Source organism: Azospirillum sp. FG154 (assembly GCF_057809575.1).
This window is the reverse complement of the sequence record NZ_JBMDKF010000003.1, coordinates 54,840-283,667: the sequence shown is the minus strand read 5'-3', so window position 1 is coordinate 283,667 and position 228,828 is coordinate 54,840. Positions and strand designations below refer to the sequence as shown.

Sequence of the window (228,828 nt, the reverse complement as noted above, 5' to 3'; positions counted from 1 at the left end):
CCTCGGTCACGTCGGTGATGACCAGCGGGTTGCGCAGGTCGGGCTTGTCGTTGCCGTATTTCAGCATCGATTCGGCGTAGCTGATCCGGCGGAACGGGGCCTGGTCGATGACCGGCTTGGTCTCGCGGCGGAAACCGCCGAACTCGTCGAAGATGCCGTGCAAAACCGGCTCGACGGCGGCGAAGACGTCTTCCTGGGTGACGAAGGACATCTCGAAATCGAGCTGGTAGAATTCGCCCGGGCTGCGGTCGGCGCGGGCGTCTTCGTCGCGGAAGCAGGGGGCGATCTGGAAGTAACGGTCAAACCCGGCGACCATCAGCAACTGCTTGAACTGCTGCGGGGCCTGCGGCAGGGCGTAGAATTTGCCGGGATGGTTGCGGCTGGGCACCAGATAGTCGCGCGCGCCTTCCGGCGAGGACGCCGTGAGGATCGGCGTCTGGAATTCCGTGAAGCCCTGGTCGATCATCCGGCGGCGGGCCGAGGCGATGACGCGCGAGCGCAGCAGAATGTTTTCGTGGATGCGCTCGCGGCGCAGATCCAGGAAGCGATAGCGCAGACGCATGTCTTCGCCGGTGTCGGCTTCCTGATTGACCTGGAGCGGGATCTGTTCGGCCTCGCCCTGGATGGTCAACTCGGCGATCTGCAATTCGACGCGGCCCGTCGGCAGGCGGTCGTTGATCGTCTCCGCCGTGCGCGTGACGATCTTGCCGGTCACGGTGACGACCGACTCCAGCTTCAGCCGGTTGGCGACCTCGAAGGCCGGGTTGGAGGTGTCGACCACGCACTGCGTCAGGCCGTAATGGTCGCGCAGATCGATGAACAGCAACTGTCCATGGTCGCGCTTGCGGTTGATCCAGCCCGACAGGCGGACGATCTCACCGGCGTTTTCTTCACGAAGCTGGCCGCAAGTGTGCGTGCGGTAGGGGTGCATGGGTCGAAACACCTTGAAAAGGTCGGATTCCGGCAAGGAAATGGGGTCCGACACACCACACCGGAAGGCCGCGAATGTCAAGCCGCCATCCTGCCGTCGTCGCGTCGCCCCGGCGGACCATTGGTCGCAAGCCTCGTTCCGTCAATCCACAGGCTCTTCGGCGCCCCTGTCAAATTCACCGGACTTTCAAGGGCGGTCCGGGTCGTGTATGAAGCAACCATGACGCTGATTACGACAACCGACGCCCTGGAAGCCTTCTGCCAGTCGCTGGCCGGGGCTGAATACATCACGGTCGACACCGAGTTTCTGCGGGAGAAGACCTATTGGCCGCAACTTTGCCTTGTGCAAATCGCCGGACCCAGCGGCGCGGTCGCCATTGACCCGCTGGCCGACGGCATCGACCTGACCGCGCTCTACGCGGTGATGGACGATCCGGCGATTCTCAAGGTGTTCCACGCCGCCCGCCAGGACGTCGAAATCTTCTGGCATCTGTCGGGACGCATCCCGACCCCGCTGTTCGACACCCAGGTCGCGGCGATGGTCTGCGGCTTTGGCGAAAGCGTCGGCTATGAAACGCTCGTCACCAAGCTGGCGGGCGCGCGCATCGACAAATCCAGCCGCTTCACCGACTGGTCGCACCGCCCTTTGACCGAACGGCAACTGACCTACGCCCTGTCGGACGTCATCCATCTCCGCCCCGCTTACGAAAAGCTGAAGCGCCGCCTCGCGCGCTCAGGCCGCTCGCATTGGCTGGAGGAGGAGATGGCGATCCTCACCGATCCGCGCACCTATCAGGTCGATCCCGAAACCTCCTGGCTGCGCCTGAAAGTTCGCACCAACAAGCCACGCTTCATGGCCGTGCTGAAGGAGTTGGCGGCGTGGCGGGAGCGCGAGGCGCAGCGCCGCGACCTGCCGCGCTCCCGCGTGCTGCGCGACGAGGCTCTGCTGGAAATCGCCGCCCACGCCCCGACCAACGTCGATGACCTCGCCCGCACCCGTGGCATGGGCCGGGGCTTCGCCGAGGGGCGCCAGGGCGCCGACGTGCTGGCCGCCGTCCAACTCGGCCTCGACATCCCCGACGGCGACTTGCCGAAAGTGGAGCCGCGCGACGAGCCGCCCCCCGGTCTGCAACCCATCGTGGAGTTGCTGCGCGTGTTGCTGAAGATGAAGTGCGACGAACACAACGTCGCGGCCAAGTTGGTGGCGTCGTCGTCCGACCTGGAAGCGATGGCGGCGGATGATTCGGCTGATGTTCCCGCCCTGCACGGCTGGCGCCGCGAGCTTTTTGGAGACGACGCGCTGGCTTTGAAGCATGGGCGCATTGCACTCGCGGTGATTGAACGTCGTGTTCGCATTGTCCCTGTTGGCGGGACCCCCAAAGAATCAGCGCCGGAAGAAACGGAAACTTGACGTTTCAGGATGGCGTCGATTGGATGAGCGGGCGATTGTCATAAGAATGCTTCACAGATTTTTTCCGTTAACCACGCTTTAAGGGCTTCTTAAAGAAAGTTCCACTTACAATCGGGGTGGACGGCGGTCGCCATGGTGGGCTGGGGGGCTGGTCCATTGGCGGCGGCGCTCCGGTCGTTTGGCCCTGGTCGTGTTTGTCGTGGTCAGTCAAAAGGACCGTCCCGCACGGTCTTGCAAAGGGTTTGTTTGGGGGAAAGCAGGTAATGAGCAGGTTCGGCGGCAAACCACCGATGGGACGGGACCGGGTCCGCCTTTCCACGACGGAAAAGCAGGCGGCGGTCGCCGCCGCGAAAGATCAACGTCCCGAATTCGACAACGACAAGCTTCTGAACCTGCTGCGCTCGGCCAAGAGCGAATTGCAAGGCATGCGCTTGATGCACATGCATCTGTCGCTGTTGAAAGACAAGGATCCCTCTGGCCAGATGATGGTCCGCACCATCATTCAGGAACTGGCGAGCAAGGCGTCCTATCTGCAATCCTTCAACATTTCCAACGGCGACGTCATCGTTCTCTACAAGGGGCTGAAGCTGACCGGCGTCACCGACGTCTGCCAGAAGCTTGAGCAGGTGTTCCTGTCGAAAACAACGCTGACCGGCGCCAACCCCTACAAGGAATATTCGCTCTATTCGATCATGGAATTGGCGTTGAACTTCATCAACGTCATCCGCTTCATCGAAGAATTGCAGGCCAGCGAGACCGGCAACGCCGTCATCGAAACCAAGCCGCCGATCACGCTGGAGGAGTTGGGCAAGCTCGAACGCTCGATGCAAATGTTCGATCTCTCGCCCTTCCTGTTCAATCAGGCCATCGCCAACATTGGCAAGGGGTCTGATGAGGATATGGAGTATTTTGAACTCTACATCTCCATCAAGCTGTTGCAGGAACGTCTCTGCCCGGATTACGACATCACGGCCAACAAGTGGCTGTTCAATTATTTCACCGCCAACCTCGATCAATCGGTTTTGCGGGCGCTGAATCATGGTCTCAGCTTCATGCGCGGGCGGCGAATCGGCATCAACATCAACCTGTCCACGGTGATCTCGACCGGCTTCGTCAAATTCGACGAACGCCTGCCGATCGACTTCCGGGGGCAGGTTGTGCTTGAGGTGTCGAAGGGCGATTTGATCGAGAATCTGTCCCTGTTCAACGAAGTCGTCGAGTTCGCGCAAGACCGCCGTTACCAGATCGCCGTCGATGGCCTGAACCCGTTCTGGGTGACGAATTTCGATCTGGAATATCTGAACGCCGATTACGCCAAGATCTTCTGGTCGAACGACATGCTGGAGATGGAGCCAGCCTTCGAGAAGTTCTTCCGCGAACGCATCGCCGAACAGGACCGCTGCAAATTCATTCTGGCCCGCTGCGACAGCGTGTCGAGCCTTGTCTACGCCCACAAGATGGGCATCAATCTGGTTCAGGGCCGCGCGGTGGACAACATCCTGCGCAAGGGCGTCAGCGTCCGCGAGGCCATCGCCCACGCCAAGGTGGACTGAACTCCGCAACGGAGGGTCGCCTCACCCTTTTTTCGGCGCCCGCGCCAGCAATCCATCGGTCCAGCCGGGCGGCAGCAAGGCCAACAGCCAGACCGCCGCCGCCACCGGCCAAGGAAAGCTGACGCGCGCCGCGTTGCGCGCCAGCCCCCGGCGTATCACCCGCGCCGCCGCGTCGGCCTCCATCAAAAAAGGCATGGCGAAGCCGTTGGCGTCGGTGATTCGGCTTTTGACGAAGCCGGGACAAATCACCGACACGCCGATCCCCTCCCCGGCCAGATCGCCGCGCAACGCCTCGCCATACACCCGCACCGCCGCCTTGCTGGCGCAATAGGCTGGCGCGCCGGGAAAGCCGCGAAAGCTGGCCTGCGAGGCCATCAGCGCGATCTGCCCGCGCCGCCGCTCCCGCATGCGGGGCAACAGCGGATAGACGCTGTTCAGCACGCCGTCGATGTTGACGGACAGAATCCGCCGGGCCTGCGCCTCGCTTTCCACGCCGCCGCCGGTTCCGGCGGAGATTCCGGCGTTGGCGATGAGAAGATCGACCGGCGCCCGGTCGTCCACCATCCGCAACCACGCCGCCATGCCGTCCCGGTCGGCGGCGTCGATAACGTCCGCCGTCACCGCCGCCCCCGCCGCCCGGCAGCGTTCGGCCACCGCCGCCAAGCGCGCGGCGTCACGCCCGGTCAGCGCCAAACACAGGCCGGGTTCGGCGTAACGCAGGGCCAACGCCGCGCCGATGCCGCTCGACGCGCCGGTGATGACCAGTGATCGCGGACGCCGCATGCTGCCGTCTCCGTTGCGCGCTTGTTTGCGGGATCATCCCATGGGTATAACCGGCCCACACCATCCCGCACAGCCATCATCGGAGGCCACCGCCGTGTCCGCACATCGCCCTGTTGTCGCCAGCATGACCGGATTCGCGCGCGTCGATGGGCATGGCGACGGCTATTCCTGGACCTTCGAGGCGAAAAGCGTCAATGGCCGCAGCCTGGACGTCCGTTGCCGGATGCCGACCGGCTTCGACAGCGTCGAGGCGCTGGCGCGGGCCGAGGCGCCGAAGCGGCTGGCGCGCGGCAACGTCAACCTGACGCTGACCATCACCCGCAGCCAAGCCGTGTCGCAACTTCGCATCAACCGCGAACTGCTCGCCCAAGTGCTGGAGTTGGCGCGCGAGATCGAAGGCGCCGGGGCCGCCCCGCCGCGTCTGGATTCGCTGCTGGCCGTGCGCGGCATCATCGAGCCGGTGGAGGAGGATGAAACCGACGCCCGCGAGCGGGTCGAGTCGGCGCTGAAAGGCGATCTGGCCAAGCTGATCGATCAACTCGTGGTCAACCGGCTGGGCGAAGGCGCCCGTTTGGCCGCGATTCTCAACGGCCATCTCGACGAAATCGCCCGTCTGGTGGAGGGCGCCAGCGCCTGCGCCTCGGCCCAGCCCGAAGCCTTGCGCGAAAAGCTGCGGCTTCAGGTCGCCACCATCCTCGGCTCCTTCCCGGCGCTGTCGGAAGACCGTTTGGCGCAAGAGGCCGCCATCCTGATCGGCAAGGCCGACATCCGCGAAGAGCTGGACCGGCTGCGCGCCCACATCCACGCCGCCCGCGAGATGATGGCGGAAGGCGGGGCCATCGGGCGCCGTTTTGATTTCCTTTGCCAGGAATTCAACCGCGAAGCCAACACCCTGTGCTCCAAGTCCGCCGACGTGGAGCTGACCCGCATCGGCCTGTCGCTGAAAGCCGCCATCGAGCAGCTTCGCGAACAGGTTCAAAACATCGAGTAACCCGCCATGGCCCTGCCCTCCCCCCAATCTTCCGCCGCGTCTTCCGCCCCGTCCTCCGCCACGTCCAAGGACATCTCCCGCCGTGGTCTGATGCTGGTGCTGTCGTCGCCGTCGGGCGCCGGCAAGACCACCATCTCGCGCCGCCTGTTGGAGCGCGATTCCGGCATCACCATGTCGGTATCGGCGACCACCCGCGCCATGCGCCCCGGCGAGGTTCCCGGCGTCGATTACCATTTCATCGACCTGCCCCGCTTCGACCGGATGGTGGAGGATGGGCAGTTCCTGGAATACGCCCGCGTCTTCGGCAATTGCTACGGCACGCCGCGCGGCGCGGTGGAGGAGGCGTTGGGCGCGGGCCGCGACGTCCTGTTCGACATTGATTGGCAAGGCACCCAGCAACTGGCGCAGAACGCGCGGGACGATCTGGTCAGCATCTTCGTTCTCCCCCCGTCGGGCGAAGAATTGGAACGCCGCCTGCACAGCCGCGCCCAGGATTCGGCGGAGGTCATCGCCGGACGCATGGCCAAGGCGTCGGACGAAATCAGCCATTGGGCGGAATACGACTACGTCATCATCAACCGGGACGTCGAGCAGAGCGTCGCGGCGGTGACGGCCATTCTGCACGCCGAACGGCTGCGCCGCCGCCGCCAGGTTGGCTTGCCGCAATTCGTCAAAACGGTACAAGCCGCGCTTTGACGGCGATGGCGGGAGCGTCGCTCCCGCCAATGTCCGTGAACCCGGTTGAATAGCGCGGGCGGCTTGTCTTTCCTTTACGCCTTGGCCAGACGGTCGAACGCCTGAAGACGCGCCAACAGAGCGGGCATCTCAGACAGCGGCACCATGTTCGGGCCGTCGCTGGGCGCGCAGTCCGGGTTCTCGTGGGTCTCCATGAACACCGCCGCCACGCCAACCGCGATGGCCGCCCGCGCCAGAACCGGCACAAACTCCCGCTGGCCGCCCGACGTGGCGCCCTGCCCGCCCGGCTGCTGCACCGAATGGGTGGCGTCAAACACCACCGGGAAGCCGGTTTCCGCCATGATCGGCAGCGACCGCATGTCCGACACCAGCGTGTTGTAGCCAAAGCTGACGCCGCGCTCGCACAGCATCACCCGTTCGTTGCCCGACGCCACCAGCTTGGCCGCGACGTTCTTCATGTCCCACGGGGCGAGGAACTGGCCCTTCTTCACATTCACCGCCCGCCCGGTGTTGGCGGCGGCGACCAAAAGATCGGTCTGGCGGCAGAGGAAGGCCGGGATTTGCAGAACATCGACGGCCTCGGCGACCACCGCGCATTGATCGGCGGCGTGAACGTCGGTGATGACCGGGCACCCAAAACGCTCGCGGATTTCGGCGAAGATCGGCAACGCCTTGTCCATCCCAAGCCCGCGCGCCGTGGTGATCGAGGTGCGGTTGGCCTTGTCAAAGCTCGATTTGTAAATCAGCCCAAGGCCCAACGCCGAGGTCATCGCAACCAGCGCCGACGCGGTTTCCAGCGCGTGATCGCGGCTTTCCATCTGGCAAGGACCGGCGATCAAAACGAACGGCCGGTCATTGGCGATGGTCAGGTTGCCGATCTGAACGGCGCGCGGCGTGGTCATGGGACGAAAAACTCCAAAAGGATCGAAGCAGAGAGGATCGGAACAGATGGGCGTTGGCCCTGTCAGGCACAGATGGGGCGTTCGGCGGGCTTTGGAAGGTCCGGCCTGCGGCGAATCCGCCCTTTGAATCCCACCAATGGCCCGGTTGGTCAACTCGGATGGCGCCGCGCCGGGCAAAAACGACGACGGGTCCGCGCCCCATCGGAACCCGGACCCGCCGCAAAATCCGCCGCAAGCTCGGCGGCGCCCGGCCAAACCGTCAGAACCCGACGCTCACCCCGGCGAACGCGCCGAAATCACGGACGCCCTGTTCCCCCAGACGGGCGTCCAGCCCCAGAGTTCCCGTGACCGCCTCCGCCAATTTGACGGACGCCCCCGCCGAGGCGTTGATCCAGGTCCGATCGCTCTTCGCCACCGGCATGGAATAGGCCAGCGTGGAGATGCTCTTGCTCTCCACCGTGACGCTGCGGTCGCCGTCGGTGAACTCCCGATTCAGCGTCACCTTGGCGTAGGGGCGGAACGATCCGGCGTCGTAAGCCGCCTGATAACCGACGCTGCCGACCAGGGCGTTGCGCGTTTGCTCCCGGTAGGAGAAACCGAACAGACTGCTGTCCTCGGTGAAGCCTTCCACCGAGACATGCTGATACCGCAGCCCCAACAACGGCCCGTGAGTCAGACCGCCGGAGGCGAACTCATAGCCGGTTTCCGCCGCGAGCGAGGCGTTGACGCCCTCCGTGCCGCCGCCGGTCGAATGGTCCGTGCCGTTAATGGTCACGCCGCGCCGCAGATCGTAATCGGCGAAGCCGAACGACCCGACGCCGCTGACATACGCGCCGCCCACCCGATAGACGCCATAGGCGCTGGCGACATACTCCCGCTGCTTGTAATCGCCGCCGGTGGAAAAGGCGCCCTTGTAGTTGGAGATCGTGCCCGCCACGCCGACCAGAAGATTGTCGGTGAAACGCTTGTCGATGCCGAGGCTGACGTTCAACGGCGTGCCGCGCGTCCCCGCCTGATCGCCGCGTTGATCGGCGCTCAGCCGCCCGACGCCGCCGACGATCCAGGCCCCCGATTCCCCAGTCTTGCGCGTCCACAGATTGGCCGACGCCTGCGCCTGGATGAGCGAAATCATCCGGTCACGCGTGTGCAACGGCGATTCGGCGAGCCGCGCCACATTGCCCGGCGCCGACAGCGCGTTCAGCACGAAATCGGAAATCGCCCGATGCCCGGCGGTGGTCGGATGAACGCCGTCGGCGAACAGATAGGTCTGCGCCGCCGTCGGCGTCGTCAGACTGGCCGAGCTGCAAAGCAGCGAACTGGACGTCGTGCAGGCCGTGCCGACCACGTTGGTGAAACCGTACGAGGCCGGATTCGCCACCGCGTCGCGCAACAAGGAATAGGTGTCGATGGGAACGACCGACACGCCCGCGTTGCCAAGCCCCAAGGTGACGAGCTGGTTGTAGCCGCTGACCAGTTGGGTGATCTGCGCCGCCGCCGTCGCGCCTTGCGCCTGTCCAAACGGGGTGAGGCCAATGTCCGGCAGGGTCGGCACCAGAATGGTTTGCGCCCCGGCGGCGCGCAGCCGCGCCACCTCGCCCACCAGATCGGTCGCCGCCTGGGTGATCGCCGCCTGCGCCGTCGTCGGGCTGGCGAGCGCGGCGAAGATGTCGTTCGCCCCGCCCCACACCGTGTAAAGCGCGTTCGGATCGGCCCGCCCGCCCGTCGAGGCCAGATAATTGGTGATCTGGCTGCGCACCGGCGTCGCCGTCGCCGTCGGCGCCGTGGCCGGAACGCCCGGCAATTGCGACACGCGCGCGCCGCCCACCGCGTAGTCCGTGCCCCCCGATACCGCCGGAGTCGCCGTCTTGCCATAGGCCGAAGCGACGTTTTCCGCCCACACCGGCCCCGGATTGGTGGTGAATTTCCCGCCAACCGGCACGACCGAACGGAAGGTTCCGCTGTCGGTCAAACTGTCGCCGAAGAAAATCGTGTTGGAATAGTCGCCCGCCGAGGCGGTCGCCGCGCCCAAAGCGACGACGGCGGCGACGGCGGCGGCGACCGCCGTGACGGCGGACGCCCTTCTGCCATACGAACCCATACGAAAACCTCCCCAACCCAAATTGTTTGGTTCCCAAGCCATGGGGATGCTCGCACAGAGTTGACGTTTGCTCAATAGTCCTGACGTATAGGTCATGTACAGGCCAGCCCACCCGGCGGGCGGGCGAATCGCGCCACCCGGCCAACAAAAAGCCCCGCTTCCAAGGGAAACGGGGCTTTTTGACCGATCAAAACCGATCCGTTCAGACCAGACGGCTTTGCTCCATCGCCGCCTTGATGAAGGCGGTGAACAGCGGGTGCGGCTCAAACGGCTTGGATTTCAGCTCCGGATGGAACTGCACGCCGATGAACCAGGGGTGATCCGGGATCTCGACGATTTCCGGCAATTCGCCATCGGGGGACAGGCCCGAGAACAGCATGCCGCAATTTTCCAGCCGTTCCTTGTAATAGACGTTCACCTCGTAACGGTGACGGTGCCGTTCGGAAATGTCCGTCGTTCCATACACCTCGGCGACCTTGCTGCCGTCCAGCAGCCGGGCCGGATAGGCGCCCAGACGCATGGTGCCGCCCAGGTCGCCGACTTCCGCCCGGCGTTCCAGCGTGTTGCCGCGCATCCATTCGGTCATCAGGCCGACGACCGGATTGCCCGGCTTGCCGAGTTCGGTCGAACCGGCGTCTTCGATCTTGGCGAGGTTGCGCGCCGCCTCGATGACCGCCATCTGCATGCCGAAGCAGATGCCGAAATAGGGCACCTTGCGTTCGCGCGCGAACTGGGCCGCCCGAATCTTGCCTTCCGTCCCGCGCGAGCCAAAGCCGCCGGGCACCAGAATGCCGTGGACGTTTTCCAGACGCTTCACCGCCGCGTCGTCGTCCTCGAAGATCTCCGAATCGATCCAGTCGAGGTTGACCTTGACGTTGTTGGCGATGCCGCCGTGAGTCAGCGCCTCGGCCAGCGACTTGTAGCTGTCGAGCAGGCTGATGTATTTGCCGACGACCGCGATGGTCACTTCGCCCTGCGGCTTGCGCACGCGGTCGACGATGCGGGTCCAGCGCGACAGATCCGGCGCCTTGTCGGTCGGCAGACCGAAATAGGACAGGACCTGCGTGTCGAAGCCTTCCTCGTGGTAGCTGATCGGCACCTGATAGATCGAATCGACGTCCAACGCCGCGATCACCCGCTCCGGGCGGATGTTGCAGAACAGCGCGATCTTCTTGCGCTCGTTCTCCGGGATCGCCCGGTCGGCGCGGCACAGCAGGATGTTGGCCTGGATGCCGACGCTGAGCAGTTCCTTGACCGAATGCTGGGTCGGCTTGGTCTTCAACTCGCCCGCCGTCGGGATGTAGGGCAGCAGGGTCAGGTGGATGAACAGCGCGTTCTCCGGCCCAACCTCGTTGCCGAACTGACGGATCGCCTCCAGGAACGGCAGCGATTCGATGTCGCCGACCGTGCCGCCGATTTCGATCAGGACGAAATCCTCGTCATCGGAATCCGCGCGGATGAAGTCCTTGATCTCGTCGGTGATGTGCGGAATCACCTGGACGGTTCCGCCCAAATAATCGCCGCGCCGCTCCTTGGCGATCACGGTTGAATAGATGCGGCCCGTGGTGATGTTGTCGCCACGTCGCGCCGAAACGCCGGTGAAGCGCTCATAATGCCCGAGATCGAGATCCGTTTCCGCCCCGTCGTCGGTCACGAAGACCTCGCCGTGCTGGTAGGGACTCATCGTGCCGGGATCGACGTTCAGGTAGGGATCCAGTTTGCGGAGCCGAACCTTATAACCACGCGTCTGGAGGAGTGCCCCGAGCGCCGCTGACGCCAAGCCTTTGCCCAGCGAAGAAACGACGCCACCAGTGATGAAGATGTAGCGAGTCATGTCCGTCCGAAGAGCTTGAGAGCTGTTTCCTGTCCCCAAAGACCCCCGCGCCGAACGATCACGTCCGACCAAGGATTCTCAAAAGAAAGAGGCGGCTTCGGGGAGGCCGCCTCGTCTGTCGCACCCGTGCCTGAAGCGCAGCCTTGTTACTGGCTGACCGGCGGAGCGGGTTGAGCCGGAGCCGCCGGCAGAGCCGGAATGGCGGTCGGCAAAGTGTCGATGATCGAGGTCGGCTTTGAATGAGCGCCAGCCAGGATCGCCAGAACAATGCTGGTGGCGAAGAAGCTGCCCGCCAGGATGCCGGTGGTGCGGGTCAGCAGGTTCGCGGTGCCACGGGTGCTCATCATGCCGCCCATGGTGCCGCCGCCAATGCCAAGGCCGCCACCTTCCGACCGCTGGATCAGGATCACGCCAACCAGCGCGACCGCGATCAGCAGGTGAACAACGAGAATCACCGATTCCATGCGATCCGTTTCCCCACGCCCGTCCTAAAATCGAATAGCGCGCCACAGGCCGTATCAGAGGCCGGTGGCGCGCGCCCACTGTTTCTACCGCGCCATCGCGCGATATGCTAGCGGCAACTCGTCGCGATGGCCCAGAAATCATCCGCCTTCAGCGCCGCGCCGCCGACCAACGCGCCATCGACGTTCTCGACCGCCATCAATTCAACCGCGTTGCCCGGCTTGACCGAACCGCCATAGAGGATCTTCGCCTTGGCCGGGTCGGCGATCTTGCCGTCCAATTCGGCGCGGATGTGGGCGTGCATCGCCTTCACGTCGTCGGGCGTCGCCGTCTTGCCGGTGCCGATGGCCCAAACGGGTTCGTAAGCGATCACCGTGTTGGCGGCGGTCGCCCCAGCCGGGATCGACCCGGCCAACTGGCCCGACACCACGGCGTCGGCCTGCCCCGCGTCGCGCTGAGCCTCCGTTTCGCCGACGCAGACGATGGCGATCAAGCCCTGGGCGTGGGCGGCGGCGGCCTTGGCGGCGATCAACGCGTCGCTTTCGCCGTGATCGGCCCGACGTTCCGAATGGCCGAGAATGACGTAGCGGCAGCCCGCATCGACCAGCATGGTCGGGGCGACGTCGCCGGTGTGCGCGCCGGAATTTTTGGCCGCGCAATCCTGACCGCCCAGCGCCAAAGCGCTGCCCGCGATGGCGTCGCCAACCGGAAACAGCAGCGGAAAGGGCGGGCAGACCAGCAGATCGAACGAAACCTCCCCCGCGCCGTTCAAGCGCCCGGCGAGATCGGAGGCCAGGGCCAACCCGTCGGCCTTCAACCCGTTCATCTTCCAATTTCCAGCGATCAGCTTCCGACGCGCGGTCATGGTGTGTCCTTTTTATGAAGCGTTTGGGGCGCGCCCCTGTCTAGCAAGACCCGCTCAGGATTTCCACCGGCCCGACCCGATCACCTCGCCCCATCGAACAAAATGGAACGCGCGCGCGGGAGCAAACAAACGTGTTTGTTGAACGCTTCATATCTGAGTGAGGGCATCACGGCCCGAAATAACGGGCCAACCCAGCAATGCCGAGCACGGCAAGCACAAACCCAACAAGCTGCAATGTTGTCGGGAGTTGCGAAACCCGCCCTTTGAGTTCAGCGACGTCCAACTCGACCCTGCGGACGCGGTCGTCAATTCTGGAAAGCATGGGTTCCAAGCGAATCAAGATTCCCTTGATCTCGCCAACATCGCTTTCAAGCTTTGCAAGACGTTGTTCCATATCAGGATGGTGGGGGCCGCCGCCATCAGAAGCAAGCCCCTTCATGGACGCGACACGCTCTCTGCGGTTTGGCAAGCTGCGGTCAATCGCCCCCACGGATTCCCCCATCCGATTTGCCAGCCCCAGTTTTCCCGCCCAAAGCCTGATAAGCGGTCAACAGCGCCTCTTGCGCGTCGGCCAAATCTTGGGCGATGTCGCCTTTCGCGTCCTGCGGCACATGCTCGCTCAGGCGCTCAAACGCGCTTTGGTGCATTTCACTGGCAAGATAGAGATGGATCACCGCCTGCTTGAGAGCGGCGATTGGGTCTTCATCCGTCATCGTCCGCTCATTGGCACGGATTGTAAGCAGGCAAAATATGGTGGGCGATGAGGGGATCGAACCCCCGACCCTCTCGGTGTAAACGAGACGCTCTTCCGCTGAGCTAATCGCCCGACTGAACCCAAAAACGAAACCGGCCGGGAAAGGCCCGGCCGGCGGCACTATGCCCCGACGGGACCAATCAGTTCAAGGCATCCTTCAGCGTCTTGCCCGCCTTGAACTTCGGCTGCTTGGACGCGGGGATGTCGATCTTCTCGCCCGTGCGCGGGTTGCGGCCTTCGCTGGCGGCGCGTTCGGCGACCGCGAAGGTGCCAAAGCCGACCAGACGGACCTCGTCGCCCTTTTTCAGCGAGTCGGCGATGCCTTCAAAAACCGCGTCAACCGCCTTGGTCGCATCAGTTTTAGACAATCCCGACGCATCAGCGACGTGCGCCACCAGATCATTCTTGTTCACGCAATCCCCCTTCCGAATTCGGCAAATACTCAATGTCAAAAAGCCGCCCCACGACTTTTCAGGGGCAAAGGATAATCACAGCGTTGCCCGCCCGTCAATTGGCGACGAGCGGGCAAGCTGGTCATTTTCAGCCGTTCAAACCATGATTGTCCATGGTTCGATCAATGGCGCAGCAGATCGCCCGAGGCGTCGCCGGTCGCCTTTTCAGACTGCGCCTTGGCGGCGACGGCGTCCACCTCCGGTTCGGTCCATTCAATCGGCGTCACCGGGCGGGTCAGGGCGTTGCGCAGAACCTCGTCCACCGTGCCGACCGGGATGATCTCCAACCCGCGCTTCACGTTGTCCGGGATGTCCGCCAAGTCCTTTTCATTGTCCTTGGGGATCAGCACATGCTTGATGCCGCCCCGCAGGGCCGCCAGCAGCTTTTCCTTCAGGCCGCCGATGGGCAGGACCCGACCGCGCAGGGTGATTTCGCCGGTCATCGCCACGTCCTTGCGCACCGGAATGCCGGTCAGCACCGAGACGATGGAGGTGGCCATGGCGACGCCCGCCGACGGGCCGTCCTTGGGCGTGGCGCCTTCGGGAACATGGACGTGGATGTCCTTCTTCTCGAACAGCGTCGGCTTGATGCCGAACGCCACGGCGCGCGACTTGACGTAGCTCTCGGCCGCCTGGACCGATTCCTTCATCACGTCGCCCAGCTTGCCGGTGGTGGTGACGCGGCCCTTGCCGGGCAGGCCGACGGCCTCGATGGACAGCAGCTCGCCGCCCACTTCGGTCCAGGCCAGGCCGGTGGTGACGCCCACCAGATCCTCAAGCTCCGCCTCGCCATAATGGAAGCGGCGGACGCCCGCGTATTTGTCGAGATTCCGACGGGTCACGGCCACCTTGCCCGAGCCGCCCGTCTTCATCATGATTTCCTTGACCGCCTTGCGGCAGAGATTGGCGATCTCACGCTCCAGGCTGCGCACGCCGGCTTCCCGCGTGTAGTAGCGGACCAGATCGCGCACCGCGTCGTCGGAAATCGTGAATTCGCCCTTCTTCAGGCCGTTCGCCTCAATCTGCTTTTCGATCAAGTGACGCTTGGAAATCTCGATCTTTTCGTCTTCGGTGTAACCGGCGACGCGAATGATCTCCATGCGGTCCAACAGCGGTTGCGGCATGCGCATCGTGTTGGCCGTGCAGACGAACATCACGTCCGACAGATCGTAATCGACCTCCAGATAATGGTCGTTGAAGGTGCCGTTCTGCTCGGGATCCAGAACCTCCAGCAAGGCCGACGACGGATCGCCGCGCCAATCGGCGCCCAGCTTGTCGATTTCGTCGAGCAGGAACAGCGGGTTCGACGATTTCGCCTTTTTCATGCCCTGGATGACCTTGCCGGGCATCGAGCCGATGTAGGTCCGGCGGTGGCCGCGCACCTCGGCCTCGTCGCGCACGCCGCCCAGCGACATGCGGACGAAGTTGCGCCCGGTGGATTTGGCGATCGACTTGCCGAGCGAGGTCTTGCCGACGCCGGGCGGACCAACGAGGCAGAGGATCGGCCCCTTCACCTTGTTCATGCGGTTCTGCACGGCGAGATACTCAAGGATGCGCTCCTTGACCTTCTCCAGACCATAATGGTCGGCGTCGAGAACCTTTTGCGCCAGCTTCAGGTCGCGCTTGACCTTGGTGCGCTTCTTCCAGGGAATGGACAGCATCCAATCCAGATAGTTGCGCACCACCGTGGCTTCCGCCGACATCGGACTCATCGAGCGCAGCTTCTTCAGCTCCGCCAGGGCCTTGTCGCGGGCCTCCTTGGGGAAGCGGGTCTTGTTGATCTTCTCTTCCAACTCCGCCGATTCGTCGCGGCCATCCTCGGTCTCGCCGAGTTCCTTCTGAATCGCCTTGAGCTGTTCGTTCAGATAATACTCGCGCTGGGTCTTCTCCATCTGCCGCTTGACGCGGTTGCGGATGCGCTTTTCGACCTGGAGAACGCCGATCTCGCCTTCCATGAAGGCGTAGACCCGCTCCAGCCGTTCCGACACGGTGGCGCATTCCAAAAGCTGCTGCTTTTCGGGGATCTTCAGCGCCAGATGGGAGGCGACGGTGTCGGCCAGCTTGCTGGAATCCTCGATCTGGTTGATCGAGACCAGCACCTCCGGCGGGATCTTCTTGTTCAGCTTGATGTATTGCTCGAACTGCGACACGACGGCGCGGCTCAGAGCCTCAAGCTCCTGGTTCTCGCCGATCTTTTCCTCGACCAGCTCGGCTTGCGCCTGGAAGAACTCTTCATTGTCGGAGAATTTGGTGATGGCGGCGCGTTGTCCGCCCTCGACCAACACCTTGACGGTCCCGTCCGGCAGCTTCAGCAACTGCAACACGGTGCCGACGGTGCCGACGCTGTAGATGTCGGCGGGAGTCGGATCATCCTGCGCGGCGTTCTTCTGGGTGACGAGAAGGATCTGTTTGTCGTCCTTCATGACGTCTTCCAGCGCGCGCACGGACTTCTCACGCCCGACGAACAGCGGCACGATCATGTGGGGAAACACCACGATGTCGCGCAACGGCAGGACCGGGTAGAGGGCACCACGGGAGAGTTCGATCATGGATCAGGCCTCGTGAAAAAGAACGCCGTCCAGCCCGGAATGGGCCTGAGGAACGTCCCGCCTTGGGATAAGCGCGGGGCGCGAAACACCGGCACGAGGACTAACGTGGCATAGCCCCCAGCCCCCTTCAAGGGGTTGAAACCCGCCAAACGGGGGAAACCTCCCGCGACGCGGCGAATTTCCGCCGCTCACGCCGTCTTCGCGCCCGCCACCGGGGGCGAATCCGTGCCAACTTGGCTCAAACGGCGGGACCAGGCGGGAGAATTCGCGCATACGCCATGCGCAGAGTCGGCTCCTGCGCGTCAACAGCCCGTGATGGCGCGGCCTCCGCGCCCGATTCCGACGGCGGCATCCGTTCCGGTCTGTGGAAAAGACGGGGGGATCAAACGCCAGGGTGTTTCGCGCTTTGGGCGGAGCGCTCTCCCCCCGCACCCGAACCATGCTGGGCGTGAAACAAAAAAAAGGGCGCCGAAGCGCCCTTTTCCTCAATCGCGTCTACCGGACGGCTTACGCCCCCGGCGCCTCGCTCCGGCGTTCGGCGTGGACGTAGAGCGGCTTGGCGCGCCCTTCGACCACTTCCTTGTTCACCAGAATGCTCTCAATGCCGGTCAGGCCGGGCAAATCGAACATCGGGTCGAGGAGGATGGCCTCCATGATCGAGCGCAACCCGCGCGCGCCGGTCTTGCGGGCGATGGCCTTGTGCGAAATCGCCTTCAGCGCGTCCTCGGAGAATTCCAGATGGACGTCCTCCATCTCGAACAGGCGCTGGTACTGCTTGACCAGGGCGTTCTTCGGCTTGCTGAGGATCTCGACCAACGCCGGTTCGTCCAGGTCCGACAGGGTGGCGAGCACCGGCAGACGACCGATGAACTCCGGGATCAAACCGAACTTCAGCAGATCCTCCGGCTCGACGCTGTGCAGGATGTCGCCGGTGGACCGCTCGTCCGGGGCGCGCACGTCGGCGCCGAAGCCGATGCTGGTGCCCTTGCCGCGCTGGGCGATGATCTTGTCCAGCCCGGCGAACGCGCCGCCGCAGATGAACAGGATGTTGCTGGTGTCGACCTGAAGGAATTCCTGCTGGGGGTGCTTGCGCCCGCCCTGCGGCGGCACCGACGCCACGGTGCCTTCCATGATCTTCAGCAAGGCCTGCTGCACGCCTTCGCCCGACACGTCGCGGGTGATCGACGGGTTGTCGGACTTGCGGCTGATCTTGTCGACCTCGTCGATGTAGACGATGCCGCGCTGCGCCCGCTCGACGTTGTAGTCGGCGGCCCGCAACAGCTTCAGGATGATGTTCTCGACATCCTCGCCGACGTAACCGGCTTCGGTCAGCGTCGTGGCGTCGGCCATCGTGAAGGGAACGTCGATGATCCGCGCCAGAGTCTGGGCCAGCAGCGTCTTGCCGCAGCCGGTCGGACCGATCAGCAGAATGTTCGACTTGGCGAGTTCGACGTCGTTGTGCTTCGTTCCGTGCGCCAGCCGCTTGTAATGATTGTGGACCGCCACCGACAGGACGCGCTTGGCGTAGACCTGTCCGATCACATAATCATCAAGCACCGCCTGGATGTCGCGCGGAGTCGGAACCCCGTCGCGGGACTTCACCAGCGTGGTCTTGTTTTCCTCGCGAATGATGTCCATGCACAGTTCGACGCATTCATCACAGATGAACACCGTCGGACCGGCAATCAGCTTGCGGACCTCGTGCTGGCTCTTGCCGCAGAAGGAGCAGTAGAGCGTATTCTTCGAATCGCCGCTGCTGGACTTGCTCATCGGTACTCCGTCATCTCGCGGGGGACGTGGCCCAAGGACCATGCCCGTTCGTGGCGCCCCCCGACGCCGGTCCATTCCGTGGGCGCCAGGAGGGGACCCCTGGCGCGGTATCTTGCGGCCTTTCACCAGCCGCGCGTCAGATCAGCCCGTGATCGGGACCGCTTCCCAGCCATTCAACAACAGGCAAACGGCCCGATCAACCCTTTGTTGGACAGGCTCAAGACGCCTGACCGTCCACGCCCGGACGTTTTTCCACCACTTCGTCGATCAGACCGAAGGATTTCGCCTCGTCCGGCGACATGAATTTGTCGCGTTCCATGGCGTTTTCGATGGTGTCGAGCGTCTGGCCGGTGTGCTTGACGTAGATGTCGTTCAGGCGCGAGCGCAGCTTCAGGATTTCCTGGGCCTGGATCTCGATGTCCGAGGCCTGTCCCTGGGCGCCGCCCGACGGCTGATGGATCATGATGCGGCTGTTGGGCAGCGAGAAACGCTTGCCCGGCGCGCCGGCGGTCAGCAGCAGCGACCCCATCGACGCGGCTTGCCCCATGCACACGGTGGACACCTGCGGACGGATGTACTGCATGGTGTCGTAGATGGCGAGGCCCGCCGAGACGTAGCCGCCCGGCGAATTGATGTAGAGCGCGATGTCCTTCGTCGGGTTTTCCGATTCAAGGAACAAAAGCTGGGAACAGATCAAGCTGGCGACGGTGTCGTTCACGCCGCCGACCAGGAAGATGATCCGCTCCTTCAGCAAGCGCGAATAGATGTCATACGCGCGTTCGCCCCGGTTGGTCTGTTCGATGACCATCGGGACCAGAGCATTCATCTTCGGCTCGAAGTCGTACATATGTTCTTCCCTGCCCCGGCGGTTGACTGGACCGGCTTTGCTTCCGGCACGAAACCACATATAGGTGCGATTGGGGGCGGCGGGTAGTCCGCCCCCAATCCTTTTGGCCGTTTACGCCGCCTCGGCTTCCTCGTCCTCGTCCTTGGTCAGCTCGTCGACCGTCACGGTCTTCTCGCTCACCTTGGCCAGTTCGAGGATGTGGTCGACGACCTTGTCCTCGAAAATCGGCGCGCGGAGGTTTTCCAGCGCCTGCTGGTTCTGCTTGAAGAACTCGAACACCTGACGCTCCTGACCGGGGAAGCGGCGGGCTTCGTTGATAAGGGCGCGGTTCACTTCGTCCTGCGTGACCTGGATGTTGTTGCGGCGGCCCACTTCGGACAGCAACAGACCCAGACGCACGCGGCGCTCGGCGATGGCGCGGTATTCGCTCTTCAGATCGTCTTCCGACTTGGCGGCGTCTTCGCCGGCCGTGCCGTTCTTCAGCTCTTCCTGAAGACGCGCCCAGATGCCCTCGAACTCGATGTCGACCATGCCGGCCGGCACCTCGAACGAGTAGGCGTCGGCCAGCTTGTCGAGCAACTGGCGCTTCACGCGCAGACGCGACAGGTTGGCGTATTCGCCCTTGATGCGGTCGCGCACGGCGTCGCGCATCTTCTCCAGGCTCTCCATGCCGAACTCCTTGGCGAGGTCGTCGTTGACCTCGGCCGGGACGTTCTTGCGGAGTTCCTTGACGTCCACCTCGAACACCGTGGCGGCGCCCTTCAGGCGCTCGTGCGGGTAATCCTCGGGGAAGGTCACGTTGACGGTGCGATGCTCGCCCGCCTTGGCGCCGACCAACTGCTCCTCAAAGCCCGGCACGAAGCGACCGGCGCCGAGTTCCAGCGGGTAGTCCTTGCCGTCCATGCCCGGCAGAGCCTCGCCGTCCACCGAACCGGCGAAGTCGATGAGGGCGATGTCGCCGTTCTCGGCGCCGCGCTCTTCCGTCACCGGAACCTGGGTCGAATGGGCGCCGGCCAGCTTGGCCAGGGCCTCTTCCACCGACTCGTCGCTCACCTCGGCGACCGGCTTGTCCAGCTCGATGCCGCCGAAATCGCCCGGCTCGACGTCGGGAAGCAGTTCGACGGCCATCTTGTAGGTCAGGTCGCCGTTCTCTTCGTACTTTTCGACTTCGATCTTCGGCTGCAAGGCGACGCGCAGGCCGCGCTCGCTCAACGCCTGACGCGAGCTGTCGGAGATGGCCTCTTCCAGCACCTCGGACAGCACGCCGCCGTGGTAACGCTGCTTGATGACGGTGACGGGCACCTTGCCGGGACGGAAGCCCGGAAGCTGGACCGTGCGGCGCAGCTCTTCGAGCTTGCCGTTCACCTTCTCTTCGATGTCCTTGGCGGAGATGACGACCTGAAAGTCGCGCTTGAGGCCGTCGGTGCTGGTCTCGGTGATGTTCATCGGAACGAAAGCCTATCTCGTTGTTCCGGCCCGGCGGCGCCCGTCCGGGCGGCCCGAAACCGTGTTTTCCATGCGGTCCGTGTCTTTGCCATGGTGCGGGCGAAGGGACTTGAACCCATACGACCGAAGTCACTGGAACCTAAATCCAGCGCGTCTACCAATTCCGCCACGCCCGCGTTTTCATGGCAAAAGGCAGCCGCGACGGGTGCCGCACACCCGCCGGACCACCGGCGAAGTTGGTGTCTATAGCACAGCGTGCCCGTTGCAAACAGGCAAAATGGGCCATCCTTCATCAGGGCGGACCCACGCGCGCCGGAAGCCCGCCGCGAGGCGGCGTTCGCCCCTTGCTTCGCCCCGCGCGCGGAGCAAAGAGACGGCGCGCGCCCCGCCCAGCGCCCTGCCCGGCCCCGCATGATTCGCGCGCGAGCATTAATAGGGGACGCGCGGTCGCCCCCTCCTCACCCCTTCAAGGCGCGCAGGACGCCGCACAGGGCGCCCGGCAAATCTTCGGCGATCAGGCCCGGCCCCACCAGCTTGGCCGCTTCGCCATGCATCCAGACGGCGGCGCAGGCCGCCTCGAACGCGTCCATTCCCTGAGCCATCAGCCCAAGAACCACGCCCGCCAGCACGTCGCCCGATCCGGCGGTGGCCAAATCCGGCGGGGCGTTGATGTTGACGACGGCCCGACCATCGGGCGCCGCCACCACCGTGTCGGCCCCTTTCAACAGAACCACCGCGCCGGAACGCGAGGCCGCCGCGCGCGCGCGCGACAGCTTGTCGCTGTCCATGCCGACCGACGCGCCGAACAACCGGGTGAACTCCCCCTCATGCGGGGTCAGCACGCAACGGCTGTTCAACCGATCCAGCAGGTCATCCGGCGAATCGGCGAAGCTGGTCAGCGCGTCGGCGTCGAGCACGCAGGCCTTGCCCGCCGCCAAAGCCGCCAACACCGACGCGCGGGTCTCCACACCGACCCCGGCCCCCGGCCCCAGCAGCGCGACGTTCTTGCGGACGTCGCCTAAAATTTGGGCAAACTCATCCGCGCTTCGCAGCGGTTCGACGATCACGCTGGGCGATCCAGCGGCGTAGATCGGAAAGGCGTCCGCCGGACACGCCACCGTGACCAACCCGGCTCCAGCCCGCAGCGCGGCGACCGAGGCCAGGCGCGCCGCGCCGGTCATCCGCCCGCCGCCCAAAACCACCGCGTGACCGCGCGCGTATTTGTGCCCATCCAGACTCGGCCAGGGAAAATGACGCCGCCACAGCGCCGGACTGTTGACCCGCGTTTGCGGAACGAGGCCATCAAGAACCCGGTCGGGAATGCCGATGTCGGCCACCACCACCTCGCCGCACAGGCTGCGGCCCGGCAGCAACACATGCCCCGGCTTGCGGCGGAAGAAGGTGACGGTCAGCGCCGCTTGCGGGGCCACCCCCAGCACGCGCCCGCTGTCGCCATGCAGGCCGCTCGGCATGTCGACCGCCACCACGGTGCGGCCCGCCATCGCCTCGACGATGGTTTTGGCGACTCCGTCGAGCGGGCGCGACAGCCCGGCGCCGAACAGCGCGTCGATCACCAGCGGGTTGCCTTTGAGAATATAAGGATCGGCGGCCTCGATCGGCCCCGGCCAGCGATCCGCCGCAAGCGCCGCGTCGCCGCGCAAGGCCGACCGCACGCCCAACAGCGCCAACCGGACCGGCCACCCGGCCTCCAGCAGCAAGCGGGCGATGACGAATCCGTCGCCGCCGTTGTTGCCCGGCCCGCACAGCACGGCGGTCGGGTGCGGCGCCCAGCGGTCGCACACGGCGCGGACCACGGCGGCCCCCGCCGCCTCCATCAACGCCACCCCCGGCGCCCCCGACGCGATGGTCTGGGCGTCGGCCCGGTGCATCTCCGCGACGGACAGAAGCTCGTCCATCACCCCTCCTTCGGTTCGCTGCGGCTGCGCGCTGGGGATTCGGCGCTCCGACAAGACCAGAAAACACAAAAGCCCGCAAACGGCATCACTGCCGTGCGGGCGCTGCGTCAACATTCCACGAGGGAATTTGGGGCGATGGACGGGACTCGAACCCGCGACCACTCGGACCACAACCGAGAGCTCTACCAACTGAGCTACCACCGCCGCCGTTGGGAGCGCTTATTTGCCTCAACGGACCCGCCCGGTCAAGCGGATTTTGCGGCTTGGCGAAAAAACATCGCCTTGCGCCGCCAACGCGCCGTTCCGGCAGGGCGCGGCGCCCTGTTCGCGGATAATCGGCGGCGCTTGCACAATTAATGTTCACGCAGCCGCATAATTCGGCAGAATGCTGCCTGAACCAATGGCGCAAAGCCATTGCTGAGCCAGTGTTGACGCCGTTTGAACGGAGGACGTGTTTCTGGCACGCTCCATGCTTATCGACGTTGTGTCGGCAGTGCCGTGGACGGTGCCTGCCGACGTTGGCACCTCGTACACGAGAGACCCATGAAGAAGATCGAAGCCATCATCAAGCCGTTCAAACTCGACGAGGTGAAGGAAGCCCTTCACGAAGTCGGGATCAAGGGCATCACCGTCACCGAAGCCAAGGGCTTTGGCCGCCAAAAGGGGCACACCGAACTGTACCGTGGCGCGGAGTATGTCGTTGACTTCCTGCCCAAGGTGAAAATCGAAGTGGTGATGGAAGACACCCTGGTCGAACGGGCGATCGAGGCGATCCAGCAGGCCGCGCACACCGGCCGGATCGGCGACGGCAAGATCTTCGTCACGCCCGTGGAAGAAGTGGTCCGCATCCGGACCGGCGAAAAGGGCGCCGACGCGATCTGATCGCGTCCGCCCACCCAACCCCAAGTCAACAGCCGTCGCCAACATGCGTCTTTCCCCCATGCCCGCCTCATCCGAACGCGCCGCTTTCCCCGCCGAACCGCCGATGGCGGTCGTCGTGGGCCTGCGACTTTTTCGGCTGGCGCGTTGTGCGGGCGGGAAAGGCGTGACATAACGTCCGCCGCGAGCCTCGTCGCCCGCCGTCGCGATCCGATGGTGGTTTGACGCAGCGGGATCCAAACCTCTTAAGCGTGGAAAAAGAGATATGTCCGACATCAGCAAGGTCTTCGACCTGATCAAGGAACACGACGTCAAGTACGTGGACCTCCGCTTCACCGACCCGCGCGGCAAGCTGCACCACACCGCCCAGCACGTCTCGACGATCGACGAGGACGTGTTCGAGGACGGCATCATGTTCGACGGTTCGTCGATCGCCGGTTGGAAGGGCATCGAAGAGTCGGACATGATCCTTCAGCTCGACCCGACGACGGCCGTCATGGATCCGTTCGCCGCCCAGCCGACGCTGAACGTCCTCTGCGACGTGTTCGATCCGGCCACCGGCCAGGCTTACGAGCGTTGCCCGCGCGGCATCGCCAAGGCCGCCGAGCGCTACACCGCCTCGGCCGGCATCGGCGACACCGTGTTCTTCGGCCCGGAAGCCGAGTTCTTCGTGTTCGACGACGTCAAATACTCCGTCGACATGAACAAGGTGTCCTACGAGTTCGCCTCGGACGAAGGCTCCTACGCCTCCGGCAAGGACTATGAGGACGGCAACCTGGGCCACCGTCCGGGCACCAAGGGCGGTTATTTCCCGGTCGCCCCGGTGGACAGCGCCAACGACCTGCGCGCCGAAATGCTGAGCGTGCTCGCCGAAATGGGCGTTCCGGTCGAAAAGCACCACCACGAGGTGGCCGCCGCGCAGCATGAGCTGGGCATCAAGTTCGACACGCTGGTCCGCACCGGCGACAACATGCAGTACTACAAGTACGTCGTGCACAACGTCGCCCACGCCTATGGCAAGACGGCGACCTTCATGCCGAAGCCGGTGTTCGGCGACAACGGTTCGGGCATGCACTGCCACCAGTCGATCTGGAAGGACGGCCAGCCGCTGTTCGCCGGCAACCAGTACGCCGACCTGTCGGAACTGGCCCTGTACTACATCGGCGGCATCATCAAGCACGCCAAGGCGCTGAACGCCTTCACCAACCCGTCGACCAACAGCTACAAGCGTCTGGTCCCGGGCTATGAAGCCCCCGTGCTGCTGGCCTATTCGGCCCGCAACCGTTCGGCCTCTTGCCGCATCCCCTATGTCGCGTCGCCGAAGGGCAAGCGCGTCGAGGTTCGCTTCCCGGATCCGTCGGCCAACCCGTATCTGGCCTTCGCCGCGATGCTGATGGCCGGCCTGGACGGCATCCAGAACAAGATCCACCCCGGCGACGCGATGGACAAGAACCTGTACGATCTTCCCAAGGAAGAGCTGGCCAAGGTTCCGACCGTCTGCGGCTCGCTGCGTGAAGCGCTCAACTCGCTGCGCGAAGACAACGACTTCCTGCGCAAGGGCGACGTCTTCTCGAAGGACATGATCGACGGCTACATCGACCTCCGCACGGAAGAAATGATGGCCTTCGAGACCATGCCGCACCCGATCGAGTACAAGATGTACTACTCGGTCTGATACAAACGTCGATCTCGCCGGGTTTTCCGTCATCGCCCTGGCGATGGCGGAGCGGCCCGGCGGCGCCGTCAAGAGCCTCCCTCGGGGAAACCTGAGGGGGGCTTTCTTGTGGCTGATGTCGGCGAAACCCTCTGAGATTCACGGCGCCGCTCACCCGGCGAACGGTCCGTCGCCGCGCCAAAAAGATCGTTGACGCCCGCCGAAACGCACGTCCCGCGCAGCGCCCTGGCTCTGGCGCGCGCTGGTCGATCGGAGTTCGCCCCGGTCTCACCACCCCCAGCAGGGCGGTTGACGCACGGCGCGCCTTGACGTCGCAAGCGCGAAAAGCATCCCTTTGCCCGAAAGGCGCTCTCATCCCCATCTTGCCGAGACGAGAGCGCTCCGATCACCCGCCCTGTCGGCGGCGTTGCAAGGCGCGGGTGGCGAGGCACAGCTCCACAAACAGGATCTGCGCCGCCACCTGGGCGGTGTTGCTGGTCGGGTCATACTGGGGCGCGACCTCCACCACGTCGGCGCCGATCACGTCCAATCCGTCCAGCCCTCGCAAAATGGTCAACGCCTCGCGCGAGGTCAGGCCGCCGACCTCGGGCGTGCCGGTGCCGGGGGCGAAGACCGGATCCAGGCAATCGACGTCGAACGAGACATAGACCGGCCCGTCCCCGACCACCGCGCGCGCCTTGGCGATGACGGCCTTCAACCCCATCTCCTGCACGTCCTCCGCGTGCAGAACGGTCATGCCGGATTCGTAGGAGAATTCCCAAAAAAACTCGGCGCTGCCCCGGATGCCGATCTGAATGGTCCGGTCGGGGTCGAGAACCCCGTCCAGCACCGCCGTGCGGAAGGGGCCGCTGTGGTGGAAACGGGCGCCGTCGCCGACGCCGCTGGTGTCGCAATGGGCGTCGAAATGGATCAGGCCGACCGGCTCCGACCGGCCCAGATTTTTCAGGATGGACGAACTGACGGAATGATCGCCGCCGACGCTCAACGGAATCACCCCGGCGTCCTTGATCCGCCCGTAAAAGGCCTGGATGTCGGCGTGACAGGCGTCATGGCTGAGGTAATTGCCAAACGGCACGTCGCCGACGTCCGCGATCTTGATCTCGGTCGCCGGGGCCATGCGCAGGACATGGTCATAGGGGCCGATGCGGTCCACGCCGCGCACGGCGCGCGGGCCAAAGCGGGCGCCCGCCCGGTTGGTCACGCCCAAATCCAACGGAACGCCGATGAGCGCCATGTCCAGCCCGCCGAAATCGGGCAGAGCGGCAAGATCAAGGCGCAGCGGCGCGTCCAGCAGCGTGCCGACGTCGCTGTAGGGCGGTCGGGGCGCCTCGGCCCCCTGGAACACCGCCGCCGCGACCTGCTGGAAATGGGGATCGAAAAAATCGGCGGGCGAGGCCGCGCCGTAACGCTCGCGCAGGCGAGCCAGCTTCGCGCTGTCAACCATGGAATGCTTCCCCTGCCCGCTTGTTATTGAGCCGCCGAAACGGCCAGAATTTCCGCCGCGACGCGCTCGCCCGAACGGATCGCGCCATCCATGTAGCCCGCCCATTGGCTGGCGGTTTCGGTCCCGGCCCAATGGATGCGGCCGCAAGGTTCCCGCAAGGCCGGTCCGAACGTGGTCCAGGCGCCGGGAACCAGAAAACCGCCGTAACCACCGCGCGAAAACTCCTCCTCCAGCCAGGATTGCTCGATGTATTCCTGAAGATCCGCCGCCGCCGGGCCGAACAGACGAACCAGCGCGCCGAGGACCGCCGCCTGACGGTCGGCGGCGCTGCGGTTGGTCCATTCCTTGGCCTCCTCCCCCTCGATGAAGGCGACCAGAACGCCGGGCGCGCCGGACGCCGGGGAGTTGTCATAGATCAGGCTGATCGGCCCGGACTCGTTGATCGCCATGCCGGACAGGCCCGCGTCGCGCCAGAAGGGCCGGGCGTAGAAACATTGGATCTTGATGCAGGCGCCCATCGGCAGCCGCTGGGTCAGATGGTCGCGCACGCCGGGCAAGGCGGGGGAATAGCGCAGGCGACCGGCCAAGGCTGGCGGCAGAGTCACCACCACCCGGTCGGCCCGCAAGGAGCCGCCCGCATGCTCGACCACGACGCCGTCAGCGTCCTGACGCAACGCCACGACCGGCGTGTTGAGGCGCAACTCCGCCTGGACATCCTCGGCCAGACGCTCGGCCAGATGCTGGGCGCCACGGGTGAAGCGCCGCTCCTGCGCGCCGCCCGACATGCTGATGAGGCTGGCCAGCCCGCCCCCGGACTTCACATAGAACAGCACATGCAGCAACGACAGCTCGCGCGCGTCCGCCGCCAGCACCGATTTGGCGAGGAAACGCATCCAGAAGCGCGCCTCCGCCCCCGTCGCCGTGCGTTCGATCCACGCCTCGAAATTCTGACTGTCCAGTTCCTTCGCGTTGGGCGAGGCCCAGGGCTGTTCGGCGTCCACCGTCGCCGCCAATTCGTCCAGCGCCTGGAAGGTCGCCTCCGTTTCCGCCACCGCTTCGGGCGCGTGGGGCGGCAGAATGCCGGAGAAGCGCATCAGCTCGCCGTTGAACAGGCACAGATTTTCGCCGGTTTCATAGGACGCGAAGGTTTCAACCCCCAACTCTTCGGCCAGCGCCAGAACCCGGTCCTGGCCGGGGCCGATCCATTGGCCGCCGACGTCCACCGGCGTGCCATCCGCCGCCGCCTTGGTGTGGACGCGTCCGCCCACCCGGTCCCGCGCTTCGAGGATGGTGACGGCGTGACCGGCGGCCTTCAGGGCGCGCGCGGCGGTCAGCCCGGCGAAACCGGCGCCGATGACGGCGATGTGCTGGGGAGAAGAAGCCATGGTGTCTCCGAATGATTCAGGGATGGATCATAGGAACACGCGCTGCGCGGCGGTGACGAGGGTTTGGATCTGCTGCCGCGCGCGGGGCGTGTTGGCGGTGGCCAGCCATTGCAGAACGATCCCGATGAAGCCCGTGAAGATGAAGTTGGTCAGGGCGTCGAGATCAATCTCCGACGAACCGGCGGTGATTTCGCTGGAGGAGGCCAGAGCGTCCCGGTAGAGCAGTTGATACTCGTCGTACTTCTTCTTCCCCATCCATTCCGATCCCGGCGTGGTCAGGGCGTAAAGCGTCAGATCGAACAGCGTCAGTTGCTCGTGCGGGTTCCTCTGGATCTCCCCCCAAATGTAGGTCAGCAAACGGTCGATCCGGTCCCGCAAGGGTTCCGGCTTGTCAAAGGTCTGCTCCAGATTCTGCCGGTATTTCGAGGCCAGATGGCCCAGAACGCTGAGCAGAATCGCTTCCTTGTTCTCGAACTGGTAATGCAGCGTGGCGAGGTTTATCCCCGCTTCGGCGGCGATTTTCCGCGTGGTGGCGCCATGCACGCCATTTTTGGCGATGACGGCGACCGCCGCTTGCAAGATCGCTTCCCGCTTTTCTTCACTTTTTGGACTCCGCAACACGATTCGGTTCCCCTTCCGACGATGACAGGACAGACGCCGATCCCGGATGGATCAGCGGGGAACCGAAAATAGGTCAAATGACCAGTTCATACGAGCGTTTTTGACAACCCCACCGGGTCGATGGGACGGATCGCGCCGATGCGCTCCTCCAATGCGGCGGCGGCGGCCAGACACAGCCCATCGCGGAAACGCGCGCCGACCACCTGAATCCCGATGGGCAGAGGCGCGCGGGTGATCGGAACGGAGATCGCCGGAACGCCCAGCATCGCCGTGGCGGTGCACGGGCTGTGCGCGCGCAGAATCTCCCGCGCCTCCTCCGCCCCCGCCACGTCATGGGCCACCGGAAAGGGCAACCGCCAAGAGGTGGGAACCAGCAACAACGGGTAACGCTCGAAGAACAAAGTCCAGGCGCGTTGCAGGGTCGTCCGCGTCGCCAGGCCCGCCAACACGTCCTCCGCCGACAGGACGGGCGCCCACTGGAGCGTCAGATCCTGCGACCGCCGCAAGCCGTCGTCGCCCAGCGCCAAGGCCGCTTGCATCGCCGGGGTGCGGATCTCGTTGCCCAGCAGGGTCATCCACAAATCCGCCGCCTCGACGAAGCGGGGCGGCGCCGCCTCTTCCACGCTGTAACCGGCGTCGCTCAGCCAATCCCCGGCCTGCCGCAGGGCGGCGGACACGGCAGGATCGACGTCATAGTCCGCCGTGCCGGTGTAAAGCGCCACCCGCTGCGCGTCCCGGTCGCCCTCCATGTCGAGCGGAGCGGGAACCCACCAGGGATCGCGCGGATCGCGGGCGCTCATGGCCGACAGCCCCAGCCGGATGTCCCGCACCGAACGCGCCAGCACACCCTGCGTCGCCCCCAATTGCAGGCACAGCGACCGCTCCGCCTTGCCGGTCGGGTTGAAGGCGGGAATGCGCCCGGTGGTGGGTCGCAAGCCATAGACGCCGCAGGCGCTGGCGGGCAGGCGGACGGACCCGGCCAGATCATTGCCATGGGCGATGGGGCCAATGCCCGTCGCCACCGCCGCCGCCGCGCCGCCGCTCGATCCGCCGACGTTGCGCGTTGGATCCCACGGATTCAGCGTCAGCCCATGCGGTTCGTTGTCGGTGAACCAGCGCAGGGAGAAGGGCGGCGCGTTGGTCCGCCCGACGAACACCGCGCCCGCCTTGCGCAGATTGGCGATGGACGGGCTGTCGCTGTCGGCGATCAAGCCGGTGAAGGCGCGGACGCCGTTGGTGGTGGCCGCGCCGATCTGATCGACGTTGATCTTCGTCGTCACCGGCACGCCGTGCAGCGGCGGCAAGGCCGCGCCGGAGGCGGCCCGCGCGTCGGCCAGATCGGCGGCGGCGAGCGCGGAGTCGCGCGGATCATCGACCACCGCGTTGATCTGCGGATTCACCGCGTCCAACCGATCCAGACAGCTCTGGGCGGCCTCGCGCGCCGACAGTTCGCGCCGCGCCAGCCGTCCGGCCAGGGTCACGGCGTCCCAGCGCCAGGGTTCTGAGTGTGAGGAATCGGTGTGTGAGAAGTCGGTGCGCGCGGGGTCGGAATGCCGGGGGGCGTCCTTGCTCATGTTCGCTCATTCCCTTGTCATGCGGCCTCCCCCGTCGGCGCGCCGGTGACGGCGCCTGTTCTCAGCCGAGCGGGGCGTTTTTTGTTCATGTTTCTCTTGACACCGATATCACCCCCTCTGCATGTTGGTCAAACGATTTGGTCATTTGACTATATTTTTGCGACAAGGCCACAGTCGACCCTCGCGGATCAGGAACCGCGCGGTCTTTCATCGCGGAGATTGGCCGCGTCCGATCCGGCAAGGATCGACGGCGCGCCCGCTTTTCGCCGACGCCTATGATGAAGCAGAAAACGACATGGACATTCCGCCAGCCACGCCCAACCCTTGGCTGAAAAAGGAATGCCGTTGAACAGGAACATTCGGCACACCGAAATCTGGGAGACAGAGCATGAATTCTTCAACGGCGCCCCGCGACAGCCACCTGTCGGTGGCGGCGATCACGCTGTTCGGCCTGGTCGGCCCCTACACCTTTTTGATCGCGCCGGTGATCGCCGGGCAGATGGCCGTGCAAATGGACTGGTCGCCGGGAACCATCGGCCTGTTGATGGCCGGTGAACTCGCCGGCGCCTCGCTGATTTCAATCCCGGCGGTGCGCATGCTGCGCAACATGACGCCGCGTCGTCTGGTCGTGTTGGCGACCCTGGTCTTCATCCTCGCCAATCTGCTGTCGGCGGCCACCACCACCATCTCGTGGTTTCTCGCCGCGCGCGTCGCCGCCGGGGCGGCGGGCGGCGTTCTGTCCGTGGTGTGCCTGCTGGCCGCCGCGCGGTCGGAAAACCCGCCGCGCTCCTTCGCCTTCTGGACCGGCGGGCAGACGGTGACGGCGGCGGCGGGCCTGCTGTATCTGCCCGATCTGTTCCCCCAAACCGGGCTGGGCGGCCTTTACGGCGCGCTCGCTCTGGCCGCCCTGGTCGCCCTGCCCTTTTTGTACGGCTTCCAGCCCGACAAAATGCTGCCGCCGCAAGCCGACGGCCAGCCGACGCGCCCAGCGGCCCGTTTGAACATGCTCGCGATCTTCTGCTTTTACGTGGCCATCGGCGGCGGTTGGGCCTTTTTGGGCATCCCCGGTTCCGACATCGGTTTCTCCGAGGCTGAAATCGGCATGCTGACCTCCGGCGCGATGGGGGTGAGCGTCATCGGCTCCTTCCTGGCGTCCTACACCGGCGGAAGCGCCTGGCAAGGCCGTTGGTCCATCGGCAGCTACATCGGTTTGATCGGCTGCCTGGCGACGTTGGCGCTGACCAAGGACCATCTGTCCTTCTCCGCCGCGACGATCCTGCTGCAAATCCTCTGGGCCTTTCTGCTGCCGATGCTGCTGGCCGCGCTGGCCGATTCCGACGAACACGGCGCCATGGTCATCCTGTCCAACATGATTATCGGCGGCGGCGCCGCGCTGGGGCCGCTTCTGGCGGGCTACACCATCGATTGGAGCGGTTACGGCGCCGTCGTGGTCGAAGGCGTCGCTTTGTTTCTGGTCTCGGCGGCGGCGTATGGTTGGGCGCGCTGGCGCTCGACCGTTGGAACGGTCCAGGCTTCGTCTCACTCCCTGTCTCACGGATAACATCCCATGGCGAACACCACCCAATTCTACATCGACGGCCAATGGACGGCGCCCAACGCGCCGCGCCTGATCGACGTCATCAACCCAGCGACCGAGGAGGCCTTCGCCCAAGTGGCGCTTGGCGACGCCGCCGACGTGGATCGCGCCGTGGCGGCGGCGCGACGGGCGTTCGCCAGCTTTTCGCGGACGACCCCGGCGGAGCGCATTGACCTTCTCGTCGCCATTCTGGCGGCCTACGAGGCCCGCATCGCCGATCTTGGCGACGCGATGAGCCAGGAAATGGGCGCGCCGCTGGGCTTCGCCCGTCAGGTCCAGGCCGGAATCGGCGCGGCGCATCTGCACCAGACGATCAAGACGGCCCGCGCCTTCGCGTTCGAGGAAAAGCGGGGCGACCTGCGGATCCTGCGGGAGCCGGCCGGCGTCGCCGGATTCATCACGCCGTGGAACTGGCCGATGAATCAGATCGTCTGCAAAGTGGCCCCCGCCATCGCCGCCGGTTGCACCATGGTCCTGAAGCCCAGCGAACTGGCCCCGGCCAACGCCGCCATCTTCGCCGAGGTGATGCACGCGGCGGGCGTTCCCCCCGGCGTGTTCAATCTGGTCCAGGGCGACGGGCCGGGCGTCGGCCAGGCCATCGCCGCCCATCCGGACATCGACCTGGTGTCCTTCACCGGATCGACCCGCGCGGGCGTCGCCGTCGCCAAGCTGGCCGCCGACACGGTCAAGCGGGTGACGCAAGAGCTGGGCGGCAAATCCGCCAACATCATCCTGCCCGACGCCGACCTGCCCAAGGCGGTGACGGAGGCGGTGCAGCGCTGCTTCAGCAACAGCGGCCAATCCTGCAACGCGCCGACCCGCCTGCTGGTGTCGGCGGCGCAGTATGAGACGGTCGCCGAACTGGCGGTGGCCGCCGCCGCCGGAATTACGGTCGGCGATCCGTTGGATCCGGCGACCACGCTCGGCCCGGTGTCGAACGCGACGCAGTTCCAGAAGATCCAACGCATGATCGAGGTTGGCGTCGCCGAAGGGGCCGACCTGCTGATCGGCGGAACCGGCCGTCCCGCCGGGCTGGAGCGCGGCTATTACATCCGCCCGACCATCTTTGGCCGGGTGACTCCCGACATGACCATCGCGCGCGAGGAGATTTTCGGCCCGGTCCTGTCCATCCTGACCTACCAGGACGAAGAGGACGCGATCCGCATCGCCAACGACACCGTCTATGGGCTGGCCGGTTACGTGCAGTCCGGCGACCCGAAACGGGCGGGCGCCGTCGCCCGGCGGTTGCGGGCGGGAACCATCTACCTGAACGGCCCGGCCTGGGATCCAAGCGCGCCGTTCGGCGGTTACGGACAGTCCGGCAACGGGCGTGAATACGCCGAATTCGGTCTGGCCGAGTTCCTGGAGATCAAGGGCGTCGTCGGCGCCGACCCCACCTAAGACCCCACCGAAGCGCATACGCCAAGGCGGCGGCGGAACCAGCGGCGAAACGCCGACGGCCGCCGCCGCCCCCATCACCCACAAAATTGAACAGACGAGGTTTCCATGTGCAACGCTCCCCGCGTCGCGCCGCACCCCGGCGCGCGCCTGCTCAAAGCCCTGTGCCTGGTCAGCACAGCGCTTCTCGCCCTGCCGCAAGCCGCGCAAGCGGACGTCACCCTGCTGGAGCAGGGAAACGTGACCGTCGAAGGCGGCTTGACCGCCGGGATCGCGGCGCTCAGCGTCGGCGACGCCAATCTTGGCGCCGGCGTCCGCAAGCCCGATGGCGGCGTGCAAAAAGACCGCAATTGGACCGAGGCCTTCATCGCGCCCAGCGGCAAAGTGACCGTCAATTCTGACTCCGTCGGCGCGTTCTACACCGGCTTCCGCATCGTCGGCAGCGGCACCGGCGGCGATGGCGACGCGGGCGGCAACGTCCAGGGACGGCAGGGCCGCTTCGACGTCGACAATCTGTTCCTGGGCTGGAAATCGGGAAGCCTGTTCCCCAGCCTGGGCGACAACGCCATCGACGTCAGCGTCGGGCGCCAACCCTTCATGATCGGCGACGGCTTCATCATTGGCGACGGGACCTTCGACACCGGGCGGATGGGCGGCTATTGGCTTGGCCCGCGCCGGGGCTGGGGCCTGTCCAGCGTCGTCGCGCGGGTTGACGTGAAGCCGGTTCATCTCGACCTCTTTCGCCTGAAAAGCGACAAGAACAGCTTCGCCGACGTCATTTATGGCGGAAATCTGGAATGGCGCGGCGGAGCCGACGGCAAGCTGGTCGTCGGCGGCTCCTACATGAACATCGACGACTCCCGGTTGGCCTCGCGCAAGGGCATGGACATCGTCAGCGTCCGCGCGCAGGGCGCCTTCGTGCCGAACGTCCCGGACCTCAACCTGTCGGCGGAGTATGTGAAGGAGCGGAACAACCGTTCGACGGCCAAACTCGACGCCAGCGCCTGGTACGGGGAAGCCGCCTACACCCTGTCGGATCTGCCCTGGACGCCCCGGTTGAGCTACCGCTACAGCAGCTTCAGCGGCGACAAGAGCGGCACGGCGAAAAACGAAGCCTTCGATCCCTTGCACCTCGCCTTCCCGCGCTGGGGAACCTGGTTGCAGGGCGAAATCGCCGGGCAGTATTTCCCCAACGTCAACTCCAACCTGACGGTCAACACCGTCCAACTGGCCGTGCAGCCGTCGGAAACGGTGACGTTGACCGGGCTGTTCTACAATTTCCGCTTCAACGAAAAGCCGGTCGGCGTGACCTCCAGCGATTTCGGCAACGAGGTCAACCTCGCCGTCGATTGGCAGGCGACGCCCAATCTTCTGGTCAGCGGCGCGGTTGGCCGCTTCTACGCCGGAGACGGCGGCCGCCAGCAGTTGGGCGGGCGCAAGGACACCACGCTGGCGGAAATCACCGCCATCGTCACTTTCTAAAAAGGACCGTGCCAGCGCTGGGCGGCGAGGACAAGGCCGCCCAGCGCCCCCGCGTCACACGCGGTTTATGGAACGGCGGCGGTGGCGGCGGCCACTGATCCGACCACCGTTGATCTGTTGTCGGTAAGTTGGCCGTGAGCGGCGTGAAGCCGTCAAACCATGCGGCGCGCTACACAGACGACTGTAAAACCAGACGCCGCAAACGACAAAACCGCCAAACAGCCCCGGTCGGGGGCCTCGGCCAACTCTTGGATTTTCAAAGGGAAAAGGTTGGTTGGGGGACTAGGATTCGAACCTAGGCTGGCGGAGTCAGAGTCCGCTGTCCTACCGCTAGACGATCCCCCAGACCGTCACCAAAAGAATCAATGACTTCCCGTCGAACTCTTCTGGGACAACAAACCTACTAAAACCACCACCTTCGCTGGCGTGGGGCACGTTGTGAGCTAGATCGGCAGCTGCGTCAAGATGTGCTTTCTATGACGATCCAGGGACCATTTGCACGTCGGGGCGGGCGCTTGGCTCGATGTAATGGCGCCGGACCAAGTGGTCGGCGCCCTGTTCATCAGGCGGATTGCCGGACGCGATGCTGTTCGCCGCCTGCGGACCATGCGGCGGCGCCGATTCGGCCGTTCATGGGAAGCGTGCTGGATCAGCAGTGGTGGCTAACCGTTTCAGCCTGCTTCAGCGGCAAGGGGGCTCCAGCTCAACGTAGACGCTCCTGTCGTCGCAGCATGAGCAGCGAAAGCGCAGTTCCTCGACCGCGGTCTTGCCACCCTGGGGCGCTGTTATGCCCAGCGCGACCACAGGGATGGAGCCATGACCGGAGGTGGCGCCGAGGCCGCAGTCTGCGGCGCTTCCAATGCACCTGGACCGCGGGCGATCACAACAGGATGCGACATATGTCGCGTCGATCTGGCTCACGACAACCTGACCGCGCTGCATGTACCTTGGGCTCGGCCTTGTAGATCGTCAGGAGAAGGCGATGCTTCGCTCGCTGCTCATAGTTGGTGCCCTTATCTTCACCCTTTGGGTCACTGTTCCGGCCGCCGCCGGTGATGCCGTGTCAGGATGGCAGGGGACGCGGTGGGGAATGTCCGCGGATGACGTGCTCGGGGCTGTGCCAGGCTCGAAGCGAATGGTGAAGCCGGAGAAGGACGGCTACGGCAACAGCCTCTTGCTGATGCTCGACAGCTACACGGTCGCCCAGCACGACTTTCTCATGAAGTTTTGGTTCGACAAGGGCGGCGGATTGTACTCGCTCGGTATGCTCGATAAGTCGAGTGACGGCCGTGGCTGCCTGGAAGCCTACTATAATTTCACCGACATGCTCATCTCCCGATACGGAGCGCCCGCGTCCTCGAAGGAGGAGCGGAACACCGTCTCTTCCTCGTTCTCCCGCCTCTGGGTGCTTGGCCCCACCCGTATCGAGCTTACCTGCATACTGCTGCCCGGCGCGAAGAAAGAGCTCAAGGGGCAGTTCACGGTCACCTACTCGGGAATCGATACGGCGGAAGCCTCGAAGCTGTAGGCCGCACGGAGTTGAAACGAGTTCGTACATGGAATTGGCGGCGTTCGGAAGGGCAATGAGCGTGTGATGGATACCGAGTGCTTGCCGGGGTTGATTGTGATCGTTATTCTGCAACCAAATTCGCGTCCAGGGACTCAGGATGAACGGAGAGGATGGCGAGGCTTTAGGACCTCCGGCGGTATTGGAGTTGGCGGCATTCTTCAATCAGCTTCGCCCGGTCATGGTCGATGAGCGCCCGCTCCTTGCCGAGCAACTTCCCGCCGTGTTCGACACATTGCGCGGGCTTAGCTTTGGTCACGCTGGACCTGAACTGCCCAGAGCGCAATTCCGAGTGGGGCAGACGTCTTCCTTGATAAGCTGGTTTGGAGAATTGCGAGGCCCGCTCACCAACTGCTGGGACGCGGGGCTGTTTGGCAACCCATGGGCCGCAGCTGCGCTCCGGCGGGATGAAGTGCGCAACGCTTCAGTGTTGGCGTGGTTCTTGGACCCGAGGGGCGGCCACGGGTGCGGCGATGCCCTTCTGATATCTCTCCTCGACCGCATACGACGTCACCTGCCGGGCTTCCCGGAACGGCCATCGCTCCGCTGCACTGTGGCTGTCGAGGAGTGCCCGGACGGATCAAGAGCCAACCGTGTCGACATCCAGGTGGATGACCCGACTTTCATCGTCGTTGTCGAGGTGAAGATCGATGCCCCGGAACAGCCGGGCCAATTGGAGCGCTACTGCCGGATCGCTGCCGAAAGGGCATGCGGCAGACCCTGGGCTATCGCGCTTCTGACGCCTGATGGACGGCCACCGGTAACAGCTGGTGAATACGGCGGATACGTCGTCCCGTTTGCTTGGTCGATGATCGCCACAGGGCTGCGTCGGGCAGTTTCCGCAAAAGGTCGAACTTTAGAAGGTCGCGCGCCTGCGGGCGTCCCGCATTTCCTGGCGACCACATTCGCCAGTCACGTCACTAACTTCTGAACGGGAGACCCGCACGATGGATGCGGACGATTGCAAAGCCGGAGCTATCATTCTCAAGGACTTGGCTCTGTTCAACAGGGCAGCCATATTCTTCGAGACACAGATCGAACCGCTGATTCGCACCGAGATCGGGCAGGTTGTGTCCTCCTGGCTGGAGGCTCACAACTGGTCAGGAGAGAGCGATGTCTCCGAGCAGCTTGAGGGTCTGTGGGTGGCTCCACGCCATTGGATGGCGCCCGAGGAGAGCGAATGGTACGCTTGGTTTCAATTTCGCTACCGTGCTAATTCAGACACCAGTTCCTACGAGATAGCCGACCTGTTCGGGTCGGGCCAAGCCGACTGGGGGCTTCGTTTTGAGGTCGGCCACGGCTGGTTCGGGGGAAAGACAGCGTGGAACGCTTATGCCAAGGGACTGGTTGAGCTTGGCCAGCAACTCGATGGGCGTGGTTGGGTTCACGAAGGCAAGGGCGTTTTCTTCCGCCCGGTGGTGTTACCCGCCGACAAGTTGGCCTCAGCCTGGGAGAACGAGGACTGGGTAGAGGCACTGGCGCCGCTGAAGCGGGCGCTGGATACCCTAGTGGATGATCTACAGATCTTTGACGTTATCGTAAACGGAGCCAAGGTCAAAGCCGAGAAGGCGGAAGCCGCTATGGAGCGTTAAATTTGGTCTACTTCAGCTTACTCTTTGTGCTTGTCGCGCTGCGGACGGATCTGCTCGATGGCGTAGGTGGTGAGCGTCTCGCCGAACAGCAGGCTGCTGGCGGCCCGGCGTAGCAGCGGCTCGGGCGTCGTGCTCAGCGCATCCTGGATGCCGAGGCGCAGGCCGTTGAGTCGCATCTCGTTCGTGTCCTGGGTACGCCGGATCAGCGGGCAGAAGGCGGGGCTCCCGCCAAGATTGTTCCGCACGCGGTGTCGGCGCGAGACCTCGCCTGCCTCTGCATGGTATGCGGCAGGGTCCAGGAGATCGACGTAGTTGCCCATAGTCAGGTCGGGCGGCTCGAGCTGTGGCCGGTGAGCCACTCGTACAGGTACCAAGCCCGCCGGTTGGTGCTGCCGGTGGGGGCCGCGAGCACGTAGCTCCTGAGCCTGCCGCCGAACTCCGCGAAAGCGGCCTTGAGGACTGGAAGGTTCAGCGGCCCGTGCTTCTGCGCGAAGTCGAGGTGCGCTGTGACGCTGTCCTCCGGTGCTTGGCGAGCGTCGATGATGCGCCACTCGCCGATCTCGGTCTGGCGGGTGTGGGTGTCGAAGGTCGCCCCGGAAGGCGTCGTCACGCAGGGCATCGGCCTCGGTCTCCAGAACATCGTCGATGCCATCGCTCAGGTCGACGGTGTCCAATTCAGGTTCTCGGACTTGCCGTCGTCAACGAGGACGTTGGTCGAAGCTCGGGTGTCGTGTCTTGCCGTCCTGGACGTAGGCGGCCACAGCAGCCACGACCTCGTCGAGCGTGTAGCCGTAGTCATCGCCCCGTAGTTTTTGCCGAAGCGGTCGATGATAGAGAACGTGTCCGCCTCGCACCCGTCGTATCCGGAAATGATACCCGCAACGACGCCGTTCACCTTGACCCACACGAGGTTGTAGTCCGCATCCACCGACGCCTCTGTGATGCCGTGCGCCGCCAAGGCTGCCACGATCGCATCGGCCTGCGTCCCGCTCTCGACCATTTCCATGCCGCCCTCCTAGCGTCACGTCATTGTGTAAGCTCTTGTCGGACAAAAATTTATTTCATGACATATGACCGGATCTATCGCTATCCACAATGGATTAGTTGGGAAAAACGCCATCATGCTTGTGTGTTGCTCAAAAAAATTTTCTGGCGCGATCACTCATACAATACAGTGACTTGGATTTTTGATGCGTCTTGTTTGTCAAATAAAAGGTAACGTTACTTTTTCTTTTGAGTTGCGCGAGCGGTATGGGGCGACTACCTTTTAAGTACTTGCGGTTGGCGACCCTGCTGTGAAAACACCGGACATCAGGTCTGACGGTGCTCTCAAAGTAGGCAGCAATCCGGCAGGTCGCCGTACCTGCTGAGGAGTTGGGCTCGACGGGCAAACGCTCGTTGCGGCTGTCGCACGCAAGGCGTGTATCGTCGTGCTCGCTGAGGCCCCGGTGATGCGGGCCTGGCGGGAACAGCCAGTTAACCATCAACCAAGCCCGCACCATGCCTCACAAACGCCGCATACCGACGTTCGCCCGTTCCGTGGACGCACCGTTCGTCCTGGCAATGCAGTCGGCCCCGCTCAGCCTGTTGATGAGCCTGTCACTCAATGCGGCAGCTCTGTCGCCTGTCACTGCGCGGGGTGGTCATGCCCTTCCGTGCGAGGGCGGCACCCGTCGTCAGCGCGTGGAGGGCTGAGGCATGCCTATTGTTCTCCATGCCGCGACCGCATGCGATGGGAACCAGTACCTCGTCGTCGACACGACCCCGCCGATGGTTTGTGCCTGGTACGTCAGTCGCCGCCTCGACGTCGTCGAGACCGACGGGTCCGCATACTACCGGATCAATGGCCGCAACGTCCTGCGGCGTCTCCAGAGCGTGCAGTACGACGACATCCGCAGCCTAGCGGTGGACGCTGCGTACTGCGCCATGATCGCGCTTCTGAGCGCGACGGCTGACGAACTGGCCGCCAAACACCGTCCCGGTAGCGACGTGCCGCCGGGCGCGATCGAAGTGACGGCTGATGCCCTGGACGCCGCAGCCCGCGTGGCGGCCGAGATGAAGAAGGGTTGACCCCATGAGCAACATCAACATCGCATCCCCTCGTGTTGCCTGGGAGATGTGGCGCGCCCGCCTGGGCGACCTTTCGACGCTCTCACTCGCCCGGGCGTTCGTCTACGCCGCTGGCTGCGGCTGGGCGCGCGGCGAACTCCTGGACGGGGTGATCACGTCTGAGGACGACGCCATTGAGGTCCTACGGACGCGGAGCCTGTACGTGGCTCTCACCTACGGATGCCCCACGTCTGAGATTCCCGCCGCAGACGCCGCCGAGATCAAGGCGTCCTTGGCCCTGGCTCCAACGGCTTGGCAGGCGCGAACGCAACACGGCAGCCTGCGCGCGCACCTGCGCGCTGTCGGGACCGGCGGAGGCGTAGAATGAGCCATGTCATTAACGTCCCGGCCGATACCCTGATTGCAGGTCTGCGCCAGCGCCGCGATGAGTTGGCCGAGCAGTTGGCTCGGCTGGAACGGACGCAGCAAACGGTCGCCCACGATCTGGATGCACTTGAACAGGCAATGCAGGTCATCGGTGGGCAGCGTAGTCGCGCAGCGACGCCTGCTGTGGCGTCTCAGGCGCTTCCGCCTTCTGCTTCGCCACCGGCTCGTGTCGGTGCTGTCGGCCGTCGCCGTGGCGACCTGCCTGCCGTCATTCGCCGTGTGCTCGCTGAGTACGCCTCCCTCGGTGCGCTGACCACGGCTGATGTCGTGGAGGCCGTACACGAACACATCCCGCCGACCGTGGCGAACAAGGACCGTATCGGGAACTGCCTCAATCAGCTGGCACGGATCGGCATGGTCACGGGCAAGCCAAGCGGGGCGAACAGCCGCATGTACGAATGGAGCCTGACTGACAAGGGCCGTGCTGCCGTCCAGCCCGAGGGAGGCAGCGTATGAGCCGCCGCGAGTTCCGGAAGGCGACAACTGGCCTCCGCGTCGTCATCGAAGTCGGCGTCGTGGTCGGTAACGCGGGGGCGCAGCTGGTGGCCGTCGAACTCTGCGAACACCCTGATCTCTGGCACTGGGCTGTGCGCTCACTCCCCGACGGCGGCGTCCTGCGCATCGGCAGTGCGACGACAGAGAGCGCCGCTCGGATGGTTGCAACGGGAGGCATGCAATGAGCCCTCAGGAGCATCTTTGCCGTCCAACCACACGTCAGCCGCTTTCCGTCAACCTCTGCATCGTACGGTGACATCATGAACCTGAACTACAACGCGGGCACGGGCCGTTGGGAATGCCAAACCGAGTTTTCAGAGCGCGACCTGCCGAAGAATGCTGGCTTCCGCTGGGCGCCCGCGCCCCTGAAGCACTGGTGGACGACGGACCCGCTGATCGCGGTCAAGCTCGCAGACCATGCCGACCAGATGACGGCTACCGGACTGCGGGCGGCGGCGGCCGCTGCAACGGCTCTTAAACAGGCTTCGGCGGCTGCGTCGCGGGCGACGGATGCCAACGTCGAGATCCCCGTTCCGGCCGGGCTGTCCTATCTGCCGTACCAGAAGGCTGGTATCGCCTACGCGATGGCGCGCAAGGACGTCCTGATCGCGGACGAGATGGGTCTGGGGAAGACGATCCAGGCCATCGGCACGATGAACACGGAGCTTGCCGCTCGTGACCGCATGCGCGCGCTCATCGTTGGTCCGAAGATCGCGCGGATCAACTGGCGTGGGGAGCTCACCAAGTGGCTGATCAAGCCGCTCACCATCGGCATCGCGACGACGAAGGTGTGGCCGGATACGGATGTCGTTGTCGTGAACTACGATATCCTGTCCAAGCTCGCTGACCGGTTGCGTGCCGTGGAGTGGGATGTCGTTGTCTACGATGAGGCGCATGCGCTCAAGGACGAGAAGACCGCTCGAACCAAAGCCGCCCTGGGCGGCAAGGGGCAGTCGCCGATCCCGGCCAAGCGCCGGTTGTTTCTGACCGGCACGCCGATTTTGAACCGGCCCATCGAACTTTACCCGATGCTGCACGCGATGGGGCTACCGGAGGCGAGCGACTATTTCCGCTTTGCCAGCCGGTACTGCGAAGGGCGCCACACGCGGTTCGGGTTCGACGCCAGCGGCGCCAGCAATCTGAGTGAATTGCAGGACGTCCTGCGCCAGTCGGTGATGGTGCGCCGTCTCAAGGCCGATGTGCTGGGCGACCTGCCGGAGAAGCGGTTCTCCGTCGTCGAGCTTCCCTGCGACAGCCCGGCTCTCGGCAATGTCGTCGCCGCGGAGCGTGAGGCGCTCGAGCGCGCTGAGCATGAGGAGAAGCGCCTGCGTGCCGCGGTCGCCTCGGCCAAGGTGGGTGGCAACGAGGCCGCGTACCGGGCGGCCGTGGCCAACCTGAAAGCCGGTCGCAGCGCGGCGTTCAACGAGATGTCGCGTCTGCGGCACGACACCGCCCTGGCGAAGGTGCCGCAGGTCGTTGAGCATGTCGCCGATGTCCTCGGCTCGGTGCCTGATGCGGTGCTGGTCTTCGCCCACCACACCGACGTGATCGAGGGCATAGTGGCCGGTCTGCGCGGGGCGGGATACGAGCCTGCGGTGATCAGCGGCGCTACTTCTGACGCCGAACGGCAGCGCGCCCAAGATGACATTCAGGGCGGACGGAGGCGGGTCTTCATCGGTAGCATGCGGGCCTGTGGCGTGGCGATCACGCTGACGGCGGCGTCGACGGTCATCTTCGCCGAGCAGGATTGGACCCCCGGCATCATGAAGCAGGCGGAGGACCGTGCACACCGCATCGGGCAGCGCAATGCCGTGCTCGTGCAGCACCTTGTCCTGGACGGCAGCTTTGACGCCACGATGACGAAGAAGGTCGCGATGAAGGGCGATGTCATCGACGCCGCCCTGGACGAGGTCACCGATGACACGGACGACCCTTCCGTTTTGGGCGGCATGGATGCCGATCCGGACCGGTTGTGCCCGTCGATCGCGATGTAGCGCGTACCCCTTCGGCAGGCCAGCCCAGGCCATCCTCAGTCCTTCTGGCTGGCCTGCCGAAGAGCTCTATCAAGACTGCCGCCGGTTACGGGCGCGAACTCCCAATCATTTCTTCACAACCAGGTACAAGGGCTGAAGATGCGTCACTTTACTCAGGTCGCGGATCCTCTCGGCGGCTTCTCGAGATCTCAACTGGAGATAATCGACATTGCTCATTTTCGGTCGGAGAGTGAGTTCAAGCGACAGTTCGGGCGTGACCCGGATCACACCGCCACATCCGATGTTGGCGAGTGCTGGCGCTTATTCCTGGAAGAGCTCGAGATCATGTCTTCCAGCTTCGAATCCGCTGGTTACGAACTGCGAGGCCGGACCGAGGAAACCGAGGCACTGGTGGCGCACTACCGAACCGCCTGGGAGAAGGCGCGGCAAGACAGCGGTATCGCCACCCCGGTCGAGGACAGTCGAGCTTCGGTAATGGGCCATCGCTCCTGACACATCCCGGCGCCCGCCGAGATGGCGACATCACCATGTCAGCGGGTATTCGTCGAATTATTTCTTCTATTCCGCGATGCCAGCTCAGCGACATCGACTGAGTATTTGGCTTGCTCCTCCGTGCCGCCGCCCAGGCACTAGATCGAATATTCTGGGTGCAGATCCCAAAACTGAAAGGAAGACAAGATGTCGGACCTCAACTTCATTGCCCGTGTGTACTTGAGCGGCAAAGCGCTTGAGGAGGCTGGGGCCTACAGCGATGAAGCGCAGGACGCGGTCCTGAGCGCCGTCTTCGATGTGGTTCACGTTTGGTCTTCCAATGAGGACGCTATCGTCGATTGCTACTGCGAAATGGCCGAGGCGGACACCTTCGACCACTCGATCAGTATCGACCATGATTCGGAAGAAGAGGATGAAGCCTCAAGCCTGCTCAGCGATTTGCGCGAACTGGTCGGCCAAGCGATCGAGGAAGCGCTCGAGGCCGCCGACTGGGAAGACGAGGCAGAAGAATTGACCAAGGGCGAGCCGGACTATGACTCTGGCTGCTACTACAACGGTACCGGCGTCGAGGTGTGGCCGAACGCAGTGCGCTTCACCACCTTGCCGGTCAATGGCGGGCGCACCGAAAGGGTCGTCAGCATTGGTGACGACACCTATGCCGCGATTGAGGCCATCATGGACCGCTACGCCTATGGCGACGCGAACCGCGTCATCGAGGTCCAGCAGCTGCTTAGAAAGGACTGATCACGGTCCCAAGGCTGGCGACGCTACTCAAGATCTTGGGGTAGCGGGGCCGCACGACCAGATGATCAGCCACCAGCCGAGAAAGCGCTGGGAGCTGATCAATGGACGTTCCTTCGACGGTGCGCCGACATGGCGACCTCAACATGTCGGCGCACCGTCGCCCGTTGGTCCGCCGGTGTCGGCGGGTGGTGAGGCATCGACGTATTGCGGTCATCGTGTCGTCGGATGTCTTTCCCAGCGGGCGACGGAGAACCATGAGCTTGTTGGGAAGCCCTGAAAGCCCATGCTTCCCTTGGGTCCGCGATAGCTTTGGTCGAGGTCATCACCTTGGCGGGAGCAGGATCGTTGAGGTCACGGAGACGCGGATCATAACCGGTTGACCCGCCCAGGGCGGCGCATGGTGACGTACTCACATGGCGGCCCCAACACGTCGGCGCGCCGTCGCCTCGGCGTGCGCCGGGATAACCGGGGTGGCTTCATTGGGCCGGGAATACCTCACGGAGTACGGGAGCAGGCTGAGGGCAAGGGCGTCTTGACCATCACCTTGGTCCGCCAGCGGTAGCTGGAGGCGGCTGAAGTGTTTTTGCCTGCACGACACGCCCCCTGCGTGCCCGAAGCACTGGAGCGCGCGCTCGGCGACGCGGCGGCTGCCCCACTGGTTCTCCAAGTGGCACCGGAGATTTGGGCCGCTTCATTGAGGGACGGCAGCTGGCGGGGGGCTGAGTTACCGCCCCGCTTGGCCGCCGTGGCCGCGTGTGCCGGAGGAGCTTCTACGCCGGTTGCTTGACGGTCGCTGGCCGTGTCCGGCGGAGATGGAGTGCGGTCAGGAGGCCAACCAAGGCCGCGGCACTGCCCATCAGGAAGATGCTGCCATAACCAGCCCGGTCGGCGAGCAGCCCGGCCACGGGGCCGGTCAGGCCGTAGGCCACGTCCTGAAACGCCGCGAACGCGCCGAGGGCGGTTCCACGAAGGTGCGGCTCCACGATATGGACGACCTCCCGGCCCATGGATGGGAAGACCAGCGAGCAGCCAAGGCCCGTCAGGAAGGCCCCAGCCAGCGCCAGCAACGGATCGTTTGCGCTCCAGACCAGCAGTTGGCCGACGGTCTCGACCGAAAGCGATCCGATAGCCACAGGCAGGCCGCCGATGCGGTCCGGGAGATGGCCAAGGGTAAAGCGAACGAGGACGAATCCGGTGCCGAAGGCGGTCAGGCCGAGCCCGGCGAAAGGCCAACCCTCGCGGACGAAGTGGAGGGAGAGGAAAGCGCCGATCGCAGCAAAGCCGATGCCCTGGAGGCAGACGACGGAGCCTTGCATCCATATCCGGCCGAGCACGCTCCGGAATGGCGGGCGTTCGGCATTCGGATGGGCGGCGACACCCTCTATCCTGCTGACGGCCAGCAGGCCGAGGGCGGGCAGCAGGGCGCTGACCGCCATGGCACCGGAGAAGCCGAGCCCGTCGAGGAGCGCCAGGCCCACCGGGCCGCCCGCCGCGAAAGCGCCGTAGAGTGCGGCGCCGATCAGCGCCAGCACCTTGCCTGCCCGCTGCGGGCCGACGATGCCGATGCCCCAGGCCACAACGCCGACACCGGCCAAGCTCTCGCCGAGGCCGATGAGCAGGCGTCCCAGGACGAGTAGGCAGAATGCCTGCCACGGCAGGTGGGACAGCAGTCCGGCTACCATAGAGACCAGCCCGCCCGCCACGTAGAAGACCAATCCCCGGCTGACGGCGAGCTTGGCACCCCGCCGGTCCGAGAGGGTTCCGGCGAACCCGCGGGTGAGGATGGTTGCGAGGAAGGCGCTGCCGACGCCCAGCCCGGCCCAGACGTTGCCGAGGCCGAGATCCCCGGCCACAAAGAGCGGGATCACGGGCAGGGAGATGGCGACGCAGAGATAGGAGATGAAAAGAACGACGGCGAGGATGATGAGGCGGCCTTGAGCCGCATCGCGCGCCGGTTGGGGACCCATGGTGGTTCTCCACGCTGGTCCTCGATCGACGGGCCGTCCGACAACGCGAACGCGCTCCGATCGACGAGGATCGTTGAGCGCGTTGGTTGACGTTAAACGCTTACGGCCAGTGCGACTGGCAATACGGGCACGATTACTGGAAGCGGTCGGAAAAGGCAACCCGGAAGTCTGACGAGCCAGACAAGCAGGATTTAGAGGTGACGTGTGGCCAGTGGCGTCAGTGCTGGCGAACCAGGCAGGTCAAACACTGCGACCGAAGATGTCGTTGAGTTGCTTGTTCGATGTGCCGGATGCGAGCCCCTCGAACGATCCCGCCTTCATCGCCTCCGCCATGCGCATGACCGCGCCCCAGGCCGCCCGCGCCAGCCCGCCGCCGACGCTGATCCGCCGCACACCGAGATCGGCGATCTCAGCCTGGGTGGCGTCCGGGCGCATCACAAGCAGGTTGACCGGCTTGGGCGCCACGGCGCGGACCATGCTCGCGATGTCGGCTTTCTCGATCACGCCGGGCGCGTAGAGGCAATCGGTGCCCGCATCGGCGAAAGCCACCAACTTGTCGATCGCCTCGGATACCCGCGTGGGATCGCTGAGCAGGATTTCAGTGCGTGCCACCAGGACGACATCCTCGCCGGTCCGGTCGATGGCGGCGCGAGCGGTTCGGATGCGTTCGACGGAAGTGGCGGTATCGTAGAAGCTAGGTTTGCCATCGGCGCGGATGTCCTCGATCGATAGGCCCGCGACACCGGCGTCGACCGCGAGCCGAACATTCGCAGCCAATTCCTCAAGATCATGGGCGAAGCCGGATTCGAAATCGGCGTTCACCGGGAGGTCCGTGGCGAGAACGAGGCTCCCAAGATGCTCCAGGACATCGTCGAGTTCGATGCCGTTTTCGGGGCGGCCCTGCGACCAGGAATAGCCTGAACTCGTCGATGCCAGGGCGCTGAAGCCCATGTGCTCCATCATCCTGGCACTGCCGACATCCCAGGGGTTGGGCAGGATGAAGCAGCCCTCCTCATGAAGCGCACGGAAAGCCTCACGCTTTTCTGCGATGGTGCGGGCCATGGGTCATCTCCTAAAAGGGGGCTGTAAGACGCGGATTTTGAGGGCTGTCCTGGAATCCATCTGGAGGAAAACCATGACGAAGAGCCTTCGGCTTGTCACCCACAGCGGCTCGTTCCACTGCGATGAGGTGCTGGGCTACGCCATCTTGCGCCGCGCCCTGCCGCCCGAGGCGCTGGCTGCCTCCAGTCTGATGCGCACCCGCGACCAGAGCGTTATCGAGGCCGCCGACATAGTCTGGGATGTCGGTGGAGTCTTCGACCCCGCGCGGGGGCGCTTCGACCACCACCAGCGCGGTGCCCCGGTGCGTCCCGACGGGGCGCCCTACTCCTCAGCGGGCCTGTTGTGGGCCGCCTACGGCCGTGATGCGGTGCGCGCCATCCTGGCGGGGCGCGGCGGCGAGGATGTCGTCGGGAAGATCTGGACGGAGATGGACGAGCATGTAATTCGCCTCGTCGACCTGGCTGACAACGGCCAGCGCCCCATCCCTGACTTCGGCGACGAGAGCCTCGACCGGGCGGCCCGGGTCGCTGACGGGATGGCCCTGCCGTCCCTGGTCGAGGTCCTGAACCTGCCTTGGGATGCCGACCCGGCCGACCGGCCTCGGGCTGAGGACGAGCGCTTCGCCCGGGCCGCCGAGATCGCGGGCGCCTTCCTCGACGGCCGCGTCGAGCAAATACGAGCTCGCATCGCCGCCCGCGACATCGTGCTGGAGGCGCATGCCCGCTCGGCCGACCCGCGCGTGCTGGAGCTCGACCGCGGCATACCCTGGCAGGGACCGGCGCATGACGCAGATCTGCCGGTGTTGTTCGCGGTCTACCCCGACAAGGGAAGCGATGCCTGGATGGTCGGCTGTATGCCGCCGGAGCCGGGCAGCTTCGCCCAGAAGCGGCCGCTGCCCGAGGCATGGGCGGGCTTGCGCGACGCCGAACTCGCCCGCACATCTGGCGTACCGGACGCCGTGTTCTGCCACCTGAACCACTTCATCGCCGCCGCCCGCTCGCGCGAGGGCGCGCTGGCGATGGCACACATTGCCCTCGGCCCTGCCGCCGAACCGACCGCGTAGGAGGTGAGCATTGAGCGGTTGCTTACTCCGTCCGGCGCCTCGTCCGTATCCGCTTTGCCTGCTCCCAATGGCGCTCCGGGTCAAATGCCGCCTCCCGCCAATGGTCACGCCATTTGACGTACCTGGGGCAGGCATACGCAAGCGCGGCCTCCAGTTGCCCATACCGGAACAGGCAGCTGTCGGCCATGCTGACGAGCAGCGGATTTGGATGCATGCGTCCTTCTGGATCTCCCTTCAACAGGGCAGCCACAGCCTCCTCCTCGGCGCCTGGTCCGAGTTCCTGGGCCAGCAGGGCGAGCGCCATGGCGGCGGAGCGGCTGACGCCCATCTGGCAATGGACCACGAGCAAACCTTCCGGGGCCTGCTCGGCAATCCTGCGCCCGAACTCTAGCGCTTCGGCGACATGGTCGATGACCGGGCCGCGGTAGGGGCCAAAGGCCGGGATGGCAATGTCGTCGAACCGCTGCACCAGCACGGCGTCCACCTCGCCGCCGGTGGCCTGCGCCAAGGCAAGATCCAGGTTCTCGGCATCATGTTCTGCCGACGGTTTGATTGAGATGATCCCCTCGGCGCCTTCAGCCTCCCCGCGCTCGACGGCCACCCATGACAGCACACGAATTTTCATTCTACCCGCCAGCGTTCTCACCAAGACATGCGTTCGGAACCGATAACCATCAATCCTGCCGAATGACCAGACTTGCTGTTGCCTCGAGAAGCACGGATCGCCAATCTGCCTACGCAGCCCTCGGCATCCGCGTGGCCTCCAGCCTCTCCACGGCCTTGCCGACGTATCGCCTAACGTCACGCCCAGTGTAGCGGAAGGACGCCTCGAGGCGCTGGAAGACGCTGGCCTCGTCGCGGGCGGCGCTCAGCCAGTTGAAGGCCCCTTCGATGATCGCCGAGGTGGCAGGGAAGGACAATGCGGCAGAGACCGGGGGATCGAACAACCTCTTCCGTCAACTGCGGGCCTTCGCCAACGTCGGCTGCCGCCATCCCGACGGCGAGGGGCTCGCGCCAGGATCAAGCAGATCTCTCGGCTCGTGGCCCACGACGACCCGATCGAAGGCGTGCCGATCTGCTGGGCCGTGTCGCAGGCGGCCAAGAGTTTCCTCACTACCGGCCGGTCCGCCGCGCCCCAATGTCGAGAGCCCGCCCGTCGCTGACTGTTCGGACCGTATCCGGGGAAAGTTCCCAGAGCGGGCGCGCCGCCGGAGCCAGGCTATGGCTTTCGTGGAGTACTACCAGGACAGGTTCGGGACGGCGTTACATAATTCGTGATCTACGCCTGCGCACAGTGGCGGCCGGTGCGCCGGGGCGGATGCTGCCTCCTGCATAGGCTCCGGCACATCGGCTGATCTACTTGCCGTCGCTTGGGAGGACGACGACCTGGGGCCTTCAACATGCCGTCGGCCCAGCGCTCGGTGATGTCGGCGACTGGTCAGGTGACGACCTCACCATGTCGTCGTGTCGGCGCACCGGCTGATGGCCTCGGATGCGGCCAAAGCGTTGTTTTCTCTGGTTTGGGGGTAGTGCCGACCGCGGCATCCGACGACGTGGTAACCTCACCATGTCGTCGCCACGGCTACTGGGAATGCGGTGATGCCAGCGGCCAGGAAGGTGCCGACACCACCATGTGGTCGGGTCAGCGGCCTCGATACCTAACCGGCCCTGGTCCAGTCCGTCTCGACGGTCAGCAGTGGCCTCACCACTCGAACGGGTTGCCGAAGAGGCGCGTGTGCTCACCATCCTCGTTCGGCCGCCCTCGCTCAATCATCCGGTGCTCGGCCGAGTTCAGAGCCCAGGGCACCGGAGACAGCCGTCAACGCATCCATGTGTGTCTCGGATCCGACCTCGGCGGCAAGAACCATCGAGCTCAGTGGCTCGAGTTCCGTATCCTCTGGGGCGGCCTCCAGCAGCGACCGCAGGCGCATCATCTCCTGCCGGTACGCCTGGTCACTCGGACGCGGCCAAGCATGGTCCGGCAGGCTGTCCGTCCAGATCATCGTCCTCAGAATTTCCCTGATCTCGCTCACCGCTGCCTCCTTCAGACCGACCTGGACGTCCTGACCGAATTATGGTCGCTTCGCAGGGCGGATCGTCGACGATCGAGGATAGGAGTGGTCGTTGGACCGTGTCGCGGCGAGGGCGACCCTCAAGGTGATGCACCGAGACGCAAAGGGCGGCGAAGGTGCCACCGCAGTCCAGGTGGCGTGCCCGCGCGGCCGACGCCAACACGTTCCCTGGCCAGCACGATCACTTGGCTGCTTCAGCCCGGATTTACGGGTTGGACAAGCGCTCCAGACGATGCTTCCGAAGTCCGTCATCCGGACCGCGTTCGTAGGCATCCACGAAGATCAGCTTCCGGAGCGAGCGGCCAGGGCCATGCGGCTGCATCTTGAAGTGTCCAGCCACAGACGACCGCCAGCCGAGTTGCCATCCGCCTTCTCCAAGGGACTGGCGACGGCCGAAGCGATCCGGGGGCGGTGTCAGGGTCTGGACAGCGAACAGGCTGGCCTTCTTATGGTGCTGACGGGCCTTGCGGGACGTCGCCATTTCCCGGGTCATGCGGGGGAGCTGACCACGCTGTGCGGCGTCCGCATGCTGTCGGTACAACGCCAGCAGGCTCAGGAAGCCCTCGACCTGCTCCGCCAACAGCCTTCTGTCGACATCGGCCGCGACGAGTCCCATGGCCTCTCCATCTCCGGCAACCCACATCAAGCGTCCGGAAATTCGGTTTGACCCGGGCGTACAGAGCACCGCTGATACCGCCAACCCAGCATGAGGGGATGGCTGGGTGAAAATCGCACGCACCCCCAAGTCGCCGACCAGCAGCGATCCATGAGGAAGGTCGACGTACCAGGATGCAGCCATCAGATCGCTATTAACCAAGGCGCTATGATCAGCCGGAGCCTTTGCGTTCGATAGCAGCGCGACGAGTTCACGGCTGGGCTGAACGGCAACAGTATTGAACCTTGGCTCCGTCTCCATACTCTGTTTCTTGTCGCTCAGGGACAAAGCGAACGGCCACAAGAACCGCGAAAAATAGCTCGAGTTACCAACAATATCATCAGGATCGAAAGTGATCGAACGAGCGTCCAAAACGCTGAGGCTCGCTTGGAGCGGCACGATCAACTGGAAAGCCTCGATGTCGATCAGCTTATCCATCCGGATGCCATAAAGTTCGCGCAACGTCGCCGCAACGAACTGACCGTTGGAATCTGCTTTGGCCGCAGCGCGAGTCCTTTCAGCATATCCAGAGATATACCAGTCAAGCCAAGTCTTTGACATGTCTCTGCCTCCTGCGCAAGGGCGCAGCTATTCCTTGACAGAGGATCCCGACAAAATAGTATCGCCGAGGTCGGACTATCAAAAGGTGTTACAGATTAGCTTGGTCAATCGTCCGCCGTTGCCGTCAAGACGGCGCAGATGTGGATCTCAGAGGAGTGAACGCCAGTCTTCTTCATTACTTAGATCGAAAGCATACAGGCGCACCGTGTCGCCGATGATTTCCACATCGTCACAGCAGTAGGGATGGGACATGCAGGCAAAATGAGCGATCAGATCCTGCTCGATCTCGTCATCACTCAGTCCAAAACCCTCCCGAGCCGACTTGATGTACTCAAGAACCTCGACCTCCAACTCATGGGTAACATCCACCTCGACACCATCCGGGCTGATCTCAATTACCCGCGTCACCCTCACAATCGTTTCGCTCATTCGAGTTACCTCCATTGAGTGGATTGCCTCAATATCGGTAGATCGCGCCCAATCTGATGTCAATAAAAATCTGCGTCATTCATAATATTGCATCGTAGATAGCATGCCTATCGCCCTCCAATACTGTTGACAAAGATTTGTCATTGCTACTTTTCTTGAGAAATCCTTGCGCAAGGATTTCTAGAATGTGAGATCAGTTACTTCGTTACGAGTACGAATGAACTTGAGGATCACCATAAATACGCATTCGGCCATCCGAGAGTCGGGAATCTTGATTTCCGAGATGCTCGTTGCCCGCTGACAGGCTCACTTGGCTGCATGACGCGAGAAGTTGTCTGCCGATAGGAGGCGGTCAGCTTGGCGGCGTGACCATCACCGCCGCCACAGGACGGACCGGCGTGCCCCCTCCCCTCGGAGAAGACCTGCCTGCCGAGAGGGGCAACGCCATTTCCTAATGCGGGATTTGCCGCGGGACCATTGCCTCGATCCGATGCTCCAGATTTCCGGGCGCCCCGGACCGGCGACTGAATTCACCCAGCTACCCGCGCAAGGATCGCTTCGCAATCTGCCAAGCGCTTCCGGAACACCCCATTCTGCAAGCTGGGATCGGCATCATGGGAACCACGGGCGAACCGGCACGCCCATTCCAGGCAGCGCGCCATCTCCGCCAGTTCCTCGGCCGAGACGCCCGCGGTCTCGGTCCGCGCAACCGGAGGCCGAACGGGCGGTTCCACGATGAAGCCATCATCGTCCTCGTGATCCACGGCGTAGCGCGTCCCGCCCGCCTCGGCAATACGCAGAAGCTGGCGCAGGAAGTCGGGCTCGTCGAGCACCCAAGCTGGAATGTCGCCGGGGCTTGTCCCGTCCGTGCGCCGAACCTCCAGCCGCCCGAACGCCGTGTTCGCTCTGATCTTCATCATCACTGCCCTCTGCTCCGTTCTGGGAGACCTTGCTGGAACCGGCTGCATGAGCGCCTCAGGCGAAGGGGTGGCAGAAGCCGCCCCGATCGCCCCAGAAGGCTGTCAGGCGTCCTCGACCTCGTCGCCGAACAGTTCGGTCAGCGCCTCGTGGCGCCCGCAGAATTCCAGCCAGGCCATGGCCTGGGAGCGGTCGAGCGGAGCGTATGCGTGTCCGTACGACGTTCCGTCACCCGTGCTGTGCAGCCAGCCCTCGACCACCAGCAGGAACGACCCCTTGGCAGACCGGTACAGGGCCTCCTCGGTGTAATGGAAGTCGTCCCGGGAACGGCCGAACTCGTAGTCAGCCACCCGCTCCATCGCTTCGGCACGATAGCGACGACCGCCCAGCACCACGTCGAACATCGCGCGAGCCTTGCCGGGGCGCGTCGCCACGCCCTCGATCAGCCCATCAATGAAGTCATCGACAAACATGCATCCTCCATCAAAGTATCAATAGGCGCTACCTCGCGTACATTATTAATATTGTTCCGCAAAAATGGAGGTTCAACTAAAATCTATCGGCGTTAAGCGCCCCACTGAATAGATCTCTTATCCTTCGATGAAAGGATTTGTAATTTATTTTTCCTTATTACTGCCACCTTCAAGAAGGATTCCATCATCATTCACTCCCGTTTTCTTCGAATTTGCATAGCTGCCATGTAGCGATGCCTTCATGTACCGGCAGCAGGAGCAACGCCGCACAGCCACTCAAAGCCGCAGGTGGCCAAAACCGAGCAGCAGACATTCGATGCTCAGCGACCGCGGTCTGCGCGTTTCCCGTCAATCAGGTGGTGATTTCCGCACCCTGCCTTGCTCGCGGTCGCCCCCGAACGTCGCTCGGCCGTGGACGGCGTCCCGTCCGGATCGCGGGAAACCGGCGCAGGAGTTCGAGGCACCGCTCAACCTCAAGGGCCGCCGCATCCCTCTCGGCGCGACCACCGTCTCTCAGGGCCGTCTCCAGCGCTTCGGTAGCAGCCGCCAGCTGTCGCAGAGCCCCGTGCCTGATCGCGCTACGCCAAGCCACCGCAGTTGCACGGCTGGGAGCAGTCTCCGGCGACAACTCTCCACGAACAAAGGCGTCGTAAACATTTTTGTAATGCCGCTCCGTTCTACCATGCAGACGAACAGGTGTGAAAATGTTTACGTGGGCGCGCGCCTCACCAAGCAAAGTAAACATATTTATCATAGCGCCACCATTTTCACTGATATGCTTGCAGAATGTTTGAAACTGATCATAGCATTGATTTGGGAAGCCAATCCATACGTGGGGAGATCCCGATGATCGTCATTGCTTCATCATTCATCCGGCGGTGTGCGAAGTGGAGCATGGCGATGGCCATACCCGCTACATTCGCTTGTCTGCTGTGGCTCACCGCTGGTGAGTTGATGGCCGGTTATCCGCAGCTGCCGTCGCTTATGCTGATGAGCTCCTGGCTGGTCGATGCCGCCCCGCCCATTGTCCAGGCAGCCCTCAGCGTCGAGCTGAGCATAGGGCTTGCGCTGGTGCTGGCATCCGGCCTCCTGCCAATCCTCGTGGTGCACCAATCCGCGCGCATGGTGGTGAAAGCCATCCGGCGTGAGCCTCTTTCCATCGGGAACATCGTCACAGCAACCCTTGCGGCCACCGGGTTGCTGGCATTCCTGACGGCTGCCTACGGCTTCCAAGCCCCTCTGCTGATCGCCGCAGACGCAGTCCTCGCACTCGGTGTGCTCATGGGCGTCGGCCGGTTCGTTGCCCGCTCGATCGAGGAGATCGAGGCTCTCCGTCGCCCCTATGTTCCCATCACCGCGATTTTTGTTCGGCGCCCCACGGCCAAGGATGCTTCCGATGAGTAAGCTCCGATCCCTCCTTGAACGCAGCCAGCGGCGGCTCCAGACATTCCTCGATCGCGGCCAACGGGAAGCACGCGCGTTCGTTCGTGTTGACGTTCTTGGCGTCGACGAGTGGCGATCCGACTGGAAAGGAGCGCTGCGAGGCAGGGGACGGGTCCTTGGAACCGGATGGCGCAGCATCAACGGGCTTTGGGCTGGAGCCGTCTCCAATGTCGGGATGCTGGCCCGTGGCGCGTTCGGTCGCCAGACGGTCCAACCCTTGCCGTCGCAGGCGACGGACCCGGCCGAGCGCTTTCGGGTCGCCCAGCGGTTCTACGATCGTTCCGACGACTTCCTGACCACCGCCCAGGCTTGCACGCACCGGTATTTCCTGCTCCATCTCGCCGCTCTCATCGCTCTGCTCGCGGTCGCGGTCGGGTCAGTAGGCGGAAACCATGTCAACAGCTTGCTGGAATGGATCAGCTTCCTCGCCTGCTTTGCGGCGATCCCGGTTTTCGGTGCCCTGGCGACCAGAGCCGCGTTCTACAATTTTCAGCTGCGCAAGCGTCGGCTTGACGGCTTCGCATCCTGGCTTCGGCAGCCCAGTGAATGGTGGACCGAAGCTCCGGAGGGTGCTTCTCCGCTGTCCGGCGCTGGACCGGCCGCGCTGGTGCTGATGATCAGCGGTGCCACAACCGCCACGATGCTGGGCAATCCCACTGCCGCCGTAGCCGCGGCCACGAACGCCGATCCGGTGGTCAGCGGGAACATCATCACGGCGCTGTTCCGCGCGCACACCGCCAACGACCTCTGGTACCAACTCCTCACGTTCGTGTTCCCGGGTGTTGGTCCGGTCGGCGGCACGGTCACGCCGCTGGCGAACGGAATCGCCAGCGGGTTCTCGGTGTTCATCGCCGTACTGATGGCCTGCTCTGCGGCTATGATGTCCTACCACACCATCATTGGAATCGTGGCTACCGCGCACGAGGGAAAGGTCCTTGGGTCGCGCTGGCACCAAGTATGGGCACCGATGCGCGTCATGTACGGCGTGGGCGCGCTTGCCCCGGTCGCCAAAGGATACTGCCTACTTCAGATTCTCGTTGTTTGGATTGCGTTGGTCGGCGGCCAATTCGGCAACTTGATCTGGACCGGATTTATCGATGGGTTGTCCGGCGCCAAGATCAGCAATCCAGCCCTCCAAGAGTCCATCCCGCTGGTCCGCGACGTCATGTTCCTCGAGGTCTGCCTCGAGGCCGTCCGGCGCGAGTCCGCCAACGTCAGCTCAGGCGTCCCCGCGCCGGAATGGCCGCGGGAGCCCATACCAGGGCCGATGACACTGACGAACAACGGGATCTACCGCGGCGTCAAACAGGTTTGGCATTTTGTAGTGAGCCTCTGGGATTCGTCGAAAACCGCTGGGACACAGCAGCCTATTGCTGTCCAAGACATGATCCTGGACTACGGCGTCTGCGGTTCGATCCGTGTAGCCTCCAGCAAGGAGTCCGCGGCAGCCGACAGAAACGTTCTCCAACTGGACCAAGCGCGGAATGCCGCTCTCGACTCTCTGCGCGCCAAACTGCGGACCATCGCGCAACGGATGATAACCTCGGATGGTCCTGTCAGTATCAACCTTTCTGACAAGGACAAGGATAGGGCAAACGAAATCTTCCAGCAGGTGCTGCTGGCGAAGGCAGATTATGACAACGCTCTGACGACAGCAGTCCAGACCTATGTGGACAGTGTCAACAAGGTCAGCTTGACCGAGTTCAAGGCAGTTGCGGGAACGGCAGGCTGGGCGTCTGCTGGCTCCTACTATATGACCCTCAGCCGAATTTCTGCGCAGGTGATGTCCCTGGTCGGCGTGATGCCGGAGGTGACTTTTGGGAGCACCAATTCACAGTACAAGGACGGCATTGGGATTGACCGTCTGCTTGGCCACGAACTCTTGGGCGTGCTTCCGAATTTGCGCAGCTGGTGGGACAAGCAGCTGTTGACCACGACCTCTCTGTCTACTGCGGCCGCCCGCGCTGGTCAGTTCGACAACAGCGGCAGCATTGCCGGTGTTTTGGAATGGTTCGGCAGCTCGGACAGCGCGCTCCAGAAGTGGCTGATTGGCCTGGCGGTCCTGAAGCCGGGCACCGGCCAAGCGCTTCAGCACATGGTCGACTTCGGCCATCTCATCCTCAACGCCGCCTTCATGATCCTCGCCGCCCTTGGCGTGGGTGGGGCGCTGATCTCAAAGGTCCCGGTCGCGGGAGCAGCTGCCGAGGCAGCGTCCAACTTCGTCGGCAAGCTGATGCCGAGCGGGGCCGAAAAGCTGACGGGCTTTGCCGCGACGTTCTTCGGTCTGATCGCCGTCGCTCTTCTGCTTGCGGCGGTCTTCCATGCCTACGTTCTACCGATGATGCCCTTCATTCACTTCCTGTACGCTGTGATGGGCATGCTGATCTTGGTGATCGAGGGAGTGATCGCAGCTCCTCTCTGGGCCTTCATGCACATCCGGATGGATGGCGCGGAGTTCCTGGATGGTCCTCAGAAAGCTGGCTACGGCATTGTCTTCAACCTGCTGTTCCGGATCCCGCTGACCCTGTTCGGGCTGTTCTTCTCCATCCTCGTGTTCGAGGCGATGGTTTGGCTCCTGTCCAAAACAGTGTACGCGGCGATGGCGGCGGCGACCACAGGGAACACGGTCGGACTCATTGGTGTGATCACCTATGTGATCCTCATCTCGGTACTAAATTATCAACTGGCCATCCGCAGCTTCAACCTGATCACCCAAGTGCCGGATCGGGTCGCACGCTGGTTCGGAGCGCAGCCGGACGGGGACGGTGAACACCACCAAGCCGCCAACGCGGTAGGCTTTGTCGGGACGCACACGGAAAACACCATGAAATCGGGCGTCGACGCTGGCAAAGCCGCATTCTTTGCCTCGCCAAGCGACATGAACCGGCTGGTGAGCGCGCTCGAGAAGGCAAACGGCGACGGGAACCTGGCTTCCGCCGCTGGCGGGGTGTCTGGTGCGAGCAAGATCACCAGCACCGCGGCCGGGCGTGCAGCCGATACTCCGCACATGGCCGACACGGCAAAGGGTGAGGCGGGTGACAACGGCAAAACCAGCCACAGTAGCCCGGCTACGAAAGCACCGAAACCGGCAGGAAACGGTCAGCTGAAAGGGGGCGGATAACCCAAGTGGCACCTTCCGGTGCCGCTTCAACTGTGGACCGAGCGTTCTCTTACCCCACGCGATAGACTTCGGGGTTCGTCACGTTCCGCTTCCTGGCAGCCTCGTCGAAGGCATTGATCCAGATTCCGGTCGACCTCCTCAGCGGCGAGCCGTTCTTCAGAGTACCGACCTGTACCAGAAGAGGACTGTCGGGATGCTGTGCCTTGAAGGCATCGACGACTGCCTGAGATGCGACTGCCGTGGCTTCTTCCAAGGCCAGCTTGAGCTCAAGGTCTGCGACCCGGGCGCGCAGGGCTCCGTTCTCCTCCTTGAGGGCGGAGATGGCCTGCGCGTCGGCCTGACGCTGCTGGTTGGCCTGCCCGAGGCGCTCCGCGAGCGCGACACCGACAGCCTCGACCGTGTCGGCGCGACGCTTCTGTCCGAGCAAGATGCCAAAGGTCATGTCGTCCATGGCTCGGATCCTCAGCAAGTGACCACATCGGCGTCGAAAACGGCATCAACCATTGATCGTTGAGAATTCCTTGTCAACACATATTGCGCGCCGCAGTAGTTCATTCCAAAAATGCGATCTATAATGTTGTGCTGATCTCTTACACCGATACGGAGATGATCTATGAACGATAGGCTCACCGTTCAACGGCTGTGGACTCCCTGGCTGCATCGCTGTCCGCTTCTGCTCCATCGCGCCCACCGTGCCCATGGTCCCGAACGCCGCGCCCTGCTGCGCGCGTGGCTGCACAGCCGCCGCGACGACGACCCGTTCATTGCGCGGGTCTCGGCACCCTGATCCCGAAGTCGCCACGGTCCATCATTGCCAAGATGGCGCGGAAGGCATCGCGGCGGCGCGGACGCCGCGCCGTGCGCACGAGCTGCGGGTGACATCCGCGAGCGGTTTCGGCGTGCCACTTGCCGCCATTGCGGCACAGGACGATCCGCCACCCGCGGTGCTGGTACGTCCGTTGCGCCGTCGACTGCCCCGCGATCTTCGGCGACTGGGACAGCAACGGCGTCGTATCCCCACGCTGAAGGCGACGAACTTCAAGGCGCCGAGCCGCTCGCCAAGCACGGCGCCGGAACTCCAGGTCCGAGACGTCGGGCCTCGGTTGTCCGCGGGACAGGTGCCGGAGAATGTGCCGGAGCAGGAGGATATTCATCCTTTCGGTCACGTCATGTGTATTTGGTGTCACCATGGCAGGCTTCCTTTGGTCGCCGTGGGGACTCCATGTTGGCATCGCCGCAGAACGCGAGCAATTGGATGCCTCTATGACGATCGGATCGCGATGCGATCCGATCGTCATGGTTGTGTTACCAGGGAACCGACTGTAGGTTCTCCAGCGCACCCTGGAGCCAACATCCTGCTCGGCTCCCACCACACGGGACAGAAACGATGACACGGAGCGACCTTCACATACGGCGGCACTGACGGCCTGCTGGCCAGCGGCCAGCGCACTGTCCTCCCGCGTAGAAGAGGGTTCTCTGGATGTCCGCCCGCAAAGCTGTGGTGCAATCGGCCGACGATTGCGACGAGTTTCCCTTCACCAGCACCCCTCAAGCCGAAGAGGCTCGCGACCCCGCCGAGGTGGCAGCGCTCGTCCTCGTGAGGCGCGTGCTGGATTCCTCACTGGTCCTCAAGAACACCACGACCGCCCATGCCATCGCTGCTGTCGTGCAGGTCCCGAGCGCGGGCTGGCTCAACGCCATCGCAAATGCCTGGGGCGGCCTCCTCGGTGGCGCCGATGCCGCACCGGAAGATGCCGACACAATCTCGCGCCCGCACCTGCCTCAGCCCCATCTGGCGGGAGTGTGGTTCGAGTGCCGCCGCGATGGCAGCACCAAGACACATCGGCCCGACTTAGGAAATGAAGGGGTGTCGGCAGCCCTCAGCGCCGGGCGCTCCATCTTCGGCTTCAGCCCCACGCCGGAGCGGCATCTGCCGCGTGACCTGCTTCGTGTTGCCGAGTTTCGGGCCGTCATCCCTCCTCTGGATGCAGACGCGCTCAGGGAGGTGGTTACCGCGCTTGTCGGCACCCCGCCGTCCCTAACGGTTTCCGACGCCCTGTGCCGCCTGATCGCTGTGGAGGATCTGCGACTTGCCCGCCGCCCAGGGCAAGACGCCAACGACTACGTCGCCCGCCTGCGCGGACTGCTGGATTTCAAGACGAAGCAGCCCGCCACGACCCTCGCACAAATGCGCGGGATGGATGAGGCAGTGGACTGGGGGATGGCTCTCGTGCGCGATCTCGCCGAATACCGGGAGGGGAAGTTGCCGTGGTCAGCGGTCGACCGGGGTGCGCTGCTGACGGGGCCATCCGGCACTGGAAAGACGACTTTCGCCCGCGCGTTGGCCGGGTCCTGCGGCGTGCCGCTCGTGACCGGCTCCTTGAGCCGGTGGCAGGCGGCGGGGCACCTGGGCGACATGTTGCGGGCTATGGCGGCGACGTTCGATGAGGCCCGTGCAGCCGCCCCTTGCATCCTGTTCCTGGACGAGGTCGACAGCGTCGGTAATCGCGCAAAATTCACCGACAACGAGGACTACAACATTCAGGTGGTCAACGCGCTGCTCGAGGAGCTCGATGGCATCGGCGGGCGTGAAGGAGTTGTCGTGGTCGGCGCGTGCAACCACCCGGACCGCCTCGACCCCGCGCTCACGCGATCCGGTCGTCTTGACCGCACCATCCGTCTCCAGCTGCCGGATCGGAATGCTCTGGCAGCCATCCTGCGGGATCATCTTGGTACGGATCTGGACGGCGTGGACCTGACAGCGACTGCCGTGCTTGCGCTGGGCGGCACCGGTGCCGACTGCGAGCGCTGGGTTCGCGGCGCCCGGCGCCGCGCTCGGTACACCAAGCGTGACATCGCAATCGACGACCTCATCGCCGAAATCCGCGGGAGCCGTCGTCCGCGCTCACCGGAACTGAATAGGCGATGTGCGGTCCATGAGGCAGGCCATGCCTTGGCCGTTGCGCTTGAGCGGCCGGGTGCGTTGCTTTGTGCATCCATCCGTGGAACGGCCACTACGGGTGGCAGCGTGACCGCCAACCTGAAAAACGCCGGGCCGATGACGCGCGCCGAAGTCGCTTCGGCCCTTCGGCACCTCCTCGCCGGGCGGGCCGCCGAGGAGGTGCTGTTCGGCGACGTGTCGGCCGGGTCGGGCGGCGATCACACCAGCGACCTGGCCAGGGCGACGGCTTTGGCCGTGTCGGCACTCTGCTCCTTCGGGTTGGACGAAGGGGAACACGGCCTGCTCTGGCTGGGGCTGCCGTCACCCGACAGGATTGGCTCCATGCTGGCGTTCAGGCCGGAGTTGGCCGACCGGGTATCCAAGATGCTGACTGACGCCTATGCCGACGCGAAGACCCTGGTGGGACGGCATCTGCATGTAGTCGAGCGGATCGCCGACGCGCTCATCGACCGGGAGACGATCGGCGGCGACGAGATCGAGGCCATGTTGCGGAATGCGATGGCAGCCAGCCCGATGGTCAGCGCCACCGCCGAGGATGAACGCCCGACAACACCAAGCCCCGAAGCCTCGGCGCCCACAACGCCCGCAGGACGCTGACCGTGAGCATCATCTTCTACGGCGATCCTCATGGCGAATGGCGCCCGCTCCTTGGTGCCTGCGCGCTACACCGGCCTCAAGCTGTCGTCATCGTCGGCGACTGCGAGCTCGAAGAGCCGCTTCGCCGGGTGCTGGCGCCTCTGTTCGACGCCGGTGTGAGGGTATTTTACGTCACGGGCAACCACGACACTGATCATCCGGAGCGGTATCCGCTGTTGTTCGACGACCATCCCGAAGGGAACCTACACGGCCGCGCCATCGAGCTGGACGGCGTGCGCATGGCCGGTCTCGGCGGCGTCTTTCGCGGAAAGGTGTGGCACCCGCGTCTCGGTGACGAAGCCCCCGTCTGGAGGACCCGGGCCGACCTGTTGGAGCATACGCCGAAGCAGGCCAGGTGGCGTAGCGGACTGCCGCTGCGCCACCGTTCGACGATCTTCCCCGAGGACTTGGAGGCGCTGCGAGGAGTTGGGCCGGTCGACGTGCTGGTGACCCACGAAGCGCCGACCACCCATCGCTTGGGCTTCGCCGGTATCGACCAGGCCGCCACGGCATGCAAGGCCCGCCTTGTCATCCATGGGCACCATCATTATGCCTACGAAGGAGAGCTACCGGGCGGCTGTCGGGTGCGGGGCTTGGCCATGGCAGAGCCTTGGGTCCTGGATCTCTGACGCAACCATGGTTTGCGCCACGGTTCTCCATAAGGAAAACCCAGGGGCGTCCAACCCCTGGGTCCATTTTCTCCTGGCGAAGGCCACTACCCGGCCTTAGCACCGTCCTTCTCGTTCTGGTTGGCTCCACCTTCCGAAAGCGTCCTGCGGAGCTTCTCGGCGCGCTCGGCACGCTGACAGGCCATGTCGAAGAAACGGGTATCAAGCTCCACACCCAAGAAGCGGCGTTCCGCCAGAATGGCGGCCTCGGCCGTAGAACCGCCGCCCATAAAGGGATCCACCACCAGATGGCCAGGCTGCGAGTGCAGCGCAATGAAGTGTCCGGCCAGCGCAGGCGGCTTCGGCGTCGGGTGGTCTTCGGCCTTGGGAATGATGCGCTTGATGCCGTCGTCGGGACGGATGACGTTGGTCACCCGGCGCGTGGTGTCGTACCAGCGGCTCTTACCCCCGGGCCGCTGCCCGGTCAGAACAACTTCGTACGAGCGGCGGTAATGCCAGCCCATGCCGAATCCCTTGTCCCAAATCACCGTCATCTTGTGACCGAGGAGTTCTTCCATCCAGAGCGTCCAGCGCGCCATTGTCAACCCGCCACCCCCGCAGCAACAAGCCAGGACGGCGCCAGGCGGCAGAAGACGCCGAGCCTCGTTGAAAAGGAAGCGAACCAGCTCGTCGGCCTCCTCGCGGCCATCGTTGGCGATGGGACGCCCGGCGCGGACAGGCCCGTGCCCCAGAGCCACCTCGCGGCGGCTGATGAGGTCGCCATTGTCGTTATTGCGGTGCCCGAAGGGCGGATCGGTGAAGATAAAATCGACCGCCTTGTCGGTAGTGGAGGCAAGCACGTCGCGGGCGTCGCCGCGAACGAGGGTGGCAGAACCGATCGTGACCGTCTCCATCGCGTTTCTCCGTTTGCGTGGGGAAGGTCTCTCTTGTCGTCTGCGATCGGAACTCCTGAGCCATCGGCAAATCCAGCATAAAACCGGCATTTAGCTGGGGAAGGCCACGCTCGTTTCCGTTGGACATGGAAGCAGAGCGTACATAGCCTATCCGTCCATCCGTTAATTTCGTGATCGCGTTATGGTCGATTCCAGAATTGTAGACGCCGTTGCCCTGGTGCAGACCTTGGCCGCTGATCCGCTGGCCCGGAATGCTCACCGCAACCTCGGAACCGTACAAGAGCGTGCCCTGGAGGACCTTCGCATTCACTTCGCCTCTCCGCTCGTGGAAGAGGCACTTGGTGATCTGTCCGTTGTGATCAGGGCGACGGAGAGAGCGTACGACGATGAGAAGGTGAGCGCCGGAGCGAACTCGGCGCATCTCCGCAAAATCCTGACGGATGTCATCGAACAGGCCGAAGGCATTCAGGAAATCTTCCGACGAGGTCGCGCCGGGCGGCATGCACAGATGCAAATCGAAGAGGTTCTCCTTCGGCACGCCATTTCCAGGTCGGCATCCGCTCCAACAGTAGCGCCAAGCCAGCTGGCGAAGGCCAATCGGCGGGTGGGAGCCGGGTGGCTCATCGCCGCAGCCCGGAGACGGCGAGGGATAGAAGCCGCTGCAAAAACACGAAACCTCAAGAACAGCATCCGGTTGTCGGAAGTAATTGGCCATACTCCCTGCGGCCCCAGCCGTCTCGCGAGGGATTTGGCCCTTGAGGTCGAGGCGATGGTTGCGTCCGATATCGATCCGACCGGCCGCCTCATTGCCGCAGCCAAGGAGGTCCTCAAGTCCCTGCCTGCCGCAAAAGGACGACCCGCATTGCTCGGTCCTCCGGCGGGGCTCGTGGCCGCTTGGGCCTGCCTGGAGCTGGTCGAAGCGTGGAGGCCTAATGGAAAAGGCGCGACGCAGGGCGACAACAGCGTGCTGACCAAACTGGTTGGGCTTGTCTATGAAGCTGTCGATCCCAATAAGGTTGGGCGAGGCTTCGCAGCGCACGTCGAAGATGCGGTAACCTATCGCAATTCCGGTCACATTGCCTTGGCATTTGCTGGCCGTTACAGCCGGGAACAACGGCAGGCCGAATTCGAGAACCGCTTTTGGGACCGTGTTGCGGCTGAATCCAAGGGATCTGGCCCCGACGAACCCGATCTCGAAACGGAAGAAGAGCTACCCTCGTCCAATGACGCACGGCTCCCTGCCGAGACGGCCGCGGAAGCAGAAGACGGTGCAAAGCCTCGACGTCGGTTAAAACCGAGCATGATTGAACAAGACCATGATCTCTAACCTTCATCGACGAGGCAAAGCGGCTATGCCCTCGTAAGCGTCTGCTCTGAGCCGCGGGCAGCGACAGGGGACGAAGGTATGGCCGAGAATGAGGAACTCGATATCACTGTAGAGGCTGTCGAGGCTCTCGGTCCTCGGCGGCTGGCGGAGATCTTGATCGAACACGCCGATCGGGACACTGGCCTGCATCAGGCTCTCCGTCTTGCCCTGGCGTCACTGGGCAGCGGCGACCGACTGCCGCAGACCTTGTCCGAGGAAATCCTGCGGATCAAATCTGATCGCCGGTTCTACGGCTACCGCGAGAGCTCATCGCTGGCTGCTGACCTTGACCGGGTCCGCGAAGCCATTGTCCGGGACCTCCTCCCGGAACATCCCTCAGCGGCTGCCGAGCTGCTCGGTCGCTTCATCCGGCTCGACGCCGCGGTGTTCGACCGCTCCGACGATTCCGACGGCCTGATCGGCGACGTGCTCAAGCAAGCCGTCGACGACCTCGGTGCAGCATGGGCGGCGGTGCCAGACCGCGACCGGGTGCAGTTGGCCCGCGATGTCTTCGGCATCCTCACCAAGGACAGCTACGGCGTTCACGGTGGTATCGTCATCGCCTTCAAGGAGGCATTGGGGCCGGAAGGATTGGACGAACTGGAGCGCCGGATCCGCGGTGACCTGGAATGTGGCCGGACCCAGGACGAGGAGGCGCGGACGTGGCCTTTGACACGAGGGCTCCGGCAGATCGCCGACGCCCGCGGGGATGTCGACGGCCTCATCGCCGTGCACCGGCTCGCAGGAACCGAGAGCCACGCCCTCAAGGAGATCGGCGAGCGCCTCGTTGAAGCGCGGCGCGCGGCCGAAGCCTTAGCACGGGTCGAACAGGCGGACGTCCCGGCGCACCGGCAATGGGAGATCGATGATTTCCGTGTTCGTCTCCTGGACCTACTGGGCCGTCACCAGGATGCCCAGGCAGTCCGCTGGAAGATGTTCACCGGCAGCCTGTCCGAGCACATCCTCCGCGCATACCTCGCTCATCTGCCGGACGGAGAGCACGACCGGGTGCGGGCAACGGCCGTGACACTGGCCCGTCAGCATCGCGAACCGCATGCCGCGCTCAACCTGCTGATCAGCCTGGATCTGGATGCTGCGGCGAACCTCGTGTTGACCCGCGTCGGCGAGATGAACGGTGACCTGTACAGCAGACTACGCGCCGCCGCGCAGGCGCTGGAGGCCAATTATCCCCTTGCCGCCGTCCTGCTCTACCGCAGCATGGCCGACGCCGTCCTGGCGCGGGCGCAGTCCACGCAGTACGAGCATGCTGTCCGCGACTTGGCCGCGGCGGAACGCTTGTTCCCCGCCGTCGACGACTGGTTCGGACACCCACCTCAGGATGCCTACCGCGAGCAGGTGGTGGCGAGCCACCGGCAGAAGCGGACATTTTGGGACACGATGAAGGCAGCGGGACTGAACTGGAAGGATCGCTGAGAGAACCTTCCCCGACACCTGTCTGCGATGGCATCGGTGCCGTCGAGCTGCTCGGCCGAGACCCTCCAGCGGCTGCCCGGAGGACGTCTGACTACCGTACCGTATCGTACCGGTAATATACCGTACGATACCGGCATCTTAACGCCCTGCCAGACGGTGATCCGCCGCTTGGCGCAGGTTTCGAAGAGGTAATACACCGGCCGCAGAAGCTGTTACACGGCTTCGAAAAAGTGTTACACGACGCCACGATTCATGTTGCACAGATTTACCAAGCCATTGCTCTGAAAGCAGAAACGGCGGCTTTATCTCCAGCGGTCCTGGAGACTGTCGATGAGGGAACGTTTAGCAGGACGTCGGCCACTGGGTTCTATTGGCCGACTGCATCAGGCGCGATTCCGTCAACAGATCTGTCCACCTTTTGCACCGAAATCCGTTGACGCCGATGTCTGTATGGCTGTGAACCTGCCGGATCGGCACCCATGATGCCGCCCTCCCCTCCTCGCCGGGCAGGGAGTTGAGCCGCCCCCGGCTGGCGTCAGCTTCTGAAGCGGTGACGCCCCTTTCCGCTTCGTGAAAACGGTCGTCAGACATCACGTTCCCTGGGTGAATTCAACCGTCTGCCGAGTGCCGAAGCGGACCCGAGAAACTCTCAAAAAGTGTTACACGACCCCGGATAATGTGATTCTGATTTCGGGAGTAACGGGGGGACGACGTCGCCCTGGCCCGTCGGCTATCTGGAGCCTCTCGGCATCCGGGGCAGTTCCGGCCACGAACCGCATCCTCGGCATCGAGTTGGGAGCCTGATGGCAGCCGAGAGGCGGAATGTCGCCGGTGCACCCCTGGCCGCCCGGGCGCCCCTCTCAGCCACCGGAGGCCCTTCGTCAGCCGCCCTCGGTCTGCCGATCGTGAGCGTCGACTGGAACTCCACGGCCCGGAGCGGCAAGGGTCGCGGTGACCGCCTTCGTGTGCACTCGTTGTTCGGTGTCTTGGCCGTGTCCTGCCCCGCCGTCGTTCAGCAGGCCCGGCCGACGATACCGGAAGAAGGCATTCAGAGGCGATCAGCCCTGTCGGCCAGGATTCGGACCATCTCCGCCAGCCGCGCCGCATCGTCACCTGCGCAGTGGCGTCTTGGCCACCCGGCGCGTGCCTCCGTCATCGCCTGCTCGACCTCGGCCGCCCTGTCCTTATTGCTGCCCGTCGTGACCTCTCGAAGGAGGTCGTCGAGCGGTTCGAGCCGCGGATAGCTGTGCCCGATGACAGCCATCAGGCTGGCGAGCCACGCATCGTCGGCGCCGACCGCGTCGCTGTGCGGCAGTTGGCCGGAAAGGGCGGCCATGACCCCCTCGGCCACCTCGGCGGCCGGGCGTCCCTCGGCTGCCATCTGCTCCAGCGAGACGCCGTGCAGCACTTGGGCGGCCGGATCCCACACCCCGCGCTCGAGCCACTCGGCGGTCGGCCGGATAAGCCAGGACATCACGCGCCCGTCGAGCCAAGCCACGCCGACCTCGATGGGGTAGCTGCCGCGGCCCAGGGCGCTTGCCTCGACGTCGATCACGCAGGCGCGGGCAAGATCTATGGGCTCGGGCTCGAAGATGCTACGCGCGGCAGCCCGCTTTCCGACGATCGCCTTCGATGGCCGTATGGACGGCACGGACCACGGCACGCCGACTGCGGCCCCGGGAGATGAAGACCACCAGGGTGGCCCCCTCCATGCGCGCGAACTCGACGTGCCACCGAGCTCCAAGACGATCGAAGCGCAGGGTGTAAGTCGCGCCGTGGTGCCGGATCGACCGAATGCCTATGCGCTCTCCGTTTCCAACCTGCGGCCGTTGAAGCAATCTAACGGGTACAGGATGACGTGCAAGGCGCGCGGCCTGAGAAGGAGGGACGGCGGTAACCAGGGATCAGGCGATCGACATCGTTGCGCGGGCGACCGCCCAAGCCACATGGAAGCAGACCGGCGCCGTCGGCGTGCTCGTCGCGCCGTTGGCTGCCTGGGATGATCCCGATGTCCGGCCCCCGTTCGTGATCGTCGGGGCCGAGGCCGCGCTCGATGGAGTGTTTGCACGGCAACTGCTCGATGAAGCCGCCGGTGAAGCCCGGTCCGAATGGGGTGGGACTGCGTGGCTGGCCCGAGCCGTCCATCGGCTGCTGGGAGAAGGCTGGACATGGGCTTGGGAGGCGCCGCTCGACAGCATTGCCTACCGGCGTACGATCAGTTGATCGGCATGATCCGCTCGAAGGTCGTTTTGGGCGGCGTCCACAAGCGTCTCGGCGATCATGAGGGCACGCTGCGAACATCGGAGGGCCCAACTTCCAAGGCTGTCAGGGCCATCAAGGCCATCGAGCTCCTCCTGTCGGCACCAGCCTTCGGCAGTCGAGACGTCGCGCCGCACCAGGAACGCAGCACGGGACACCGCGACCATAAGCTCCCGGAGCGGCGTGGCGCGAAGCTGAGCCAGGGCGGCAGCCCTTCCCTTGCTGTCCTGGCCCTCGATCGAGGCACCCAGTTCACTGAAGATCACATGGAGTCTCCGGGCAGACCGCTCCAGACCGCGATCCCTCTCGGAAGGGTTCTGGCTCTTTCGGTTCTGATCCTCGATCATCTCACGTTCCTCTGTTGCTCAGAGATGTGTCCAAACGACAAGGTCGGCGGCGATAGGGCAGCATCGCGACCGCCCGGCTTCGCATGGGCCGCGAGCCATTCTTCGATGTCGACAGTGTGCGGGCAACGGCTCTGCTCCAGACGGCCGGGAGGCCGTCGGGAGGCATTTCGTGCGCTGGCTGTCTCGGTGCTGCGGGCGGCGGCCGAGGCTTCCTGTCGTCCAAATCGTGGCCTTGGCGCCCCATCGATGCGCATTTCGGTCTCGCCATCTTGTCCTGATTCCTCATAATTCTAGGCGCCGATTCCCAGAGAAATCAAGCCGCTGGCAACATTTTTCTCGAAGCCAACCACTAATCGTGTCGCACGGACTCGCATTCTTCTGGGCAAATTCCGATCTTCTATCTGGCACCTGCTCTTGAGCCCACACGGCCGCGGCCGGATCCTGAGCGCAACTACCGAACCATCCTTCCACCAGCACCGTCATGACTTGCCGCGGGAGCGGGCGGTACCCGGCAAGCGAGTTTTCCCGCCTGTAAGGAACCGCTGCCGCTCTCACGGTGACCCTCACCGGATGGCGGAGATCGGCACGCTGATGCCCATGCTTTGCTCATCGGATGCCAAACGCCATTCCTCGACGGCATCGTTGAGCATGTGGAACGCCTCGGGGACGTCGATCTCCAGTTCCCGGTCCGGCAACGAGCCCGGCATCACCTGGAGGACGCTCCGTTGCGGCATGCATCGCTCGGCCCGCAACCGCCGACCGTCTGGGTTCACCGTTGCCCCCTGGTCGACGTGTGGGGCCGACATCCGGCATGCTACGGCGAGCGCCGCGGCCTTGAGCAGCATCCTGGTCGCCCTTTCCAGGCGGATGTCCGCACCGTCTTCCAGCTGCGGTAACGACAAGTCCAGCGTCAGCTTCGACTTGAGGTAGTCGCACATCAAGAGGTCGGTCCGGCCGGGCAGTCGCTCGGCGCCGTCGCCCTCGCAGATCAGCAACTGCGCGCTGATCATCTCGGCGATGACCGACGCGATCTCGCGTTCCTCGCCGCCGATGTTCACGAGCGGCAGCTTGCGGCGGTCAAGGGCTTCGTGGCACATGCGGGATACCCATTCGGCCCGCTCCGCCGACGTGCAGACCTCGACGACACCCGGCAGCTGCCCGCGGATGTCACGGACTGCCATGGGATTGGCGTCGGCGGCCTGAACGAGATACCAGACCTCGATCGCCGGGCGCGCGTTCGTTGTGATCCGCGACAGGCTGTCGAGGTCGAACGCAGGGACCGGGTCGGCGACCGGGTCGGCTTCGATGATGCATGCGGGCGGGAGGGCCAGCCGGATGATCATTTCCAGCGGCCAGGCGTCGAGGATTTCCTTTTCGAGATCCATGCGGACGCCGTGGGTCGCGAGGTGGCTCAGGAAGGCGCCTTGGTTGACCGGGCAGACGGACACCCCGCGATCCGCCATGGCGGCGATGAGCCCCGCATGGGTTTTCGCCCCGAGACCACGGGCGAGCGCCTCGGTCAGGGTCTGGCTCTTGGCGTGCCTTGCGAGCGGGTATTGCTCGAGGATGGCGGACTTGATGGAACGGAACGAATCCCGGGTGATGGCGACCTGCATCGCAGCCTCCGAATGATGAGACCGATGGCGCCCTTTCACATCGGCCCAACGCGAGGATGCGCGGGTCGGAAGAGACGAGTGACCGGGTGCTTCGCCCCGGTAGCGTATTCGACGGGCGGTCGGGCTGCGCCAAGCCCACGGGCTCGATGTCCCGCTTGGATATGATGCTTTCCTCGGCGGCGGCACGCAAGAGAATTATGATCACCACCTAGTAAATTTCGACACTCCCTATCCCATTCCAGATGTTCATTCGACGCAGTAGCCGTCATAAGGCAAGGTCGCTTGGTGACATCAACATACCGTCTACTCTGGGAACCCATATCATGGCCATGCATTAATCTCATTTTTTATGACGAGTGTTCGGATAGAGAAGATTTTAACATGCCGTCTAAAGCAAACCCGCCGCCCTGTTGACCTCAACATGTCGGCGGACGCCGGAGCGCCGAATTCAACAGGCGCAAGGCGCAAACAGTGAAAAGATGCAACGACTTAGCAACCTCTCCAGCACGTCGTCGGACGCTGAGGTGTACATACGACGGTCCGGTGACCTCAACATGTCGTCGTGCTGGCGCATCGGCGTGTCGGCGCATCGGCGTCCTTTGAGCAGGCGATGTCTTGGCCGTCGCGCGGTCGAAGGGCGAGCGTCGGCGGCCACAGCGACCGGCGCTTGTGCGATGCCCTCACCCGGGGCATGCCCGGAGGATGGCTTGCCGAAGGGGAGGATGCACTTGGCGACCGGCATGACGAGGCAGGTCGATGTCGTCCGTCAGGCCGAGGCGCTCCGCCAGATCGCGAGATGGCGCGCCATCGGGGTGGCAATCCCGGCTCCGCTGCTCGAGCGCCTCCGAGACAAAGATCTGGCCGACCTTGTAAGGTCATTAAACACAAGGCAGGCAGCCACGCTCGCCGAGACACCAATCCAGCATGTCGTCGCCTTTCTGCTGACCGGGAGGCCGCTGAGGGGGTGCCTGGCCTGAACGGCCGCGCAGGTCGGAAGGCGTCATAGGATGGTCTGCGCCTTTGGGGATGACAGCGTCCACCCCGCCGACATGAGTCCCTTGCATGCTCCATGGCGACACGTCCATTGAGGTTGCTGGGGAGCGCGATGATGGGACAGCAGAAGAGCGAGTTTCACTGGCAGGTCGCGATGGAGGTCCGGTTGGCCTTCGAAGATGCCTTTCCGGATCACCAAGTGCACGGCGATGCTCTCGAACGGATTTGCCATGCACTGCTGAAGCTGTCCCCGGCCCCCGCCAACGCAGGCCCCTTCTCCAGGCTCGAGAAGGCGCGGACCGTAGCCGGTCATGCCCTGGACCTGATCTCGCTGAGGTTCGTCGACATCTCCGCCGTCGTCCGCGACCAGATCGTCGCCTCAACTATGATAGCGTCGCTCCGTGGAACGGATCCCGGCCCCTCGGCCATCGCCAGCGCGGCGCTCCGAGCGCGGCAGCGGGGCTGGCACGACGATGACCACCCGCACCTGATCGTCAACGCGCTGCTCGATAGCCGGGTTGATTTCGCAGTCCACCTGCTGAAAGCGGATGGCGGCGCATCCTATGAGCAGATCAGCCAGGCGCTTTGGTACGACTGGAGCGACTCCCTCCAGCCGGTGCTGCACTCGGCCGGAGTTCGGCCGCAGCTGTGCGGCCCCCTTGGCGCACTGATGAAAGAAGCCGCCAAGGTGCCGGTCTTCGACTCCGACCGTCGGGCGGAACTCTCCGAGACCCTGGCCCGATGGGTATCCCGCGTCGATGACCCTTGGAGCCTCTCGATCCTCCATGCCTGCATCCCGAACCACATCGACGCGGAAGGCATCGTCGCACCGGCCGTGAACGAGAACCCGGTGTGGGAAGAGTTCCTCCAGCGGCGGGCCGGACGGTGACGGCCAGCAACAACTGGGCGGCTGCGAACCTCAGCAATTGTCACTTGCACCAGAGCCATTTTCCTATTGCGTCGCGAACGAACAGCGAACAAGATTTCGCCTGACTCGACATTCCTACCGGCAGGCGGACGACCACTATGATCAATAACGACGATCCGACCCAGACACCGGCGACGCTCCCCACGCCGCCCTTCCCGCGCGTGCAGCTTGACCGGCCGACCGATGCCGAACTCGCGTCCCTGATCGGTCGGGCGGCCGCAGATGGGAAACCGGTTGTCGGACTGGACGATTGGCACCCAGTCGTCCAGCGTTTTGCTTTCGGCGGCTCCGATGCCTTCGACATCATCCTTGTCGGCAGGTCGGAGCAGGGCAGGATGCAGGTCACCATGCCCATCAGCCTGCTGGACCTTGAGCGCGGTCGTGCGATCGCCTTCGATGGCGTCTATGCGCTGGGCAAGCAGGGCACCGGCAGCCTGCCGGAAGGGTATCTAAAGCACGTCATCTGGGGCCTCGAGATCTGCGGCTGGGATGCCGGGCGAGAAGCCGCCTGAAGCTCGCGGCCGGGAGCTTCACCGACCACCCGGCGCCGGGCGCCAAGCCTCGATGCTTCGTTCGCGGATTTCGCTGACCTTCCGTGCCAAGTCGAAAGCATCGATCGGGTTCCCGATGTCGATGACCACGCGATCGCGGCCGAGGCGTCGCAACGCGATGGCGCTCGTCTCGATGCTCCGCAGAACCTGAACGAGATCGTCTTCTTCACGCTGCGGCAGCCGCAAGTCAAAGACGGCCTCGGCCAAGCGCCGCATCGTCATCCTCGGCAACTCCGACGGCCAGACGGACATGGCCCGGATCATCGCGGGCATCCGCGACGTTATCGCCCAATCCCAGCTGCCGCCCGGCTACTTCACCAGCCTGGAGGGCACCTTCCAGGCACAGGAGGAGGCATCCAAGACCATCGCCGCGCTGTCGATGGTTTCCTTGGCGATGATCTTCCTGGTGCTCTACAGCCGCTACCGCTCCGCGGTGCTGACGCTGATCATCATGGGCAACGTGCCGCTGGCCCTGATCGGCAGCGTCGCGGCGCTGTGGATCGCCGGGCAGCCGTTGTCCGTCGCCTCGATGATTGGCTTCATCACGCTGACCGGCATCAGCACGCGCAACGGCATCCTGAAGATCAGCCACTACATCAACCTCGTGCTGCACGAGGGCGAGGCCTTCGGCAAGGCCATGGTGATCCGGGGCAGCCAGGAGCGCCTGACACCCGTGCTGATGACCGCGCTTTCGGCGGGGGTGGCGCTGGTGCCGCTGATGATCGGCGCCGACGCGCCGGGCAAGGAGATCCTGCATCCCGTCGCCGTCACCATCTTCGGCGGGCTGGTCAGCGCGACCCTGCTCGACACCTTCCTGACCCCGGTCCTCTTCCTCAAGCTCGGCGAGAAGCCGCTGAATCGTCTGGTCGCCGCCCAGGCCGGTTCGCTGCGTCCGGCCGAAGCCTACTGATCCCCTCACCCAGTCCATTCAGAAGGAAACCACACCGTGAAGTTCTCGACCCTCCTCCTCGCCGCCGCCCTGTTCACTGCCCCGGCCACGGCCTTCGCCGACGGCTCGAAGATCGGCCCGAACGGCGGCCAGCGCGCCGACGCGGGCCCCTACCATGTCGAAGTCGTGCTCAAGGGCAACGACGTCGTCCTGTACGTGACCGATGGCGCCGATAAGCCGGTCGATGTGACCGGCGCCAAGGCCGAGGCGACCGTCCTGGCGAACAAGCAGACCTAGAAGGTCGCGCTCGAGCCCGCGGGCGCCAACGTCCTCAAGGGGCAGCCGAGGCTGACGTCGGCGTCGCCATCGGCACTGGCACGGATGCTGCCATTCAGAGTGCGGGTGAGACGATGGTCGAAGGCGACTTGGCGAGCATCGCACGGGCGCGGGTTCTGAGCCGGGCCACCATGGGCAACATGCGGCAGAACTTGTTCCTGGCCTTCGTCTATAACGCGCTCGGCGTGCCGGTCGCGGCGGGCGTCTTTTATCCGCTGTTCGCCTGCACGCCCAACCACTCCTTCAGCTTCGACCACCGACGCCCCTCCTGCCGTGCCCGCACCGCCATCCCGAGCGCCTTCCGCTGGCCCACGACGACGACCAGCCTCTTCCCGCGGGTGACGCCGGTGTAGACGAGATTGCGCCTGAGCATCGTCCAATGTTGCATCGCCAGCGCGATGACGACGGCCGGGTATTCCGAGCCCTGGCTCTTGTGGATCGTCGTCGCGTAGGCCAGCGACACCCGGTCGAGCTCGCCGAAATCGTAGACCACCTCACGGCCGTCGAAGTCGATCAGCAGTTCACTGCTCTCCGGATCCATCGCGGTGATGACGCCCAGGTCGCCGTTGTAGACCTCCTTCTCGTAGTCGTTCTCGGTCTGCATCACCTTGTCGCCGACGCAGTAGGTCCAGCCGAAGCGCTCGACCCGAACATCGCCCGGCGGGTTCAGGACCGCCTGGAGTTCCACGTTCAGCGACCGGGCGCCGAGGCCCCCGCGGTTCATCGGACAGAGCACCTGGACATCGCGCACGGGGTCGAGGCCGAAGCGCTTCGGGATCCGGTTCCGAACGACTTCGATGAGCTTGCGAACACCGTCCTCGGGTTCTGCCGCTTCGACGAAGTAGAAGTCCGAACCTTCTACGGGCGTCAGGTCCGGCATCTGCCCCTGGTTGATACGGTGCGCGTTGACGATGATGCGGCTGGCCGCCGCCTGTCGGAACACCTCGGTCAGACGCACCACGGGCACGGCGCCGGAAGCGATCACATCGGCGAGCACCTGCCCCGGCCCCACCGACGGCAACTGGTCGACATCGCCGACCAGGATCAGAGCCGACCTGTCGGGGATCGCCTTCAACAGCGCGTTCATCAGCGGCACGTCCACCATGGACGTCTCGTCGACGACGAGCAGATCGCATTCCAGCCGGTTCTCCTCACCGTGCTTGAAGCCACCGGCAGCCGGGTCGAAGGCGAGCATCCGGTGGATGGTCCTGGCCTCCATCCCGGTACTCTCCGAGAGCCGCTTGGCCGCGCGGCCGGTCGGGGCGCACAGCAGGATGCGGATGTGCTTGGCGGCCAGGATCTTCAGGATGGAGTTGACCAGGGTCGTCTTTCCGACGCCGGGGCCGCCGGTGATGACCATGACCTTGGATGCCAGGGCAAGCCGGACTGCCTCCCGCTGGCTCGGCGCCAGCGTCAGCCCGGTCCTCCCTTCCACCCACTCCAGCGCCTTTTCCATGTCGATGGCGGGCCAGGGCAGCGTTCCGCCCGCAAGGCCCCGCAGCCAGGCAGCGATGGCCTGCTCGGCCCGGTACAGCCCGGCCAGGAAGACGCAGTCCCTGCCCTCCAGCCGGTCAGCTATGACGGTGCCGTGACGAAGCTCGTCCGTCAGCGCCTCGGCCACCAGATCGGTGCCGACCTCCAGGAGTTCGCTGGCCAGCTTCTCCAGATCCTCCACCGGCAGGCCGCAGTGCCCCTCGTCCATCGCCTCCGCCAGCGCGTAGCCGATGCCCGCCCGGACGCGGATCATGGCTGTCTTCTCGATGCCCAGCTTGGCCGCGATCTGGTCGGCCGTCTTAAAGCCTATGCCGCGAATGTCCCTGGCCAGCCGGTATGGGTTCTCGGTGATGAGTTGGATGGCATCCTGCCCGTAGGTCTTGTAGATGCGGACGGCCCTGGAGGTCCCGACGCCGTTGGCGTGCAGGAACAGCATGATCTCCCTGATCGCCCGCTGGTCGGCCCATCCTTTGACGATGCGGTCGGCCCGCCTGGGCCCGATGCCCGTGACCTCGCGCAGGCGACCGGGCTCGGCCTCGATGACGTCGAACACGGCTTCGCCGAACGCCTTCACCAGCTTCCTGGCGTAGACCGGGCCGATGCCCTTGATCATCCCGGAGCCCAGGTATTTCTCGATGCCCTCCAGCGTGGTTGGCTGGGTTGCCTTCAGGAAGGTGGTCTTGAACTGGAGGCCGTGGGTGCGATCGTTAACCCAGCTGCCGCTCGCCTGGATCCATTCCCCGGCCGAGATCATCGCCGCGTGGCCGACGACGACAACCAAGTCCCGATGTCCGCGGACCTTCACCCGGAGCACGCAAAAGCCTGTCTCGGCGCTGTGAAAGGTCACGCGCTCCACCAGCCCTGCCAGGGACTCCGTCGATGACGCGATGGCTTGCCCGCTCATGCCGGGATTGTGCTGGATTCCCGACCGCCGGGCCAGTCGCACTTGCGAAAACGGTCATGCTGCCGAAGTGAGCGCCACGGCATCCGCACCGGCCGCAAGACGCATCGGACAGGATGGGTCGTTCGCCACGCGCCACACCGCTTCCGCGGCGTCGAGTGCCCGAGTGACCATGGTGGACTGTTGCCATGCTGCGAAGACGCTCTGCGCCAAAGGTGAATACGGCTCGGGGATGTGGATGCGGGAACGGGCGCTTTCGCCGAACGATGTCTCCGGCGCCCGCCCCGGAAGCACCAGGTGCGCACGCACGCCGAAAGGCTCCAACTCCAGCGCCAGGGATTCGGTGAAGGCGTTCACCGCCGCCTTGCTGGCCGTGTAGACCGACAGCAGGTGCAGTGGCTTGAGGGTCACGCTGGACGTGACGTTGATTATCACGCCGGACCTCCGCTCGCGGAACTGGGGCAGCACTGCCTGCGTCATCGCCATCGTGCCGAAGGTGTTCGTTTCGAAGACCTCGCGTGCCGTCTCCATCGGGACGCCCTCCAGGGCACCCAGCAGGCCGATCCCCGCATTGTTGACCAGGACATCGATCGGCCCGGCCTCATCCACGGCCCGGCGGATGCTGTCGGGATCCGTGACATCCAGGGAGACGATGCGCAGTCGCTCGGAACGGGGCAGAAGATCCTCGCGCGGCGTGCGCATGGTGGCGATGACCGTCCAGGCGTGATCAAGGAAGTATCGTGCCGTTTCCAGGCCGAACCCGGACGAGCATCCGGTGATGAGGATGGTCTTCATGAGCATGTTCCTGTCGATGAACCGATCAACCGACCATAGACGGTCCCGCCCGGACTCCCTACCATCGCAAGTCCAGGATTCGTTTTCAGGAGTCCGAAATTGAGCGATCCTCTGGCACAGGTGGTCGGCCTGTTACAGCCACGGGCCTCCTTCTCGAAGATTGTTCAGGCGGCGGGTCGGTGGCGGGTCAGCCGCTCGGAAGCCGGGCGTCCCTTCTATTGCGTGGTCCTGGACGGCTCATGCCGCCTGACGGTCGGCGGAGGCGACCCCATCACCCTGGAGAAGGACGACTTCGTCCTGATCCCCGCTGCATACGAGTTTTCCATGTCGAGCATGGAGCCGATGGCCACGGACGCCGACGACACCGTGCCGGTCGAATTGGCCCCGGGCGAGTTCCTGCTCGGTCATGGAGACCGCCAGCCGGAGGTCCGCAATCTCGTCGGCTACTGCGCATTCGGTTCGACCGACGCCGCCCTTCTGGTCTCGCTTCTTCCGCAACTCATCCACATCCGCGGGGAAAAAAGGCTGACCGCCCTGGTGCAGCTTGTGAATGAGGAATCGCGTACGCACCGGCCCGCTCGGGACGTCGTTCTGGCGCGACTGCTCGAGGTTCTGCTCATTGAGGCACTCCGCTCCTCGACGGGGGCAGGAGGGTCACCGGGCCTGCTGCGGGGACTCGGCGACGAGCGTGTCGCCGTTGCCCTGAGACGGATCCACGAGCGTCCAACCTGGCCTTGGACGGTCGCGCAGCTGGCGAAGGAGGCGGCGCTCTCCCGGTCGGCGTTCTTCGACAGGTTCAGACGGACCGTGGGCACGACGCCGATGGACTATGTGCTCGACTGGCGCATGGCCTTGGCAAAGGACCTGCTGTGGCGACGGGAAGGGGGCATTGTGGACGTCGCCGAGCGCGTGGGTTATGGCTCGGCGAGCGCCTTCAGCGTGGCCTTCACCCGCCATGTCGGCATGACGCCCACGGCGTATGCGCGCGGATTGAGCTCAGCATGAAGACCCGGTCACCACGCGATGATGCCCCGGTCCTTCGGCCCTCTCGTCATTCAGCTTGGCAGACGCATTCGATGTTATTGCCGTCGGGATCGAGGATATAGGCAGCGTAATAGCTGGGATGATAGCGGGTTCGGATACCAGGTGCGCCGTTGTCACGTCCGCCCGCAGCCAACGCAGCCACATGAAAGGCATCGACAACCGCACGGTCGGCTGCGGTGAAGGCGATGTGAATGCCACCCGGTGTCGGCTCACCCATATGGAGCCACAGGCACGGGTAGCCGTCGCGCCCAAGGCCGTGTCTGGGCGTACCGGCAGCGGACCGAGCGGCCGGGATGCTGATAACGCAGGCCACGCCCAGCGGCGCCAGGGCCGTTTCGTAGAACTGGCGCGACCGTTCCGGGTCGGCCACCGGGATCTCGATGTGATCGATCAACAAGCTCTCGTCCTCCAGGGCAAGGGCGGGGAGTTCACCGGCATCTCGGAGCAGGCAAGCCTGCGAGAGATATTGCGATGCGGGGTCGGCATGACTGACCTCAAAGGTTGATGCGTGTGCCGGGGATGGATTCGGCAAATCCTGGACCGAAGACCTGCGACGGCGTGGCGAAGCCCGGCGCCCGTGCGCCATTAAGCACCCGAAGGGCGGCGGCCAAGGCGGACAGCGGCGTGAAGTCGTATCCGTTTACCGTCTCGATCCTGCCGGTGTGGACGCGGCCTTCGGCATCCGTCACCTCGACGACGGCTCGGGCTGGATGGGCGCGACGCTCCTCCTCCGAAGGCCCGTCGGGCAATGCCGACAGATCACCAGTGGGAAAGGCGCCGTCCGGCACGTGTACGTACATCTCGATGTTGGGCGCCCCGGTCAGGTGCCAGGCCGTGACCAGATCGCCGAAGGAGAGCGGAAGGCAGGTCACCGGCCCTTCGCCGAAGTCGAAGGCGTGCGGGGCCGCGTCTGCTTTGGTGACGAGCTTTCCGTCACGCCGCTCCAGCAGGCCCGCAGCCGCGATCTCCCCCGCGCTGAAGGCCGAGCCGCGCGACATGCCGCCTGCCACCTCCAGCGCGATGCGGATATGGAGCGGCTTGCCCGAACGTTCCGCCAACCGGGCGACCAGCGCATCGGTCGGCACCACGTCCCATCCGACGCCGGGCATCAGCATGACGCCCGCCTGCGCGGCCGCCGGTGCGAGGCTGTCCGCCAACCGGTAGGTGTCGATCTCGGCGCTGATGTCGAGATAGTCCAGACCGCAGGCGATGGCTGCCCGCATCAGGGGCTCAGCAGTCCTGATGAAGGGACCGGCGCAGTTCAGAAGGACGGCAACCCCCGACAGGCTCTTCCGCAGATCATCGTCAAGCTGAAAAATGCGGGTCTCCAGGCCCAGTTCCCCGGCAAGTGCATCGAGCCGGGTACGGTCGCGACCGGCCAGAACGGGGTGTAGCCCGCGCATCACCGCAGCACGCGCCACCATGCGGCCGGTGTATCCCGACGCGCCGTAGATCATCACACGGCCGCGCAACGTTGGATTGGACTGGGTCATTCGGGGTCTCCTTGGTTCCACGCCCACTCTATGGCCCACCGGCCGCCCCCGCCCCGCCATTGCTACCGGTTTCTTGCCCGATCCTGCTTTCCGTTGGACAAGGCATCTTGCGAGCCCGACACTCGCACGATGAGATACGAGATGGACGAACTGCTGCGCCTGACGCGGGGCGCCGAGAACCGGAAGACCGAAACCGGCATCCCGCGGGTGGCGATGGTTCAGGGGCCGGTCCCCGAGCACCAACTGGCCGCCGTCTACGACCCGATGATCAACTTGATCCTGCAAGGATCGAAGACCATGACCGTGGGTGACCGGACCTTCCGCTACGACCCGGCAACCTACTTCGTGATGTCCATCGACCTTCCGGCCGTCGGCGCCGTGCATCCGGCGGCGGACGGCAGTCCCTACCGTGCCGTCTCGCTTCTCCTTGAACCGCAGAGGATCGCCGCCCTGCTGGCCGACCTCCCATCGCCTCCGATGTCGATTTCGCCCGGCGGGATGGCTGTGGGCGAGGTCACACCGGAGCTTCTGGACGCCTGGACCCGGCTCCTGCGGCTGATGGAGTCCCCGCAGGACATTCCCGCCCTGGCCCCGGCCTACGAGCGCGAGATCCTCTACCGCGTCCTGACCGGCCCGATGGGATGGATGCTGCGCGACATCGCCACGCCCGACACGACGCTGGCGCGGGTCAACCAGGCGATCCAGTGGCTGCGTGCGCATTACCGTGAACCTGTTTCCATCCAGGAACTGGCCGACCGGGCTGCCATGTCGGTTTCGGCCTTCCATCGCCGCTTCAAGGCGGTGACCGCCCTCAGCCCGCTGCAATTCCAAAAGCGCATCCGCCTGCTCCAGGCACGGATGCTGCTGGTCTCCGGCGCGGGCAACGCCACCTCCGTCGCCTTCGAGGTCGGGTACGAAAGCGCCACCCAGTTCAGCCGTGAATACACTCGCTTTTTCGGCGCACCGCCCGCACGGGACGCGGCGCGCGTGCTGACCGAGCTTCGGTCACGGGAGGCCGCCTGACGGGGCACGGGCAGGATTGGGCAAGAATCGGCGAGGAATGCCTCAAGCCTTGGGCGACCGCGGCCGCTATTCCAAGGGCATCGAGATGCTCATGGGAGACGACGGATGCAGATCACCATCATCACCGGCGGGAGCCGCGGAATCGGCCGGGCGACGGCGCTGGCCATGGCGGAGCAGGGTCACGGGATCATCCTGACCTACAATGCGAACGCGGAGGCCGCCGAGGCGGCCGTCTCCGAGATCGCCGCGGTTGACGGGCAGGCGGTGGCGCTGCCGCTGGACGTCTCCCGGACGGAGACCTTCGGAGCCTTCCGGCAGGCCGCAGAGGCCGCGCTGGAAGGCACGTTCGGGCAAGATGGTTTCGACATCCTGGTCAACAATGCCGGATACGGGCTCTTCGCCCCGATCGAAGCGGTGACCGAAGCCCAGTTCGACGGGCTGTTCGACGTCCACCTCAAGGGACCGTTCTTCCTAACGCAGGCGCTGTTGCCGCTGATGAGGACGGGCGGGCAGATCCTGAACATCTGCTCCGCCACTTCGCGGGTGGCTACGGCGGGAGTGGCGCCCTATGCCGCGTTCAAGGGTGGCCTCGAGGTGCTGACGCGCTATATGGCGAAGGAGTTCGGGCCGCGCGGGCTGCGCGCCAATGCGGTGGCGCCCGGCGCGATCCGAACGGAACTCGGCGGCGGCATCGGGCCGGAATTCGAGGCGCTGCTCGCTGGACAGACCGCGCTTGGCCGGATAGGCGAAGCGGATGAAGTCGGCCGCATGATCGCCTCCCTGGCCTCGCCTGGGATGGGCTGGGTGAACGCCCAGACCATCGAAGTCGGTGGCGGCTACTGCATCTGAGGCATCGGCATGCTCGATCATATCTTCCTGACCGTCGGCAACCTGGACCGCTCCGTCGCCTTCTACGAGGCGGTGCTGCCCCACCTCGGCATCGGGGTGCGGCACGACTACGACGGAAAGGACGGCCCACCGGGCCATCCCGACCTGAAGGGATTCGGCGCTGGCGGCCGAGTCTTCTTCTGGCTGCGGCAGGGTATGCCTGCGCCCAGCGCCGTCCATGTGGGCTTCGTCGCCCACTCCGAAGCCGAGGTGAATGCGGCTCATGCGGCCGCGCTGGCCGCCGGAGCGAAGGAGATCCATCAGCCAGGAGCCCAGCCTCATTACGACCCGCGCTATTACGCCGCGCAGGTTCGCGATCCCGACGGCTACAGCCTGGAGTTCGTGTTCAAGGATTGGCTGCACGCCGGTTAGCGTTAGACACGAGAAGCTGCGTGCTGATGCCGAACACAAGAACCTCTACACCGCCCCGAACACTTCGGGATGAACTGAGACCACCTCAACCTGCCGGGTCGACACACCGATCCTGAGGTCCTTGAGCAGATCGCATAGCCCTTCGCCATCGATGAGTTCGACCGGCGGAGCGCCATCCCGGGTGGCCTCACGGCGGGCGTCGCTGGTGAACCGACCCGTGGTGATGAACAGCCCTTTATCAGTGCGGCCAACCATGGCGCCTCGGAAATCCCGGATCTCCCCGGCTGTGACAGAGCCCTGATAGCGTTTGCACTGGAACAGAACCTGGAAGCTGATCAGGGTGAGGCGGAGGACTCCGATGCCATCAATACCACCGTCCCCCGACTTGCCTTTGACCTCGACCTTCACGAAGCCGGATTCCCGAAGGATCCGCTGAGCCAAGCGCTCAAAGGCGGCCGGGCTCATGGTGAGCAGAACACCCAAAAGCTGCGTCTTCCAATCGGCGTTAACCTCAGCCTCGACTTCCTGAACAATGGCCGCGGGAACGTCCGCAACTGGGTTTGCGATGTCGTCCTGCTCGCTCGACGCGACCAGAGCCTTGGCCTTCTTCGCCGCCTGCATGGCGCGCACCTTGGAAGGGATCTGCTTCACCTGCTCAGGCGTGAGCCCGCGGCCGATCGGCGTCAGCGCCCACACCCCATGGGAAGTCCTCTCGATCGCTCCGTACATCCTCAGGTACGTCCGAGCCCATGCCGACCGGTATGGGACCTCGTTGGTCGAGGAGGTTGGCCTGCGGTAGTTCAGGACCTCGTCCGACAGGTCCATGAGCTTCGCGATCTCCGCGTTGAGCTCGTCCGCCCTAGCCGACCCGCCCAGATTTTCGAGCGCCTGGAGCGTTGGCATGATGATCTCGTGGAAGATTGGCAGCCCCTCGGGTGTGTTCGCCGGAGAGGAGGCAGGTGCGCTGGTTTCAGACATGCGGACCGGATCGTTGGTCATTTACGAGGTGATGCTCACGCAGCCGTATAGGCGCGTCTACGAGGCCCATATGGAGACCCGCAACGACGCGACGGCCGAGGCTATCGCGACCAACATCTTCTAGGAACGTGATGAAGTCGATGCCGTTCATGAACGCCAGCCTGGCCATATCGAGGCTGGAGTTCCTTGTGGTTCCAACGCGGCCGTGTATGCCCCCCCCTCGGGAGCGTCGTCCAAGATGAGCTTCAGCTTCGATAGGACCAGCTTCATTTTTGTCTTATGCTTCCTCACTATCGCCGTCATCCGGTTCCGCCCCCGTCCCGTCCCATGGCATCTGCAACGCCAGGAAGAACCCGGCCACGCGCTCCGGCTCCAGCGCTCCCTTCGCCCGGTTGGCTGCCCAGGTGATCATCTGAGGGTTTTCCCACCGCACAGCGCAGGTCCACTAGTGTACGGTGGGCTGCATTGCACTAGACCAGATGCGGCGCGATCACCCCAGACAGCCGTTGCCGTCAGCCAGTCAACACGTGTTGAGGAGCCTTATTAGCCATTCGCGGATTCTGTTGCTGACCCCTGGGGCTGGGGAGTAGGAACCTCCGGGAGCCGCAGGAACTCCCGGCACATAGCCCTGGCGTAATGCACCCCAAAGCGGTGCATTCGAGATAGGGCCAGCCCGAACAGCACCAGGGCAACAAGGGTGACCCGCCAAGACGTGGGCGCCAGCACGAGATTGGTGACCGCCACCACCAGCAACCCAGCTGCGATGCCGCGGTTCAACCCGTAGTTGGCGTTGAATATCTCCGCTCGGCCATCGGCTTTGGAGGCGCGGACGTCCGCTGTCATCTGCATGAAGACCTGATGCCATTCCCCTGGAGCCATCCCGCAGATCGTGGGGATGGGAAGACCGAGACGGGAGCCGATCAGCCGCTCCAGCTTCTCGGCCTGCGAAGGCGCGATGACCGTCTGCCCGGCCTTGGCGATCCACACCGACGGCATCCCGCCGAACGGCTTCCAATAGAGCCTCTCCAGGGCGTTGCCGACGGCCGCCACCAAATGACCGGCGACATAGGACACCGTCACGAACAGACCGAAGTCCCCGAGGCCGAAGCCGTCGCGCAGGAACATCGCCTTGAGCTCCGGGGAGACGAAGAACAGTCCGAACAGGACGGTGGTGCCGGGGATGACGATCCCGACCTGCTCGTACAGGGAGAGCGTGGATGGCTTCATTTCGTTCAGCAGCCTTTGGTTGTTCCTTCGTGGCGCGGCGCCTCCGCCTCGCGGGACTCCTCAGCCTCCGGGGACGACGAGCGCGGAGTAGCCGCCCGGACGTCTGATCAGCAGCACCATGGCTCTGTGCCCCCGGCCTTCGAGCGACCGCGCGGTCTTCCGGTCCGTCGGCGAAGGCCCCTGGTCGGCGAGGTGGCTGTGCCATGTCCCGAGGCACCACAGCGCTCCGGCGGCACCGGCCTCGTAGTCGGCCAGGAGCCCGTCGCGCCCCTCCACCCCCAGGACGAATTGAGCCGCTGACCTGATGCTGTCAGGCGGCGCCTCCAACACGTCGGTGACATGCACGACGCGGCGCACCGGGGACACCCGGCCAACGATGAGTCCGCCGGTCTCGACATGCGGATAGCGCGCAACGTCGTCCATGATCTTCCGGTGGGCGCGGTCGAGCACCCGGACCGTCCAGGTCGGGTCGTCCGCGACCGCGACGACGTGGGTGGGCCCTGCCTCCGTCCGCGACCACCCGACCGACATCCCGTCCTCGCCGGTCCTGCCGATGAGGAGTTCGCCGCACCCCGGTAGGTCTCCGGCGAGCAACCCGAGCGTCTTCTCCGCCACAGCCGCCGCGTGCATCGACAGCCTGCCGTCCGTCATCGTCACGGTGACGGACGAGCATCCCTGTCCGATCGGGACGGTCCGCGCGGTATGGGCAGCCCCTATGGCCCCCTTCAGCGTGCCATCACCCCTCATCTCCTCGTAGGTCAGGGCCATGAGGTCGAGCGTGTTCGGGTTCCGGTCCGGCCCTTCCAACGAGAAGAACCCGACCCGCCCCTCGTCCAGCAAGGCCGCCTCGGCCACACGCGGCACGATCCCTGGGGCGACGGCCAAGTAATCACGCACGACGTAAGACGCCGTGGCGTTGATCACCAACTTTGTGCCGTCGGGAAACAAAGTCCCGAAATCCTTCTGGCGAGGCGATAGCGTCGTGATGTCGGCGGACACTGTGTCCGGCTTGGCACCGAACGGGGCGAGCTCCTTCGCAAGGGCGACGTCCTTGAACGGCGCGATGAACTCCTTCCCGTACGGTCCGGTCGGCAGCAGGCCGTGTCGCGCCATATGGTGGGGGTCGAGCACGCCCTTGTCGACGAGCGCCGACGGGACGAACGAGGCCCTGGATAGGTGGACGGCGATCTTCGACCCGAGGCTTCCACACCCGACCATGGTGTATTTTGGCCGCGGGAGATCCGTCGGCAAACCCGACATGGAGCGCAGGAGAAGCTCGGTGATCGCGTGACGCTGCGAGACGGTGAAGACCTTCGTGGCGTCCCCGTCCGGATAGAAGCCCGGCGTGACGATGTTGAACCGGTAGGCAATGATCTCGATGTCGGACCCCGTCCCGATCACGGGATACGGCCTGCGCACGCACAGGATCACGAAGAGCGGGAAGTCGAACGTCAGATTGTTCTCTTTTGCCCGTGCGCATTCCGCGATCCAGCGGAGGGCGCTCCGCAGGTAATCCCCGCAGCCGTACGAACCCGCCCGGGCGAGCAGGTCGCCTACGGTGGTCACCGAATCCGGCATGTAGACGTCGCACACGCGCGGCTCGCCGGACGGCATCTTGTCCGCCCAGCAGACCACGGACAAGGTCGTCCCCGACAGGAAGACATCGTCGGACTGGGCGTCGAAGATTCGGGTGAAATTCTTCCTGGTCGGGGTGATTGTCGTGCGCCCGACGGATCCCCACGCCATGTCGTACCGGACTTCTGAGCCGATGTACCGAATGAAGCCAGTCGGGAGCCGCTCGAACCCGCCCTTGGCGCGGACAAGCCCTACGATGTGCGGGATGTCGAAGGCCAGCGAATCTTCGGCGGACTCCCGCCGGATCGGTTCCCAGCCCTGGGCCGGGTTGATGAGTTCGTCCCGCCCGGCCTTCCGTATCCAATCGGCCGTTTGGTCGAGGACGGCGACGAACCCACGGCTGTGGAACACCTCGGCCAAGCTGCCGTACACGACGCACGGAGGCACGGGGGCTCCGGGGACGTGCGGGTTGACGTGAGGGAGGGCGCTGTTGAAATCCGGGCGCAACGTCACGACCGGGGCGCCGTGCGGGAACCCGGGAGGGAGATAGAAGAAGGCGGTTTCGATGGGGCGGACCCCCGTCGGGCTTCCGCCCGCGCCCAGGAAGCGCGACGGAAGCTCGGCGTCGAAGTCCGCCTCAATGACGTACGAAGAACCCCTGCGAGTCAGTCTGGCGTTGACGACCGAACGATGTCCGAGCGCCGAACCGAGGGCATCGGCGACGGGCGGCGGCACTTGGTCGCCGCCCGTCGCCTGAACAGCGGATAGCGTCATTCGCGCCCATGGAACAGCGGTTGGGAGCCGACGGACAGCGTGCCCCCCGTCGTGGCGGCCGACTTCTTGGACACGGCTCGGAGCGCCGGGCCGTTCTCCGTCACCTCGAACTCCATCGGCACCGGACCGGTCTTGTCCTTATGAATTGCGGTGTTGACGAATTTCCCACTGACGCCTTTCAAGATGTCCTCGTACTCGGTCTTAGCGCGAATGCACGGCGGATCGCTGTCGTCGTCGCTGATCTCCTTGCTGCTGGCGACGATGTAGGCGCCGCTCCGCGCCTGTTCGAGGGCATTGCGAGCATCCTCGGAAACCTCCGCGTCCTCGCCCTTCTTGCTCCAGCTGTCCCAGGACAGGGTATGCCAGGAGCAATGATGCGGCGTCTGGAGCAGGTCGTACTGGAGGTTTTCGGCTGCGTCCTTGTTGTCCGCCCACACCCGCTCCCATATCGCGACCTCGGCGTCGCCGCCCGTCAGGAACAGGCAGGCATCCTTCGTGGACCCGTGCGCGATGGAAAACTGCGTGATGACGCTCGAATGGTTCTTGGCCTTCTTGTCCTCTTCCGCCTCGTCGTCAGACTTCGGCATCGGCGCCAGCAGCAGGGCGCTGACGGTGGTGTCGGCGTTGCCGTTCACCGTCGGAACCGTCTCGCCGGGCTTGACCAGAATCGAGGTCAGGTTGTCGGTCTTCCCGTCCTCGTCCTCGCCCATGATCAGGATGCGGCAGCCGTCGCCGATTTCCTCGCCGTCGCGGACCAGCTGGACGCGACGCTTGGCCTCCTTGTTCCAGGCTTTGGCGTCTTCGCACAGGGTGTGGTTCTTCGACGCGCGTCGGAAGACCATTGGCGACGACCACATCTCGCGGATGACGATTTTCTTCTCCTCGCCGTCTTTGGGATCCTTGTAGTCGGCCAGCGGATCGAGATGGAAATGCTTCGCCAAGCCAAGGCAATGGTCCTTGTCGGGATGACTGAGCAGCATAACGTCGACGTATGGGCGCCCCTTCGGGTCGGTCTTCAGACGGTCGCGCAGATCCTTGGCGACATCACGAACGCCGTCCGTCACTGCGCGAATGTTGATGTCAATAAGGATCGTCCGACCGCTCTCCAGTTGGATGAGCGTCATGTCACCGCAATCGACTGGGAAGAAGGTGATGGTGGCGGCCAAGGCATCCTCCGGGGATTGTAGAGTCGGGTGCTTCGCCAGCCCACCCACGGGGCGCGAAATACCAAGGCACGCGATGGTAGCCGTACAATAATTCAATGCAAGAAAATTTGATTGTCGCGAACTCATTGCTGTACGAACGATGGAACCGAGCTCTGACATACCAGCAAAAGGTGCGTAATGTCTTTGCGTGGTCCGTGGCACCCATGACTTGTCGCCGAGTCAGACACCACATGCACTGGGTTTGGTCTTCACGGTCCAGCGTTCGATGGGCCGCTGGTAATCGGCGATCTGCGGCACCCACTTCCGAACCGGGGAACCGTCATGAAGACGTTGATCTCGCTCGACGATGTCGAGTCTTTCAAGCATGAGCTCATTCAGATCCTGCCGGACGTCAAATCGTCCCATCGCGTCGAGGCTATGGCCCGCGGTCTCGGCTGGGGCAGCAACGCCGCCCTGCGCACCGAGTTGGCGGCCGGTCCGCTGACGCGGTCGCCAGATAACCGGGCGTTTTCGGAATACCTGAAGGAACACGGCTTTCCAACCGCCAAGTACGATGCCCTGGAGGAGTCCGTGGTGCGGTGCAAGTTCGCCGAGGCGCGCTCAGCTGTCGAGGCCATAATGACCGCCGAACCGAACCTGTCGATGAACGGCTATCGCACGGACGAATTCGGGAAGAGCCGACAGGAGAGACAAGGAGTTTCGGGGCCTACCTCGACGTGGTCGGCGACATGGGACTCCATCGCCAGCATGGCTCTGATGCGCCCCCGGGCTTCGTCCTTGGCACGGCGCCCGGGAGCAAGGAGGTCCGCGACCAGCCTGTACTCACCGGTCGATCACGTAGTCGAAGTCGCTCGCTGGCATGGTGGAGATCGGCCGGACGCGGGTCGGCAGGTGAGACGACAGATCGCTCTCGATTTCCCGCGAGCCCGGAATATCATGCTAGCTCATAGACCAGCATCATCGAGCTAAAAGTCGGCATGGCGGAGATCGGAAGCGGATACGGCAGCGAATGCCACCTTCTGCGCTTCATGGGCCGTCACCGCAGCCTGCTGAATGCTGCTGTCCTGGATGCCACGGGAGGCAGAGAGGTCGAGTGGCTCGACGCGCCCTTCGACGGGAGCCGGACCTGGTTGGACGGCGAATGGAAGGGCGTGGACTTCCTGCCCGACGATGACCCGGCCCGTCCGGCCTGGGCGAGGATCTGGCCTCAGCGGGGCAACCCACCCAACTGGGACGCCGTTGGCCGGGTGACAGTGGAAGGCCGCCGTGAATGGCTGCTGGTGGAGGCCAAAGCCAACATCGAGGAGATGCGCAGTTCCTGTAAGGCGAGCCCGCAGGGCGGTCGCCCGCTTATCGAGCGGACCCTGAGCCGAACCAAGGAAGCACTGGGGGTGGCGCCGGAGCGCGACTGGCTCAACGGGCACTACCAGTTCTGCAACCGCATCGCCGTGCTGCACTTCCTGATGGAGCACGGGCACCCTGCCCGCTTGCTGTTCCTGCATTTCACAGGCGACCGCTCCGGACCAGGCCGGACCTGCCCGGCGAACGCCGACGAGTGGGCCGGGGCGCTGGCAGCGCAGGCGGCCCATGTCGGCCTGCCCCAACATCATCCCCTGAAAGGTCGCGTGCACAAGCTGATGCTCGACGTCACTGGGGGAGTCGCCGCATCCAAGGCTGGTGTCACTGCTTGAATGGAGCATCCGGCAAGAGCTCGGACGAACAACTCCAACCTCGCCTGCCAGGATGGCCGGGCTCGCCGTCCCGGCCTTAGGCATTCCTGGACCTCACGCGCCGCGCTTGCTAATGGCCGCGGGCGGAACGATGTCCCTGGCCATCGGCTCCTCGCCTACCTCCTGCCCGAGGTAGCTGGCGGCGGCCCAGCGGTTGCGGGCGACCCAGTACCGCAGGGCCAGATCACCCACCGCGATCACCGATGCGTCGTTGAGCTTTCTCACCCGCTCCACGGTTCGGGCGACGTCATTCAGCCCGCTGGCGGCACCCTCCTCGAGCAAGGCGTCGACCAGGGCCTGCCTCGCGACAGACGGCGAGAGCTCCTGATCCTGGGAGGACAGGTCTGTGGCCCGCTTGGTGGCCGACGAATCCTCATAAACCTCGGTGAGGCTCACGGGGAGCAGTCCTTGAAGGTGGAACAGCACGAACTCCCACTCATCGAGCGACAGGCGCGGCAAGGCCATGTCGAGCAGGGCCGTCGCCTGGCTCAGGACATGGCGGAGAGCGCCGCTGCGGCCCTGGGGGTACATCGCGACCCGGCTCTCCAGGGCGGCTTCCATCTCCGACGTCAGGTAGAAGGTGGCCGTTTTGGACTGGCTGCGCTTCGCCGGGTCGAGCCTCGGGCGTCCACGTCGACGGGACTGCTGCTCGGTGATCTCTGCCATGGTCTTTCCCTCTCGTTGGTGCCTGAACTCACCATATATCTCTGTCAGAGGAAAATCAATATTCTCTGTCAGAAAAAATTGTGGCAGGGCACCTGGAACCTGCTTCAACCGCCAAGGGGGCAATCCTGGGCGGAGGTCGGCGGCATCATCGACTCACTGGTTCACCTAACAAGTGGGACTCAGGCTGGTCGGGAGCGCCGTTGGCCGCGGCCGTTGCCGGTGAGACTGCTGCCAGCAGGTCCAGCCGCATGACCTATCGGCCGTCAGGGCGCTGGCGCTATGGCCGCCCGGTCGTCCTGACGACGACGGTCGGCGACACGTGAGGCGTCATCGTCCGTCGCCGCACGCTCCGGACAACGATCCCAGGCCGACCGCCGCTATGGCCCCCCGGAGATGCTGTAACTGGCTTGGAGGCACAGCCGTCGCCGACATGTCCAAGCCGGGCCCGCGTCCCTCCGCCCCCTTCACCCTCGGTGAACCATGCGTCCTGATGACGGCCCTGCTGGAGCCGTCCCTTGGCGTCGACATGTTTGGCTCCGGCACCCCGAGCGCCGCCCGCTGGGAGCGGGAGATCCGGTTCGCACGTTCCGATCACGGGCTGGGGCATTGTTGTCACCGCCTGCACGGCACCGTCGGCTGCTCCCTGCTGCCCGCCTGCGGCATTTTCCTGGCCGTCCGCTGGGATGACCTTTTTATCTAAAGGAGCGATTGTCATGCCCTCAACAGCAGGCTCCGCGTTGGCCAGAGCGACCGCCCGCATGACCTCGTCCCACCGGCGTTCGGCCGTCCGCACGCACAAGCCCGCCTCCCCAGCCACGGCCGCACGCGAAGGCTCCCTGCACTCCGCCGCCAGGCGACGGTACGCTGCCACCAGCGTCTCGACCGACGCCTCGCGCCGCCGCGCGGCCGCGTATCGGCCACCGACCGCCTTCGCCTCAGCCTCCGTCAGCCCCTTGGTCTGCGCCGCACAGACGCCCCAGTTCTGCTTCATCTTCCACCGTCCTCCATCGAAATGTTCCCAGGCGTACATGGCCACCTTCATGGCGGTGGCCTTCGCCTGCCGCTCCTTGGCGCAGCATGCATCCGCGATCTCGTAGGCATGGGTCACGACCTCCTGCTCGAACTCGCCGCGGCTGCCCGTCGCCTCGCCGTCCGGATGGTGACGGGCGACCGCGCCGAAGGCAAAGGCCCGCAGCTGACGGAACAAGCTGTTCGATCCCCCGGCCTCTGCCGCATCATCCTTCCCGGCCGCCTCGGCGACAGTCACGTCTCTGGCGTCCGGCAGCCCGGCGCAGACGGCGGCCAAGGACGGATACGGCTCCTCAGCCCAAACCGCCCGGCTCCATCTTGGTGACAGCGGATTTTTCATCTTCAGGGCGTTGGACCGCCCACCCTGATCGGCACCGGCCGCCGCCAGCGCCATGGTCAACCGCTGCAAGGCCGACCGGAATGCCGCCTGTGGCCCGGCCCGTCCGCGGCCGGTGAAGCAGACGCTGTTCTCGAGCAACCAGATTAGGTGCGGCGCCTGGATGGCACCGGTGACCTCGTGGACATGGGCGACCGCGATGTTCGGAAGCGGCACGCCGCAGGTCAGGATGGCTTGGCGGAGTTGGTCCCAGGATGCGAAATCGCGATCGAGCTCGACCCGGAGCACGCCCCGCATGTCCGCGTTGGCATGCACATAAGCATCGTCCAACGCCAACACCTTCGGCCCGCCCGCCGTCACCGCGCCCTTGTCGTTTCCGGTGAGCAGTCGCTTGGCTTTGTGCAATTTGGTGACGAACAGCCGCAGGATTGGATGCTCGGTGCTGACCAGGCCCTCATATCTGAATGCCGACCGCCAGTACCCCCGGCCACCCCGGCCAGGCTTGCCGCTGACATAGCCGCCGAACCAGCGGAAGCCGATCCGGAACCGGGCATCGACGCGGGCCGTGGTGTCCCGGGCGCGCTCGACGAACTGCCGCCGCTCCTCGGCCGCCGCCGGGTCCGCCTGCTCGATCCCGCCGTCGCCGCGGCTTGCCTGGCCCCGCCGGGCCATACGTTCGGAGGCGTTGAGCTCGCGGTGAATCTCGTAGCGTTCGGTGAACCGCTCGGCCCATGACGCCGACGCCGGAGAGGAGAGCAGCAAAGCATCTGCCGCCGCGCGCCGCCGGAAGGAAGCCGCCCGGCATGAAGCTGTTTGCGGAGACAAGGCAAATTTGTTGACAGGGTCGGCTGCGTTGGGCCTGCGGCTGGATCGGGGATCCGGCCGCCGGGCCATCGGCTACCGCCTACCCAGGCGGCAACCCTTGCATTTGTCGCGTTCGCGAAACATGCGGGGCTACCTGTCGGGGAGGCCGCCTGAGCACCATCGCCCAGGCCAGCCCCCACCCTTCCATGATGCGCACGGGCTTCCATCCACCGTCAAGCGCATCACCGGTTCGCACCGCCGGTTGTTCTCAGGTGATGGCGGCCGCGCCCCTTGGCGCCCCTTGGCCGCCGATCGTCCGGAGCGCGGCGCCTTTCCAGGTCCGCCCGTCTCGACAAGCCCAGGTCGAGGCGACGGGAAGCCGCAGCGCTTCAGCGAGATGCGACGAAGCGTTCCAGTTTGCCCAAAGTTTGCTGCCCCAGTTCCTCAGCACCGAAACCCTTCGCATCCTGGAACTCAGCAGCTGTGGTGAACACCATACCCAACGTTACCTTCGTTGCTCCACCCAGATCCTCGAACAAGGCCCAGGCGTCGGCATGCTTCGGCCCGTTCTCGCCCCAGAGAAGCGTGTAGCCGATTCTCTCCTCGGGTCGGACCTCTCCGTACCGATGGTGGTTCGGGAAGACCGTTCCATCCGGCGCAATCATGTCGAAGACCCATTCGCCGCCCGCTCGCAGATCAATCCGCGTCGTCCGGCAGGAGAAGCCGTCCGGCCCCCACCATTGCGGCAGCGTCTCGGGATTCATCCACGCACCCCAGACCAGGGTCCGAGGTGCCTGTATCACGCGCTCGAGCACCATGGTCCGCTCGGCCACGCCCGCGAGATTGTCCAGTCCCGCGCCAAAGCCTTGCCGGTACCCGGCCTCCATGTTCTCGGCCAGCGAGGAAAGCTGCACCGTCACGACCAACCGGCTGCACTTGCCCGTGCCGGAGAAGTCCGCCGTCACCAGCGCAGCCGACTGCGTCACGCCCTCGGACGAAACCACCTCGTAATTCACGCTGCGCATCGTAGGCTGCAATTCCAGCCAGCCAACCTCGCATCGGATGTCCGACTGCCCCTCCGCCTTGCAGAGCGAGACTTCACGTCCTCCCACCCTGCTGTCGGCCTCGAGAAACTCGACGGTGACCGAAGGCGTGGGGGCGGCCCATACCATCCGCGCGGCCGGGGCCGTCCACGCATGCCACAGCACCGATAGCGGCGCGGCCACGTCCCGCTCGAAGGTCAGCATCGCAAAGCGATCCTTCCTTTTATCCGGCGCCGTGCTGGTCGTATCCCCGTTCGACATCATTCTTTGCGCTCCTTCATGGCGTTCATCACAAATGCATCCAGCCGGTCGAGGCGGGCCTCCCATATGGCCCGGTGTTCGTCCAGCCATGTCCGCACCGGATCCAGGGCCTCCGGCACGATGGCGCAGGTCCGCGTCCGCCCATCCTTGGAGGTGGAAATCAACCCGGCCTCCTCCAGCACCGAAAGGTGCCGCATCACCGTGGGCAGACTCAGCCCGGTGGGACCGGCCAAATCCGTTACGCGCGCGGGTTCTCCGGCGAGCCGGGTCAGGATCGACCGTCGCGTCGGATCCGAGAGCGCGTGGAAGAGCAGCGAGAGATCAGGTCCATACTTAGCCATATTGCTAAGTATTGTTGGGGCGTCGCTGGTGCAAGCGGAAACTTCGTCAGATGGCTAAGTTTTCCCCAACTGAACCGGGCCTCCTGGAGCACCGGCTTCCGTTCCCGCGCGAATCAGGGACCATCGTCCTGTCAGCACACCTTGACGCGGACACAAGATTAGGAAGCCGCTTGAGGCGATGGAGGCCAGCCGTAGAATGGGCGGATGGCTTCCAGCACGTGCGGGCGAGAACCCGGTCGACGTTGCCCGGCTGCCCCGATGCATTGAGGCTCATGTCATTGCGCCGGTCCGGCCCTGCCTTCCTGAAGCCGGATGTTGTCCGGGAACTGCATGCTGTTCAATTCCCACCGGTCCTTCCGAACCAGATCCCGACGAGCGCGCTGAAGGCAACAAGCATCAGGAACCCATTCACTCCGATGAGCAGCGCTGGAGGAATGCGGGGCGTGTCAGGGTGCGGTGGCGGCGGCCCTGCGAACAGTTGGCGCCATACGGCCGCACCGAAACAGAACGCGCTGAAGGCGACGAGGATAGAGCCGGTTCCCCAGATCATCCATTCAGGAACGACTCCTTCCAGCAGCTTCTTGGCTCCGACGCCGCTGGCCAAGCCTGCCAGACCCGTGCGGACCCACGCAGCGTAGGTTCGCTCCGCGGCGAAAACGGTTCGGTCGGCAGCCAACTGGGTTCGGCGGTCAGCACTGTCTACCGAAGGCGCGGGCGAGTTCAGGTCTGTCTGCACTCATGCTCTCCTGAGCCGGACCGGGACCTGTAGAACGCTTGGGCCATGTGCCCAGTTCAACCAACGGCGGAACTTGACCCGCATCGGCCCCATGAAGACCTGCTCGATCCCAGATAGACGCGCTCCGGCCCTGGTTTGACCGGCGGCCAATCAACGAAACACCCGAGGCGTGACTACCGAACGGAGGGCGACAGTGCGTGGGCTATCGGCATCCTTGCCTTCGCAGCGGTCGCCGTGGCATCCGCCAGCGCACCGGGATCCATCGCCAGTTCTAACGCGCGCTCCAGGTCGGCGATCCGGAACGGCTTCTCCAGAAAGGCGATGGCACCGGCGGCCAAGGCGTCCTGGGCGGCCGCATGCCCGCTGCACACGATCACGGGAATGCCGTTCCGGCCGGTCAGGTGTCGCACGGCGGTCAGGCCGTTGGAGCCATGGGCCAGCCAGACGTCGATCACCGCTACATCAACAGCTTTACCGGCGGTGAGGTCGATCGCACCCTCGGCGGTGTCCACGACACCGACGACGCGATGCCCCAGGTCGTCCAGGATATCGGCCAGCATCGCGGCGATGCAGGGATCGTCCTCGGCAACCAGGATGTCCAGGCAGTCGGCCATTCCTTCCTCCCGTCAATGCGATCCCAACTCACATGGCGGTTCGATAACGGAATTGCCTCCACTCACCGGGAGGCGGCGACACACTGTGGCATTTCGGCCGCCCTACCCTCTTAGACGGTTGCACCCTTTTCGCACGAGTTCATGCCAAGGGAGCCAAGTCAGTCCTCTCGTCACCTGATGCTGCGGAGCGCTAAACCGTCAATGCATGGAAGCGCCCGGTACACCGATGCAGACCTCGGAGACCTGACTTTGCTCCTTCCAGTATGCTGCGCACGGCTTCGGTGGACAGCAGAAGAGCATTGGATGGTCGTACCGATCATTGCACCGTTCCGCGCCGTTAGGCTGACATCGGCAAACCCTGAGGGCGAAGATGGTCAGCAGGCTGATTTGAAACGCTGCTCCACCGTTACCCCAGCACATGACGCTCGGCCGGAAGAGCCGACACGTCATCGCTCTTGAAGTCGTCCATGGAGATTGTCATCAAAACAACTTGCCAGTCGTGCTAGGGTTGTCGAGCGATTCCAGCGTCCGATTGCACGGAGGTATCATGCCGACGTTTGCGACGTTCAACGCCAACAATTTCTTCCTTCGCTATAAGTTCCAAAGCACCTTTCCAGGTGACACTTCCCGGAAATCGCAGATTGAAGCCACTGAGGTGGCAACGATTGGCTATCTGCCAGAGAAGCCTTTCAAAAAGCTCGGCGCTGGAAACTTCTTCGTGTGGGACGAGAAGCGCCGCGTACTTGCCGACCGTGCCTTGCGGGAGCCAGATGGGAAACTCCCTGACATCCTCTGCCTTCAAGAGGTCGAGAACCTGGATGCCATACGCCTGCTCAACGAGAACTACTTCGGGAACTTTTACCCCTATCGGCTGCTGATCGATGGCTACGATCCACGGAATATCGATGTCGGCCTGCTGTCCCGGTTTCCCATAGTCGAAATCCGCACCCACCTCGACCAAGTGGGAGCGGACGGTCTGCGCGTCTTCAGCCGCGACTGCCTGGAGGTTACTGTCCTGCTGGACAGCGGTGAACCGCTCACCTTGCTCGTCAACCACTTCAAGTCAAAGCTGGTGATGCATGAGGGTGAGGCCACGGACGAGGAACGGGTGAACAGCATTCGCCTCAGCCACGGACGTCGACTTGCTCAGGCCGAAGCGGTCGCCCGTCATGTCGATGAGCGGTTCGCCGGGCGTCACGACTCTGCTCTCTATGCAGTGGTGGGAGACTTCAACGATGTAGCGGCCAGCCCCTACATCGCCCCGATTGTCGGGTCCCCACACCTGACCGATGTGCTCGAGGCACACCTACCCGGCGACAACTGGACTTACTATTGGCGCGGCCGCAATCGGGTTTCGAAGATCGACTTCGTTCTGGCTTCCCGTACCTTGGCCGGACGCATCGCCATACAGGCAAATATGGGCAGGCCACCTCACATCGAACGGCGTGGCTTGGGCTACCGAGAGTTGGGCGAAGGCGGAAAAACGCTTCCTCGTCAAGTCACCTGGACGCATTTTGAGGAAGACGAGGTAACGTCAAGGCCCATCGGCATCAAGGATGACATCAAGGTCGACTTCCGGTTTGAGCGGTATCCGGAGGTAGTTGCCGATCCCACTGCGAACATCTCGGACCATTGTCCGGTGAAGGTGTGGTTCTAGTTCTGGACGCTCTTTAGAGGGTCGGCACTCTGGCTTTAGGGGCAGCAACATCAACATCACCGAATGAGCGGCGATGGCTGGATCCGAGTCGCTCGGTACCCAGCAATCCATCCGCGATAATCCATAAGCCTTCTTCGCCTTTTATCTCCTCATCAGGTGCTGCCCCGGCATCGACCATGGACGCCTGGATTCCGACCTCCCACCAGAGATACGGCTCTTCGCACCGGGATTCCGCTCCTGAAGCTGGCTCCATGTTCATCCCCAGGAATGCGGAGCAACCTGGCGCCGTTGCCCAAAACTTGGCCGAGGCAGGCTTGGTCTTGACTTATGTCCGGCTTCTGAGGAACAAAAAGGGAACATAATCCTTCCCGACCTGTCTCAAGAGACATGTATCCTGACCAGTCCCCTCGACCTGCCCTTCAGGACCTACGCAACCGCATCCGCCAGTTGGAACGCGGCGAGCGGCGCGTCATGCGCGTGCTCCCATTCGGGCTCGCCGAGATCAACGATCGGCTGCCAAGCGGCGGGCTGGCGTTGGGGGCCGTGCACGAGGTGGCCGAGGGCGGCGACCTGGGAGTGATCCACGCTGCGGCGGCCACGCTTTTCGTCGCAGGCATCCTGTCCAGGATGACAGGGCCGGTGCTCTGGTGTCTGCGGGCATCGGACCTGTTCGCCCCGGCGCTCTCCCAGGTCGGCCTGAACCCAAACCGGGTCATCTACGCCGAGGCGCCGGATGAGAAGACGCTGGCTCTGCTGGTCGAAGAGGGCCTGCACCACCGCGGGCTGGCCGCCGTGGTCGGCGAACTCGCCAAGCTGCCGATGGTGGCGTCCAGACGCATGCAGATCGCCGCCGAGCACTCTGGGGTCACAGCCATCATCCTGCGCCGGTGGCGCAGCCCGGCCGCGGCAGCCGCCGAGGTCGGCCAGCCTACGGCCGCCGTCACCCGATGGCGTATTTCGGCCCTGCCATCCAGCCCGCTGCCAGCGCCGGGTATCGGCCGAAGGCGATGGCGAGTGGAACTGGTGCGGTGTCGTGGCGGTGGGACCGGTGAGTGGGACATGGAGGGCTGCGATGAGGAGGGTCGTCTCGGTCTACTTGCCAACCTGGCCGACGGATCGGCTTCGCGCCAGGGCACGCTTGTCGAAGAACCGCTACGGCGGGTCGGGCTCCGGATCGGCGCCTGACACCGACGAGCCGACCGACAAGCCCTTCGTCGTCGCGTCGACCGGCGCCCAGCGCATCATCACGGCCGTGGACATGGCCGCCCATCGGCTCGGCCTGCGACGGGGCATCCCGCTCGCGCATGCGCGGGCAATGGTACCAGACCTGATGGTCGCCGACGCCGATCCCGAGGCCGACGCCGAGGGCCTGCACCGGCTGGCGCTGTGGGCGCTCCGCTACAGCCCGATGGTGTCAGTCGACCTGCCGGACGGCCTGTGGATCGACATCACCGGCGCCAGCCATCTGATGGGCGGCGAGCGCCAGCTGCTCGATGACTTGGTCGGCCGCCTTGCTGCAATGGGCGTCGCCTCACGAGCCGCGGTCGCCGGTACGCCGGGCGCCGCCAATGCCATCGCGCGCTTTGGCCACCGGCCTGTGTGTGTGTTGGACGATGCGCTGGAGACCGTGCCCGCCATGCCGCTCGCCGCCCTGCGGCTGCCGCCAGAGATGACGATGGAACTCCGGCGTCTGGGCTTCGAGACCATCGGTGACCTGGAGGCAACGCCCCGCGCGCCGCTGGCCCATCGGTTCGGCCCGCTCCCCGGCCGACGGCTGGACCAGATCTTCGGCCGCGTCACCGAACCGATCGTACCCGTTATCCCGTCCGAGAGTGTCCAGGCCCGCCGCAGCCTGGTCGAACCCATCAGCACGGCTGAGGCACTCCAGGCCGTCATCGTGGCGCTGGTGACGGACCTCTGCGAGCAGCTGGAGCAACGGGGGCTGGGCGCCAGAACGCTGGACCTGCTCTGGCATCGGGTCGATGGAACGATGCAGGCCATCCGGGTCGGGACGACCAAGCCGGTCCGCAGCGCGGCGCACCTCATCCGTCTGTTGGTCGAGCGTGTCGATAAGGTCGACCCTGGGTTCGGCATCGAAAACGCCATCTTGACGGCCACGCTTGCCGAGCCCTTAACGGCCGAGGAGGTCGGCCGCCTGCTGGCCGCCGGAGCCGATCTCGTGCCGACCGATGACACGGCCTCCATTGCCGGGCTGGTGGATGTCCTAGGCAACCGAATCGGCCATAACCGGCTTTATCGGTGCGCACCGGTGGAGAGCGATGTCCCCGAGCGGTCGGTTATACGCATCCCGGCCCTGGCACCGCCGGTGCCGACTGGCTGGCCAACGCAATGGCCACGGCCGGGACGGCTTCTGTCGCCGCCGGAGCCGATCGAGACGCTGGCCCTGATGCCTGATCACCCGCCGATGGCTTTCACCTGGCGGGGTGTCCGGCGGCTCGTGAAGCGCGCCGATGGTCCGGAGCGCATCCATGGGGAATGGTGGCGGCGCGACCGCGAGATGGCGGCCGCGCGCGACTACTACGCCGTCGAGGACCATGCGGGCGAGCGCTTCTGGCTCTATAGGTCCTGGGAAGGATCCCCGGACATCGGTCCGATACGTTGGTTCATCCATGGGCTGTTTGGATGACCGGGGCGGATTGTCGTCCTGGCTCCTCGAACGCGGCATACGCGGAGCTCCAGGTGACCACCCACTTCAGCTTCCTGCGCGGCGCCTCATCGGCGGAGGAGTTGTTCGCACAGGCCGCGGCCCTGGGGATCCCAGCGCTCGGACTTACCGATCGGAATTCGCTGGCGGGAATCGTGCGCGCCTACGAGGCGGCACGGCAGACCGGCGTGCGGCTGGTGGTCGGCTCTCGGGTTGACCTGAGCGACGGCACCGCGTTGCTGCTGTATCCCATGGACCGGGCGGGTTACGGGCACCTTTGCCGCCTGCTGACCGTCGGCAAGGCCCGGGCTGGCAAAGGAGGCTGCGAGCTCACCTGGGAGGACTTGGCGGGCTGGGCTGAGGGGCTGCTCACCATCCTGGTGCCGGACGAAGCGGACGAGCACTGCACCCAGCAGCTGGAGCGGCTGCGCCGCATCTATCCCGGCCGTTGCTACATGGCGCTGACCCTCCGTCGGCGGCCGGGCGATGCCATGCGCTTGCATCAGCTGACGACAATGGCGGCCGCGCTGCGCGTGCCGACGGTGGCGACCAACGACGTCCTGTATCACGCGCCGGAGCGCCGGATCATGCAGGATGTCGTCACATGCATCCGCGAGGGCTGCACCATCGACGATGCCGGGTTCAAGAAAGAGCGCTTCGCCGACCGCCATCTCAAGCCCCCGGCGGAGATGGCGCGCCTGTTCGGCAAATACCCGGAGGCGGTGGCCCGCACGCTGGAGATCGTCGACCGCTGCCGCTTCTGCCTGTCCGAACTCCGGTACCAATATCCTGAGGAGGTGGTAATTCCAGGCCTAACGGCGCAGCAATCGTTGGAGCAGCTGACCTGGTCGGCCGTTGCCGACCGTTATCCCGATGGCGTGCCGGAGAAGGTCCAGGCCGTGCTCCGGCACGAGTTGCGGCTCATCGGCCAGCTGGGCTACGCGCCCTACTTCCTGACCGTCCACAGCATCGTCCGGTTCGCCCGGTCGCGCGGCATCCTGTGCCAAGGACGGGGGTCGGCGGCCAACTCGGCCGTGTGCTATGTCCTGGGCATCACCAGCATTGATCCCGAGCGCCACAACCTGTTGTTCGAACGCTTCGTATCGGCAGAGCGCAGAGAGCCGCCCGACATCGACGTCGACTTCGAGCACGATCGCCGCGAGATCGTGATCCAATGGATCTACGAGACCTACGGAAGGCACCGCGCCGCCCTGACCGCCGTGGTCAGCCGGTACCGGGCGCGGGGTGCCATCCGCGACGTCGGCAAGGTCATGGGGCTCACCGAGGACGTCACCGCCGCGCTGGCCGGACAGATATGGGCTTGGTCCGACGAAGGCGTCGACGAGCAGCACGCGGCCGAACTGAAGCTGAACCTGGGGGACCGGCGTCTCAGGCTGACCCTGGAGCTTGCCCGACAGCTGATGGGCACGCCGAGGCATCTTTCACAGCACCCAGGTGGCTTCGTGTTGACCCAAGATAGGCTCGACGAACTCGTCCCCATTGAACCCGCTGCTATGGAAGACCGACAGGTCATCGAATGGGACAAGGACGACATCGACGTCCTTCGCATCATGAAGGTCGACGTCCTCGGCCTCGGCATGCTCGGCTGCATGCGTCGAGCCTTCGAACTCCTCGATGAGCACAAGAACATCCGGTTGGGCTTGGCCAGTATTCCGGCTGAGGACCCGGCGACCTACGCGATGATCAGGAAGGCCGACACCCTGGGCGTCTTCCAGATCGAGAGCCGGGCGCAGATGGCCATGCTGCCGCGGATCAAGCCGCGGACTTTCTACGACTTGGTCATCGAGGTGGCCATCGTCCGGCCGGGTCCGATCCAGGGCGATATGGTGCATCCGTACCTGCGCCGTCGCGAGGGACTGGAGCCGGTGGAATACCCGAAACTCGAGCTCGAAGCCGTTCTGGGGCCGACCCTGGGGGTGCCGCTGTTCCAGGAGCAAGCGATGCGGGTCGCCATCGAATGCGCAGGCTTCACCCCCGGCGAGGCCGACCAGTTGCGGAAGTCGATGGCCACCTTCAAGTTCACCGGCGGCGTCTCGGCCTTCCGCGACAAGCTGGTCAACGGCATGGTGGCGCGCGGGTACACCCAGGACTTCGCGGAGGCGACCTTCAAGCAGTTGGAAGGCTTCGGCAGCTACGGCTTCCCGGAAAGCCACGCGGCCTCCTTCGCCCTGATCGCCTACGCCAGCAGCTGGATGAAGTGCCACCATCCCGAGGTGTTCTGCGCCGCCCTCCTGAATGCGCAGCCGATGGGCTTCTATGCACCCGCCCAGATCGTCCGGGATGCGCGGGAGCACGGCGTCGAGGTACGGCCGGTCGACGTCAACGCCTCACGCTGGGACTGCATCCTGGAGCCGATGGCGGACGGCAGGCTGGCCGTCCGGCTTGGTTTTCGGATGGTCAAGGGGCTGGCCAACGCGGCTGCGGCCGGGATCGTTTCCGCCCGCGAGGACCGGCCTTATGGCGGCGTCGAGGACCTGTGGCGCCGAGCGGGTGTGCCGGTGGCGGCGCTGCGCCAATTGGCCGCCGCCGATGGGTTCGCAAACCTTGGCCTGAGGCGCCGGGAGGCGACATGGGCCATCCGGGCGCTCCGAGATGAGGCCCTGCCGCTTTTCGCGGCCGCCGGGGCCGAGCGGGAGGCTGATGAGCCGGAGGTCGCCCTCAGGCACATGAGCGCAGGCAGCGAGGTGGTCGAGGATTACACGATGACCGGCCTCAGCTTGCGCAGCCATCCGGTGTTGTTCCTGCGCGGGGATCTCCGACGCCAGGGGATCATCCCCTGCACCGACCTCACCCGCACACGGGATGGACGCCGGGTGACCGTGTCCGGCTTGGTGCTGGTGCGTCAGAGGCCAGGATCGGCCAACGGGGTGCTTTTCATCACGCTCGAGGACGAAACCGGCATCGCTAACATCATCGTCTGGCGACAGCTGTTCGAGCAACAGCGCGGTGTCGTCCTGAGCGCCAGCATGATGGCGGTGAAGGGCCGTGTTCAGGTCGAAGGCGAGGTCATCCACCTGATTGCTGAGCGGTTGACCGACCAGACGGACCTGCTGCGGTCCATCGGCAACCGAGGGGAGCCGATGCCACTGCGGCCGTGTCGGTCCGACGAGGTCGGAACTGGGATAGCTGGTCGGCAGATGCCGCAGGCGAAGGAGATGTACGATCCCGATCTGCGGCTAGGGTCCGGCATCAGGCCGCAGACGAGGGACTTTCGATAGGTCGCCTGAACCGTGATCGGCTTAGTTAAGGTTGGGCAGCCGAAAGCAGCGATCCGATCTCGAACAGGAGCATCGTCGCGAGACCGAAGGATGGAGGCTAACAACCCGTTCTTTCCGGCGAGCCCTCGACGGGTGGAGCGGGTGCGCAGGACTTTGCCGCACCATGTCCCACGTTACCATCGGCAGCCGGTGTAGCACGGCCATTTACTCCACTCATGTCGTAACCGGTCCAGGCAAGATGGCCCGGCGACATCAGCAGCGGTGCCCAGATCACGGCCGACAGGACGTTGAACGTCTGAAACTTCCGATGGGGCATCGCCATCATGCCAGCCGTTGTCGGCACCACCGCACGCAACGGGCCGATGAAGCGTGCCAGGAACACGCTCTTGCTGCCATGCCGAAGAAAGAAGGCTTCGCCACGGCCGCGCAGTTCGGGATGCTTGCTGAGGGGCCACAGGCGGAACATGCGCTCACCGTAGCGGCGGCCCAGCCAGTAGGACGTGGCGTCTCCCAGGATGGCGCCGCCCGCGATCGCCAAATAGACCGACCAAAAATCGAGAACACCCGCGGCAACAAGCGCGCCACTCGCGGTCAGCATGACGACGCCAGGAATGAGAAGCCCGACGAGTGTCAGTCCCTCCGCGAACGCCATCAAAAAGATGATGACTTCGGCCCAGTCCGCGTGCGTTTCGATGAAGGTCGCGAGCGCGGCCCCATAGGCCGCGAAATCCGGAAGTCCCGTCAGCACGGTGTCTGCGCCCGCGTCGTCTCGCACCTCAATGAGGGTTGGCAGTCGAGGCAGGGCCGGTGCAAGTCGATCATGACGAGGGCTGAGTCCTTTCAGGGTTCAAGCAATTCACACCTGGGCCCGGCGCCATGGCCGCACAAGACCGCGCTGTTCGGTTTATGGCGCGGGGACGAAAAGGATGGCGGTCAATGCCAAAGCCCGGACGCACGCCAGCGCGGTCGATGGGTTGGCGGCGCGAGGTGACCAGGGACCGTGATCGACCGTGCCTCGAAAGCCGGTCGAAGTGATTCGACCTGTTGAAGCGAGAGAAGGCGCTCGATACGCTCTTCGGTAGCCGGATGGGTACGCAACACGGACGGGTGGGGATTCCTCCGACCAGGGAACAGCATGCGCTCCCAGAAGCCCGGATCGTAGCGCTGGAGTTTGGCCAAAGCGGAGGCCAGACCCGCAGGGTCCCCGGTGATCGCCGCCGCATCCAGGTCCGCGTCGAACTCCCGTGTTCGGGACAGGGTGAGTTGGATGAGCGTGTTGATGGTGGGTGCCCCGAAGAGCAGGGCAATCAATAGCCAGGGGAACCCAACCTGCTCCGCCAGCACCAACGGCAGGCTAAAGAACAGCAGGATGATGCCGCTGGTCGCCATGGCTCCCGTGACCCGGCTGATGATGTCGGCCAGCCCCATGATGAACAGGTCATGGTTCCGGACATGGCTAACCTCGTGGGCCAGGACGCCGACGAGCTCGCGCAGGTTCATGCCTCTCAGGAGGCCGTCCGTCAGGACGATGGCGCTGCTGCTCGCGGAGCCAACGGCAAACGCATTCGGCACCGGCGTTGGCAGGTAATGCAGTTCGGGGATACTGGGCAGCCCAGCCCGCCGGGCCAAAGCCGCGAGCGCGTCCTGAACCTCCGGAATCTCGGATCGACGAAGGCGGCGGGCGCCGTAAAGTTTCAGGATGACCTGGGGTGAAATGGTGGGGCTGAACGCCAGCGCCATGGCGATGAGGATGATAACCCACAGGATCCCTGCTGGTCCGAAGAGCAGCCAGCCGATGGTCGCGGCAAGCAGGGTCAGGCTGCCAACCAGCAGGATGGATTGCATCACATTGCGGAGCTTATGGCGGCGAAGCTCCTGTTCATTGAGGCGGAGCGCGTACATGGTGGCCCGTGTGCCGGGTTTGCTCTGCATGGAGATTTCGGGAATGCCTACCACTCGATCAATACAACAATTGGATCATTGCGCCCTTCTTCCCAAATGAGCACCCGATCCAAGTTGCCCCTGGCGTCGTCACATCGCTGGGATCGCAAAGCACCGGCGGGAGGACGCCTGCGGGGCTGAGCACATCAGCGAGAGCGTGGATTATGGCCATCCGGCCACCGCGAGACAGACCGATAGGCTACGCGCGCACCCTTTCGCCGCCCTGCGCTGAGCAAGGCACCATGGTGGCAAGCGGCGGCCGCGCATCAGCACGGCCGCCGCCGACCGGTCACGCCGCCTTGAAGGCGCGCTGATTGACCTCGCCCTCGGCAAGCTGGGTCAGCTTCTCATCGGTTGCCTTCTCCTCGCTGAGCGTCTCATCGAGCAGCTTGGCGACGTCCGTCATCCCGCACGTCTCCGCCAGCGTCCTGAGGGAGCCGTAGCTGGCGATCTCGTAATGTTCGACTTTCTGGGCGGCCATGATCAGGGCGACATCGAGAACCTCCGGCGAGAGCCTCTGCTCCATGATCTCCTCGGCCTCCTCGATCAGCCCCTGGGTCGCCTCGCAGGTGTTGCCCGCGGGGTCAGCCTGGAGGATCTGGAAGATCTGCTCCAGACGCTTTACCTGCCCATCCGTCTCCTTGAGGTGGGTCTGGAATGCCTGTTTCAGCTGAGGAGATGACGCCGCGTCCGCCATCGCAGGCAGCGCCTCGAGGATTTGGGTCTCGGAACTGTATGCATCCTGAAGCTCCTCGATGAGGAGATCCTTCAATGCTTCTTTGGACATGGGGGTGCTCCTGACGACTGTTTTCGGTAAAGGCGGTTGGCGAGGGCGCCCTAACCTCAACAGGGATGCATCACATTCCTTGCGAGCAAATCTTCGGATTGGCCGTCGGTACAGCAAGCACCAGTTGATCGCCATGATTGGACTGCGGGCTTCGGTGCCCACAGGATCACGACCGCGGCTTCCGCCGTCATTGGCGAAGAGGCCATGCGCACCACCGGGGCGCTGCTGTTGACGACCGGATGGCATCCACACTGGACGCGCATCGCGGGGTCTGTGCTTGTCGGCACCATTCCGACGGAAGACGCCGCCAGGAGCATCCCAATACCTTAAACGGGCATCGGATTGAGCCGGGCAAACCCCTCCTGCGTGCGGTACGAGTAATAGGGGTAGGCAGGCATCACGTCGCTGGCCGCATCGAGACGCGCGATCTGGCCGGGTTCGAGTTTCCAGCCAACGGCACCCAGATTGTCCCGCAGCTGCGCCTCGTTGCGGGCGCCGACGATCACCGAGGAGACGGTCGGCCGCGCGAGCAGCCAAGTGATAGCTACCTGAGGAACGCTGCGCCCCGTCTCGGCCGCCACAGCGTCGAGCGCGTCGACGATGCGGTAGAGGCGCTCCTCGTCGACAGGCGGCCCCCACTGTGCGGTGTCGTGGAGGCGGCTGCCCTGGGGGATCGGCTGACCACGACGGATCTTTCCGGTCAACCTGCCCCAGCCGAGCGGGCTCCAGACCAGCGCGCCGACTTTCTGATCAAGGCCAAGGGGCATCAACTCCCATTCATAGTCACGCCCGGTCAGCGAATAGTAGACTTGATGCACGACATGGCGCGGCCAGCCATGGCGGTCGGCGATGGCGAGCGACTTCATCAGCTGCCAACCCGCAAAGTTCGAGGCGCCGACATGGCGAACCTTCCCGGCACGGACGAGCGTGTCCAGCGTGTACAGGACCTCCTCCACCGGGGTGAAGGCGTCGAAGGCGTGTAGTTGGAGCAGGTCGATGTAGTCCGTCCCAAGTCGTCGGAGCGCCGCCTCCACGGCGCCGATCAGCCGATGGCGGGAAAGACCGGCGTCGTTCGGCCCGTCGCCCATCGGCAACCCGGTCTTGGTCGAGATCAGTACCTTCTCGCGCCTCCCGCGGATAGCGGCGCCGAGCACCTCCTCCGAGCCGCCGTCTGAATAGACATCGGCGGTGTCGAAGAGCGTGACGCCAGCTTCAAGGCAGATGTCGATCAACCGCCGGGCGTCATCGACGTCGCTGTTCCCCCAAGCCGAGAACAACGGCCCCTTGCCGCCAAAGGTGCCCGTCCCGAAGCTGAGCGCGGGCACCTTGAGGCCCGAGGCGCCGAGTGTCCGGTACTCCATGTCTTGTCCTTTCGTGATCGAGGCTGTGGCGGTGGGCGGTGGGGCGGCCGCCTGCCAAGGATATAGCCGACGGAGCAGCTATGAATTAGGCTGCCTCTGGTCTCAGGACTTGTGACGCGGGGTCATCGTCGTGACGCGGATGGATGTCAACCGGGCGGCCGAGATGGAGGTCTTCGCGCGGGTCGTCGATCTCGGCGGGTTCACCGCGGCGGCCCATGCCTGCGGCCTCACGCCATCGGGCGTCAGCAAGCTCATCACGCGGCTGGAGACACGGCTGGGCACGCGGCTGATCCACAGGTCGACGCGCCGCCTCAGCCTGACGCCTGAAGGCCAGGCCTTCTACGCCCGCGCGGTGCGGATCCTGGGAGAGATGGAGGAGGCCGAGCGAGAAGCCTCGGCCGGTGCAACGCCGCGTGGACACCTGCGCGTCAACAGCAACGTTCCGTTCGGTATGCGCTACCTGATACCGCTGGTGCCCGAGTTCCTGGCCAACCATCCCGGTGTCACCATCGACCTCGTGCTGTCGGATGCGGTGGTCGACCTGATGGAGGAGCGGGCCGACGTTGCGATCCGGACCGGGCCACTGCGAGATTCCAGCCTGATGATCCGCAAGCTGGGTAGCACCCGCATGGTTGTGATCGCCTCTCCCGCTTACTTGGAGCAGCATGGAACACCGAGACACCCTGGCGACCTCGCCCGGCACAAGGGAATCGGCTGGACCTTCCCGCGGACTATCGGCGGCTGGCCCTTCCGGACCGACAACGGGATCGAGGAGCACATGCCGCCTATCATCGCACGAGCGAGCGACGGGGAGGCCGCGCGCCTGCTCGCGCTGGGTGGCGTCGGGTTGGCGCGACTGGCACATTTCCAGGTGGACGCCGACATCGCTTCTGGTGCGCTGATGCCGGTGCTGGAGGATGTGCATCCCGGCGGCAGTGAGGACATCCACGCCGTCTATCTCGGCGGTGTCAGTCCGCTGCCAGCCCGGGTCCGCGCCTTTGTGGATTTCATGGCAAGCCGATGCCGATTTCCCGAAAGCTGAATCCTGTCAATGGAAACACACACCGGCCGCCTACTGTTAATCCTATGTGTGCGTCAGCGTACTCGCAAATGCAGAATAATGTGGAGAGCGTTTATGCCTGACCATCCACTCGCAGACCGCAAATGGCGCACGCTCGAAAGCTCACCAACTGTCAAGGAAAAAGCGCGCGCATTTCTTGATAGATTGATGGAGCGGGCTCATAGCAATTGTACGTGTCCCGATGTCCGCTGACCTGTTCAGATCGGTAGGTCTTGACAATGCTGACTATATCTATCGTCCGTTTTTCAAGCAAGTATTTTCTTATGACGGGGTACATTGTTAAAAAAGAAGCTTTCCTCTTCTGCGTATATCTGTCCCACTCAAAAAGCGTCCTTAAAGACACTTCAATTTCCACATCATTATTTCCGTCACTGCCATAGAAGCAAAATCCATGATTTGCATGATTGAAAGACCTATCGTATCCGGGGCGCTGACCCGGAGTATTATAAGCCATACTTCTGTAGAATAGTTGGCGCTGATGGAGCGCCTCATGCGGAGCATCAGGGACAATAGTAATATTTACAGTGACCATATAATCCTCCTTTTTGTCGTGGTTCTAGTTAGGAAGCGAAAATATTCACTCTGAAATATTAGCTTCCCGTCCAAGTCTTTTGTTAATCCTCGTACCTTTAGCTAGAAATCCCTAACTTTCCCAGGGTCGCATTATCCATCACTCCCGTGACTGCCAGCCCCTCAGCCCGCTGGAACGCCCGCACCGCCTCCTTGGTCCCCGGTCCCATTTTCCCATCAATTTTGCCCTTGTAGTAGCCGAGCCTCATCAGTTCGACTTGGACCCGCATCGTCATCGCGATGGCGTCCTGCTGGCTTGCTCGAGGCGCTGCTGTGGTTCCTGAAGAAGCCGAACCGGACGCCGGTGCAGGCGGCTGGTAAGGGGCGGTCGTCATCTTCGATGGGCTGGACCAGGACGGCGTCGTCACCGTGGAGGGAGCACTGTAGACCGGGGCCGGGGGTGGAGGCGGCGGAGGCGAATAGACTGGCGCCGAATAGGACGGCGACGTGTAACCGCCCGCGCTCGAATAATGCGACCGATGGCTGCTGTGGCTCCGGTGGCTGGAATGGCTGCGGTGACCGACGTAGATCTCCGGGCCTTCCATCCGGTTCGGCATCACGAAGGTCAGCGGCTGAAGCCGGGTGTTCGACGGGTGCGCCTCGGGCAATAGGACCGGCAGCGGCCCTGCCTGCGCAGGCGACCAGATGCTCGACAGGGTGGCCGCCGTCGGAGCCGTCCACCCCAGCACCTGCTTCAGGTATTCGGCCCAGTTCTTCTTCATTCCGCTGCCTCCTCGAACCTGAATGCCCTGATGCCTCGGCTTCGCCATGCCGGGCCATGCGACGCAAAGAACCCGCAGCAGCGCGGCCGCATCGAGCACCCCTCGCAAGCCGGGTCGTAGATGTTCTTCCAATCGGAGATGCTCTGACACGCCAGCGACCAAGCGGCCTCGGGCAGGACGCAGAGCGGGACGTTGTAGATCGACGTCGTGATGCCGCGGTCCTGGAGGTGCCAAGCCGCCTCGGCCAGCGCCGGACCATAGTCCAACGGATCCACCCACAGCAGATTCCGGTTCACCTTCGCGAAGCCCATCGGCTCCAGTCCCATGAAAGCGACGTGGCTGACGAACGGCATGTTCCGCCAGATGAACTCCGCGAAGCGCTGCATGCGCGGTAGGGTCTGCGCATGCACGACGAAGCGGATCTCGATGGCGTGCCCGCGTTCGGCCAGATTGTAGATGCCGTTGACCGTCGCGTCGAAGGCACCCGCCGCCTGTACGACATGATCGTGTCGGGAGGGCACGGTGGCATAGAGCGGGATCGCCCAGGTTGCGCACCCGGCTGCCTCATGGACGCTGTCGGCCACGGCCGGGTCGGCGAAGTTGCGCCCGTTGGTCAGGATGTGCAGGCCGGTCCGCGGCAGCGCCGCCTTGCAGGCGCGGATAAGCTCCGGCAGCAGCGAGCCGAGCAGCGTTGGCTCACCGCCAGTGAAACCCAACTGCGGCAGATCCCGGTCGATGAGCGGGATGAGGTCCAGGAGTTCTCTAACCCGCCAGAGGTCGTCCTCATTGCGCGGCGGCTGGCTGCACATCAGGCAGCGGCTGTTGCATTGCTCGGTCAGGAACAGGGAATTCGCGTTCGCCCCGCGCCGGTAGAGCACGCTCAGCTGCCCGCTGTCCTGCCGCACCCGGATGACGTCGCCGGGATTCACGACGTCGATATTGCTCAGCCCGCAGATGACCGGGAGGACATCGTCTGGGTGCCTGTCGGAGGCACCCGGCCGCATCACCGCGGCGAAGCCCAGGTCGCGCAGCACGCCGGTGTCAACGTCGATGCCTTCATCCAGGTGCACGGCGACCTGCTCATGAGGCACGTCTCCCCGCAACGCCTCAGCGAGGTCGAGGACCTTCAGCAATGGCCGGGACAGGGCCCCCGAGATCACCGCTCGTGTGTGAAGGGGAAGCATCAGGCAGCCTCCGCGTTCGGCAGGCGTTGGACCGGCCGCTGGGTCACCCAGGAGGTGAAGGTCCTCATGACCTGCGGGTCGGCCTCGGCCAGGTAGCGGAACAGGATCCGGAACAGGCCGGTGTGCTTGACACAGTGGGCGTTCGTTGGTCGATGGCCGACGGGGTCGCCCTCGCGCGCCAGGTTGAAGACCGGGTCAGCGCCGCAGTAAGGCAGGAAGGCGCAATCAGAGCAGCCGGGCAGCGCCTCGGCGACGCCGGTGGCGAGCAGCAGCTGCATGCCCTCGGACTGCATGAGCTCGGCATGGCTGTCGCGGACGGTGCCGAGCCGCAGGCTATGGTCGCCCATCTCCGCCAGCATCCGACCTTCATCGGAGGCGTAGACGCCGCCGTCGTAATTGTAGACCCGGGCGCCCAGACCAGCGCCCGTCGGCGACCGTAGGTCGACGTAGCCGGTCGGAAACGGCGTCAGGATATGGCTGAGGAGGAAGCCCGTGTACGCCTCCTGGATCGCAACGCCTTTGCGGTTGAGCTCGAGGATGTAGGCCAGCGCCCTTTCGTAGAAGGGCAGGAACTCCTCCATCCCGTAGCCGATCCGTTGCGCCGCCTTGGCGGCGAAGCCGAACGGGCTGAGGGGCCGCAGGAAGGCGGAAGGGAACCCAAGGCGGACATATTCGTCCACGATCGCCTCGGGGTGCTTCAGGCTCTCACGGGTAAGCGTCGTCAGCGCCGAGAGACTGCGCTCGCCCAGAGCCGCCCGGACGCGGCCGATACCGTCCAGGGTGCGCCGGTGGGACTCCCGGCCGGGCCGGGGCCGGTTGGCATCGTGCAAGGCGTCGGGACCGTCCAGCGAGGTGGAAAGCTGGATCTTGTGGCGGCGGAGGAACTCCAGCACCTCGTCGTCGGCCTGATGCAGGGTCGACGTCATCGAGTAGGTGATGGAGCGACCCTCGACCCGATTGCGCTCCTCAATCGCTTCCACGATCTGCCGGATGCGCGGGAACGCAAGAAGGGGTTCGCCACCCTGGAACTCAACCGTTAGGGACGGCGACGGCATCTGGAACATCAGGTCGATGGCCGCGGCGGCCGTCTCGGCCGACATGTCGAATCGTGCCTGGTCGGCGGTCTGCCGGGAGACCTGGCAATATCGGCAGCTGTGGTCGCACCGGAGCGTCACCACGAACACGTGAAGGGCCGGTCCACCCTTCAGGAAGGACTTCCGGGTTCGGTACTTCGCGGCGACCATCCTGAGGGTGGTCGAGGGATCGCCCTCGGCAAGGAAATGCTTCCCTTGGAGGTCCGCGTAGGTATCGCTGGCTGGACTCAGCGTCCCGGCCGTGAAAGCTCCGAAGTCTGCCTCGTCCAGGAACTCGAACTCGCCGACCTCGGACGTAACCAGCACCCTTCCATTGACGCCCGGGATGCGTGCGAACCGGAAGGGCATCGGTTGGTAGCCCGGTTCCTTCGACTGGAAGTCAGCCAGCGGTGCAAAGGGGAGACGCCCTGCCAACCCGGCCTCCTACCGCTTCGCCGGTGCGGGTGCGCTGGCCTCGGCCAGGGCCGCGGTGACGATGGCTTCACGGACGGCTCGTGTCTTCTCCTCGATGCTGGCGCGCAGGCCGAAGTCGATCAGCGCGTTCCCGAACTCGCCCCTGATGGCATCCAGGTCAGCCGATGGGGCCGTGAGCCTGAAGCCGACCAAGATACGCGCGCCCTCCTCTGACTCGAGCCAGCAGTGGCACCGGTCGGTGAAGGCGTAACACGTGCGAAGGACAACTTCCCTGGGGAAGATCGCCGTGTCTACCGACACCGAAAAATCGAACGGGAACGCCGCGCCTCGTGGAACATCCGATGGTTGGGTTACGGCGGGGGCTGGCATGGCTGAGAACCGTAGCTGGCGCACTATCCATTAGAGGTAGTCCAACCTGTCAAAGCAGGGAGGCAGTTTCAATCTATTTCTGCGAACGTCTTTCTATACGCATAACTTCAGCGTGCATATCATGGTATGCACTGCGTTCAGCCGTCAGATAGCCGGAGGGACGCGCAGCCTTGCGCAAATTTCATCAAAGAACTTGGACTGCGGCTCCGGAAAGGTTTCGAGCCCCAGCAGGCGACGGCATTATAGGTGGACAGGAGCGTCCGCGAACCGGATCGGCGAGCCACCCGAGGTGGGTCATTCGGGACGGAAAATTAGCGTCCTCGCCTTCGATACTGTGGCGCGCAAACCCTCGACGGCTTCCCAGGCATCAACCTGGCCAGCCACGGGTTCATGGCTGGCCACCCTGCCCGCCTCAGGCCGCCTTCTTGCGACCGAGGCCGAGCTGCTTGGCAAATTCGCTGCGTCGCGTGGCATAGTTTGGAGCGACCATCGGGTACTCGGCAGGAAGCCCCCACTTGGCCCGGTACTCCTCGGGCGACATGCCGTAGGTGGTCCGAAGGTGGCGCTTCAGCATCTTCAGCTTCTTGCCGTCTTCCAAGCAGACAATGTAGTCCGGCGTGACCGACCTGCGGATCGCAACCGCAGGCTCCTGTTTCTGCTTCTGCTGAACGGGAGCCATCGGCTGCCCAAGCTGAGAGAGAGCCGCATGAACAACGCGGATCATCTCCGGAAGTTCGTTCGGCTGGACACGGTTCGCACTCACATACGCAGAAACGATCGCTGCGGTCACCGAGGTAACGTCAGCAACTTGCTCAGGAAGATTGATCTTAGAATCCATAACCAGTCTCTCTTTCATGCATCACGTTTGCGATGAAATCTACGGCTCACAAAGCACCACAACGGCCAATGCTACTAGCGCGCAAGCGCCATCTAATTTTTATTCTGATTCATGATCGGATTCAGGCGCAAGGGGATCTTGCAAAAAAATCACACCCCCAATCAGAACCTCCACCTCAAGGTTCATGTCAGCGCGACTGAAGGAAGCTGTTGAGATGATCGCCACCAGCGCCTGAGCAGACGATGATTAGCCGACCTCGACATCGGGGACGAGATGACCAAGGCCGAGTTGCTCGGCAAGAGCTTCAACGGTCGTCCGCAAACGGTCACCAACAGCGTTGGCCAAGCTCTCGCGATCGTCGCGGTGGTCGCTGGCCCGCATCGCTTCAGCAACCGTAACAACAGCCTGTTCGAACGCCGTGCGTTCGGCTCCTTCCGGACAGCGCAGGCCTTCCGGTATCCCTTCAGCGTGAACCAGGATGCACATGCGCAGCTTGGCGCGGATCTCGTCACCCTCCCCCAACTGCTTGGCCAGGGCGGGCAGATAGAACTGGGTCAAGGCATTCAGTGGCCCGCTATACGATTTCCTGGCGGGCAGCGAGGCCAGCGCCTGCTCCAGCTGCGCCAGCGTACCGCTGGCGACCGGCACGACCGGCGACTTCATCGCCGGGGACGCGGCTGTTGTCTGCGCCACGTCACGCTGTGGGGCTACCGGAACTGGAACAGTGGTCACGGGGGCGGCCGCCCCGGCACCGAAGCCCGTGAACGGCTTGGTTACGACGGCATGCGGCCGGAACGGCTCCACTGCGGCCGGAACCGGCACCACCGTCTCCTTCCCCCGTTCCAGCAAGCTTGCCCGGAGCATTGCCCGCATCTGCGTCTCTTCGACCACGGCGTCCTGAGCGGCGCGCAACGCATCTGCAATTAGGCGCGCGGCACGACGTTGCGCATCTTCCAGATCGTCGCCATCCCCTTCACAGGCCATCGCCTCCAATGCCGCCTGCCAGAGAACACTGGTATCTCCTGCGTACGGGTGTTCACGGGTGAGAACCGCCCAGGCAAGACCTTCGTGCGGCAGACCATCCCTCTGGAGAACCTCTTTCATCAAGCCCCGCGGAGCATCAGCAAGATCGCGGGTGTAGGCCATGGCGACACGGCCCAAGGCGCGCTCGGCGTCGCTGGTGGATTCGCTGATCAGCTTTGCCAGTGCGCGCCGGATATCCTTGGCGTCAACGCGGGGGAACTGAGGGATGAGCGGTTCGGTCACAAGGTCGGCATCGACGACCGTGGTCGGAGCGGCCAGCGCACCCAAGGAGCCGGTGCTGACGGGCAGCGGAGGAAGGTCGACGGGAACCGGGTGGCCGACATGCCACAGTTCGGCTTCGGCCGCCTTCATGGTCCTGATCTCTGACTCCTTCCGGAAGGCCTTGCGAGCAGCCCGGTCCAGCTCAGCCTCGTGCTGCCTCCACACGGGTTCGGTCATCACGCGGCCGTCGTCAGTCCAGGCATGAATGTTGGCACCGGCATAGCCCTTACGAAACAGCCAGCGGCGCACGCGAGCGGCCTTGGCCACGTCCACCTCGGTTGCGCTCAGCAGCCAGGCTTGGCCGCCGACCGCGAGGCGAGCCAAGGAGTCCACGAAGGCTGAGAAAGCGAGCCGGACGCCATCGGAGAGGTCCGCACGCACGGCCAGTGGCGGCTTCACGCCCCGATCAAGGGCGTGAACATAGACCAGCCATTGGCCGATGAGCTGCTCTCCGGTGGTAGCAGCGCCCACAGCGCACAGGTAGTGGACGGCGCGGTGGGCCCAGAGTCCCGGCAAGACCATCCGTTGACCATGCATCGGGCCGTCAAACACCCTCACGGCGCGGAGTGCAGCCCTGCTGGCGTACGGGGCTGAGTAGCTGTTGAGAGGGTTGAAACCGTCGGTGATCAGCTTTGCCACCGGCTGCTTCGCTGGTTCGGCCGCCACGGCCAGCACACCGTCGTGATCGACTACGACACGTCGATCGGCACGAACCCTCGGGTATGCCCACAGCAAAGCGTCGGCGACTTCAGCGTCGACGTCGGCTGCGGGCGGCAAGCCGAGGAGGCTGCGCAGACGCTCGCGTGACCAGGAACGCCAAGCGTTCCCGTCGCGCCGCACGACAACACCTTCGAGTGCGATGAACAGACGCAACACCGCAGCCGACGGTGCCGCACGGACGACATCGACCGGCAGCCGGATGTAAACGCCCTGGTTCCGCCAAGCGTCAAGGGCGCGGTCGACACGGACGATCCCATCAGAGATCTTGTAGACGAAGGTCGCGCCTTTCGGCAGGCGCTTGCAGCTTTCCGTCCATTGAGCGAAGGACAAGCCACCGGCGCGGCACAGGGCAGCCTCGGCGGACTTCTTGGTGATCCCCGCTGATCGCGCCAGAGCCGACAGACGGATTGTCGTTCGCCCGGCTGACCAGTAGGCCGCCAAGGTCACGTAGACCGCCCAGGCTTCGAGGTCCATGTTTGGCCGGGCCAGGGAAGTCTCCACATCGAGGGCGGCGACGACACCAAGCCCCTTCTCCCAATCCTCGGCCCGCCCTCGCGCGGTCGCGACGACACCCTTGTGGTCCGTGTTCGGCCGGGGATGAGTGATGTTGCACGTACGGGCCATGGTGGTGGACTCAGGGGAACCTTGTACCAGTGTTCGGCATGCGACCTCTGATCGCAAGGACCTCGTGATCGGCCTCCTAAGCCCATGTAACCTTCAGGTCGGCATGTCGGCTGGCCCAAGCCCCGGACATTCGCTGAAGCAGACTGCGAGGCAGATGTTTTTTCGTATGAAAGTGTGTAATTTCAGTCGCTTACAAGAAACTCAAGCCCCAGAATAAAAGAGAATTTAGTCGGCAGACCCTGCCTCCGGCGCGGACCGTCCGTGGATAGGTCAGGCTGATCTCCAACTCGGCCTACCCAGGCACCAACCCACTGGTCCCCCCCCGGCAGAGAAGCCGTACCTTAGAGATGTCCCGGTCCTCGCTCCACCGGGTCGCCACACCAGGCGAGCTCCGTCCGCAGCGATGGGCAAGGACACCCTCGGCGGGGGCTGGCGCGGCCCAAATGGGGCCTGCCAGTCCGAGGGACATACAGGACACCTTAGCAGGCTACCTAATTCTCTTTTACTCTGGGGCTGAACCGGCGCATAAGTCGTTGCTTTACAAAGATAGTATGCGGAAATCCGCTGCTGACGCCACCAGCGGCGATTCCTCTCACCAGAGAGTGCCGCGCATCGCCCAACGACCGGCTGGAACGGAGCCCGAGGCGCGCTCCCCCGAGCCCCTGCGGCTCCGTGCCCCGCGCCTGTCGGCAGTCCCTCGGAGTTCTGCTAATCCGGTCCGGATCTACGTCCACGCACCCCAGACTAACTGTACCCTCACAATCGGTTTCTAGTTCTCTTTTATTCTGGCCGTCATTTTGCGCGTAAGGCCATGAAATATAAAGAAACATTACACAAAAATCCCCCCAACATCCGATGCCATTCCCGGAGCGTGGGGCACGCCGCTGTCCGGCGGCAACCCGACACAGGCGCACGCTGCTGGTCAACCGTCTTCTCCCAGATGAGCCCCTATTAGCCACGGTGTCGACCGAGCTGGTTTCACATGCCCACGACGTCACCGCGCCCCGGCTACCCCCGTGCGCTGAACATCCACGAACACACTGCACTGGCCGGGTTCGGCAGCCGAAGGTGCCGTCACTCTTCGACCGCGATCTCCACACCGTCACTCTGATCGCAAGGATTGTGGCCCTTCAACAATTTTCCATGGCACAGAGAACCGAACCGGGGCACGATGCTAGAGGCACCGGCGCTCGGTGCCTTGCGTTTCAGGGAGCGGCGATGGGAGAGGTAATCCAGCTTGCAAGCAGGCGCAGGCAGAAGGCACCGACGGCGCCTTCAAGGTCAGCAGCACCACTCGCCGCTGATCTGCTGGGGCGCTTGGCCAACGGCGAACTCCGCTGCATCGGGATGCACGCGCTTCCGGGCAGAGGGCACAAGGTTGATCTGGACCTGTGGAACGGGGTGCACCTGACCTTCACCTCTGAAGCAGTCAAGCTACCGCCGGAGCGGATCGAGCTGGCCCTGCGCGCCACAGCAGCTCAGCTGCGTCAGCAGGCCGCTGAGGGCGGCATCTTCAATGAGGGGCCGTTCCGCGGTCGGTGGCTCGAGGCGGCCCACGACTTGACGGCGTCCATACAGGTGTCGAACGGCACGGCAGCGTGCACGAACGCGATGGCGGACGCGGCCGAGGCCTTGCTCGGCTTCCAGGCTGCGATGAAGCTGTGGGCGGCCGCTTGGGACACCGCTGAGGGCCGTCAGCGTGTTGGCTGGTAGTCCCAGGACATCGTAGCCAGACCAATCACTCTCAGGCTCTGCGTGGATCGAGTCCACATGTCCTGGACAGGCGTGTCGCCGCCCAGGCCCTGTTTCCAGAAGCCGCCCGCGCTGATACCTTCACGAGCAGAACGCCCCGACCCAAACCCTGAACATGCCGCTGCTGTACTACTGGCGTGGCGACAACTACGCCCGCGACCTGGACTTCGGGGTCGCGTACCACCTCAACCAAGCGAACCCGCTGCTCCATGAGGTCGAGCTCGGGGACAGCCTGTGGGCGTTCACACGGCGGCGGGATGGCGTTTATGTGCTGGCGGCCGAACTTGTCGCCTCCGCTAAGACCCTGAACCCCAAAGGCTACCGATACGGCCTTTACCGGCTCTGGGGCGACCTACGACGCTCACGGTATTTCAAGGCCGACGGTCAGCCCGACACCACGATGTTGATCCGCAGGCTGTCGGTGCGCGCTGGCGGCGACGTGCTCGGCCGAGCGTTCCAGGGGCATGCGGCCGTCCGCCGCCTCACCGAGGCTGACCATCAGCTGCTGGCCGCCTACGCCGCAGAGATGTCGCTCGAGCCGCGCGCGCCTGGTTCCCGAAGAGCGCCTTGAAGCCCTGCTGGTGGCCGGGGATGAAGCCGCAGACGCGGCCTTGATGCGGGACGAGGAGCCCGGCTTGGCGGAAGAGCGACGCCGGTACCTGATGACCGAGGCGGTCCGGCGTGACCGGCAGCATGTTGAAGCCCTGCGCAATCTGTACGACGGCCGCTGCCAGATCTGCGAATGGGCGCCCCGCGCACGCTACGGCGCCGACATCTGCGAAGGGCACCATGTCCGGTGGCTCAGCCGCGGCGGCCAGGACGACCTCTCGAACATGGTCCTGATCTGCCCGAACCACCACCGAGTCCTGCACCGTGTCGACGCCCCCTTCGACTTTGCGGTCGGTGGCTTCCAAGTGGGACAAGCCATCGAACTGTTGGCGCTGGTTCATCACGACATCGCCGCCTGAATAACCACTCACCTCCCAGCTATCAATCTTGCTCGACAGGGATGCGCAACAGCTGACGTACTGCGCTGCCATCTCGGCCGAGGGCGTGGTGCCAGTATCCGCCCGGGCAGCCGGTCTGGGAGCGCCTAGACCAGGCGCGCAAGGCGGGCCGCCGCATCCTCTTCGAGGGCGCGCAGGGTGCCATGCTCGACATCGACCATGGCACCTATCCCTACGTGATCTCGTCCAACATGGTTGCCGCCCAGGCCGCCGTGGGCTCCAGCGTCGGGCCGAAGCAGATCGGCTTCGTGCTCGGAATCACCAAGGCCTACATGACGCGCGTCGGCTCGGGCCCGTTCCGGGGTAGCAGAACAGCACCTGCGGGGCGCGCAGCTGGGCGCAGCTCCCGGCCGCCACGGTCACGTTCACCAGTTGCATCGAGGAGCTGATTGAGGCCCCGATCACGCTGCTGTCCACCAGCCCGGAGCGTGAGGACGCCATCCTGATGCGCGACCAGTTCGCGGATTAGCGAGTCTCCACACGCACCGGGTCAATGCAGCCTGCACCCGTACATGCGGAACCTCTGGGTATCCGACGCTCAGCGTCAGGTGAGGCTGAGCTGAGAACACCACGGAGTGAAGCTGTCGCCAAAAGCGGCGTGATCAGCCTTCCTGCTCGGCGGGACGTCCGCGGCTTCGGCGGTCCTCGACCAATACCTCAAGCATCCGGACCACAGGACGCAGGTCGTCGACCTCCATCGCTTCGGCTGCCGCGGTCAACCGCGCCATCAGGGCCTGGCGCTCGCTTGAGGCCTCGCCCTGCTCCGGCAGCAGCAAACTGTCGGTGGTTGCGCCAAGGACGGAGGCGATCTTCACCAGAGTTCCAAGGTCGGGTTCATGCCGATTCTGGATATAATGCCCGTACCGCCGTTCGCCCAGCCCGGCTCGCCGGGCCACCTCGGTGTCCGTCAGCCCCAAGGCTTGCGCCCGCTCGCGCAGTCGTTTTCCGAGCCCTTCCATGCATCCGGTGTGCCCGCGACACCGCGCCTCGGTCTACGTAGACTTCCTACTTTCAACCGTAGAAATGCTGGGGTATATGATGTAACCCGCTACGCAGTCAGGGTGGTGCGGCGCATTCCACACGGTCGAACGAGTTTCTGGAAGCCGAGGACAAGTTCATGCTCAAGACGATAAAGGGAAAAATTGAATCGGTCGGCCCCAGCCGCGGCACAAAAGACGAGATAGTTTATGATTATATTAGATTTCTGAATAATAACGGCGAGGTGGTGCTTGTTAAGTCCGTAAAGACAAGAAGCACTGTGGATTCGTACATTCAGCCGGGCGAAAATGGGGTGTTCTTCTTGTACGGCAATGGCCCCCACCTCCTTCTGGCGGCTCAGCTGGGAGATCGCTTCGCAAGCGATTTTGAAGGCTTCGTGGAAGACCGAAGGATTGGAAAGATTGTCACCACGTTGGCGTTTTTTGGGCCCGTCGCCCTCATCGCATTGGGGGCTCTCCTCGAGGGAGACAAAAGCGGCCTCGCTACCGTTGGCGTGTTCGCCATTCTTCCGTGTTGGGGATTCGGACTCTTTGCGTTTCTCCCGGCGTTCCTGTCATCAAAAGTACCGTCTGCCGAACAATTCGAAGCCGCCCGTGCGGCCGCTTTGGGAGGCCATGCGCCGAGCCCCTCCGAAAAGTCACCCCGGCCCAAGCGTCCTGACTGGTTCGCCGGGCTGGAGCGAAATCTTGGTAAAGGTTCCAAGCAGTAGCAGCGTGCGTACAAGGTTCGTATTGGTGGCATTCTCTGGCTTGGCTGCCTTGATCATGATTGTGGTCGGTCCCGTCTCGCCCGCGCTGGCCGCCGACCATGCCGAGCGCGCCAAGGGCAAGGAAGTTTATGAGGTCATGAAGGATCAGGCGGTGCTGGACGCGGTGCGGAAAATCATGCCCGCCCCGGAATTCGAGGTGTGGTCGACCTGGGCCAAGCTCGGCGTCAGCGCCCCCATGGAGGAGCGCGAGGGTGTCGTGTTCGGCTTCGGGTGTCAGCCCAGCAACTGTGCAACCGTCCACGCCCGCCTCGCGCTCGACCACAATGGCAACGTTTGGGCGTCACTCACTGAGGACGGGGAGAACACCCGCTACTACGGCGCCCCACCCGCCCATGTGAAGCCGCTGCTGACCATAGGGGACTGACCATCGGCTTGCTTGGTGTCAGCGGAAAGCTACGCCAATCCCGCAGTCATCAATGCTCAACAGACGCCGGTCCGGTGACCTCAACATGTCGGCGCCTCACCAACAGCCTGTACCGGCGGACCACCAGGAGACGGCGCGCCAACATGGCGACGCCACCACACCCAAGCAAAACGGAAAGCCATTGAGCGCTGCCCCTGTCGCCGCCCTTTCCGACTCCAGTACCGTCACCAGCCAACCGCGCTTCCGGAGGCTCTTTTCATGACCGCCATCTATCTCATCTACATCGTCGGCATCCCGGTATTGACGGCCATTTTCTGCGCCGCCGTGCCCACTTGGGGTTTTCGCGGCGGGGACATGGTGACCGGAATCCTCGCCATTTTCCTGTTCTTCTGCTGGCTCATGGGCGGAGCCATCGGATTCTTCATCCCACAGTGGCTTGCCATCCAGTACGGCGATGGCACATTGGGAATCCTCGGCCGCACCGCCCAGATCGTCGGCGCCCCCTGCGGCTTCATCATCGCGCTCCGGGGTTCCCTCCTGTTTGCAACCCTCGGACTGCTGGCCGCCGGGGTGGGTGGCATCATCAGCCTCGGCATCTGGGTCATCAACGGCTGACGCGCCTCCCCCTGGTACGCCCGCGCCGGTCTGGAAGGCGCTCGGTCGCGGCAGGCCAACACTGAACTGAAGCCGCGGGCCCTGTCCCCCGAGGAACGTCGCGCCATGCTGCGCTTCGCCCAGTGCACTGACTAATTCAGAAGGTGCAGGCAGCCTGTCAAGTTTGGCGAAGATGGTGCTGGCGGGCTTGGTCCAGACGACGGGCTTGGCGGCCTTGTTGTGGGCGCGGATGTAGCGGGCGATAGCGTCCTGGAGATCGGGCACGGACTTGAAGACGCCCCGGCGGATGCTTCGGCGGGTGACGATCACGAAGAAGCCCTCGACGGCGTTGATCCAAGAGGCCGAGGTGGGCGTGAAATGGAACACCCAACGGGGATGATCGGCCAGCGACGCCAGCACCTTCGGGTGGGAGTGGGTGGCATAGTTGTCGACGATGGCGTGGATCACCTTGCCCGCTGGGACGGCACGTTCCACGGCGGCGAGGAATCGGATGAACTCCTTGCGGGTGTGCTTGGACATGCAGCGCCCGACCACGGTGCCGTCCAGCGTGTTCAGCGCGGCGAACAGCGTGGTGGTGCCGTTGCGCTTGTAGTCGTGCGTCATCGTCCCGCACTTGCCGGGCTTCAGCGGCAGGCCGGGCTGGGTGCGGTCGAGCGCCTGGATCTGGCTCTTCTCGTCGATGGACAGCACAACCGCATGGCAGGGCGGGTCCAACCTATGGGGCGCCGCCATCTATTCGTTGATTTGCGCGAGGGGATAATTTTGCCGCTCCTGAAGACCGTCGAGCGACCGCCCTCGTCCCATGCGTTCGGTCGATCAACGCTTCCCTCATCTACTGGAGACGGAGGCAGTGATGATTGGCCTGAACGAGCTCGCTGGGTGGGCGGCAACCTGGGCAATGGGGATGGCAAGTGGTGAGTTGGCCTGCTCTGCCGTGAGCGCCATCGGAGATAGGGGCTTGCTTTCCCTGCATCCCCGCCACGCGGAACCGCTCGTTCGCCAAGCCATCGACCATCTGCTCGCCAGTAGAGATGCCCGAAACCAGCCGCTGGCGACCAGGATCGTCCCAGCCGCCGTCAGATGGATGGAGGCGAGCAGATACTTCCCCTGGGGAGACGACCCGACCCGATACCTCGATGACTGGAGGGATTCTTCTGCGCTCCGGGCGCTGGCCGCGGAGTTGCCAGGCACAGGGTTGATGCCCGAGGAAATGTACGGCGTCTTGGAAAGTGGGACCTGCTGGCTGGCCTATCAGGCAGTGAAGTCGAATACGACGCTCTGCTCCGTCCTGTCGCTGAATGGGGTGGACGCGATTTCCTTCGACGCCGCCTGCTATCTCGCCTTCGCCGGGAGCGGCAGCGGCATGTCCCCAAAGCAGCGCCTGAACGCCTTGATGCTGCTTTCGAGCCTCAATCCGAAGATTCTCCCCCTCGCGGACTCCGTCAGGCAGGAGACGACGCTGGTGGCTCCTCCGCGCCCTGCCGAGGAGCCAGCTGGCCATTCCACTCCGGCAGCTGCTGTGTCGCCCTGAGCATCAGCCGCTTGGCGGCCACCGCCTCCAGGACCGGTCCAGAACCGACCAAGCCATCAAGTACCGCATCCACCGGCAATGACGCCGCCGCCTCGCGGCCGAACCGGCGCGCCAGGACATCGCCGCCTCGCAGATACGCCCGCTCCCACCAGTCCGTAATCCGGTCGCCACAGCGGTCCAGCAGATCGGCCGAGACGAGGCGGTCCGCCTTCCGGTACCGGTTAACGCGCGCGTCGGCAGGCATCAGGTTCCAGAGGTCGGCGTTCGGCCATGCTGAGAACGGCAGGCAATGGTCGATGTCCAGGCTCTCCTGCCGCAGCTTCCGGCCCGTCCACACGCAATAGACCGGCTGCCCGGCATCGAACATGGCAGCGGTGAGGCGCCGGACCTCGACGGTGCCACGCTGGGGATCGAGCCACGCGAGGGCCTCGGCGATATGCCCTTCAGGGACGGAGCGACCTTGACGGGCCAGATACTGCTGCATCAGCCGAGTCCACTCCATGGTGAGCGCGGGCTCGATCCAAGTGTTCAGGCGCGTCAAGGCGTGCCAGACGCTCAGCGGAATCCGGAAGTCGCCAACCGACCACAGATAGGCTGCGTCCAGCACCAGCCGTTCGCCAAGGCGCGGGCCGCGCCGGAGCACGGCTCCGAACACTTGGCGGTCGCTTCCGGGGTAGGTGATGTAATGCGCAGGCATCTCGGCGATCGTCCTCGCCGCGTCCCGGATGGCTCCGGCCAGCGCCTGGCCAGCGTCGCCCAGGAACTCTGCGCCGACCCGGAGTTCGGGCGGCGTGGTGCCAGCGAGCCGTCGGAATGGCTCCTTGACGAAGCCCAGCCCGCCCCCGTTCCGGCTGGTCGGCGTCTGCGGCAGGTCAGCCGCGACCAGCGGCAGGAACATCCTGATCCAATAGAGGGCAATCAGCCCGAGCGGGAGAACCACACCATCATCGCCGTCGGCCATTGCAAGGCCGGGGGAGGCATCGGCCGCCCGCGCGACCACGCGCAGCAGAGCCAGCTTGTAGCTGCTGCTCTTCGCGTCATTGAGAACGATGTGCCGGATCAGCGGTAACGCACCGGTGCCGTCATCCGCCAACTGGACAACGACGGTTTCCCAACTGACGTCCGACCGACCGAGGCGGTCCGACGTCTTGATGACCCGGTTGACCATGGCGCCATGCTCGGCTGCGAGGCGCTCGATCTCCGCGCGGCTGACGGGGAGCATCGGCCGTTCCGGATCGCTCGGCCCATGCCGCAAGCTGACGATCATTCGGCCACCCGGCTTCAGCAGCGTCACCAGCTTCCGGAAGGCACGCCGCCGGTCGGCCGGTGGCACGTGCATCCAGACGGCAGCCAGCATGATCAGGTCGAATACCATGCCGGTGCGGTGGACCCGCTCCAGTCCCGGCAGCCGGTCATCCATCCACTGGATCCCGGTTGCCGTGTGCCTGCGGGCGGCCTCCTCACGCATTCCAGCCGCCGGTTCGATGGCGACGACGAAATGGCCACGGCCAGCCAGCCAAGCCGCGTCGCGGCCGGACCCAGCCCCGACATCCAGCACCGCTGACGGCTGGGACGGAATCAGGTCGAGGACGTCGGCGTAGAGCTCCTCGAAGGCGATGGTCTCGTACTGGGCGACGAACTCCTGGGCGCGGCGGTCGTAGGTCGACACGGTGTCCCCGTTCGGCGTCGTATCGAGATGCTCCGGTGCTGTCGGGTGAGGATCGGTCATGACCAAACACTGCCGTGCTGGCAGGGAAGATAGGAGCCGCCTCGATACCATTGCCGAGAGGCGGGACCATCCAGCTCGCCTCGGCCGACGGAAAGCAGTTGCCGAATCATGCCGCCTTGGTCCTCGCCGACGACAGCCTCGAGCAGAGCCCCCGCCATAGGCGCATCGCCGATCTCACCTTGATGAAAAGGCCGATCAAGAACGATATCGCGCCGAGGATGGCGGCGATCAGGGCCAATATCAGCTTTGCGGTGATCTTCACGATATGGGCCATCGCAGAAAACACACGCTTCCCAGCAAGGCGGAATGCGCCGCTTACCGGCTTTCCCAGGGCTTTTGCCGCACGTTCTGCATCTTGGAGTTCTTTCACGTTGTCGACGTGGCGCAGGATGGCAAGCGTCCTGGAAGGCGATGTCACCCTGCTGACCTGGGTTACCGAGGCGAGTACGCTCTGAACCTCCCTCGTGTCGACACGGGCGGCGTGGGTGCGGGCGGCTCTCGCCAGATCGTCGACGCGGTACCAGGGGATCCCAGCCACCGATTGCCGGAACGCCGAGGTTTTGACGGCCCGGGCGACGATCCAGGAAAGCTCGTCTTGGAACCGGGCGGTCAGCTTGCCGGTCTTCCTTGCCAGCTTGGCCAGGGAGATGCCCGTCTTGATCGGCAGGGCGCCTCCCGCCGTGACCACGGTCGCCGCTGACATCGACACCCCGGCTATCGACAGCCCCAGTACCAGATCATCGACCGGCTCATCTCGCACAATGCGCGACGCCTGTTCCTTCAGGTCACGAATGTCGCCGACCACCGTCAAATCTGAGGCAATCGCTGCGGCCATTCCAACTGTCCCCTCCCCTTCGCCGGTCACGAACCCCATCGCGGCCCGCCGGATGTTCCTTTCCGCAGCCCGCAGGCCCGAGTTCTCGTCCGCGAAACGGGTGCGCAGCGCGGGGTCGACCGGCACCTGGAGGAGATCGGCGACGTCGAGATAGTCTTCGGCCTCCTCGGGTGCGTCACGGTCCAACGCCGACGCGATCTGCTGCTCGAGGCGCTCCTTGGGAGCGACCTGCTTCAGCATGGTGATGAGAGCGTCCCGTACATCGGCATCGGTCGGAACGGTATCGGCCAGCGAGACGGTAAACGGCGTCACGACTATGGCGACCGAAAGCCCGGCGACCATCATTCGACGCGCCAGCCGGGCCGTGGCCGCCAAGGCCGTTTGCGAGCGGCCATTTGGGTTGGCGGGGACTGAGGATGGAAACCGATTCACTGGACGGTCGCCATGGAGCGCTGGCGGGCGGATGTCATGGCTAGGCTGCCTTCCTGAACCGCTCGAACCGGACCGCAAGCCGGTCAGGATCGGGCTTCATCAGGTCCTCGCGCGGCATCCGGATCAGCTGTCCCTTCAACGCCTTCAGGCCGAGCTCCAGCATCGGTCCGTCATGCTGCTCGAGCAGGCGTTCGGAGATGTGGATGCGATGGTCGGGGTCAATACTGATTAAATCCGCGTCGTAGGCAGCGTGATGCAGCCTGCTCATGCAGATGCCATTGCGGATGTCGGGCTGCCCACGCTCGACGTCGCCGTCGGGGATGATGTGGGCAGCATCCACCAATCGCACCTCAGGCAACCCGGTCAGCGCACACCGGCCGCCATAGGCCGCCACCACGCGCTCCCGGAACGCCGACTGGTGCAGCCGCTGCTTGACTTGCCTCAGAGCATACCGGCGCTCGTCCGGATTTGGCGGCGTCCAGAGGGTGGCGGTGTCTGCGAGAGGCTTCGGGGCGAGTTTCACCGACAGGGCCTTCGGATCCCACTCCACGACGTAAGCCGGGAAGATCGGCTCGTATATCGCTGGGGCGACGCCAAAGAAGTAGATGATCGGTAGTTGCCTGTCCCTGGCGTCGCGGAGAAGCCTGTTTTGCCTGCTGTCGGGATCGGTGCCGTTGAAGGCATAGGACAACCCATCCGCCGCCATCGCCAACTTGGCTTCGGATTCAAGCTGGTCATGGTACCAGGCCCGCCGCCCGGCACGCGGAACCACCGTTGTGACGCTCAGCACGCCCGTCATTGAGGCCGGTTTGAAGATTCCCTCGGCCTTCGTAGCGAAATGAATTCGCGCACCCTCGTGGACGAAGCCCTCGTTGACCACGCTCCATGGCAGCGAACCGCCATGCAGCTGCACCAACAGCCTCAGGCGCTCGAAGGCGGCAAGCCGGATAGAGGCGTCGGGATCGTTCATCGGTCCATGGGTGTCAGATCAGACGTCGAAGGGTAGCAGTTTCATCGCCGCCGTACAGGCGGATTGTACTCTCTCGAAAGGGCTCCCGCGTCGGATGTGAACCGCCGCCACGTCAGCGAGTATCGCAGCCCATGGCTGACCGAGCGATCGAACGCTTGGCTGGCCATTTCAACGGAATGTGGGCTGCTGAAGGAGCCCATCAGCCTCGAACCGCGCTCCTGAACGCTGCCGATAAGGCCGCGAGCGCGGCCCGCGGTTGTCCGTCTCCGACCCTGGTGTGCAGAACCCACAGGCAGACGCGGAAGGGCCGGAAGCCCCCGCCGCGGGCCTACGTCGACGGTGCCGAATGGTACCATGCGTGGGGACAATGCCGCGACGCCGAGTCCGACCATGGTGGCGAACCGGAACGGGCCAGCTTGGTGCTTGTTCTGGGAAGCGGCATCCTTTGTCCCCCACGCTGTTTGCCATCGGAGACGTCGATGTTCGAAGGCTTCCGTCTGGAGATGGTGGACCTGCCGGAGGCGACCTTGCGGGTGCGGCATGGCGGGAATGGCCCGCCGGTGCTGCTTCTCCACGGGCATCCCCGCACCCATGCCACATGGCACCGCGTCGCCCCTCTGCTTGCAGCGCATCACACCGTCGTCTGCCCGGACCTTCGTGGCTTCGGCCAGTCGTCGAAGCCCACCGATACGCCGGATCATGAAGGATCGTCCAAGCGTGCCAAGGCCCGTGACTGCGTCGCGCTGATGCGCCGCCTCGGCCTCGACCGCTTCGCCATCGTCGGGCATGACCGGGGTTCCTACACGGCCTTCCGCACAGCGATGGACCATCCCCAGGCGATCACGCATTTGGCGGTGCTGGACGGCGTTCCCATCGCAGAGGCCCTGGGACGTTGCGATGCCCGCTTCGCCAAGGCCTGGTGGCATTGGTTCTTCTACGGCCAGCCGGACAAGCCGGAGCGGGCGATCATTGCCGATCCAGACGCTTGGTACGGCGGCTCGTCTGACGTGATGGGGGCCGAGGCCTATACCGACTACAGGGCGGCCATCCACAACCCGGACACAATCCACGGCATGATGGAGGACTACCGCGCAGGCCTCGGCATCGACCGGGAGCATGACGAAGCGGACCGGCAGGCGGGGCGGCCCCTCGGCTGCCCGACCCTCGCTCTATGGTCAATGCGCGATGACCTCGAGGTGCTCTATGGCGACGTCCTCTCAGTCTGGCGGCCGTGGGCGCCCGATCTGCGTGGCCGCGGCCTGGACTGCGGGCACCATATGGCCGAGGAGGCGCCGGAGGAGCTTGCCCGGGAGCTCCTGACATTCCTGGCCATGGAAAGTCGCCCATGAGTTGACAGGCCTAACCGAGGACGACGCACACCACCTTGTCAGGCCAAAGCAGCTGATGAGTTACGCTCCGATAACCGCCAACAAGGCACTCAAGCAGGTTTGGCGTCGGATAAAGCGTCTGGGAGTCCAACGGAACACAACGAAGCGGTCGGAACCCGGTGGCCTTGGCGGAAACTCCCAGGGAAAACGGCGAAAATCTGCGTTTAAGAGCGCATTTAGGTCGAATGCATACAGGCATACTCACACAATCCATCACCCAGCCCCCGTCGTTTTGCATGCCGAGGGGGTTTTGACACGATAGATGGTTCACGTATCTGCCTAGCCGTCCTTCGCCTCATGGTGCCGCGCCGGTGGCTCGGCGGGAAGGGTGCGCCAAGAGGCGATGGCCCTGACCGCCTGCAAGGCACTGGCGTTGTCGGCGATGTGGACGTGGCGGCGCAGTTCCGCCACGGCGGGCCATTCGCCCTGCTCGTGGAAGACCATCTGCACGGCTTCAGCCATCTCCTTGCTCACGACGAACACCAGCAGACCCCGCGAAAATGCACGCCTGGACAATGAACAGGCCCCGGCAGCCAAGCAAGCGACCTTTCGGCGGGAGCTTGGCGGGAAGGGGAAATTCCTGCATGACGAAGACGTGGCTGTTCGGTAGCATTAAGCCACAGCCGTTCCCTCATGAGTAGGCGCATGAATCTGCCGTCCGCAGCGCTCCGCGGATTTCACCGAATTGCTCTTGCCGCCCTGCTGATGCCTTTGGCCGTTCACGCAACCCTCGCGGCCGAGATCTCCGTGATCACCGGAGACCGGATCGAAGTGGAAGGACGGGACATCCAACTCTGGGGCGTCCGGGCACCGGAGGCGGATGCCCTATGCTATGGAAATGGCCATGCGGAGCCGTGCGCCAGGGTATCCCGCCGCCTGCTCGAGGCGCTGATCGGCAAGGACGAGGTCATCTGCATCGTAAAGGACGGCAGCCCGGACAAGCCGGTCAGCGCCCAATGCTCGGTCGACGGCGCCGACCTCGGCCACCTGATGATCACCTCGGGATGGGCGACGGATGACCGGGCCGAGAGCGCCGGGTTCTACGAACTCCAGGAACAGGCCGCGCGGACCGAACGGGTGGGGATGTGGAAGTACCGGTGAGGCCAGCACTCGGTCAGCCGTCGATCGGAATCCTGGTCTCGTACTTGACCCGGCTGATCACCGTCAGGGTGATGAACCGCTTGACCAACGGGCTGGCATAGAGCGTTGCCCGGGCGAATTTCTCGAACTCACTCATGTTCCTGACGCAGACCACCAGGACATAATCGGTAGAACCGGTGACCAGGTAGCACTGCATCACGCACTCCTGGGCGTGGATGGTCTTCTCGAAGGCATCCATCAGCACCCGGTCGTCGCCCTTGAGCTCGACGGTCACGATCAGCTGGATGTGGCTGCCGAGCTTGCTGGGATCGACGATCGCGACATCCTTGGCGATGACCCCGGCCTCGCGCAACCGGCGGACCCGGCGCAGACAGGTCGGCGGCGACACCGCAACCGCGTCGGCGAGCTCCAGGTTGGTGATCTGGCTGTTCCCCTGAAGCAGGTTGATAATTTTCCGGTCGATTTGGTCGAGTTCGATGTCAGGCATGGGGTGACTGCTCGTTTAAGGCGATTTCACACTTATGAGTGTCGCGCTGTGCGCCGTCAATTTTTCCATCGTGACAAACTGGGTGGCAGAATTAGAAATTTCATACCGTCCAGATGGCGCTACAGTCTGCTCATCACGACGCAATGAACTGCGCCGCGGCGCAAACAGCTTCCCAATAATAAACGATTATCCCCGTTAGGCCGGGGACACCCACCTAAACACTAACAATAGAAACTGACCCATTCAGCGAAGAGGTTTCGAATGCCCGGAGATGTGATCTCTCGGTTTGCCTCCGTGCGCCTTGGCACCAGGGGAAATCAGCGAAAAGAACACGGTTTCGGCCAAGTCAACGGCCATCACGGCGAGATCCTCCAGGGGGTTTTCCCGGACGATGCAGGCCGCCCGCACCGCGGTCTCGTCACGCTCCCGTGCAACATCGTTTCATCCACCGCCGTCTTCCGCCCGGCACCGGGAAATTTGGTCACCGTCCCGGACGACAAGCTCAAGGCGGCCGAGGCCGCGCGGCTGACGCTGGACAGCCTGGGCCTGCATGACCAGGGTGGCCACTTGACGGTGGAAAGCAGCATCCCCGTCGGCCTCGGCATGGGGTCCTCGACCGCCGACGTGGTGGCCGCCATCCGCGCCGTCGCCGACGCCCATGGCGCGGCCCTCGGCGCCGACGAGGTCGCCCGGCTGGCGGTTCGAGCGGAGACGGCCAGCGACGGCATTATGCATGGAGACCTCGCCGTGCTCTTCGCCCAGCGCGAGGGCATTGTGCTGGCACATCTCGGCCCCGCCCTGCCGCCTCTGGAGGTTCTCAGCGTCAACACGGCTCCCGGCGCCCTTGTGGACACCGTGAAGCAGCCTCCCGCCGACTACGATGAGTGGGAGATCCAGGCGTTCCGGCCGCTGCGCGGCATGCTGCGGCGGGCAATCCGCACGGGCGACGCGGCTCTGCTCGGCCGCGTTGCCACGGCCAGCGCCCGAATCTCCCAGCGCCACCTGCCCAAGCCCGCCTTCGAGGAGATCAACGCCATCGCGGCCTCCGCCGGGGCACTCGGCATCCAGGTCGCCCACAGCGGCACCGTCGTCGGCCTGCTCTTCGACCCCCGCAACCCGGCCACGGCTCGCCAGGTCGCCGAGGCGGCCGCCAGGCTCGACGACATCGGCCTGCCCCCCGCTTTCCATTTCCGCACCGATGCCGCCGAGGTTCGCCATGTCGCTTGAGTTGACGATGTCCCAGCCCCTGTCCCGCGAGTCCCGAGGCTTTCCCGACTATGAGCTCCCCCGATTGGTGCGGCTGACGGACAACCTGCATGGCGCCGCCTTCTTCCTGATGAAGCTGCTTCCGGCCCGGCACATGCTGGACCGTGCGGCGGCCGACGGCCGCCTGAAACCGGGCGGCACCATCTGCGAGACGACGTCGGGGACCTTCGGGCTGGCGCTCGCCATGCTGGCGGCGGTGCGCGGCTACAAGCTCATCCTGGTCAGCGACCCGGCCATCGACGAGCACCTACACAAGCGCCTGCTGGAGTTGGGTGTCACGCTGGAGATCGTCGAGAAGCCTTATGAGGTTGGCGGCTTCCAAACCGCCCGCCTCGACCGGCTGCGCGCTGCGCTGGAGGCCAACCCGGGCAGCTTCTGCCCCTCGCAGTACGGCAATGCCGACAATCCGCGCGCTTATGCCGAAGTCGCAGAGCAGATCGCCGAACGCCTCGGTCATGTCGACTGCCTCGTCGGCACCGTCGGGTCCGGCGGCTCGATGTCAGGCATCGCCCGCTTCCTGCGCCACCTCAACCCCGATCTCCACGTCATCGGCGTCGACACCCCCCACAGCGTCGTCTTCGGCCAGCCCGACGGCAAGCGGCTGCTGCGCGGCCTCGGCAACAGCCTGGTGCCGCCGAACGTCGACCACCGCCAGTTCGACGAGGTCCATTGGGTCGGCGCCGCCGAGGCGTTCCTGGCCACCCGCCGCCTGCACCAGCACCACGCGCTCTACCAGGGCGGCACGAGTGGTGCCGCATACCTGGTGGCCGATTGGTGGGCGCGCACCCATCCCGACCGCAAGGTGGTGACGCTGTTCCCCGATGAGGGCCACCGCTACGTCGCCACCATCTACAACGACGACTGGCTCGCAGCGCTGCCGGGCTGGACCGGCGTGCTGCCCGAAGCCCCGCAGCCGGTGGCGCATCCCAGCGACGTCCGGCCTAGTTGGAGCAGCTTCCGCTGGGACCGCCGGACGCTGGACGAGGTGCTGGCGGCGGCCAACCCGGCGGCGCGCGAGCTCGCGGAGGCCGCGTAATGCCGCGCCTCCTGCTGTTCATCGAGAGCAACACGTCCGGTACCGGCCGCCTGTTCGCCCAAACCGTCCGTGCCCTCGGCTTCGAGCCGGTGCTTATCAGCCGCCAGCCCAGCCGCTATCCCTATGTCGCCGAAGACGCCGTCCGCAGCATCGAGGCGAACACGGCGGACCTGACCGTCCTGCGCTCGCTCGTGCGGCAACTGGCGCTCAGCGAGGGGGTGGCCGGGATCACCTCCAGTTCGGAGTATTTCATCGCCACCGCCGCCCGCTTGGCCAATGACCTCGGCCTGCCGGGACCGGATGCCGACGCAGTGGCCGCCTGCCGCAACAAGGCGACCCAGCGCCGCCGCCTGGACGGAGCCGGTATCGACCGCGTGCGCCATGCCGAGGTCAGCAGCGTCGCCGATGCCGTCCAGGCCGCCATCGGCATCGCGCTGCCCGTTGTCCTGAAGCCGGTGGCCGGATCGGGCAGTGTCGGCGTCCGGCTCTGCGCCACGATGGCCGAGGTGGCGGCCCACGCCAGAGTGCTGCTCGCCGACCCGACCTGTGGCGCACTTCTGGTCGAGGAAGTCGTCCGGGGTGACGAGTATTCGGTGGAGATCTTCCACGACGCCGTCATCGGCGTGACCCGCAAGCACCTGGGCGCCCTGCCGCACTTCGTCGAGATGGGCCACGATTTCCCGGCACCGCTGGCCACAGCCGCGGCAGACCACATCGCGGGCTTCGCGCTGGCCGCGACGCGGGCGCTTGGCCTCACCTGGGGGCCGCTGCATGTCGAGCTTCGCCTTGGCGAGGACGGCCCGCACCTGATGGAGGTCAACCCGCGGCTGGCCGGGGGATTCATCCCCGAGCTCGTCCGCCAGGCCACCGGCATCGACCTCATCCGGGCAACCGTCGAACTGGCCGTCGGCCAGACCCCGGATGTAACGCCAACCCGGCAGGAGCACGCGGCGATCCGCTTCCTCACGCCACCCGACGACGGACTTTGGTTCGCCACCGAGGGTCTGGAGGCGGCACGGGGTGCGCCCTTCCTGCGCGACCTGCGGCTATACCGTGCATACCCACTGCTGATAGCCCGCCGCGGCGATTTCCAGGACCGCCTCGGCCACGCACTCACCAGCGCCCCCACCCTGGAGGGCGCAGTAGCCGCCGCCGAACTGGCGCGCCGCGCCATCCGCTTCCGTGTCGCGGTCGACGGCACCGGAACCCTTGCCACCGTCGCCTGACCGGAACAGCAGAAGGAGCCCCCTTCCATGTCCTCAACCTCCATTGCGGCCGCCGGACCGTCGCGCGCCGGGGCGAACCCGGCGCTGCTCTCCCTGCTGGCGGGTGCGCTCGCCATTGCGCTCGCCCCCATCCTGGTGCGGGTCAGCGAACTGGAGCCGATCGCCACCGCCTTCTACCGGCTGGTCATCGCGCTGCCCTTCTTCTGGCTCGGCATGCTTGCCGAACGGAAGGCGCCCCAATCTGCCAGCGCGCGCGTCACCGTCACTGACATGGTGCTGATGGGGGTGGCCGGGCTGATGTTGGCGGGGGACCTCGCGCTCTGGCATCTCAGCATCACGATGACCTCGGTGGCCAAGGCGACGCTGTTCAACAACTGCGCCCCAATCTTCGTCGCCCTGCTCGGCTGGCTGCTGTTCGGCGAGCGGATCGGCCTCGGCCTGATCGTCGCCCTGACGGTCTCGCTGTCGGGCATGGCGCTGCTGATTGGAGACGGGCTGTTCGCGTCGGTGGGAAGTGCTGCGGAAGGGCAATGGCAGGGTGACGCCATCGCAGTCAGCACCGCCGCCTTCTACGCCGTCTACCTGATGGCGGTGAAACGCCTGCGGGCCAGCCACTCGACCAGCGTCATCATGGCGGGATCGAGCGCTGCCGCCGCCCTGGTTCTGGCGGTGGCCGCCTGGATTGAGGGCGGCCCGCTGCTGCCCGCAACCGCTTGGGGTTGGGCCGTGGTGCTGGCGCTGGGCGTTGCCTGCCATGTCATCGGCCAGGGCCTGATCACCCATGCGCTGGCCCACCTGCCCGTAACCTTCTCCTCCATCGGCCTGCTCATCCAGCCGGTCGCGGCGGCGGCGTTGGCCTGGATGTTGTTCGGCGAGGCCCTGGGGCCGCTCCAGTGGCTCGGCGGCGCGCTGGCACTGGTCGGCATCACGCTGGCCCGCCGGACCTCCAGCCGCTGATCCGGCGATCAGCCACGCTCCGACCAGCCATACACCCAAAATTCCTTCTCACCGGGAGCCACCCTCATGGTGATCAGCAACGCCCAGATCCTGGCCCACCTCGGCGACACCGGCCGGGTGGCTGGGACGCTCAACCCGACGGCCCAGTCCATCCTGTTCGGCGACGTCGCCGACGACGCCATCGACCGTGACCTGCCATGGATCACCCAGGTCGACCGGGCGCATCTGGTGATGATGGCCGAGACCGGCCTGCTGCCGGTGGCGCAGGTTTCCCCCCTGCTGCGGCGCATCGACGAGATGGAAGGGTCGGGCTTCGCCGTCCTGCGCGGCCGTGCGGCCCCGCGCGGCGTCTACCTGCTCTACGAGACCTATCTCATCGCCGACCTCGGCGAGGAGATAGGCGGCGTTCTCCAGACGGCACGCTCGCGCAACGACCTGGGCGCCACCGTGCTGCGCCTGCGGTTGCGCAGCGTCGTCGCCGACCTGCTGACCGGCCTGTCCCGGCTCCAGACCACCCTCCTGCGCCGCGCTGCGGCCTGCACCGACGCCGTGTTCCCGATCTACACCCACTACCAGCCCGCCCAGCCGGTGACCCTCGCCCACTATTACGCTGGGGTCGCCGCGGCGCTGGACCGCGATGCCGAGTCCTTGCATGCCGTGCTAACCGATCTCGACCGCTGCCCGCTCGGTGCCGGTGCGGTGGGTGGCACGGGACTTCCCATCGACACACGGCGGACGGCCGCCCTGCTCGGCTTCTCGGGCCCTTGGACGCATTCCATCGACGCCGTGGCCTCGCGTGACGCCGTCCTGCGCCTGCTGGCGGCGCTGGGCATCCTCGGCGTGACGCTCAGCCGTCTCGCTCATGACCTTCAGCTGTGGACCACCGGCGAGTTCGGCTTCCTGACGGTGGCCGATGATCTGGTCGGCACCAGTTCGATGATGCCGCAGAAGCGCAACGTCTACATGCTCGAACACGTCAAGGGCTTGGCGGCTGCGCCAATGGGCGCGCTGACGTCGGCAGCGATGGCGATGCACGCCACCCCCTTCTCCAACTCCATTGCCGTCGGCACCGAAGGCGTCAAGCCGGTGTGGTCGGCGGCCTCGGGAATGCTGGATGCGCTAACGCTGGTCCGGCTGATCGTGGCCGGGGCGGAGCCGAACCAGGGCGCCATGCGCCTCAGGGCGGTGTCCGGCCAGACCAACGCCACCGCGCTGGCCGACTGGCTGGTCCGGGAGCATGGCATGCCCTTCCGCCGCGCCCACCATGAGGTCGGGGACATCATCCGCTCGATGATGGTCCAGGGAGTGGTCGATCTGGAGACCGCCGCACGCGAGGCTCGGCCGGAGTGGTTCCGCGGCACCCGGTCGCCCGTGCTGCGGCCGGTCGACATCGCCGCGGCCCAGGAGCATGGCGGCGGCCCCGGGCGCGAATCCACCGCCAGCGAGATCGAACGGGTGCGGGACTCGCTTCGCAGCCGCCGTGGCGCGCTGGTGGAGCAGCAACGGCGCTGGCGCCGGGCAAACCGGTCCTTGCGTGCGGCGGTCGATGGCGTCCTCGGCATTGCCGTTCTCGACCGGACGGGCCGTAGCCGCTCCGGCCAAGCATAATCAGGAGTGAGAGGTCGACCATGCCAAGCACGGCCAAGGTTGCGCCCAGGGCGAAGGCCGGGAGACCGGCGGCCGCCAACAGCCCCCGGCCGTTCCCGGTGATGAGGGACCCGAGGATCGGAGGCAACCTGGAGGGGATACCGGACGAAGCCCTGCTGTCCGCATTGCTGGCAATGGCTGCTCCGGATGCCGACGGCGATCTCCTGGCTCTCCGACTGCTGAGCGGGCATGGGTCGCTTGAGATGGCGATTGCGGCGGCATCAGCGGGGAAGCTGCCCGGCGGCATGCCGTGGGACGATCATGCAGCCCTCCGCTTCCGGGCTGTCATCGAACTGGCGGCACGGTTGGTGCGCCCTACGCTGGAGCAACGCCCGATCCTTTCCTCTCACGAGGATCTGGTCACCTACGCTCGCCTTCGTGCCGCCTGCTCGGCGGTCCAGACGCTGCGCCTGCTGTTCCTCGACCGCCAGCGCCAATTGATTGCCGATGAGCTTCACCGAACCGGGTCAGTTGGTGACGTCGCCTTGTATGTCCGGGAAATCATGAGCCGCGCGCTGACCATGGACGCCAGTGGTTTGGTGATCGTCCACAGCTGCCCAAGCGATGAACCACCGAACCCGGCCAGCGTCAGGGTTTCCTGCGCGGACATCCAGAAGGCCGGGAGCTTGCTCGGGGTTGAATTGGTCGAGTACCTGCTCATCGGCAGGCGCTCTTACGTCACCTTGCTGGGCGAACCTGTCGTGAAGCGGCTGGCCCGCCTTGTTGCAGCGGAACGGGACGGTGCAACGGCGTCGCCGGAAGCCGCCGTCCGTTAGGCATCGGTTGCGGCCAGAAAGGCGTCTGCCGGGACGTCCGCTGCGGCAACCGCCCTGATCAGGTCCAGCAGCCGTCTGCGCAGGCCTCGGTCCTCAATGCGGTAGTAGGCTCGGACGAGCTCGAGCGTCTCCCGCCTTGCCATCGGATCCGGCTCTCCCGGTGTGCAGAGGTCGGGCTCGAGGATCACGTCCGGTAGATCGCCCTGGTCGGCAAATCCATCGAAGAAGAAGGAAACGGGCACGTCCAGCGTCGCACCGAACTGCCACAAGCGGGATGCGGAGACCCGGTTGGCTCCCTTCTCGTACTTCTGGATCTGCTGGAAGGTCAGGCCGACGGCCTGGCCCAGCGCCGTCTGGGTCATGCCCAGGAGTGTGCGGCGTAGCCGGATGCGGCTTCCGACATATCGGTCAACCGCCGTAGTTGCTTCAATTCCGTCCTTAGCTTGGGTTCCATTCCTTCGACGCGCCATGCTGCCCAGCCGATCCGTTTACGTGAGCGGTTACGCTTCTTATACAACCTTTCGCCCTGCGCATCCAAATGTACTTCCCCAGACCTGATGGACAGGTGGGACAAGAACGGCCTCATAGCGCGTGCTGACGCACCGCTCGGATGTGCCGGTGGGCTTTGCCTCTTCAGGCTCACCGATTACTGAAACGGGTTGCGGACCGTATCCGTCGGCTTCGGCGGAGGAAGCTGGTCGGGAAGATCGGCCTCGGCCTCCAGGGATTGCACGACGGCGGCAAGCAGGTCGCGGAGCCTGCGGGCATGCTCAAGTCCCTGCTTGTCGCGGGTGAGGTCAATCGACCCATAGAGCGCCACCCGGTCGGTGCCGTTCTCGACCTGGAGTTCCCCGACCTGCATGGCTCCGGCGTCGTCGGCATAAGGCTTGATCATCGCATCAACTCCTTCAGGAACTTCAGGACATCGTTTTCGGCGAAGCCAGGCTCATCCTTCTTCCGCCCCCGCCCCGGCGCCTGAGGTTCCGGCAGAGCCAGCACCGTCGACTTGGCCGCGGCCGGGATGCCAGGGAAGACCGAGATGCCGGTGACCTCCTCTAGCTGTGCAATGGGGATCCGCTGGTAATCGTTCCCTGGCGCGTTGGGCACGAGATAGGCGGCGGCCTCACGGCGGCGCGGATCGTAGATAGCCTTGAAGACATGGGTCGGCACGAGAACCCGGCCGCCGATGCGCTGGAGGTTGGCGCCCTGGAAGACGGGGCCGGTCACGACGTAGACCTCGCCACGGGTGTTGGCGAGATGCCGGGTTGCCCCTTCAATGGCGCTCCATATCCCGCGGTTGCTCTCGCCCACCTGGGGAATCATGTTGGCCAAGCTGAAGCTCTCCTGCTGGGCATTCGGAGTTGGTTCGTTAGCTGATGGAACAAGATGGCCGCGGTCGAATCCAGAGCGCTTATAGTCAGCCAACTCGGCACGCTCGTCTGGCGGCAGCCTGGGTTCGGCATGGAATGCACTGGCTTCCGGACGCTGGAGGCCCTTGGCGGCTGCGACGCTGTCCCGGGTCAGGTGCTCAACCGCGTAGAGCGGGGTGCGCGTCACCCCGGAATGCAGAACAGCGAATGCTGAGTAGCAGAGCTCCCGCGTCTTGGCAGCCAGCTTCGAATTCACCAGGTCCGGCGCCACGGACCCAGCATAGTGGGCCGGACAAGCGGTCGGCGCGGCATCGACCGTATCCGTAAGGGCGAACAGAACGAGAGCCGGAAGCACGCAGGCGACCGCCCATCGGGTAACGGCACGTGGTCCGCGAGGCATATCTTCTCCATTCCCAGAACAGGCTGAAGCTACGACAGCTTGCGGACGGATGTCACCATCGTGGAGCACGACGACGGGCACGCAAGGCACATCGTCCGATTGTCCTCGCCGACCTCCTCACAGAAGATCACCCAGGGCGCGACAATGATGTCGGAGGCGGACCTTAGGTATCCAGGGTGGCCGCCTCCTGCTCGTGAGCACCTCGTTGGACGAGATCGTTGGGTGGTTCGTTTGATCCCCACGAAGCACAGTGTCCAACGTCAGGCAGGCCGGTATCTCATACCAATCCTGGAAAGTTCCGACCTGTGGTCGGCACTTTCCGGTCCCTCAGACACCGGGCGGCCCGCGTTCGCGGGCCTTGGCTTCGCGGGCATGAGCCCGCGCGGCCGCAGTCGCGGCCGATACCAGGGCCAGAAGTCAGAACTTTCCGACCCTGGTATCAGGGGCTCTGCAACCTAGCTGGCAAACCCTGATCGTGTAGCATTTGGTCGACCTTTGGTAGAGATTTTACTATCCTTTAGATAGTCTGTGTGCTGGTGTTTCCATCGGAAAGAGAGCGGAGATGGGCAAGAATGTGGGCGGACATTGACGCGAGGCAGGACTTTCTAAATTTTTCCGAGGTCGCGGACTTGGTGGTGGACGTAGTCGGATCCCCGACCATGCGGCCGGTGTCGGTCGGCGTGTTCGGCACCTGGGGCACCGGGAAGTCCACCCTGCTGAACCTGATCGATACCGGACTGTCCACCGAAGTCCGGAAAGGTCAGTTCATCGTCGTCCGCTTCGACGCTTGGCTCTACCAGGGATTCGACGACTCCCGCGCGGCGCTGATGGAGGTCATCGCCACGACGCTCCTGAAAGCGGCCAAGGATGACGAGGGCCTGGTCGTGAAGGCAAGGAGCCTTCTTGGGCGTGTGAACACGATGCGGGTGATCGGGCTGGCCGCCGAGGCTGCTGCGCTCGCCCACGGCATGCCGACCATGGGCTGGCTGAGGAAGGGATTCGACGCCGTCGACAACCTCATCTCGGGGGACGGTGACGCGGAGGACATCGAAGCGGCGCAGGAGGCCGGAAAGAAGGCCAAGGAGCGCGGCAAGGGTCTGCTGGAGCCTGAGAAGAAGAGGACACCGCCCAAGGAGATCGCCGCTTTCCACAGGGAGTTCGAGGAGGTCCTTCGCGGCATTGGGAAGACCTTGGTGGTTTTCGTCGACAACCTCGACCGCTGCCTGCCGCCGCAGACCATCCACACGCTGGAGGCCCTACGCCTGTTCCTGTTCATGGACCACACCGCCTTCGTCGTCGCCGCCGACGAGGACATGGTCCGGCACTCGGTTTCCAAGTTCTTCAATGACCCCGGCGACCGGCACGTCACCGACTACCTGGACAAGCTCATCCAGGTGCCGGTGCGCGTCCCAGCCATCGGCGTGCAGGAAACCCGCGCCTACTTGTTTCTGCTGTTCGCCTCGGCCGACCCCGGCGTCGCCGCCGAGCATCTGGAGGCCTTGCGCGCCCGGCTCGAGGACAACCTGCGCAAAGCATGGGCGGAGGAGCCGATCAGCACCGAAGACGCGCTCGCCATGCTCGACACGGCCTCGGCCGACCTCGCGCGAGGCTTCGGCATCGCCGATCGCATGGCGCCGATGCTGGTGAACTCGGACCAAGTCCGCGGCAACCCGCGCATCGTCAAGCGCATGCTGAACGTTGTGCGCATGCGCGCGAAGATCGCTGAGCGCCGCAAGATGCCGGTCGACGAGGCCCTTGTCGCCAAGCTGGCCCTGTTCGAGCGCTGCACCGACGCCGCCTCGGTGACCTACCTATACCGGGAGATCAACGCATCCCCCGACGGCAAGCCCGAGGTGCTGGCAAAGCTGGCACAACACCTCGACGACGAGCGGGCGTTCGAGGGCGATTGCCCGAAGGAATGGAAGCCCAGGGCGGCGTTCGTTCGCGAGTGGTTGGCCCTCGACCCGCCGCTGGCGGGCATCAACCTGCGCCCGCTCGTCTACCTGAGCCGCGAGACCATGCCGCTGCGCAGCCTGAAGGGCGGCCTATCCGAAGCCGCCACTGAGGGGCTGAGGGTGCTGCTTGGCACCACCAAGATGGCCTCGCCCTCGGCGATCGCCGCCGCCAACGCCATCCCTGAAGCCGAGCGGACCGCCGTCATGAAGGCGATGATCGAACGCTTCCGCTCCCACGGCGACTGGCTCCAGCCGCCCGCCGGGATCCATGGCGCCCTCATCCTGGCCCAGGTGGCAGCCGAGGCCGGAGCGGACCTCGCGGCCTTCACCCGCCGCGCCAATTCGAAGAAGCTGCCACCCTGGCTCGGTGCCCTGATCCGGGACGAGCCTTGGTACAAGGCCGGGGAGGCAAGCTGATGGGTACGTCGTCCTCGAGCCGCGGGCCGGGCAGCAACTCCCCCCTGGTGCCGCCCTGGGCCGACAGCGAGCCGAACGCGCCGCAACTCCAGCCGGAAGGGCAGCGCTTCCGTGAGTTCCGCACGCAGCTGGGCCAGTTCGTGTCTGGCGGCGGCAGCGACGGCGCCAAGCTGCGCTCGGCGCTAGGCAGCTACGCCCGCAAGGCCACCGGCGGCGGGACCATCGGTTCCAGGCGGTTTGGCGCGATGGCAAGCGCCGGTGGCGCCCTGTTCGATGCGATGGCCGCTTTGCGCGACGGCCAGGATCCCAATCTCCCCAATGTCGACCTTGACACGCTGAACGGGCGTCCGACCCAGGTCGCCATCGGGATGCTCGTCAAGGCGCTCGTCCCCGTGAACGGCGACGCCGAGCGCATCCGGGTCGCGCTGAACGATGCGCTGTCGGAAGCCCTGGTGGGCCAAGAGGAGTTCGACTTCAACCGCATCACCGACGACATCATCGCCGAGACGATGATCGCCTACCTGACGGAGTGCATCTTCGAGCAGGTCATTCTGGACTCCCGTGACGCCTTCGCGAAGGCAAGGAACGCTGGGCAGGCCGACCGAGCTGAGAAGGCGATGAGGGTTCTCGTGCGCGCCGCCACCGACAAGCACATGGCGAAGCTGCTGACCGGGAACGTCCGTATGCTGAACGGCCGAATGGTCCGGGATGTCCAGTTGCACGCCATCAAGGACATTTGGGCCGAATGGGAGGCGTACGAGAAGTGACCGATCTCATCTTCCACCACGACGGCCAACGCCTTCCCCAGGCCGCCCCCGGCATCATCCCGGTCCTCATGTACGGGGCCGGGCCGCCGGGCCGCCGGACCGCCTCCATCGGCGGCCCGGTCCGCACGGCCGTAAGCCGCCTCGGCACGCGCGTTCCAGAGCGCGCCCATGACCTGCTGACTGTCGCCATGGCGGTGACCGCTGCCGACACCTTCGGCGACCGCGAGACGGCCGAAGGCCAGCAGGAGGCTGCCGACGGCTGGACCCGCAATCTCCGCCTGCGGATCCCATTGGAGAATCCGACCCCCTGGCAGCCGGTGCGCCCGCTCCTTGAAGAAGCCCTCCGCTTCCTGAGCGGCGACCTTTGGACGCTTGAGTTCCTACCCGACGGGCCTCTGCGCCCACCCCCGCAACGGCGCGGTGCCCGCACCACGCTCCACGGCCACGACGGGGTCTGCCTGTTTTCCGGTGGCCTCGACAGCGCGGTCGGCGCACTCGACCTCCTCGCTGCTGGGCGCAGGCCGATCCTGGTCAGCCACTCCTACCGGGGTGACGCAGAGAAGCAGGAATGGATCTGGGATCGACTGCCAGCCAAGGTCTCGCGCTTCGCCGCGAACGCGCACCCGGTGTCTGACCTCGGTCACCTGAACGACGTCCAGATGCGGACGCGCAGCTTCAACTTTCTCGCCTATGGCGCGCTGGTCGCCGCCACGCTCGCCCAGCGCGGGGTGGCTCGGGAGCCGGTCGACCTTATCGTGCCGGAGAACGGCCTCATCGCGCTCAATCCGCCGCTGACAGCCCGGCGCATCGGCGCGCTGAGCACCCGCACCACGCACCCTCACTTCCTCGAGCTGGTGCAGCGCCTGATTGACGAGCTCGGCCTGCCGGTCCAGATCACCAACCCCTACGCCAAGAAAACAAAGGGCGAGATGCTCCGAGGATGCGCCGACCAGGCGACGTTGGTGCGGATCGCGCGGGAGACCGTCTCCTGCGGCAAGTGGAAGCGGACGGGCAAACAGTGCGGCAAGTGTGTCCCCTGCCTCATTCGGCGCGCCTCCTTCCATGCCGCCGGGATGCGAGACCCAACACCCTACGAGCCGACCAACCGGGATCTCGTGGCTGTCCTGCCTCGAGAGGAGGCGGCCGACGATTTGATGGCGCTGGTGCTGGCCGCTGGGCGGCTTCCAACGACCGACGTCGCACGCTGGGTGGGGCGCACCGGCCCGCTGCCGACGGACATGGCCGAACGGCAGGCGCTGCTGGACGTCGCCCAGCGCGGCATGGCAGAGGTTGAGGACTATCTGACCAGCCTCGGCCTGATCCCGTGAGAGCCCCCGCAGTCGACCTCCACTGCCACCTCGACCTTTACCCGGATCCCGCTGGCGTCGCCCGCCGCTGCGCGGAGTCCGGAGCCTACATCCTGTCGGTAACGACGACGCCAAAGGCATGGCGTGGAACGGTCGCGCTTGCCAAGGGCCATGATCGCATCCGCACGGCGCTCGGCCTGCATCCGCAGCTCGCCCACGAGCGCATCGGAGAGTTGCCGCTGTTTGACGCCCTGCTGCCCGAGACTCGGTATGTGGGCGAGATTGGTTTGGACGGCAGTCCAGAGTGCAAGCCGCACTGGCGGCAGCAGATCAGCGTCCTCGACCACGTCCTGGCCGCCTCGGCCCGTGCGGGCGGGCGTATCTTGTCTCTCCACAGCCGCCGCGCCGCCACCGAGGTCCTGGACGTGCTGGCCCGCCACCCCGACGCCGGTGTCCCAGTGCTGCACTGGTTCTCTGGCACCAAGGCCGAGCTCCAGCGCGCCGTCGCCATGGGTTGCTGGTTCTCGGTCGGCCCGGCCATGGTAACGGGCAAGCGCGGGCGCGACCTGCTTGCGGCCATGCCCCGAGACCGCGTGCTGACTGAAACGGACGGCCCGTTCGCCGCGATCGGCGGCAAGCCGCTCGGTCCTGGCGAGGTTGCCGTGGCCCGGGAGGCGCTGGCGGCATGCTGGGGCATCAGCGCCGAGGAGGCGGCCGCTGCGGTCCTGTCGGGATTCCGCAAGCTGGCGTCGTCGGCGGTTGGGGGAACGTAGATCTGGGGCGGTGGCCAGAGCAGCCATTGACAACCCAACAAGGCAACGGAGGGCATTGTGCAGCAGCATTTCGTGCGGCCCCCATACCGCGCACCTGCGGCTCCCGGCCAGACCAACTGCTTCACCCCCTGGCCTACGACCTGTCCAATTTTCTGCGCACCCTGGCGCTGTCGGAAGAGATGGAAAGCTGGCCGCTGACCAACATCGCTGAGAAGTTGGTGGAGATCCGCGCGAAGCGACGAAACGGTAGACCTCGTTGGTGAGGGCTTCGACGCCGCGCTGCGCATCGCGGTTCTTCCCGACAGTTCGCTGGAAGCGCGGCGGCTATCCGACCGGCCCGTGAACCGCCGGGGGAGTCTTGGAGACATGAGCCTTCAGCCCTGGTCAGCCGACGCCTGGCATGGCCGATAGACGGGCATTGAAGCGGGCGAACACACGGGCACAACCGGACACCTGTGACCCGTCCTCTGGCCCATTACGTCCATCGCGTCCAAGTCGCGCGGACAGCGCCCGGTTCGATTCCGTGGCAGCGCGGGATGCCGGAAACCGTTCTGCCGGGATCCACCACGTCGAAGAGTCCCATGGGATAGCGTTCTCTGCGTCCCAAACGAGCCCCGCCTCCTCGGCCGCCCTCTTCTCAGCGGCGAACTCGCGTTCGGCGACCGTGATCTCATCCGTCGGCGGGAAGGAAGCGTCTCCTCCCGGCTTCCCGCAGCCCTCCCGTTGTCCCTCTTTAGAATCCACGGTCGCGAGCAGTCTCACGGGATCTGCCGCCACCTCCATGGCACGTTCTGCCGCGCGCTGGCGAAACCACGTCGCCCTGCTGACACCCGCCGCCAGCCATGGCTTGATTGCCTCGGCGGTCTGGGCATGACGCTCTTCGGCCGTTGGCCGTCCCGCTGCCCGGCGGCGCCGGTCGCTACGTACGGCTTCGGTGGTCAGAGCCTCAAGCTCGAGAACGATCATCTCCTCCTCGGTGACGTCCAGTAGGTCGATGATTGTGGATTTCCCGAAGTCGTACCGGGGGTCCTGTCCCCGCCCCCTGTAGATGGTCGCCAGCCCTTCGGCTGCCATCAGCGCACGTTCGATGATCGCACGGTCGGCACCCGCGGTGACCCACTCGGCCGCGAACCAGTCCGGCGCCACGAGGCGTTGGGCCAATTCGGCGATGGCCGCGCGCAGACCACCCGGCGTCTCGGTGTAGGACAGCAGCGAGGCGACAACAGTCAGCACGGGATCGCGCAGTCCTGCGGGAACGCCGTCGCCCCACTCAGGGATTGTCGCCCTACGGTGGCTGACGATCCGTTCGATGTCGCGCAGAGCACGGAACCGGAAGAGTTCGCGGTTGCGGGCTACACTGCGCTGTGTGCCATCACCATAGGCCTGCTGAAGCTCGCGCTCGCGACGGCTCCGGCGCTCATCTCCCAGCGACACCACGACCGCGGTCGGCGCGCTGTTTGGTGCGCTGGGCGGCGCACTGCCTGCCTGCCGCCCCGATCGGCGGGAAGCCGGGAAGGGAATCGCCGCAGGCTGCGTCGTGGCCTGCTTCGCCGCCCGCGCGGTCCGCCGGGCTTCCCGGCGAGCCTGCTTCTCTTCCTCGGTCAGCGCACGGGCAGCCGCGGAAAGCGGCATCGGCAGCTCATCGAGCAGAGCGCCGACATCCACCTGGTCGTTGCCCTCGGCTGTCAGGCCGAAGCGCGCCGCGTTCGGGAAAGGGTCGGCGAGGCCGTGGTCGTCGAAGCGGGGGCGAACCGTGTAGATCGGCTGGTTGTAGATCGCCGTCCTCGGATCGACCGGCTTCGCACCGGCGGCCACCGGCGCACCGCGCTGGGCAAGCTCGGCGACGACATGGGCGTTGATCCGCTTCAGCAGCGCGGCCCGCTCGGACTCCGTCAAGGGACGGTCGAGCCAGAAGCGCAGGTGAGCCGACAACGTTGGGGGTGCCTGACCGGTGGGAAGCGGGCGGTCCTGATCGTCGCGCAGCGCCAGGGTGGACGACCACTGCCAGGAACACCGTACCGTCCGGAGCACCGGCGGCAGCAGGCCGCGCAGGTAGGCAACGGTGGCAGCCGGGGACAGGCGGGGATCTACGCCAGGCAGGTTGGCGACCTTGTCCAGATCGAGGACCAGCCAACGGCGCCCAGCATCCTGGAGACCCCGTGGCCTACCGCGCTCGATGACGTTGCCGCTCCGCTTGACGGCCTTTCGTCCAGTCTTGCGGCGCGTGATCGATCGGGGATCGGCCTTCTCGAACACGTCGCCCGCGACGACGAAGCCCGGGCCATCCACCGCCTCGGCGACCCGCACGAAGGCCGCGTGCAGGCTGTCGAGATCACTCACGGCCAGCAGCATGGGGCGGAAGAACACCGCGCTGCCGTAGGGCTGCACAGCGATCGCGCCGCGTTCATTCAGCGTGATCGTCTTGCCGGGGAAATAGCGCTCGGCGGTCGGCCGCATGACCAGCACGTCGTCGGCCCATTCCGCGGGATCGCAGATCGCGACGCGCTCGACAGCGCGGCAGGGACGCTTGACCGCCTCGGCGGCGACTGTTTCAACAATGTCAACACTGGGTGTGGAAGGTATCCGGCGGTGCTTGATTGGGGTTTCAAGCCGCCGGGCCAACTACGCTACCGCCAAGTGCGGCGGTAGCCCTTGATCATACGCGAAAAGCGCGTCATGCTGGGTCTACCTACGAGTGAAAGACGCCGCGCGAGCCCCTGCCAGGGCTATGACCGCGGCGTTTTTCATTGTACACGCGAGATCCCTGGGTGCGTCAAGGCTGACGAATCCCCGAACGCCGCCCGTTCCAATCACGTCCCTTGCATGGCCTGCACCGACATTGACGGCAGGCCGGTCGCTCGGGAGCTCGGACAATGACGCAGGGGAATGAACAACATCAGCAGGCGCACGTCGACCATGACGCCGTTCGTCGTGCCCGCAGCTGGAAGTATCTGGTTCGTGATGCCGGGCTCTTGCTGACGGCGGTGGGCGCCGTCGCGCTGGCGGCCGGGCCCGCCACAGCCACCCTCGTCCTGTTTCCGGCGGCGCTGGTCGCTGAAGAGGTCCATGGCGCGCTGGCCGGGCGCCGCGAACGGAAGCTGCGCCGCGACCTTCGGGGCCAGCATGGCCTTTCATCGCCCTCTACGCTGAAGGAGCATCTGAGCGGCCTCCTCGGCAAAGTCGGCCGGACCATTGCCGGGCGTGCCAGGGCGGATTTGGACGCCGGGGCGTGGGGCTCGAAGGCGATGACGGTTGCCTATGAGGTCGGTCCCGGTGGCGTCCGGCCGGTGTCGCCCGAGTACGCCGCCAAGATGCGGGCCGAGGGCCAGGACTTCAGCCAGGTCTCGGTTACTCGACACGGCGCTACCGTCCTTCACTACGCCGGTGGCCTGCTGACGTCGCGCACCATCGCGCCCGCGGTGATGAGGTTCAACGAGCGCAACGAGCTGGTTGGAGCGGTCTGGTTTGATAATGGGCGGCCACGCCGCTCGGCCGGGCTGTCCGGGGAACTGCGGATCGGGTTCAATCCCGATGTTCTGGCCGCCCGTATCGCCGAGACCTCGGCTCGGCGTGGTCCCGACCACCCGCTGACAACTGAGCCGCGGGATGTGAACATCGACACGGTGGCCTGGGAGGCGTCTCAGCTGGCGATGTCGCTCGGCCGGGTCTCTGGGCCCATCGCCGAACCGGCCCGGCGGTGTGCAGCGTTGCTTGAGGACATCGCCAGTCATGCCCGCGGTCTTCATGCGACCGGTACTGGCAAGCTGCGGTTCGACGTCGGCTACCCGTCTTTGTCCGAATGCGACCTAACAAACCTCCGTGACCAGATCAGAGGCGTGCACCGGGTGTCCACGGACTTTCGGCGTTATGAGGAGGGTAGGGCTTTGCGATAGTATTCCCGCAGGTCCTCCATAACGCTTCGGATAGGGCGTCCAGCATACCGGCAGGCACTACCTGCTTCACTGGTCGGTAGACAAAGCGACTCTCGCTGTTGCTGGCCACCAGGAGGGCAATTTCCCACCTGCTTCTGCGAGTCACTCTGAAATAGCTTGAAGGCTGCGTGTAGGAGATCCGCGAATTCGATTCGCATGGTTGTAACCTTCGCATGTATCCTTGGCGTTCGGCTTCAAAGGGCATGAGCATGTCGGAGAACCGGGCGCCGTCGGCAGCGACCATCAAGCAGGACGGGGTGAGGATCATTGCGGCCACCACGCAGGGGCTGCTCGATCACATTCGATGTAAGCGCCAGGACCTGCGCAAACAGGTCGAGGAGCTTCGCTCGCCCTCCAGCAAGGCCCGCGTCATCGACCACTTCGACGGCTTCTGGTCGTCTACCACCGAGGCCTTGGTTAAGCGGTTGAACGCCACCGGCGTCGAGTTGAACCAGTGGTGGGCCATGTTGAAGCCGAACTGGAAGTGTCCGTGTTGCGGGCGAAGCAAGGACGCGATCGCCCACAGGAATGCGTCGGGCGTGCTCATCGCCAAGGTCGTCGATCACCACGACCATTTCGGCAACTTCATCAACCGGGCGTTCCGGGAGCAGTTGGGGCCGCGTTGGAACAATGCCGAGGACCGGCGGCCGGACGTGATGCGCGCGCTCAACGAGGCCTTCTTGGCCTTCGAGAACGTCATGATCTGCGAGAGCTGCAACAAGGCGGACCGTGACGCGAAGGTGGCGTTGATGGAGGCCTTGCGCCTTGGTCCAGACTTCATGGAGGCGTTCTCATTCGCGGTGGATGAGATCCGCTACTTCATCACCAGCTGCCGGAACCAACACCACAAGGTAGACGTAAAGCGCGCTCTGAAGCTGTTCACCGAGCGCCGCAAGCTCGAGACCTTCGAGTTCCGCAAGACGGCCGTCTCTGAACAGGTAGCACTGCTCGCCCGCGGCGTTCACTGGCGGTCACCCGAGCGGCATCCCGGCAGGGAGGACGTGAACGCCGAAGCCGGTGACATGCTGGACAACATGGGGCTCAACGCTGGGGCCAACTTCGACCTGATCGACACCTCTTGCACGACGAAGCGGGGCGAGGAGGCGCTGCATGTCTGGCGGAAGAGCGGGCAGCAGAGGCTGCCAACGCCGACCGACGCCGAGGTGGTGGGATTCCTCGCGGCGGCGCCAGAATGGCAGGACCTCCCGGCCGGGTGGACCTGCCCATGCTGCGGGCGTCCGCCGAAATACATTGTCCGCTTCTCCAAGGACCGCACCCTGCATGGACGCCTCAGCACCCTTGGCATCCACCCCGAACAGATTCCCGTCTGCATGGACTGCAAGGACATCGCCAACGGCCTCGCCAGGGAGGCCGATGTGGACGTTCGCCTGCTGCGTCCCGACGAGCTTCGGTCCCTTCTCACCGTGCGCCGACATCAGCGTCACAAGGTCACCTATCAGATCGCGGCCGATCGAATGGTGGAGCACGTTCGGGCAAGGTTGAACCCACGGGACGCTGCTGAGGATGACGGGTTTGGCGGTGACGGCTTTGTGGCGGTGTGAACCGTGGGTTGGCCCTCGCCCGACTAGGTGCTTTGGACGAGCGGGCTCGACGGGATCGGCGGCGTCGGCCCGTAGTGCAGCAACCCGCTAGCGCGGCGGAAATCGCCCAAGGCCTTGGCCCATTCGAACGAAACGCCGAGCAGGACCAAGGCGGTCTCGCGCAGGCACTCGGGGGTGAAGAAGGCGTCCTTGCCGCCGTCGACGACCTGGACGAACTCAAGGATGTCACCGTGGCAGATGTTGTTGCGCAGGCGTACGACCTCCACGTCGATCCGATTCGGCTTTTTGCTGGCCAACCGGTCGAAGAAGTCGTCTTCGCCGGGGAACGCCAGAGCGCCAACCGGCATCCCAGCGTCATGTGCCGACATCAGCAGCGTGTTCGACAGTACCCGGTAAGGAGAAAGCTCGAACGTGGCCTGCTTTTCTGCCGCAACCTGTTGCAGCGTCACCCGCAGGCTTGCCTCGATGCCGTTGAACAGCGCCGACACCCCGGGCAGGTAGAGTTCAGTACGGATGGCGGTCAGGGCCTGCACGAAGAACCACTGGAACTCGGCCGCCGTCAGCGCCTCGAAGAAGAAGTCGCTTTCCGCCGACCAAGCGGCGTTTGCCGCCCATTGGCGCTGGATGTAGTCGGCGTGCGACATGTGGAGACGACCTCATGGTGCTCATGGTGTGTGAAGGCGCCGAAACCATGCCTCCGGTGTGATTGATTTTTCCTTTCTAGTTCTATGACCCTGCCCGGCCACCCAGGACGGGCGGCGAGCGCTGCCGCCCAGAAGCAGACGGCGACGACCAGCGCGCCCACAAGGGTGCAGATGACCAAGGCATCGTACGATCCGAACGCCTGCCACACCAGGGTGCCCAGGACCGGAGCTACCGCCTTCGCTGCCGTCGCCGGTGCCCCTAGGGCTCCGTTGATCGCGCCATAACCCTCGCTCGTCAGCATCTCCGGCACGGCCATCCCGTGGACGATAGTCATGATCCCGTTCGCCGCCCCGTACAGGGCTGCGAACAGGTAGACCATCAGCAGGTCCGAGCCGGAGATGGACAGCGGCAACACGGCCAGCGCAAGCCCGGCGACGATCACGGAGCCAAGACGGCGGATGGGCAGCCGCCCGGCCAAGGCCGACACCGCGATGCGCCCGGCCACCGGAGCCGGTCCAATGACGGCGATGGCGCCGACAACCGCGGTCGCCTCGAACCCCCGCTCCATAAGCAGCGGGTAGAGGTGATAGCTGAGCGTCGAGAAGATGCCGGTGTGAACGGCGAAGGATACCAGCAGCAGCCAGAACGCGGGCTTGGAGGCCACCCGGCGGCGCGGGTTCCCGGGGGTGAAGAGGCTGTTGGGACGGCTTTTATCCGGCGGATCGAGCGGCCGTTCCGCCAGGATGACCGTAACCAACACTCATCGTCGAGGACGATCCGATCATGGGTAAGTCCCTGGTCGAGCGGCTGTCCCTCGAAGACTTCCGGCCGGTATGGCTGACCACCGGCGGCGAGGCGCTGGGGGCGCTCCAGGGCCAGCGGCCGGACCTTCTGGTGTGTGACATCCGGCTGCCGGATTTGGCCGGTGAGGAACTCTACCACAGCCTGTTTCCGCAGCTGGACCACATCGCATGTGTTCCGAAGGCCCTTAGCTACCTCCGGCAGCCCCGCACCGGCAAGGCTGCCCACGTTGGGGGCGATCGCCCGCCTACCACTTCAAAAAGAAATTCTTGTGAACCTGGACCTCTTGTTGCATATCAAGTGGTCGAGGCTGAGCCTTAAAGGACGAACAAACCTTTGAGCGAAATGGTGAGGAGTAGTGCGTGACGACGGCGTCGCCGGACCCAGGCGCGGTGCTCGACAAGACGGATCCCGGCGCTGACACCCAAGCGCGGTTCTCGTACCAGCATTGTTTCGCTGCCCTTCAGTGTCTGCGGCTGCTGTCCGGCCAGCTGGAAGCCATCTACTGCGAGAATCACGAAGACATCCTGCTCCGAAAGCCTGGCGGGACCTACGATGCTCTCCAGGTCAAGACACGCCGCTTCGATCTGGATCCCTTTAAGGCCACCGACGACGCCGTCAAGAACAGCATCGGCCGGTTTGCAAAACTTGAAAAAGCCTATCCGGCTCGGTTTGACAACTTCCATTTCATCACCAACCACGGGTTTTGGGGTGAGAAGGAGAACGGGAACAACCTTTCCTACATTCGCGCCCAGATCTGCGAGCGTGGCAACCTCGATGGCTTGACCAAGGCGCACCTGCTCAAGAAGTTTGTGTCCGGCCTGTGCGGTGAGCACGGCTGTGACGAGGCACACGTCGTTGCCGCCGTGCTCAAGCTGCTTCTTCTCGGTCAGCAAACGGACCTGGAGCGGCCGTACAAGGATCTGCGCGAAAATGTCGGCGATGTTCGGGACTACCGGCGAACGCAGACGTTCCACACCCTCACCAGGGTTGCCGACAACCTCATCTACCTTTGCCAACAGGCCTCCAGCTGCGTTCTCGGCGGCAGCGTCGCGGACCTGTACAGTTTGGTGATGGATTTCGACGCCCAGCGGGACGCCCTGCTGCTGGTGGGCAAGACGATCACCGCGGATCGGGTGGAAGAGGTCATCCGGCAGTCCCTGGTCGAAGGGGCCGACAACCTTCTGGTCTCGTCAGGAGGCGTCTCGGCAGACGCACTTCCTCCAGGGTTCGACGTCATGGTCGAGAAGCTCGAGCACGGTGGCCTCCAAATGGCGCGTGTCGACTCGTTGAAGGACTTCAAGAAATCCATGGAGACACTGTATGTCAAATGGGTTCACCGCTACGGCCTCGACGAGGCCAACCGGCGTTTGCAGCATCTGAAAACCTTGGTCAGGGACGATTGCGTCGAAGCTCAGCTGTCCGTTGAGCAGCCGGGCCAGAAGTATGCGAGCGCGATGTACACAGCTCTTCGGCAGATGCTGGAAGATCGGCTGCGTACGAGTAGCTTGCCGATGTTTGACTGCGCACGGGAGCACCTGCTTGGTACGGCCGGGATTCTGACCGAGGAGTGTACGGTCTGGTGGAGTGACCGGTTCGATCTGAAGGCTGTCCGATGAGGCTCACGCTCGCCGACATCGTGACCAGCCTCGATCGCGACGAGCCGGTTCACCTGGCCCGCATGCTTGTCCTCCTGCTGGCGTTCAGTAGGCCGGATGACGCGGCGATCCACGGCATCACCAAACTCGCCAAGCTGGATTTCCTGCTCAGGTACCCGTCGTACTTCGAGCGCGCGATGGTCGCCCGCGGGGTGGCGCCCGGGCGCGTGCCGGTGGAGCCTTACGAACGCCGCAGCGTCGAAGCGACGATGGTGCGGTACCGCTTCGGGCCGTGGGACCATCGCTACCGGCGCTTCATCAACATCCTGTCCGCCAAGGGCTTGGCACGGGTCGACACCGATGGTCGCACCGTCCGGCTGTCCTTGACGGCGCGCGGGATGGAGATTGCGGCCGCGTTGGCGGAAGAAGACGCCACCAAGCCGTTGGCGGCCCGTGCCCGCATGCTCCGCCAGAGGATCGACATCGGGGCGGCGGACATCATGAAGTTCATCTACGCCACCTTCCCCGAGATCGCGACGCTCGCCTACGACGAGGCCATCACGCCATGAAGCTGCGCTTCGAGTACCTCCAGCTGCGTTGCCGTGCGAGCGTCGAGACGGTGCGCTTCGCCGAACGGGTCTCGTTCTTCCATGGCGAAATGTCGGCCGGTAAGTCCAGCATCCCGGCCCTCATCGACTTCTGCCTCGGCGGCCGGTTCCCGGGCACCCCGGCGCTCAAGCAGGAGCTCGTCTCCGTCTCGTTGCAGGCTCGGATGGGCACGAACATTGTGGTCATCGAGCGGGTCGCCCAGGACACCGGTTCGGCGCAGGTCACCTGGCAGACCGCTGCGGGCGAAACCTACATGGTGTCGGCGCCCATGAGACCGCGGGCGGAGCCGATCTTCGGTGAGGATGTCTTCAGTTTCAGTGACCTGATCCTCCGGCTCCTGGGGATCCCGGTCGTGAAAGTCCGGCGGCGCACCTACGACAGCGATTCGCCGCTGGTGCGCCTCAGCATCCGTGACATCTTCAAGTTCGTCTATCTCGACCAGGACAACCTCGACTCGGACTTCTTTCTGCTCGACGTACCGATCCGGAAGGAGAAGAGCCAGGACACCTTGCGGTTCTTCGTCGGCCACCTGAGCGAGCGGCTGAACGAACTCCAGATCGAGCTTCAGCGCCTGAAGCAGGAGCAGCGCGCCCAACGGGACTCCATTACGAAGGTTCGCGCGTTCCTGGCCCCCTTCGGGTTCGACTCTGAGGAGCGCATTGCCGCAGAGCTGGAGGAGCTGAACGCCGAAGCAAGGCGGATCGAAGAGGAGCTTGCTGCGCTGCGCGCGGGGTATCGGCCGGATACGCGGATCTCCGATGAGAACCGCAGGAGACTGAAGGAGCTGGCTGCCCAGGTGGCGACGCTTGAGGACGCCATCGACGAGGTCAACGCCCGCGTCGGCGAACAGGACGCCTTGGCAGCCGAGTTGATGCAGCTCAAGATGAAGGCCGCGCGGGTGGACATCTCCCACCGTGTCCTTGACGGCGTGGAGTTCGAGTGCTGCCCATGCTGCGGGTCCGGGCTCCCGGCCAAAGCCGAAGGCGCGGACCACGCCTGCTACCTATGCCACACACCGTACGACCAGCAACCGCGCGGGGAGGCGCTTACAGCCGATGTCGTGCGCCAGGACCTGGATGCGCGCATCGCCGACCTTCAGGACTCGGTGTTGCGGCACCGCAAGTCACTCGGCCCGCTGCAAGCCAAACTCGTGGAGGTACGGCAAGTCCGGCGCGAGGTGGACGGTCGCGTGGCGGAGTCGCTTCAAGGGTATGAATCGGATTTCCTGGCACGAAGCCGTGTTGGCGAGCAGCGACTTGCCGTCATCCGGGAGCGCTCTTCGTTCCTTGAGCGCATTCGGGCGCTGCCTGCCGAAATCGCCCGGCTCTTTGTTCAGGCCGACCTTCTGTCGGCCGATATTGAGGCGGTGCAGCGCAAGCTCGAGGAGGAGGAAGCCAAGCTCGTCGGCGCCGAACAGAACCTGACGAAGCTGGAGGAGAACTACGCAGCCGTGCTCGGCGCGATCAAGTTCCCGGCGTTTTCGGCCGACGACCAAGTCATGCTGGGGCGCAGCAACTTGATCCCTGCGGTGTGGCCCAGGGGCGATGAAAGGCGGGCCTTCTCGTTCTTCACCGTCGGCAGCGGCGGCAAGAAGATCCTGATGAAGATCGCCTTTGCGCTGGCGCTCCACAAGACGGCCGCGGAGCAGCGCCTGCCGGTCCCACGGGTGCTCATCATCGACTCTCCGATGAAGAACATCACCCCAGACGTGAACCCGGACATCTTCAGGAATTTCTACGCGCACCTGTACGCCCTGCTCGGCAGCGTGCTGGCCGACTGGCAGGTCGTCATCGTGGACCAGACCTTCGCGCCGCCGCCAGCCGATGTCGCGCCGTCGCTGGACAGGATGATGCGCCGGGGTGACCCGGAGAACCCCCCATTGATCGGCTACTACGAAGGCCCCTGACGCCGCGGGGAGCTCGTGGTCGGCGCGGCTGACGGTGGCGATGTCCGCGGGCGCCCTCTTTAGAGTCAATGATTCTCCCGGATTCCGGCGTCTAAGCCTTTGATTGGGATCGACATTCCTTTTATCAACCACCCTGAGCCGCCAGCACCCGCATCCTGATCGGATGCGATCATCCCCAGGCCACGAGCTGGCGCAGGCCAGCACGCGCTACACCCACCGGCGCCGGAAGAAGTCGCACCAAGCCTCGTTGCGAATGCGCACCCGGTGCACCGTCTCGGCTAGCACGACGCCGCCCCGGTGGATTTGGCACACCATGCTGTGGTCGCTGCGGTACGCCGTGCTGGTCCAGCGCTCGACTCCGCCGTTGTCCTGCTGCCAACCCATCTGACCGGCCGCCCGCGCCTCGTCGCCCTCGTTCTGGACGATCCAGCGGATGTTGTACGATGGCGGTACGTTGGTGTTGGCCGCGGCGGGCCATAGAGCGACGCCCTTGGGCAGCACGATAACACCGCTGCGGTGCGTGTCGTACATAGGGATGTGGCCTTGGCATGTCATGCGTCGGGCGCCTGGTCGGCGCGCAGCAGCGCCGCGGACGCGAGTACGCCATAGACCCGTCTCGCGTCGCCCTGGCGGCATGGCCGCACGGTGTCGAACCTCGCCGCGCATTTGCCCAAGCGCTCCTCCAGCAGGGTGATCGCCGCCCTCGCTTCGCGCTTATCCCCGATGAACCTGATTTCGAGTGCCATCGAAGCGTCATGGTGCTACAGCATCGGCCGACCGGTTCCCGCCACTAGGCGGCCAATTCCGAGTCGCAAGGACTGCGATCCCTTTGCCCCTGAACCTCCTGTGGAGGGCCTTCTTGGTTGTCTGCACGAACTGGTTCTGACCTTTCAGGGCCACGAGATGACGACAGGATTGGCACCCCTCCACATGGCTCGTGAGCATCATCCGGTTCACCGGTGGAAGGCAAACCCTCACGGTTCCTTTCCCCTGTAATCACCGCCGTCAACTATCCGAACACCAGTCGGCGAAATCGCTCCCAGGCTCGTTTCAGGCCGCTGGAGGACGCCGGTGATGCCGTTGTCTGGCGGCGGGACTTCCTCAACTGCTTCAAGTTCTTTTTCGACAACCCACACTGCTCTTCGGTGAGCCGCTCGCTGCCATCGAGCATGCGAATGGCAAGCGCTGTGGCGGCACTGTGTGCAACAGGCGGCAGGCTATGGCACGCCCGTATATGTTGCTGGACCACCACTCTTGGAGTTTTTCCGCCAAGAACGTCGTTGGCACGATCCAGCCAAGCTCGGGCACTTGGCGCTCCCAAATGCGGGTCCAGCATCTCCGTCAGAAGAGACAGCTCAGCGGCCGTGGCGGATCTGATCGCCTCGGCTCTTTCAGCCTCCATACGTCGTCGCTCCTCGGCCAAGCGCTTTTCTCTCGCGATCCTCTGCCGTTCGGCTTTGATGGCGTTGACCCCCTGTTCAACGACCGAGGCCCACTCAGCGTCCGACCAATGCTCGTCAGCCACCGGGTTCCGCCGCCACCACCATCCAGGTTTGAGCCGAGTGAAGCGCCGCATGTCGCGGTGGCCCGAAATAATCCGCGCCGGAGCCCTCAGTGCCACTTCCGGCGTGATGAACTCCGCTTCTGGGGCGGTGCCGCAATGGGGGCACAGTAACCCCATGCCACCGGGCGCAACGCGGCCGGTTGCTTTGCCGGTGCGCTCAGCGAGCGCCTTGAGGGCTTCTGCTGGGTCACCAAGAGAAGCCAGCGGAACAGCTACTGGATGAAGATCGCCCCGGATGCGGTTCGGATAGAGCCCCGCGTAGGACGTTCTGTACCAATCCCGGCCACACTCACCGCAGGGGAAGTCATACCCAACAACGGTGAAGGGGACGTTTGTCAAGTTGGACAGATCATCAAAAACGATCACACCCCTTAGAAAGGCAGAAAGTTTTTCTCTTAGAACGTCAATCTGGGATTCGATGTCTCCACTGGGAAGCCTGACAGGAAAAACATGCCGTTGGTCCTTGGGGGCATCAAAATAATCACGTTTGTTGCCAAAGAACCATACTGTGTCCAGATTTTGCTCCGCGCGAGCTGAGGTTCTTGCATTGGTGGTGTAGCCGGTTTGCCTCGACAGCTGGATCTCGATGGCCACATTCTTTTTGGTTCCCCGCTGAACCACCTCAACATCCGGTCGTATTGTGCCGCGATCATACTCCGCAATGGCATCGAAGCCGAGTTCGTGGGCGACGGTCAACGCCTCGATTTTGAGGCGGAGGTGGGCTTCGCTCTCTTGGGAGCCGACCGAGCAGGCGCTGCCGGGCATGTGCGCAAAGTGCCTGAGACCTCGAGGCGACCGCGTTGCCTTTGCGGGGTGATCGCAGCAGCACATGAGCAGCTTCCCGGACTTGCTCAGCCCCTGCACCCGCGTCCAGGATTCGGCCGTCTCTAAGTACGCTCTAATGTACTCCGATCCGTTTCGAGCAATCAGCTGCATTCCCACTCCAGACATTTCTGCATGGTAGCCGAGCAACCTGCGTACCATGGTATGCGCAGGAGTTGCCGACTCCACAAACCTCGACCAAAACAGTTGCGAAACCGTTATCTAAAGAGGTAGTTGCGACGGGTTGGGTGCTGGGATGGCTGGAGGCGGTGGAATGCATTACAAAATCGATCCCCGAGCGGAAGATGTGGTTCGGGTGGCCGAGCAGGGCGGGTTTCCAGGCTTGGCCGACGAGATCCGCTCTGTCCTGTTCACCGGACGGATCTCCGAAGAGCTGGAGTCTCCGGCCGACGGTTATGATGCACCGCGTGTCCGCATCAGCGATCCCCAACCGTATGACGCCGAAGAGCAATTCGATATCGCTCTCGACATGCTGGTGAGCGCGACGATTGGCCGGGTGCGCCTGCTGAAAGCAGCTGAGGATCGGCTGAAGGATGTGACCGATAACCCTAAGGCACGGCTGATGGAGTGGGTCGATCCTGAGGTTGGCGCCGTTCCAGCCGTGCCCGACGATGCCGTCCGAATTGCAGACAAGCTCGAGCATCTTCTCGGCCTTGCACGGAACATGCGGACCCTCGATAGCCTTCCGTCGAAGGGCTCGTGATGCGTACCGAGATCATCGACCTGCTGACCCAGCTTGGCGCCGCGCTGCCGCCCGGCTTCGCCTTTAACAAAGCAGGGACGGCCTACGAGGCGCTTGTCGCCCTGTCAGTCGCCTACCAATTCAAGTCGCCCTACTACCGGACCACGGTAGAGGTGTGCGACCATACTGGAACACCCGCCAGTCACTTCGTCATCAGGCAAAGCCCAGGTAAGATCCACCCGGCGACCGCAAACGCTCCGCGCCCAGGTTTCATCCGCCTGACCTTCCATGGGCGTCGGGCCAAGCGCGTTTATGAAATCCACAACAGTGTCCAGTTCAAGGGACGCTCTGGAAGTAACCACGAACAAGACGTGTCCGTTATTGCCCAAAAAACCGGCGACGACCTGCGCAATCTGCCGGGTGACGGCCGCCCATCCGGCAAGGATCTGAAGGTCGCAGTTGAATGCAAGGATATCCCGAAAGGAGCGGGTGTCGGGATCGCCAGAGGCAGCGTCGGCAACGCTTTTGATTTGTCGCCGAACCGCAGCCGCGGTGGCAGCTACAAGCAGGCATTCAGCAAAACTCGCATGTTTGCGGTTACAGTGCTTGGAGGGATGTCGGTGGGAGGAACACAGGTGCTGGATTACTACGGGATCAATGTGTATGCGAACGCCAACCTGACAGCCCCCGGCCCTCATCCTCTGATTGTGGATGTCGCGGCACGCATTCACGAGGACATGAAGCGATAACGCCCACGCCTCGACCAAGGCTTTGGCAGGCAAACCGATCAGAGCGTCAGGAGCATGTGCCGCACCGGCATCCGGTCGCAGGTGCCGCTGGATGCCGCCGGGCTTACGGGCAGCTCTGGCCGCCGCGCCGACGGACGATGTCGGGGTGGCCTTCGACCATCGCCGCAAGCGGGCCACCGCGGTCGAGCAGGCGGTCGGAAAGCGCAACGATCAGAGGGATTCGGTGTGGCGCAGGGGCGTGCCGCCAGCACCCGGTCCAGCGCCTCGGCTTCCCGACCCGGTCCGAGGCCGTCGGCGACGACAGCCAGCGCCATGGCGGTCGAACGTGGCGGTCGAACGCGCGATGCCAAGATGGCAGTGGATCAGGAGCCTGCCACCGTACTGACGAGCGAAGCCCAGCGCGGCCTCGACGTGGTGCTGACGGAGTGCGCGGGGATGACCGACAGATGCAGCAGGCCGAGGTGGCAGCGTTCTCCACCGCACACCGTCGACAGCCACTGCCCGAGGACGCAAGCACCGAGAGCATCACCCAGGCGGCGGCGAAGGCCAGCGAGCCGTCCCTGAAAGACCGCACGGAAGCCCTGGCGGCGTGGATCCTTGGCGGCAGGCCCGTTCCAGGCACGGAGGGCACGACGTCCGCGTGGACGGTCCCGACGGCCGCCATGTGCTGGTCAAGGCCAAGGGCAGGACGGTCTCAGCCGCCAACGGGTCCCGGTACTTCTCGCAAATTCTCGCAAATCTTCGGCGAGAACCAAAGCAAGGGGTACGACTTAATCCTGTTGGTCGGCGACCAGCAACCGGAAACCGTCGGCAAGGACGACGGTGCAGGCAGCCGCTACGCGCTGTTCCTGCTCTCCGACGCCGACGCCGAGCGGCTGACCGGACGCCGCAAGTTCCAGCGACCGCGCCAGGACGGCAATGCGCCAAAGAACCACGGGAACCTGCGCATCAAGGCGTATGGGACGATCGGCGGGCACTCGGTTGCCCCTTGGCGTGACCACCACGTCTCGGCCGACGAGGCGCGCCACATCGTGCACGCAGCGTTCGGCGGCTGAGCCCTTCCGACCTGGCGGTCACCGCGACGGGACGGTGGGTTCGGGCATCGGCTCGAGCTGGCCGCCATCCAGGCTCGCCAGGAAGGTCTCGAGGTCCAGCTGCTCGCCCGCGTCCACCAGTGCGGCCGACGGCGGCGCGGGCATCGGCATGAACACGACGTCGGCGGCTTCCGGTGCGGCGTCGTCGAACGTCATGGTCGGTACATCTTTGGCCACGAACACCGATTCCGCTGTCGGGGCGGCGATCGGCATTTCGGGCTGGGCGGCGGACTGGGCCACAGCCTTCTTCTTGCGGTCTGCGGCCCGTTGTTTCCCGCGCCTGCGGCGCCGCGTCCACGGTCTGCTGGACCCTGCGCTCGGTCTTCTACCAAGTGCTCTTCTTGCCCTTCTTCGCGGGCTTGGCAGGGTCCAGGCTCGGCTCCGTCTGGAGGGCCACCGGCGCCTCCACGAGGGCGGTGGGCGGTGCGGCAGTGGGCAGCGGGGCGTCGGGCCCCTTCAAGGCCTCAGGGTGCGCGCTGGCTGGCGTCGCGGGCTTGGGCGCGGTCATTCCGCGCGGCCGCATCCAGAGCCTCCAGGAACGCCCGTACGGCGCTGTCGAACACCGCTTTCTGGGCGCCGCCGACACGGCCCGCGGCGAGCACCAGGGTTGGCGTTGGACGAGGTGGCCATCGCCTTCAGGTTCTCCGCGGCACCGCGCAGGCGCGCGACGGCTTCCTCAATCTCGCGGACAGCCGAGACGGTGTTGGTCCCGACCTTCTGCGAGAACAACGCCTGGGCCTGTGCACGCTCCTGGGGTTCCATGCGCTCCCGGGTCAGCGGCGCGACGGTGCCCAGGTCGATGGGCTGGCTGCCGAGCGAGCGTTGCGCCGTACCGCGGAGCTCCTTCGACAAGAACTGGCGGACCCAGGCGACGTGGCGGCCGCCGCAGCGGACCTTGGGGAAGAGAATGGGCGGACGCCCATCGCCCAACGGATCGTCGAACCACATGCGCGCCTCCTGCGGACACCGGTCCGCACAGAATGCGGCGACCGCTGGCAAGGAACGGGTTCTCGGTAACGGGCGGCGGCAATGCTCAAGGATCCGGGCATGGCCGAAGTGCGTGTCGCTGGTGAAGAAGACCGCCATCTGGAACTCCTGACCGGGTGCCCCGGACGCCCAGGAGGCGCCGGGGCGGATTTCGTGCGCTTGCTCGCAATGCCCGACACCGTCGGGGCGTTCGCGAAAGTCGGTATCTGCACGCCGAAGACCAGCATCGCGGTCGCACTTCTCCAGATTGCTCCCGCCGTTTTTACCTCGGCGTGGGCTCCACTATCAATGGTGGCTTCCGTCAATTGAGATGCTTCTTAGGACTGCACTGCGGCTGTGTGCGGTGGTGTGGGAGGCCGCGGGCTTCTCGTCGCCTGAGCGTGGTTGGCCATCCGCTTGGGTAATGGGGCGGCACGATCGCCTCGGGAGACACCACACAGAATGAACAGGATGTCTACACCATAGACATTCCCACAGGGTCTGCATCACGTAGCGGTCGTTGCTGCCGTGACAGTACGGCGTCATCCCAAGCAAAACTGGCGACACGATGTCGTCGAATCGGAGCACAATTCATATTCACGTAGGCGGATATGTAGATTGCTATGCTAAATTTTTGGCCGCATATTTTTGCCAGATACGCTCAACAGCGACACGGCAGAATGGCAATGACCCAGCAAATTGACCCCCAACGTCTGATCGAACTCCGCAAGCGGAAGAACTATTCTCAAACAAATCTTGCCGAAAAAGCGGTCGTCACCAAACAGACCGTCTATCGCCTTGAGAACGGCCGCCAGAAGAACCTTCGAAAGAACACGCTTCTGGCCCTGTGTAAGGCGCTTGGCGTTGACGAGGACGTACTGAGCGGGCGGAAGCCGTTGCCGCCGCTGGACGCGCAGCCGTCGTCCGCGGTGTCGGCTGAGGAATACCAGCTGAACGTCCGCATGGACGGCGCCATTCGCAACGCTTTCACGCTGACGTCACTCCGGTACGGGATCTCGATCCCCCGTATGGTCGAACTGGCGCCACTGCTGGTCGGGCTTGTGTGCGAGCAGAGCCTAAAGCGGCGCCAAGAAAAGCTCAGTGAACTCCTGACGCTGTTCGACCACGAGGATAAGCTGGCCAGGAACTTTCCGCACCTCCCGGGTGAGATCGTTGCGCGGAGCTTTGTGGGGGAAGAGGCCATCCAAGGGGAGCAGCGATCCATCAAGAAGCGGGATGTTTTCGGCGCCACGCTGGCGCTCGAACATGTCGACGCCGACTACGACGAAGGGGCGGACAACCCGTTGGTCGCCTACCTGCGGGAAGTCGCCGCCGGGGTACCAGGGGTGGAGAGCGTCGACCGCTATGACGGAAGATACGGGACGGAATATCGCGTCTGCCGTGACGAGGCGCTCGCCCTGGCAGGCGGTGACGTCACCTTGGCCGAAGACATTCTCGACGGCAGCGTGGCGCTGCACGAAATGCCGCGCGAGCTGTTCAAGAAGGCTTCGGCCGAGCGCGTGGCGTGGCTGCGGCAAAAGTCAGAGGAAGCCCGCGAACGCGCCGAGAAATTTTTTGCCGAACTGGGGATTTCCGCCGAAGACCTCGGGCTCGGCCGCGAAGGCGATGGAGCTGTGTCATGACCGACGTGTCCATCACCCGCCACGCAACCACGAGAATGGCGCAGCGCGCCCTTCATGCCGATGACCTTGAGCTGATCATGCTGGTCGGCACGGAGGTGGAAGACGGCTACTTGGTCAGGGAGAAGGACTGCCAAGCCGCCGAGCGTCATCTGAAGCGCCTGCTGGACCAAGTACGCCGCCTCCGTGGAGCGCGGGTGGTCGTCGACGGCGAACAGGTCGTCACCGTGTACCGTGCGGGGAGTTCCAAAAAGCGGCATCTTCTCCGCACCACCGAAGAAAGATCTCTGGACAGCTACGGGGGCGACCGCGGGTGTCGGTGGCGTGGTCAACCAGAGCCGCAAGCTGAAGCCTCGGCCGGGCAAAGGCATCGCTTCAGCTGACAGAAACAGGCATCCCGGTGTACGGGTCCAGGTGCCGCGACATCGCTTCAAGGAACGCGCTGAGGCCGCACAGGTAGTCCAAGGCTGCGCCCAATCGGCAGGCTGGTGACGGCGAGCAGCCGACCGCCTTCATGGCCCAGGAACTACTCGACGCGGTATGAGACGCCGGACCGCTCGGACGGGCGGGTCAGGAGATCGAGGTACGTGTCCGCGAGGTCGCCCATCCGAGCGGCACGTCGAGCTGGCCGACCATGACCAGCGGGTGCCGCTACGCCAATGTTGCGGAAAGCGTCGGGTCCAGCTCGGGAATGCGTGGCGCCCGCCACCGGGACAGGTCCCTTGGCTCATACCCCTGGCGCCCGGCCTCGGCGGGTGACAGCGTCCGCAACAGCCGCCGCAGCGGCACGGCCGTCCCGGTGCCCCGGTTTCCTCGCAGACCCGGTTCGAGAACGCCTCCGCCAAGTTGATCGCTCCGTCTTCGAACCTGTCGTGCCCGCGCGTGCAGAAGCACAGGCCGCCGTATTTCTCTTTGATCTGGACGGCCTCCACCACCAGTGTCCCTGCCTCAAGGCGCCCCGCGCTCTCACAGAGGGCACAGGAAGGTCCATTCATCTAAAATGCGCGATATTTTTGTGCTTACTTGAAAGCAACCTGGGAGTGTCTCATATGGGCGGTCGAAGCATCGCTGTTCGAGGTGCCCCCGCTGCGCACGCGGGACGCGACACCCCTTCTCGGCATGCGTCGCGCAACCCAGTGCCACAACGGATCCATCATGAACGGTACGACTGCTTGGCTTAACGAACTCCTTCGCGACATCGCCCAAAAGGTTCAGCTTCCGCCGAGCAGGTACGCTGAGGCGGTTACACACTACGAGGCTGTCGCCAAATTCTTGGAAGCGGATGGCAGCCCTCTGCGTCCCCACGGCCCGCTTCTTCTCTATCCGCAGGGGTCGTTCCGAATCCAATCGACGATCTCGTCGCGGCTGGACCACGATGAGTTCGACATCGACCTAATGCTCGAACTCAAGAACGTGCAACAGACCGAGGACCCGGATACGGTCCTTGACCTCGTGGTGAAGGGCCTGACGCGGGAACGGGACGACGGCCGGTACCGCGGGTGCCGCGTTACGAAGAAGAAGCGATGCGTCACCGTTGAGTACGAAGAGATGCATCTCGACATCACTCCAGCTGTGTCGATCAATGGCGCGCCGCGCACAAGCGTTATTTTTGACCGTCACCCTGAACGGCCGTCCCACGTTGTCAGCAACCCCGAGGGCTTCGCCCGAGCGTTCGAGGATGCCACCCTGCCGCGCGAATTCGTCTTGGCGATGGAGCGGGCGCTTCCTGTGCCCGAACAGAAGCCCCTTGAGGCAAAGTCCGATCAGCTTCTCGCGCTTCAGCTGCTGAAGCGGCATCGGAACGTGCTTTATGAGCGTGGCGGCAACAAGCCACCCTCGGTCCTGCTGGCATGGTTCACCATGCACGCTCCGAGGGGCGACGGCCTGATCGGCCAGCTGGCTCGCCTTGCGTTGAGCATTGAGCAGACTCTGGCGCGCGGCCCCCTCCGGGTGGAGAACCCAGCGTGTCCGCAGGAGAACTTCGCGGATCGTTGGCCCGCAAACCAGGCCGAGCAGAACCGGTTTGCAAAGGAGATGGGTGCGCTCCGGAGAACTCTCATCGCGTTGAACGAGTCCGATGAACCGCTCTCCGCCAAGCGTGACGTGCTCCGGAGCCTGTTCGGCGAGGCTGTCACCAACCTTGCCTTCGAAGCTCTCAACGAGCGCATTGGAAGCACGGGGCAGACGTCGGGTGTTGGCTGGCGGCCGCGCACCGGCATCGTTTTGCCCGTCGCGGCGACCGGCGGCCAAACCGTAGCCACGCACACCTTCTTCGGAGGCCCCGACCGCGAGGGACGTTGATCGTGTCGCGTCCCCCGTTTCCCCGGCCTGGCGATGCTCAATTCGCTCGGAACGTGCTGGAGGATCAGGCGGCGGGCATGGCGCGCCTGTTCCCCCGCCTGCGTCCAATCTGGCGCACCCGTTGGGGAATCACATGGCGGGGGACGTTGCGCCCGGTCGCACAATCCTACACCATCGAGCTCGGCTTCATTGTCGGCGCCGTCTTCCGCGACGTCGAGGTGGCATACAGGCCGCCGCGCGCCCGGGTTCTCGCCCCTGAACTGCGCAGGCGTCCGGAGGCCCCGATGGAGCCGATCCCGCACGTTTACCAAGAGGACCATCCTGTCGTTCCCTGTCTTTACTACCCAGGAGAGTGGAACGTATTCATGCCGCTTGCGGAGACCGTGGTGCCCTGGCTCCTCCATTGGTTCGTTCACTACGAACTCTGGCAGGCCACCGGAGAGTGGACCGGCGGCGGTCGTCATCCCGACGGCGACCCCGAGCGCATCGGCGACCGTGACGGTCGCTCCGTCCCTGGCCATGCAGCAACACGCCGCCTCGCCCTCGCCCTGAACCCGCATGTAATGTCAGAGATGGGCTTCCTAGTCCGCCGGGCGCACGGCGCCGCCCCGTCCAGCCTGCCTGCCTGAGGATTGAGCCGATGTCCCTGCTGCATAAGGCCTTCGACACCCTGCTCACCGCCGTGTCGAAGGTTGTGGACTTCGCCTTGCGCCGCAGGTCATTCCCTTTGAGAATCTTCAGGGCGGGCCTGATCCTTATCGGTGCGACGGTCGCCGGGTCTTGGGTGTCGTCGCTTTTCTACGCCGACGATGTGAGGGCCCTTTCCCTCCACATCGAGATCTCTGGCGGAACACCGGAACTCATCACGTGGCTTGCCTTCATGATCGGGCTTGTCCTCACCGCCGTCGGGGGCGTCTGGGAAGCGATTCGCTTTGCAGAGGAGGAGAGAAAGGAAGAGGAGCGGCGCGCTCGCAGGCGTGTTGTCGTCATCGAGCAGCGCGGCCTCGCCAAGAGTTCCGGATCTCCTCTGAAGGACGCTCTGCCGAAGGACGTCGTTGGTGTCCCGCAGAGTATCCTGCTGGACCACACGCCATATGTTGAGAACAACTCGGTGACGGACCCGGAGCGGGTCGTCGGCGAGGTCGCAACGGTGCGCCACGACCTGGAGCGCTCGGTTTCCGACGTGGCTCGCGAGGACGTCACCGTGGTGTACGGCGGCGTGTCTCCGGTGCCCCTGACCTTCCTCGCCGGGTTCTTGCTCGATGACGACGGTGCCGTCCGCATCGTGGACTGGGACCGCGGTGAGGCGCGCTGGCGAAGCCTGGACGGCGCCGACGACGGGGAGCGGTTCATCGTGGATGGCTTTGACCGCGTTCCCCGTAGCGCGGCAGAGGTCGCGGTGGCCGTCGAGGTCTCCTACGCTGTGGATGCAGACGCCGTCGGCCGGTCGCTCGGCGCGGTGCCCGTCGTTCGACTTTCGCTGCCGACCATCGACAAGGACAATCACTGGTCCGACGCGAAGCAACGGGCACTGGCCGCCCAGTTTCTGAAGGTGGTTAGCGACCTCGGCAACCGCGGGGTCCGAACCATCCATTTGTTCCTGGTGGCTCAGAACAGCGTCGTCTTCCGATTGGGGCAGCGCTACGACCAGCGCAACCTGCCAGAGGTGCTGGTGCATCAGTATGAGAAGACGGCGAACCCGCCCCATCCATGGGCCGTAAAGATGCCGACCCACGGGATCAACCGACCGATGGTCGTCCGCCGGGCGCCGCTTGCAGCCCAGCACCCTACCGACCACAGCGCCTAACGGATGTCCGATCGGCGTCGTGTTCACCGGAGCTGTTCGGGACGTTAAGGGTGTCCTAGACGGCGAGTTTGCGCTTGGGCGCCGCCCGGTGTCCGCCTGATAGACGACCGCCCTCGCGGCGCCATCTCGGGGTGTTCGCTGTCCCTTAACGGGGCTTGTCAGCTGAGGAGACACCCATGCTAACGAAGAAGAACTCTCTGCTGAGTCGCGCCCTGGCGCTTGCCATGACGGTGTCGGCGACCTCAATTGCCATTGCCGACGGCGGTGGCGGCGGGGATTGGCACGACACCGTCGTCTACGAGTTCGACCTGGTATCGGGCGGGGCGGCCGATCCTGCGGTTGTGAAAACTGACCTAGGCTACGTGACCGGCGCGCGAGCACCACGCAGGCGCGCTGACGATGTCTCAGGAATATTTGGCCAAGGGCAAAAGCCCAGTCCTGCGCCGCATGACCGGTGCCATCATCGCCAACCAGGAGTATGAGTTCGCCGAGCTCGATTACGTGAAGCGCCAAGTCGAGCAGCCACCTACGGTGCTAGTCGACTACGGCGCGACGAAGCTCGTCCGGCGGTCCGTGACCACCAAGAGGGTGGAGCACCAACTGGCCTACCTGAAGGCACTGCCCCCAACGGCCCTTGACCTCTGGACAACGCATGGCGCGGTCGGCGAATACGACGTCCGGCGGGCCAAGGCGATGATCGCGCACCACCAAGTCGCGCTGAACATGGCGCGCGCCTACAACGTCAACCCGAACGGCAAGAACAGCTTCTTGCGCGAGATGAACTTCGACATCGTCCAGGATCAGACCTACGAGATCGGGTTTCTGGAGAGTGTGATCGACCGCTTCTCCGGCAATGCCCGTGCCATCAAACTCGACTCGTCGATGGTGCACAGCATGTCCATGCACGGTGGGTACGGACAGACGAACCACAAGGCGATGGCGCATTGATGACGCCGGTCACGGCCAGGTTGGTGCCCAGCGCGATGGACGGGATCTGGACCGTATGGAACAGGGAGACGTCGACGTCGAACCCAGCCCGCCGGGCCGCTGCCCTGGTCAGGCCGCCGACGCCTGACGGTCCTCGATGACTACGAAGAACGGCTCGGATCGTCCAATGCACCAGCCCTTGGTGTCGACAACGAAGGCCTCCACCCAATGGACGCCGACGTAAGCAGTGTGCTCCCAGTGCGTGGTGCTGCCCTTGTTCCACTTGGCAAGGTCACCGCGCAGCTGCTTCTTCGCCGCCGCCTCCGCACCGGTGTTGGTCACGCGCCAGCGGACCCTCCAGCCCTTCGGCACGCCACCCATGCCGACGGTCGCGCTGAACCGGATGTGCCAGCCGCGGCCGATGACTTGGCCGTTGAGCAGCCGCCCGGCTTCAGCGCCGCCCTCCTCGTGGTGCAGAGTCGCCGTCACCGTTACCGAGATGCGCCTCGGCGCGTCCCGCCAGGGAACTGGCACGACGTGTGTAGCCCTGGACATGAAACTCTTCAGGAAGTTGGTGCCATGCTGGGCCGCGGCGAGCACCAACGAGCGGTCGTCAGCGAAGCCCGCGGATTTCGCCACGGTCGCCGACTCGGCGACGGCGCCGGGCGCGAACTCATCGCCGAAGACGTCGCGCCACTTCTTCAGGCTCTTCTGCTCGTCAGCCTCATTGTAGGCGTCGTCCACCCACTCCCGGTACCGATGAATGCAGTTGCGGAAGTTCTCGTACTTCTCCTGGTCCCAGTGCCGGGTGAACGTCTCGCCCGGAACCTTGGGATTCTCGACCGCGGGCATGTTCGGCCGGGCCTGGAGCCAGTCGTCCAGGTCACTGAGAATCGTGCGGAACGCCGTCGGCAGGTCCGCCCAAGGGTCGTTCCAACTGTCGATCGCCAGACGCTCCTCGGCCCGCTGGCAGACCAGCGTGGTGAGCAGGATCGACTTCACGGAGAACGTGCCCTTGATGTCGCGAAGATACTTCAGCAGGCGCGTCGACTGGCGCAGCATGCCGCTGGCCGCGTCGTCAAGCTCGCCGACCCAGGCCGTGTATGCCTCGGGATTGGTCGCCTCCTCCTCGTCGGTAAGCCGGTTGCAGACGGCGAAGGTGGTCCCCTTGCCGAGCAGCTTCTCCCAATCCGTCGGCTCGCGCCGGACGACCGGCACGACATCGAGGTCGAAGTCCTTGGCGTATTCCAGCATCACGCAGCGCGTGTTCCGGCTGACCTTGTCCTTGTACAACCCGGACGCGCGGAAGACCCGGTACAGATCCTCGACGTGCTGTTTGGGCGTCCAGTCTGCCCTGGGCTCCACGAACATCACGAGGTCGGCATCGAACCTGTCCTCGCTCGTGACCGGTCGGATGATGGTCTTATGGGCCCAGGATCCCTGCGGGCTGAAGCCGTGGATGCTGGCCCCGTAGTCGCTGTGCGACAGGAAATCCTCGATTGCCGCAACGTGGCCCTCAAGCCGCGTGATGCGGGCCTCGTTCAGGTTGACCACCGCGGTGAGGAACGTCGTGAAAGCTTGGGTGTGGCGCATGAAACGGTTCCAGGTCGCTGTGCCCGGCCAGTGAGCGACCATCCAGCCGGTCCTTCACGTTGCGGGATTGTGGTTAAGAAAATCGTAAGGGCGCCCGTGGTTTGTTCAGGTCCGACTTAACCGGGCGAGTGGGCCATGAACTACTATCTGAGGACCGTCTTTGGATGGCTCGACTTCGGGGTGCGGCGTTTCATCGAGTATTGGACACGCCGCCGCTCGCCCGCGATCACCACCATGCGGACAGGAGCCTATTTCGTTCTGGCGGCGCTTGGTGGCGCCCTGTGCCTGAACCTGGTGTATGCCGACGCGAACGTCTTCCTGGCGATCAAGTTCGAGGCCATTGGTGGCGTTCCGGAGTTCCTCGTCTTCGCCGCGTTCTGGCTGGGCGTTTTCGCCTTCGTGGTTGGGCTCGTGTGGGAGATCTGGCGCGATGTCCGGGAAGGGCGGGCGAATGCGCGCAAGCGGGTGCTAGTCATCGAGCAGCGCGGCCTGCTGCGCGGCACCGACAGCCCGCTCAGAGACGCGGTGCCCGAAACCCTGATCGGCCACCGGCGGGCCATTCCGGTTGACATGACCCCGTTCGTCCACGACGGCCGGGTGACGGACCCGGAACGTGCGCTGGCCAAGACCAAGCTGATCCGGCACGACCTTGAAACAGCCGCTGACGACGCCGACCGTGCGGACGTCTCCATCGTGTACGGCGGCGTCGCCCCGGTGCCCATGACGTTCCTGGCGGGCTTCCTTATTGGCGACGAGGGCGCGATCACCATCATGGACTGGATGCGTGAGCCGGGCCGGTGGCGCCCGCTTGACGGTATCGACGATGGCGATCGCTTCGAGCTGGACGGACTTGATGAGGTGCCCCGCGGAACGGCGGACGTCGCGGTCGCGGTCGAGGTTTCCTACAAGCTCGACGAGCCCGGCTTCCGTCTCACGACGGGCAACATACCCTTGGTGCGGATCTACCTCCCCCAGGGAAGGCCGGACTGCCACTGGTCGGAGGAGAAGCAGCAGGCGCTCGCCTCCGATTTCCTGGCCGCCATGGTCGCGCTCGAGGGAAGAGGGGTCCGGCGCATCCACATGACGGTTGCGGCGCCGAACAGCGTCGTGTTCCGGCTCGGCCGGGCCTACGACAACCGAAACCTGCCCGAACTCCTCGTCTACCAGTACGAGCGCTCGGCGATGCCGCCATTCCCATGGTCGGTCCGGATGCCAACGCATGGAGTGCCCGAGGCCGGTGTGGTCCGGACTGAATCGGTATCCGCTTAGTACAGTAGTCCCACCCTAATCGCCAGGCGAAGGAACGTGTCAGGACTTGGCCTTGCGGTGAAACCGCGCAGTGCGTTCACCTGCGCGGTCGCGCGGATACAGCCAAATTGATTGAAATGCAACGCACGCAAGTAAAGAGGGCGGCGCCAGCTTCACGATCGCCATCTGCGACACCACTTCGTCTGAACATATCGCTTCCTCGAAAGTTGGGGCAACTGTTTGGTTCAGGCGTTTGACAGCAGATGCCCCAAGTCGACGCCGAGTTTCAGCATGTTCATCGCCTCGAGCTTGTTTTTCAACGTGACGTGCTTCAGGTAGCGGCTGCCTTCACCGATCAGGTCGGAGGTGCTGTGCCCCATGATTGCCTTAACGAAGATCGGGTTCGCACCGGCGTTCAAGATCAGGGTCTCGAAGGTCCCTCGCAGGCTGTGGAAGTCGACGCCAGGCTTGTAGATCCCGATTTCTCGGCGGTACTCGGTGAAGCGCCGCGTGTAGTAGGCGCCCAGCCGCCGATCAGGCCCCTGGCCGCTCAGGTCCGGCCAAAGCCGCTTGCTGTTCGTCCTGCGCCGTTCGGCGACCAGCGTCATGAAGCCCAAGGCAACGAGGCCGCCAGGGATCGGCACCTCACGCACGGAGTTCGCGTTTTTTGTCCGCCGTTCGTCTTCCGCATGGACCAGGAAGAAGTCGATGCTATCCCGCCTTTTGATGTCGGCGGTGTGCAGCTGAGCAATTTCCTCCAGCCGCATCCCCGTCAGCAAGCCGATAATGGGAAGCCAGAAGGCGGCGCTACGGCGATCCACCTCTGGGCCAACCCACAGCCGTGAACTGAACAGGCGCTTCAGGTCGGCGTCGCTCCACATCGACCGCAGTTCCGAAGCTGGCTTGCCCTCCGGATAATCAAAGCCTGCGAACGGATTCGCCACGAACTCATGGTGACCGTGTTGCCTGAGCCAATCCCAGTAGCCGTGCAGCGCGCTCATGTGCCGTTTGATTGTCTTCATCGCCAACAGGGGCGGCTGCCTGCCACCACGTTGGGCCACGCGGGTGGCCACCTCGATGTTTTCGCGCATCGTCCCCTTCAATGTCGGCGACCGGCCGTGCATCCGAGGCAGCTTGCGCAGGGCTCCCATGAACGACGAGGCATCGCGGCGGGAATAACGGTCAACCGGGCGATCGCCGTGGAACTCGATCCAGAGGCGGAAGGTAACCCGGTTCTGGAGTGCGGTCTGCTGCGCGCTCCATGCGCCCGTCCCGACCATCTGCTCGATATGCGTCTCGGTCAGCGAGCCGAACATCGGGGCCTCGGACAGCGGCTCGCCGGACGCCTCGGCGCCCATGGGCTTCGCTCTGGCATCGCCAGATGGCGTGGCCGCCCGCGGTTCTGATGCTGCGGACGACTCAAGAAGCTCAGCCATCCGAGAGGTCGCAGGCGATGGCGAGGAAAGCCCTGCGGTATCCTCGCGGGCCGTCATGTCCAACGCCAATTCGGCCCCTGACGGCATGGCCGCCTGCACAAGTCCCGGTACTGGGACCGTCTGCGGCGGGGAAAGAACCTGTCCGATAGGCCGCCGCAGGACAAGATCGGCGTGCACCCAGGCGGCCGGGCCCACCAAGTCGCGCATCAGCCGCCGGGCAGCATCCACCGGCAGCGCCGGGTCATGCTCCAGGGCAGCGAAGAGGCGCTCGCTTTCGAGGAAAAGAAGACGGGACCGGATCCCTGCTTCACGCGGGCTGGAGGTCTCCAGCGAACGGTAGATCTCCGCTTTGCCGCCGAGTCGCTCCCGCAGGCGCCCAGGGACGCGGCGCCGAAAATGGAAGGTACCAGCCCGCCGACACACATGCTGCATGACCACGCACTCCAAATGAGTGTGGAGCAGCCTATGGAGCATTTGCTCCACGCCACTCAGGTCACCAGCGAAACTGTCTTTGATTTCAAAAGGTTGGTTGGGGGACTAGGATTCGAACCTAGGCTGGCGGAGTCAGAGTCCGCTGTCCTACCGCTAGACGATCCCCCAGACCGTCACCGGGGCGGCTCGTTCGCCGTTCCCCGTGGTGTGGGCGGGCTTATAGCAGTGGGGTTTTGGCTTGCCTAGCCCTTTTTTCGTTAACTTCGGAAAAAAGACAAAAAAATGGCCGACGTCGGGGGGACGTCGGCCATGGCGCGCGGCGCCGCGTGGGTTTGGCTCAGCTTGCGCTGTGCATGTGCTGCTGCTGGTAGCCGCTGAGGCCGACGCGCTGGATCAGGTCGAGCTGGGTTTCCAGCCAGTCGATGTGCTCTTCGGTGTCGTCCAGGATTTCCACGAAAATCTCGCGGCTCTGGAAATCCTTCAGGCTCTCGCAGTCGGTGATGGCGGCCTGGAGAATGGCGCGGTTGTGCAGCTCGACGCCCATGTCGGCGTTGAACATCTCCGGCACCTCTTCGCCGATCTTCAGCTTGTGCAGGTCCTGAAGGTTGGGAAGACCCTCCAGGAACAGGATGCGTTCGACCAGCTTGTCGGCGTGGCGCATCTCCTCGATCGATTCCTTGTAGACCTTGTCGGCCAGACGCAGCAGGCCCCAGTTCTTCAGCATGCGCGCGTGCAGAAAATACTGGTTGATCGCGGTCAGCTCGTTCGTCAGCACCGTGTTCAGGTGCTTGATGATGGTGGGATCACCCTTCATTTCAAACTCTCCATTCGGTTTGCTCGTTGGTCAAACAATGTTGCGAATGCGTCGCAAGTGCTTGAAACAACGACGTAATTTAGATCAGTCCGCCCTTGACGCTCATTTAGCGACGCTTGCGCCGGTCTGACCAGTGAGAGCGTCTCGCAAGGGTGCGACAATTTGTCGCGCGTCAGAAAGACCAGCCAACGCCTCGACCGGATGGGACAAGCGGCGGCGCCAGTTCGGGTGCTGATCGACGGTTCCCGGCAGGTTCGGTTGCTCGACCTCGCCCAGCATGTCTTCGATCTGCACCATGACGATGCGCGAGGGCGTGCGGACCAGATAGCCGTGCAGGGCGGCGGCAAGCTCCGGGCGGTAGGGCTGGCCGCCTTCGTCGCTGGGGTAGCTGGCCGGGCGCAAGCCCTGCCATGACAGGGCTTGCAGCAGCCGCCAGCGGTCCACGCCGCGATCCCAGCCGTCCTTGTCGCGGCTTTCCGGGTTGGGGTAGAGGTCCAGCTTTTGCCGCCACTCCAGATCCCGCCCGGTCCAGAAGCCTTTGAAGGTCGCCAGATCATGGGTGCTGACGGTGGCCATGGCGTTGACCGGATAGTCGCCGGGGGGCTTGAACCCACCGTCGCCGGTGCGCTCGAAATACAAGACGCGGTAGCTCAGCACGCCCGTCCGCTCCAGCGCCGGACGGAAGCCGTCGGGCACCGTGCCGAGATCCTCGCCGATCACCACGCAATGGTTGCGGCGGCTCTCCAAGGCCACGACGCCCAGCAGATCGTCGAGCGGGTACATGACATAGGCGCCGTCGCTGCCATCCTCAGGGATCCAGAACAGATGCTGCAAGGCCATCACATGGTCGATGCGCAAGGCCCCGGCGTGGCGCATGTTGGCGCGCAGCAGCTCGACGAAGGGCTGATAGGCCGCCTCGCGCAGCCCCAAGGGCGACAGCGGCGACAGGCCCCAATTCTGGCCCTTCAGATTGAACTGGTCGGGCGGCGCGCCGACGTTGGCCCCCTGGACCAAAATCCCAGCGTCGCCCCAGGCCGCCGCCCCGCCGGGATGCGCCGCCACGGCAAGATCGCGGTAGAAACCCAACGTCAACCCGGCGGCCCGCCCGCGCGCGGCGGCCTCGCCCAATTGGCGGTCAGCCTCCCATTGCAGATAGGCGTAAAAACCGACGCGGTCGGCGTGGGTCTCGGCGAAGACCTGAACCTCCGGGCTGTCGGGGGTCTGGTAGGCCGCTGGCCAGTTCCGCCACAGCCACAACGCCGGATCCTGGCGGTAGAAATGTTCGTGCAGCGCCTCGAACAGCGCGTGGCGTCGCAAGGCGCCCCCCATCTCGTGACGGAAGGCGTCGAAAGCGATTTTGCGCGGATGATCGGCGGGAAGCGTCTGGAAGGTGGCGTAGAGCGTCTCCAACAGCGGCAGCTTCAACGCCGACACCGCCGGGTAGTCCACCAGCTCGGCGGCGCGAGCGGCGGCCACCGCCTCTTGAAAGGCGGGCGAGGCGACGCGGCTTTGCGCCGCTGGCGTCAGCGCCAGTTCGGGCACGCCGGTCACGTCGATGTAGAGGATGTTGAGAAAACTGCGGCTGGACGGCGAATAAGGCGCGATGTGGTGCGGGTCGGCGGGGTACAGCGCGTGCAGCGGATTCAGCCCGACCAGCCCGGCGCCCAGCGCGCCCGCCGTTTCGGCGAACAGGCCAAGCCCGCCAAAATCGCCCACGCCCCAATCCTTCTGGCGTTTGAGCGCGTAAAGTTGCAGCCCAATCCCCCAACTGCGGCCCGAGGGAACCACCTCCTCCACCGTCAAGCAACGGGCGGGGGCGACGATCAGCCGGGTCTCGCCGGTCAATTCCGCCCCGCCGTCGGTCGGGCGCACGGTCACGCTCAGCCGGTGATAGCCCTGCGGCGCCCCGGCGAAGATCTCCGGGGGCAGGACGCGCCGCTCGAACCCCTGCCCGTCCAACATGGCGGTTTCCGAACGCGGCAGAGCGCCGACCGTCAAAACGCCGCTGCGGGCGTCGCCGCCCTCGATCTCCAGAACCCAGGACAGGGTCGCGCCGTCCAGACCGACCGGCAGGGACACCGGCAGCTCGATCCCCTGCCCGTCCCGCGCCACGCGCACCGGCGGCAGCGGACGGCGCCACGCGCGCTGTTCGACGGCCCGCAGCGAGGCCTCCGCCTCCGCGTCGCTGGCGGCGGGAAGCCCCATGGCCCCGACCAGCGCCCGTTTGGTCGCCGCCGATGTCTCGCGCCGGTTGCCCCAAATATCGTGGTAGAAGGTTTCAATCCCGACGAAATCGGCCAGCCGGTCGAGAGCGCTCATCCAGTTTCCCCGCCATAGGTTCAGACGCGTGCGACGGGCCGGATTCCGGCGTGGAATGCACGACGACACAACGCCCGTCACCGATCAAGGATCGCCCGAGCCGGTCACGCCGTCCAGCCCAAGCGTGTGCAGGCGCACACAAAACGCCGGACGCCCGCGTTACGGCGCCGACGCGGAGGCGGTCGGCGTGGTTCCCGCAGGCGGCGCGGTCGGCGCCGGGCCTTCCGTCGCGCTGGCGGCGGCGCTCGCGGCGGCGGCGGCCTTGGCCTGGGCCATCTGCTCCAACCGGGTCCGGTAGCCGGTGACGGCGGCTGTGACCTCGCGCGTCATGTCGGTCAGCGTGCGGTCCGGGTCAACCCCCTGCATCAGCGCCCGCGCCATGGTTTGCAACTGCGCCACATCGTCGGCGTCAATGGCCCCCTCGTCGGCCTGCCCGCGCAGCTTCTCGGCCAGTCGCTTGACCGATTTGGCGACGGTTTCGATGTGGGCGAGATCGCCACCATCAGGCAAACGACGCAGCAGATCGTCGATGAAGCCGCCGATCCGCCCGATGTGGTCGAGCGCGGAACGCTCCGGCGTCGGGCGGCACAGGCCGGGCATGGCGAATTCGGCCAGGAACGCCACCTGGATGGAGGCGCGCATGCGCTTTTGCGTGGTGACGAAGCCAATAGCGTCGGCCATCAGCCCGCGCACGGTCGCCTGCGCCCATTGCCCGGTCGCCTTCAGGCGCAGGGTGTTGGGCGCGTCGAGCACGGGCACCTGGGTTCCTTCGCGCGGGGCCTTGCGCCGGTCGGGGCCGGTATAGTCGGCGGTGACGACGAAGCCCTTGCGCCCTTCGATCAGGCTGACGATGCGGTCCTTCACCTGTTTGGGCGAGACCGGCTTCAGCAACAGATCATCCGCCCCGGCGTTGGCGACGCGGGCGAGCAGCGCCGGGGTCGGCGCCCAGGTGGTGACGATCAGGCCGGTGAAGCTGTTGGGGACGTTGGGTTCGTTGCGCAGGGCGCGGATGAAGCGGAACGCCTCGTCCACATCGCCGTCGGCGTCCACCAGAATGAGGTCGGGGGTGCCCGCGCTCAGCAGGCCAACGGCGCTCTTGACCGAATCGAACAGCTCGATCCGGCGAAAACTCATGCGGCCCAACACATCGCGGAACACCCGCGCGGTGTTGACCTGCGGGTCGATGATCGCGGCGTCAACCTGGGAGAAATCGTAATCCGGCATCATCCTACCCGAAGCGTCACAAACGCTGCGACCTTAGCATGGTTTGGTCTTACCCGCTGCGGTTACAACGTTCCCCCAACAAACGCCAGTGGTCAAAGCGGCGCATGCGAAAGGTTGCCGTCACAGCCCCGGCTGCTCGACCAGCGTGAAGACCAGAACGCTTCGTCCATCGACCAGAGTGGGGCGTCCGGCCAGATGCATGCGCTCCTCCCCCGCCCCGTCCTTTTGCCGGGTGTCGAGCGCGCAGCGCCAGCCCCGCCCGCCCGGCACGTCGGGCAGGGTCACGGCCACCGCCTCGGCGTGGGCGTTCAGGACGATCAGCAGCACGCCGTCGGTCAGCGGCTGCCCATCGACGCCGACATGGCGCCCGGCGTGGCCGTTCAGCAGCAGCGCGATGCAGCGCGCCTGCGTGTTGCGCCAATGCTCGGCGGTCTTCTCCACGCCCTGGCTGTTGTACCAGACGATGTCCTTCAGGCCGTTGGCGGCGGTGTCCTTGCCATGCAGGAAGACCGGGCGGCGCAGCACCGGATGGGCCTTGCGCAGGGCGATCAGGCGGCGGACGAAGGCCAACAGCCCCGGATCCTTGCGCGACCAATCGAGCCATGTCGTCTCGTTGTCCTGGCAATAGGCGTTGTTGTTGCCGCCCTGGCTGTGGTTCATCTCGTCGCCCGCCAGCATCATCGGCGTGCCTTGCGACAGGAAGAGGGTGGCCAACAAGTTGCGCTTTTGCCGGGCGCGCAGGGCGTTGATCGCCGGATCCGTCGTTTCGCCCTCCACCCCGTGATTCCAGGAGCAGTTGGCGGAATGGCCGTCGCGGTTCTCCTCCCCGTTGGCCCAATTGTGCTTGTCGTTGAACGACACCAGATCATGCAGGGTGAAGCCGTCATGGGCGGTGATGAAGTTCACCGACGACCAGGGCCGCCGCCCGCGCTTTTCAAACAGATCCGACGATCCGGCGATGCGCCCGGCCAGTTCCGGCAACATGCCGTCGTCGCCGCGCCAATAGCGGCGGACGGTGTCGCGGTAACGGTCGTTCCATTCGGCCCAGCCCGGCGGGAAATTGCCGACCTGATAGCCGCCGGGACCGACGTCCCACGGCTCGGCGATCAGCTTCACGTCGGCCAGCACCGGATCCTGGCGCACCGCGTCGAGAAAACCCGAACCGGGATCGAAGCCGTAAGGTTCGCGCGCCAGAACGGTGGCGAGGTCGAAGCGGAAGCCGTCGACATGCATCTCCGTCACCCAATAGCGCAGGGAATCCATCACCATCTGCACCACGCGCGGGTGGGCGAAGTTCAGCGTGTTCCCGGTGCCGGTGTCGTTGATGTAAAAGCGCGGGCTGTCCGGCATCAGCCGGTAATAGCTGAGATTGTCGATGCCCTTGAAGGACAGCGTCGGCCCCAGATGGTTGCCTTCCGCCGTGTGGTTGTAGACGACGTCGAGGATCACCTCGATCCCCGCCTCGTGCAGGCGGGCGACCATCGTCTTGAACTCCGACAGGACGCCGGTGCTCATGCAGCGCGGTTCGGGCGCGAAAAAGCCGATGCTGTTGTAGCCCCAATAATTGGTCAGCCCGCGCGTCACCAAATGCTGCTCGTCCGCCATCGCCTGGATCGGCAGCAACTCGATGGAGGTGATCCCCAGCGCCTTCAGATGCTCGATCACGCTGGCGGTGGACATGCCGGCGAAGGTGCCGCGCAATTGTTTGGGCACGTCGGGGTGCCGCATGGTGAAGCCGCGCGGGTGCGTTTCGTACAGCACCGTGTCGCTCCACGGCACCGGGCGGGGGCGATCATGCCCCCAGGTGAAGGCGCCGTCGACCACCCGGCATTTCGGCATGCCGCGCGCGTTGTCGCGCCGGTCAAAGGACAGATCCTCGCGCGTCGAGCCGACCCGATAGCCGTAATGGGCGTCCGACCATTTGAAGCCGCCGAACAGCGCGCGGGCGTAGGGATCCAGCAGCAGCTTGTTCGGGTTGAAGCGGTGCCCCTCCTCCGGCTCATACGGCCCATGGACGCGGTAGCCGTAAAGCTGGCCGGGCCGGGCGTCGGGGAGATAGCCGTGCCACACCTCGTCGGTGTGTTCGGGCAGGGTCACGCGCTCCAACTCGCGCTGGCCGGTCTTGTCGAACAGGCACAGCTCCACCCGCTCGGCGTGGGCGGAAAACAGCGCGAAATTGACGCCGAACCCGTCCCAGGTCGCCCCCAACGGATGCGGCTTGCCGGGCCAAACGGCGGTGCGGGCGGTGATGGGGGGCATCAGGGGAAAACCTTGCGATCAGGGCGAAGAAATTTATTCGGGAACAAATCGATGGCCGCAATGTTGCTGGCGATGTCTTCAAGTCGCTTGCGCGGCGATTTAGAAGGCATCCACGGATTCCCGAATCACACGGTCCCGCAACGCCGGGCTGAGACGTTTGCGCTCCACCACGTCGGTCGGTCGGTCGAACAGATTGGCGATGTCCAACGTGACGCGCGTGTACTCGAACATCCCCATGGGCCGATCCGGGGCGATGTCGATCATGATGTCGATGTCGCTCTCCGCGCCAGCCTCGCCACGAACAACCGATCCGAACACGGAGGCGTGAAGCACGCCCCGCTGACGCAACGCCTCCCGGTTCGCCCTCAACGTCTGGACGACGTCGGCGGCGGATGGCGGCGGCTTGCTCTCAGTCATCGGCGCCTCCTCCGACAAAATCCGTCTCCAGAAAGAACGCGCAACAATCAAATAAGAAAGCCTCCCCATGCCCCCCGTCAAGGTTGCTTGGCGAACGCGCCGATCATTAGAAAGGCGTCATTCTTCCCACCGCTCCAAAATCAACGTCGCCAGCGGCGGCAGGGTCAGGGGCAGGGAGCAGGTGCGGCCGTGCCAACTGGTCGGTTCGGCCAGGACCGCGCCGCCGTTGCCGACGCCGCCGCCGCCATATTCCGGGGCGTCGGTGTTCAGCCGCTCGACATAGCGGCCCGGCAGCGGCACGCCGATGCGGTAGCCGTGGCGCGGCACCGGGGTGAAGTTGCAGACCACCACCAGGATGTGCCCGGATTCGTCGGCCTTGCGCAGGAAGGTGAAGACGGAGTTCTCGCTGTCGTTCGATTCGATCCACTCGAAGCCTGAGGAATCGCAGTCGGTGCGGTGCAGCGGGGCCAGTTCGCGGTACAGGCGGTTCAGGTCGCGGATCAGGTCCTGGACGCCACGATGCAGCGGCTGGTCCAACAGATGCCAATCCAGGCTCTGCGCCTCCGTCCATTCGCGGCGCTGGGCGAATTCGGCCCCCATGAACAGCAGTTTTTTGCCGGGATGGGCGAACATGAAGCCGTAATAGGCGCGCAGATTGGCGAATTTCTGCCACTCGTCGCCCGGCATCTTCTCGATCAGCGAGCCTTTGCCATGCACCACCTCGTCATGGCTGAGCGGCAGGACGAAGTTTTCGGAGAACTGATAGATCAACCCGAAGGTCATCTGGTGGTGGTGGTAGCGCCGGTGGATCGGGTCGCACTGCATGTAGGACAGGGTGTCGTGCATCCAGCCCATGTTCCATTTGTAGCCGAAGCCCAAGCCGCCCAGATAAGTCGGGCGCGACACCATCGGCCAGGAGGTCGATTCCTCCGCCACCGTCATGGCGCCGGGATGCTCGCCATAGACCAGCTCGTTCATCCGCTTCAGGAAGGCGATGGACTCCAGATTCTCCCGCCCGCCAAACGCGTTGGGGATCCACTCCCCCTCCTTCCGGCTGTAGTCGAGATAGAGCATGGAGGCCACGGCGTCCACGCGCAGCCCGTCCAGCCGATACTGGTCGAGCCAGAACAGCGCGTTGCCCAGCAGGAAATTCTGCACCTCCCGCCGCCCGAAATTGTAGATCAGGGTGTTCCAATCCTGGTGGAAGCCCTGGCGCGGGTCGGCGTGCTCGTACAGATGGGTGCCGTCGAACAGGCCAAGCCCGTGCGGATCGGTCGGGAAATGCCCCGGCACCCAATCCAGCAGCACGCCCAAACCCGCTTGGTGGCAGGCGTCCACGAACTCCTTGAACTCCTCCGGCGCGCCATGGCGGCTGGTCGGGGCGTAAAGCCCGATGGGCTGGTAGCCCCAGGATCCATCAAAGGGATGCTCGGTGATCGGCAGCAGCTCGATGTGGGTGAAACCCAGATCGACGACGTAGGGGATCAACCGCTCGGCCAGTTCGCGATAGGTCAGGAAGCGGTCGCCCTCCTCCGGCGCCCGCATCCAGGATCCGAGATGCACTTCGTAAATCGACACCGCCGCGTTGCGGTCGGATGTTTGGGCGCGACGCTCCCGCCACGCCGAATCCTGCCAGTCATAGGGCGGCAGACCATGGATGACCGAGGCGGTGTGCGGGCGCATTTCCGCCTGGAAGGCGTAGGGGTCGGCCTTGGCGGGCATCAGATGGCCATCGGGGCCGCGCACCTCGAACTTGTAACGCTGGCCGGGGACGGCGTGCGGCACGAAGATGTCCCACAGGCCGGACACGCCCCGGCGGCGCATCGGCAGGCGGCGGCCATCCCAATTGTTGAAATCGCCCACCACGCTGACCGTCCGCGCGTTGGGCGCCCAAAGGGCGAAGGCGACGCCGGGCACGCCGTCGATGGCGCGCGGGTGGGCGCCCAACCGCTCGAACGCGCGCAGATGGGTTCCTTCGCCCAGCAGATGAATGTCCAACTCGCCCAGCACCGGGCCGAAACGGTAGGCGTCGTCGAACTCCTCCGTCGCCAGCGGGAATTGCGCGCGCAGGCGGTAACGGAAACGCTGAGTCCGGTCGGTCAGGGTGACGGCGAAGAAGCCGTCCTCCAGAACGCGCCGGGCCTCCCCCGCCGCGTCGCCGGTGGCGCTGTCGATCACCCACAGCCGTTCGGCGCCGGGAACGAAGGCGCGCACCTCCACCGGCTGGCCCGGCCCGCTCTGGTGCATGCCAAGAACCGCGAAGGGATCGCCATGCTCGGCCCGCGCGATGGCGATGGCCGCGTCCTGCAAGGCGCGCTCTTCCATCATGCGCCCGTCGTCGGAGGAACCGGTCGTCGTCGTGTCGCTGGCCATCGGTTGAACCCCTGCCCCATCGTTGTTCCTACGGACCATACAGGGGCTGGCGAAACGGAACCAGCGCCCTCACACCGCCATGCGCGTCCGACGAACCACCCGTTCGCGCGGGGCGAAGCGGCCCTTCTGTTGGGCGGCCAGGGTCAGCGCCTCATGCGCGATGCGGCGGCGGTAATCGCGGTCAACCCGCGCGAACATGCCAAAGGCGGTCTTCACCGCCTCCGGCGTCTTGGATGTCACCGCTTCGCGCAGGGCGTTGCGCAGCATGCGCAGTTCCAGAATGCCGGGAACGCAGGTGCGTTCGACCGCCTCGGACAGGATCTCGATCGAGCACAGCGCCGCGTCGTCGTCGAGCCAATGCCGCATTCCCGGAACAACCCCGTCCCTGCCTCACCAAACCATTGCGTTTTCTACCGTTTTGGTCGGACAAAGACCAGCCTTTCGCGAACAGGGCCGCGCGGCGGACGCGCCAAGCGATCCCGGACGATCACCGTTCTGGAAAGGGCTTGGGCCGCAGCTTGATTTCGTGGTCGGGCGGGCCGTCGCCGCCGTCCGGCTGTTTGCCCCGGTAATAGCCCTTCTGCCAACGCTCTTGCGCGGCGGCGCTGCCGGGGGTTTGCAGATCGGCGTTGAACTGGCTGCGCGACGTCGCCCAGTGGCGGTATTGCGCCGCCGTCTCCGGGTCGCTGTCCAGGTCGCGCACCTCCGGCTCCAGGCTTTCCAGCAGGCCGCGCTGGATCGGCATCAGATGGGCGTAGGGTTCGCCCTTCTCCCACGTCACCGGCACGTCGGGGGCGGTGAATTTCCAATTCATGGTGAAGGGATAGGGCGACCAATCGGTTTCGATGATCCCCGACAGCCCCATGATTCCGTGCTTGGGGTGGTTGATCGGCCCCGTGACCATCAGATTGATCCCCGGCGGCGTGCGGAACAGCACGGCGACGTGGAAGGTCAACACCCCGCTGCCGAAATGGCTGGCGGGGACCAGCGCGTGCGCCTCCGCCGCCGTCACCTGGATGGCGTCCACCCCGGTTCCGCCGTTCCACACCGCCGTCACCCGGCAGGGGCTGCACACCTCCCACCCATGCATGCTGGCGATGTTCAGGGGCAGGCAGCGGTAGCCGTACTGCTCCGGCAGGGCGTCGATCCAGTCGCGCGTGGCGCGGGCCGGGCGGATGTCGGGCAAAGCGCCCGAGAGCGGGTAAGCGATCAGCGTCATGGAAACCAGTCTGCCAGAGTCGGCGCCGTTGAGTAAGACGGCGCGCGGGGTTTGGACGGATCGGCCCGCCGCGATCCGGCGAGGAAGCCGCCGAAATCAAGTGCGGCATTCCGCCGCAGGCTATGCCTTAGGGTATACCCCAGTATATGAGGCATTTGAAATAAGTCGTACAATTTCACGCAGAACAAGCGGACAATTCGGGTCAAATTCTCGTCAATCCCTTGTTTTAAAACAAAACATCCAGTTCCACCGAGGGCGCCATGCGCATTTCCGTCCACAGCATCCGTGCGAAACTCCTGATTCTTCAGGGGCTGTTCATCGTCGCCATCCTCGCCGCCGGCGTCTGGTCGGCCTACGCCAAGCGCGCCTTGATGGTCGCCGGTTACGAAAACTCGATCCGGGCTGTGGTCGAATCCTCGCTCTCAATCCTGAAATCCTACGACGAGCGCGCCGCCAAGGGCGAGTTCAGCAAGGAGGAGGCGCAAAAACGCGTCAAGGAGACGCTGCGCGCCCTGCGCTTTTCCGGCAACGAATACATGTTCGCCTACGAGTATGACGGCACCAACGCCTTTCATCCGATCCGGTCGGACGTTGAAGGCACCAAGAAACTGGCTGAATTTAAAGACACCAGCGGTATTTTCGTCATCAAGGAACTGGCCCGAATCGCACGCGGCGGCGGTGGATTTCTGACCTACAACTTCCCCAAGGCGGGTGGAACCGAGCCATTTCCCAAGCTGGCCTACACCATGGCCTACGAGCCGTGGGGCTGGCTGCTGGCGACCGGCGTCTACATCGACGACGTGGACGCGGCTTTCCGCTCCGTTCTGCTGGAAACGCTGGTCGCCACGATCATCGGCGCGCTGCTGCTGGGCGGCGTCGGCTTCCGCATGGCGTCCAGCATCTCCACCGGGCTGAACCGGCTGAGCGACGCCACCAGCCTGATCGCCAAGGGCGACCTGTCCACCAAGGTGGAGGGGGCCGACCGCCGCGACGAGGTGGGAAATTTGGCCCAATCGGTCGAGATTCTCCGCCAGACCGCCATCGAGGCGACGCAGCTCCGCGCCAGCCAAGCCGCGATGGAAAGCCAGACCGCCGCCGAACGGCGCGCCACGATGACCCGCTTCGCCGATGATTTCGAGCGCACGGTCGGCGGCCTCGTCCGTTCCGTCGCCGACGCGGCGGGCAAATTGACCGCCACGGCCAGCGCGATGAGCGGCGGCGCGGAGCAAACCACGCGTCTGATGGACAGCGCCGCCCAGGCGTCGGGCCACACGTCGGACAACGTCAACGCCGTGGCCGAAGCGACCGAACAGCTTGCCGGGTCGATCCGCGAAATCGCCCAGCAGGTCGCCGAATCGACCGCCGGTTCGACCCGCGCGGTCGAGGACGTCCGCCGCACCTACCAACTGATCGAACAGCTCGACAGCGTGGCCAAGCGCACGGTCGAGGTGGTGGACCTGATCCGCAGCATCGCCGCGCAAACCAACCTGCTGGCGCTGAACGCCACCATCGAGGCGGCGCGGGCCGGGGAAGCGGGCAAGGGCTTCGCCGTCGTCGCGTCGGAGGTGAAGAATCTGGCCAACCAAACCGCCAAGGCGACCGACGACGTGCAGGCGCAGATCGAGGCGATGACGTCGGCCACCGCGTCGGTGGTCGAGGCGATGCGCGGGGTCGGCGGCGTCATCGAAACCGTCAACAGCGTGGCGTCCAGCATCTCCGCCGCCATCGAGGAGCAAGGGGCCGCCACCCGCAACATCAGCGCCAACGTGAACGAGGCCGCCCACGGCGTCGCCTCGGTCTCCAACAGCCTGACCATGGTGTGCGGCCACGCCACCGCGACCGGCAGCGCGTCCGCCGAGGTCGCCGCCGCCGCGCGGGCCGTCTCCACCCAATCGGAACGGATGCAGACGGAGGTCGCCACCTTCCTCGCCCGCATCCGTCAGGGCTGAGTCCAAACAAAACGTTGGCCAGAACGCGCCGCGCGGATCCGGGTTACGGAACGCGCGGCGTTCCGCCCGCCAGAACGGTGGCGAAGGCGTCGCTGTCGATGTTGGCCCCGCTCAGGATCACCCCCACCGCCCGACCACGCAGCGCGTCGCGTTCCTGAATCGCGGCGGCCAGCGCCGCAGCCCCCGCCCCTTCGGCGGCGTTGTGGGTGGTCCGGTACAACAGGCGCATCGCCGCCGCCACCGCGTCGTCGCTCACCGCGACAATGCGCGACGCCCCCTTGGAATAGATCGCGAAGGCGTCGGCCACCGGAACCCGCACCGCCATCCCATCGGCGAAGCTGCGGGCGGACGGCGTTTCGATCAGGCGCCCAGCCTCGAAAGACAGTTTGGCCGCCGCCGCCTCGGTGGAGACCACGCCGACGATCTCCGTGCGCAGCCCCAGCGCGTCGCGCGCCGCGATCAGGCCGCAAACGCCCGATCCGCAGCCGATTGGCGCATAAACGACGTCAAGGTTCGGAACCGCCGTGAAAAGCTCCAGACCATAGGTGGCGACGCCGCGCACGATCTCCGTGTGGAAGGGCGGGACGAGGAAAAGCCCATCCGCCTCGGCCCGCCTTGCGGCCTCGCCCCGCGCCTCGTCGAAATCCCGACCGAACTCGACGACTTCGCCGCCCCAGCCGCGCATCGCCGCGTTCTTTTCGACGGAGTTGCCGTGCGGCACGAGAATCGTCGCGGACAGGCCGACGGCGCGGGCCGCGCGGGCCTGGCTCTGCCCATGGTTGCCACGGGTCGCGGTGACGACGCCGCGCACCTGCGGATGAGCGCGCCGCAGCCACTCCATGAAGGTGACGCCGCCCCGGATTTTGAAGGCGCCGGTCGGGGTGTGGTTCTCGTGCTTGACCCACAGCGCGGCGCCGACGGCCTCCGACAGAAGCGGCCACTGGAGTTGCGGGGTGGGGAGCATGTGGCGGTGGACGGTCGCCGCCGCCTGCTCCAGAGCGTCACGGGTGAACAAAGGCGTGGTGATCGGGGGCATGATCGGGTTTTCCTGCTTGCGCGATGCGCCATCTTTCCCCTGAATCGCGGGAGCGCGCTTTCAGAATCCTGACACGAACGATCCGCGCCAAACCGGGAGGAACCGCGTGGCGAGCGAAGGTGAGGACACGGAACCGACCGAGCCGATCCGAACGCTGCGCCTTGGCCGCTGGACCGCCCGGCTTCTGCCGCGCCAGCCCTACGACAGCCGTTACACGGCGGACCGCCCCGCGCTGGGCTTCTCCTTCGACCACCAAAGCGGCCTGCACGCCATCGCCAGCGACCGGGTGACGCCGTTCCAGGCGATGCCGAACGCTTTGGCCTTCGTGCCCACCGGCTGCGACGTCTATTCCCAATCGCGACGGGGCGGGGAGTATCTGGTGGTGAGCGGTTTCGACGTCGCGCTGGATTTGGGCCTTGATCGGGCCGACGGCCTCCAGAACCCGTTTCGCGACCGCATCGACGCCCCGGCGGTCGAAGCCGCCCGCGCCCTGCGGCGGACGCTGCTGCGCCCCACCCCCGCCAACGCCCTGACCGGGGAGGCCGCCTGTCTGGCCCTGCTCGACCGGCTGCGCGGTCCTTGCGGACATCCCCCGGACCCGCGCGATCCCGCGCGCTGGATGACCCCGGCCCGGTTGCGGATGGCGTTCGACGTGATCGAGGCCAAGCTCGACGCCGCCCTGAGCGTGCAGGACATCGCCGACGCTCTGGGCCTGTCCGCCGGTTTCTTCTCACGCGCCTTCCGCGCGGCCACCGGCGTGGCGCCCCACGCCCACATCATCGACCGTCGGTTGGCGCGGGCGCGCGCGGCGCTGGCGGCTGGCGCGGTGGATTTGAGCGCCCTGGCGCTGGAGAGCGGTTTCTCCTCCCACGCCCATCTCACCACCCAGTTCCGCCAGCGCTTCGGCCTCAGCCCGCGCGCCTTTCGCGACGGCCTGCGGGGGGCTGGTCAGACCTCTATTGCCCGAAAATCTGCTGTGGAATAGGGTGGCGGCGGAACCGTTCGCGCGTTGGACGGTTCATCTTCTGGACAGGATTTCATGACCGCCCTCTCCGTTCCTCCGTCGCCCGCCGCCCGCTCCTGGCTCGATGAAGCGCTGCGGCGCATCGAGGCGGACGTCAACCGTTCCGCCGACACGCATCTGTTGCGTCTGCCGCTGCCCGCCACACCGGGCATCACCTTGTATCTGAAGGACGAATCGACCCACCCCACCGGCAGCCTGAAACACCGGCTGGCGCGGTCGCTGTTCCTCTACGGGCTGTGCAACGGCTGGATCCGCGAAGGGACCACGGTGATCGAAGCGTCGAGCGGCTCCACCGCCGTGTCGGAGGCCTATTTCGCCCAATTGCTGGAGTTGCCCTTCGTCGCGGTGATGCCGCGCGGCACCTCCCCGGCCAAGATCGCGCAGATCGAGTTTTACGGCGGTCGCTGCCACATGGTGGACCAAGCGTCGGAGGTCTGTTCGGAGGCGCGGCGGCTGGCCCGCGAAAACGGCGGCCATTTCATGGACCAGTTCACCTACGCCGAGCGCGCCACCGATTGGCGCGGCAACAACAACATCGCCCAATCCATCTTTGAACAATTGGCCCGCGAGCCGCACCCGACCCCCGACTGGATCGTCTGTGGGGCTGGCACCGGCGGCACCTCGGCCACCATGGGGCGCTTCGTCCGCTACCGCCGCCTGCCGACGCGGGTCTGCGTCGCCGACCCGGAGCATTCGGCCTTCTTCGACGGCTTCCGCGACGACAACCCGGCGGCAAGCGTCGGGCGCGGGTCGGGCATCGAGGGGATTGGCCGCCCGACCGTCGAGCCGTCCTTCCAGCCCGGCGTGATCGACCGGATGATCCGCGTGCCCGACGCCGCCAGCGTCGCCGCCGCCTGGGTGCTGCGCGACCGGCTGGGGCGGTCCTGCGGCGGATCGACCGGCACCAACCTGATCGGCTCCATCAGCCTGATCGCCGAAATGGCCCGCGACGGGCGGCGGGGCAGCGTCGCGACGTTGATCTGCGATCCCGGCGAACGCTACAGCGGCACCTACTTCAACCGCGACTGGCTCAACGCCTCGGGGATTGATATTGATCCCTGGATGGCGCGGGTCGAAGACTTCTTCAACACCGGGCGCTGGAGCGACGCGGGGTTGGCCTCGGCGGCGCGCTGATTTTTGAAAGGCTGAAGCACGGCATGACCCGCATGCGCATCCGCATTGATTTCGATCCCGCCGGATCCATCGGGCCGGGAAAGATCATGCTGTTGGAGCGGATCCGGGACACCGGCTCGATCTCCGCCGCCGGGCGGGCGCTGGGCATGTCCTACCGCAGGGCGTGGCTGCTGGTGGACGACCTCAACCGCATCTTCCGGGAGCCGGTGGTCAGCGCCGCCGTCGGCGGACGCCAGGGCGGCGGCACGGTGCTGACCGCCTTCGGCGCGCAGGTCATCGACCATTACCGCGCCGTGGAGCGCGAGGCCCACGTCGCCACCGCCCACCGGCTGGCCGCGCTGCAAGCCTCCGTCAACCCGGACTATGGCGCGGACAAGACGGTGGACGACGGCAGCTTCGCCAGCGATCCAGGGTTGGCGCCGGGCTGCGCGGAGGGGTGAGAACGCGACGCGGCCCCCTCCCCGGCCCTCCCCCGCTGGACGCGGGAGAGGGAGCTTGGAGCCTTGTCGGCTTGCGGCGGAGTTCCCTCTCCCGCGAAGCGGGGGAGGGTTAGGGAGGGGGAAGATCCTCGGCAAACCGCCCGCCCCTCACTGCGGCGGAACCTCGCGCGGTTTGCGGTCTTCGCCGATGGCGACGTAGGTGAAGACGCCCTCCGTCACCTTGATCGGCTCCGCGCCCGACCGTTCCCGGCGGACCCAGGTTTCGATGCGGACCCGCATCGACGTCCGCCCGACCCGCTCCATCGTGGCGAAGCAGCTCACCTCGTCGCCGACGAAGACCGGCTTGTGGAAGGTCATCGCCTCGATCCCGACGGTGGCGACCCGGCCGCCGGACCGACGCACCGCCACGGTGCCGCCCGCCAAATCCATTTGCGCCAACAGCCAACCGCCGAAGATGTCGCCGTTCGGGTTGGTGTCCGCCGGCATGGCGATGGCCCGCAACGTCGGGCCATTGTTGAAGTCATATCCCGCGCCTTCGCTCATCGGACCCTCGCTGTCGTGAAAATTTGACGCACCAAAGCTTGTGGCCTCGGTATATAAGCCCCACAGGATGCGCTTGCGCACCCCTGACGAAATTCCTACCATAGCGCCCCATGAGCGATCTTTTCGAGAACAAGAGCACCAAGCCCGACAGCTATTCCGCCCAAGACATCGAGGTGTTGGAGGGGTTGGAGCCTGTCCGACGTCGCCCCGGCATGTACATCGGCGGCGTCGATGACCGGGCGCTGCACCACCTCGTCGCCGAGGTCCTGGACAACGCGATGGACGAGGCCGTGGCCGGTCACGCCAGCCGCATCGACCTGGAACTGACCTTGGACGGCACGGTGGTGGTGCGCGACAACGGGCGCGGCATTCCGATCGACGACCACCCGAAATACCCCGGCAAGTCGGCGCTTGAGGTCATCATGACCACGCTGCACTCCGGCGGCAAATTCTCCAACAAGGTCTATGAGACGTCGGGCGGCCTGCACGGCGTCGGCCTGTCGGTGGTCAACGCCCTGTCGGATCGGCTGACGGTGGAAATCGCCCGCGACAAGCAGCTTTACGTGCAGGACTACAGCCGGGGAACGCCGCAAGGGCCGCTGACCAACAAGGGCAACGTCAACCGGCGCGGCACCACCATCCGTTTTCACGCCGACCCGGAGATTTTCGGCGAAGCCGCCCGGTTCGAGCCGCACCGGCTCTACCGGCTGGCCCGCTCCAAAGCCTATCTGTACCGGGGCGTCGAGATTCGCTGGAGCTGCGATCCGGCGTTGCTGGCGGTTGACGCGACGACGCCCGCCGCCGAAACCCTGCATTTCCCCGGCGGCCTGCTCGATTACCTGACGGCGGCGCTGAAGGACCGCAAGACGCTCACCCCCTCCCCCTTCGCCGGGTCGTTGGATTTCCCCAACGGTCAGGGCCGGGTCGAATGGGCGGTGGCGTGGCCCGACGACGACGAGGGATTCTCGCACACCTACTGCAACACGGTTCCCACCCCGCAGGGCGGCACCCACGAGGCGGGCCTGCGCGCGGCGCTGACGCGCGGCCTGAAAAGCTATGGCGAGTTGACCAACAACAAGCGCGCCGGGCAAGTCACCGCCGACGACGTGATGGGCGACGCCTGCGTCCTGCTGTCGGTCTTCATCCGCGAACCGCATTTCCAGGGCCAGACCAAGGAAAAGCTGGTGACGGCGGAGGCGCAGAAACTGGTCGAAGCGGCGGTGAAGGACCATTTCGACCATTGGCTGTCCGGCAACCCGCCCTCGGCCAACGCCCTGCTGGAACGGCTGATCGAAAAGGCCGAGGAGCGGGCGCGCCGCAAGCAATCCAAGGAGTTGGGCCGCAAGACGGCGACCCGCCGCCTGCGCCTGCCCGGCAAGCTGGCCGATTGTTCGCGCAATTCCCCCGAAGGCACCGAGATTTTCCTGGTGGAGGGCGATTCGGCGGGCGGTTCGGCCAAGCAGGCGCGCCAGCGGGAAACCCAGGCGATCCTGCCCCTGCGCGGCAAAATCCTGAACGTCGCCAACGCCTCCATCGACAAGATGAAGGCGAATCAGGAGTTGAACGACCTGACCCAGGCGCTGGGCTGCGGCGTCGGCAAGGATTTCTCCAGCGACAAGCTGCGTTACGAGCGGGTCATCATCATGACCGACGCCGACGTGGACGGCGCGCACATCGCCTCGCTGCTGATGACCTTCTTCTACCGGGAAATGCCGGGGCTGATCCAGAACGGGCATCTGTATCTGGCGCTGCCGCCGCTCTATCGCCTGAGCCACGGCAACAAGCAGGTCTACGCCCGCGACGACGCCCACAAGGACGAACTGCTGGCCCGCCAGTTCAAGGGCAAGAAGCCGGACATCAGCCGGTTCAAGGGGTTGGGCGAAATGATGCCCGCCCAATTGCGCGACACCACCATGGATCCGATCAAACGGTCCCTGCTGCGCGTCGTCGTCCCCAACGCCGCCGACCCGGAAGAGCGCGAGGACAGCGAGCGGACCCGGTCGCTGGTTGAAGATCTGATGGGGAAGCGCCCGGAATTGCGCTTTAAGTTCATCCAGGACAATGCCAAATTCGTGAAAGCGGATGACATTGACGTGTAAGGCAGACGCATGACCGGGCTTACCCCCTACAAAACGGACCTGTTCATTCCGACCTACCAGCCGATCAAGAATGATCGCTGGGAGATGACCATCACCCCGATGCACCTGTCGCGGGGCTATTGGAGCGAGAGCGCCCTGGTCCAGAACATGGCGGCGCTGTCCCGCTTCGCCGACGACGGCAGCAAAAGCGTCTGGATGTCGACCACGCCGATGGAGATGGAAAGCCAGGAAATCGGCATCCGCCTGTCCACCGGCTACACCCTGGTCGCCGGAATGGGGATGGGCTGGGCGGCCATCAACGCCGCGCTTCGCCCGGAGGTCAGCCGCGTCACCGTTGTGGAGTTGGATCCCGAGGTGATCGCCATGAACGAGACGCTGGGCACCTTCCGCAATCTTCCCGACGAGGCCGCGCGCAAGATCGACATCGTCAACGCCAGCGCGCTGGAGTTCAAAAGCGACGCGCCGGTCGACACGCTGATGGCCGACATCTGGCTGCCGCTGAACGGCGACGACCGGGTCGATCAGACGCGGATCATGGCGGACAACACCCAGGCTCGCCGGGTGTACATCTGGGGCCAGGAAATGGTGATCGCCCGTCGGGCGCGGGCGTTGGGCCTGGAGCTGACCCACGACACGGTGGCGCGCGTCATCGACGAGCTGGGGTTGCCGCTGATTGGCCTGGAATGGCCGAACTACCCCGAACTGGTCGCGCTGGTCGCCGGTCGCTGGCTGAAAGACGTGTGATCGCCCCTTGTCGGCGACGCGTCACCGGCGCCATATCGAGGAAAGCGGCGCGTCAACCGCCGCCAATCCCGGCCTGGGGTGATTGATGATGACCAGATGCCCACACCATCTTTCCCGATGGCGCAGCCGACGGCCAACCGCCCTGGCGGCGGTCGCGCTGGCGTCCAGCCTTGGTTTTGGCCTGTCCGGCTGCTCCGAACGCGTCGTGGCGGGCGATCCATCCTCCGCCTACACGTCGGCTGAAGTTGGCTACGCCGCGAGTGATCGCGATTTCCGGGTGGTCCTGCACGGCCTGCCGTTTGGCGGCGACCCGGCCAGCTTCGCCGACGCGGTTTTGCCGTCGATGCAAAACCGCGTCAGGGGCGTCAACACCCGGCTGACGACGACGCCGAACGACACCGCCCGACCGGATTACCGCGTCGCCTTGATTTTCAACGCGACCGGCAACCTGCCGAGTTGGTCGGCCTGCCAGGAAGGCCCGGTGCCGACCCTGCCGCCGGGGGCCGCGCCGCCGGACGGCACGCTGGTCGTGCAGGGCGCCTTCTGCCGGGGCGGCGGCGCCCTGACCACCGCGACCGGCTGGCTCGACCAGCCAAAGGGGCCGCAGGATCCCAATTTCCATCAACTCATCAGCGATATGACGGTGTCTCTTTTCCCTACCCAGCGGGCCGACCTGGATTGCTCCGGCGGCCCGGATTGCTGATCGTTCCCCATCACCGGCGCGGCTGACCCCCTCCTGCCCTGGCCCCGCCCCCGTCAGGGGCGCAAGAGCCAATCGCGCAACAGGGCCGTGACCGCCTGCGGCTGCTCCATCGCCGACAGGTGGCCGCAGTCCTCAATCAGGACCAGCCGCGCGCCGGGAATGGCGGCGGCCATCTCTTCGTGCAGCGCGGGCGGCGTCAGAACGTCTTGACGGCCGCACAGAACCAGGGTCGGGCAACGGATGGCGCCCAAACCGGGGCGGCTGTCGGGGCGGTGTATGATGGCGGTCTGCTCGCGGAGATAACCGTCGAGGCCGACCCGCTCCATCTGCGCCAGCGCCGACTCCACCAGCGGGCGGTCGGCCAAGCGGTCGGGGTGAACCAGGCGCGCCATCCCCGCTTGCATGACCTGTCGATATTTGCCCTGTAGGGCGAGCGCCATCGCCGCGCGCCGGGTTTCGGTCTGCTCCGCCGTGTCGGGGCGGGCGTTGGTGTCGAGCAGGGCCAGCCGAGTCACCCGTTCCGGCGCGCGGCGCAAAATCTCCAGCGCGACATAGCCGCCCATCGACAGCCCGGCCATCGCGAAACGCTCCGGCGCCGAGTCCAGCACCCGCCCGGCCATCGCGGCGATGGACTCGTCGCCGCTCAAATCAGGAACTTGCGGATCGGCGACATCGGCCAGATGGCGGGTTTGGTGCGCCCACAGCGCCGCGTCCAGCGGCATGCCGGGCAGCAGGATCAAACATTGCTTGCTCATCGTCCGCTTCCCCTTCCGTCACCGCACCAGCGCGCTGACCGCCTTGAACATGGGCGTTCCCGCCCGTTCCATCCATTCAAACAGGACCATCTCGGTGGTGACGATGGGAACCCCGGCGGCGCTCATCCGGGCGACGGCGGCGGCGTGGTTGTCCGCCGTGCGCGACGACGCGGCGTCGGCCGCCAGATGAACCGCCTGCCCGGCCTGACGCAGCCCCAGAACGGTTTGGAGCACGCAGACATGCGCCTCCGTCCCGCAAACGACGATCTGCCGCCGCCCGGATTGCTCGATCAAGGCGTTGAAGGTCGGTTCGCCAGTGCAGGCGAAGGTGATTTTTTCCACCGTCGGCGTTCCATCCGGCAGGGCGGCGCGCACCGATTCGACCGTCCGCCCCAGCCCCTTGGGGTATTGTTCGGTGAGAATCACCGGCACGCCCAACAGCCCGGCGGCCTTCAGCAGGATGTCGACGTTGCGCACAACGCGGGCGGACTCGTGGATGGCGGGCAGCAGACGTTCTTGCACATCGACGACGACCAAAAGCGACTCTTCGGCGCGGAGAAGCATGGATGGACACTCTTCAGCGAGGAACGGCGGCGCGCCGCCGGGCGGAACAGCCTATCCCAACCACGATTTTCCGCCAAGCTTGGCTGCGAAACCCTCTATTTTGGCCTCAGAACATCGCGTCTATTGACATAAGCCTTTGATTACCTATTCTGCGGCACTATCTGAGCGTCGAGCGCTACTCGCTCGATTTGCGAACTCCAGAACAGAAACAGGTTGGATGCTATTTTCGGAACTTGGGCTTGGCCCTGACGTCCTGCGCGCCATCGAGGACAAGGGTTACACCCAGCCGACGCCCATTCAGGAACAGGCGATTCCCTGGGTCCTGCAAGGCCGTGATGTGCTCGGCTGCGCGCAGACCGGCACCGGGAAGACGGCTGGCTTCACGCTGCCTATGATAACCATGCTGGCCTCGGGCCGCGCCCGCGCCCGGATGCCACGGTCGCTGATTCTGGAACCGACGCGCGAACTCGCCGCCCAGGTTGCGGAAAGCTTTGAAACCTACGGCAAATACCACAAACTCAGCATGGCTTTGCTGATCGGCGGGGAGAATTTCTCCGAACAGGTCAAAAAGCTCGACCGTGGGGTCGATGTGCTGATCGCGACTCCGGGTCGGTTGATCGACCTGTTCGAGCGCGGCAACATCATGCTGAACGACATCAAGGTCTTCGTCATCGACGAGGCGGACCGGATGCTCGACATGGGGTTCATTCCCGACATCGAGCGGATCGTCAGCAAACTGCCGAAGACGCGCCAGACCTTGTTCTTCTCCGCCACCATGCCGCCGGAAATCCGCCGTCTGGCCGACGCCTTCCTCAGCAACCCGCAGGAAGTCACCGTCGCCCCGCCCGCCTCCCCGGCGGTGACGGTGACTCAGGCGCTGTCGCTGGTGAACGAGGTCGACAAGCGCAAGGCCCTGCGCCATCTGTTGCAGACCGAAGACGTCAAGAACGCCTTCATCTTCTGCAACCGCAAGCGTGACATCGCCGTGCTGCAAAAGTCGCTGGAGCGTCACGGCTTCAACGTCGGCGCCCTGCACGGCGACATGGTGCAGTCCAAGCGGACCGAGACGCTCGACCTGTTCAAAAAGGGCGAGATCTCGCTGCTGGTCTGCTCCGACGTCGCGGCGCGCGGCATCGACGTCCAGGGTTTGAGCCACGTTTTCAATTTCGACGTGCCGCTGACCCCGGATGATTACGTCCACCGCATCGGTCGCACCGGGCGCGCGGGCAAGCAGGGCCGCGCCTTCATGTTGGCCACCCCGGACGACGTGAAGCTGGTTGGCGCGATCACGCGCCTCATCAAACGGGAGATTCCGATGATCGCCATCGACGGTCTCGAAACGGTCGAGTTTGGCGACGAGGATGCCGTGCGTCCCCGCCGTGGCGGACGCGGCGCCGGCGGCGCCGGGCGCGGTCGCCCCGAAGCCCGCAGCCGTGGCCCGCGCGAAGAGCGTCCGGCGCAAGAGGAACGCGCCGAGCAGCGTCCCGCGCGCGAGGAACGGACCGAACGCCCGGCCCGCGCCGAACGTCCTGTTCGTGAGGAGCGCCCCATGCGTGACGAGCGTCAGCCGCGTGAATCGCTGGCCGCCGCCGAAGCCCGCCGCAACAGCGAGCCGCGCCGCGACCGCGACCGTGACCGCAATCGCGGTCGCCGCCGCGACGAGGATGACGACGACGGTCTCGTGATCGGCTTTGGCGACCATATGCCCGCTTTCATGCTGCGCTCGGCCCGCCCGCGCGTCTCGTCGGACGTAGTCGTTGACTCGTCTGAGCACTCCCAGGAGGGCTGATCGCGTGCAGACCATCTTCATCATGGTCAAGTGCGAGTTGGGCAAGGCCTACGGCGTCGCCGATCAGGCCGTCCAGCAGATCGAAGCGGTGTCGGAGGTGCATTCCATCTCCGGCCAGTATGATTTGCTGATGAAATGCTATCTGACGCAGGAGGACGACATTGGCCGGTTCGTCACCGACCATGTGCAGACCCTGCCCGGCGTGCGCGACACCTTCACGTTGATCGCCTACAAGGCGTTCGCCTGAAGCGCGCCTGGTCAGAGCGAAGAGTCAGAGCAAAGACCGCGAGACTTTATACCAACGGCTTTAGACATTGACCGCCGCCCATGAGCGTGAGGCGATGGAGCGAATGGTGTCGGGTGCCTGTGCGAGAGCGTTCCACGCTTGGCAGCAGGCCTCGACGATGGCGCCATACGAGTCGAAGACGCGATGGCTGAGGTGGTTCTGGCGCAGGAACTGCCAGATGTTTTCGACCGGATTGAGTTCCGGGCAATAGGGCGGCAGGTGCAGGAGGCTGATGTTCTCCGGCACGCTCAACTTGTCGCCGGGCTGGTGCCAGCCGGCGCCATCGAGGATGAGCACCGCATGGTGGCCCTCGCTCACCTGGCCGCTGATCTCGGCCAGGTGTAGGGTCATGGCGGCGGCGTTGGCCTTGGGCAGGACCAAGGCCGCTGCGGCGCCGCGGCTCGGGCAGACGGCGCCGAACAGGTAGGCCCAGGTGTGGCGCTGGTCGCGCGGCGCACGTGGCCGGCTACCCTTGGTGGCCCACACCCGGGTCAGGGTCCCTTGCTGGCCGACCCGGGCTTCGTCCTGCCACCAGAGTTCAAGCGGCTTGCCCCGGGCGGTGTCGGGGAGGACGCCGGCGACCAGAGCGGCGAAGTTTTTTTGTGGGCCTGGAGCGCCTCGGCATCCTGCTGGGGATGCTGGGGACGCACCGACAGGCGGCAAAACCCCAAACGCCGCAGCAGCCCGCCAACGCTGCGCTCGGCCAGCACCACGCCGAACCGGCGCTCGATCTTGCGGGCCAGATCGCACCGCCGCCACCGCACCACGCCATCCTCGGCGAGGTCCGGGCCGGAGCGGACCCAGGACGTCACCTCCGCTTCCTGCTCCGCCGACAGCTTGGGCTTGGCCCCCGGTGCCTTGCGATCCCACAGCCCCGCCACGCCCTGGGCATTGTAGCGGTGAACCCAATCCCGCAGCGTTTGCCGATCCATCCCGCACGACCGCGCGGCGTCCTCCCGCGACCGCCCCTCCAGAACCAGGGCCAGGGCGAGAAGACGCCGCGCCACACCGGGATCGCCAACGCGCACCGCCCGACGGCGCAATTCCGTCGAACTCAGGTCCAACCGCGTGATTGCCACCGCCGCCATGCCCACCTCCGTCCGCGAGCCGATAGCGAATCACGTTTCGGACCGTAAAGGAATCCCTCAGCTACGAGTCACGCTTCAAAGCCGCTGGTATTAGAGCAAAAAGGGCGCTTCCGGCATCGGAAGCGCCCTTTTTCTGTGCCGGTTCCCCGCGTGTCGCGGCGATCGTCACATCCCCGACCCGCTCGCCAACGTCACGCACATGGCGCCTTTGCCGGTCAGGCTGCCGCAGCCGTTGGCTCTTTGCGAGATGAAGCGGATGACCACCCGTTGACCGGCGGCGACGGATTGCGGAGCCAGCAGCGCTTCGGCCACCTGCGTTTCGACGCTGCGCGGCGGCGGTTGAGGGCTGGCGCTGGCCACCTGCATGGGGCCGGGCGGCGCGGCGGCGACGGCCAAGGCGGGCGCCGCGACCGTGACGGGAGCGCGCGACTCCGCCCGCTTCGGCTCGACCACGACGGCGTTGTTCGCCGCGACGGTGGTTTCCGTGCGTTCGGGCGTCTTCGCCACCGGCGCCGAGTCCGGAACCGCCATGGCCACCACCACTTGGCCTTCGCCCTTCTGCGGCTTGGGCGCGTCGTTGGGGACGACGGCGACCTCGATGGCCGAAGCCCCCGCCGATTGCGACGGCGTGCGCGGAGCGGAGCCGCGCAGCACGGGGGTCAGGCTGGCGATGTATTGGCGGGTTTCGCGCGGCAATTTTTGTTTGCCCGCCAGATGCCCGGCGTAGCAGGCCGGGCCGCAATTGTAGGCGGCCAGAAAGCCCGGCGCGCCAAACAGGTCGTACATCTGGCGCAGATAGGCGGCGCCCGCCATGACGTTGTCGTGCGGGTCGGCGGGATTTGGCCCCAAGCCATATTGGAAGCGCATCAGCTCGTAGGTGCCGGGCATCACCTGCATCAACCCGATGGCCCCCGCCGAACTGGTCAACGGCTTGCCGTTGCTCGCGGTCGCCCGTCCGTTGCTCTCGCGCATCATGACGGCGCGGATCCATTTCTCCGGCATGTCGTAGCGTTCGGAGGCTTCGCGGATCAACGGCGCCCAACGGCCCAACGGATCATTCGGATCAGGCGCATAGGCCGTTTCCGCCGACGACTTGTTCATCCCCTGCTGACCGTCCGTCGCGCAGCCCGCAAGCCCCAACGCAAGACACAAAATGGCCCCAACAGCCGGAAGGGTCGCAAGAGGACGTTTTGTCACGAGAAGACATCCATGTCTGTGAGCGCCGGAAAGCAAAGGCCGAGATGCTTTTTCGATGGAGAGTCTCTCTCTGTCAAGCGACAACGCCAGCGGCTCTTCCGAAGACTTTCCTTCGCCGCGCTTCGTCATACGCCTATAGGAATTTTCGACAAATCACCGATATTGCTTTTCGTCAGAGCGGCTTCTCTGGATTCATGAGAACCTTGACGGAACATCCGTATCACATCTCGTCACACAAGATTTCTACACAAATTCATTTTATCCGGGTACAACCACGCTTCCGCAGGCCCCTGTTTGGCCAAAGCCGTCAACGCAGGACGTTTCCCATGACCGCGCCGCCCATGACCACAGCCTCCCGCGCCAATCTTCCGGCGGCGCGCCGCCGCTTTCGCTGGCTGTGGACGGCGCTGTTCGGCGTCGGGTTGCTGGGCGCCGGATTGCTGGGGGGCGGGGTCGCCTGGCGCGCCCGATCCACGGGCGAGGCGGCGGCCACGGCGACGCAAGCCGCCGTTCCCCCCGCCGAACGCCCCGTCGAGCTGTCGGCGGTGGAGGTGACGCGCATGGTCCCTCGCCGCCTGCTGGACACGGTGCGGCTCAGCGGTTCGGTGACGCCGATGGAGCAATCGGCGGTCAAGTCGGAGGTCGCCGCCAAACTGGTCGAGGTGAGGGTGCGCGAGGGGCAGGCGGTGAAAAAAGGCGAGATCCTCGCCCGCTTCGACACCGCCGACCTGACCGCCAAGCTGAATGAGAAGCTCAGCAACCTGGATGGGGCCAAGGCGCAACTGGTGCTGGCGGAGAAAACCCGCTCCAAGAGCGCGGCCTTGCGGCGGAACGACATCGTGTCGGAAACCAATTTGGATCAGGCGCAAAGCAGCCTTCAGTTCCAACAGGCCCAGGTCGGCGCGCTGAACGCCCAGGTTGAACTGGCGCGCGAGGCGTTGCGCGACGCCGTCGTGCTCAGCCCCATCGACGGCATGGTGTCGGTCCGCGCGGTCCATCCGGGCGAAAATCTGGCGATCAACGCGCCGATGTTCACCATCGTCGATCTGAGCCGGGTGGAGGTCGAGGCCACCGTCCCCGCCGACGACGTCGCCCGCCTGCAAATCGGCCAGAGCGTGCGGCTCCGCGTCGAAGGCTTTGACGACCGGATCTTTCCCGGCCGGATCGCCCGCATCAACCCGATGACGCGGGCGGGATCGCGCGCCATCCCGGTCTATGTCAGCGCCGACAACGCCGACGGCGCCCTGCGCGGCGGCATGTTCGCCAGCGGCGAGGTTCAGGTGGCCGAGGCGGACGCCGCCTTCGCCCTGCCCCCGGTGGCGATCCGCCACGACGACCAGGGCGATTTCGTGCTGGTGATCGCGGGCGACCGCACGGAACGACGGGCCGTCACCCGGCGCGGTCTGTGGGCGCGCGGCGATCTGGCCCAGGTCGATGGGCTGGTCGAGGGCGACCGCGTCGTCACCGGCAATCTGCCCGGCCTGACCGCCGGGCGCGCCGTCACCGTGATCGGGGCGTAACCTCATGCCGATCACCCGCATCAGCGTCGACAACCCGGTCTTCGCCACCATGATGATGGTGGCCTTGATGGTGCTTGGGCTGTTTTCCTACAACCGTCTGGCCGTCGATCAATTCCCCGACATTGATTTTCCCATCATCGTCGTTTCCACCCAATATCCCGGCGCCAGCCCGGAAACGGTCGAAACCGACCTGACCCGTCCCATCGAAGACGCGGTCAACACCATCGCCGGCATCAAGACGCTGACCTCGCGCTCCTACGAAAGCCAGTCGGTGGTGATCGCCGAATTTGATTTGAAGACCGCCTCCATCCAGGCGCTACAAGACGTGCGCGAGAAGGTCGCGGCCATCCGCGCCAGCTTCAACGCCGACGCCAAAGATCCGCAGATCACCCGCTTCAACCCGGATGATCGGCCCATCCTGTCCATCGCCGTCAAATCCGATCTGCGCACCTTGCGCGATTTGACGACGCTCACCGACCAGATCGTGTTGAAGCGCCTGCAAAATGTGCGCGGCGTCGGCAAGGCGACCATCGCCGGTGGGGTGAAGCGGCAAATCCAGGTGCGGCTGAAGCCCGAACGGTTGGAGGCGCTGAACGTCGGCGTTGACGAGGTCATCCGCGCCGTGTCCAACGAAAACCAGGACCGCCCGGCGGGCGCCGTGTCGGGCAACGGGGCCGAGCGGGTCGTCCAGGTCGATGGCCGCGTGACGGAACCACGCCAACTGCTCGACCTCATCGTCGCCCGACGCGGCGGCGCGCCGGTGCGTTTGGGCCAAGTGGCCGAGGTGATCGACGGGCAGGAGGAGCAAGATTCGCTCGCCCTGTTCAACGGCGCCCCGGCCTTGGCGGTGGACGTCGTCAAGGTGCAGGGCGCCAACACGGTGGAGGTGGCGCGCGGCCTCTACAAGGCCATCGCCGCGCTGAAAAGCGGCGGCGACCTGCCCGCCGACGTGACGATGGAGGTGGTGCGCGACAGCTCGCTGGGGATCACCAACTCGCTGAACAACGTGCAGAAGACCTTGATTGAGGGCGGCGCGCTGACCGTTTGCATCGTCATGATCTTTCTGGGTTCCTGGCGCAGCACGGTCATCACCGCGTTGACGCTGCCGGTCGCGGTGATCGGCACGTTTGGGGTTCTGGCCGCCTTCGGCTTCACCCTGAACGTCATGACGTTGATGGCGCTGTCGCTGGCCATCGGGATTTTGATCGACGACGCCATCGTCGTCCGCGAAAACATCATGCGCCATCTCGGCAAGGGGCAAGGCCACCGACAGGCGGCGCTGGACGGCACGTCGGAAATCGGTCTGGCGGTGCTGGCGACCACGCTGACCATCGTCGCCGTCTTCCTGCCCGTCGCCTTCATGGGCGGCATCATCGGGCGGTTCTTCCTGCAATTCGGCATCACCGTGTCGGCGGCGGTGCTGATCTCGCTGTTCGTGTCCTTCACCCTCGACCCCATGCTGTCCAGCCTGTGGTACGATCCGGCGGCCCATGGCCGACACGGAAACGGCCCCTTCGGGCGCTTCGCCCGCGCGTTCGAGCGCGGATTCGACGCGGTGTCCCACGGTTATGGCCGTTTGCTGGGTTGGGCGCTGCGCAGGCGTTGGCTGGTGCTGCTGTTGGCGCTGGGCCTGTTCGTCGGCAGTTTTCTGCTGGTGCCGCGCATCGGCGTGGAGTTCGTGCCCGCCGCCGATTTGGGCGAACAGATGATCGACGTCGAGGCCCCGGTCGGCTCCTCCCTCGACTACACCGCCGCCAAGATGCGGCAGGTCGAGGCGGCGATCCGCGAATTTCCGGAAATCGCCTACACCTACGCCACCGTCAACACCGGCGTGTCGGTGGGGCGCAACCGAGGCAGCCTGTTTCTGCGCTACAAACCCATCGACCAGCGCAAGCGCTCGCCCAACGACCTGGCCCCGCTGCTGCGGGCGCGGCTGGCGGAAATCCCCGGCGTCACCATCGGCGTCACCATCCCCGGCGTCGGCGGCGCGCAAAAGCAAATCCAAGTCTCGGCGCAGGGCCGCGACATCGCCGAGTTGGACCGGATCGCCAAACAGATCAGCGCCGCCATGGCCCGCATCCCCGGCTTCGTCGATGTGGACAGCAGCCTGAAGGCCGCCAAACCCACTTTGTCGGTGCGGTTGAACCGCGATCTGGCGAGCGATCTTGGCGTCGGCACCGCGCAGGTCGCCGCCGCCCTGCGCCCGCTGTTCGCCGGGGACACGGTGTCAAGCTGGAAGGCCCCGGACGGCGAGAGCTATGACGTGCTCGTCCGCCTGCCCGAAGGCGACCGGATGGGCCGTTCCGACCTGGACCGCATTTATCTGTCGGGCGGCGTCGACGCCAACGGCACGCCGCGCATGGTGCCGCTGTCCCAGGTCAGCCAGATCACCACCACGCTGGGCGCGTCGCAGATCAACCGTCGCGACCTTCAGCGCGAGGTCAACGTCAGCGCCAACGTCCAGGGCCGCGCGGCGGGCGACGCGGGCAAGGATTTGCAGGCGGCCATCGCCAGCATCGCCTTGCCGCCGGGCTACCGCGTCGTTTTCGGCGGCTCGACCAAGGACATCGCCGAAACCAGCAGCTACGCCGCCCAGGCGCTGGCGCTGGCGGTGATCCTGATCTACCTGATCCTCGCCTCGCAATTCGGCAGCTTCCTGCAACCGCTGGCGATCATGGCTTCGCTGCCGTTGGCCCTGATCGGGGTGTTTTTGGGGTTGCTGGCCGCCGGATCGACGCTGAACATCTTCAGCGCCATCGGCTTCATCATGCTGATGGGGTTGGTGACGAAGAACGCCATCCTGCTGGTGGATTTCGCCAACCAGGCCCAGGCGCGCGGGGCCGACCTGCGCGCGGCGGTGATCGAGGCGGGAATCATCCGTCTGCGGCCAATCATCATGACGACCATGGCGATGATCTTCGGCATGATCCCCTTGGCGCTGGGCATCGGCGAGGGCGCGCAGCAACGCGCGCCGATGGCCCACGCGGTGATCGGCGGGCTGATCTCCTCAACCATCCTGACGCTGCTGGTGGTGCCGGTGATCCTGACCTATCTGGACGCGCTGTCGCGTCGCATCAAGGGCTGGTTCACCCACGCCGATCCGGACACGCAAAGCAAGCTGCACGGGACGGGCGGGTGACGCCCTGACTCTGGACTTGCCCACACAAGGCTGAAAATATTGTGCCGAGCGCGCGCAATCAGGGGGGTGGGAGAAGCGCGGGCCATCCTCGGACGGTTCTGGGATGGCGCGCCGGACAAGGCGGCTTTCATGACCGCCTCATGAACACGGGCTGCGACGCCCCACTTTTCCCGGGAAAGCCCACGTTCCTCTTGCGCGAACCCCACCGCCCGATCCATCACCATAGCGCCCGATTGAAAACCGCCAAACGCCGCATTCCAAGAATGGCAAGACCTTTATGACTGAATCAATCGAAACCACAGATGATATCGGAACTGGCGATGGATGCAAAAATACGCGCCTCTCGTCATCCATATTTGTTTATATGAAATTGGCGAGAATCCATCAGTGGCCCAAAAATATATTGATTTTTATGCCAATAATTCTCTCACACCACTTCAATTACTATTTGGCTGTAAATTATTTTGCGTGCTTCTTGTCTTTTTGTTTTTGCGCGTCGTCAATTTACATCGTGAATGATTTTTGCGATCTGCCGTATGACAAAGCCCATCCCGAGAAACGCCGCCGACCTCTGGCGGCGGGAAGCGTGTCCCCAGCCGCAGCCTTGACGACCTCGGCGCTGGCCCTGTGCGCCGCCCTGGCGATGGGTTGGCTGGCTGGACCGGGCGTCGCCCTTGTCATCGTTGGCTACGCCGCCGTCGCCGTCGCTTACTCCACGCTTCTGAAGCGGGTGTTCATCCTCGACGCGCTGACGCTGACCGGCCTCTACGACGCCCGGCTCGCCGCTGGCGCGGCCGCTTGCGGCGTCGCGCTGTCGTCTTGGCTGATCGCCTTTTCGTCGTGCCTGTTTTTCGGGCTGGCGCTGGTCAAGCGGGTTTCGGAAATCGCGAGCCGACAACAAGCCGGGTTGGGCGACCCGCCGGGCCGTCCCTACCGCCTGAGCGACCGCCCGTTGCTGGAAAGGCTGTCGGCGGTCGGGTGCTTGTCCGCCGTCGTCATTCTGGCTTTGTATCCGGAAAGCCAAACGGCGGCGAGCCTGTACGCGTCGCCAAAAATCCTTTGGGGCGCCGCCCTGGCCCTTGCCGTCTGGGTGTTCCGGTTGTTGTCGCTGGCCCGTCGCAACGCTCTTCCCGACGATCCGGTCGCCTTCGCTTTGTCCGACCGGGTCAGCTACCTGTGCGGGGCGGCCATCGCGTCGTGCGGAGCCGCCGCCGCCATGCTTCCCGGGTGATCGGCCTTCGCGCCGGGGAGGACGCCGGTCACAGCCTCAACCGTTTGAACAGCGTCTCCGGCAGCGCGCGGATGATGAGCATCACCAGACGCCAGATCCCAGGCGCGTAAACGACCTCGCGGCCACGGGTCGGCGCGGTCGCGATCACGCGCGCCACGTCGTCGGCCTCCGCCGTCAGGAAACGGGGCAGCGCCATGCCCTCGGTCATGCGGGTGCGGACGAAACCGGGCTTGATGGTGACGACCCGCACGCCGCGACGACTCATCCGGGCGCGCAGCCCGGACAGAAAGGCGGAAAAGCCCGCCTTGGCCGATCCATACACATAGTTGGCGGCGCGCCCCCGGTCCCCGGCGACGGAACTGACGCCGATCACGACCCCCGATCCCCGCGCCGCCATGCGCTGGGCGATCTCCCCCAGCAACAGGGCCGGGCCGATGAAGTTGCCCCGCATCATTCGTTCCGCCACCGCGCCGTCGGCCTCGGCCCGTCGCTGGTCCTCCAACGAGCCGACCAGACAGACCACGACGTCCGGCAGCCCCGGCAACCCGGCGACGAAGGCGGGAAAGCTGGCCGTGTCCAGGGCGTCGATCCGGCGCGTCGCGACGTTGACGCCATGACGCAGGCGCAGATCCTCGGCGTCGCGCTCCAACAGGGCCATGTCGCGACCGGCCAGGATCAACGACCATCCCATCGCGGCCCAGCGCAACGCCACGGCTCGGGCGATGTCGGAGGTCGCTCCCACGATCAGCGCCAACGGAACGCCGCTCACAGCCCCAACCTTTCCGATTGCCGGGAGCGGAAGCGCCGATCAGGATCCCAAGCCGCCCGCGTCTGCGCGAATTGCTCAAGTTCGGGATAGCCTGTCCGCATCATCGCGGCGGTCATGCGCGCGTCCTTGGCCAGATAAAGCCGCCCCCCGCAATCGGCGACGATGGCGTCCAGATCGTCGCACAGGGCGAACGACGCCGGGGAGACGGGAAAATCCAGCGCCAGAGAATGGCCGTCCATCGGAAATGACAGAAAGCCGCCCCGGCGCGGTCCCATCCGCTTGAGCACCGCCAGCAGCGGTCGGCAATCGGCGGCGGCGATCCGCTTCAGCAGCGCCCGCAGCCCCGCGCGCGCGCTCGTCCGGGGCAACACGCATTGATGCTGGATCAGCCCGGCCCGACCATACAGACGGTTCCAGGCCGCCAGCCCATCCAGCGGAAAGAAGAAGCGATCCAACCCGACCAGCGCCTCGCCCGGTCGCGACGCCCGGAAATAGGCTTCGTTGAACAGCCGCGCGACGACGGCGTTCAACGCCAGAATCGGCGGCACGTCGCAGGGAACCGTTCCAAGGCGCGGCGGCGACCGCCGCAAAGGCGCGGCCCGCAAGGCGCGCGGCAACTCCTCAAGCCGGGCGTGCTCGCCGCGCGTCAACACCGACCGGCCAAATCCTTGGCCGCCGGAGCGGCAATCGATCCAGGCGACAGTGTAGGTCCAGTCGTCCGACGCCTCCAGCGCGTCCAGGCCGGACTCAAGGTCCGGCAGACGCAAGGTCTCCTGGCGGATCATGGCCGTCTCGATCCGGCGCAGACGGATGGCGGCGCGCAGGATGACGCCGGTCAAGCCCATCCCGCCCCGCGTGGCGCGAAACAGGCGGGCCTCCCGATCCGGGCCGCAGCGAATCACCCGACCATCGGCGGTCAACAGATCAAGCCACAGCGTGTGGTCGCCAAAGCAGCCGTCGCGATGGTGATTTTTGCCATGGACGTCGGCGGCGAGCGCCCCCCCGACGGTCGCCGCCCGCAGACCGGGAACCACCATGGGAAACCAGCCCTGCGGAACGAACGCGTCGAGAATGTCGTCCAGCGCGGCCCCGGCCTCGCAGGTCAACGCCCCCGCGACCGGATCGAACGCCAGAAAGCGATTCATCGCCCGCGCCGACAACACGCCGTCGGCGTTCAGCGCCGCGTCGCCATAGGCGCGCCCGGCCCCACGGGCGATCACGCTGACGCGGCCATCGACCAACCGGCGGGCGTCGCCCTCGTGGCGGGCTGGAAACACCGGGCAATCCAAACTCGGGTAACGCCCCCAACCCGACAGAATCACGCCCCGGCTCTCCGTTTCAGGACCATCGTTCCAGGGACCATCGCAACAAAGACTCGTTCGGACAAGCCTTCAGGACAGCGTCAAGGTGGATTCCTTGCCGACCGCGTCCAAATTCTTCGCCAGCCACAGCTCCGCCGTTTGACGTCCGGTTTCGCGCAGCCAGCACAAAAAGCTCCAATCCGTCACCAGCTTGGAATGGACGCCCAGGCCGCGCAGGGCGCCGTCGGCCTCGACCAGATGCAGGCGCGGACCGCCCGTCTCAGCCATCATCGCCCGCAATTCGGTCAGCAGCGGGGCGTTGAAGGTGATCTGGTTGAGGCGCTCCGCGATCGCCATGGGATGCTCCGGGGTGTCCAGCGCGGTCAGCGGGTTGATCGTCACCACGGCGATGTCGGCGTCGGGACAGGCGCCGACCAGCGGGCTGACCGCCGGGTTGGCGACGTAGCCGCCATCCCAATAATCGACTCCGTCGATGCTCACGGCGCGGAACAGATGCGGCAGGCAAGCGGAGGCCAGCAGATGATCGACGCCGATCTGCGTCTCGTCGAACAGAGCCAGCCCGCCGGTGCGGACGTTGGTGGCGCTGACGAACAGCCGCAGACCGGATTGGCGGATCAATTCCGGCTCGACCAGTTCGGTCAGCAGGGCGCGCAAGGGGTGAAAATCGGCGGATTGCGTCTGATAGGGCGTCACCCAACGCCGCGCCCACTCCACCAGATGGCTGCCGAAGACGTTGTCGACGTTCCAACGGTCGCTGGCCACCCGCTCGCTCCAGCGGGCGAACAGCCGCGCGGTCAGGCTTGGGCGGATCGGCCCCAGACGCCCGGCCTCGCTGACGCGTTCCCAGAAATGATCCAATTCGGCCCGCGCCCCGGCCCGCCCGCCGCGCGCCCAGCCTTGGGCCAGCATGGCGGCGTTCATCGCCCCGGCGCTGGCCCCGCTGACGCCGACCAACTCAATCGTCTCTTCCTCCAGCAGTCGGTCGAGCACGCCCCAGGTGAAGGCCCCATGCGCCCCGCCGCCCTGAAGCGCCAGCGCCAGCCGACGCGCGGGCGGCGGCGTTTCTTCCGGCGGCGGCGAGGGCAGCGACAGCGGCCCGGTCGAAGCCGTTGGCGCGCCCGCCTCCCCCACAATCCGGCGGCGCAGGCCCCGCCAGAAGGTCGTGAGACTCGGCATGATCGGAACTCCTCGTGAATGCTGCATTGCAGCATGGGGAGTCTTCACGGTCGAAACAAGGCCGCCGTCAGACTGGATCCATCAATTGCAGCGATTGGGACGGCGGCGAAATTGGAAATGCGGTCGGACTCCGGGTAAAGCGGAATGACGCCCGCGCCATTTGGAAACAAGGTCAGAGCGTTCCCGGCTTGTCCGCGCCCAAACCGGGCAACTCGACCGAACGGACGACCGGCCCGCCGAAACGCTCCCACGCCAATTCATGGCCGATGTAGACGAATGGACCGATGACGAAGGCGAAGGCCGACAGCCCGGCGGCGGCGGCGACGTCGCCAATCACCATGTAGTTCGACGAGAAATCCAACGTGGTGACGATTCCACGAAAGGTGATGGTCTTCCAAACCGTGCGGCCCAGCCCGCCGCCCTCGGCTGTCTCGATTGGCGCCGCGTCGGTCGATGGCGCCGCCGTCCAGTTGGGCAGCGGGCGGGGACCATCCAGCCGGTTGCGGAATCCCCGCTCAACCTGATCCCACGCGGCTTCCACCCATTCGGCGTCCGGGGCCAACGGCGCGCGCGCCGCGCCCGCGCCCGCGCCATTCTCCACCCCGCCATCAAAGGCGTAACGGACCTGAAGCGCGTCGTGCGGGTCGGTGACGCGGAAGTTGGCGGTCGCCCAACGTTCCGGCAACCGCCAGCCCTGACGCTCCGCCTCGCCCAAGGTCTGCACCCATGCGGGATCGAGCGTGTCCCGGTCCGCCGTCCCGACCAGACTGACCCACGCGCAAGATCCGTCATGGTCAGAGGCGTAGCGGACGCGCGCCAAGGGCAAATCGGCGCGCTCGCAAGCCGGAGCCTTGCCCCACAGCGGATCGGCGCCGGGACTGGCCACCTGAATCAGCGCCGCCGCGTCCACGCTCTGGCCCCGAACACGAACAAGGCTGAGACTGGTCACGGCCCCCGGCTTGTCCAGGGTCGGCGGCGAGAACGCCGCGCGCCCCGTCAGCCGCCATTCGCCATCCGGCAACGGGATTTGCTTGCCATCGACCGTCAGCCCCCCGCTCAACACCGTGGCGGGGTCCGGCGACGGCGACTCCGCCGCGACGGCGGCACGCGTCGGCTGAAGCGTCAAGGCGCACAGCGCGCCGAGCAGAAGGGAACGAAAGCGCATCGGACGATCCTGGCACGCACGCACAATCGCTCTCCAGCTTGCCGGGAAATCAAAATCCATTTTGACCGCTGTTTTATACCGCGCCGCAACGCCTCACCCCAAAGAAATTTGTTCAACATGGATCAACCGCCCCCAGTGCGGGATCATCATCCAACTCAATTGGTCAAACCGTTACAATTTGTTCATTTTCATTCCAAACAGGCCGCCGAACGCACCCGTCTCTCTTATGGATATTGGTAAATAAACCTTAGGTTGATTCAATTTTTGCTCAAGTCTTGCCTATGATCCATTCATGCCAATCGACGGTCGGCCAAAAGGGGCGGATCCGCCATCGCTGGTGGGGCAAGGGACAAGAGCCGGACACCGCCCTCGCCGCGCCCGGATCAAAGACGTCATTTGATAGGGCGACAGGCATGACCGCCGGTGACGGTCGCAGCGCGGCCGTCACCGGGGGACGGGATGGTCAACTCGGCCAGATCAAGCCAAAATACAGGTCCGCGCCGCAGGGCGCGACCGCGCAGCCGGTCGCGGTCGAAACGCTCGGAACAGCCCCCTGCCCCGTCCACACGCCACCGCCGTTCATCGTGGACAGATGGACGCTCCGGTCGCCGTTGGCGCCCTGCCACGCCGCCAGCAACCCGCCGTTGAACGACGCCAAGGCTGGCCAGGTGTCGGAATTGGCGGAGGGAATGGTCGAGAGAGTCGTCCAACTGGACGTTGAACCAGGGTAGGAGGCGTAATAAACGGCGGTGTCGGAACCGACTCCCCGCCACGCGGCGTAGAGCTGACCGTTGAAGACCGCCGTGGCGATGCCGCCCGTGGTGGTGTTGGCGCCCGGGATCAAGGCGACGCCGCTCCAGGAGCCGGTCGTCGTCATGGCGGAATAATAGACCCGCGCGTCGCCGTTCACGCCCTGCCAGAAGAAATAGAGCTGGTCGTTGAAAACAGCCAGCGTTGGGCCGGTGTCGGTGCCGTCGGCTTTTGGAACCGTGGACAGGGACGACCAGTTGCCGCCAGCGTCGAGCGACGCGTAATAGATCGCCGAGTCGGTCCCGGTCCCGCGCCACGCCACATAGAGGCAGCCGTTGAACGCCGCCGCCCCGATCCAGCCGACGGTGCTGAAGGCGGCGGGGATGGCGCCGACTCCGCTCCAGGCGCCGGAGGCGGGGGCGAAGGACTGGACATGGACCGCCTGATCGTTTCCCGTCCCGCGCCACGCCGCGTAGAGACAGCCGTTGACGTCGGCCAGGGCGAGATTCTTGCCGGCTGTGAAGGCCCCCGGCGCAAGGCCGGTGTTTGACCAGAAGCCAGCTTGGCTCCGGGACAGGATTTGCAACTGCGTGGTCGACCATGTCGGCACGATCCAGGCCGGCGGGGACGTCGTCAACACGGCCAAGGTCAGCATCTGCGATGGATCGCTGACGTTATAGGTCGTGACGCTGCCCAGGGAGCATTCCCCCCCGCCCTGGCTGAGCGCGTTGACCCCGGCGTTCATATACGGCTGGCCCTGATAGCAGTTGTCGTAGAAATCAAAGACAAAGCTGCCGTTCGCGGTCGCCCAGATCTGATACGAACTCGTGGCGACGCTGCCGCTGAAGATCGACGGATACCCGGCTCCGGATGGAACCATATAGAGAGGCGCGCCTCCGCTCGCAAAGGACAGCGCGAAGCGGTACTGGGTGTTGGCGGTCGGATTGCTGATGTCCATGGCCGCCGTCAGCGTCGCAAGGACCGGGTTCGGCGCCGAGAACCATCCCTGGGAGTAGTCGCCAGTCTCTGCGACGAACCAAAGATAACGGAATGGCGCAGAGGTCGTGGAAATGGCGACGTTGGCGCTCTGGCCCCCGCCGCTCGCCAAAGCTTGGACAAGGGCCGTAACGGCGCTGGGAATGTTGTCGTCAAGGAAATTTTGAAGATTGCTTATATTGCCATTGATTTGGCTTATCCAAGATTGCCCTTCTGGGAACGAGATTAAATTTTTTTCGTTGAGTGCGATTGCCCAATTAACGCAAAACAACGCCATAACATAATATTTGTAGTAATTTACTGAAATTGAACGAACGCCGACGTAATATGAAAAAAACTCGTTCGATGCGATCATCTGGGTGTTTTTGTTGTTTATCAGACCTGGAGACACCTGCGTATTGGAAATCAGAAGCGTCGCTATTTCGTTGACATTGTTGAGGATGCCGGAGCTGCCATTGATAATATTGTTGCCAACAGCAACCATTCGGGCCTGGATGTTCGCCATATCCGCCGCAGTGCTGATTTTTGTGGCGGCGATGTCCTGAATGTCCTCGTAGCATGATGAAATCATCGTCGTATATTGGGCGACGGATGTTTCTTGGAACAGAGATTCAAAGGATGAAATTTGCGAGCTGATGCTGGACAGCGTGGTGTTGAGTTGCGCCAGGGAGGACTGAATTTGTTGCAGGTCGCTGAGAACCTGCTCGTTCACTTCACCCTGGTCGATGGTGTTGATGAATGTGTTGGCCCAGGATCCCAGACTCGGCAGACCGATGTCCGCGCCAAGAGCGTTGAGCGGCAGGACGAGGACATCCGACAAACTGCTCATTTCATTCCCTCCGTTTCCGAATGCGACCGATCCATGGCGCCGGCCATTTGTGGAAATCAACTCCCGAGATGAGCGCGCAGCTTCCGGAGCGCCCCAGGCGAGGATAAATTGGGCGGGGCGCCCGCGCGAAGCGAAAGTGTAAGTGCGCGCCTGTGGAGTATGGTGGCGATGTGCGCCGGGGCGCTTCATCAGCCGGGTGGCGTCAACCCTCCATTGGCCAAGACGCGCGGCGTGGAAAGCGTCGGCGGAATGCTCTAAGCATGGGGCCGTCCGCCCTGCCCTTTGACCATCGCGAGTCGCCGCCCGTGCCGATCCTGATTCCCATCGACGATCCCGACGATCCGCGCATCGCCGCCTATCGCGACGTGCGCGAACGCGATCTGGTCGGGCGCGACGGGCATTTCATCGCCGAAGGGGCCGTGGTGGTGCGCAGTCTGGTGGTCGCGTCCGGCCATCGGGCGCGGTCGCTGCTGCTGGCCGACAAGCGGGTGACGGCGCTGGAGCCGCTGCTCGCCAAGCTGCCCGCCGACACGCCGGTCTACGCCGCCGGTCAGGCCGTGCTCGACCGCATCGTCGGCTTTCCGCTGCACCGGGGCATTCTGGCCTTGGGGGAGCGCGCGCCGCAGCCCAGCGCCGCCGATCTGCTGGCCGCCATGCCCGCGCGGGCGCGGGTGGTCATGCTGTTCGGCATCGGCAACCACGACAATCTCGGCGGCATCTACCGCAACGCCGCCGCCTTTGGCGCCGACGGGGTCATTCTGGATTCCGGCTGCTGCGACCCGCTCTACCGCAAGGCGATCCGGGTGTCGGTCGGGGCGACGCTGCTGGTTCCCACCGCCCGGCTGGCGGCGGGGGAGGATCCGCTCGCCCTGCTCGACGCCCTGGGGTTCGCGGGGGTGGCGCTCAGCCCCAGCGGGGCGGAAACCCTGGCGCGGATGGTCCCGCCGCCGCGCGCCGCCCTGCTGTTCGGGTCGGAGGGGCCGGGCCTGCCGCCCGCCCTGCTGGCCCGCGCCCGCAGCGTGCGGATTCCGATGGCGGGCGATTTCGACTCCCTGAACGTGGCGACGACCAGCGGCATCGTCCTGCACCATTGCGCCGCCGACCAGGATGTTTCGCGATGACCGACGACGCGTCCGCCCCTGCTTCCGACGCCTTTCCCGCCGCCGACCCGCATCTGATTTACGACCTCGCCGTCACCCACCCGGAGGTGACGACGCTGGGCGCCGCCGGGTTGCTCCGCCTGTCCGACGCCGAGGGGCGCGGGCTGGCCCCGCTGGGCCTGCCGCTGCCCAAGGGCAAGCGCGACCTGCTGGTTCCCGCCGACCGCCGGGCCGGGATCCTGTTGGAAATTCAAGGCCGCGTTGACCGCGCGCAACGGCGCGACGCCCTGCTCGCGCAGGCCCGCCGGGCGTTGCCGGACGGTAGCGCGTCGCTGCTGTCCGCCGACGACCGCACCCGCGTGCGGGCGGTGCGCGAGGATTGCTTGCGCTGGCCCGGCCTGCCGCTGCCGGTGCGGCTCCAGGCCAGCCGGACGCTCGACGCGCTGGAACTGGCCGATCTGGACGATTCCACGCTGGCCGCGCGGCTGACCCAAGACCCGACGCTGACGCGGGCGCTGGAAGACGCCCTGTCGCGCGTCGCCGCCGCCCTGCGCCGCTACGCCGAGGAGATTGGCGAGCCGCCCGACGACTGGAACTTCGCCGCCTTCGCCGACCGCCTGTCGCGCGCCGCCCGCAACCGCTTCGACGCCGACGATCTGCTCGACCGATGGGAGCGGGAGCACGACCAGTGGCGGCGCGACCGGGCGGAGGGGCGCGGGCGGGCCTATGTCAGCCGCCATTTCGATTTTTCCCGCTTCGAGCATCTGTTCCCGACGGCGCGCGGCATCAAACGGAAATTGGTTCTGGTGATCGGCCCGACCAACTCCGGCAAGACCCACCGCGCCATCGCCGCCCTGCGCGCCGCCCGCGACGGGGTTTATCTGGCCCCGCTGCGCCTGCTGGCCTTGGAGGTGATGGAGCGGCTGAACGCCGAGGGAACCCCAACCACTTTGGTGACGGGGGAGGAGGAGATCCGCACGCCCGGCGCCCGCCACACCGCGTCCACCATCGAATTGATGGACCCCAACCGCCCGGTCGAGGTCGCGGTGATCGACGAAATCCAGATGCTGGCCGACCCGGAACGCGGCTGGGCCTGGACCGCCGCCTTGATCGGGGTTCCCGCCGACACCCTGTTCATTCTGGGCGCGCCGGAGATCCGCCCGCTGGTGGAGCGCGCCGCCGCCCATCTGGGCGAGCCGCTGGAGGTGGTGGAGTTGGAGCGCAAGACGCCGCTGACCCCGCTCGACCGCCGCCTGGATTGGCCGGAGGTCGAGCCGGGCGACGCGCTGATCGCCTTTTCCCGGCGCGAGGTGCACAGCGTGCGCGACACGCTGCTGGCGCGCGGCCTGTCGGTCGCCGCCGTCTATGGCGCGCTGGCCCCCGCCGTCCGCCGCCGCGAGGCCGCGCGCTTTCTGTCGGGCGAGGCCGACGTCGTGGTGGCGACCGACGCCATCGGCATGGGGCTGAACCTGCCCTGCCGCCGGGTTCTGTTCACCGCGCTGGAAAAATTCGACGGCACGTCCGTCCGCCCGCTGACCGCCACCGAGGTGAAGCAGATCGCCGGGCGCGCCGGGCGGTTCGGCCAGCATGAGGAGGGGTTTTACGGCGTCATCGGGCGCGGCACGCCGCAGGCCCTGCGCCAGTTGCTGGAGCGGCCCGACGCGCGCCTGCGCGCCGACGCGCCATTGCCGGTGCGCCCGTCCCGCGCCATGCTGGCCCGGTTGGCCGAGCATCTTGGCGGGGCCGAAACCCGCCTGCTGGTCGATTGCTTCACCGAGGGCAACAGCGCGGCGAAAACCGCTGGATCGCCCTTCCGCCTGTCCGACCTGTCGGCGCTGCGCCGCGCCGCCCTGCTGGTGGATTCCCGGCGCTTGAGCCTGTCCCAGCGGCTGGATTTGCTGCTCGCCCCCGCCGATCTGGACGATGCGGCGGACGCCCGCGTCTTCGCCGCCATCCTCGACGCCATCGAAGCGGGGGACCGGCTGCCGCTGGCCCGTCTGATGCCCGACCGGCTCGACGGCTTGGAGGCCGACGCGCTGGAAGCCTATTCGCGCGCCTGCGACCTGTATTTCTGGGCCGCCCGCAAATTCCCCGACGCCCTGCCCGACCGCGACCGCGTGCGCGCCGTCCGCGACGCCATCGGCCAACGCCTGTCGGAGAAACTCGCCTCCCGCGCCCGCCGCCGCGAACCGCCGCCCGCCGCCGGTTTCCGGGGCGCGCCGCGCAAACGGTTCGGCCCGAAACGGCGGTGAGCGCGGCCTGAGCGGATCAGGCTTGCTTGAGGAACAGCGAGACGGAGTCGTTGTTCAGCGGCGCGCCGATCACCGTCCAACGCCCGGCGCGGAACTGGAACAGGTCAAAACGCGCGGTCGGGCGCCCGCTGCCATGCAGAAAGACCAGGCTGTGGCCGGTGATCCGCCACGCCGCCTCGCCGCCGCGCCCGCCCTCGACCCGGCCATCGGGCAGAAGACGCAGGCCGCAGAGCCGGTTTCCGGCGACATCCTCCAGGCTCCACGCCCCGACGGTGAGATCAACCGGCAAGGCCGCCGACGGGGCCGCGACCGGCGCGGGGGAGTCCAACGTCGCCGCCGTGGGGGAGCGCAGGAAATAGGTCTGTCCAGGCCGGTTCGGGTCTTGGCCCGTCAAGCCCGACGCGGGCATCCCGCCGCTTGGCAGGGGAAAGCGCACCGATGGTCGACCATCGGCGTCGTAGAAGGTCAGCCCGTCATCTTCCACCGACCAATAACGCACCCGCGCGTCGTCGCCGCCAGTGACGCCGCCATCCGCCGCCAAGGCGAGCGTCGTCGCCGCCCGCCCTTCCGCCGGACCAAAGGCCCAGACGCTGTTTTCCAGAACCAGCGGCCCGCCCGTTGACGGCGGCTGGTTCGGGGTTGGTTGGATCGGGAGTGGTTGGGGTTGGATAGTCGGCGCCGGACTCGACTGCGGCTCCGCCCAAACGGGCGACGATGAAGGAGCGGCCTGCCAGCCGCCATCCACCACCCGCAGCGACGACAGCGGCACGGTTCCGTGTTGGCTGGCGAAGGTCAAAGTCCAGCCGTCGCCCTGCTGCTGCGACACCCCGGAAATCCAGTGGTCGCCGGTGTCGTAAAGGGTCAACGCCCCGGCGATCTCCACCGCCAGACGACGCGCGTCGGCGAAATAGGCGTAACGCAGATCATTCTGCGCGCCGCTGGCGTTGGGCGCGCCCAACCCGCTTGGCCACCAATCGCCGCCGAAACCGCCCCCCGAACCGCTTCCAGAGCTTGCCGCCGCCGCGTCCTCCCGCCATGTCCCCGGCGCTGGGTTCAGCAGCAGGGCGGCCAGGTCCGTGCACAGCCCATCGACGGTGGCCTTCAGCGCGTTGTTGAACAGGTCGCTGACCATGGTCATGCCGCCCTGCATCCACTGCCCCGCCCCGCCAAATTCCGGGTGGCTGAATTGGGCCATGGTTCCGCCGCCGTTGGTCAAGGCCGCCAGCATGGTCCGCGCCGCGTCGTCGCTGACGCCGCGACGGCGGGCGATTCCGGCCAGCCGTTCCTGGCCTTCGGCCGTCAAACTCCGCATCGTCATCAGCGCGCTCCTGCGTTCGTTCCGTGTCGGGCGGACCCGATCAATCGGCCTGTTCCGGCCAAAAACCGGCGTCCATCATCTGCGCGAAGCTGTAGGGGCATTCCGCCGGAAACACCCGCCGGGGCAAGCCGGTTTCTTTTTCCGCCTCGATCAAGGCCAGACGGTAGGCGTCGTGAATGGCGGAATCGAGCCTGGCCTTGAGGCTTGGGTTGTCGTCGAGGTGGCTGGACAGGCGGTAACGCTGCTCCTCGACGCTCAAACGCCAACTGTTGCCGCGCAAGCCGGGTTGGAACTGCCATTTCAGCAGGTGAAGCGCCAGAACGACCAAGCGGTTGACCAGTTCGCGCTTCTCGCTCCGGCCCATGCTCTCGATCTCCTCGGCGATGTGGGCGATGTCGGCGTCGCTCAGCTTTCCGGCGCGCAGCAACGCCGCCTGCTCGTTCGCCCAGGCGTAAAAGTCGGTGTCGTAAAGGGACGCGCTCACGCCGGTTCCTCCTCCTCCTCCGCCGCCGCCTTGGTCCGGGCGCGTTTGACCGGGGCGGGGGGCGGGGCCTCGCCCGACGGGTCGGCCAGCGCGTGCAACAGACGCTCGCGGATTTTCGCCAACTTTCCGTCGTGCGTCACCTTCAGGCCGAACACGTCCTTCACGTAAAAGACGTCGATGGCCTTCTCGCCGAAGGTCGAGATCTTCGCCGAGGAGATCTGAAGCGTCAGGTTCGACAGGGCGCGGGTCAGGTCATAAAGCAGGCCGGGACGGTCGCGCCCGTTCACCTCGATCACCGTGTGGGTGGTGGAGGCGGCGTTGTCGATCAGCACGCGCGGCGGCACATGGAAGACGCGGGTGCGGCTGGCGTGGGAGGTCTTGCGCGTCGCCAGATCCTGCAACGGCTTCAATTGCCCGGACAGCACCCGTTCGATCATCACCGACAGCTTGGCCAGCTTGTCGCCGCTTTCAAACGCCCCGCCCGCCCCGGCGTCCTGGACCGAAAAGACGTCCAGCGCCATGCCGTTGGTCATGGTGAAAATGCGGGCGTCCACAATGTCCGCCCCCGACGCGGCGAAAGCCCCGGCAAGGCGGGAGAACAGGCCATGGTGATCGCTGGCGTAGATCGTCACCTCCGTCACCGCGCGGCTGCGGTCGATGCGGGTGTCCACCGTCAGCTCCCGCTTGTCGCGCTCCGCCCCGCGCAGGATGCGGGCGTGGTGGGCCAGCGTTTCGGCGTCGAAGGCCAGCCAATAGGCGGGATAGCCAAGGGTCTTGTGATGCTCGTAAGCCGCGTCGTCGAAATCGGTCAGCTCGTCGCGCAAGGCGGCTTGGGCGGCCTGGATGCGGCGCCCGCGCCCCTCCACCGTCATGCCGCCGGACATCACCTCTTCGGAACGGTTGTAGAGTTCGCGCAGAAGCGCCGCCTTCCAATTGTTCCAGCGCTGCGGCCCGACCGCGCGGATGTCGGCCACCGTCAGCACCAGCAGCAGGCGCAGCCGCTCGGGCGATTGGACCAGGGCGACGAAATCGCGGACGGTCTTCTCATCCTCCAGATCGCGTTTGAAGGCGGTGTGCGACATGGCCAGATGCCAGCGCACCAGCCACGCCACGGTTTCGGTTTCCTCCGCCGTCAGCCCCAAACGCGGGCACAGCTTTTCCGCCACCCGCGCGCCCAACACCGAATGGTCGCCGCCGCGCCCCTTGGCGATGTCGTGCAGCAGGACGGCGACGTAGAGCGCGCGTTTGGAAACGACCTTGTGGATCACCTCCGACGACAGCGGCAGCTCGTCCACCAACTCCCCGGCGGCGATCTTGTGCAGGATGCCCAGGGCGAACAGGGTGTGCTCGTCCACCGTGTAGACGTGGTACATGTCGTATTGCATCTGCGCCACCACCCGACCGAAATCGGGGATGAAGCGGGCCATCACCCCGGCCTCGTTCATCCGGCGCAGGGTGATTTCGGGATCCTTCAGCCCGGTCAGAATGTCGAGGAACAGCCGGTTCGCCTCCGGGTCGGCCCGCAGCTTCGGCCCGATGGCCGTCAGCGAGCGGGTGATCGAGCGCAGGGCGTTCGGGTGGACGTCGATGTCGTTGATCTGGGCGGTGTGGAACAGCCGGATCATGTCGATCGGCTTTTCTTTGAACTGGCGCTCGTCGCGCGCGTTCAGCCGCTCGCCATCGACGACGAAGCCGTCCACGTCCTTGCGCCGGGCGACCGTGGCCAGACGCAGCAGGTTGAATTTCGGCGGGCGTTTCGATTCCGCTTCCAGCGCCGCGCAGAAGATGCGCGTCAGATCGCCGACGTCCTTGGCGACCAGGAAGTAATGCTTCATGAAGCGTTCGACGCCCTTGGTCCCGGCATGGTCGGTGTAGCCCATGCGCGCGCCGATGGAGGTCTGGACGTCAAACGTCATGCGGTCCTCCAACCGCCCGGTCAAGTAATGCAGGTGGCAGCGCGCGGTCCACAGGAAGTTCTGCGCCTTGGCGAAGCGCTGCGCCTCTTCCGGCGTCAGCACCTTCTTGCCGACCAGCTCATCGACGCCTTCGACCCGGTAGAGGTATTTGGCGATCCAGAACAGGGTTTGCAGATCGCGCAGGCCGCCCTTGCCGTCCTTCAGATTGGGTTCCAGCACGTAACGGCTGTCGCCCATCTTCAAATGGCGGTTGTCGCGCTCGGCCAGCTTGGCCTCGACGAATTCCGGGCCGGTGCCGATGACGACGTCCTTGTCGAAGCGCTTGCGGAGTTCGGCGAACAGTTGGCCCGGCCCCCACAGATAGCGGGCCTCCAGGATCGCCGTGCGGATGGTGACGTCGGCCTTGGATTGGCGGATGCACTCGTCCACGCTGCGCACGGCGTGGCCGACCTTCAGCCCCAGATCCCACAGGATGTAGAGCATGTATTCGACGACCTGCTCCACGCGCGGGGTGCGCTTGTAAGGCAGCAGGAACAGAAGGTCGATGTCCGACGCCGGCGCCAACTCCCCCCGGCCATAGCCGCCGGTCGCGGAGATGTCGAACACCTCGCCCGAGGTCGGGTTGGCGGTGGGGAAAATGTGCAGAACGGTGAAATCGGCCAGCGAGCCGATCAGCCGGTCGGCCAGATAGCAATTCTCCCGCACGCAATCCTCGCCCGAACCACCGGCCTCAAAGCGCTTGCGCACCTCCTCCCGCCCCTCGGCCAGGGTGCGGCGCAGGCAGGCGATCAACGCGGGGCGGAGTTTGTCGCCCACACCATGTTCGGCCACCAGCGCCTCAAGCTCGCCGGACAGCTTTCGCCGCGAGATGATCGCGCGCTTGTTGGGAATCGTGTGGGGCTTGGGCGGGGCGAGCGGCGCGGCGGCGCGTGCGGACAGCATCAAGGGAACCGACCTCACATCATCGGCTGTCCGGGCTGGACAGACCGTTTGAACTATAACGGCAAAGTCCAGCCTTGGCACGCCTGATGGCGGAGGGGCGCAGGGCAATCGGGTGAAGGCTTGAAATTCCTTTATTGGAAAATTCGTCATCCCCGCGAAGGCGGGGATCCAGAGTTCGCAGAGCGAATCTGACCGGAAAGCCTGGATCCCCGCCTTCGCGGGGATGACGGAAAATCCTCTATCACAGGTTTATAACCCTTCATCCGGCTGCCCCAGACGGACGGGCGAATCTGGGTTGAAATTCGTCCCGCCTGTGACCGCCGTCACTGTTCGGGTTGGATTTCCAGACCAGGATGAATGGAAGCGTTGGTGGGAAGGCGGTGGATCATGGTTGGCGGCATGGACAACGGTCGGCGGGAATTGACGGCTTTGGGCGACGCCCTGACCATGGCCGAACGCGGGCTGGACGGTCAGCAATCGCCCGCCGCGCTGATGGCCCGCCTGCTGCGCGTGACGCGGCTTTACCCCAAGGCGGTGGACGAGACGCTGATGTGGCAGATCACCGATCTGGTCGCCGGGCGCGACATCGCCGACAGCTTCAAGCTGGTGGTCATCCGCATGGGCTGGGCCTCCATCCTGCAAGCCGAGTTCAAGGCCCATGGTCTGCGGGTCGCCGGATCGCGCAAAATCCACCGCCACGCCCGCGCCGCCTGAGCGGTCACGCAAGACAACAAGCCTGGGAAGAAATTTCCCACCGGAAAAAACAACCGACGCGATCCTGCCTGAACGCGGCGGGGCTTCCACCCCAAAACCCAGTCAATGCTTTGATATAAAATAATTTTCAGTCTTGGCACAACATCTGCTTGGCGTTTCGACGCGCCGCCCGGAATCCCGGTCGCGGCGCCAACCCCGCCGTTTCGGGACGCCCGCCATGCAGATCTCCGGCTATTCCAGCTACGCGACCAACCCCTACGCCCAAACCCGTTCGACCGCCAAAAGCGGCGCGAGCGAGAGCGGCGCGACAAACGGCGAGGTCGCCGCGCCGAAAACCAGCGCCGCCGACGCCTTCCTCGCCGAAGCGAAGAAGACGCCAGCGCAGCGCATCCGCGACGATTGGCTGGCCCGTCATAAGATGTCCGAAGAGGATCTTCAGACAATGGATTCCAAAAAACGGGAATCCGTTGAAAAAGAGATCGCCGAAGAGATCAAGCGCAAGCTGACCGGCAAGGACGCGCAGCGCGGGGCGGCGCTGAACATGGTCGCCTGACCGGCCCGCCCCCTCGCCGCTGTTTCCTCCCTTACGCCTCGCGCGCCGACAGATGGACGTTCTGCCCGCCCTCGCGCTCCAGCAGGGCCGTGGCGCGCAACTCGCGCTCGTCGTCTGTCACCGCCACCCACAGGATGACGCCGCCCGCCTCCAACGCGCGGGAAAATTCGTCCGGCTTGGGGTGGCTGGTCAACTCGTCCAGATAATCCTTGATCGCCACGCCGCCCAGACCGGCGGCGACCAGGGCGGCGACCGCCGCCTCGATCGGGCCGCCGACGATGGCGATCAGCCCGGCGGTGGTCAGGGGAAAGGCGTATTTCAACTCGCCCACCAGCCCGGTCAACGCCTCGTCGCGCGGCTTGGCCGCCTTGGGGTCGGCGGCTTCCAGCGAGGTGTGGCTGGCCAGGATCGACAAATCCGAACGGTCGAACCCATCCCCCAGCAGCGCGGCGACCGCCTGGTCGAACGTAGCCCGACTGGTGAACAAGGCGACGACCTCCCGCACCTCGCGGGGGGCGTTCTGTGCGGTCGATTGCGTCATGATGGCCGACTCCCGGTCGTTTGATTCGGTGTTTTGCGGAACCGGATCGACGCGGCGCGCCGCCGGTTCCCCTCCATTGAACGTCCCGACACGCGCGCCCGTCAATGGCAAGCCGGTGAAATCGCAATCATTCGCGCGCGTCTGATTGTCCCAGCGCCCGCCGCCCCTTCCTGCGGGTCGCCGCCGCCCGGACCGCGTGCTAGGCTGCGCCGCCTCGTGCGCCGCCTCATCGCCGTTCCTTATCCTTATGGTCGAGTTTCCCGCCGTGTCCGACACCGCCGCCGCCGACATCGTCATCCCGCCCGACGCCACGCCGATGATGGCGCAGTATCTGGAGATCAAGCGGGCGCACCCGGATTGCCTGCTGTTCTATCGGATGGGCGATTTCTACGAGATGTTCTTTCAGGACGCGGTGCAGGCCGCCGCCGCGCTGGACATCGCGCTGACCAAGCGCGGCCAGCATCTGGGCGAAGACATCCCGATGTGCGGCGTGCCGGTCCATTCCCACGAAAATTACCTGCAACGCCTGATCCGCCAAGGCATCCGCGTCGCCATTTGCGAACAGATGGAAGATCCGGCGGAAGCCAAGAAGCGCGGGGCCAAATCGGTGGTCAAGCGCGGCGTCATCCGCATCGTCACCCCCGGCACGCTGACCGAAGACAGCCTGCTCGATTCCCGCTCCTCCAACTGGCTGGCGGCCATCGCCGAAACGGCGGGCGGCGTCGGGCTGGCGTGGCTGGAGATGTCCACCGGCGAGCTGGTGGTCCAGCCGGTCGAGCGCGCGGGCTTGGGCGCGGCGCTGGGCCGCCTCGACCCGCAAGAGGTGCTGATTTCCGAAAAGCTCGCCCAGCAGCCCGACCTGTTCGAGCTGTGGGGCGAGTGGAAATCCCGTTTGACCATCCAACCCAACCCGCGTTTCGACAGCGAAAACGGCAAACAGCGCCTGCAAAGCCTCTATGGCGTCGGCACGCTGGACGCCTTTGGCCTGTTCACCCGCGCCGAGGTGGCGGCGGCGGGGGCGCTGGTCGGTTATGTCGAGTTGACGCAGAAGGGCCGGGTTCCCCGCCTGTCGCCGCCGCGCCGCGTCGGCCCCGGCGCGGTCATGGAGATCGACGCCTCGACCCGGCGCAATCTGGAACTGACCCGCAGCCTGACCGGCGAGCGGCGCGGCAGCCTGCTGGCCACCATCGACCGCACGGTGACGGGGGCCGGGGCGCGGCTGCTGTCGGCCCATCTGTCGGCCCCGCTGACCGACCCCGCCGCCATCGCCGCCCGCCTGGACATGGTGGAGTTCGCCCAGACCGAGGAGCGGTTGCGCGGCGGTCTGCGCGAAACGCTGCGCCGCTGCCCGGATCTGGAACGCGCCCTGACTCGCCTGACCCTGGGGCGCGGCGGCCCGCGCGATCTGGCGGCGGTGCGCGACGGCTTGATTCAGGCGGCCATCGTCCGGCAATTGTTGAACGACGTCAGCCCGCTGCCGGAAGGCTTGGCGCTGGTGGATCGGCGCCTCGGCGAGCATGGCGAACTGGTCGGGACCTTGACTCAGGCGCTGGCCCCCGACCTGCCCTTGCTGGCGCGCGACGGCGGTTTCATCGCACGCGGCTATTCCTATCCGCTGGACGAGTTGGTGACTCTGCGCGACGAAAGCCGCCGCCTGATCGCCGGGTTGCAAACCAAATACGCCGACCTCGCCGGGGTCCCGTCGCTGAAGGTCAAGCACAACAACGTGCTGGGCTATCACATCGAAGTCACCGCCACCCACGCCGACAAGCTGATGACCGGCAAGGGGCGGGAAACCTTCATGCACCGCCAGACCATGGCGAACGCCGTGCGCTTCGGCACGGTGGAGCTGTCGGACCTGGAACGGCGGATTTCGGAGGCCGCCGACAAGGCGCTGGCCGTCGAAATCGGCCTGTTCAACGAGTTGGTGGAGGCGGTGGCGAGCCGCGCCGACGCCGTCGCGCTGGCCGCCCACGCGCTGGCCGAACTGGACGTCGCCACCGCGCTGGCCGAACTGGCGGCGGAGCGGCGCTACACCCGCCCCCTGGTCGATGATTCGCTGGCCTTCTCGATCCAAGGCGGGCGGCATCCGGTGGTGGAGGCGGTGTTGGACGCCGCCCACGCCGGTCCCTTCGTCGCCAACGATTGCGATCTGGCCCCCGACAGCCGACTGTGGCTGCTGACCGGCCCGAACATGGCGGGCAAATCGACCTTTCTGCGCCAGAACGCCCTGATCGCCGTGCTGGCCCAGATCGGCAGCTTCGTTCCCGCCGAACGCGCCCACATCGGCGCGGTGGATCGCCTGTACAGCCGCGTCGGCGCGGCGGACGATCTGGCGCGCGGGCGCTCCACCTTCATGGTGGAGATGGTGGAGACCGCCGCCATCCTCAACCAGTCCGGCGCCCGCGCGCTGGTCATCCTGGACGAGATCGGGCGCGGCACCGCCACCTTCGACGGCCTGTCCATCGCCTGGGCCTGCGTGGAAAGCCTGCACGACGTCAACCGCTGCCGCGCGCTGTTCGCCACCCATTACCACGAACTGACGATGCTGGCGTCCAAGCTGCCCGCCCTGTCCTGCCACACCATGCGGATCAAGGAATGGCAGGGCGACGTCGTGTTTCTGCACGAGGTCACGGCGGGATCCGCCGACCGCAGCTATGGCATTCACGTCGCCAAGCTGGCCGGGCTGCCCCCGGCGGTGGTCGGACGGGCCGAAGCGGTGTTGAAGCTGTTGGAATCGGGCGACCAGAACGCGGCGATCCACCGCTTGGCCGAAGATTTGCCGCTGTTCAGCGCCGCCCTGAAACGCGCCCCCGCGCCGGTGTCCGACAACGCCCCGCCGCCCAGCGGCCCATCGCCGGTGGAAGAGACCCTGCGCGCCATCGACCCCGACAGCCTGACGCCCCGCGCCGCGCTGGACGAACTCTACCGCCTGCGCGGCATGGTGGGAAAATAACCTCGCCCCTGCGCCTGCCCTCTCCCGCCATGCGGGAGAGGGAGGGGACCCACGCGTCCGCGTGGGGAGGGTGAGGGGTTCGTCGTCGCGAACCCGCTTATTCTTGCGAACCCCTCACCCGGCCCTTCGGGCCACCCTCTCCCGCTTGCGGGCTACTGGATGCACACATCTTCGGTTTAGGCAACTCATTGGAAGAAAAAGAATTTTTCTCCGTCATTCCCGCGAAGGCGGGAATCCAGACTTACCCATAGGGTTCGTCTGGCAAACTCTGGATCCCCGCCTGCGCGGGGATGACGGAAAATCCGTTTCATTCCAATTGGTTGCAGCAAGAAAAAGATGTGTGAATCCGGTAGCGCTTGCGGGAGAGGGGTTTGGAGGGCCGTTCAAAAAACCTTACGCCGCCGCCCGCAGGTCGCGGAAGCGGATCATGCGCTGGTTGTCTTCGTCGATCAGGGCCAGCTTGACGGTGGCGAAGCTCTCCCAGATCCCCAGCTTGGCGACCTTCTGGAAATCCTGAATCGCCAGATGGCAATCGCGCAGGCGGTAATTCGGCACGCGCGAGGCCAGATGATGAACGTGGTGATAGCCGATATAGCCGGTGATCCAATGCAGCCAGCCCGGCAGATCGTAGAAGGAGCAGCCTTCAATCGCCGCCTCGTGGAAATCCCACTCTTTCTGTTTGCGCCAATAGACGTTTTCAAACTGGTGCTGGACGTAGAACAGCCAAATCCCGATGGTCGCCGCCAGGATGACCACCGGCGCCCAGATCATCAGAACCTGCAACGCGCCGAAAGCCAGCATGAACAGGGCCAACCCGCCGCCGATCATCACGTTGGTGGACAGAACGCTGATCCAGGCCTTGACGTCGCGCTCCTGCCCGCTCAGCGGAAAGCGGAATTTCCACATGAACAGCACCGTCGGGCCGACGCCGAACAGAACCAGCGGGTGACGATAGGCGCGGTAGAGGAACCGTTGCCAGCGGCTGAGCGCCAGATATTCGCGCACCGTCAGGGTGTTGATGTCGCCGGTGCCGCGCTTGTCGAGATTGCCCGAGGTGGCGTGATGGATGGCGTGATCGCGCCGCCACACCTCGTACGGGGTGACGGTGAAGACGCTCAGGCAACGCCCCACCAGATTGTTGGCCCAATCCGCCTTGAAGAAGGAGCCATGGCCGCAATCATGCTGAAGCACGAACAGGCGGGTCAGGAACAGCGCCGCCGGGATCGCCAGCAGCAGGGACAGCCAATAGCCGACCTCCAACGCGTAGCCCATCGCGGCGACCAACCCGGCGAGCGGCAACAGCGTGCTGGCCAACTGGCCGATGCTGCGGCGGGCCACCGGGGTCTTGTAATCGGCCAACCGTTCCGCCCACAAACGCGCCTGGGCCTTGCGGTCCTTCGCGGCGCTTGATGGCCCAGCGTTTGAAAGGTTGGGGGTCGAGGTCACGGTTTCGGTGCGCGACTGGGGGGCGCCGTGAGTCTGCGCCGGGGCAACGACGGTCATTGCGAAGGGGTTTCCGCGATCAAAGGTGGCCTTGGGACATTCTCAGGTGAGAATTTCCGGGCGGCAAAATACCTGAAGATTCGGGGAAATACTGTCGCAAAAATGGGGTGAGGCAAATTTTCTAAAATGCCGCGCGCCCGCCGCCAACGCCGCCGCAATGTTCTCCATCAGGCCCCGTAACGCCGTTGCGCCTCGACCGTCAAACCCAACCCGACCGATCCAAAAATATTCCCTTCGACCACACGGGCGTCGGGCGCTTCGGCCAGAATCGCCGCGCGGACCTGCGGCAGCAGGGTGGAGCCGCCGGTCAGGAACACCGCGTCGATCTGGTCGGCGGTCACGCCCGCGTCGGCCAGACAATCGCGGATGCGGGCGCCGATGCGCGCCGCCAACGATCCGGTCGCCCGATTCAAACCCGCGACGTCCACCGGCAAGGACAGCGCCCCGTCGCCCCAATCCAGCGCCAGCAAGGTTTCGTCATGGTCGGACAGGGCGATCTTGGCCCGCTCCACCGCCATCGCCAGCGCGTGGCCTTGGCGGTGCTCGACGATGCCGATCAAGCGTTCGATCTTCTCCGGCGCCGCCGAATCGCGCATCAGCCGCTCCAACTCGGCCAGCGCCTTGGCGGTGTAGAGGAAATTGATCTTCGACCAGGTGGCGAGATCGTAATAGACGCTCTTGGGGGCCAGCAGCCCGACCCGCTTCAGCGCGCTGCCAAGCCCCAACTCCGGCATGGCGGTGGCGAGGCTGAGGTCGCGGTCGAAATCGGTGCCGCCGACGCGGATGCCGTCGTTGGCCAGAATGTCGCCCGCCCGATCCGCCTTGCCGCGCCGCTCCGGCCCGATCCGCACCACGGAAAAGTCGGACGTGCCGCCGCCGATGTCGGCGATCAGCGCCAGCTCCTCGCCCGACACCTGCTGTTCGTAATCCAGCGCGGCGGCGATGGGTTCAAACTGAAAGGAGACGTGCCGGAACCCCGCCGCCCGCGCGATGGTCCCCAACGCGTCTTCCGCCGCCGCGTCGCCCGCCGCGTCGCCATCGACGAAATGGACCGGGCGCCCGACCACGACGTCGCCCAATTCGCGGCCCAGCGTCGTTTCCGCGCGTTTCTTCACCGTGTCCAGGAACGTGCCGATGACGGCGCGGAAGCTGATCCGACCCTTGCGCAGCGCCGTGTCGGCGTCGATCAGATCGGTGCCGAGCATCGACTTGATCGAGCGCATCAACCGCCCCTCGACCCCCGACACGTAGGAATCGACCGCCGCCTGCCCAATGGTCACGGCGTCCGCCTCGAAATCGAAGAAAACGGCGGTGGGCAGCGTCGTGCGCGTCCCGTCCAGCGCCAGCAGGCGAAAGCCGTCCGTGGCGTCATGCACCCCAAGCGTGGTGTTGGACGTGCCGAAATCCAAACCGCATGCCGTCATCGCTCGTGCCTCATTCCTTGACCGTCGGTCCTGCCCAGACGTCCGGGATCCGCAAAAGGGGCGAGCCTATAAACGCTCGTCGCCCCGGGATCAAGCCGCCCGTTCGGCCAAAGCGCCGCCGCAACCGGCTGGAGATGACGGGAAGAACCGGCTACAGTCATGGCCGCGTTGAGGATTTCACGCAAACCAATCAGGGGGCGGGCGCGGTGCCGGTGAGAGAGCTTGATGTGACCGGGCTGCATTGCCCGCTGCCAATCCTGCGCACCCGCGCCCTGCTCGACCAGATGGCGCTGGGGGAGGAGGTGATCGTTCACGCCACCGATCCCGCCTCCGTCATCGACTTCAAGCATTTCTGCAACACCACCGACAACGCGCTGATCGCCCACGAAACCCGCCCCGACCCGGCGCACGGCGCCCTGTTCGTCTACCACATCCGTCGCGGCGGCTGAGGCCCCCGCGTCGGCGCTCCCTTGCCCCAAGGATCCGCCGCCCATGACGCTTCCCCCCGCCGCCCTTCCGCCGTTGCGTCCCGGCGCGGTCGTCCATGGCCCCGGTTCGGCGGGGGTGGACGCGCTGCTCGACGGCTTCGTGGCGGAGCTGAAGAGCCGGGGATTCCGCGTCGGCGGGCTGGTCCAGCGCAACCATGGGGCCATCGACGATTGCGCCGAGGTGATGGAGTTGGTGGACGTCGCCACCGGCCACGCCTTCGACATCACCCAGCGGCTGGGCCGGGATTCGCAATCCTGCCGGGTCGATCCGACCGGGGTCGCCGACGCCAGTCAGGCGGTGCGCCGCGCCGTGGCCGAGCGGGTCGATCTGCTGGTGGTCAACAAATTCGCCGGTCTGGAAGCCCAGGGCGACGGGCTGGCGGACGAGCTGCTGTCCGGCATCGCCGAGGGGATCCCGGTGCTGACCAGCGTCGGCAGCCGCTTCCTCAACGAATGGCAGACCTTCACCGGCGGCTTCACCGATCTGCTGACGCCGACGGAGGACGCGCTGTGGCGTTGGTGGGGGCCGCAGCGCCTCTACGACGATCTGCTGAACGGGGTGACGGACGCCGACGTGCGCAAGGTGGTGATCGGCGCGAAATGGGTGCTGGTCGAAACCGCCGAGGGTCTGGGCGTCGCCGCCCGGCAAAACGCCGACACGGGAGCGGACGACGCCATGCGCTGGGCCGGGCGCGGTCTGCGCGATCTGGCGACGCTGGCCGCCCGTTCCTGGGATCCGCTGGACATCGCCGTCGGCGTCGCCGCGCTCAACGCCCATTACAACCGCCCGGATCGGGACGGCGCGCCGGGCAACGGGCTGGATCTGTTCGCGGCGGTGGAGGGCCGCGTGGTGGTGATCGGCGGCTTCCCGCAAATCGCCCAGCGTCTGCCGCGCGCCCACGTCATCGACATGAACCCGCGCGCGGGCGAGCATCCCGAACCCGCCTGCGATTGGCTGCTGCCGGGGGCGGACGCCGTCGCCGTCACCGCGTCGGCCTTCGCCAACCGCACCCTGCCCCGGCTGTTGCGCGTGGCGGCGGGCGCGCGGGTGGCGATGATCGGCCCCGGCACGCCGCTGACCCCGCGCCTGTTCCGCTATGGCGTGGAATCGCTGGCCGGATTCGTCGCCGAGGACCGGGCGGCGGTGGCCCGCGTGATCGCCGACGGCGGCGGCTCCCGCGATTTTCACCCCCATGGCCGGATGGTCACGCTGCACCGGCCCCCTATATCTCAGCCTTAAGCCTTACAAGAGAGAGATTCCCATGGCCGACCTGGACCCCCAGACCCGCATCGAGCTGGAAGCCGCCGCCTTTCGCGGTCTGGTCGCGCATCTGCAAAAGCGGACCGACGTGCAGAACATCGACCTGATGACTCTGGCGGGTTTCTGCCGCAATTGCCTGTCGAAATGGTACGCCGCCGCCGCCAAGGAACGCGGCGTGACGCTGAGCGACGAAGACGCCCGGATCGCCGTCTACGGCATGCCCTACGCCGACTGGAAGGCCAAACACCAGAAAGAGGCCAGCCCCGAACAGCAACGCCAGTTCGAGGAGACCAAGCCCCTGCACGCCGAGATCAGCGGGCACAACGCCCGCTGATCGACTCTCGTTGGGTTACGCGCTGACGAAGAAGGGTTGGGCGATGGCCTGAAACGGCTCCAACCCTTCGCAGGCTGCGGAATGGGCGGCCAGGGTCGGCCAACGCTGGCGATCAAAGACGGCGGGGTGCGCCTCGCCGATGAAGCGCAGGACGCAGCCGACGGCGATGTCGGCGTGGCCGATCCGCTCGCCGAACCACCAGGGACCGGGCCGCGCGGCGCGGTCGGCCTCCAGCGCGTCGAGCACGCCGGACACCTGCGACGTGCAGCGCTCCACCCAGATTTGGGAGGAGGTCTGATGCATCACCCGCTCATAGACCAGACTGACCGCCTTGTCGCCCAACCCCATGGCCAGGGCGGCGATTTTCAGCGCGCGCCGCCGCTCCACGCCGCTGCGGGGAAACAGCGCGCGGTCCGGCCCCGCCAACTCGTCCAGCCAATCCAGGATGACCGCGCTGTCGATCAAGACATCGCCATCGTCCAACACCAGCGTCGGCACCCGCTTCAACGGGTTGTAGGCGGCCAGCGCGTCGGCGTCGCCAAACACGGACCAAGGCCGATGCTCGAACGGCAGGCCGTACAGCCGCAGGGCGATGGCGACACGGCGGACAAAGGGCGAATCATATTGGCCAATCAGGATCACCGCAGGCTCCATTCGTCAGATTCCATCCGAGGGCGGATAATACCACGAGCCACGCAATCCCAAGGGCCAACCGTCATGCCCAGCGGGCAACCCTGCGCCGTCCACCACGCCCGTCTCAATCCCGCGCCGGTCAATCCAACGCCCAGTCAATCCAACG

At 65.2% G+C, this 228,828-nt stretch carries 205 protein-coding genes, 5 tRNA genes and 3 pseudogenes (2 of these 213 running past the window's edge); 100 read left to right on the top strand and 113 right to left on the bottom strand.

Annotated elements, in window-relative coordinates:
- Positions 1-931: the 5' portion of an aspartate--tRNA ligase gene (gene aspS / locus ACODS4_RS05470; protein WP_488861462.1), read on the bottom strand. It extends 887 nt beyond the left edge of the window; 931 of the gene's 1,818 nt are visible here — the first part of the coding sequence; the start codon lies at positions 929-931; the stop codon falls past the left edge of the window.
- A gap of 219 nt (positions 932-1,150) precedes the next feature.
- Here aspS and rnd point away from each other — a divergent pair, with 219 nt between their 5' ends.
- Positions 1,151-2,341, top strand: a complete 1,191-nt coding sequence (gene rnd, locus ACODS4_RS05465) for a ribonuclease D (protein WP_488861460.1) — start codon at positions 1,151-1,153, stop codon at positions 2,339-2,341.
- A 263-nt stretch (positions 2,342-2,604) separates the two neighbouring features.
- Entirely contained in the window at positions 2,605-3,894 is a 1,290-nt protein-coding gene (locus ACODS4_RS05460) for an EAL domain-containing protein (protein WP_488861458.1), read from the top strand.
- Between the two features lie 21 nt (positions 3,895-3,915).
- Here ACODS4_RS05460 and ACODS4_RS05455 read toward each other — a convergent pair whose 3' ends face one another.
- Positions 3,916-4,677 (bottom strand): SDR family NAD(P)-dependent oxidoreductase, encoded by a 762-nt coding sequence (locus ACODS4_RS05455; RefSeq protein ID WP_488861456.1) that lies wholly within the window; start codon positions 4,675-4,677, stop codon positions 3,916-3,918.
- 124 nt (positions 4,678-4,801) lie between these two features.
- Between ACODS4_RS05455 and ACODS4_RS05450 the strand changes: the two genes are divergently transcribed.
- Together ACODS4_RS05450 and gmk are read left to right on the top strand one after the other, a co-directional pair.
- A complete protein-coding gene (locus ACODS4_RS05450; protein ID WP_488861648.1) occupies positions 4,802-5,668 on the top strand; it encodes a YicC/YloC family endoribonuclease in 867 nt (288 codons plus the stop codon).
- A 90-nt stretch (positions 5,669-5,758) separates the two neighbouring features.
- Complete coding sequence (gene gmk, locus ACODS4_RS05445) at positions 5,759-6,364, top strand: guanylate kinase (RefSeq protein ID WP_488861646.1); 606 nt, start codon at positions 5,759-5,761, stop codon at positions 6,362-6,364.
- Positions 6,365-6,438: 74 nt separating this feature from the next.
- Here the strand turns inward: gmk and kdsA are convergent, their stop codons facing one another.
- From kdsA to ACODS4_RS05365, 16 genes are all read right to left on the bottom strand, one after another.
- Entirely contained in the window at positions 6,439-7,266 is an 828-nt protein-coding gene (gene kdsA / locus ACODS4_RS05440; RefSeq protein WP_488861454.1) for a 3-deoxy-8-phosphooctulonate synthase, read from the bottom strand.
- Between the two features lie 259 nt (positions 7,267-7,525).
- Positions 7,526-9,364, bottom strand: a complete 1,839-nt coding sequence (locus ACODS4_RS05435) for an autotransporter domain-containing protein (protein WP_488861452.1) — start codon at positions 9,362-9,364, stop codon at positions 7,526-7,528.
- 202 nt (positions 9,365-9,566) lie between these two features.
- Entirely contained in the window at positions 9,567-11,198 is a 1,632-nt protein-coding gene (gene pyrG, locus ACODS4_RS05430) for a CTP synthase (protein ID WP_488861450.1), read from the bottom strand.
- 146 nt (positions 11,199-11,344) lie between these two features.
- Entirely contained in the window at positions 11,345-11,662 is a 318-nt protein-coding gene (secG, locus tag ACODS4_RS05425) for a preprotein translocase subunit SecG (protein WP_119829685.1), read from the bottom strand.
- Positions 11,663-11,769: 107 nt separating this feature from the next.
- Complete coding sequence (tpiA, locus tag ACODS4_RS05420) at positions 11,770-12,525, bottom strand: triose-phosphate isomerase (protein WP_488861447.1); 756 nt, start codon at positions 12,523-12,525, stop codon at positions 11,770-11,772.
- A gap of 166 nt (positions 12,526-12,691) precedes the next feature.
- Positions 12,692-12,964, bottom strand: coding sequence for a hypothetical protein (locus tag ACODS4_RS05415; RefSeq protein ID WP_488861445.1), 273 nt, complete (start codon positions 12,962-12,964; stop codon positions 12,692-12,694).
- A 37-nt stretch (positions 12,965-13,001) separates the two neighbouring features.
- Positions 13,002-13,238 carry a hypothetical protein gene (locus ACODS4_RS05410; protein WP_488861443.1) on the bottom strand — a complete coding sequence of 79 codons (237 nt, stop codon included), beginning with the start codon at positions 13,236-13,238 and terminating at the stop codon, positions 13,002-13,004.
- Between the two features lie 38 nt (positions 13,239-13,276).
- Positions 13,277-13,351, bottom strand: a tRNA-Val gene (locus ACODS4_RS05405).
- Positions 13,352-13,419: 68 nt separating this feature from the next.
- Positions 13,420-13,710 (bottom strand): HU family DNA-binding protein, encoded by a 291-nt coding sequence (locus tag ACODS4_RS05400; protein WP_298372958.1) that lies wholly within the window; start codon positions 13,708-13,710, stop codon positions 13,420-13,422.
- A gap of 143 nt (positions 13,711-13,853) precedes the next feature.
- On the bottom strand, positions 13,854-16,280 hold the full coding sequence (gene lon, locus ACODS4_RS05395) for an endopeptidase La (RefSeq protein WP_488861441.1): 2,427 nt from the start codon (positions 16,278-16,280) through the stop codon (positions 13,854-13,856).
- 507 nt (positions 16,281-16,787) lie between these two features.
- Positions 16,788-18,050, bottom strand: coding sequence for an ATP-dependent Clp protease ATP-binding subunit ClpX (gene clpX / locus ACODS4_RS05390; protein WP_488861439.1), 1,263 nt, complete (start codon positions 18,048-18,050; stop codon positions 16,788-16,790).
- A gap of 217 nt (positions 18,051-18,267) precedes the next feature.
- Positions 18,268-18,897: an ATP-dependent Clp endopeptidase proteolytic subunit ClpP gene (gene clpP / locus ACODS4_RS05385; protein WP_488861437.1), complete on the bottom strand. Its 630-nt coding sequence runs from the start codon at positions 18,895-18,897 to the stop codon at positions 18,268-18,270.
- Between the two features lie 111 nt (positions 18,898-19,008).
- A complete protein-coding gene (gene tig, locus ACODS4_RS05380; RefSeq protein WP_488861435.1) occupies positions 19,009-20,343 on the bottom strand; it encodes a trigger factor in 1,335 nt (444 codons plus the stop codon).
- A gap of 91 nt (positions 20,344-20,434) precedes the next feature.
- Positions 20,435-20,519 (bottom strand) — tRNA-Leu (locus tag ACODS4_RS05375).
- 282 nt (positions 20,520-20,801) lie between these two features.
- Entirely contained in the window at positions 20,802-22,259 is a 1,458-nt protein-coding gene (locus ACODS4_RS05370; RefSeq protein WP_488861433.1) for an NAD(P)H-hydrate dehydratase, read from the bottom strand.
- Positions 22,260-22,387: 128 nt separating this feature from the next.
- Positions 22,388-22,463: transfer RNA gene (locus ACODS4_RS05365), tRNA-His, on the bottom strand.
- A gap of 339 nt (positions 22,464-22,802) precedes the next feature.
- Here ACODS4_RS05365 and ACODS4_RS05360 point away from each other — a divergent pair.
- A complete protein-coding gene (locus tag ACODS4_RS05360) occupies positions 22,803-23,141 on the top strand; it encodes a P-II family nitrogen regulator (RefSeq protein WP_119829694.1) in 339 nt (112 codons plus the stop codon).
- Between the two features lie 262 nt (positions 23,142-23,403).
- A complete protein-coding gene (gene glnA, locus ACODS4_RS05355; protein ID WP_488861431.1) occupies positions 23,404-24,813 on the top strand; it encodes a type I glutamate--ammonia ligase in 1,410 nt (469 codons plus the stop codon).
- Positions 24,814-25,198: 385 nt separating this feature from the next.
- Here glnA and speB read toward each other — a convergent pair whose 3' ends face one another.
- The 4 genes from speB to ACODS4_RS05335 form a co-directional block, all read right to left on the bottom strand.
- Positions 25,199-26,257 carry an agmatinase gene (gene speB / locus ACODS4_RS05350; RefSeq protein WP_488861429.1) on the bottom strand — a complete coding sequence of 353 codons (1,059 nt, stop codon included), beginning with the start codon at positions 26,255-26,257 and terminating at the stop codon, positions 25,199-25,201.
- Positions 26,258-26,280: 23 nt separating this feature from the next.
- Positions 26,281-27,642: a flavin monoamine oxidase family protein gene (locus tag ACODS4_RS05345; protein WP_488861428.1), complete on the bottom strand. Its 1,362-nt coding sequence runs from the start codon at positions 27,640-27,642 to the stop codon at positions 26,281-26,283.
- Positions 27,643-27,669: 27 nt separating this feature from the next.
- Positions 27,670-28,221, bottom strand: coding sequence for a TetR/AcrR family transcriptional regulator (locus tag ACODS4_RS05340; protein ID WP_488861426.1), 552 nt, complete (start codon positions 28,219-28,221; stop codon positions 27,670-27,672).
- A 128-nt stretch (positions 28,222-28,349) separates the two neighbouring features.
- The gene (locus ACODS4_RS05335; protein ID WP_488861424.1) at positions 28,350-29,837 is read right to left on the bottom strand and encodes an amidase; all 1,488 of its coding nucleotides are present in this window, start codon (positions 29,835-29,837) and stop codon (positions 28,350-28,352) included.
- Between the two features lie 388 nt (positions 29,838-30,225).
- Between ACODS4_RS05335 and ACODS4_RS05330 the strand changes: the two genes are divergently transcribed.
- The 3 genes from ACODS4_RS05330 to ACODS4_RS05320 all read left to right on the top strand — a co-directional run bounded on the left by ACODS4_RS05330 (position 30,226) and on the right by ACODS4_RS05320 (position 34,314).
- A complete protein-coding gene (locus ACODS4_RS05330; RefSeq protein ID WP_488861422.1) occupies positions 30,226-31,398 on the top strand; it encodes an MFS transporter in 1,173 nt (390 codons plus the stop codon).
- Between the two features lie 6 nt (positions 31,399-31,404).
- The gene (locus ACODS4_RS05325; RefSeq protein WP_488861420.1) at positions 31,405-32,835 is read left to right on the top strand and encodes an aldehyde dehydrogenase family protein; all 1,431 of its coding nucleotides are present in this window, start codon (positions 31,405-31,407) and stop codon (positions 32,833-32,835) included.
- 105 nt (positions 32,836-32,940) lie between these two features.
- Complete coding sequence (locus ACODS4_RS05320; protein ID WP_488861418.1) at positions 32,941-34,314, top strand: alginate export family protein; 1,374 nt, start codon at positions 32,941-32,943, stop codon at positions 34,312-34,314.
- A 271-nt stretch (positions 34,315-34,585) separates the two neighbouring features.
- Here the strand turns inward: ACODS4_RS05320 and ACODS4_RS05315 are convergent.
- Positions 34,586-34,659 (bottom strand) — tRNA-Gln (locus tag ACODS4_RS05315).
- A gap of 637 nt (positions 34,660-35,296) precedes the next feature.
- Between ACODS4_RS05315 and ACODS4_RS05310 the strand changes: the two genes are divergently transcribed.
- The 3 genes from ACODS4_RS05310 (at position 35,297) to ACODS4_RS05300 (ending at position 37,473) form a co-directional block, all read left to right on the top strand.
- The gene (locus ACODS4_RS05310) at positions 35,297-35,842 is read left to right on the top strand and encodes a hypothetical protein (RefSeq protein ID WP_488861416.1); all 546 of its coding nucleotides are present in this window, start codon (positions 35,297-35,299) and stop codon (positions 35,840-35,842) included.
- Between the two features lie 139 nt (positions 35,843-35,981).
- Entirely contained in the window at positions 35,982-36,812 is an 831-nt protein-coding gene (locus tag ACODS4_RS05305; protein WP_488861414.1) for a PDDEXK-like family protein, read from the top strand.
- A 16-nt stretch (positions 36,813-36,828) separates the two neighbouring features.
- The gene (locus tag ACODS4_RS05300; RefSeq protein ID WP_488861412.1) at positions 36,829-37,473 is read left to right on the top strand and encodes a hypothetical protein; all 645 of its coding nucleotides are present in this window, start codon (positions 36,829-36,831) and stop codon (positions 37,471-37,473) included.
- A 17-nt stretch (positions 37,474-37,490) separates the two neighbouring features.
- Here ACODS4_RS05300 and ACODS4_RS05295 read toward each other — a convergent pair whose 3' ends face one another.
- The 3 genes from ACODS4_RS05295 to ACODS4_RS05285 are packed head-to-tail and all read right to left on the bottom strand — an operon-like array spanning position 37,491 to position 38,479.
- A complete protein-coding gene (locus ACODS4_RS05295) occupies positions 37,491-37,793 on the bottom strand; it encodes a hypothetical protein (protein ID WP_488861410.1) in 303 nt (100 codons plus the stop codon).
- Positions 37,794-37,795: 2 nt separating this feature from the next.
- Complete coding sequence (locus ACODS4_RS05290; protein ID WP_488861408.1) at positions 37,796-38,092, bottom strand: hypothetical protein; 297 nt, start codon at positions 38,090-38,092, stop codon at positions 37,796-37,798.
- A 36-nt stretch (positions 38,093-38,128) separates the two neighbouring features.
- Complete coding sequence (locus tag ACODS4_RS05285) at positions 38,129-38,479, bottom strand: hypothetical protein (protein WP_488861406.1); 351 nt, start codon at positions 38,477-38,479, stop codon at positions 38,129-38,131.
- Positions 38,480-39,171: 692 nt separating this feature from the next.
- On the opposite strand from ACODS4_RS05285, the gene ACODS4_RS05280 reads away from it, so the two are divergent.
- From ACODS4_RS05280 to ACODS4_RS05250, 7 genes are all read left to right on the top strand, one after another.
- Positions 39,172-39,543, top strand: coding sequence for a hypothetical protein (locus ACODS4_RS05280; protein WP_488861405.1), 372 nt, complete (start codon positions 39,172-39,174; stop codon positions 39,541-39,543).
- Between the two features lie 4 nt (positions 39,544-39,547).
- Positions 39,548-39,910, top strand: a complete 363-nt coding sequence (locus ACODS4_RS05275; protein ID WP_488861403.1) for a hypothetical protein — start codon at positions 39,548-39,550, stop codon at positions 39,908-39,910.
- Positions 39,907-40,425 (top strand): hypothetical protein, encoded by a 519-nt coding sequence (locus tag ACODS4_RS05270; protein ID WP_488861401.1) that lies wholly within the window; start codon positions 39,907-39,909, stop codon positions 40,423-40,425. Before ACODS4_RS05275 ends, ACODS4_RS05270 begins: the two co-directional genes overlap by 4 nt.
- Positions 40,422-40,649, top strand: a complete 228-nt coding sequence (locus tag ACODS4_RS05265) for a hypothetical protein (RefSeq protein WP_488861399.1) — start codon at positions 40,422-40,424, stop codon at positions 40,647-40,649. The genes ACODS4_RS05270 and ACODS4_RS05265 overlap by 4 nt, the downstream gene beginning before the upstream one ends.
- A gap of 75 nt (positions 40,650-40,724) precedes the next feature.
- Positions 40,725-42,458: a DEAD/DEAH box helicase gene (locus tag ACODS4_RS05260; protein WP_488861397.1), complete on the top strand. Its 1,734-nt coding sequence runs from the start codon at positions 40,725-40,727 to the stop codon at positions 42,456-42,458.
- A gap of 138 nt (positions 42,459-42,596) precedes the next feature.
- Positions 42,597-42,950, top strand: coding sequence for a hypothetical protein (locus ACODS4_RS05255; protein WP_488861396.1), 354 nt, complete (start codon positions 42,597-42,599; stop codon positions 42,948-42,950).
- Positions 42,951-43,136: 186 nt separating this feature from the next.
- Positions 43,137-43,694 (top strand): hypothetical protein, encoded by a 558-nt coding sequence (locus ACODS4_RS05250; RefSeq protein ID WP_488861395.1) that lies wholly within the window; start codon positions 43,137-43,139, stop codon positions 43,692-43,694.
- Positions 43,695-44,464: 770 nt separating this feature from the next.
- On the opposite strand, the gene ACODS4_RS05245 is transcribed toward ACODS4_RS05250, so the two are convergent.
- Positions 44,465-45,661 carry an arabinose transporter gene (locus tag ACODS4_RS05245; RefSeq protein ID WP_488861393.1) on the bottom strand — a complete coding sequence of 399 codons (1,197 nt, stop codon included), beginning with the start codon at positions 45,659-45,661 and terminating at the stop codon, positions 44,465-44,467.
- Between the two features lie 240 nt (positions 45,662-45,901).
- Positions 45,902-46,723, bottom strand: a complete 822-nt coding sequence (locus tag ACODS4_RS05240; RefSeq protein ID WP_488861391.1) for an isocitrate lyase/PEP mutase family protein — start codon at positions 46,721-46,723, stop codon at positions 45,902-45,904.
- A gap of 73 nt (positions 46,724-46,796) precedes the next feature.
- Here ACODS4_RS05240 and ACODS4_RS05235 point away from each other — a divergent pair, with 73 nt between their 5' ends.
- Positions 46,797-47,786 (top strand): MYG1 family protein, encoded by a 990-nt coding sequence (locus ACODS4_RS05235; protein WP_488861389.1) that lies wholly within the window; start codon positions 46,797-46,799, stop codon positions 47,784-47,786.
- Between the two features lie 22 nt (positions 47,787-47,808).
- Here ACODS4_RS05235 and ACODS4_RS05230 read toward each other — a convergent pair whose 3' ends face one another.
- The 6 genes from ACODS4_RS05230 to ACODS4_RS05205 all read right to left on the bottom strand — a co-directional run bounded on the left by ACODS4_RS05230 (position 47,809) and on the right by ACODS4_RS05205 (position 52,894).
- A complete protein-coding gene (locus ACODS4_RS05230; protein WP_488861387.1) occupies positions 47,809-48,411 on the bottom strand; it encodes a hypothetical protein in 603 nt (200 codons plus the stop codon).
- A 1,141-nt stretch (positions 48,412-49,552) separates the two neighbouring features.
- On the bottom strand, positions 49,553-49,819 hold the full coding sequence (locus ACODS4_RS05225; protein ID WP_488861385.1) for a hypothetical protein: 267 nt from the start codon (positions 49,817-49,819) through the stop codon (positions 49,553-49,555).
- Positions 49,820-50,063: 244 nt separating this feature from the next.
- A complete protein-coding gene (locus ACODS4_RS05220) occupies positions 50,064-51,074 on the bottom strand; it encodes a hypothetical protein (protein WP_488861383.1) in 1,011 nt (336 codons plus the stop codon).
- A gap of 147 nt (positions 51,075-51,221) precedes the next feature.
- Positions 51,222-51,503: a hypothetical protein gene (locus tag ACODS4_RS05215; protein ID WP_488861381.1), complete on the bottom strand. Its 282-nt coding sequence runs from the start codon at positions 51,501-51,503 to the stop codon at positions 51,222-51,224.
- Positions 51,504-52,033: 530 nt separating this feature from the next.
- Positions 52,034-52,426, bottom strand: coding sequence for a hypothetical protein (locus ACODS4_RS05210; protein ID WP_488861379.1), 393 nt, complete (start codon positions 52,424-52,426; stop codon positions 52,034-52,036).
- Between the two features lie 99 nt (positions 52,427-52,525).
- Positions 52,526-52,894 (bottom strand): ParB N-terminal domain-containing protein, encoded by a 369-nt coding sequence (locus ACODS4_RS05205; protein ID WP_488861377.1) that lies wholly within the window; start codon positions 52,892-52,894, stop codon positions 52,526-52,528.
- An 846-nt stretch (positions 52,895-53,740) separates the two neighbouring features.
- Between ACODS4_RS05205 and ACODS4_RS05200 the strand changes: the two genes are divergently transcribed.
- Together ACODS4_RS05200 and ACODS4_RS05195 are read left to right on the top strand one after the other, a co-directional pair.
- Positions 53,741-54,298 carry a hypothetical protein gene (locus ACODS4_RS05200; RefSeq protein ID WP_488861375.1) on the top strand — a complete coding sequence of 186 codons (558 nt, stop codon included), beginning with the start codon at positions 53,741-53,743 and terminating at the stop codon, positions 54,296-54,298.
- Entirely contained in the window at positions 54,291-57,458 is a 3,168-nt protein-coding gene (locus ACODS4_RS05195; RefSeq protein WP_488861373.1) for a DotA/TraY family protein, read from the top strand. Before ACODS4_RS05200 ends, ACODS4_RS05195 begins: the two co-directional genes overlap by 8 nt.
- A 49-nt stretch (positions 57,459-57,507) precedes the next feature.
- Here the strand turns inward: ACODS4_RS05195 and ACODS4_RS05190 are convergent, their stop codons facing one another.
- Positions 57,508-57,909: a hypothetical protein gene (locus tag ACODS4_RS05190; protein WP_488861371.1), complete on the bottom strand. Its 402-nt coding sequence runs from the start codon at positions 57,907-57,909 to the stop codon at positions 57,508-57,510.
- Positions 57,910-58,071: 162 nt separating this feature from the next.
- Between ACODS4_RS05190 and ACODS4_RS05185 the strand changes: the two genes are divergently transcribed.
- The 3 genes from ACODS4_RS05185 to ACODS4_RS05175 all read left to right on the top strand — a co-directional run bounded on the left by ACODS4_RS05185 (position 58,072) and on the right by ACODS4_RS05175 (position 61,685).
- The gene (locus ACODS4_RS05185; RefSeq protein WP_488861369.1) at positions 58,072-58,245 is read left to right on the top strand and encodes a hypothetical protein; all 174 of its coding nucleotides are present in this window, start codon (positions 58,072-58,074) and stop codon (positions 58,243-58,245) included.
- Between the two features lie 693 nt (positions 58,246-58,938).
- Entirely contained in the window at positions 58,939-61,017 is a 2,079-nt protein-coding gene (locus tag ACODS4_RS05180; RefSeq protein WP_488861367.1) for an AAA family ATPase, read from the top strand.
- Positions 61,018-61,019: 2 nt separating this feature from the next.
- Positions 61,020-61,685: a metallophosphoesterase family protein gene (locus tag ACODS4_RS05175; protein WP_488861365.1), complete on the top strand. Its 666-nt coding sequence runs from the start codon at positions 61,020-61,022 to the stop codon at positions 61,683-61,685.
- An 86-nt stretch (positions 61,686-61,771) separates the two neighbouring features.
- Here ACODS4_RS05175 and ACODS4_RS05170 read toward each other — a convergent pair whose 3' ends face one another.
- The gene (locus tag ACODS4_RS05170) at positions 61,772-62,578 is read right to left on the bottom strand and encodes a DNA-methyltransferase (protein ID WP_488861363.1); all 807 of its coding nucleotides are present in this window, start codon (positions 62,576-62,578) and stop codon (positions 61,772-61,774) included.
- A 181-nt stretch (positions 62,579-62,759) separates the two neighbouring features.
- On the opposite strand from ACODS4_RS05170, the gene ACODS4_RS05165 reads away from it, so the two are divergent.
- Positions 62,760-63,905: a hypothetical protein gene (locus ACODS4_RS05165; protein ID WP_488861361.1), complete on the top strand. Its 1,146-nt coding sequence runs from the start codon at positions 62,760-62,762 to the stop codon at positions 63,903-63,905.
- A 78-nt stretch (positions 63,906-63,983) separates the two neighbouring features.
- Positions 63,984-65,378 (top strand): DUF6880 family protein, encoded by a 1,395-nt coding sequence (locus tag ACODS4_RS05160; protein ID WP_488861359.1) that lies wholly within the window; start codon positions 63,984-63,986, stop codon positions 65,376-65,378.
- Positions 65,379-66,426: 1,048 nt separating this feature from the next.
- Here ACODS4_RS05160 and ACODS4_RS05155 read toward each other — a convergent pair.
- Positions 66,427-66,933, bottom strand: coding sequence for a hypothetical protein (locus ACODS4_RS05155; RefSeq protein WP_488861357.1), 507 nt, complete (start codon positions 66,931-66,933; stop codon positions 66,427-66,429).
- 416 nt (positions 66,934-67,349) lie between these two features.
- On the opposite strand from ACODS4_RS05155, the gene ACODS4_RS05150 reads away from it, so the two are divergent.
- Complete coding sequence (locus ACODS4_RS05150) at positions 67,350-67,601, top strand: hypothetical protein (RefSeq protein ID WP_488861355.1); 252 nt, start codon at positions 67,350-67,352, stop codon at positions 67,599-67,601.
- On the opposite strand, the gene ACODS4_RS05145 is transcribed toward ACODS4_RS05150, so the two are convergent.
- Positions 67,580-67,984, bottom strand: coding sequence for a hypothetical protein (locus ACODS4_RS05145; protein WP_488861353.1), 405 nt, complete (start codon positions 67,982-67,984; stop codon positions 67,580-67,582). The genes ACODS4_RS05150 and ACODS4_RS05145 overlap by 22 nt on opposite strands.
- Positions 67,985-68,547: 563 nt before the next feature.
- Positions 68,548-69,600, bottom strand: coding sequence for a hypothetical protein (locus ACODS4_RS05140; protein WP_488861351.1), 1,053 nt, complete (start codon positions 69,598-69,600; stop codon positions 68,548-68,550).
- A gap of 728 nt (positions 69,601-70,328) precedes the next feature.
- On the opposite strand from ACODS4_RS05140, the gene ACODS4_RS05135 reads away from it, so the two are divergent.
- The 3 genes from ACODS4_RS05135 (at position 70,329) to ACODS4_RS05125 (ending at position 72,033) form a co-directional block, all read left to right on the top strand.
- Positions 70,329-70,577 (top strand): hypothetical protein, encoded by a 249-nt coding sequence (locus ACODS4_RS05135; protein WP_488861349.1) that lies wholly within the window; start codon positions 70,329-70,331, stop codon positions 70,575-70,577.
- 128 nt (positions 70,578-70,705) lie between these two features.
- Complete coding sequence (locus ACODS4_RS05130; protein ID WP_488861347.1) at positions 70,706-71,482, top strand: hypothetical protein; 777 nt, start codon at positions 70,706-70,708, stop codon at positions 71,480-71,482.
- Positions 71,483-71,619: 137 nt separating this feature from the next.
- Positions 71,620-72,033 carry a hypothetical protein gene (locus ACODS4_RS05125; RefSeq protein WP_488861345.1) on the top strand — a complete coding sequence of 138 codons (414 nt, stop codon included), beginning with the start codon at positions 71,620-71,622 and terminating at the stop codon, positions 72,031-72,033.
- An 18-nt stretch (positions 72,034-72,051) separates the two neighbouring features.
- Here ACODS4_RS05125 and ACODS4_RS05120 read toward each other — a convergent pair whose 3' ends face one another.
- Positions 72,052-72,294, bottom strand: a complete 243-nt coding sequence (locus ACODS4_RS05120) for a hypothetical protein (RefSeq protein ID WP_488861344.1) — start codon at positions 72,292-72,294, stop codon at positions 72,052-72,054.
- Here ACODS4_RS05120 and ACODS4_RS05115 point away from each other — a divergent pair.
- Positions 72,287-72,982, top strand: a complete 696-nt coding sequence (locus ACODS4_RS05115; protein ID WP_488861644.1) for an efflux RND transporter permease subunit — start codon at positions 72,287-72,289, stop codon at positions 72,980-72,982. The genes ACODS4_RS05120 and ACODS4_RS05115 overlap by 8 nt on opposite strands.
- Positions 72,983-73,018: 36 nt before the next feature.
- Complete coding sequence (locus ACODS4_RS05110; protein ID WP_488861342.1) at positions 73,019-73,258, top strand: hypothetical protein; 240 nt, start codon at positions 73,019-73,021, stop codon at positions 73,256-73,258.
- A gap of 247 nt (positions 73,259-73,505) precedes the next feature.
- Here the strand turns inward: ACODS4_RS05110 and recD2 are convergent, their stop codons facing one another.
- Positions 73,506-75,695, bottom strand: a complete 2,190-nt coding sequence (recD2, locus tag ACODS4_RS05105) for an SF1B family DNA helicase RecD2 (RefSeq protein ID WP_488861340.1) — start codon at positions 75,693-75,695, stop codon at positions 73,506-73,508.
- A gap of 54 nt (positions 75,696-75,749) precedes the next feature.
- Positions 75,750-76,487, bottom strand: a complete 738-nt coding sequence (locus ACODS4_RS05100; protein WP_488861338.1) for an SDR family oxidoreductase — start codon at positions 76,485-76,487, stop codon at positions 75,750-75,752.
- A gap of 99 nt (positions 76,488-76,586) precedes the next feature.
- Here ACODS4_RS05100 and ACODS4_RS05095 point away from each other — a divergent pair, with 99 nt between their 5' ends.
- Positions 76,587-77,492 carry an AraC family transcriptional regulator gene (locus ACODS4_RS05095; RefSeq protein ID WP_488861336.1) on the top strand — a complete coding sequence of 302 codons (906 nt, stop codon included), beginning with the start codon at positions 76,587-76,589 and terminating at the stop codon, positions 77,490-77,492.
- A gap of 46 nt (positions 77,493-77,538) precedes the next feature.
- On the opposite strand, the gene ACODS4_RS05090 is transcribed toward ACODS4_RS05095, so the two are convergent.
- Both ACODS4_RS05090 and ACODS4_RS05085 read right to left on the bottom strand, forming a co-directional pair.
- Positions 77,539-77,928, bottom strand: a complete 390-nt coding sequence (locus ACODS4_RS05090; protein ID WP_488861335.1) for a VOC family protein — start codon at positions 77,926-77,928, stop codon at positions 77,539-77,541.
- A gap of 97 nt (positions 77,929-78,025) precedes the next feature.
- Positions 78,026-79,024, bottom strand: a complete 999-nt coding sequence (locus ACODS4_RS05085; protein ID WP_488861333.1) for a saccharopine dehydrogenase family protein — start codon at positions 79,022-79,024, stop codon at positions 78,026-78,028.
- Positions 79,025-79,165: 141 nt separating this feature from the next.
- On the opposite strand from ACODS4_RS05085, the gene ACODS4_RS05080 reads away from it, so the two are divergent.
- The 3 genes from ACODS4_RS05080 (at position 79,166) to ACODS4_RS05070 (ending at position 81,307) form a co-directional block, all read left to right on the top strand.
- Positions 79,166-80,047: an AraC family transcriptional regulator gene (locus ACODS4_RS05080; RefSeq protein ID WP_488861331.1), complete on the top strand. Its 882-nt coding sequence runs from the start codon at positions 79,166-79,168 to the stop codon at positions 80,045-80,047.
- Positions 80,048-80,152: 105 nt separating this feature from the next.
- Positions 80,153-80,896: an SDR family NAD(P)-dependent oxidoreductase gene (locus tag ACODS4_RS05075; protein WP_488861329.1), complete on the top strand. Its 744-nt coding sequence runs from the start codon at positions 80,153-80,155 to the stop codon at positions 80,894-80,896.
- A 9-nt stretch (positions 80,897-80,905) separates the two neighbouring features.
- Complete coding sequence (locus ACODS4_RS05070; RefSeq protein WP_488861328.1) at positions 80,906-81,307, top strand: VOC family protein; 402 nt, start codon at positions 80,906-80,908, stop codon at positions 81,305-81,307.
- Positions 81,308-81,352: 45 nt separating this feature from the next.
- Here the strand turns inward: ACODS4_RS05070 and ACODS4_RS05065 are convergent, their stop codons facing one another.
- The 4 genes from ACODS4_RS05065 to mblB all read right to left on the bottom strand — a co-directional run bounded on the left by ACODS4_RS05065 (position 81,353) and on the right by mblB (position 87,027).
- A complete protein-coding gene (locus ACODS4_RS05065) occupies positions 81,353-82,306 on the bottom strand; it encodes a restriction endonuclease (protein ID WP_488861327.1) in 954 nt (317 codons plus the stop codon).
- A gap of 522 nt (positions 82,307-82,828) precedes the next feature.
- A complete protein-coding gene (locus ACODS4_RS05060; protein ID WP_488861326.1) occupies positions 82,829-83,512 on the bottom strand; it encodes a hypothetical protein in 684 nt (227 codons plus the stop codon).
- 60 nt (positions 83,513-83,572) lie between these two features.
- A complete protein-coding gene (gene cap2-3 / locus ACODS4_RS05055; protein ID WP_488861325.1) occupies positions 83,573-85,861 on the bottom strand; it encodes an anti-phage 6A-MBL system cap2_3 protein in 2,289 nt (762 codons plus the stop codon).
- Positions 85,858-87,027, bottom strand: a complete 1,170-nt coding sequence (gene mblB, locus ACODS4_RS05050) for an anti-phage 6A-MBL system MBL-fold protein (RefSeq protein WP_488861324.1) — start codon at positions 87,025-87,027, stop codon at positions 85,858-85,860. The genes cap2-3 and mblB overlap by 4 nt, the downstream gene beginning before the upstream one ends.
- Before the next feature lie 321 nt (positions 87,028-87,348).
- On the opposite strand from mblB, the gene ACODS4_RS05045 reads away from it, so the two are divergent.
- Together ACODS4_RS05045 and ACODS4_RS05040 are read left to right on the top strand one after the other, a co-directional pair.
- Positions 87,349-87,996: a hypothetical protein gene (locus tag ACODS4_RS05045; protein ID WP_488861322.1), complete on the top strand. Its 648-nt coding sequence runs from the start codon at positions 87,349-87,351 to the stop codon at positions 87,994-87,996.
- Positions 87,997-88,004: 8 nt separating this feature from the next.
- Positions 88,005-88,718 carry a hypothetical protein gene (locus ACODS4_RS05040; RefSeq protein ID WP_488861321.1) on the top strand — a complete coding sequence of 238 codons (714 nt, stop codon included), beginning with the start codon at positions 88,005-88,007 and terminating at the stop codon, positions 88,716-88,718.
- 93 nt (positions 88,719-88,811) lie between these two features.
- Here ACODS4_RS05040 and ACODS4_RS05035 read toward each other — a convergent pair whose 3' ends face one another.
- From ACODS4_RS05035 to ACODS4_RS05010, 6 genes are all read right to left on the bottom strand, one after another.
- Positions 88,812-89,423: a hypothetical protein gene (locus ACODS4_RS05035; protein ID WP_488861319.1), complete on the bottom strand. Its 612-nt coding sequence runs from the start codon at positions 89,421-89,423 to the stop codon at positions 88,812-88,814.
- A 277-nt stretch (positions 89,424-89,700) separates the two neighbouring features.
- Complete coding sequence (locus ACODS4_RS05030) at positions 89,701-91,551, bottom strand: replication initiation protein (protein ID WP_488861317.1); 1,851 nt, start codon at positions 91,549-91,551, stop codon at positions 89,701-89,703.
- Positions 91,552-91,982: 431 nt separating this feature from the next.
- Positions 91,983-92,840, bottom strand: coding sequence for an SRPBCC family protein (locus ACODS4_RS05025; protein ID WP_488861316.1), 858 nt, complete (start codon positions 92,838-92,840; stop codon positions 91,983-91,985).
- 56 nt (positions 92,841-92,896) lie between these two features.
- Positions 92,897-93,238, bottom strand: a complete 342-nt coding sequence (locus ACODS4_RS05020) for an ArsR/SmtB family transcription factor (protein ID WP_174449410.1) — start codon at positions 93,236-93,238, stop codon at positions 92,897-92,899.
- A 337-nt stretch (positions 93,239-93,575) separates the two neighbouring features.
- Positions 93,576-93,974 carry a YidH family protein gene (locus ACODS4_RS05015; RefSeq protein WP_109049153.1) on the bottom strand — a complete coding sequence of 133 codons (399 nt, stop codon included), beginning with the start codon at positions 93,972-93,974 and terminating at the stop codon, positions 93,576-93,578.
- Positions 93,975-94,147: 173 nt separating this feature from the next.
- Complete coding sequence (locus ACODS4_RS05010) at positions 94,148-94,588, bottom strand: response regulator (protein WP_488861313.1); 441 nt, start codon at positions 94,586-94,588, stop codon at positions 94,148-94,150.
- 547 nt (positions 94,589-95,135) lie between these two features.
- Between ACODS4_RS05010 and ACODS4_RS05005 the strand changes: the two genes are divergently transcribed.
- The 4 genes from ACODS4_RS05005 (at position 95,136) to ACODS4_RS04990 (ending at position 102,149) form a co-directional block, all read left to right on the top strand.
- Positions 95,136-96,245, top strand: a complete 1,110-nt coding sequence (locus ACODS4_RS05005; protein WP_488861311.1) for an endonuclease/exonuclease/phosphatase family protein — start codon at positions 95,136-95,138, stop codon at positions 96,243-96,245.
- A 387-nt stretch (positions 96,246-96,632) separates the two neighbouring features.
- A complete protein-coding gene (locus tag ACODS4_RS05000; protein WP_488861309.1) occupies positions 96,633-97,430 on the top strand; it encodes an ImuA family protein in 798 nt (265 codons plus the stop codon).
- Positions 97,384-98,892: a Y-family DNA polymerase gene (locus ACODS4_RS04995; RefSeq protein WP_488861307.1), complete on the top strand. Its 1,509-nt coding sequence runs from the start codon at positions 97,384-97,386 to the stop codon at positions 98,890-98,892. The genes ACODS4_RS05000 and ACODS4_RS04995 overlap by 47 nt, the downstream gene beginning before the upstream one ends.
- 53 nt (positions 98,893-98,945) lie before the next feature.
- Entirely contained in the window at positions 98,946-102,149 is a 3,204-nt protein-coding gene (locus ACODS4_RS04990; protein WP_488861305.1) for an error-prone DNA polymerase, read from the top strand.
- A gap of 97 nt (positions 102,150-102,246) precedes the next feature.
- Here the strand turns inward: ACODS4_RS04990 and ACODS4_RS04985 are convergent, their stop codons facing one another.
- The 4 genes from ACODS4_RS04985 to ACODS4_RS04970 form a co-directional block, all read right to left on the bottom strand.
- Positions 102,247-102,897, bottom strand: coding sequence for a DedA family protein (locus ACODS4_RS04985; protein WP_488861303.1), 651 nt, complete (start codon positions 102,895-102,897; stop codon positions 102,247-102,249).
- A gap of 185 nt (positions 102,898-103,082) precedes the next feature.
- Entirely contained in the window at positions 103,083-104,081 is a 999-nt protein-coding gene (locus ACODS4_RS04980) for a zinc metalloprotease HtpX (RefSeq protein ID WP_488861301.1), read from the bottom strand.
- Positions 104,082-104,379: 298 nt separating this feature from the next.
- Positions 104,380-104,877 (bottom strand): YciE/YciF ferroxidase family protein, encoded by a 498-nt coding sequence (locus ACODS4_RS04975; RefSeq protein ID WP_488861299.1) that lies wholly within the window; start codon positions 104,875-104,877, stop codon positions 104,380-104,382.
- A 326-nt stretch (positions 104,878-105,203) separates the two neighbouring features.
- Positions 105,204-106,238, bottom strand: a complete 1,035-nt coding sequence (locus ACODS4_RS04970) for an aldo/keto reductase (RefSeq protein WP_488861297.1) — start codon at positions 106,236-106,238, stop codon at positions 105,204-105,206.
- Between the two features lie 139 nt (positions 106,239-106,377).
- On the opposite strand from ACODS4_RS04970, the gene ACODS4_RS04965 reads away from it, so the two are divergent.
- The gene (locus ACODS4_RS04965; protein ID WP_488861642.1) at positions 106,378-107,280 is read left to right on the top strand and encodes a LysR family transcriptional regulator; all 903 of its coding nucleotides are present in this window, start codon (positions 106,378-106,380) and stop codon (positions 107,278-107,280) included.
- Between the two features lie 151 nt (positions 107,281-107,431).
- Here ACODS4_RS04965 and ACODS4_RS04960 read toward each other — a convergent pair whose 3' ends face one another.
- The 7 genes from ACODS4_RS04960 to ACODS4_RS04930 form a co-directional block, all read right to left on the bottom strand.
- On the bottom strand, positions 107,432-107,851 hold the full coding sequence (locus tag ACODS4_RS04960; RefSeq protein ID WP_488861295.1) for a hypothetical protein: 420 nt from the start codon (positions 107,849-107,851) through the stop codon (positions 107,432-107,434).
- 97 nt (positions 107,852-107,948) lie between these two features.
- Complete coding sequence (gene hxsA, locus ACODS4_RS04955) at positions 107,949-108,611, bottom strand: His-Xaa-Ser repeat protein HxsA (RefSeq protein WP_488861293.1); 663 nt, start codon at positions 108,609-108,611, stop codon at positions 107,949-107,951.
- Positions 108,608-109,795 (bottom strand): His-Xaa-Ser system radical SAM maturase HxsC, encoded by a 1,188-nt coding sequence (hxsC, locus tag ACODS4_RS04950; RefSeq protein WP_488861291.1) that lies wholly within the window; start codon positions 109,793-109,795, stop codon positions 108,608-108,610. Before hxsC ends, hxsA begins: the two co-directional genes overlap by 4 nt.
- A complete protein-coding gene (gene hxsB, locus ACODS4_RS04945) occupies positions 109,795-111,303 on the bottom strand; it encodes a His-Xaa-Ser system radical SAM maturase HxsB (protein WP_488861289.1) in 1,509 nt (502 codons plus the stop codon). The genes hxsC and hxsB overlap by 1 nt, the downstream gene beginning before the upstream one ends.
- Before the next feature lie 9 nt (positions 111,304-111,312).
- Positions 111,313-111,672 (bottom strand): His-Xaa-Ser system protein HxsD, encoded by a 360-nt coding sequence (gene hxsD, locus ACODS4_RS04940; RefSeq protein WP_488861287.1) that lies wholly within the window; start codon positions 111,670-111,672, stop codon positions 111,313-111,315.
- Between the two features lie 412 nt (positions 111,673-112,084).
- Entirely contained in the window at positions 112,085-112,510 is a 426-nt protein-coding gene (locus ACODS4_RS04935; RefSeq protein ID WP_488861285.1) for a Ros/MucR family transcriptional regulator, read from the bottom strand.
- Positions 112,511-112,756: 246 nt separating this feature from the next.
- The gene (locus tag ACODS4_RS04930) at positions 112,757-115,159 is read right to left on the bottom strand and encodes a hypothetical protein (protein ID WP_488861283.1); all 2,403 of its coding nucleotides are present in this window, start codon (positions 115,157-115,159) and stop codon (positions 112,757-112,759) included.
- Positions 115,160-116,377: 1,218 nt separating this feature from the next.
- Here ACODS4_RS04930 and ACODS4_RS04925 point away from each other — a divergent pair.
- The 4 genes and pseudogenes from ACODS4_RS04925 to ACODS4_RS04910 all read left to right on the top strand — a co-directional run.
- Positions 116,378-116,872, top strand: a complete 495-nt coding sequence (locus ACODS4_RS04925) for a hypothetical protein (RefSeq protein WP_488861281.1) — start codon at positions 116,378-116,380, stop codon at positions 116,870-116,872.
- Between the two features lie 154 nt (positions 116,873-117,026).
- Positions 117,027-117,482, top strand: a complete 456-nt coding sequence (locus tag ACODS4_RS04920) for a hypothetical protein (RefSeq protein ID WP_488861279.1) — start codon at positions 117,027-117,029, stop codon at positions 117,480-117,482.
- 10 nt (positions 117,483-117,492) lie between these two features.
- Positions 117,493-117,879 carry an HNH endonuclease gene (locus ACODS4_RS04915; protein ID WP_488861277.1) on the top strand — a complete coding sequence of 129 codons (387 nt, stop codon included), beginning with the start codon at positions 117,493-117,495 and terminating at the stop codon, positions 117,877-117,879.
- Positions 117,880-117,977: 98 nt separating this feature from the next.
- Positions 117,978-118,387: pseudogene (locus tag ACODS4_RS04910) on the top strand (adenylosuccinate synthetase); the annotation flags it as partial.
- A 133-nt stretch (positions 118,388-118,520) separates the two neighbouring features.
- Here ACODS4_RS04910 and ACODS4_RS04905 read toward each other — a convergent pair.
- Positions 118,521-118,877: a helix-turn-helix domain-containing protein gene (locus ACODS4_RS04905; RefSeq protein ID WP_222533525.1), complete on the bottom strand. Its 357-nt coding sequence runs from the start codon at positions 118,875-118,877 to the stop codon at positions 118,521-118,523.
- Positions 118,878-119,035: 158 nt separating this feature from the next.
- Here ACODS4_RS04905 and ACODS4_RS04900 point away from each other — a divergent pair, with 158 nt between their 5' ends.
- Positions 119,036-119,626: a hypothetical protein gene (locus ACODS4_RS04900; RefSeq protein ID WP_488861274.1), complete on the top strand. Its 591-nt coding sequence runs from the start codon at positions 119,036-119,038 to the stop codon at positions 119,624-119,626.
- A 55-nt stretch (positions 119,627-119,681) separates the two neighbouring features.
- Entirely contained in the window at positions 119,682-120,050 is a 369-nt protein-coding gene (locus ACODS4_RS04895) for an Ivy family c-type lysozyme inhibitor (RefSeq protein WP_488861272.1), read from the top strand.
- A gap of 768 nt (positions 120,051-120,818) precedes the next feature.
- On the opposite strand, the pseudogene ACODS4_RS04890 reads toward ACODS4_RS04895, so the two are convergent.
- A pseudogene (locus ACODS4_RS04890) lies at positions 120,819-121,379 on the bottom strand (IS630 family transposase); the annotation flags it as partial.
- A 139-nt stretch (positions 121,380-121,518) separates the two neighbouring features.
- Between ACODS4_RS04890 and ACODS4_RS04885 the strand changes: the two are divergent.
- Positions 121,519-122,196, top strand: a complete 678-nt coding sequence (locus ACODS4_RS04885; protein ID WP_488861270.1) for a hypothetical protein — start codon at positions 121,519-121,521, stop codon at positions 122,194-122,196.
- Here ACODS4_RS04885 and ACODS4_RS04880 read toward each other — a convergent pair.
- The 3 genes from ACODS4_RS04880 to ACODS4_RS04870 form a co-directional block, all read right to left on the bottom strand.
- Positions 122,108-123,925: a class I SAM-dependent methyltransferase gene (locus ACODS4_RS04880; RefSeq protein ID WP_488861268.1), complete on the bottom strand. Its 1,818-nt coding sequence runs from the start codon at positions 123,923-123,925 to the stop codon at positions 122,108-122,110. The genes ACODS4_RS04885 and ACODS4_RS04880 overlap by 89 nt on opposite strands.
- Positions 123,926-124,031: 106 nt before the next feature.
- Entirely contained in the window at positions 124,032-125,105 is a 1,074-nt protein-coding gene (locus ACODS4_RS04875; protein ID WP_488861266.1) for a hypothetical protein, read from the bottom strand.
- A 127-nt stretch (positions 125,106-125,232) separates the two neighbouring features.
- Positions 125,233-126,162: an HNH endonuclease gene (locus ACODS4_RS04870; RefSeq protein WP_222533519.1), complete on the bottom strand. Its 930-nt coding sequence runs from the start codon at positions 126,160-126,162 to the stop codon at positions 125,233-125,235.
- Between the two features lie 479 nt (positions 126,163-126,641).
- Between ACODS4_RS04870 and ACODS4_RS04865 the strand changes: the two genes are divergently transcribed.
- Entirely contained in the window at positions 126,642-127,511 is an 870-nt protein-coding gene (locus ACODS4_RS04865) for an alpha/beta fold hydrolase (protein ID WP_488861264.1), read from the top strand.
- Positions 127,512-127,829: 318 nt separating this feature from the next.
- Here ACODS4_RS04865 and ACODS4_RS04860 read toward each other — a convergent pair whose 3' ends face one another.
- Positions 127,830-128,024, bottom strand: a complete 195-nt coding sequence (locus ACODS4_RS04860) for a hypothetical protein (RefSeq protein ID WP_488861262.1) — start codon at positions 128,022-128,024, stop codon at positions 127,830-127,832.
- Between the two features lie 171 nt (positions 128,025-128,195).
- Between ACODS4_RS04860 and ACODS4_RS04855 the strand changes: the two genes are divergently transcribed.
- A complete protein-coding gene (locus ACODS4_RS04855; protein ID WP_488861260.1) occupies positions 128,196-128,651 on the top strand; it encodes a thermonuclease family protein in 456 nt (151 codons plus the stop codon).
- A 13-nt stretch (positions 128,652-128,664) separates the two neighbouring features.
- Here the strand turns inward: ACODS4_RS04855 and ACODS4_RS04850 are convergent, their stop codons facing one another.
- Positions 128,665-129,138, bottom strand: a complete 474-nt coding sequence (locus ACODS4_RS04850) for an Lrp/AsnC family transcriptional regulator (RefSeq protein ID WP_488861258.1) — start codon at positions 129,136-129,138, stop codon at positions 128,665-128,667.
- Positions 129,139-129,399: 261 nt separating this feature from the next.
- On the opposite strand from ACODS4_RS04850, the gene ACODS4_RS04845 reads away from it, so the two are divergent.
- The 6 genes from ACODS4_RS04845 (at position 129,400) to ACODS4_RS04820 (ending at position 136,046) form a co-directional block, all read left to right on the top strand.
- Positions 129,400-130,365 carry a GHMP family kinase ATP-binding protein gene (locus ACODS4_RS04845; protein WP_488861256.1) on the top strand — a complete coding sequence of 322 codons (966 nt, stop codon included), beginning with the start codon at positions 129,400-129,402 and terminating at the stop codon, positions 130,363-130,365.
- Positions 130,355-131,440, top strand: a complete 1,086-nt coding sequence (locus ACODS4_RS04840) for a cysteine synthase family protein (RefSeq protein WP_488861254.1) — start codon at positions 130,355-130,357, stop codon at positions 131,438-131,440. Before ACODS4_RS04845 ends, ACODS4_RS04840 begins: the two co-directional genes overlap by 11 nt.
- Entirely contained in the window at positions 131,440-132,666 is a 1,227-nt protein-coding gene (locus ACODS4_RS04835) for an ATP-grasp domain-containing protein (protein WP_488861252.1), read from the top strand. The genes ACODS4_RS04840 and ACODS4_RS04835 overlap by 1 nt, the downstream gene beginning before the upstream one ends.
- A 27-nt stretch (positions 132,667-132,693) precedes the next feature.
- Complete coding sequence (locus ACODS4_RS04830) at positions 132,694-133,623, top strand: DMT family transporter (protein ID WP_488861250.1); 930 nt, start codon at positions 132,694-132,696, stop codon at positions 133,621-133,623.
- A 66-nt stretch (positions 133,624-133,689) separates the two neighbouring features.
- Positions 133,690-135,231 (top strand): argininosuccinate lyase, encoded by a 1,542-nt coding sequence (argH, locus tag ACODS4_RS04825; protein ID WP_488861248.1) that lies wholly within the window; start codon positions 133,690-133,692, stop codon positions 135,229-135,231.
- Positions 135,232-135,251: 20 nt separating this feature from the next.
- Positions 135,252-136,046: a JAB domain-containing protein gene (locus ACODS4_RS04820; protein WP_488861246.1), complete on the top strand. Its 795-nt coding sequence runs from the start codon at positions 135,252-135,254 to the stop codon at positions 136,044-136,046.
- Here the strand turns inward: ACODS4_RS04820 and ACODS4_RS04815 are convergent.
- The 3 genes from ACODS4_RS04815 to ACODS4_RS04805 all read right to left on the bottom strand — a co-directional run bounded on the left by ACODS4_RS04815 (position 136,043) and on the right by ACODS4_RS04805 (position 137,687).
- Positions 136,043-136,516 (bottom strand): helix-turn-helix domain-containing protein, encoded by a 474-nt coding sequence (locus ACODS4_RS04815; RefSeq protein ID WP_488861244.1) that lies wholly within the window; start codon positions 136,514-136,516, stop codon positions 136,043-136,045. The genes ACODS4_RS04820 and ACODS4_RS04815 overlap by 4 nt on opposite strands.
- 176 nt (positions 136,517-136,692) lie before the next feature.
- Positions 136,693-136,941, bottom strand: coding sequence for a hypothetical protein (locus tag ACODS4_RS04810; RefSeq protein ID WP_488861242.1), 249 nt, complete (start codon positions 136,939-136,941; stop codon positions 136,693-136,695).
- Entirely contained in the window at positions 136,938-137,687 is a 750-nt protein-coding gene (locus tag ACODS4_RS04805) for a DNA/RNA non-specific endonuclease (protein WP_488861240.1), read from the bottom strand. Before ACODS4_RS04805 ends, ACODS4_RS04810 begins: the two co-directional genes overlap by 4 nt.
- 701 nt (positions 137,688-138,388) lie before the next feature.
- Here ACODS4_RS04805 and ACODS4_RS04800 point away from each other — a divergent pair.
- Genes ACODS4_RS04800 through qatD form a run of 4 tightly spaced genes read left to right on the top strand, consistent with a single transcriptional unit; the run spans position 138,389 to position 143,035 of the window.
- Positions 138,389-140,188: a KAP family P-loop NTPase fold protein gene (locus ACODS4_RS04800; protein WP_488861239.1), complete on the top strand. Its 1,800-nt coding sequence runs from the start codon at positions 138,389-138,391 to the stop codon at positions 140,186-140,188.
- Positions 140,188-140,955, top strand: a complete 768-nt coding sequence (locus ACODS4_RS04795) for a hypothetical protein (RefSeq protein ID WP_255636528.1) — start codon at positions 140,188-140,190, stop codon at positions 140,953-140,955. Before ACODS4_RS04800 ends, ACODS4_RS04795 begins: the two co-directional genes overlap by 1 nt.
- Positions 140,952-142,283, top strand: a complete 1,332-nt coding sequence (qatC, locus tag ACODS4_RS04790; RefSeq protein ID WP_488861236.1) for a Qat anti-phage system QueC-like protein QatC — start codon at positions 140,952-140,954, stop codon at positions 142,281-142,283. Before ACODS4_RS04795 ends, qatC begins: the two co-directional genes overlap by 4 nt.
- A complete protein-coding gene (qatD, locus tag ACODS4_RS04785; RefSeq protein ID WP_488861234.1) occupies positions 142,280-143,035 on the top strand; it encodes a Qat anti-phage system TatD family nuclease QatD in 756 nt (251 codons plus the stop codon). Before qatC ends, qatD begins: the two co-directional genes overlap by 4 nt.
- Positions 143,036-143,419: 384 nt before the next feature.
- Here the strand turns inward: qatD and ACODS4_RS04780 are convergent, their stop codons facing one another.
- Positions 143,420-145,657, bottom strand: a complete 2,238-nt coding sequence (locus tag ACODS4_RS04780; RefSeq protein ID WP_488861232.1) for a hypothetical protein — start codon at positions 145,655-145,657, stop codon at positions 143,420-143,422.
- Positions 145,658-145,908: 251 nt separating this feature from the next.
- Between ACODS4_RS04780 and ACODS4_RS04775 the strand changes: the two genes are divergently transcribed.
- Both ACODS4_RS04775 and ACODS4_RS04770 read left to right on the top strand, forming a co-directional pair.
- Positions 145,909-146,928 carry a hypothetical protein gene (locus tag ACODS4_RS04775; RefSeq protein ID WP_488861230.1) on the top strand — a complete coding sequence of 340 codons (1,020 nt, stop codon included), beginning with the start codon at positions 145,909-145,911 and terminating at the stop codon, positions 146,926-146,928.
- A 242-nt stretch (positions 146,929-147,170) separates the two neighbouring features.
- Positions 147,171-148,529 (top strand): hypothetical protein, encoded by a 1,359-nt coding sequence (locus tag ACODS4_RS04770; protein ID WP_488861228.1) that lies wholly within the window; start codon positions 147,171-147,173, stop codon positions 148,527-148,529.
- 23 nt (positions 148,530-148,552) lie between these two features.
- Here the strand turns inward: ACODS4_RS04770 and ACODS4_RS04765 are convergent, their stop codons facing one another.
- Both ACODS4_RS04765 and ACODS4_RS04760 read right to left on the bottom strand, forming a co-directional pair.
- Positions 148,553-149,173 (bottom strand): hypothetical protein, encoded by a 621-nt coding sequence (locus tag ACODS4_RS04765; RefSeq protein WP_488861226.1) that lies wholly within the window; start codon positions 149,171-149,173, stop codon positions 148,553-148,555.
- Complete coding sequence (locus ACODS4_RS04760) at positions 149,089-149,931, bottom strand: MFS transporter (protein ID WP_488861224.1); 843 nt, start codon at positions 149,929-149,931, stop codon at positions 149,089-149,091. Before ACODS4_RS04760 ends, ACODS4_RS04765 begins: the two co-directional genes overlap by 85 nt.
- 5 nt (positions 149,932-149,936) lie before the next feature.
- On the opposite strand from ACODS4_RS04760, the gene ACODS4_RS04755 reads away from it, so the two are divergent.
- Genes ACODS4_RS04755 through ACODS4_RS04740 form a run of 4 tightly spaced genes read left to right on the top strand, consistent with a single transcriptional unit; the run spans position 149,937 to position 154,088 of the window.
- Positions 149,937-150,296 carry a response regulator gene (locus tag ACODS4_RS04755; protein WP_488861640.1) on the top strand — a complete coding sequence of 120 codons (360 nt, stop codon included), beginning with the start codon at positions 149,937-149,939 and terminating at the stop codon, positions 150,294-150,296.
- Between the two features lie 41 nt (positions 150,297-150,337).
- Positions 150,338-151,594, top strand: a complete 1,257-nt coding sequence (locus tag ACODS4_RS04750; RefSeq protein ID WP_488861222.1) for a dsDNA nuclease domain-containing protein — start codon at positions 150,338-150,340, stop codon at positions 151,592-151,594.
- A complete protein-coding gene (locus ACODS4_RS04745) occupies positions 151,591-152,142 on the top strand; it encodes a hypothetical protein (RefSeq protein ID WP_488861220.1) in 552 nt (183 codons plus the stop codon). Before ACODS4_RS04750 ends, ACODS4_RS04745 begins: the two co-directional genes overlap by 4 nt.
- Positions 152,139-154,088 carry an AAA family ATPase gene (locus ACODS4_RS04740; protein ID WP_488861218.1) on the top strand — a complete coding sequence of 650 codons (1,950 nt, stop codon included), beginning with the start codon at positions 152,139-152,141 and terminating at the stop codon, positions 154,086-154,088. Before ACODS4_RS04745 ends, ACODS4_RS04740 begins: the two co-directional genes overlap by 4 nt.
- 207 nt (positions 154,089-154,295) lie before the next feature.
- Here ACODS4_RS04740 and ACODS4_RS04735 read toward each other — a convergent pair whose 3' ends face one another.
- The 3 genes from ACODS4_RS04735 to ACODS4_RS04725 all read right to left on the bottom strand — a co-directional run bounded on the left by ACODS4_RS04735 (position 154,296) and on the right by ACODS4_RS04725 (position 156,417).
- Positions 154,296-154,619, bottom strand: a complete 324-nt coding sequence (locus ACODS4_RS04735) for a nucleotide-binding domain-containing protein (protein WP_488861216.1) — start codon at positions 154,617-154,619, stop codon at positions 154,296-154,298.
- A gap of 20 nt (positions 154,620-154,639) precedes the next feature.
- Positions 154,640-154,834, bottom strand: a complete 195-nt coding sequence (locus ACODS4_RS04730) for a hypothetical protein (RefSeq protein WP_488861214.1) — start codon at positions 154,832-154,834, stop codon at positions 154,640-154,642.
- Between the two features lie 263 nt (positions 154,835-155,097).
- Complete coding sequence (locus ACODS4_RS04725) at positions 155,098-156,417, bottom strand: competence protein CoiA family protein (RefSeq protein ID WP_488861212.1); 1,320 nt, start codon at positions 156,415-156,417, stop codon at positions 155,098-155,100.
- Between the two features lie 331 nt (positions 156,418-156,748).
- Between ACODS4_RS04725 and ACODS4_RS04720 the strand changes: the two genes are divergently transcribed.
- The 3 genes from ACODS4_RS04720 (at position 156,749) to ACODS4_RS04710 (ending at position 158,981) form a co-directional block, all read left to right on the top strand.
- On the top strand, positions 156,749-157,198 hold the full coding sequence (locus tag ACODS4_RS04720) for a hypothetical protein (RefSeq protein WP_222533488.1): 450 nt from the start codon (positions 156,749-156,751) through the stop codon (positions 157,196-157,198).
- Positions 157,198-157,926 carry a hypothetical protein gene (locus ACODS4_RS04715; protein ID WP_222533487.1) on the top strand — a complete coding sequence of 243 codons (729 nt, stop codon included), beginning with the start codon at positions 157,198-157,200 and terminating at the stop codon, positions 157,924-157,926. Before ACODS4_RS04720 ends, ACODS4_RS04715 begins: the two co-directional genes overlap by 1 nt.
- A 446-nt stretch (positions 157,927-158,372) precedes the next feature.
- On the top strand, positions 158,373-158,981 hold the full coding sequence (locus ACODS4_RS04710) for a hypothetical protein (RefSeq protein ID WP_488861210.1): 609 nt from the start codon (positions 158,373-158,375) through the stop codon (positions 158,979-158,981).
- Positions 158,982-158,999: 18 nt separating this feature from the next.
- Here ACODS4_RS04710 and ACODS4_RS04705 read toward each other — a convergent pair whose 3' ends face one another.
- Positions 159,000-159,260: a hypothetical protein gene (locus ACODS4_RS04705; RefSeq protein WP_488861208.1), complete on the bottom strand. Its 261-nt coding sequence runs from the start codon at positions 159,258-159,260 to the stop codon at positions 159,000-159,002.
- 264 nt (positions 159,261-159,524) lie between these two features.
- On the bottom strand, positions 159,525-159,968 hold the full coding sequence (locus tag ACODS4_RS04700; protein ID WP_488861206.1) for a hypothetical protein: 444 nt from the start codon (positions 159,966-159,968) through the stop codon (positions 159,525-159,527).
- 99 nt (positions 159,969-160,067) lie between these two features.
- Between ACODS4_RS04700 and ACODS4_RS04695 the strand changes: the two genes are divergently transcribed.
- From ACODS4_RS04695 to ACODS4_RS04665, 7 genes and pseudogenes are all read left to right on the top strand, one after another.
- A complete protein-coding gene (locus tag ACODS4_RS04695; RefSeq protein ID WP_488861204.1) occupies positions 160,068-160,316 on the top strand; it encodes a hypothetical protein in 249 nt (82 codons plus the stop codon).
- Positions 160,317-160,672: 356 nt separating this feature from the next.
- On the top strand, positions 160,673-161,629 hold the full coding sequence (locus ACODS4_RS04690; RefSeq protein ID WP_488861202.1) for a helix-turn-helix transcriptional regulator: 957 nt from the start codon (positions 160,673-160,675) through the stop codon (positions 161,627-161,629).
- Positions 161,626-162,009: a hypothetical protein gene (locus ACODS4_RS04685; protein WP_488861200.1), complete on the top strand. Its 384-nt coding sequence runs from the start codon at positions 161,626-161,628 to the stop codon at positions 162,007-162,009. Before ACODS4_RS04690 ends, ACODS4_RS04685 begins: the two co-directional genes overlap by 4 nt.
- A 772-nt stretch (positions 162,010-162,781) precedes the next feature.
- Positions 162,782-163,927, top strand: coding sequence for a nucleotidyltransferase domain-containing protein (locus ACODS4_RS04680; protein ID WP_488861198.1), 1,146 nt, complete (start codon positions 162,782-162,784; stop codon positions 163,925-163,927).
- Positions 163,928-164,004: 77 nt separating this feature from the next.
- Complete coding sequence (locus ACODS4_RS04675) at positions 164,005-164,556, top strand: type II CBASS E2 protein (protein ID WP_488861196.1); 552 nt, start codon at positions 164,005-164,007, stop codon at positions 164,554-164,556.
- 11 nt (positions 164,557-164,567) lie between these two features.
- On the top strand, positions 164,568-165,734 hold the full coding sequence (locus ACODS4_RS04670; protein WP_488861194.1) for an SAVED domain-containing protein: 1,167 nt from the start codon (positions 164,568-164,570) through the stop codon (positions 165,732-165,734).
- Positions 165,735-166,121: 387 nt separating this feature from the next.
- Positions 166,122-166,682: pseudogene (locus ACODS4_RS04665) on the top strand (DUF305 domain-containing protein); the annotation flags it as partial.
- Between the two features lie 108 nt (positions 166,683-166,790).
- Here ACODS4_RS04665 and ACODS4_RS04660 read toward each other — a convergent pair.
- On the bottom strand, positions 166,791-168,296 hold the full coding sequence (locus tag ACODS4_RS04660; RefSeq protein ID WP_488861192.1) for an SMODS domain-containing nucleotidyltransferase: 1,506 nt from the start codon (positions 168,294-168,296) through the stop codon (positions 166,791-166,793).
- Positions 168,297-168,389: 93 nt separating this feature from the next.
- Between ACODS4_RS04660 and ACODS4_RS04655 the strand changes: the two genes are divergently transcribed.
- Positions 168,390-169,523, top strand: a complete 1,134-nt coding sequence (locus tag ACODS4_RS04655; protein ID WP_488861190.1) for an SAVED domain-containing protein — start codon at positions 168,390-168,392, stop codon at positions 169,521-169,523.
- 224 nt (positions 169,524-169,747) lie between these two features.
- Here the strand turns inward: ACODS4_RS04655 and ACODS4_RS04650 are convergent, their stop codons facing one another.
- The 10 genes from ACODS4_RS04650 to ACODS4_RS04605 form a co-directional block, all read right to left on the bottom strand.
- Positions 169,748-171,370, bottom strand: coding sequence for a DUF6538 domain-containing protein (locus ACODS4_RS04650; RefSeq protein WP_488861188.1), 1,623 nt, complete (start codon positions 171,368-171,370; stop codon positions 169,748-169,750).
- Positions 171,371-171,464: 94 nt separating this feature from the next.
- Positions 171,465-171,538 (bottom strand) — tRNA-Gln (locus tag ACODS4_RS04645).
- Positions 171,539-171,707: 169 nt separating this feature from the next.
- Positions 171,708-172,184, bottom strand: a complete 477-nt coding sequence (gene bfr, locus ACODS4_RS04640) for a bacterioferritin (RefSeq protein WP_298380893.1) — start codon at positions 172,182-172,184, stop codon at positions 171,708-171,710.
- A 102-nt stretch (positions 172,185-172,286) separates the two neighbouring features.
- Complete coding sequence (gene malQ, locus ACODS4_RS04635; protein WP_488861186.1) at positions 172,287-174,503, bottom strand: 4-alpha-glucanotransferase; 2,217 nt, start codon at positions 174,501-174,503, stop codon at positions 172,287-172,289.
- 159 nt (positions 174,504-174,662) lie between these two features.
- The gene (locus ACODS4_RS04630; protein ID WP_488861184.1) at positions 174,663-175,730 is read right to left on the bottom strand and encodes a response regulator; all 1,068 of its coding nucleotides are present in this window, start codon (positions 175,728-175,730) and stop codon (positions 174,663-174,665) included.
- Positions 175,731-175,847: 117 nt separating this feature from the next.
- Complete coding sequence (gene glgX, locus ACODS4_RS04625; protein WP_488861182.1) at positions 175,848-177,986, bottom strand: glycogen debranching protein GlgX; 2,139 nt, start codon at positions 177,984-177,986, stop codon at positions 175,848-175,850.
- 99 nt (positions 177,987-178,085) lie between these two features.
- Complete coding sequence (locus ACODS4_RS04620) at positions 178,086-178,403, bottom strand: nucleotidyltransferase family protein (RefSeq protein WP_488861181.1); 318 nt, start codon at positions 178,401-178,403, stop codon at positions 178,086-178,088.
- A 117-nt stretch (positions 178,404-178,520) separates the two neighbouring features.
- On the bottom strand, positions 178,521-180,728 hold the full coding sequence (glgB, locus tag ACODS4_RS04615) for a 1,4-alpha-glucan branching protein GlgB (RefSeq protein ID WP_488861638.1): 2,208 nt from the start codon (positions 180,726-180,728) through the stop codon (positions 178,521-178,523).
- A gap of 117 nt (positions 180,729-180,845) precedes the next feature.
- Positions 180,846-181,142 (bottom strand): hypothetical protein, encoded by a 297-nt coding sequence (locus tag ACODS4_RS04610; RefSeq protein WP_488861179.1) that lies wholly within the window; start codon positions 181,140-181,142, stop codon positions 180,846-180,848.
- A 121-nt stretch (positions 181,143-181,263) separates the two neighbouring features.
- Entirely contained in the window at positions 181,264-181,995 is a 732-nt protein-coding gene (locus tag ACODS4_RS04605) for a DUF6065 family protein (RefSeq protein ID WP_488861177.1), read from the bottom strand.
- A 260-nt stretch (positions 181,996-182,255) separates the two neighbouring features.
- On the opposite strand from ACODS4_RS04605, the gene ACODS4_RS04600 reads away from it, so the two are divergent.
- Entirely contained in the window at positions 182,256-183,944 is a 1,689-nt protein-coding gene (locus tag ACODS4_RS04600) for a methyl-accepting chemotaxis protein (protein WP_488861175.1), read from the top strand.
- 43 nt (positions 183,945-183,987) lie between these two features.
- On the opposite strand, the gene ACODS4_RS04595 is transcribed toward ACODS4_RS04600, so the two are convergent.
- Entirely contained in the window at positions 183,988-184,980 is a 993-nt protein-coding gene (locus ACODS4_RS04595; RefSeq protein ID WP_488861173.1) for a threonine dehydratase, read from the bottom strand.
- A gap of 106 nt (positions 184,981-185,086) precedes the next feature.
- Here ACODS4_RS04595 and ACODS4_RS04590 point away from each other — a divergent pair, with 106 nt between their 5' ends.
- Genes ACODS4_RS04590 through ACODS4_RS04580 form a run of 3 tightly spaced genes read left to right on the top strand, consistent with a single transcriptional unit; the run spans position 185,087 to position 187,578 of the window.
- A complete protein-coding gene (locus ACODS4_RS04590; RefSeq protein WP_488861171.1) occupies positions 185,087-185,965 on the top strand; it encodes a helix-turn-helix domain-containing protein in 879 nt (292 codons plus the stop codon).
- A 54-nt stretch (positions 185,966-186,019) separates the two neighbouring features.
- A complete protein-coding gene (locus ACODS4_RS04585; RefSeq protein WP_488861170.1) occupies positions 186,020-187,138 on the top strand; it encodes a PLP-dependent cysteine synthase family protein in 1,119 nt (372 codons plus the stop codon).
- Positions 187,139-187,161: 23 nt separating this feature from the next.
- Positions 187,162-187,578: a winged helix-turn-helix domain-containing protein gene (locus tag ACODS4_RS04580; protein ID WP_119830736.1), complete on the top strand. Its 417-nt coding sequence runs from the start codon at positions 187,162-187,164 to the stop codon at positions 187,576-187,578.
- A 147-nt stretch (positions 187,579-187,725) separates the two neighbouring features.
- Here ACODS4_RS04580 and ACODS4_RS04575 read toward each other — a convergent pair whose 3' ends face one another.
- Positions 187,726-188,121, bottom strand: a complete 396-nt coding sequence (locus tag ACODS4_RS04575; protein ID WP_488861168.1) for an acyl-CoA thioesterase — start codon at positions 188,119-188,121, stop codon at positions 187,726-187,728.
- 110 nt (positions 188,122-188,231) lie between these two features.
- Between ACODS4_RS04575 and parE the strand changes: the two genes are divergently transcribed.
- The 3 genes from parE to ACODS4_RS04560 all read left to right on the top strand — a co-directional run bounded on the left by parE (position 188,232) and on the right by ACODS4_RS04560 (position 191,667).
- Positions 188,232-190,220 carry a DNA topoisomerase IV subunit B gene (gene parE / locus ACODS4_RS04570; protein WP_488861167.1) on the top strand — a complete coding sequence of 663 codons (1,989 nt, stop codon included), beginning with the start codon at positions 188,232-188,234 and terminating at the stop codon, positions 190,218-190,220.
- 9 nt (positions 190,221-190,229) lie between these two features.
- Positions 190,230-190,964: a hypothetical protein gene (locus ACODS4_RS04565; protein ID WP_488861165.1), complete on the top strand. Its 735-nt coding sequence runs from the start codon at positions 190,230-190,232 to the stop codon at positions 190,962-190,964.
- An 85-nt stretch (positions 190,965-191,049) separates the two neighbouring features.
- Complete coding sequence (locus ACODS4_RS04560) at positions 191,050-191,667, top strand: hypothetical protein (RefSeq protein ID WP_488861163.1); 618 nt, start codon at positions 191,050-191,052, stop codon at positions 191,665-191,667.
- Positions 191,668-191,720: 53 nt separating this feature from the next.
- Here the strand turns inward: ACODS4_RS04560 and ACODS4_RS04555 are convergent, their stop codons facing one another.
- Positions 191,721-192,422: an alpha/beta fold hydrolase gene (locus tag ACODS4_RS04555; protein WP_488861161.1), complete on the bottom strand. Its 702-nt coding sequence runs from the start codon at positions 192,420-192,422 to the stop codon at positions 191,721-191,723.
- An 18-nt stretch (positions 192,423-192,440) separates the two neighbouring features.
- Complete coding sequence (locus tag ACODS4_RS04550) at positions 192,441-192,986, bottom strand: isochorismatase family protein (RefSeq protein WP_488861159.1); 546 nt, start codon at positions 192,984-192,986, stop codon at positions 192,441-192,443.
- Positions 192,987-193,203: 217 nt separating this feature from the next.
- On the opposite strand from ACODS4_RS04550, the gene ACODS4_RS04545 reads away from it, so the two are divergent.
- Together ACODS4_RS04545 and ACODS4_RS04540 are read left to right on the top strand one after the other, a co-directional pair.
- Positions 193,204-194,775 carry a DEAD/DEAH box helicase gene (locus ACODS4_RS04545; RefSeq protein WP_488861157.1) on the top strand — a complete coding sequence of 524 codons (1,572 nt, stop codon included), beginning with the start codon at positions 193,204-193,206 and terminating at the stop codon, positions 194,773-194,775.
- A 4-nt stretch (positions 194,776-194,779) separates the two neighbouring features.
- Positions 194,780-195,022 carry an Lrp/AsnC ligand binding domain-containing protein gene (locus ACODS4_RS04540; protein ID WP_119829143.1) on the top strand — a complete coding sequence of 81 codons (243 nt, stop codon included), beginning with the start codon at positions 194,780-194,782 and terminating at the stop codon, positions 195,020-195,022.
- Positions 195,023-195,082: 60 nt separating this feature from the next.
- On the opposite strand, the gene ACODS4_RS04535 is transcribed toward ACODS4_RS04540, so the two are convergent.
- Positions 195,083-196,149 (bottom strand): IS630 family transposase gene (locus ACODS4_RS04535; RefSeq protein ID WP_488861154.1). Its coding sequence is split into 2 segments (ribosomal slippage): positions 195,083-195,663 and positions 195,663-196,149, totalling 1,068 coding nucleotides; the frame shifts between segments, so codons are not numbered across the junction.
- Positions 196,150-196,314: 165 nt separating this feature from the next.
- The gene (locus tag ACODS4_RS04530) at positions 196,315-197,250 is read right to left on the bottom strand and encodes a lytic transglycosylase domain-containing protein (RefSeq protein WP_488861152.1); all 936 of its coding nucleotides are present in this window, start codon (positions 197,248-197,250) and stop codon (positions 196,315-196,317) included.
- 422 nt (positions 197,251-197,672) lie between these two features.
- Here ACODS4_RS04530 and ACODS4_RS04525 point away from each other — a divergent pair, with 422 nt between their 5' ends.
- From ACODS4_RS04525 to ACODS4_RS04515, 3 genes are all read left to right on the top strand, one after another.
- Positions 197,673-198,866: an efflux RND transporter periplasmic adaptor subunit gene (locus tag ACODS4_RS04525; protein ID WP_488861150.1), complete on the top strand. Its 1,194-nt coding sequence runs from the start codon at positions 197,673-197,675 to the stop codon at positions 198,864-198,866.
- A 4-nt stretch (positions 198,867-198,870) separates the two neighbouring features.
- A complete protein-coding gene (locus ACODS4_RS04520; RefSeq protein WP_488861148.1) occupies positions 198,871-202,005 on the top strand; it encodes an efflux RND transporter permease subunit in 3,135 nt (1,044 codons plus the stop codon).
- Between the two features lie 277 nt (positions 202,006-202,282).
- Positions 202,283-203,236 (top strand): UbiA family prenyltransferase, encoded by a 954-nt coding sequence (locus ACODS4_RS04515; RefSeq protein WP_488861146.1) that lies wholly within the window; start codon positions 202,283-202,285, stop codon positions 203,234-203,236.
- Between the two features lie 28 nt (positions 203,237-203,264).
- On the opposite strand, the gene ACODS4_RS04510 is transcribed toward ACODS4_RS04515, so the two are convergent.
- From ACODS4_RS04510 to ACODS4_RS04490, 5 genes are all read right to left on the bottom strand, one after another.
- Entirely contained in the window at positions 203,265-204,005 is a 741-nt protein-coding gene (locus tag ACODS4_RS04510) for an SDR family oxidoreductase (RefSeq protein ID WP_488861144.1), read from the bottom strand.
- Positions 204,002-205,327 (bottom strand): FAD-binding protein, encoded by a 1,326-nt coding sequence (locus tag ACODS4_RS04505; RefSeq protein WP_488861142.1) that lies wholly within the window; start codon positions 205,325-205,327, stop codon positions 204,002-204,004. Before ACODS4_RS04505 ends, ACODS4_RS04510 begins: the two co-directional genes overlap by 4 nt.
- A 69-nt stretch (positions 205,328-205,396) precedes the next feature.
- On the bottom strand, positions 205,397-206,503 hold the full coding sequence (locus ACODS4_RS04500; RefSeq protein ID WP_488861140.1) for a patatin-like phospholipase family protein: 1,107 nt from the start codon (positions 206,501-206,503) through the stop codon (positions 205,397-205,399).
- Between the two features lie 172 nt (positions 206,504-206,675).
- A complete protein-coding gene (locus ACODS4_RS04495; protein ID WP_488861138.1) occupies positions 206,676-207,668 on the bottom strand; it encodes a DUF2061 domain-containing protein in 993 nt (330 codons plus the stop codon).
- 463 nt (positions 207,669-208,131) lie between these two features.
- Positions 208,132-210,243 (bottom strand): hypothetical protein, encoded by a 2,112-nt coding sequence (locus ACODS4_RS04490; protein WP_488861137.1) that lies wholly within the window; start codon positions 210,241-210,243, stop codon positions 208,132-208,134.
- A 260-nt stretch (positions 210,244-210,503) separates the two neighbouring features.
- On the opposite strand from ACODS4_RS04490, the gene ACODS4_RS04485 reads away from it, so the two are divergent.
- Both ACODS4_RS04485 and ACODS4_RS04480 read left to right on the top strand, forming a co-directional pair.
- Entirely contained in the window at positions 210,504-211,364 is an 861-nt protein-coding gene (locus ACODS4_RS04485; protein WP_488861135.1) for a TrmH family RNA methyltransferase, read from the top strand.
- Positions 211,361-213,595: a helicase-related protein gene (locus ACODS4_RS04480; protein WP_488861133.1), complete on the top strand. Its 2,235-nt coding sequence runs from the start codon at positions 211,361-211,363 to the stop codon at positions 213,593-213,595. The genes ACODS4_RS04485 and ACODS4_RS04480 overlap by 4 nt, the downstream gene beginning before the upstream one ends.
- 16 nt (positions 213,596-213,611) lie before the next feature.
- Here the strand turns inward: ACODS4_RS04480 and ACODS4_RS04475 are convergent, their stop codons facing one another.
- From ACODS4_RS04475 to ACODS4_RS04465, 3 genes are read right to left on the bottom strand one after another with little or no spacing between them, the layout of a single operon-like run.
- Positions 213,612-214,913: a hypothetical protein gene (locus ACODS4_RS04475; protein WP_488861132.1), complete on the bottom strand. Its 1,302-nt coding sequence runs from the start codon at positions 214,911-214,913 to the stop codon at positions 213,612-213,614.
- A 40-nt stretch (positions 214,914-214,953) separates the two neighbouring features.
- Positions 214,954-215,397: a DUF29 domain-containing protein gene (locus ACODS4_RS04470; RefSeq protein WP_488861130.1), complete on the bottom strand. Its 444-nt coding sequence runs from the start codon at positions 215,395-215,397 to the stop codon at positions 214,954-214,956.
- Positions 215,394-218,255, bottom strand: a complete 2,862-nt coding sequence (locus tag ACODS4_RS04465) for a [protein-PII] uridylyltransferase (protein WP_488861128.1) — start codon at positions 218,253-218,255, stop codon at positions 215,394-215,396. The genes ACODS4_RS04470 and ACODS4_RS04465 overlap by 4 nt, the downstream gene beginning before the upstream one ends.
- A 387-nt stretch (positions 218,256-218,642) precedes the next feature.
- On the opposite strand from ACODS4_RS04465, the gene ACODS4_RS04460 reads away from it, so the two are divergent.
- On the top strand, positions 218,643-218,969 hold the full coding sequence (locus ACODS4_RS04460; RefSeq protein WP_488861126.1) for a hypothetical protein: 327 nt from the start codon (positions 218,643-218,645) through the stop codon (positions 218,967-218,969).
- 217 nt (positions 218,970-219,186) lie between these two features.
- Complete coding sequence (locus ACODS4_RS04455; protein WP_488861125.1) at positions 219,187-219,522, top strand: hypothetical protein; 336 nt, start codon at positions 219,187-219,189, stop codon at positions 219,520-219,522.
- A 31-nt stretch (positions 219,523-219,553) separates the two neighbouring features.
- On the opposite strand, the gene ACODS4_RS04450 is transcribed toward ACODS4_RS04455, so the two are convergent.
- Positions 219,554-220,063, bottom strand: a complete 510-nt coding sequence (locus tag ACODS4_RS04450; RefSeq protein ID WP_488861123.1) for a hypothetical protein — start codon at positions 220,061-220,063, stop codon at positions 219,554-219,556.
- 247 nt (positions 220,064-220,310) lie between these two features.
- Here ACODS4_RS04450 and mutS point away from each other — a divergent pair, with 247 nt between their 5' ends.
- On the top strand, positions 220,311-223,019 hold the full coding sequence (mutS, locus tag ACODS4_RS04445) for a DNA mismatch repair protein MutS (RefSeq protein WP_488861121.1): 2,709 nt from the start codon (positions 220,311-220,313) through the stop codon (positions 223,017-223,019).
- A gap of 393 nt (positions 223,020-223,412) precedes the next feature.
- Here the strand turns inward: mutS and ACODS4_RS04440 are convergent, their stop codons facing one another.
- Together ACODS4_RS04440 and ACODS4_RS04435 are read right to left on the bottom strand one after the other, a co-directional pair.
- Entirely contained in the window at positions 223,413-224,522 is a 1,110-nt protein-coding gene (locus ACODS4_RS04440) for a fatty acid desaturase (RefSeq protein WP_488861119.1), read from the bottom strand.
- 167 nt (positions 224,523-224,689) lie between these two features.
- A complete protein-coding gene (locus ACODS4_RS04435) occupies positions 224,690-225,946 on the bottom strand; it encodes an Hsp70 family protein (RefSeq protein ID WP_488861117.1) in 1,257 nt (418 codons plus the stop codon).
- Positions 225,947-226,080: 134 nt separating this feature from the next.
- Here ACODS4_RS04435 and ACODS4_RS04430 point away from each other — a divergent pair, with 134 nt between their 5' ends.
- The 3 genes from ACODS4_RS04430 to ACODS4_RS04420 are packed head-to-tail and all read left to right on the top strand — an operon-like array spanning position 226,081 to position 228,029.
- Positions 226,081-226,395, top strand: coding sequence for a sulfurtransferase TusA family protein (locus ACODS4_RS04430; protein ID WP_488861115.1), 315 nt, complete (start codon positions 226,081-226,083; stop codon positions 226,393-226,395).
- Positions 226,396-226,438: 43 nt separating this feature from the next.
- A complete protein-coding gene (locus ACODS4_RS04425; RefSeq protein ID WP_488861113.1) occupies positions 226,439-227,674 on the top strand; it encodes a DUF2478 domain-containing protein in 1,236 nt (411 codons plus the stop codon).
- A gap of 22 nt (positions 227,675-227,696) precedes the next feature.
- Positions 227,697-228,029, top strand: coding sequence for a DUF1244 domain-containing protein (locus tag ACODS4_RS04420; RefSeq protein ID WP_488861111.1), 333 nt, complete (start codon positions 227,697-227,699; stop codon positions 228,027-228,029).
- 15 nt (positions 228,030-228,044) lie between these two features.
- Here the strand turns inward: ACODS4_RS04420 and ACODS4_RS04415 are convergent, their stop codons facing one another.
- Positions 228,045-228,683 (bottom strand): glutathione S-transferase family protein, encoded by a 639-nt coding sequence (locus ACODS4_RS04415; RefSeq protein WP_488861109.1) that lies wholly within the window; start codon positions 228,681-228,683, stop codon positions 228,045-228,047.
- Between the two features lie 134 nt (positions 228,684-228,817).
- Positions 228,818-228,828: the end of a substrate-binding periplasmic protein gene (locus ACODS4_RS04410; RefSeq protein ID WP_488861108.1), read on the bottom strand. It continues 667 nt past the right edge of the window; only the last 11 of its 678 coding nucleotides appear in the window; the start codon falls outside the window, past its right edge; the stop codon is at positions 228,818-228,820.

Bases quoted from the DNA above. Each gene is read 5' to 3' on its own strand.
- mutS (WP_488861121.1), top strand. From the start codon at position 220,311: ATGGTCGAGTTTCCCGCCGTGTCCGACACCGCCGCCGCCGACATCGTC.
- tig (WP_488861435.1), bottom strand. From the start codon at position 20,343: ATGAACATCACCGAGACCAGCACCGACGGCCTCAAGCGCGACTTTCAG.
- ACODS4_RS05435 (WP_488861452.1), bottom strand. From the start codon at position 9,364: ATGGGTTCGTATGGCAGAAGGGCGTCCGCCGTCACGGCGGTCGCCGCC.
- ACODS4_RS05160 (WP_488861359.1), top strand. From the start codon at position 63,984: ATGGCCGAGAATGAGGAACTCGATATCACTGTAGAGGCTGTCGAGGCT.
- ACODS4_RS05040 (WP_488861321.1), top strand. From the start codon at position 88,005: ATGGCGGAGATCGGAAGCGGATACGGCAGCGAATGCCACCTTCTGCGC.
- ACODS4_RS04600 (WP_488861175.1), top strand. From the start codon at position 182,256: ATGCGCATTTCCGTCCACAGCATCCGTGCGAAACTCCTGATTCTTCAG.
- ACODS4_RS04500 (WP_488861140.1), bottom strand. From the start codon at position 206,503: ATGCCGAGTCTCACGACCTTCTGGCGGGGCCTGCGCCGCCGGATTGTG.
- ACODS4_RS05410 (WP_488861443.1), bottom strand. From the start codon at position 13,238: ATGACGGATGAAGACCCAATCGCCGCTCTCAAGCAGGCGGTGATCCAT.
- ACODS4_RS05255 (WP_488861396.1), top strand. From the start codon at position 42,597: ATGCGTCACTTTACTCAGGTCGCGGATCCTCTCGGCGGCTTCTCGAGA.
- ACODS4_RS04925 (WP_488861281.1), top strand. From the start codon at position 116,378: ATGGGAGAGGTAATCCAGCTTGCAAGCAGGCGCAGGCAGAAGGCACCG.
- ACODS4_RS04875 (WP_488861266.1), bottom strand. From the start codon at position 125,105: ATGATGGTCGCCGGGCTTTCGGTCGCCATAGTCGTGACGCCGTTTACC.
- ACODS4_RS04835 (WP_488861252.1), top strand. From the start codon at position 131,440: ATGCCGCGCCTCCTGCTGTTCATCGAGAGCAACACGTCCGGTACCGGC.
- ACODS4_RS04960 (WP_488861295.1), bottom strand. From the start codon at position 107,851: ATGGTCACTGTAAATATTACTATTGTCCCTGATGCTCCGCATGAGGCG.
- ACODS4_RS04670 (WP_488861194.1), top strand. From the start codon at position 164,568: ATGTCCCTGCTGCATAAGGCCTTCGACACCCTGCTCACCGCCGTGTCG.
- ACODS4_RS04620 (WP_488861181.1), bottom strand. From the start codon at position 178,403: ATGACTGAGAGCAAGCCGCCGCCATCCGCCGCCGACGTCGTCCAGACG.
- ACODS4_RS04720 (WP_222533488.1), top strand. From the start codon at position 156,749: ATGCATTACAAAATCGATCCCCGAGCGGAAGATGTGGTTCGGGTGGCC.
- ACODS4_RS05295 (WP_488861410.1), bottom strand. From the start codon at position 37,793: ATGGGCAACTACGTCGATCTCCTGGACCCTGCCGCATACCATGCAGAG.
- ACODS4_RS04800 (WP_488861239.1), top strand. From the start codon at position 138,389: ATGTGGGCGGACATTGACGCGAGGCAGGACTTTCTAAATTTTTCCGAG.
- ACODS4_RS04830 (WP_488861250.1), top strand. From the start codon at position 132,694: ATGTCCTCAACCTCCATTGCGGCCGCCGGACCGTCGCGCGCCGGGGCG.
- lon (WP_488861441.1), bottom strand. From the start codon at position 16,280: ATGATCGAACTCTCCCGTGGTGCCCTCTACCCGGTCCTGCCGTTGCGC.
- ACODS4_RS05325 (WP_488861420.1), top strand. From the start codon at position 31,405: ATGGCGAACACCACCCAATTCTACATCGACGGCCAATGGACGGCGCCC.
- argH (WP_488861248.1), top strand. From the start codon at position 133,690: ATGGTGATCAGCAACGCCCAGATCCTGGCCCACCTCGGCGACACCGGC.
- ACODS4_RS04530 (WP_488861152.1), bottom strand. From the start codon at position 197,250: ATGAACAAGTCGTCGGCGGAAACGGCCTATGCGCCTGATCCGAATGAT.
- ACODS4_RS05300 (WP_488861412.1), top strand. From the start codon at position 36,829: ATGGATGCGGACGATTGCAAAGCCGGAGCTATCATTCTCAAGGACTTG.
- ACODS4_RS04675 (WP_488861196.1), top strand. From the start codon at position 164,005: ATGGCGCGCCTGTTCCCCCGCCTGCGTCCAATCTGGCGCACCCGTTGG.
- ACODS4_RS04480 (WP_488861133.1), top strand. From the start codon at position 211,361: ATGACCGACGACGCGTCCGCCCCTGCTTCCGACGCCTTTCCCGCCGCC.
- ACODS4_RS04630 (WP_488861184.1), bottom strand. From the start codon at position 175,730: ATGATGCCGGATTACGATTTCTCCCAGGTTGACGCCGCGATCATCGAC.
- parE (WP_488861167.1), top strand. From the start codon at position 188,232: ATGAGCGATCTTTTCGAGAACAAGAGCACCAAGCCCGACAGCTATTCC.
- clpP (WP_488861437.1), bottom strand. From the start codon at position 18,897: ATGTACGACTTCGAGCCGAAGATGAATGCTCTGGTCCCGATGGTCATC.
- ACODS4_RS05310 (WP_488861416.1), top strand. From the start codon at position 35,297: ATGCTTCGCTCGCTGCTCATAGTTGGTGCCCTTATCTTCACCCTTTGG.
- ACODS4_RS05035 (WP_488861319.1), bottom strand. From the start codon at position 89,423: ATGGCAGAGATCACCGAGCAGCAGTCCCGTCGACGTGGACGCCCGAGG.
- ACODS4_RS04450 (WP_488861123.1), bottom strand. From the start codon at position 220,063: ATGACGCAATCGACCGCACAGAACGCCCCCCGCGAGGTGCGGGAGGTC.
- ACODS4_RS04460 (WP_488861126.1), top strand. From the start codon at position 218,643: ATGGTTGGCGGCATGGACAACGGTCGGCGGGAATTGACGGCTTTGGGC.
- ACODS4_RS05320 (WP_488861418.1), top strand. From the start codon at position 32,941: ATGTGCAACGCTCCCCGCGTCGCGCCGCACCCCGGCGCGCGCCTGCTC.
- ACODS4_RS04595 (WP_488861173.1), bottom strand. From the start codon at position 184,980: ATGCCCCCGATCACCACGCCTTTGTTCACCCGTGACGCTCTGGAGCAG.
- ACODS4_RS05220 (WP_488861383.1), bottom strand. From the start codon at position 51,074: ATGTCAAAGACTTGGCTTGACTGGTATATCTCTGGATATGCTGAAAGG.
- ACODS4_RS04490 (WP_488861137.1), bottom strand. From the start codon at position 210,243: ATGAGCAGTTTGTCGGATGTCCTCGTCCTGCCGCTCAACGCTCTTGGC.
- hxsA (WP_488861293.1), bottom strand. From the start codon at position 108,611: ATGAAGAAGAACTGGGCCGAATACCTGAAGCAGGTGCTGGGGTGGACG.
- cap2-3 (WP_488861325.1), bottom strand. From the start codon at position 85,861: ATGACGCTATCCGCTGTTCAGGCGACGGGCGGCGACCAAGTGCCGCCG.
- clpX (WP_488861439.1), bottom strand. From the start codon at position 18,050: ATGAGCAAGTCCAGCAGCGGCGATTCGAAGAATACGCTCTACTGCTCC.
- ACODS4_RS04775 (WP_488861230.1), top strand. From the start codon at position 145,909: ATGACGCAGGGGAATGAACAACATCAGCAGGCGCACGTCGACCATGAC.
- ACODS4_RS04745 (WP_488861220.1), top strand. From the start codon at position 151,591: ATGAGGCTCACGCTCGCCGACATCGTGACCAGCCTCGATCGCGACGAG.
- ACODS4_RS05205 (WP_488861377.1), bottom strand. From the start codon at position 52,894: ATGTTTGTCGATGACTTCATTGATGGGCTGATCGAGGGCGTGGCGACG.
- tpiA (WP_488861447.1), bottom strand. From the start codon at position 12,525: ATGACCGCGCGTCGGAAGCTGATCGCTGGAAATTGGAAGATGAACGGG.
- kdsA (WP_488861454.1), bottom strand. From the start codon at position 7,266: ATGACCACGCCGCGCGCCGTTCAGATCGGCAACCTGACCATCGCCAAT.
- ACODS4_RS05360 (WP_119829694.1), top strand. From the start codon at position 22,803: ATGAAGAAGATCGAAGCCATCATCAAGCCGTTCAAACTCGACGAGGTG.
- ACODS4_RS04730 (WP_488861214.1), bottom strand. From the start codon at position 154,834: ATGGCACTCGAAATCAGGTTCATCGGGGATAAGCGCGAAGCGAGGGCG.
- ACODS4_RS04680 (WP_488861198.1), top strand. From the start codon at position 162,782: ATGAACGGTACGACTGCTTGGCTTAACGAACTCCTTCGCGACATCGCC.
- ACODS4_RS04415 (WP_488861109.1), bottom strand. From the start codon at position 228,683: ATGGAGCCTGCGGTGATCCTGATTGGCCAATATGATTCGCCCTTTGTC.
- ACODS4_RS05335 (WP_488861424.1), bottom strand. From the start codon at position 29,837: ATGAGCAAGGACGCCCCCCGGCATTCCGACCCCGCGCGCACCGACTTC.
- ACODS4_RS04770 (WP_488861228.1), top strand. From the start codon at position 147,171: ATGAGCATGTCGGAGAACCGGGCGCCGTCGGCAGCGACCATCAAGCAG.
- ACODS4_RS05280 (WP_488861405.1), top strand. From the start codon at position 39,172: ATGCCTATTGTTCTCCATGCCGCGACCGCATGCGATGGGAACCAGTAC.
- gmk (WP_488861646.1), top strand. From the start codon at position 5,759: ATGCTGGTGCTGTCGTCGCCGTCGGGCGCCGGCAAGACCACCATCTCG.
- ACODS4_RS05165 (WP_488861361.1), top strand. From the start codon at position 62,760: ATGGTCGATTCCAGAATTGTAGACGCCGTTGCCCTGGTGCAGACCTTG.
- ACODS4_RS05285 (WP_488861406.1), bottom strand. From the start codon at position 38,479: ATGGAAATGGTCGAGAGCGGGACGCAGGCCGATGCGATCGTGGCAGCC.
- ACODS4_RS04815 (WP_488861244.1), bottom strand. From the start codon at position 136,516: ATGGCGCGTCGAAGGAATGGAACCCAAGCTAAGGACGGAATTGAAGCA.
- ACODS4_RS04425 (WP_488861113.1), top strand. From the start codon at position 226,439: ATGACGCTTCCCCCCGCCGCCCTTCCGCCGTTGCGTCCCGGCGCGGTC.
- ACODS4_RS04740 (WP_488861218.1), top strand. From the start codon at position 152,139: ATGAAGCTGCGCTTCGAGTACCTCCAGCTGCGTTGCCGTGCGAGCGTC.
- ACODS4_RS04690 (WP_488861202.1), top strand. From the start codon at position 160,673: ATGACCCAGCAAATTGACCCCCAACGTCTGATCGAACTCCGCAAGCGG.
- ACODS4_RS04435 (WP_488861117.1), bottom strand. From the start codon at position 225,946: ATGACGGCATGCGGTTTGGATTTCGGCACGTCCAACACCACGCTTGGG.
- hxsC (WP_488861291.1), bottom strand. From the start codon at position 109,795: ATGCTTCCCCTTCACACACGAGCGGTGATCTCGGGGGCCCTGTCCCGG.
- ACODS4_RS05330 (WP_488861422.1), top strand. From the start codon at position 30,226: ATGAATTCTTCAACGGCGCCCCGCGACAGCCACCTGTCGGTGGCGGCG.
- ACODS4_RS04845 (WP_488861256.1), top strand. From the start codon at position 129,400: ATGCCCGGAGATGTGATCTCTCGGTTTGCCTCCGTGCGCCTTGGCACC.
- ACODS4_RS05065 (WP_488861327.1), bottom strand. From the start codon at position 82,306: ATGACCAACGATCCGGTCCGCATGTCTGAAACCAGCGCACCTGCCTCC.
- ACODS4_RS04980 (WP_488861301.1), bottom strand. From the start codon at position 104,081: ATGCAGAGCAAACCCGGCACACGGGCCACCATGTACGCGCTCCGCCTC.
- ACODS4_RS05460 (WP_488861458.1), top strand. From the start codon at position 2,605: ATGAGCAGGTTCGGCGGCAAACCACCGATGGGACGGGACCGGGTCCGC.
- ACODS4_RS04870 (WP_222533519.1), bottom strand. From the start codon at position 126,162: ATGAACGATCCCGACGCCTCTATCCGGCTTGCCGCCTTCGAGCGCCTG.
- ACODS4_RS05450 (WP_488861648.1), top strand. From the start codon at position 4,802: ATGACCGGATTCGCGCGCGTCGATGGGCATGGCGACGGCTATTCCTGG.
- ACODS4_RS04555 (WP_488861161.1), bottom strand. From the start codon at position 192,422: ATGAGCAAGCAATGTTTGATCCTGCTGCCCGGCATGCCGCTGGACGCG.
- ACODS4_RS05060 (WP_488861326.1), bottom strand. From the start codon at position 83,512: ATGAAGCCATCCACGCTCTCCCTGTACGAGCAGGTCGGGATCGTCATC.
- ACODS4_RS04580 (WP_119830736.1), top strand. From the start codon at position 187,162: ATGACCCGCATGCGCATCCGCATTGATTTCGATCCCGCCGGATCCATC.
- ACODS4_RS04715 (WP_222533487.1), top strand. From the start codon at position 157,198: ATGCGTACCGAGATCATCGACCTGCTGACCCAGCTTGGCGCCGCGCTG.
- ACODS4_RS05250 (WP_488861395.1), top strand. From the start codon at position 43,137: ATGTCGGACCTCAACTTCATTGCCCGTGTGTACTTGAGCGGCAAAGCG.
- ACODS4_RS04850 (WP_488861258.1), bottom strand. From the start codon at position 129,138: ATGCCTGACATCGAACTCGACCAAATCGACCGGAAAATTATCAACCTG.
- ACODS4_RS05230 (WP_488861387.1), bottom strand. From the start codon at position 48,411: ATGAAAATTCGTGTGCTGTCATGGGTGGCCGTCGAGCGCGGGGAGGCT.
- ACODS4_RS04735 (WP_488861216.1), bottom strand. From the start codon at position 154,619: ATGTACGACACGCACCGCAGCGGTGTTATCGTGCTGCCCAAGGGCGTC.
- ACODS4_RS05345 (WP_488861428.1), bottom strand. From the start codon at position 27,642: ATGGCTTCTTCTCCCCAGCACATCGCCGTCATCGGCGCCGGTTTCGCC.
- ACODS4_RS04420 (WP_488861111.1), top strand. From the start codon at position 227,697: ATGGCCGACCTGGACCCCCAGACCCGCATCGAGCTGGAAGCCGCCGCC.
- ACODS4_RS05200 (WP_488861375.1), top strand. From the start codon at position 53,741: ATGATCGTCATTGCTTCATCATTCATCCGGCGGTGTGCGAAGTGGAGC.
- ACODS4_RS05185 (WP_488861369.1), top strand. From the start codon at position 58,072: ATGAACGATAGGCTCACCGTTCAACGGCTGTGGACTCCCTGGCTGCAT.
- malQ (WP_488861186.1), bottom strand. From the start codon at position 174,503: ATGAGCGCTCTCGACCGGCTGGCCGATTTCGTCGGGATTGAAACCTTC.
- ACODS4_RS05070 (WP_488861328.1), top strand. From the start codon at position 80,906: ATGCTCGATCATATCTTCCTGACCGTCGGCAACCTGGACCGCTCCGTC.
- ACODS4_RS04520 (WP_488861148.1), top strand. From the start codon at position 198,871: ATGCCGATCACCCGCATCAGCGTCGACAACCCGGTCTTCGCCACCATG.
- ACODS4_RS04430 (WP_488861115.1), top strand. From the start codon at position 226,081: ATGACGGGAAGAACCGGCTACAGTCATGGCCGCGTTGAGGATTTCACG.
- ACODS4_RS04495 (WP_488861138.1), bottom strand. From the start codon at position 207,668: ATGCGCTTTCGTTCCCTTCTGCTCGGCGCGCTGTGCGCCTTGACGCTT.
- ACODS4_RS04575 (WP_488861168.1), bottom strand. From the start codon at position 188,121: ATGAGCGAAGGCGCGGGATATGACTTCAACAATGGCCCGACGTTGCGG.
- ACODS4_RS04895 (WP_488861272.1), top strand. From the start codon at position 119,682: ATGATTGTGGTCGGTCCCGTCTCGCCCGCGCTGGCCGCCGACCATGCC.
- ACODS4_RS04930 (WP_488861283.1), bottom strand. From the start codon at position 115,159: ATGGCCCGTACGTGCAACATCACTCATCCCCGGCCGAACACGGACCAC.
- ACODS4_RS04660 (WP_488861192.1), bottom strand. From the start codon at position 168,296: ATGGTCGCTCACTGGCCGGGCACAGCGACCTGGAACCGTTTCATGCGC.
- ACODS4_RS04545 (WP_488861157.1), top strand. From the start codon at position 193,204: ATGCTATTTTCGGAACTTGGGCTTGGCCCTGACGTCCTGCGCGCCATC.
- ACODS4_RS05145 (WP_488861353.1), bottom strand. From the start codon at position 67,984: ATGATCGAGGATCAGAACCGAAAGAGCCAGAACCCTTCCGAGAGGGAT.
- ACODS4_RS05170 (WP_488861363.1), bottom strand. From the start codon at position 62,578: ATGGAGACGGTCACGATCGGTTCTGCCACCCTCGTTCGCGGCGACGCC.
- recD2 (WP_488861340.1), bottom strand. From the start codon at position 75,695: ATGAGCGGGCAAGCCATCGCGTCATCGACGGAGTCCCTGGCAGGGCTG.
- ACODS4_RS05370 (WP_488861433.1), bottom strand. From the start codon at position 22,259: ATGGACGAGCTTCTGTCCGTCGCGGAGATGCACCGGGCCGACGCCCAG.
- ACODS4_RS04965 (WP_488861642.1), top strand. From the start codon at position 106,378: ATGGATGTCAACCGGGCGGCCGAGATGGAGGTCTTCGCGCGGGTCGTC.
- ACODS4_RS04905 (WP_222533525.1), bottom strand. From the start codon at position 118,877: ATGGAAGGGCTCGGAAAACGACTGCGCGAGCGGGCGCAAGCCTTGGGG.
- ACODS4_RS04525 (WP_488861150.1), top strand. From the start codon at position 197,673: ATGACCGCGCCGCCCATGACCACAGCCTCCCGCGCCAATCTTCCGGCG.
- ACODS4_RS04455 (WP_488861125.1), top strand. From the start codon at position 219,187: ATGCAGATCTCCGGCTATTCCAGCTACGCGACCAACCCCTACGCCCAA.
- ACODS4_RS05080 (WP_488861331.1), top strand. From the start codon at position 79,166: ATGGACGAACTGCTGCGCCTGACGCGGGGCGCCGAGAACCGGAAGACC.
- ACODS4_RS04655 (WP_488861190.1), top strand. From the start codon at position 168,390: ATGAACTACTATCTGAGGACCGTCTTTGGATGGCTCGACTTCGGGGTG.
- ACODS4_RS05140 (WP_488861351.1), bottom strand. From the start codon at position 69,600: ATGCAGGTCGCCATCACCCGGGATTCGTTCCGTTCCATCAAGTCCGCC.
- ACODS4_RS05215 (WP_488861381.1), bottom strand. From the start codon at position 51,503: ATGAGCGAAACGATTGTGAGGGTGACGCGGGTAATTGAGATCAGCCCG.
- ACODS4_RS04970 (WP_488861297.1), bottom strand. From the start codon at position 106,238: ATGGAGTACCGGACACTCGGCGCCTCGGGCCTCAAGGTGCCCGCGCTC.
- ACODS4_RS05045 (WP_488861322.1), top strand. From the start codon at position 87,349: ATGAAGACGTTGATCTCGCTCGACGATGTCGAGTCTTTCAAGCATGAG.
- ACODS4_RS04610 (WP_488861179.1), bottom strand. From the start codon at position 181,142: ATGCGGCATTGGCTCGACGACGACGCGGCGCTGTGCTCGATCGAGATC.
- ACODS4_RS04585 (WP_488861170.1), top strand. From the start codon at position 186,020: ATGACCGCCCTCTCCGTTCCTCCGTCGCCCGCCGCCCGCTCCTGGCTC.
- secG (WP_119829685.1), bottom strand. From the start codon at position 11,662: ATGGAATCGGTGATTCTCGTTGTTCACCTGCTGATCGCGGTCGCGCTG.
- rnd (WP_488861460.1), top strand. From the start codon at position 1,151: ATGACGCTGATTACGACAACCGACGCCCTGGAAGCCTTCTGCCAGTCG.
- ACODS4_RS05240 (WP_488861391.1), bottom strand. From the start codon at position 46,723: ATGGCCCGCACCATCGCAGAAAAGCGTGAGGCTTTCCGTGCGCTTCAT.
- ACODS4_RS05270 (WP_488861401.1), top strand. From the start codon at position 39,907: ATGAGCCATGTCATTAACGTCCCGGCCGATACCCTGATTGCAGGTCTG.
- bfr (WP_298380893.1), bottom strand. From the start codon at position 172,184: ATGAAGGGTGATCCCACCATCATCAAGCACCTGAACACGGTGCTGACG.
- speB (WP_488861429.1), bottom strand. From the start codon at position 26,257: ATGGTTGACAGCGCGAAGCTGGCTCGCCTGCGCGAGCGTTACGGCGCG.
- ACODS4_RS04855 (WP_488861260.1), top strand. From the start codon at position 128,196: ATGAATCTGCCGTCCGCAGCGCTCCGCGGATTTCACCGAATTGCTCTT.
- ACODS4_RS04700 (WP_488861206.1), bottom strand. From the start codon at position 159,968: ATGTGGTTCGACGATCCGTTGGGCGATGGGCGTCCGCCCATTCTCTTC.
- ACODS4_RS05180 (WP_488861367.1), top strand. From the start codon at position 58,939: ATGTCCGCCCGCAAAGCTGTGGTGCAATCGGCCGACGATTGCGACGAG.
- ACODS4_RS05275 (WP_488861403.1), top strand. From the start codon at position 39,548: ATGAGCAACATCAACATCGCATCCCCTCGTGTTGCCTGGGAGATGTGG.
- pyrG (WP_488861450.1), bottom strand. From the start codon at position 11,198: ATGACTCGCTACATCTTCATCACTGGTGGCGTCGTTTCTTCGCTGGGC.
- ACODS4_RS05100 (WP_488861338.1), bottom strand. From the start codon at position 76,487: ATGAAGACCATCCTCATCACCGGATGCTCGTCCGGGTTCGGCCTGGAA.
- ACODS4_RS05120 (WP_488861344.1), bottom strand. From the start codon at position 72,294: ATGACGATGCGGCGCTTGGCCGAGGCCGTCTTTGACTTGCGGCTGCCG.
- ACODS4_RS04710 (WP_488861210.1), top strand. From the start codon at position 158,373: ATGCAGCAGGCCGAGGTGGCAGCGTTCTCCACCGCACACCGTCGACAG.
- ACODS4_RS05125 (WP_488861345.1), top strand. From the start codon at position 71,620: ATGATCAATAACGACGATCCGACCCAGACACCGGCGACGCTCCCCACG.
- ACODS4_RS04605 (WP_488861177.1), bottom strand. From the start codon at position 181,995: ATGACGCTGATCGCTTACCCGCTCTCGGGCGCTTTGCCCGACATCCGC.
- ACODS4_RS04795 (WP_255636528.1), top strand. From the start codon at position 140,188: ATGGGTACGTCGTCCTCGAGCCGCGGGCCGGGCAGCAACTCCCCCCTG.
- ACODS4_RS04550 (WP_488861159.1), bottom strand. From the start codon at position 192,986: ATGCTTCTCCGCGCCGAAGAGTCGCTTTTGGTCGTCGTCGATGTGCAA.
- ACODS4_RS05075 (WP_488861329.1), top strand. From the start codon at position 80,153: ATGCAGATCACCATCATCACCGGCGGGAGCCGCGGAATCGGCCGGGCG.
- ACODS4_RS05025 (WP_488861316.1), bottom strand. From the start codon at position 92,840: ATGCTGACCTTCGAGCGGGACGTGGCCGCGCCGCTATCGGTGCTGTGG.
- ACODS4_RS04485 (WP_488861135.1), top strand. From the start codon at position 210,504: ATGGGGCCGTCCGCCCTGCCCTTTGACCATCGCGAGTCGCCGCCCGTG.
- ACODS4_RS04650 (WP_488861188.1), bottom strand. From the start codon at position 171,370: ATGCAGCATGTGTGTCGGCGGGCTGGTACCTTCCATTTTCGGCGCCGC.
- ACODS4_RS05260 (WP_488861397.1), top strand. From the start codon at position 40,725: ATGAACCTGAACTACAACGCGGGCACGGGCCGTTGGGAATGCCAAACC.
- ACODS4_RS04475 (WP_488861132.1), bottom strand. From the start codon at position 214,913: ATGACGATGCGGAGTTTGACGGCCGAAGGCCAGGAACGGCTGGCCGGA.
- ACODS4_RS05245 (WP_488861393.1), bottom strand. From the start codon at position 45,661: ATGGGTCCCCAACCGGCGCGCGATGCGGCTCAAGGCCGCCTCATCATC.
- ACODS4_RS04765 (WP_488861226.1), bottom strand. From the start codon at position 149,173: ATGTCGCACGCCGACTACATCCAGCGCCAATGGGCGGCAAACGCCGCT.
- ACODS4_RS04725 (WP_488861212.1), bottom strand. From the start codon at position 156,417: ATGCCCGGCAGCGCCTGCTCGGTCGGCTCCCAAGAGAGCGAAGCCCAC.
- ACODS4_RS05195 (WP_488861373.1), top strand. From the start codon at position 54,291: ATGAGTAAGCTCCGATCCCTCCTTGAACGCAGCCAGCGGCGGCTCCAG.
- ACODS4_RS04820 (WP_488861246.1), top strand. From the start codon at position 135,252: ATGCCAAGCACGGCCAAGGTTGCGCCCAGGGCGAAGGCCGGGAGACCG.
- ACODS4_RS05020 (WP_174449410.1), bottom strand. From the start codon at position 93,238: ATGGCTAAGTATGGACCTGATCTCTCGCTGCTCTTCCACGCGCTCTCG.
- ACODS4_RS05290 (WP_488861408.1), bottom strand. From the start codon at position 38,092: ATGCCCTGCGTGACGACGCCTTCCGGGGCGACCTTCGACACCCACACC.
- ACODS4_RS04565 (WP_488861165.1), top strand. From the start codon at position 190,230: ATGACCGGGCTTACCCCCTACAAAACGGACCTGTTCATTCCGACCTAC.
- ACODS4_RS04685 (WP_488861200.1), top strand. From the start codon at position 161,626: ATGACCGACGTGTCCATCACCCGCCACGCAACCACGAGAATGGCGCAG.
- ACODS4_RS04440 (WP_488861119.1), bottom strand. From the start codon at position 224,522: ATGACCGTCGTTGCCCCGGCGCAGACTCACGGCGCCCCCCAGTCGCGC.
- ACODS4_RS05130 (WP_488861347.1), top strand. From the start codon at position 70,706: ATGATGGGACAGCAGAAGAGCGAGTTTCACTGGCAGGTCGCGATGGAG.
- ACODS4_RS04880 (WP_488861268.1), bottom strand. From the start codon at position 123,925: ATGACCGATCCTCACCCGACAGCACCGGAGCATCTCGATACGACGCCG.
- ACODS4_RS05265 (WP_488861399.1), top strand. From the start codon at position 40,422: ATGAGCCGCCGCGAGTTCCGGAAGGCGACAACTGGCCTCCGCGTCGTC.
- ACODS4_RS04920 (WP_488861279.1), top strand. From the start codon at position 117,027: ATGCCGCTGCTGTACTACTGGCGTGGCGACAACTACGCCCGCGACCTG.
- glgB (WP_488861638.1), bottom strand. From the start codon at position 180,728: ATGGAAGAGCGCGCCTTGCAGGACGCGGCCATCGCCATCGCGCGGGCC.
- ACODS4_RS04840 (WP_488861254.1), top strand. From the start codon at position 130,355: ATGTCGCTTGAGTTGACGATGTCCCAGCCCCTGTCCCGCGAGTCCCGA.
- ACODS4_RS04515 (WP_488861146.1), top strand. From the start codon at position 202,283: ATGACTGAATCAATCGAAACCACAGATGATATCGGAACTGGCGATGGA.
- ACODS4_RS05305 (WP_488861414.1), top strand. From the start codon at position 35,982: ATGAACGGAGAGGATGGCGAGGCTTTAGGACCTCCGGCGGTATTGGAG.
- ACODS4_RS05000 (WP_488861309.1), top strand. From the start codon at position 96,633: ATGTATCCTGACCAGTCCCCTCGACCTGCCCTTCAGGACCTACGCAAC.
- ACODS4_RS05455 (WP_488861456.1), bottom strand. From the start codon at position 4,677: ATGCGGCGTCCGCGATCACTGGTCATCACCGGCGCGTCGAGCGGCATC.
- hxsD (WP_488861287.1), bottom strand. From the start codon at position 111,672: ATGCCAGCCCCCGCCGTAACCCAACCATCGGATGTTCCACGAGGCGCG.
- ACODS4_RS04885 (WP_488861270.1), top strand. From the start codon at position 121,519: ATGATTGGCCTGAACGAGCTCGCTGGGTGGGCGGCAACCTGGGCAATG.
- ACODS4_RS05235 (WP_488861389.1), top strand. From the start codon at position 46,797: ATGACGAAGAGCCTTCGGCTTGTCACCCACAGCGGCTCGTTCCACTGC.
- ACODS4_RS04810 (WP_488861242.1), bottom strand. From the start codon at position 136,941: ATGATCAAGCCTTATGCCGACGACGCCGGAGCCATGCAGGTCGGGGAA.
- ACODS4_RS05085 (WP_488861333.1), bottom strand. From the start codon at position 79,024: ATGACCCAGTCCAATCCAACGTTGCGCGGCCGTGTGATGATCTACGGC.
- ACODS4_RS04975 (WP_488861299.1), bottom strand. From the start codon at position 104,877: ATGTCCAAAGAAGCATTGAAGGATCTCCTCATCGAGGAGCTTCAGGAT.
- ACODS4_RS05415 (WP_488861445.1), bottom strand. From the start codon at position 12,964: ATGAAGGGGCTTGCTTCTGATGGCGGCGGCCCCCACCATCCTGATATG.
- ACODS4_RS05005 (WP_488861311.1), top strand. From the start codon at position 95,136: ATGCCGACGTTTGCGACGTTCAACGCCAACAATTTCTTCCTTCGCTAT.
- ACODS4_RS04900 (WP_488861274.1), top strand. From the start codon at position 119,036: ATGCTCAAGACGATAAAGGGAAAAATTGAATCGGTCGGCCCCAGCCGC.
- ACODS4_RS04865 (WP_488861264.1), top strand. From the start codon at position 126,642: ATGTTCGAAGGCTTCCGTCTGGAGATGGTGGACCTGCCGGAGGCGACC.
- ACODS4_RS05010 (WP_488861313.1), bottom strand. From the start codon at position 94,588: ATGGCCGACTGCCTGGACATCCTGGTTGCCGAGGACGATCCCTGCATC.
- ACODS4_RS04465 (WP_488861128.1), bottom strand. From the start codon at position 218,255: ATGCTGTCCGCACGCGCCGCCGCGCCGCTCGCCCCGCCCAAGCCCCAC.
- ACODS4_RS04935 (WP_488861285.1), bottom strand. From the start codon at position 112,510: ATGGATTCTAAGATCAATCTTCCTGAGCAAGTTGCTGACGTTACCTCG.
- ACODS4_RS05190 (WP_488861371.1), bottom strand. From the start codon at position 57,909: ATGGACGACATGACCTTTGGCATCTTGCTCGGACAGAAGCGTCGCGCC.
- ACODS4_RS04560 (WP_488861163.1), top strand. From the start codon at position 191,050: ATGATGACCAGATGCCCACACCATCTTTCCCGATGGCGCAGCCGACGG.
- glgX (WP_488861182.1), bottom strand. From the start codon at position 177,986: ATGCCCCCCATCACCGCCCGCACCGCCGTTTGGCCCGGCAAGCCGCAT.
- ACODS4_RS04695 (WP_488861204.1), top strand. From the start codon at position 160,068: ATGGCCGAAGTGCGTGTCGCTGGTGAAGAAGACCGCCATCTGGAACTC.
- glnA (WP_488861431.1), top strand. From the start codon at position 23,404: ATGTCCGACATCAGCAAGGTCTTCGACCTGATCAAGGAACACGACGTC.